Origin of the sequence: Mycobacterium lentiflavum, from assembly GCF_022374895.2 — a bacterium.
Lineage (GTDB): Bacteria > Actinomycetota > Actinomycetes > Mycobacteriales > Mycobacteriaceae > Mycobacterium > Mycobacterium lentiflavum.
In genome coordinates, this window is sequence record NZ_CP092423.2 from 1,876,936 (window position 1) to 2,102,246 (window position 225,311).

At 67.3% G+C, this 225,311-nt stretch carries 229 protein-coding genes, 2 pseudogenes and 1 riboswitch (2 of these 232 only partly in view); of the genes and pseudogenes, 141 read left to right on the forward strand and 90 right to left on the reverse strand.

The window, feature by feature from the left end:
• Positions 1–42, reverse strand: the start of a protein-coding gene (locus MJO58_RS08925; RefSeq protein WP_090608677.1) for an alpha/beta hydrolase. Its footprint begins 765 nt before the window's first position; only the first 42 of its 807 coding nucleotides appear in the window; it begins with the start codon at positions 40–42; the stop codon falls past the left edge of the window.
• A gap of 191 nt (positions 43–233) precedes the next feature.
• Here MJO58_RS08925 and ffh point away from each other — a divergent pair, with 191 nt between their 5' ends.
• From ffh to MJO58_RS08950, 5 genes are all read left to right on the forward strand, one after another.
• Positions 234–1,811, forward strand: coding sequence for a signal recognition particle protein (gene ffh / locus MJO58_RS08930; protein WP_239722627.1), 1,578 nt, complete (start codon positions 234–236; stop codon positions 1,809–1,811).
• A 13-nt stretch (positions 1,812–1,824) separates the two neighbouring features.
• Entirely contained in the window at positions 1,825–2,904 is a 1,080-nt protein-coding gene (locus tag MJO58_RS08935; RefSeq protein ID WP_239723203.1) for a metal-dependent hydrolase family protein, read from the forward strand.
• A gap of 65 nt (positions 2,905–2,969) precedes the next feature.
• Positions 2,970–4,700: a serine/threonine-protein kinase gene (locus tag MJO58_RS08940; protein ID WP_259608752.1), complete on the forward strand. Its 1,731-nt coding sequence runs from the start codon at positions 2,970–2,972 to the stop codon at positions 4,698–4,700.
• A gap of 102 nt (positions 4,701–4,802) precedes the next feature.
• Positions 4,803–6,587, forward strand: a complete 1,785-nt coding sequence (locus tag MJO58_RS08945; RefSeq protein WP_239722629.1) for an N-acyl-D-amino-acid deacylase family protein — start codon at positions 4,803–4,805, stop codon at positions 6,585–6,587.
• An 11-nt stretch (positions 6,588–6,598) separates the two neighbouring features.
• Positions 6,599–7,198 carry a TetR/AcrR family transcriptional regulator gene (locus MJO58_RS08950; protein ID WP_239722630.1) on the forward strand — a complete coding sequence of 200 codons (600 nt, stop codon included), beginning with the start codon at positions 6,599–6,601 and terminating at the stop codon, positions 7,196–7,198.
• Here MJO58_RS08950 and MJO58_RS08955 read toward each other — a convergent pair.
• Together MJO58_RS08955 and MJO58_RS08960 are read right to left on the reverse strand one after the other, a co-directional pair.
• Positions 7,195–8,064 carry a D-alanyl-D-alanine carboxypeptidase family protein gene (locus tag MJO58_RS08955; RefSeq protein WP_239722631.1) on the reverse strand — a complete coding sequence of 290 codons (870 nt, stop codon included), beginning with the start codon at positions 8,062–8,064 and terminating at the stop codon, positions 7,195–7,197. The two genes, MJO58_RS08950 and MJO58_RS08955, sit on opposite strands and share 4 nt — an antisense overlap.
• 43 nt (positions 8,065–8,107) lie before the next feature.
• Positions 8,108–8,470, reverse strand: coding sequence for a hypothetical protein (locus MJO58_RS08960; protein WP_239722632.1), 363 nt, complete (start codon positions 8,468–8,470; stop codon positions 8,108–8,110).
• A gap of 81 nt (positions 8,471–8,551) precedes the next feature.
• Between MJO58_RS08960 and MJO58_RS08965 the strand changes: the two genes are divergently transcribed.
• Entirely contained in the window at positions 8,552–9,028 is a 477-nt protein-coding gene (locus tag MJO58_RS08965; protein ID WP_239722633.1) for a carboxymuconolactone decarboxylase family protein, read from the forward strand.
• 53 nt (positions 9,029–9,081) lie between these two features.
• The gene (locus MJO58_RS08970; RefSeq protein ID WP_090601165.1) at positions 9,082–9,513 is read left to right on the forward strand and encodes a nuclear transport factor 2 family protein; all 432 of its coding nucleotides are present in this window, start codon (positions 9,082–9,084) and stop codon (positions 9,511–9,513) included.
• Between the two features lie 30 nt (positions 9,514–9,543).
• On the opposite strand, the gene MJO58_RS08975 is transcribed toward MJO58_RS08970, so the two are convergent.
• Positions 9,544–9,885, reverse strand: a complete 342-nt coding sequence (locus MJO58_RS08975) for a hypothetical protein (RefSeq protein ID WP_239722634.1) — start codon at positions 9,883–9,885, stop codon at positions 9,544–9,546.
• Between the two features lie 286 nt (positions 9,886–10,171).
• Between MJO58_RS08975 and rpsP the strand changes: the two genes are divergently transcribed.
• The 4 genes from rpsP to trmD are packed head-to-tail and all read left to right on the forward strand — an operon-like array spanning position 10,172 to position 12,234.
• Entirely contained in the window at positions 10,172–10,735 is a 564-nt protein-coding gene (rpsP, locus tag MJO58_RS08980; RefSeq protein WP_090601167.1) for a 30S ribosomal protein S16, read from the forward strand.
• 8 nt (positions 10,736–10,743) lie between these two features.
• Positions 10,744–10,986: an RNA-binding protein gene (locus MJO58_RS08985; protein WP_025736282.1), complete on the forward strand. Its 243-nt coding sequence runs from the start codon at positions 10,744–10,746 to the stop codon at positions 10,984–10,986.
• Positions 10,987–10,998: 12 nt separating this feature from the next.
• The gene (rimM, locus tag MJO58_RS08990) at positions 10,999–11,532 is read left to right on the forward strand and encodes a ribosome maturation factor RimM (protein ID WP_239722635.1); all 534 of its coding nucleotides are present in this window, start codon (positions 10,999–11,001) and stop codon (positions 11,530–11,532) included.
• Between the two features lie 3 nt (positions 11,533–11,535).
• On the forward strand, positions 11,536–12,234 hold the full coding sequence (trmD, locus tag MJO58_RS08995; protein ID WP_239722636.1) for a tRNA (guanosine(37)-N1)-methyltransferase TrmD: 699 nt from the start codon (positions 11,536–11,538) through the stop codon (positions 12,232–12,234).
• Here the strand turns inward: trmD and MJO58_RS09000 are convergent.
• The gene (locus MJO58_RS09000; protein WP_239722637.1) at positions 12,231–13,208 is read right to left on the reverse strand and encodes a serine hydrolase; all 978 of its coding nucleotides are present in this window, start codon (positions 13,206–13,208) and stop codon (positions 12,231–12,233) included. The two genes, trmD and MJO58_RS09000, sit on opposite strands and share 4 nt — an antisense overlap.
• Before the next feature lie 340 nt (positions 13,209–13,548).
• Here MJO58_RS09000 and rplS point away from each other — a divergent pair, with 340 nt between their 5' ends.
• The 4 genes and pseudogenes from rplS (at position 13,549) to MJO58_RS09020 (ending at position 16,018) form a co-directional block, all read left to right on the forward strand.
• Positions 13,549–13,890 carry a 50S ribosomal protein L19 gene (gene rplS / locus MJO58_RS09005; protein WP_090601171.1) on the forward strand — a complete coding sequence of 114 codons (342 nt, stop codon included), beginning with the start codon at positions 13,549–13,551 and terminating at the stop codon, positions 13,888–13,890.
• 90 nt (positions 13,891–13,980) lie between these two features.
• A complete protein-coding gene (lepB, locus tag MJO58_RS09010) occupies positions 13,981–14,877 on the forward strand; it encodes a signal peptidase I (protein WP_090601172.1) in 897 nt (298 codons plus the stop codon).
• 13 nt (positions 14,878–14,890) lie between these two features.
• A pseudogene (locus MJO58_RS09015) lies at positions 14,891–15,716 on the forward strand (ribonuclease HII).
• Entirely contained in the window at positions 15,713–16,018 is a 306-nt protein-coding gene (locus MJO58_RS09020; protein WP_007171389.1) for a DUF2469 domain-containing protein, read from the forward strand. The pseudogene MJO58_RS09015 and the gene MJO58_RS09020 overlap by 4 nt, the downstream one beginning before the upstream one ends.
• Here the strand turns inward: MJO58_RS09020 and MJO58_RS09025 are convergent, their stop codons facing one another.
• Positions 16,019–16,792, reverse strand: a complete 774-nt coding sequence (locus MJO58_RS09025) for a GAF and ANTAR domain-containing protein (protein ID WP_090608679.1) — start codon at positions 16,790–16,792, stop codon at positions 16,019–16,021.
• A 235-nt stretch (positions 16,793–17,027) separates the two neighbouring features.
• Here MJO58_RS09025 and fdhD point away from each other — a divergent pair, with 235 nt between their 5' ends.
• The 7 genes from fdhD to MJO58_RS09060 all read left to right on the forward strand — a co-directional run bounded on the left by fdhD (position 17,028) and on the right by MJO58_RS09060 (position 24,130).
• Positions 17,028–17,849: a formate dehydrogenase accessory sulfurtransferase FdhD gene (gene fdhD / locus MJO58_RS09030; protein WP_239722638.1), complete on the forward strand. Its 822-nt coding sequence runs from the start codon at positions 17,028–17,030 to the stop codon at positions 17,847–17,849.
• Positions 17,850–17,984: 135 nt separating this feature from the next.
• Positions 17,985–18,380, forward strand: coding sequence for a YraN family protein (locus tag MJO58_RS09035; protein WP_239722639.1), 396 nt, complete (start codon positions 17,985–17,987; stop codon positions 18,378–18,380).
• Entirely contained in the window at positions 18,380–19,891 is a 1,512-nt protein-coding gene (locus MJO58_RS09040; RefSeq protein WP_239722640.1) for a YifB family Mg chelatase-like AAA ATPase, read from the forward strand. The genes MJO58_RS09035 and MJO58_RS09040 overlap by 1 nt, the downstream gene beginning before the upstream one ends.
• Positions 19,888–21,042: a DNA-processing protein DprA gene (dprA, locus tag MJO58_RS09045; RefSeq protein ID WP_239722641.1), complete on the forward strand. Its 1,155-nt coding sequence runs from the start codon at positions 19,888–19,890 to the stop codon at positions 21,040–21,042. Before MJO58_RS09040 ends, dprA begins: the two co-directional genes overlap by 4 nt.
• Before the next feature lie 103 nt (positions 21,043–21,145).
• Positions 21,146–22,015 carry a siderophore-interacting protein gene (locus tag MJO58_RS09050; RefSeq protein ID WP_090601177.1) on the forward strand — a complete coding sequence of 290 codons (870 nt, stop codon included), beginning with the start codon at positions 21,146–21,148 and terminating at the stop codon, positions 22,013–22,015.
• Positions 22,016–22,039: 24 nt separating this feature from the next.
• A complete protein-coding gene (locus tag MJO58_RS09055) occupies positions 22,040–23,200 on the forward strand; it encodes a lactate 2-monooxygenase (protein ID WP_239722642.1) in 1,161 nt (386 codons plus the stop codon).
• A gap of 33 nt (positions 23,201–23,233) precedes the next feature.
• Entirely contained in the window at positions 23,234–24,130 is an 897-nt protein-coding gene (locus tag MJO58_RS09060) for a tyrosine recombinase XerC (RefSeq protein ID WP_239722643.1), read from the forward strand.
• On the opposite strand, the gene MJO58_RS09065 is transcribed toward MJO58_RS09060, so the two are convergent.
• Positions 24,127–24,630 (reverse strand): M23 family metallopeptidase, encoded by a 504-nt coding sequence (locus MJO58_RS09065; protein ID WP_090601180.1) that lies wholly within the window; start codon positions 24,628–24,630, stop codon positions 24,127–24,129. The genes MJO58_RS09060 and MJO58_RS09065 overlap by 4 nt on opposite strands.
• 307 nt (positions 24,631–24,937) lie before the next feature.
• Between MJO58_RS09065 and rpsB the strand changes: the two genes are divergently transcribed.
• Genes rpsB through MJO58_RS09080 form a run of 3 tightly spaced genes read left to right on the forward strand, consistent with a single transcriptional unit; the run spans position 24,938 to position 28,091 of the window.
• Positions 24,938–25,792: a 30S ribosomal protein S2 gene (gene rpsB, locus MJO58_RS09070; RefSeq protein WP_090601181.1), complete on the forward strand. Its 855-nt coding sequence runs from the start codon at positions 24,938–24,940 to the stop codon at positions 25,790–25,792.
• A gap of 12 nt (positions 25,793–25,804) precedes the next feature.
• Positions 25,805–26,641, forward strand: coding sequence for a translation elongation factor Ts (gene tsf / locus MJO58_RS09075; protein WP_090601182.1), 837 nt, complete (start codon positions 25,805–25,807; stop codon positions 26,639–26,641).
• Between the two features lie 31 nt (positions 26,642–26,672).
• Positions 26,673–28,091: an amidase gene (locus tag MJO58_RS09080; RefSeq protein ID WP_090601183.1), complete on the forward strand. Its 1,419-nt coding sequence runs from the start codon at positions 26,673–26,675 to the stop codon at positions 28,089–28,091.
• 6 nt (positions 28,092–28,097) lie between these two features.
• On the opposite strand, the gene MJO58_RS09085 is transcribed toward MJO58_RS09080, so the two are convergent.
• Positions 28,098–28,517: a MarR family winged helix-turn-helix transcriptional regulator gene (locus MJO58_RS09085; protein WP_090601184.1), complete on the reverse strand. Its 420-nt coding sequence runs from the start codon at positions 28,515–28,517 to the stop codon at positions 28,098–28,100.
• Positions 28,518–28,720: 203 nt separating this feature from the next.
• Between MJO58_RS09085 and MJO58_RS09090 the strand changes: the two genes are divergently transcribed.
• From MJO58_RS09090 to MJO58_RS09100, 3 genes are all read left to right on the forward strand, one after another.
• Positions 28,721–29,194 (forward strand): DUF1942 domain-containing protein, encoded by a 474-nt coding sequence (locus MJO58_RS09090; RefSeq protein WP_090601185.1) that lies wholly within the window; start codon positions 28,721–28,723, stop codon positions 29,192–29,194.
• Between the two features lie 297 nt (positions 29,195–29,491).
• A complete protein-coding gene (locus tag MJO58_RS09095; RefSeq protein ID WP_239722644.1) occupies positions 29,492–30,061 on the forward strand; it encodes an MPT63 family protein in 570 nt (189 codons plus the stop codon).
• Between the two features lie 135 nt (positions 30,062–30,196).
• Positions 30,197–31,135 carry a lysophospholipid acyltransferase family protein gene (locus MJO58_RS09100; RefSeq protein ID WP_090601187.1) on the forward strand — a complete coding sequence of 313 codons (939 nt, stop codon included), beginning with the start codon at positions 30,197–30,199 and terminating at the stop codon, positions 31,133–31,135.
• Between the two features lie 29 nt (positions 31,136–31,164).
• Here the strand turns inward: MJO58_RS09100 and MJO58_RS09105 are convergent, their stop codons facing one another.
• Together MJO58_RS09105 and mbp1 are read right to left on the reverse strand one after the other, a co-directional pair.
• A complete protein-coding gene (locus MJO58_RS09105; RefSeq protein ID WP_239722645.1) occupies positions 31,165–31,890 on the reverse strand; it encodes a winged helix-turn-helix domain-containing protein in 726 nt (241 codons plus the stop codon).
• 243 nt (positions 31,891–32,133) lie between these two features.
• A complete protein-coding gene (gene mbp1 / locus MJO58_RS09110) occupies positions 32,134–32,373 on the reverse strand; it encodes a microaggregate-binding protein 1 (RefSeq protein ID WP_090601188.1) in 240 nt (79 codons plus the stop codon).
• Between the two features lie 372 nt (positions 32,374–32,745).
• Between mbp1 and pyrH the strand changes: the two genes are divergently transcribed.
• The 6 genes from pyrH (at position 32,746) to MJO58_RS09140 (ending at position 37,785) form a co-directional block, all read left to right on the forward strand.
• Entirely contained in the window at positions 32,746–33,531 is a 786-nt protein-coding gene (pyrH, locus tag MJO58_RS09115; RefSeq protein ID WP_090601189.1) for a UMP kinase, read from the forward strand.
• Between the two features lie 66 nt (positions 33,532–33,597).
• Positions 33,598–34,155, forward strand: coding sequence for a ribosome recycling factor (frr, locus tag MJO58_RS09120; RefSeq protein ID WP_090608681.1), 558 nt, complete (start codon positions 33,598–33,600; stop codon positions 34,153–34,155).
• 22 nt (positions 34,156–34,177) lie between these two features.
• The gene (locus MJO58_RS09125; protein WP_239722646.1) at positions 34,178–35,101 is read left to right on the forward strand and encodes a phosphatidate cytidylyltransferase; all 924 of its coding nucleotides are present in this window, start codon (positions 34,178–34,180) and stop codon (positions 35,099–35,101) included.
• Between the two features lie 32 nt (positions 35,102–35,133).
• Positions 35,134–36,237: a dual-specificity RNA methyltransferase RlmN gene (gene rlmN / locus MJO58_RS09130; protein WP_239722647.1), complete on the forward strand. Its 1,104-nt coding sequence runs from the start codon at positions 35,134–35,136 to the stop codon at positions 36,235–36,237.
• 184 nt (positions 36,238–36,421) lie between these two features.
• A complete protein-coding gene (dsbE, locus tag MJO58_RS09135; protein ID WP_239722648.1) occupies positions 36,422–36,931 on the forward strand; it encodes a disulfide bond-forming protein DsbE in 510 nt (169 codons plus the stop codon).
• Positions 36,928–37,785, forward strand: coding sequence for a cytochrome c biogenesis CcdA family protein (locus MJO58_RS09140; protein WP_239722649.1), 858 nt, complete (start codon positions 36,928–36,930; stop codon positions 37,783–37,785). Before dsbE ends, MJO58_RS09140 begins: the two co-directional genes overlap by 4 nt.
• A gap of 13 nt (positions 37,786–37,798) precedes the next feature.
• Here the strand turns inward: MJO58_RS09140 and MJO58_RS09145 are convergent, their stop codons facing one another.
• From MJO58_RS09145 to MJO58_RS09160, 4 genes are all read right to left on the reverse strand, one after another.
• Entirely contained in the window at positions 37,799–38,053 is a 255-nt protein-coding gene (locus MJO58_RS09145) for a DUF2631 domain-containing protein (RefSeq protein WP_090608684.1), read from the reverse strand.
• 157 nt (positions 38,054–38,210) lie between these two features.
• Positions 38,211–38,792: a fasciclin domain-containing protein gene (locus MJO58_RS09150; protein ID WP_090601193.1), complete on the reverse strand. Its 582-nt coding sequence runs from the start codon at positions 38,790–38,792 to the stop codon at positions 38,211–38,213.
• Positions 38,793–38,896: 104 nt separating this feature from the next.
• Entirely contained in the window at positions 38,897–40,636 is a 1,740-nt protein-coding gene (locus tag MJO58_RS09155; protein ID WP_239722650.1) for a cytochrome c biogenesis protein DipZ, read from the reverse strand.
• A gap of 141 nt (positions 40,637–40,777) precedes the next feature.
• Positions 40,778–41,449: a fasciclin domain-containing protein gene (locus MJO58_RS09160; RefSeq protein ID WP_090601195.1), complete on the reverse strand. Its 672-nt coding sequence runs from the start codon at positions 41,447–41,449 to the stop codon at positions 40,778–40,780.
• Between the two features lie 181 nt (positions 41,450–41,630).
• On the opposite strand from MJO58_RS09160, the gene dxr reads away from it, so the two are divergent.
• The 10 genes from dxr (at position 41,631) to MJO58_RS09210 (ending at position 52,691) form a co-directional block, all read left to right on the forward strand.
• Positions 41,631–42,845: a 1-deoxy-D-xylulose-5-phosphate reductoisomerase gene (gene dxr / locus MJO58_RS09165; protein WP_239722651.1), complete on the forward strand. Its 1,215-nt coding sequence runs from the start codon at positions 41,631–41,633 to the stop codon at positions 42,843–42,845.
• Positions 42,846–42,851: 6 nt separating this feature from the next.
• Positions 42,852–44,066: a M50 family metallopeptidase gene (locus tag MJO58_RS09170; protein ID WP_239722652.1), complete on the forward strand. Its 1,215-nt coding sequence runs from the start codon at positions 42,852–42,854 to the stop codon at positions 44,064–44,066.
• The gene (gene ispG / locus MJO58_RS09175; protein WP_090601198.1) at positions 44,063–45,232 is read left to right on the forward strand and encodes a flavodoxin-dependent (E)-4-hydroxy-3-methylbut-2-enyl-diphosphate synthase; all 1,170 of its coding nucleotides are present in this window, start codon (positions 44,063–44,065) and stop codon (positions 45,230–45,232) included. Before MJO58_RS09170 ends, ispG begins: the two co-directional genes overlap by 4 nt.
• Before the next feature lie 55 nt (positions 45,233–45,287).
• On the forward strand, positions 45,288–46,142 hold the full coding sequence (locus MJO58_RS09180; protein ID WP_090601199.1) for a GNAT family N-acetyltransferase: 855 nt from the start codon (positions 45,288–45,290) through the stop codon (positions 46,140–46,142).
• A gap of 130 nt (positions 46,143–46,272) precedes the next feature.
• Positions 46,273–48,102, forward strand: coding sequence for a penicillin-binding transpeptidase domain-containing protein (locus tag MJO58_RS09185; RefSeq protein WP_090601200.1), 1,830 nt, complete (start codon positions 46,273–46,275; stop codon positions 48,100–48,102).
• Between the two features lie 42 nt (positions 48,103–48,144).
• Entirely contained in the window at positions 48,145–48,729 is a 585-nt protein-coding gene (locus MJO58_RS09190; RefSeq protein ID WP_239722653.1) for a DUF1707 SHOCT-like domain-containing protein, read from the forward strand.
• A gap of 145 nt (positions 48,730–48,874) precedes the next feature.
• Positions 48,875–49,732, forward strand: coding sequence for a type I methionyl aminopeptidase (gene map / locus MJO58_RS09195; protein WP_090608686.1), 858 nt, complete (start codon positions 48,875–48,877; stop codon positions 49,730–49,732).
• Between the two features lie 14 nt (positions 49,733–49,746).
• Positions 49,747–51,246, forward strand: a complete 1,500-nt coding sequence (locus MJO58_RS09200; RefSeq protein ID WP_239722654.1) for a cobyric acid synthase — start codon at positions 49,747–49,749, stop codon at positions 51,244–51,246.
• A gap of 77 nt (positions 51,247–51,323) precedes the next feature.
• Entirely contained in the window at positions 51,324–51,878 is a 555-nt protein-coding gene (locus MJO58_RS09205) for an alpha/beta hydrolase (RefSeq protein WP_239723204.1), read from the forward strand.
• Between the two features lie 66 nt (positions 51,879–51,944).
• Positions 51,945–52,691, forward strand: a complete 747-nt coding sequence (locus MJO58_RS09210) for a gamma-glutamyl-gamma-aminobutyrate hydrolase family protein (protein WP_239722655.1) — start codon at positions 51,945–51,947, stop codon at positions 52,689–52,691.
• 66 nt (positions 52,692–52,757) lie between these two features.
• On the opposite strand, the gene MJO58_RS09215 is transcribed toward MJO58_RS09210, so the two are convergent.
• From MJO58_RS09215 to nicT, 20 genes are all read right to left on the reverse strand, one after another.
• A complete protein-coding gene (locus tag MJO58_RS09215; protein WP_239722656.1) occupies positions 52,758–53,891 on the reverse strand; it encodes an alkaline phosphatase family protein in 1,134 nt (377 codons plus the stop codon).
• A gap of 18 nt (positions 53,892–53,909) precedes the next feature.
• Positions 53,910–54,644 carry a DUF6390 family protein gene (locus MJO58_RS09220; RefSeq protein ID WP_259608753.1) on the reverse strand — a complete coding sequence of 245 codons (735 nt, stop codon included), beginning with the start codon at positions 54,642–54,644 and terminating at the stop codon, positions 53,910–53,912.
• Complete coding sequence (gene hypD / locus MJO58_RS09225) at positions 54,641–55,783, reverse strand: hydrogenase formation protein HypD (protein WP_090601206.1); 1,143 nt, start codon at positions 55,781–55,783, stop codon at positions 54,641–54,643. Before hypD ends, MJO58_RS09220 begins: the two co-directional genes overlap by 4 nt.
• 12 nt (positions 55,784–55,795) lie before the next feature.
• Positions 55,796–56,068: a HypC/HybG/HupF family hydrogenase formation chaperone gene (locus MJO58_RS09230; protein WP_239722657.1), complete on the reverse strand. Its 273-nt coding sequence runs from the start codon at positions 56,066–56,068 to the stop codon at positions 55,796–55,798.
• A 15-nt stretch (positions 56,069–56,083) separates the two neighbouring features.
• On the reverse strand, positions 56,084–57,184 hold the full coding sequence (hypE, locus tag MJO58_RS09235; RefSeq protein ID WP_276553189.1) for a hydrogenase expression/formation protein HypE: 1,101 nt from the start codon (positions 57,182–57,184) through the stop codon (positions 56,084–56,086).
• Entirely contained in the window at positions 57,181–57,843 is a 663-nt protein-coding gene (locus tag MJO58_RS09240) for a D-sedoheptulose-7-phosphate isomerase (protein WP_090601209.1), read from the reverse strand. The genes hypE and MJO58_RS09240 overlap by 4 nt, the downstream gene beginning before the upstream one ends.
• A complete protein-coding gene (locus MJO58_RS09245; RefSeq protein WP_090601210.1) occupies positions 57,843–58,583 on the reverse strand; it encodes a HypC/HybG/HupF family hydrogenase formation chaperone in 741 nt (246 codons plus the stop codon). Before MJO58_RS09245 ends, MJO58_RS09240 begins: the two co-directional genes overlap by 1 nt.
• Positions 58,580–60,934, reverse strand: a complete 2,355-nt coding sequence (gene hypF, locus MJO58_RS09250; RefSeq protein ID WP_239722658.1) for a carbamoyltransferase HypF — start codon at positions 60,932–60,934, stop codon at positions 58,580–58,582. Before hypF ends, MJO58_RS09245 begins: the two co-directional genes overlap by 4 nt.
• A 1-nt stretch (position 60,935) precedes the next feature.
• Positions 60,936–61,199: a HypC/HybG/HupF family hydrogenase formation chaperone gene (locus MJO58_RS09255; protein WP_090601212.1), complete on the reverse strand. Its 264-nt coding sequence runs from the start codon at positions 61,197–61,199 to the stop codon at positions 60,936–60,938.
• A gap of 1 nt (position 61,200) precedes the next feature.
• Positions 61,201–61,698 (reverse strand): hydrogenase maturation protease, encoded by a 498-nt coding sequence (locus MJO58_RS09260; RefSeq protein ID WP_090601213.1) that lies wholly within the window; start codon positions 61,696–61,698, stop codon positions 61,201–61,203.
• A gap of 17 nt (positions 61,699–61,715) precedes the next feature.
• Positions 61,716–61,835, reverse strand: a complete 120-nt coding sequence (locus MJO58_RS28915) for a DUF6893 family small protein (protein ID WP_090601214.1) — start codon at positions 61,833–61,835, stop codon at positions 61,716–61,718.
• Positions 61,823–63,178 (reverse strand): hypothetical protein, encoded by a 1,356-nt coding sequence (locus tag MJO58_RS09265; protein WP_090601215.1) that lies wholly within the window; start codon positions 63,176–63,178, stop codon positions 61,823–61,825. Before MJO58_RS09265 ends, MJO58_RS28915 begins: the two co-directional genes overlap by 13 nt.
• Positions 63,175–63,816: a DUF6084 family protein gene (locus tag MJO58_RS09270; RefSeq protein WP_090601216.1), complete on the reverse strand. Its 642-nt coding sequence runs from the start codon at positions 63,814–63,816 to the stop codon at positions 63,175–63,177. The genes MJO58_RS09265 and MJO58_RS09270 overlap by 4 nt, the downstream gene beginning before the upstream one ends.
• Entirely contained in the window at positions 63,813–64,460 is a 648-nt protein-coding gene (locus MJO58_RS09275; protein ID WP_090601217.1) for a DUF5947 family protein, read from the reverse strand. Before MJO58_RS09275 ends, MJO58_RS09270 begins: the two co-directional genes overlap by 4 nt.
• Complete coding sequence (locus MJO58_RS09280; protein WP_434086321.1) at positions 64,457–65,407, reverse strand: NifU-related iron-sulfur-binding protein; 951 nt, start codon at positions 65,405–65,407, stop codon at positions 64,457–64,459. Before MJO58_RS09280 ends, MJO58_RS09275 begins: the two co-directional genes overlap by 4 nt.
• Positions 65,404–67,203 (reverse strand): nickel-dependent hydrogenase large subunit, encoded by a 1,800-nt coding sequence (locus MJO58_RS09285; protein WP_090601218.1) that lies wholly within the window; start codon positions 67,201–67,203, stop codon positions 65,404–65,406. The genes MJO58_RS09280 and MJO58_RS09285 overlap by 4 nt, the downstream gene beginning before the upstream one ends.
• Positions 67,204–67,273: 70 nt before the next feature.
• Positions 67,274–68,329: an NADH-quinone oxidoreductase subunit B family protein gene (locus MJO58_RS09290; protein ID WP_090601219.1), complete on the reverse strand. Its 1,056-nt coding sequence runs from the start codon at positions 68,327–68,329 to the stop codon at positions 67,274–67,276.
• Between the two features lie 303 nt (positions 68,330–68,632).
• Complete coding sequence (hypB, locus tag MJO58_RS09295) at positions 68,633–69,409, reverse strand: hydrogenase nickel incorporation protein HypB (protein ID WP_239722659.1); 777 nt, start codon at positions 69,407–69,409, stop codon at positions 68,633–68,635.
• A 39-nt stretch (positions 69,410–69,448) separates the two neighbouring features.
• Positions 69,449–69,784 carry a hydrogenase maturation nickel metallochaperone HypA gene (locus MJO58_RS09300; protein WP_090601221.1) on the reverse strand — a complete coding sequence of 112 codons (336 nt, stop codon included), beginning with the start codon at positions 69,782–69,784 and terminating at the stop codon, positions 69,449–69,451.
• A 74-nt stretch (positions 69,785–69,858) separates the two neighbouring features.
• Positions 69,859–70,977 carry a Nickel transporter NicT gene (gene nicT / locus MJO58_RS09305; protein WP_239722660.1) on the reverse strand — a complete coding sequence of 373 codons (1,119 nt, stop codon included), beginning with the start codon at positions 70,975–70,977 and terminating at the stop codon, positions 69,859–69,861.
• Positions 70,978–71,093: 116 nt separating this feature from the next.
• Here nicT and MJO58_RS09310 point away from each other — a divergent pair, with 116 nt between their 5' ends.
• Complete coding sequence (locus MJO58_RS09310) at positions 71,094–71,576, forward strand: Fur family transcriptional regulator (RefSeq protein WP_090601223.1); 483 nt, start codon at positions 71,094–71,096, stop codon at positions 71,574–71,576.
• Between the two features lie 2 nt (positions 71,577–71,578).
• On the opposite strand, the gene mtr is transcribed toward MJO58_RS09310, so the two are convergent.
• Together mtr and MJO58_RS09320 are read right to left on the reverse strand one after the other, a co-directional pair.
• Positions 71,579–72,958: a mycothione reductase gene (mtr, locus tag MJO58_RS09315; RefSeq protein WP_239722661.1), complete on the reverse strand. Its 1,380-nt coding sequence runs from the start codon at positions 72,956–72,958 to the stop codon at positions 71,579–71,581.
• A gap of 4 nt (positions 72,959–72,962) precedes the next feature.
• The gene (locus MJO58_RS09320) at positions 72,963–73,985 is read right to left on the reverse strand and encodes an alpha/beta hydrolase (RefSeq protein ID WP_239722662.1); all 1,023 of its coding nucleotides are present in this window, start codon (positions 73,983–73,985) and stop codon (positions 72,963–72,965) included.
• A gap of 185 nt (positions 73,986–74,170) precedes the next feature.
• Between MJO58_RS09320 and mqo the strand changes: the two genes are divergently transcribed.
• From mqo to MJO58_RS09360, 8 genes are all read left to right on the forward strand, one after another.
• Positions 74,171–75,604 carry a malate dehydrogenase (quinone) gene (gene mqo, locus MJO58_RS09325; protein ID WP_434086365.1) on the forward strand — a complete coding sequence of 478 codons (1,434 nt, stop codon included), beginning with the start codon at positions 74,171–74,173 and terminating at the stop codon, positions 75,602–75,604.
• Positions 75,605–75,652: 48 nt separating this feature from the next.
• Entirely contained in the window at positions 75,653–76,123 is a 471-nt protein-coding gene (locus MJO58_RS09330) for a GNAT family N-acetyltransferase (RefSeq protein WP_090601226.1), read from the forward strand.
• The gene (locus MJO58_RS09335; RefSeq protein ID WP_239722664.1) at positions 76,120–77,958 is read left to right on the forward strand and encodes a magnesium chelatase subunit D family protein; all 1,839 of its coding nucleotides are present in this window, start codon (positions 76,120–76,122) and stop codon (positions 77,956–77,958) included. Before MJO58_RS09330 ends, MJO58_RS09335 begins: the two co-directional genes overlap by 4 nt.
• A gap of 32 nt (positions 77,959–77,990) precedes the next feature.
• Positions 77,991–78,605 carry a cob(I)yrinic acid a,c-diamide adenosyltransferase gene (gene cobO / locus MJO58_RS09340; RefSeq protein ID WP_239722665.1) on the forward strand — a complete coding sequence of 205 codons (615 nt, stop codon included), beginning with the start codon at positions 77,991–77,993 and terminating at the stop codon, positions 78,603–78,605.
• Positions 78,602–79,981, forward strand: a complete 1,380-nt coding sequence (locus tag MJO58_RS09345; RefSeq protein WP_239722666.1) for a cobyrinic acid a,c-diamide synthase CobB — start codon at positions 78,602–78,604, stop codon at positions 79,979–79,981. The genes cobO and MJO58_RS09345 overlap by 4 nt, the downstream gene beginning before the upstream one ends.
• 34 nt (positions 79,982–80,015) lie before the next feature.
• A complete protein-coding gene (gene cobA, locus MJO58_RS09350; protein ID WP_090601229.1) occupies positions 80,016–81,233 on the forward strand; it encodes a uroporphyrinogen-III C-methyltransferase in 1,218 nt (405 codons plus the stop codon).
• A gap of 22 nt (positions 81,234–81,255) precedes the next feature.
• Positions 81,256–82,860, forward strand: a complete 1,605-nt coding sequence (locus MJO58_RS09355; RefSeq protein ID WP_090601230.1) for an MFS transporter — start codon at positions 81,256–81,258, stop codon at positions 82,858–82,860.
• Positions 82,861–82,964: 104 nt separating this feature from the next.
• A complete protein-coding gene (locus MJO58_RS09360; RefSeq protein ID WP_239722667.1) occupies positions 82,965–84,713 on the forward strand; it encodes a proline--tRNA ligase in 1,749 nt (582 codons plus the stop codon).
• Between the two features lie 42 nt (positions 84,714–84,755).
• On the opposite strand, the gene MJO58_RS09365 is transcribed toward MJO58_RS09360, so the two are convergent.
• Entirely contained in the window at positions 84,756–85,202 is a 447-nt protein-coding gene (locus MJO58_RS09365; protein ID WP_090601232.1) for a ferritin-like domain-containing protein, read from the reverse strand.
• Positions 85,199–85,741: a hypothetical protein gene (locus tag MJO58_RS09370; RefSeq protein WP_217493115.1), complete on the reverse strand. Its 543-nt coding sequence runs from the start codon at positions 85,739–85,741 to the stop codon at positions 85,199–85,201. The genes MJO58_RS09365 and MJO58_RS09370 overlap by 4 nt, the downstream gene beginning before the upstream one ends.
• A 201-nt stretch (positions 85,742–85,942) precedes the next feature.
• On the opposite strand from MJO58_RS09370, the gene rimP reads away from it, so the two are divergent.
• From rimP to MJO58_RS09400, 6 genes are all read left to right on the forward strand, one after another.
• Complete coding sequence (gene rimP / locus MJO58_RS09375; protein WP_090601233.1) at positions 85,943–86,476, forward strand: ribosome maturation factor RimP; 534 nt, start codon at positions 85,943–85,945, stop codon at positions 86,474–86,476.
• A complete protein-coding gene (gene nusA / locus MJO58_RS09380) occupies positions 86,473–87,528 on the forward strand; it encodes a transcription termination factor NusA (RefSeq protein WP_239722668.1) in 1,056 nt (351 codons plus the stop codon). Before rimP ends, nusA begins: the two co-directional genes overlap by 4 nt.
• 186 nt (positions 87,529–87,714) lie before the next feature.
• Positions 87,715–87,963, forward strand: coding sequence for a YlxR family protein (locus MJO58_RS09385; RefSeq protein ID WP_420845417.1), 249 nt, complete (start codon positions 87,715–87,717; stop codon positions 87,961–87,963).
• Positions 87,964–88,026: 63 nt separating this feature from the next.
• Positions 88,027–90,864 (forward strand): translation initiation factor IF-2, encoded by a 2,838-nt coding sequence (gene infB / locus MJO58_RS09390; RefSeq protein WP_239722669.1) that lies wholly within the window; start codon positions 88,027–88,029, stop codon positions 90,862–90,864.
• Positions 90,864–91,340 carry a 30S ribosome-binding factor RbfA gene (rbfA, locus tag MJO58_RS09395; RefSeq protein ID WP_090601236.1) on the forward strand — a complete coding sequence of 159 codons (477 nt, stop codon included), beginning with the start codon at positions 90,864–90,866 and terminating at the stop codon, positions 91,338–91,340. The genes infB and rbfA overlap by 1 nt, the downstream gene beginning before the upstream one ends.
• The gene (locus MJO58_RS09400) at positions 91,315–92,325 is read left to right on the forward strand and encodes a DHH family phosphoesterase (RefSeq protein WP_239722670.1); all 1,011 of its coding nucleotides are present in this window, start codon (positions 91,315–91,317) and stop codon (positions 92,323–92,325) included. The genes rbfA and MJO58_RS09400 overlap by 26 nt, the downstream gene beginning before the upstream one ends.
• On the opposite strand, the gene MJO58_RS09405 is transcribed toward MJO58_RS09400, so the two are convergent.
• Together MJO58_RS09405 and MJO58_RS09410 are read right to left on the reverse strand one after the other, a co-directional pair.
• Positions 92,322–92,903 carry a hypothetical protein gene (locus MJO58_RS09405; RefSeq protein WP_239722671.1) on the reverse strand — a complete coding sequence of 194 codons (582 nt, stop codon included), beginning with the start codon at positions 92,901–92,903 and terminating at the stop codon, positions 92,322–92,324. The genes MJO58_RS09400 and MJO58_RS09405 overlap by 4 nt on opposite strands.
• Positions 92,904–93,100: 197 nt before the next feature.
• The gene (locus MJO58_RS09410) at positions 93,101–93,853 is read right to left on the reverse strand and encodes an enoyl-CoA hydratase (RefSeq protein ID WP_239722672.1); all 753 of its coding nucleotides are present in this window, start codon (positions 93,851–93,853) and stop codon (positions 93,101–93,103) included.
• A 43-nt stretch (positions 93,854–93,896) separates the two neighbouring features.
• Here MJO58_RS09410 and MJO58_RS09415 point away from each other — a divergent pair, with 43 nt between their 5' ends.
• Both MJO58_RS09415 and MJO58_RS09420 read left to right on the forward strand, forming a co-directional pair.
• Positions 93,897–94,166, forward strand: a complete 270-nt coding sequence (locus MJO58_RS09415) for a DUF2277 domain-containing protein (protein ID WP_239722673.1) — start codon at positions 93,897–93,899, stop codon at positions 94,164–94,166.
• Between the two features lie 7 nt (positions 94,167–94,173).
• Positions 94,174–94,746, forward strand: coding sequence for a DUF1802 family protein (locus tag MJO58_RS09420; protein WP_239722674.1), 573 nt, complete (start codon positions 94,174–94,176; stop codon positions 94,744–94,746).
• Here MJO58_RS09420 and MJO58_RS09425 read toward each other — a convergent pair.
• Positions 94,705–96,420, reverse strand: coding sequence for a CocE/NonD family hydrolase (locus tag MJO58_RS09425; protein WP_239722675.1), 1,716 nt, complete (start codon positions 96,418–96,420; stop codon positions 94,705–94,707). The genes MJO58_RS09420 and MJO58_RS09425 overlap by 42 nt on opposite strands.
• Positions 96,421–96,515: 95 nt before the next feature.
• Positions 96,516–97,094, reverse strand: a complete 579-nt coding sequence (locus MJO58_RS09430; RefSeq protein WP_239722676.1) for a DUF3558 domain-containing protein — start codon at positions 97,092–97,094, stop codon at positions 96,516–96,518.
• Between the two features lie 171 nt (positions 97,095–97,265).
• Here MJO58_RS09430 and pptH point away from each other — a divergent pair, with 171 nt between their 5' ends.
• Genes pptH through truB form a run of 3 tightly spaced genes read left to right on the forward strand, consistent with a single transcriptional unit; the run spans position 97,266 to position 99,837 of the window.
• Complete coding sequence (pptH, locus tag MJO58_RS09435) at positions 97,266–98,255, forward strand: ACP phosphodiesterase PptH (protein ID WP_239722677.1); 990 nt, start codon at positions 97,266–97,268, stop codon at positions 98,253–98,255.
• Positions 98,252–98,932 (forward strand): 4'-phosphopantetheinyl transferase PptT, encoded by a 681-nt coding sequence (pptT, locus tag MJO58_RS09440; RefSeq protein ID WP_239722678.1) that lies wholly within the window; start codon positions 98,252–98,254, stop codon positions 98,930–98,932. The genes pptH and pptT overlap by 4 nt, the downstream gene beginning before the upstream one ends.
• Positions 98,929–99,837: a tRNA pseudouridine(55) synthase TruB gene (gene truB, locus MJO58_RS09445; protein WP_239722679.1), complete on the forward strand. Its 909-nt coding sequence runs from the start codon at positions 98,929–98,931 to the stop codon at positions 99,835–99,837. Before pptT ends, truB begins: the two co-directional genes overlap by 4 nt.
• A gap of 157 nt (positions 99,838–99,994) precedes the next feature.
• On the opposite strand, the gene MJO58_RS09450 is transcribed toward truB, so the two are convergent.
• Positions 99,995–100,795, reverse strand: a complete 801-nt coding sequence (locus MJO58_RS09450) for an SHOCT domain-containing protein (RefSeq protein WP_239722680.1) — start codon at positions 100,793–100,795, stop codon at positions 99,995–99,997.
• 188 nt (positions 100,796–100,983) lie between these two features.
• Between MJO58_RS09450 and MJO58_RS09455 the strand changes: the two genes are divergently transcribed.
• The gene (locus tag MJO58_RS09455; RefSeq protein WP_239723208.1) at positions 100,984–102,174 is read left to right on the forward strand and encodes a lipid-transfer protein; all 1,191 of its coding nucleotides are present in this window, start codon (positions 100,984–100,986) and stop codon (positions 102,172–102,174) included.
• Positions 102,175–102,211: 37 nt separating this feature from the next.
• The gene (locus MJO58_RS09460) at positions 102,212–103,471 is read left to right on the forward strand and encodes an acyl-CoA dehydrogenase family protein (RefSeq protein ID WP_239722681.1); all 1,260 of its coding nucleotides are present in this window, start codon (positions 102,212–102,214) and stop codon (positions 103,469–103,471) included.
• Between the two features lie 47 nt (positions 103,472–103,518).
• Here the strand turns inward: MJO58_RS09460 and mntR are convergent, their stop codons facing one another.
• Positions 103,519–104,211, reverse strand: coding sequence for a manganese-binding transcriptional regulator MntR (gene mntR / locus MJO58_RS09465; protein ID WP_090601247.1), 693 nt, complete (start codon positions 104,209–104,211; stop codon positions 103,519–103,521).
• Between the two features lie 144 nt (positions 104,212–104,355).
• Here mntR and MJO58_RS09470 point away from each other — a divergent pair, with 144 nt between their 5' ends.
• From MJO58_RS09470 to bla, 6 genes are all read left to right on the forward strand, one after another.
• On the forward strand, positions 104,356–105,327 hold the full coding sequence (locus MJO58_RS09470) for a bifunctional riboflavin kinase/FAD synthetase (RefSeq protein ID WP_217493117.1): 972 nt from the start codon (positions 104,356–104,358) through the stop codon (positions 105,325–105,327).
• 142 nt (positions 105,328–105,469) lie between these two features.
• Positions 105,470–105,739, forward strand: coding sequence for a 30S ribosomal protein S15 (gene rpsO / locus MJO58_RS09475; protein ID WP_036468159.1), 270 nt, complete (start codon positions 105,470–105,472; stop codon positions 105,737–105,739).
• 332 nt (positions 105,740–106,071) lie between these two features.
• Positions 106,072–108,351 (forward strand): polyribonucleotide nucleotidyltransferase, encoded by a 2,280-nt coding sequence (locus tag MJO58_RS09480; protein ID WP_175364388.1) that lies wholly within the window; start codon positions 106,072–106,074, stop codon positions 108,349–108,351.
• Positions 108,329–109,711, forward strand: a complete 1,383-nt coding sequence (locus tag MJO58_RS09485; RefSeq protein WP_239722682.1) for a M16 family metallopeptidase — start codon at positions 108,329–108,331, stop codon at positions 109,709–109,711. Before MJO58_RS09480 ends, MJO58_RS09485 begins: the two co-directional genes overlap by 23 nt.
• Positions 109,712–109,770: 59 nt before the next feature.
• Positions 109,771–110,799, forward strand: a complete 1,029-nt coding sequence (locus MJO58_RS09490) for a nitronate monooxygenase (protein WP_090601251.1) — start codon at positions 109,771–109,773, stop codon at positions 110,797–110,799.
• Between the two features lie 6 nt (positions 110,800–110,805).
• Positions 110,806–111,690, forward strand: coding sequence for a class A beta-lactamase (gene bla, locus MJO58_RS09495; protein ID WP_239722683.1), 885 nt, complete (start codon positions 110,806–110,808; stop codon positions 111,688–111,690).
• 3 nt (positions 111,691–111,693) lie between these two features.
• Here bla and ald read toward each other — a convergent pair whose 3' ends face one another.
• Positions 111,694–112,809, reverse strand: coding sequence for an alanine dehydrogenase (gene ald / locus MJO58_RS09500; protein WP_239722684.1), 1,116 nt, complete (start codon positions 112,807–112,809; stop codon positions 111,694–111,696).
• Between the two features lie 67 nt (positions 112,810–112,876).
• Here ald and aldR point away from each other — a divergent pair, with 67 nt between their 5' ends.
• The 5 genes from aldR (at position 112,877) to MJO58_RS09525 (ending at position 117,784) form a co-directional block, all read left to right on the forward strand.
• Positions 112,877–113,395, forward strand: coding sequence for an HTH-type transcriptional regulator AldR (gene aldR / locus MJO58_RS09505; RefSeq protein WP_239722685.1), 519 nt, complete (start codon positions 112,877–112,879; stop codon positions 113,393–113,395).
• A 15-nt stretch (positions 113,396–113,410) separates the two neighbouring features.
• Positions 113,411–113,872 carry an SRPBCC family protein gene (locus tag MJO58_RS09510; RefSeq protein WP_239722686.1) on the forward strand — a complete coding sequence of 154 codons (462 nt, stop codon included), beginning with the start codon at positions 113,411–113,413 and terminating at the stop codon, positions 113,870–113,872.
• Positions 113,873–113,996: 124 nt separating this feature from the next.
• Positions 113,997–114,917: a metal-dependent hydrolase gene (locus tag MJO58_RS09515; RefSeq protein ID WP_239722687.1), complete on the forward strand. Its 921-nt coding sequence runs from the start codon at positions 113,997–113,999 to the stop codon at positions 114,915–114,917.
• A 3-nt stretch (positions 114,918–114,920) separates the two neighbouring features.
• Complete coding sequence (locus MJO58_RS09520) at positions 114,921–116,687, forward strand: SDR family oxidoreductase (RefSeq protein WP_090601257.1); 1,767 nt, start codon at positions 114,921–114,923, stop codon at positions 116,685–116,687.
• Between the two features lie 14 nt (positions 116,688–116,701).
• The gene (locus tag MJO58_RS09525) at positions 116,702–117,784 is read left to right on the forward strand and encodes a PDR/VanB family oxidoreductase (RefSeq protein WP_239722688.1); all 1,083 of its coding nucleotides are present in this window, start codon (positions 116,702–116,704) and stop codon (positions 117,782–117,784) included.
• A 4-nt stretch (positions 117,785–117,788) separates the two neighbouring features.
• Here MJO58_RS09525 and MJO58_RS09530 read toward each other — a convergent pair whose 3' ends face one another.
• Together MJO58_RS09530 and MJO58_RS09535 are read right to left on the reverse strand one after the other, a co-directional pair.
• Complete coding sequence (locus tag MJO58_RS09530; protein WP_239722689.1) at positions 117,789–118,313, reverse strand: GNAT family N-acetyltransferase; 525 nt, start codon at positions 118,311–118,313, stop codon at positions 117,789–117,791.
• A gap of 9 nt (positions 118,314–118,322) precedes the next feature.
• On the reverse strand, positions 118,323–118,907 hold the full coding sequence (locus MJO58_RS09535; RefSeq protein ID WP_090608708.1) for a TetR/AcrR family transcriptional regulator: 585 nt from the start codon (positions 118,905–118,907) through the stop codon (positions 118,323–118,325).
• A 240-nt stretch (positions 118,908–119,147) separates the two neighbouring features.
• On the opposite strand from MJO58_RS09535, the gene MJO58_RS09540 reads away from it, so the two are divergent.
• A complete protein-coding gene (locus MJO58_RS09540; RefSeq protein ID WP_239722690.1) occupies positions 119,148–120,173 on the forward strand; it encodes an aromatic ring-hydroxylating dioxygenase subunit alpha in 1,026 nt (341 codons plus the stop codon).
• A gap of 5 nt (positions 120,174–120,178) precedes the next feature.
• Positions 120,179–121,267, forward strand: a complete 1,089-nt coding sequence (locus tag MJO58_RS09545; RefSeq protein WP_239722691.1) for an NAD(P)H-dependent amine dehydrogenase family protein — start codon at positions 120,179–120,181, stop codon at positions 121,265–121,267.
• 2 nt (positions 121,268–121,269) lie between these two features.
• On the opposite strand, the gene MJO58_RS09550 is transcribed toward MJO58_RS09545, so the two are convergent.
• The gene (locus MJO58_RS09550) at positions 121,270–122,628 is read right to left on the reverse strand and encodes an HNH endonuclease signature motif containing protein (protein WP_239723209.1); all 1,359 of its coding nucleotides are present in this window, start codon (positions 122,626–122,628) and stop codon (positions 121,270–121,272) included.
• Between the two features lie 112 nt (positions 122,629–122,740).
• Here MJO58_RS09550 and dapB point away from each other — a divergent pair, with 112 nt between their 5' ends.
• The 3 genes from dapB to MJO58_RS09565 are packed head-to-tail and all read left to right on the forward strand — an operon-like array spanning position 122,741 to position 124,382.
• Complete coding sequence (gene dapB / locus MJO58_RS09555; protein WP_090608710.1) at positions 122,741–123,478, forward strand: 4-hydroxy-tetrahydrodipicolinate reductase; 738 nt, start codon at positions 122,741–122,743, stop codon at positions 123,476–123,478.
• Entirely contained in the window at positions 123,475–123,930 is a 456-nt protein-coding gene (locus tag MJO58_RS09560; RefSeq protein WP_090601262.1) for a tetratricopeptide repeat protein, read from the forward strand. The genes dapB and MJO58_RS09560 overlap by 4 nt, the downstream gene beginning before the upstream one ends.
• 50 nt (positions 123,931–123,980) lie before the next feature.
• Entirely contained in the window at positions 123,981–124,382 is a 402-nt protein-coding gene (locus tag MJO58_RS09565; protein ID WP_175364620.1) for a flavodoxin family protein, read from the forward strand.
• A 77-nt stretch (positions 124,383–124,459) separates the two neighbouring features.
• On the opposite strand, the gene MJO58_RS09570 is transcribed toward MJO58_RS09565, so the two are convergent.
• Positions 124,460–125,608 (reverse strand): oxygenase MpaB family protein, encoded by a 1,149-nt coding sequence (locus MJO58_RS09570; RefSeq protein WP_239722692.1) that lies wholly within the window; start codon positions 125,606–125,608, stop codon positions 124,460–124,462.
• Positions 125,609–125,929: 321 nt separating this feature from the next.
• On the opposite strand from MJO58_RS09570, the gene MJO58_RS09575 reads away from it, so the two are divergent.
• Positions 125,930–126,877, forward strand: a complete 948-nt coding sequence (locus tag MJO58_RS09575; protein ID WP_239722693.1) for a DUF7064 domain-containing protein — start codon at positions 125,930–125,932, stop codon at positions 126,875–126,877.
• 59 nt (positions 126,878–126,936) lie between these two features.
• Here MJO58_RS09575 and MJO58_RS09580 read toward each other — a convergent pair whose 3' ends face one another.
• Positions 126,937–130,092: an ATP-binding protein gene (locus MJO58_RS09580; RefSeq protein WP_434086322.1), complete on the reverse strand. Its 3,156-nt coding sequence runs from the start codon at positions 130,090–130,092 to the stop codon at positions 126,937–126,939.
• A gap of 308 nt (positions 130,093–130,400) precedes the next feature.
• Positions 130,401–131,234 (reverse strand): acyl-CoA thioesterase domain-containing protein, encoded by an 834-nt coding sequence (locus MJO58_RS09585; protein ID WP_175364391.1) that lies wholly within the window; start codon positions 131,232–131,234, stop codon positions 130,401–130,403.
• A gap of 37 nt (positions 131,235–131,271) precedes the next feature.
• On the opposite strand from MJO58_RS09585, the gene MJO58_RS09590 reads away from it, so the two are divergent.
• Positions 131,272–132,804, forward strand: coding sequence for a class I adenylate-forming enzyme family protein (locus MJO58_RS09590; RefSeq protein WP_239722695.1), 1,533 nt, complete (start codon positions 131,272–131,274; stop codon positions 132,802–132,804).
• Complete coding sequence (locus MJO58_RS09595; RefSeq protein ID WP_239722696.1) at positions 132,801–136,025, forward strand: acetyl-CoA carboxylase family protein; 3,225 nt, start codon at positions 132,801–132,803, stop codon at positions 136,023–136,025. The genes MJO58_RS09590 and MJO58_RS09595 overlap by 4 nt, the downstream gene beginning before the upstream one ends.
• A 20-nt stretch (positions 136,026–136,045) precedes the next feature.
• Here MJO58_RS09595 and MJO58_RS09600 read toward each other — a convergent pair whose 3' ends face one another.
• Complete coding sequence (locus MJO58_RS09600; RefSeq protein ID WP_239723210.1) at positions 136,046–136,375, reverse strand: PE-PGRS family protein; 330 nt, start codon at positions 136,373–136,375, stop codon at positions 136,046–136,048.
• Positions 136,376–136,503: 128 nt separating this feature from the next.
• Here MJO58_RS09600 and MJO58_RS09605 point away from each other — a divergent pair, with 128 nt between their 5' ends.
• The 4 genes from MJO58_RS09605 to MJO58_RS09620 are packed head-to-tail and all read left to right on the forward strand — an operon-like array spanning position 136,504 to position 140,802.
• A complete protein-coding gene (locus MJO58_RS09605; RefSeq protein ID WP_239722697.1) occupies positions 136,504–137,286 on the forward strand; it encodes an SDR family oxidoreductase in 783 nt (260 codons plus the stop codon).
• Positions 137,283–138,473 (forward strand): acyl-CoA dehydrogenase family protein, encoded by a 1,191-nt coding sequence (locus MJO58_RS09610; RefSeq protein ID WP_239722698.1) that lies wholly within the window; start codon positions 137,283–137,285, stop codon positions 138,471–138,473. The genes MJO58_RS09605 and MJO58_RS09610 overlap by 4 nt, the downstream gene beginning before the upstream one ends.
• The gene (locus MJO58_RS09615; protein ID WP_239722699.1) at positions 138,470–139,567 is read left to right on the forward strand and encodes an acyl-CoA dehydrogenase family protein; all 1,098 of its coding nucleotides are present in this window, start codon (positions 138,470–138,472) and stop codon (positions 139,565–139,567) included. The genes MJO58_RS09610 and MJO58_RS09615 overlap by 4 nt, the downstream gene beginning before the upstream one ends.
• Before the next feature lie 5 nt (positions 139,568–139,572).
• Positions 139,573–140,802 carry a glycosyltransferase gene (locus tag MJO58_RS09620; protein ID WP_239722700.1) on the forward strand — a complete coding sequence of 410 codons (1,230 nt, stop codon included), beginning with the start codon at positions 139,573–139,575 and terminating at the stop codon, positions 140,800–140,802.
• Here MJO58_RS09620 and MJO58_RS09625 read toward each other — a convergent pair.
• A complete protein-coding gene (locus MJO58_RS09625) occupies positions 140,799–141,548 on the reverse strand; it encodes a dienelactone hydrolase family protein (protein WP_239722701.1) in 750 nt (249 codons plus the stop codon). The two genes, MJO58_RS09620 and MJO58_RS09625, sit on opposite strands and share 4 nt — an antisense overlap.
• Positions 141,549–141,646: 98 nt before the next feature.
• Here MJO58_RS09625 and MJO58_RS09630 point away from each other — a divergent pair, with 98 nt between their 5' ends.
• The 9 genes from MJO58_RS09630 (at position 141,647) to MJO58_RS09670 (ending at position 150,927) form a co-directional block, all read left to right on the forward strand.
• Positions 141,647–142,447 (forward strand): thymidylate synthase, encoded by an 801-nt coding sequence (locus MJO58_RS09630; RefSeq protein WP_239722702.1) that lies wholly within the window; start codon positions 141,647–141,649, stop codon positions 142,445–142,447.
• Entirely contained in the window at positions 142,444–142,929 is a 486-nt protein-coding gene (locus tag MJO58_RS09635; protein WP_090601276.1) for a dihydrofolate reductase, read from the forward strand. The genes MJO58_RS09630 and MJO58_RS09635 overlap by 4 nt, the downstream gene beginning before the upstream one ends.
• Before the next feature lie 112 nt (positions 142,930–143,041).
• Entirely contained in the window at positions 143,042–143,743 is a 702-nt protein-coding gene (locus MJO58_RS09640; protein ID WP_239722703.1) for a cell division protein DivIVA, read from the forward strand.
• A 41-nt stretch (positions 143,744–143,784) separates the two neighbouring features.
• Positions 143,785–145,023: a winged helix-turn-helix domain-containing protein gene (locus MJO58_RS09645; protein ID WP_239722704.1), complete on the forward strand. Its 1,239-nt coding sequence runs from the start codon at positions 143,785–143,787 to the stop codon at positions 145,021–145,023.
• Positions 145,020–146,402: a class I SAM-dependent DNA methyltransferase gene (locus MJO58_RS09650; protein WP_239722705.1), complete on the forward strand. Its 1,383-nt coding sequence runs from the start codon at positions 145,020–145,022 to the stop codon at positions 146,400–146,402. Before MJO58_RS09645 ends, MJO58_RS09650 begins: the two co-directional genes overlap by 4 nt.
• A complete protein-coding gene (locus tag MJO58_RS09655) occupies positions 146,399–147,451 on the forward strand; it encodes a restriction endonuclease subunit S (RefSeq protein ID WP_090608714.1) in 1,053 nt (350 codons plus the stop codon). The genes MJO58_RS09650 and MJO58_RS09655 overlap by 4 nt, the downstream gene beginning before the upstream one ends.
• A 63-nt stretch (positions 147,452–147,514) precedes the next feature.
• A complete protein-coding gene (thyX, locus tag MJO58_RS09660) occupies positions 147,515–148,279 on the forward strand; it encodes an FAD-dependent thymidylate synthase (protein WP_090601280.1) in 765 nt (254 codons plus the stop codon).
• A 49-nt stretch (positions 148,280–148,328) separates the two neighbouring features.
• Entirely contained in the window at positions 148,329–149,231 is a 903-nt protein-coding gene (gene dapA / locus MJO58_RS09665) for a 4-hydroxy-tetrahydrodipicolinate synthase (RefSeq protein ID WP_090601281.1), read from the forward strand.
• 19 nt (positions 149,232–149,250) lie between these two features.
• Positions 149,251–150,927, forward strand: a complete 1,677-nt coding sequence (locus MJO58_RS09670) for a ribonuclease J (protein ID WP_239722706.1) — start codon at positions 149,251–149,253, stop codon at positions 150,925–150,927.
• 53 nt (positions 150,928–150,980) lie between these two features.
• On the opposite strand, the gene MJO58_RS09675 is transcribed toward MJO58_RS09670, so the two are convergent.
• On the reverse strand, positions 150,981–151,328 hold the full coding sequence (locus MJO58_RS09675; protein ID WP_239722707.1) for a YbaB/EbfC family nucleoid-associated protein: 348 nt from the start codon (positions 151,326–151,328) through the stop codon (positions 150,981–150,983).
• 266 nt (positions 151,329–151,594) lie between these two features.
• Between MJO58_RS09675 and MJO58_RS09680 the strand changes: the two genes are divergently transcribed.
• Together MJO58_RS09680 and MJO58_RS09685 are read left to right on the forward strand one after the other, a co-directional pair.
• Entirely contained in the window at positions 151,595–152,959 is a 1,365-nt protein-coding gene (locus MJO58_RS09680) for an EspA/EspE family type VII secretion system effector (RefSeq protein ID WP_239722708.1), read from the forward strand.
• Between the two features lie 47 nt (positions 152,960–153,006).
• Positions 153,007–153,321 (forward strand): ESX-1 secretion-associated protein, encoded by a 315-nt coding sequence (locus MJO58_RS09685; protein ID WP_239722709.1) that lies wholly within the window; start codon positions 153,007–153,009, stop codon positions 153,319–153,321.
• Positions 153,322–153,336: 15 nt separating this feature from the next.
• On the opposite strand, the gene MJO58_RS09690 is transcribed toward MJO58_RS09685, so the two are convergent.
• From MJO58_RS09690 to MJO58_RS09700, 3 genes are read right to left on the reverse strand one after another with little or no spacing between them, the layout of a single operon-like run.
• Positions 153,337–154,209, reverse strand: a complete 873-nt coding sequence (locus tag MJO58_RS09690; protein WP_090601286.1) for an SAM-dependent methyltransferase — start codon at positions 154,207–154,209, stop codon at positions 153,337–153,339.
• Positions 154,210–154,214: 5 nt separating this feature from the next.
• A complete protein-coding gene (locus MJO58_RS09695) occupies positions 154,215–155,039 on the reverse strand; it encodes a mycofactocin-coupled SDR family oxidoreductase (RefSeq protein ID WP_239722710.1) in 825 nt (274 codons plus the stop codon).
• Positions 155,036–155,350: a putative quinol monooxygenase gene (locus tag MJO58_RS09700; RefSeq protein WP_090601288.1), complete on the reverse strand. Its 315-nt coding sequence runs from the start codon at positions 155,348–155,350 to the stop codon at positions 155,036–155,038. The genes MJO58_RS09695 and MJO58_RS09700 overlap by 4 nt, the downstream gene beginning before the upstream one ends.
• A gap of 216 nt (positions 155,351–155,566) precedes the next feature.
• Between MJO58_RS09700 and MJO58_RS09705 the strand changes: the two genes are divergently transcribed.
• A complete protein-coding gene (locus MJO58_RS09705) occupies positions 155,567–158,122 on the forward strand; it encodes an FtsK/SpoIIIE family DNA translocase (protein WP_239722711.1) in 2,556 nt (851 codons plus the stop codon).
• 86 nt (positions 158,123–158,208) lie between these two features.
• Here the strand turns inward: MJO58_RS09705 and MJO58_RS09710 are convergent, their stop codons facing one another.
• Entirely contained in the window at positions 158,209–158,727 is a 519-nt protein-coding gene (locus MJO58_RS09710; protein ID WP_239722712.1) for an amino-acid N-acetyltransferase, read from the reverse strand.
• A 56-nt stretch (positions 158,728–158,783) separates the two neighbouring features.
• Between MJO58_RS09710 and pgsA the strand changes: the two genes are divergently transcribed.
• The 4 genes from pgsA (at position 158,784) to pspM (ending at position 161,510) form a co-directional block, all read left to right on the forward strand.
• Positions 158,784–159,374: a CDP-diacylglycerol--glycerol-3-phosphate 3-phosphatidyltransferase gene (gene pgsA / locus MJO58_RS09715; protein ID WP_239723211.1), complete on the forward strand. Its 591-nt coding sequence runs from the start codon at positions 158,784–158,786 to the stop codon at positions 159,372–159,374.
• A gap of 57 nt (positions 159,375–159,431) precedes the next feature.
• Complete coding sequence (gene clgR, locus MJO58_RS09720; protein ID WP_090601292.1) at positions 159,432–159,767, forward strand: transcriptional regulator ClgR; 336 nt, start codon at positions 159,432–159,434, stop codon at positions 159,765–159,767.
• Positions 159,768–159,869: 102 nt separating this feature from the next.
• A complete protein-coding gene (gene pspA, locus MJO58_RS09725; RefSeq protein WP_090601293.1) occupies positions 159,870–160,685 on the forward strand; it encodes a phage shock protein PspA in 816 nt (271 codons plus the stop codon).
• Between the two features lie 15 nt (positions 160,686–160,700).
• Positions 160,701–161,510, forward strand: a complete 810-nt coding sequence (pspM, locus tag MJO58_RS09730; protein ID WP_090601294.1) for a phage shock envelope stress response protein PspM — start codon at positions 160,701–160,703, stop codon at positions 161,508–161,510.
• Here pspM and MJO58_RS09735 read toward each other — a convergent pair.
• Positions 161,507–161,938 carry a limonene-1,2-epoxide hydrolase gene (locus MJO58_RS09735; protein ID WP_090601295.1) on the reverse strand — a complete coding sequence of 144 codons (432 nt, stop codon included), beginning with the start codon at positions 161,936–161,938 and terminating at the stop codon, positions 161,507–161,509. The genes pspM and MJO58_RS09735 overlap by 4 nt on opposite strands.
• Before the next feature lie 50 nt (positions 161,939–161,988).
• Between MJO58_RS09735 and MJO58_RS09740 the strand changes: the two genes are divergently transcribed.
• Both MJO58_RS09740 and MJO58_RS09745 read left to right on the forward strand, forming a co-directional pair.
• Positions 161,989–163,155 carry a glycosyltransferase gene (locus MJO58_RS09740; RefSeq protein ID WP_090601296.1) on the forward strand — a complete coding sequence of 389 codons (1,167 nt, stop codon included), beginning with the start codon at positions 161,989–161,991 and terminating at the stop codon, positions 163,153–163,155.
• A gap of 23 nt (positions 163,156–163,178) precedes the next feature.
• Positions 163,179–163,373, forward strand: a complete 195-nt coding sequence (locus MJO58_RS09745) for a DUF3046 domain-containing protein (RefSeq protein WP_420845332.1) — start codon at positions 163,179–163,181, stop codon at positions 163,371–163,373.
• Between the two features lie 66 nt (positions 163,374–163,439).
• Here MJO58_RS09745 and MJO58_RS09750 read toward each other — a convergent pair whose 3' ends face one another.
• Entirely contained in the window at positions 163,440–164,114 is a 675-nt protein-coding gene (locus MJO58_RS09750) for a (2Fe-2S)-binding protein (protein WP_239722713.1), read from the reverse strand.
• A 43-nt stretch (positions 164,115–164,157) separates the two neighbouring features.
• Positions 164,158–164,293, reverse strand: a riboswitch (cobalamin riboswitch).
• 155 nt (positions 164,294–164,448) lie between these two features.
• Between MJO58_RS09750 and recA the strand changes: the two genes are divergently transcribed.
• The 4 genes from recA to MJO58_RS09770 are packed head-to-tail and all read left to right on the forward strand — an operon-like array spanning position 164,449 to position 168,158.
• On the forward strand, positions 164,449–165,489 hold the full coding sequence (gene recA / locus MJO58_RS09755) for a recombinase RecA (RefSeq protein ID WP_090601298.1): 1,041 nt from the start codon (positions 164,449–164,451) through the stop codon (positions 165,487–165,489).
• Complete coding sequence (gene recX, locus MJO58_RS09760; RefSeq protein WP_090601299.1) at positions 165,455–165,976, forward strand: recombination regulator RecX; 522 nt, start codon at positions 165,455–165,457, stop codon at positions 165,974–165,976. Before recA ends, recX begins: the two co-directional genes overlap by 35 nt.
• A 44-nt stretch (positions 165,977–166,020) precedes the next feature.
• A complete protein-coding gene (gene miaB / locus MJO58_RS09765) occupies positions 166,021–167,547 on the forward strand; it encodes a tRNA (N6-isopentenyl adenosine(37)-C2)-methylthiotransferase MiaB (RefSeq protein WP_239722714.1) in 1,527 nt (508 codons plus the stop codon).
• Positions 167,544–168,158 carry an Rv2732c family membrane protein gene (locus tag MJO58_RS09770; RefSeq protein WP_090601301.1) on the forward strand — a complete coding sequence of 205 codons (615 nt, stop codon included), beginning with the start codon at positions 167,544–167,546 and terminating at the stop codon, positions 168,156–168,158. Before miaB ends, MJO58_RS09770 begins: the two co-directional genes overlap by 4 nt.
• Here MJO58_RS09770 and MJO58_RS09775 read toward each other — a convergent pair.
• Positions 168,155–169,483, reverse strand: coding sequence for a DUF349 domain-containing protein (locus MJO58_RS09775; protein WP_090601302.1), 1,329 nt, complete (start codon positions 169,481–169,483; stop codon positions 168,155–168,157). The two genes, MJO58_RS09770 and MJO58_RS09775, sit on opposite strands and share 4 nt — an antisense overlap.
• A 242-nt stretch (positions 169,484–169,725) precedes the next feature.
• Here MJO58_RS09775 and MJO58_RS28920 point away from each other — a divergent pair.
• The 8 genes and pseudogenes from MJO58_RS28920 to MJO58_RS09815 form a co-directional block, all read left to right on the forward strand.
• A pseudogene (locus MJO58_RS28920) lies at positions 169,726–169,824 on the forward strand (DMT family transporter); the annotation flags it as partial.
• Positions 169,825–170,355: 531 nt separating this feature from the next.
• Positions 170,356–171,294 (forward strand): DMT family transporter, encoded by a 939-nt coding sequence (locus MJO58_RS09785; protein ID WP_239722715.1) that lies wholly within the window; start codon positions 170,356–170,358, stop codon positions 171,292–171,294.
• 35 nt (positions 171,295–171,329) lie between these two features.
• Positions 171,330–172,025 carry a class III extradiol ring-cleavage dioxygenase family protein gene (locus MJO58_RS09790; protein WP_239722716.1) on the forward strand — a complete coding sequence of 232 codons (696 nt, stop codon included), beginning with the start codon at positions 171,330–171,332 and terminating at the stop codon, positions 172,023–172,025.
• Positions 172,022–172,975 carry a tRNA (adenosine(37)-N6)-dimethylallyltransferase MiaA gene (miaA, locus tag MJO58_RS09795; protein WP_239722717.1) on the forward strand — a complete coding sequence of 318 codons (954 nt, stop codon included), beginning with the start codon at positions 172,022–172,024 and terminating at the stop codon, positions 172,973–172,975. The genes MJO58_RS09790 and miaA overlap by 4 nt, the downstream gene beginning before the upstream one ends.
• A 60-nt stretch (positions 172,976–173,035) precedes the next feature.
• Positions 173,036–173,902 (forward strand): diaminopimelate epimerase, encoded by an 867-nt coding sequence (dapF, locus tag MJO58_RS09800; RefSeq protein WP_090601305.1) that lies wholly within the window; start codon positions 173,036–173,038, stop codon positions 173,900–173,902.
• A 46-nt stretch (positions 173,903–173,948) separates the two neighbouring features.
• On the forward strand, positions 173,949–175,400 hold the full coding sequence (gene hflX, locus MJO58_RS09805) for a GTPase HflX (protein ID WP_239722718.1): 1,452 nt from the start codon (positions 173,949–173,951) through the stop codon (positions 175,398–175,400).
• A 113-nt stretch (positions 175,401–175,513) separates the two neighbouring features.
• Positions 175,514–176,674: an acyl-CoA dehydrogenase family protein gene (locus tag MJO58_RS09810; protein WP_090601306.1), complete on the forward strand. Its 1,161-nt coding sequence runs from the start codon at positions 175,514–175,516 to the stop codon at positions 176,672–176,674.
• A 547-nt stretch (positions 176,675–177,221) separates the two neighbouring features.
• Positions 177,222–179,588, forward strand: coding sequence for an LGFP repeat-containing protein (locus tag MJO58_RS09815; RefSeq protein ID WP_239722719.1), 2,367 nt, complete (start codon positions 177,222–177,224; stop codon positions 179,586–179,588).
• Positions 179,589–179,606: 18 nt separating this feature from the next.
• Here the strand turns inward: MJO58_RS09815 and lexA are convergent, their stop codons facing one another.
• On the reverse strand, positions 179,607–180,308 hold the full coding sequence (gene lexA, locus MJO58_RS09820; RefSeq protein ID WP_090601308.1) for a transcriptional repressor LexA: 702 nt from the start codon (positions 180,306–180,308) through the stop codon (positions 179,607–179,609).
• A 294-nt stretch (positions 180,309–180,602) separates the two neighbouring features.
• Here lexA and MJO58_RS09825 point away from each other — a divergent pair, with 294 nt between their 5' ends.
• The 3 genes from MJO58_RS09825 (at position 180,603) to MJO58_RS09835 (ending at position 182,231) form a co-directional block, all read left to right on the forward strand.
• Positions 180,603–181,118 (forward strand): LysM peptidoglycan-binding domain-containing protein, encoded by a 516-nt coding sequence (locus tag MJO58_RS09825; protein WP_090601309.1) that lies wholly within the window; start codon positions 180,603–180,605, stop codon positions 181,116–181,118.
• Positions 181,119–181,275: 157 nt separating this feature from the next.
• Entirely contained in the window at positions 181,276–181,740 is a 465-nt protein-coding gene (gene nrdR, locus MJO58_RS09830; RefSeq protein WP_090601310.1) for a transcriptional regulator NrdR, read from the forward strand.
• A 5-nt stretch (positions 181,741–181,745) separates the two neighbouring features.
• A complete protein-coding gene (locus MJO58_RS09835) occupies positions 181,746–182,231 on the forward strand; it encodes a peroxynitrite isomerase (RefSeq protein WP_239722720.1) in 486 nt (161 codons plus the stop codon).
• Positions 182,232–182,234: 3 nt separating this feature from the next.
• Here the strand turns inward: MJO58_RS09835 and MJO58_RS09840 are convergent, their stop codons facing one another.
• From MJO58_RS09840 to MJO58_RS09850, 3 genes are read right to left on the reverse strand one after another with little or no spacing between them, the layout of a single operon-like run.
• A complete protein-coding gene (locus tag MJO58_RS09840) occupies positions 182,235–182,921 on the reverse strand; it encodes a PhzF family phenazine biosynthesis protein (protein WP_239722721.1) in 687 nt (228 codons plus the stop codon).
• Positions 182,922–182,955: 34 nt separating this feature from the next.
• Positions 182,956–183,987, reverse strand: coding sequence for an alpha/beta fold hydrolase (locus MJO58_RS09845; RefSeq protein ID WP_090608721.1), 1,032 nt, complete (start codon positions 183,985–183,987; stop codon positions 182,956–182,958).
• A gap of 35 nt (positions 183,988–184,022) precedes the next feature.
• Positions 184,023–184,997, reverse strand: coding sequence for a proteasome assembly chaperone family protein (locus MJO58_RS09850; protein WP_090601313.1), 975 nt, complete (start codon positions 184,995–184,997; stop codon positions 184,023–184,025).
• 205 nt (positions 184,998–185,202) lie between these two features.
• On the opposite strand from MJO58_RS09850, the gene MJO58_RS09855 reads away from it, so the two are divergent.
• Positions 185,203–186,012 carry a trypsin-like serine peptidase gene (locus tag MJO58_RS09855; protein WP_239722722.1) on the forward strand — a complete coding sequence of 270 codons (810 nt, stop codon included), beginning with the start codon at positions 185,203–185,205 and terminating at the stop codon, positions 186,010–186,012.
• On the opposite strand, the gene sthA is transcribed toward MJO58_RS09855, so the two are convergent.
• Positions 186,013–187,419: a Si-specific NAD(P)(+) transhydrogenase gene (gene sthA, locus MJO58_RS09860; protein ID WP_090608723.1), complete on the reverse strand. Its 1,407-nt coding sequence runs from the start codon at positions 187,417–187,419 to the stop codon at positions 186,013–186,015.
• 113 nt (positions 187,420–187,532) lie between these two features.
• Between sthA and MJO58_RS09865 the strand changes: the two genes are divergently transcribed.
• Positions 187,533–188,591: a DUF4192 domain-containing protein gene (locus MJO58_RS09865; RefSeq protein ID WP_239722723.1), complete on the forward strand. Its 1,059-nt coding sequence runs from the start codon at positions 187,533–187,535 to the stop codon at positions 188,589–188,591.
• 7 nt (positions 188,592–188,598) lie between these two features.
• Here MJO58_RS09865 and MJO58_RS09870 read toward each other — a convergent pair whose 3' ends face one another.
• The 3 genes from MJO58_RS09870 to MJO58_RS09880 form a co-directional block, all read right to left on the reverse strand.
• Positions 188,599–189,288 (reverse strand): iron-dependent transcriptional repressor DtxR, encoded by a 690-nt coding sequence (locus MJO58_RS09870; protein WP_090601316.1) that lies wholly within the window; start codon positions 189,286–189,288, stop codon positions 188,599–188,601.
• A gap of 137 nt (positions 189,289–189,425) precedes the next feature.
• The gene (sigB, locus tag MJO58_RS09875; protein ID WP_090601317.1) at positions 189,426–190,388 is read right to left on the reverse strand and encodes a sigma-70 family RNA polymerase sigma factor SigB; all 963 of its coding nucleotides are present in this window, start codon (positions 190,386–190,388) and stop codon (positions 189,426–189,428) included.
• Positions 190,389–190,537: 149 nt separating this feature from the next.
• The gene (locus MJO58_RS09880) at positions 190,538–190,999 is read right to left on the reverse strand and encodes a DUF3099 domain-containing protein (protein ID WP_239722724.1); all 462 of its coding nucleotides are present in this window, start codon (positions 190,997–190,999) and stop codon (positions 190,538–190,540) included.
• A gap of 45 nt (positions 191,000–191,044) precedes the next feature.
• Between MJO58_RS09880 and MJO58_RS09885 the strand changes: the two genes are divergently transcribed.
• A complete protein-coding gene (locus MJO58_RS09885; protein ID WP_096286390.1) occupies positions 191,045–191,284 on the forward strand; it encodes a DUF3039 domain-containing protein in 240 nt (79 codons plus the stop codon).
• Here MJO58_RS09885 and MJO58_RS09890 read toward each other — a convergent pair whose 3' ends face one another.
• Both MJO58_RS09890 and MJO58_RS09895 read right to left on the reverse strand, forming a co-directional pair.
• The gene (locus MJO58_RS09890) at positions 191,285–192,289 is read right to left on the reverse strand and encodes a YihY/virulence factor BrkB family protein (RefSeq protein ID WP_239722725.1); all 1,005 of its coding nucleotides are present in this window, start codon (positions 192,287–192,289) and stop codon (positions 191,285–191,287) included.
• Positions 192,290–192,355: 66 nt separating this feature from the next.
• The gene (locus MJO58_RS09895; RefSeq protein ID WP_090608725.1) at positions 192,356–192,544 is read right to left on the reverse strand and encodes a DUF7455 domain-containing protein; all 189 of its coding nucleotides are present in this window, start codon (positions 192,542–192,544) and stop codon (positions 192,356–192,358) included.
• A 137-nt stretch (positions 192,545–192,681) separates the two neighbouring features.
• Between MJO58_RS09895 and MJO58_RS09900 the strand changes: the two genes are divergently transcribed.
• Positions 192,682–193,065, forward strand: coding sequence for a DUF952 domain-containing protein (locus MJO58_RS09900; RefSeq protein ID WP_239722726.1), 384 nt, complete (start codon positions 192,682–192,684; stop codon positions 193,063–193,065).
• Here the strand turns inward: MJO58_RS09900 and MJO58_RS09905 are convergent.
• The 4 genes from MJO58_RS09905 to ppgK form a co-directional block, all read right to left on the reverse strand.
• Positions 192,993–193,427 carry a RidA family protein gene (locus MJO58_RS09905; RefSeq protein WP_239722727.1) on the reverse strand — a complete coding sequence of 145 codons (435 nt, stop codon included), beginning with the start codon at positions 193,425–193,427 and terminating at the stop codon, positions 192,993–192,995. The genes MJO58_RS09900 and MJO58_RS09905 overlap by 73 nt on opposite strands.
• Before the next feature lie 68 nt (positions 193,428–193,495).
• Entirely contained in the window at positions 193,496–194,356 is an 861-nt protein-coding gene (locus tag MJO58_RS09910) for a DUF8686 domain-containing protein (RefSeq protein WP_239722728.1), read from the reverse strand.
• 69 nt (positions 194,357–194,425) lie between these two features.
• Positions 194,426–195,946, reverse strand: coding sequence for an RNA polymerase sigma factor (locus tag MJO58_RS09915; protein ID WP_239722729.1), 1,521 nt, complete (start codon positions 195,944–195,946; stop codon positions 194,426–194,428).
• Between the two features lie 177 nt (positions 195,947–196,123).
• A complete protein-coding gene (gene ppgK / locus MJO58_RS09920) occupies positions 196,124–196,933 on the reverse strand; it encodes a polyphosphate--glucose phosphotransferase (RefSeq protein ID WP_090601325.1) in 810 nt (269 codons plus the stop codon).
• A gap of 126 nt (positions 196,934–197,059) precedes the next feature.
• On the opposite strand from ppgK, the gene MJO58_RS09925 reads away from it, so the two are divergent.
• Entirely contained in the window at positions 197,060–197,950 is an 891-nt protein-coding gene (locus tag MJO58_RS09925) for an inositol monophosphatase family protein (protein ID WP_090601326.1), read from the forward strand.
• A 1-nt stretch (position 197,951) separates the two neighbouring features.
• On the opposite strand, the gene cei is transcribed toward MJO58_RS09925, so the two are convergent.
• Entirely contained in the window at positions 197,952–198,605 is a 654-nt protein-coding gene (gene cei / locus MJO58_RS09930) for an envelope integrity protein Cei (protein WP_090601327.1), read from the reverse strand.
• A 182-nt stretch (positions 198,606–198,787) separates the two neighbouring features.
• On the opposite strand from cei, the gene MJO58_RS09935 reads away from it, so the two are divergent.
• Positions 198,788–199,090, forward strand: a complete 303-nt coding sequence (locus MJO58_RS09935; protein ID WP_036468275.1) for a DUF4193 domain-containing protein — start codon at positions 198,788–198,790, stop codon at positions 199,088–199,090.
• A 9-nt stretch (positions 199,091–199,099) separates the two neighbouring features.
• On the opposite strand, the gene MJO58_RS09940 is transcribed toward MJO58_RS09935, so the two are convergent.
• The gene (locus tag MJO58_RS09940) at positions 199,100–199,588 is read right to left on the reverse strand and encodes a DUF3093 domain-containing protein (RefSeq protein WP_090601328.1); all 489 of its coding nucleotides are present in this window, start codon (positions 199,586–199,588) and stop codon (positions 199,100–199,102) included.
• 48 nt (positions 199,589–199,636) lie between these two features.
• On the opposite strand from MJO58_RS09940, the gene dut reads away from it, so the two are divergent.
• A complete protein-coding gene (gene dut / locus MJO58_RS09945; RefSeq protein WP_090601329.1) occupies positions 199,637–200,089 on the forward strand; it encodes a dUTP diphosphatase in 453 nt (150 codons plus the stop codon).
• Between the two features lie 71 nt (positions 200,090–200,160).
• Positions 200,161–200,940, forward strand: a complete 780-nt coding sequence (locus tag MJO58_RS09950) for a DUF3710 domain-containing protein (RefSeq protein WP_090601330.1) — start codon at positions 200,161–200,163, stop codon at positions 200,938–200,940.
• Between the two features lie 57 nt (positions 200,941–200,997).
• Here MJO58_RS09950 and MJO58_RS09955 read toward each other — a convergent pair whose 3' ends face one another.
• Positions 200,998–201,696, reverse strand: a complete 699-nt coding sequence (locus MJO58_RS09955; protein WP_090601331.1) for a hypothetical protein — start codon at positions 201,694–201,696, stop codon at positions 200,998–201,000.
• 138 nt (positions 201,697–201,834) lie between these two features.
• Between MJO58_RS09955 and MJO58_RS09960 the strand changes: the two genes are divergently transcribed.
• Positions 201,835–202,203, forward strand: a complete 369-nt coding sequence (locus tag MJO58_RS09960; protein ID WP_036468284.1) for an OB-fold nucleic acid binding domain-containing protein — start codon at positions 201,835–201,837, stop codon at positions 202,201–202,203.
• Entirely contained in the window at positions 202,200–202,880 is a 681-nt protein-coding gene (locus tag MJO58_RS09965; RefSeq protein ID WP_239722730.1) for a DUF3159 domain-containing protein, read from the forward strand. The genes MJO58_RS09960 and MJO58_RS09965 overlap by 4 nt, the downstream gene beginning before the upstream one ends.
• Here the strand turns inward: MJO58_RS09965 and MJO58_RS09970 are convergent.
• Positions 202,877–203,554 (reverse strand): potassium channel family protein, encoded by a 678-nt coding sequence (locus MJO58_RS09970; RefSeq protein ID WP_239722731.1) that lies wholly within the window; start codon positions 203,552–203,554, stop codon positions 202,877–202,879. The two genes, MJO58_RS09965 and MJO58_RS09970, sit on opposite strands and share 4 nt — an antisense overlap.
• A gap of 37 nt (positions 203,555–203,591) precedes the next feature.
• On the reverse strand, positions 203,592–204,275 hold the full coding sequence (locus MJO58_RS09975) for a potassium channel family protein (RefSeq protein ID WP_090601333.1): 684 nt from the start codon (positions 204,273–204,275) through the stop codon (positions 203,592–203,594).
• A gap of 124 nt (positions 204,276–204,399) precedes the next feature.
• Here MJO58_RS09975 and MJO58_RS09980 point away from each other — a divergent pair, with 124 nt between their 5' ends.
• The 5 genes from MJO58_RS09980 (at position 204,400) to MJO58_RS10000 (ending at position 211,675) form a co-directional block, all read left to right on the forward strand.
• Positions 204,400–206,394 (forward strand): APC family permease, encoded by a 1,995-nt coding sequence (locus tag MJO58_RS09980; RefSeq protein ID WP_090601334.1) that lies wholly within the window; start codon positions 204,400–204,402, stop codon positions 206,392–206,394.
• 39 nt (positions 206,395–206,433) lie between these two features.
• Positions 206,434–207,630, forward strand: coding sequence for a class I SAM-dependent RNA methyltransferase (locus MJO58_RS09985; RefSeq protein ID WP_090608730.1), 1,197 nt, complete (start codon positions 206,434–206,436; stop codon positions 207,628–207,630).
• Positions 207,631–207,796: 166 nt separating this feature from the next.
• The gene (locus MJO58_RS09990) at positions 207,797–209,260 is read left to right on the forward strand and encodes a cation:proton antiporter domain-containing protein (protein WP_239722732.1); all 1,464 of its coding nucleotides are present in this window, start codon (positions 207,797–207,799) and stop codon (positions 209,258–209,260) included.
• A 37-nt stretch (positions 209,261–209,297) separates the two neighbouring features.
• Positions 209,298–211,211 carry a 1-deoxy-D-xylulose-5-phosphate synthase gene (dxs, locus tag MJO58_RS09995; protein ID WP_239722733.1) on the forward strand — a complete coding sequence of 638 codons (1,914 nt, stop codon included), beginning with the start codon at positions 209,298–209,300 and terminating at the stop codon, positions 211,209–211,211.
• A 116-nt stretch (positions 211,212–211,327) separates the two neighbouring features.
• Positions 211,328–211,675 (forward strand): YbaB/EbfC family nucleoid-associated protein, encoded by a 348-nt coding sequence (locus MJO58_RS10000; RefSeq protein ID WP_090601337.1) that lies wholly within the window; start codon positions 211,328–211,330, stop codon positions 211,673–211,675.
• A 39-nt stretch (positions 211,676–211,714) separates the two neighbouring features.
• Here the strand turns inward: MJO58_RS10000 and MJO58_RS10005 are convergent, their stop codons facing one another.
• The 6 genes from MJO58_RS10005 to MJO58_RS10030 form a co-directional block, all read right to left on the reverse strand.
• Positions 211,715–212,311, reverse strand: coding sequence for a hypothetical protein (locus tag MJO58_RS10005; RefSeq protein WP_239722734.1), 597 nt, complete (start codon positions 212,309–212,311; stop codon positions 211,715–211,717).
• A gap of 56 nt (positions 212,312–212,367) precedes the next feature.
• The gene (locus MJO58_RS10010; RefSeq protein WP_090601339.1) at positions 212,368–212,685 is read right to left on the reverse strand and encodes an ESX-1 secretion-associated protein; all 318 of its coding nucleotides are present in this window, start codon (positions 212,683–212,685) and stop codon (positions 212,368–212,370) included.
• Positions 212,686–212,716: 31 nt separating this feature from the next.
• Positions 212,717–213,955 carry an EspA/EspE family type VII secretion system effector gene (locus tag MJO58_RS10015; protein ID WP_239722735.1) on the reverse strand — a complete coding sequence of 413 codons (1,239 nt, stop codon included), beginning with the start codon at positions 213,953–213,955 and terminating at the stop codon, positions 212,717–212,719.
• 236 nt (positions 213,956–214,191) lie between these two features.
• Positions 214,192–215,502 (reverse strand): HRDC domain-containing protein, encoded by a 1,311-nt coding sequence (locus tag MJO58_RS10020; protein WP_090601341.1) that lies wholly within the window; start codon positions 215,500–215,502, stop codon positions 214,192–214,194.
• A 1-nt stretch (position 215,503) separates the two neighbouring features.
• Entirely contained in the window at positions 215,504–216,139 is a 636-nt protein-coding gene (locus tag MJO58_RS10025; protein ID WP_090601342.1) for a DUF3000 domain-containing protein, read from the reverse strand.
• A 131-nt stretch (positions 216,140–216,270) separates the two neighbouring features.
• Positions 216,271–217,065 (reverse strand): enoyl-CoA hydratase/isomerase family protein, encoded by a 795-nt coding sequence (locus tag MJO58_RS10030; protein ID WP_090608732.1) that lies wholly within the window; start codon positions 217,063–217,065, stop codon positions 216,271–216,273.
• A gap of 88 nt (positions 217,066–217,153) precedes the next feature.
• Between MJO58_RS10030 and hemE the strand changes: the two genes are divergently transcribed.
• The 4 genes from hemE to MJO58_RS10050 are packed head-to-tail and all read left to right on the forward strand — an operon-like array spanning position 217,154 to position 221,058.
• Positions 217,154–218,203, forward strand: coding sequence for a uroporphyrinogen decarboxylase (hemE, locus tag MJO58_RS10035; protein WP_090601343.1), 1,050 nt, complete (start codon positions 217,154–217,156; stop codon positions 218,201–218,203).
• A complete protein-coding gene (locus MJO58_RS10040) occupies positions 218,200–219,576 on the forward strand; it encodes a protoporphyrinogen oxidase (RefSeq protein WP_239722736.1) in 1,377 nt (458 codons plus the stop codon). The genes hemE and MJO58_RS10040 overlap by 4 nt, the downstream gene beginning before the upstream one ends.
• A 5-nt stretch (positions 219,577–219,581) precedes the next feature.
• A complete protein-coding gene (gene hemQ, locus MJO58_RS10045; protein WP_090601345.1) occupies positions 219,582–220,277 on the forward strand; it encodes a hydrogen peroxide-dependent heme synthase in 696 nt (231 codons plus the stop codon).
• A 28-nt stretch (positions 220,278–220,305) separates the two neighbouring features.
• Positions 220,306–221,058: a class I SAM-dependent methyltransferase gene (locus MJO58_RS10050; RefSeq protein ID WP_239722737.1), complete on the forward strand. Its 753-nt coding sequence runs from the start codon at positions 220,306–220,308 to the stop codon at positions 221,056–221,058.
• A gap of 125 nt (positions 221,059–221,183) precedes the next feature.
• Here MJO58_RS10050 and MJO58_RS10055 read toward each other — a convergent pair whose 3' ends face one another.
• The 4 genes from MJO58_RS10055 to MJO58_RS10070 form a co-directional block, all read right to left on the reverse strand.
• A complete protein-coding gene (locus MJO58_RS10055) occupies positions 221,184–222,458 on the reverse strand; it encodes an amidohydrolase family protein (RefSeq protein WP_239722738.1) in 1,275 nt (424 codons plus the stop codon).
• A gap of 240 nt (positions 222,459–222,698) precedes the next feature.
• Positions 222,699–223,109, reverse strand: coding sequence for a peptide-methionine (R)-S-oxide reductase MsrB (gene msrB / locus MJO58_RS10060; protein WP_239723212.1), 411 nt, complete (start codon positions 223,107–223,109; stop codon positions 222,699–222,701).
• A 27-nt stretch (positions 223,110–223,136) separates the two neighbouring features.
• A complete protein-coding gene (gene aftC / locus MJO58_RS10065) occupies positions 223,137–224,483 on the reverse strand; it encodes an arabinofuranan 3-O-arabinosyltransferase (protein WP_239722739.1) in 1,347 nt (448 codons plus the stop codon).
• A gap of 20 nt (positions 224,484–224,503) precedes the next feature.
• On the reverse strand, positions 224,504–225,311 hold the 3' portion of the coding sequence (locus tag MJO58_RS10070; RefSeq protein WP_090601349.1) for an alpha/beta hydrolase. 773 nt of this gene lie beyond the right edge of the window; the window shows 808 of its 1,581 coding nt (coding positions 774–1,581); the start codon falls outside the window, past its right edge — the gene reads right to left on this strand; the stop codon is at positions 224,504–224,506.

The following is a 225,311-nucleotide window of genomic DNA, read 5'->3' on the forward strand; positions in this document are numbered from 1 at the left end:
ATGGTCCGGGCTGCACGATCCCTTGTCGATGACCTCGAGCATGAGCTGACATTTGCCGTTGTCGACGACGCAGTCAAGAGCCTGTTCCGGCACCGAGAACGCCGAGCGTGAAGTTGGTTTCACGTTGGGCGTCGAACGTGAAGTTAGTTTCACGCTCGCGGAGGTTGTGGTTGTCGGCCCGCGAACGTTCGCGCCGGTGGGGGCACCTGCGGACTCTCCACTAGGCTGGCGGGGTGTTTGAATCGCTCTCCGACCGGTTGACCGGTGCCTTAGCCGGGCTGCGCGGCAAAGGTCGACTGACCGACGCCGACATCGATGCCACCACGCGCGAAATCCGTCTCGCGCTGCTGGAAGCCGACGTCTCGCTTCCCGTCGTGCGGGCCTTCGTCGCGCGGATCAAGGAGCGCGCCCGGGGTGCCGAGGTGTCCGGTGCCCTCAACCCGGCGCAGCAGGTCGTCAAGATCGTCAACGAAGAACTGATCGGCATCCTCGGCGGCGAGACCCGGCAGCTGGCGTTTGCGAAAACACCGCCGACCGTGGTGATGCTCGCCGGCCTGCAGGGTTCCGGTAAGACCACGCTGGCCGGGAAACTGGCCGCCTGGTTGCGCGGCCAGGGGCACACGCCGCTGCTGGTGGCCTGCGACCTGCAACGTCCCGCCGCGGTGAACCAGCTGCAGGTCGTCGGTCAGCGCGCCGGCGTCCCGGTGTTCGCGCCGCATCCGGGGGAGTCCCCGGGCTCCGGCCCCGGTGACCCGGTCGCCGTCGCGTCGGCCGGGCTCGCCGAAGCCCGCGCCAAGCACCATGACGTCGTGATCGTCGACACCGCCGGCCGCCTGGGTATCGACGACGAGCTGATGAGCCAGGCCGCGGCGATCCGCGACGCCGTCGATCCCGACGAAGTGATCTTCGTGCTCGACGCGATGATCGGTCAGGACGCGGTCACCACCGCCGAAGCGTTCCGCGAGGGTGTCGGCTTCACCGGCGTGGTGTTGACCAAGCTCGACGGTGACGCGCGCGGTGGTGCCGCGTTGTCGGTCCGCGAGGTCACCGGCGTCCCAATCCTTTTCGCGTCCACCGGCGAGAAGCTGGAAGACTTCGACGTCTTCCACCCGGACCGGATGGCCAGCCGCATCCTCGGCATGGGCGACGTGCTCAGCCTGATCGAACAGGCCGAGCAGGTCTTCGACGCCGAGCAGGCCGAGGCCGCCGCGGCCAAGATCGGGTCCGGTGAGCTGACCCTCGAGGACTTCCTCGAACAGATGCTGGCGATCCGCAAGATGGGCCCGATCGGCAACCTGCTGGGCATGCTGCCCGGCGCCGGGCAGATGAAGGACGCGCTGGCCGAGGTCGACGACCGCCAGCTCGATCGGTTGCAGGCCATCATCCGGGGGATGACGCCGCAGGAGCGCGCCGACCCCAAGATCATCAACGCTTCGCGGCGACTGCGCATCGCCAACGGTTCGGGCGTGACGGTGTCCGAGGTCAACCAGCTGGTCGACCGCTTCTTCGAAGCCCGCAAGATGATGTCGTCCATGCTGGGCGGTATGGGCATCCCGGGGATGGGCCGCAAGTCCATCAACCGAAAAGGCAAGGCAGCCAAGGGCAAGAAAGGTAAGAAGGGGGGCCGCGGTCCGACGCCACCGAAGGCCCGCAACCCGCTCGGAGCCCCTGGCCTGCCGGGGATGCCGGGCCTGCCCGCCGGATTCCCCGATCTGTCCCAGATGCCGGAGGGCCTCGACGAGCTGCCGCCCGGTTTGGCGGACTTCGATCTGTCCAAGCTGAAGTTCCCAGGCAACCCGGGCAGAAAGTAGCCGCGCGGTGCGGATGCACGTGCGGGGTCGGGGCCTGCCCGACGAGGCCCCGGTCGAACTGTGGATCGTTGACGGTCGCATCAGCATTGAACGGGTCGCCGGGGCCGAGACCGTCTTCGGGGCTGCGGGAGGCGGCTGGATCCTGCCCGGGCTGGTCGACGCGCACTGTCACGTCGGGCTCGGCCACGACGGCGAGATCCCCCTCGACGAAGCGATCGAACAGGCCGAGGCCGAGCGTGAAGTCGGCGCGTTGCTGCTGCGCGACTGCGGCTCGCCGACCGACACCCGCAGCCTCGACGACCGCGACGACCTGCCGCGCATCATCCGGGCCGGACGGCACATCGCCCGGCCCAAGCGCTATCAGGCCGGTTTCTCGAAAGAACTCGAAGACGAATCGCAGCTGCCGGACGCGGTCGCGGTCGAAGCCCAGCGCGGGGACGGCTGGGTCAAGCTGGTCGGCGACTGGATCGACCGCGGTGTCGGCGATCTCGCGCCGCTGTGGTCCGACGACGTGCTCAAGGCGGCGATCGATACCGCGCACGCGCACGGTGCCCGCGTCACCGCCCACGTCTTCAGCGATGCGGCGATGCCCGGGCTGATCAAGGCCGGGATCGACTGCATCGAACACGGCACCGGGCTCACCGACGAGACCATCGAGCTGATGCTCGAGCACGGCACCGTGCTGGTGCCCACCCTGATCAATATTTTCGACAACTTCCCGGGCATCGCCGACGCCGCGAAGCGCTACCCGACCTACGCCGCGCACATGCGCGATCTGTATGCGCGCTGCCCCGAGCGGATCGCGGCGGCCGTGGATGCCGGTGTGCCGATCTATGCCGGAAGCGACGCCGGCACGATGATCGCGCACGGCCGGATCGTCGACGAGGTCGCGGCTCTGACGAAGGTCGGAATGAGTCCGACCAAGGCGTTGGGCGCCGCGTGCTGGGATGCCCGGCGATGGTTGGGCCGTCCCGGCTTGGATCATGGAGCGTCCGCGGATCTGGTCTGCTACGCGCAAGACCCCCGCAACGGCCCCGGTGTTTTGGCCCAACCCGACCTGGTGATCCTGCGCGGCAACGTTTTTCGGCCTTGACGCATGCCGTGTGCCGTCAGGCCGCCTGGTCAGCAGGGCGTCGTGGCGGCGGATAGAATGACCCGATGGCGTTGGCCAGCGGCGCGGTTTTTGCCGGTTATACCGTCGCTCGAAGGCTCGGATCCGGGGTGACTGGAGATGTCTACCTTGTTCAGGATCCTCGTTCGGCGCGCTGGCAGGCGCTGAAAGTTCTTTCCCCGGCGCTGTCGTCGGACCGCCAGTTCCGTCGGGATTTCTTGTCCGAGACCCCGACGGTGACGAGCCTGCACCACCAGCACATCGTGGCGGTACACGACCGCGGCGACCACGACGAGCAACTGTGGATCGCGATGGACTACGTCGAGGGCAGCAACGCCGCACAGCTGCTCAAGGACCGCTTCCCGGCGGTGTGGCCGGTCGGTGAAGTGCTGGCGATCATCACCGCGGTGGCCGACGCACTGGACTATGCGCAGGCGCGCGGGGTGCTGCACCGCGACGTCAAGCCGGCCAACATTCTGCTGACCAACCCGGCCGACGGTGAGCAACGGATTCTGTTGTCGGACTTCGGCGTAGCCCGCCCACTGGGCGAGCACGCCGGGGTGGTCGGCTCGCATGTCCCGGTCGGCACGGTGGGCTACGCCGCGCCCGAGCAGTTGATGGGCGCCGACGTCGATCGGCGCGCCGACCAGTATGCGTTGGCGGCGACGGCATTTCACCTGTTGACGGGCGCGCCGCCGACCGAGTACCTCAGTCCGTCCGCCGCGCTGCGCGAGTTGCTGGAAGGCGCACCGCGCAAACTCAGCGATCAGCGCCCGGAATTGGCGCAGCTGGATCGGGTGTTCTCGCGGGCGCTCGCCATCCGGCCCGCCGACCGGTTTGCGAGTTGCCGAGAGTTTGCCGACGCCGCCAATGCACTGTTCGTGGCCCAGCGGGGAGATCGGGGCGCCGAAGCTGTTCTTGTCCTCGACTACCCGGCATTGGGGTGGCCCGAAGGCCGGGTAGTCGAGGACCCCGAGGGCACCGAACCGGCGCGGACGGTCGCCTCCGATGCTTCCGATCCTGAGGCACCGGCCGGCCTGCCGACGCGGCGCAGGCCCCGCAAGATCGTGGTCGGCGCCGCCGCGATCCTGCTGCTGGTCGGATTGTTCGCGTTCGGCCTCTACATCGGGCGCAAGATGGAGTCGACCGCGGCACGCGCGGCCAGTGCCCCTACCAGCGCACCCGCCCCGGCCGCAGTTCCGCCGCCCACCACCGCGTCCGGCCCGCCCACTGCGCTGGACGGTACCTATCGCCTCGATGCGCAGCGGTCCAAGGAGACCTTCGACTACACGCCGAGCCCGCAGCCGCCCGACGTCACGACCTGGTGGGCGTTGCGTTCGTCGTGCACGCCGTCGTACTGCTCGGCTGCTGCGGTGCTGCTGGACAACAACGACCACACCCAGCTGGCCAACGACGGCGGTCGTCCGGTCATCTTTCAGTTCACCGATGGTCAATGGCAGGCGCGGCCGGAAACCGTGCCGCTGGCGTGCGTGGGACCGACCGGGATAGCCAAGTCGCAGACCACGGTGCAGACGCTGGCGTTGCGGCCCAATCCGCAGGGGGACCTGGTCGGCGAAATGGACCTCGTCGTGCAGACCAACGAGTGTGGTCAGCGCGGATCGGTGGTCCGGGTTCCCGCCACGCTGGCCCGCACCGCCGACACCCCGTCCGGCGTCTACGTGCCGGACCCCGTCTCGGTCCCCGAACCCACCGGCCCGCTCACCCCCGCACCCGCGGTGCCCGGCGCCACGAAGCCCACGGGCAAGCCCGGCGGCTGACGTCCTCAGCACCGTGACCTGCGAAGCAATGCCGCGCGCCATGAAAGATTGCGAGTGCTCACTATCTATGATAGGTTCGCTCCAACAGAACCGGAGGCAACAATGACTTACGACGTGATCATCCGCGATGGCTTGTGGTTTGACGGGACCGGCAGCGTGCCGCACACCCGCACGCTGGGTATCCGCGACGGCGTGGTGGCCACGGTGTCGTCCCGGCCGCTCGACGAGACGGGCTGCCCCGAGGTGATCGACGCGGCCGGCAAGTGGGTCGTGCCGGGCTTCATCGACGTGCACACCCATTACGACGCCGAGGTGCTGCTGGACCCGGGCCTGCGCGAGTCGGTGCGCCACGGTGTCACCACGGTGCTGCTGGGCATGTGCTCGCTGTCAACGGTCTACGCCAACACCGAAGACGCCGCCGACCTGTTCAGTCGGGTCGAGGCGGTGCCACGCGAATACGTGCACGGCGCGCTGGAAACCAACCGGACCTGGACCAACGCCGCGGAATACATCGCGGCCGTCGACGCGCTGCCGCTCGGGCCGAATGTTGGCTCGCTGCTTGGGCATTCGGACCTGCGCAGCACAGTGCTCGGGCTCGACCGAGCCACCGATGCCAGCGTCAAGCCCACCGACGCCGAACTGGACAAGATGGCGACGTTGCTCGACGAGGCGCTGGAAGCCGGAATGCTGGGCATGTCAGGCATGGACGCCGCGATCGACAAACTCGACGGCGACCGCTTCCGCTCGCGGGCACTGCCGTCCACCTTCGCGACCTGGCGAGAGCGGCGCAAGCTGATCAAGGTGCTGCGCAAGCGCGGCCGCATCCTGCAGAGCGCGCCCGACGTCAACAGGGCGGCCACGGCGATCATGTTCTTCCTGGAAAGCAGCCGAATGTTCGGACGCCGCAAGGGTGTTCGGATGAGTCTGCTGGTGTCGGCGGACGCCAAGTCCAACCCGCTGGCCGTCTACGTGTTCGGGCCGGCGACGCGGCTGGCGAACAAGGTGTTGGGCTCGAGCGTGCGGTTCCAGCATCTGCCGGTGCCGTTCGAGTTGTACTCCGACGGCATCGACCTGCCGGTCTTCGAAGAGTTCGGGGCGGGCACCGCCGCGCTGCACTTGCGTGACCAGTTGCAGCGCAACGAGTTACTGGCCGACGAGACCTACCGCCGCGAGTTCCGCAAGCAGTTCGACCGCATCAAGCTGGGCCCGTCGTTGTGGCACCGCGACTTCCACGACGCCGTCATCGTCGAGTGCCCCGATAAGTCGTTGATCGGCAAGAGCTTTGGCGCGATCGCCGACGAACGCGGACTGCACCCGCTCGACGCCTTCCTGGACGTGCTCGTCGAAAACGGTGAACGCAATGTGCGATGGACCACCATCGTTGCCAACCACCGGCCCAAGCTGCTCAACGCGCTGGCCAACGAGGAAAGCGTGCACATGGGCTTCTCGGATGCCGGTGCGCACCTGCGCAATATGGCCTTCTACAACTTCGGAATCAAGCTGCTCAAGCGAACTCGCGACGCCTACCGCGCGGGTGCGCCGTTCATGACCACCGAACGGGCCGTGCACCGGCTGACCGGTGAGCTGGCGGACTGGTTCGGCATCGACGCCGGAACGCTGCGGCAGGGCGACCGCGCCGACTTCGTGGTGATCGACCCGGCCGGCCTGAACGACGAGGTCGAGGCCTACCACGAGGAAGAGGTGCCCTTCTATGGCGGCCTGCGACGCATGGTCAACCGCAACGACGATGCCGTCGTCGCGACGGGTGTGGGCGGCGCCGTGGTCTTCCGCGCGGGCCAGTTCCGCGAGGGCTACGGGCAGACCGTGAAGTCGGGCCGTTACCTGCGGGCGGGTCAGCGCACCCGGGCCTCGGCCGCACTGGTCTGAGCGGGTCCCCGATGGCCAGAACCCAGCAACAACGCCGCGAGGAGACCGTCGGGCGGCTCCTCGAGGCGTCCATCGCCAGCATCGTCGAGGTCGGCTACGCCCGGGCATCGGCGGCGGTGATCACCAAGGCGGCCGGGGTGTCGGTCGGTGCGCTGTTCCGTCACTTCGAGACGATGAGCGACTTCATGGCGGCGACGGCGTCGGAGGTGCTGCGCCGGCAGGTGGAGTCCTTCACCAAGCAGGTCGCCCAGATCCCGGCCGACCGGCCTGCGCTGGTAGCGGCGCTGACGATTCTGCGGGACATCACCGGCGGTCCCACCAACGCGGTGCTCTACGAACTGATGATCGCGGCGCGCACCGACGAGAAGCTCAAGGCCCATCTGCGCGACGTGCTGGCGCAGTACACCGCGAAGATTCTCGACGCCGCACGGGCGCTGCCGGGCGCCGACGCCATCGGCGAGGAGACGTTCCCGGTGCTGGTGGCGTTGATGACTAACGTCTTCGACGGCGCGGCAATCGTGCGCGGGATCTTCCCGGAACCCGATATCGAAGAGCAACGAATTGCGTTGCTATCCAAGCTGATAACCGGGCTCGTTCCGAACGAGATTTAGAGCGAGCCGATGCTCGACGACGGGTTGAGCGCGAAGCCCCAGTCGAACAGGCTGCCCGCCTGATCCCAATACGTCGGTCCGCCCGGCTTGACCATCCCGTACATCATCGCGACCACCAGCCGGCGGCCACCGCGCGACGCGGCACCGACGAAGGTCTTGCGGGCCGCGTTGGTGAACCCGGTCTTGCCGCCGATGGCGCCCGGATAACGAGTCAGCAGCTCGTCCTGGTTGGTGATCGGCTGATCGCCGTTATCGGCGGGGAACATCGCCGACGGTTCGGCCGTGATGTGGGCGAACATCGGGTTGGCCATCGCGGCCCGGAAGATGACGGCCAGGTCGTGCGCGCTCGAGGCCCCCGGGCCGCCGGGGCCGTCCAGACCGGACGGGGTGGCGGCGTGCGTGCTGGTCGCCCCGAGGGAGGCGGCCTTGGCGTTCATCTTGGCCACCGTGGCGTCGGCGCCGCCCATCAGATGCGCCAACGTGTTGGCCGCGTCGTTGCCGGATACCAGCAGCAGGCCGTCGAGCAGTTGGCGTGCGGTGTAGACGCGGCCGGGCTTGATGCCGACGCAGTTGCACTCGACCTGGGTGTCGGCGACGTCGGCGACGACCGTCGAGTCCATGCTCACCTCGTCCAACGCCACCAGTGCCAACAGCACCTTGATCGTGCTCGCGGGAGGATGGACCGCGTACTGGTCGCGACCGGCCAGCACCCGACCGCTGTCCAGGTCGGCCAGGATCCACGTCTGCGCCGGGCCGTCGGGGATCGGGACCGAGCCGATCGGCTGCATATCGTCGGCCCAGGAGGCGGGGGCGGTGACACCGGCGACGGTCAGCAGCGCAGCAGCTGCGGCGATGAGTTTCCGCATGGGCGCACAGTGTAACTTCCGGGCCTGGCCGACGCCTGCTGCCTCACGGGCACCAGGGCGGAACCGGGCAGAACGGCAGCGTGGGCAAGGGGAGATAGGACGTCTGGGTGGGCACCGGCCCCGGCGGCGGCGGGTGCTTGAACGGCAGCGAGGACCACGAGTAGAAGACGCCGGTGCCGGTGTCGTGCACGCCCGCGTAGTCCCAGTAGAAGTCGTGGCAGACGTTCGGGTCCCACGGAATGGGCCGGCCCGCCGGATCCGGGTCGCCCGGGCACCAGCGCTGACACGAGCTGCCCGGTGCGCAACTCCCGGGAGCGGCCTGGGCAAAGCGGTCGGTGACGCCGGGTGCCCCGAAGCCGGCCCACACCAACACCGTCGTTGCTAAGCAGGCAACTCCTGCTTTCATAGCAGGGATTATTCTCCTCGCCTGCTTTGCGCGGTAGCGCGACTTTCCGGCCTGTCGCTGACCGGGTGTTGAATCGATCGCGTGGGTGAACGAATCGATTACGAAGCCGTCGCCCCGCGGGGTGTGAAACTACTCGGCGGCGTGTACCTCTACGTCAGTCAGTCGGGCCTGTCGCCGGTGCTGCTGACCTGCGTGTATCTACGAGTGTCATTGATCAACGGCTGCGCCTACTGCATCGATATGCACTCGCGGGACTTGCGCGAACTGGGGGTATCGAATGAAAAGATCGCGCTGGTTCCGGTGTGGGAGGAAGCCGCTGAACTGTTCGACGCTCGCGAGCGCGCCGCCTTGGCGTGGGCCGAAACCGTCACTCGCGTATCGAGCACGGGCGTGCCCGACAGCGCGTATGCGGCGGCATCCGAACACTTCGACGAGAAGGAATTGGTCGACCTCACGATCGCGATCGCGACGATGAACACCTACAACCGGTTGGCGATCGGCTTCCGCCGCACACCGGCCGCCGTGTCCGCGAAACAGGCTGAAACACAAGGGAACTGACGAGTACTCGGGGTGCCTGGTCGCCCCCGTCGCCCCGGGTGTTGAATCGATGCATGTTGAGCCTGGCCGAAATTTCTGACCGTCTGGAGATCCAGCAGCTGATGGTGGACTATTCCACCGCTATCGACCAGCGGCGATTCGACGATTTGGACAAGGTCTTCACAGAAGACGCCTACATCGACTACACGGCCCTCGGAGGAATCGAAGGCCGTTACCCCGAGGTCAAGAAATGGCTCTCCGAGGTGCTGCCGGGCTTTCCGGTGTATGCGCACATGCTCGGGAACTTCTCGGTCCAGATCGACGGCGACAAGGCCTCGTCGCGGGTGATCTGCTTCAACCCCATGGTCTTTCCCGGCGACGCCGGCAAACCGGGGGACCAGGTGATGTTCTGCGGGCTCTGGTACGACGACGAGTTCGTGCGCACCCCGGACGGCTGGCGGATGACGCGCCGAGTCGAGACGAAGGTCTTTCAGAAGATCATGTGATGCGGCGCGCCGGTTGGGCCGGGCGCCGGGTCAGTGCCCTTGTCCGCGGGGTTGGTTGGCCAGATAGCACTGCACTCGCTTGGCGGCATCGGCCGGGCTGACGCCCATGGTCACCAGAATCTGGGTCACTTGGGCGGAGGGAATGCCGGAGTCGAGATCGTTCTGGATGATGTGGACGCTCGGAAACCAGAATTCCGCATTTACCCCCGGCGGCGGCGGCTTCGTGTCGCCGCCCACGCACTCGGCGTAACCTTCGATGCCGGTCGCAGCGTGCGCGGACGGCGCCCCCACCAGCGCGACTGGGGCGCTGAGCGCGGCGGCGATGGCTAAGGGGCCAGTCACTCGCCGGCCCCAGCTGAAATTCATCTGCATCGATCGGCTCCCTACTGTCGCCCCCGCTGAATCCTATCCAGTTCGAAGTCCCACGTCGCCGAAAGTCGCCGGTGAATTACCCTGCTGCAGACTGGTCAGCTCTTTCGGCCGCGTGAATTTCTGCCGAAGCCCCTCGTTCTGGCACAATAGGCGGCTGTCCGCCGCGCGACCCGCCCCGTCACCGGGGTGCTTGTTCGGCGGTCATACACGCGAGGCAAAACCGGATCCGGGCATCCTGCCCCGGTCGCTGAATTGCAGCGTGACACCCAGGAGAAAACGCTTAATCATGGCTGTCAAGATCAAGCTCACTCGGCTTGGCAAGATCCGCAATCCCCAGTACCGCATCGCCGTCGCCGACGCGCGCAACCGCCGCGACGGCCGCTCGATCGAGGTGATCGGCCGGTACCACCCGAAGGAAGACCCCAGCCTGATCGAGATCGACTCGGAGCGGGCCCAGTACTGGCTTTCGGTGGGCGCGCAGCCGACCGAGCCGGTCGTGAAGCTGCTCAAGATCACCGGCGACTGGCAGAAATTCAAGGGCCTGCCCGGCACCGAGGGCAGCCTGCAGGTGGCCCCGGCCAAGCCCAGCAAGCTGGAGCTGTTCAACGCCGCGCTGGCCGAGGCCGACGGCGGACCGACCACCGAAGCCACCAAGCCGAAGAAGAAGGCCCCGGCTAAGAAGGCCGCCAAGGCCGACGAGGCGCAGGCCGCAACCGAAGCCCCGACTGAAACCGAAGCCCCGGCTGAAACCGAGGCCCCGGCCGAGCCGGCCGCCAAGGCCGACGAAGTGCAGGCCGCCGACGCGCCCGCCGAGGCCGCCGAGCAGCCCGAACCGACCACCGAAAGCTGACAGCCGCAATGAGTACGGTCGTCGTCGACGCAGTTGAACATCTGGTCCGCGGAATCGTGGACAACCCGGACGATGTCCGGGTGGACCTGGTGACGAGCCGGCGTGGGCGCACTGTCGAGGTGCATGTCCATCCCGAGGATCTGGGCAAGGTGATCGGCCGCGGCGGACGTACCGCGACCGCGTTGCGCACGCTGGTCGCCGGTATCGGGGGCCGCGGTATCCGTGTCGACGTGGTGGATACCGACCAGTAGATCACCGCACTCATGGAGCTGCTCGTCGGGCGCGTCGTGAAAGCGCACGGCATCACCGGCGAGGTGGTGGTGGAAGTGCACACCGACGACCCCGCCGATCGCTTCGCATCAGGTATGACCTTGCGCGCCAAGCCGTCTCGCGGCCGCGGCGAAGAACGCAGCTATGTGGTCGCCGGTGCGCGCGAACACGGCGGCCGGCTGCTGGTGCGGTTGGCCGGCGTCGACGATCGGGACGCCGCCGACGCGCTGCGCGGCAGCCTGTTCGTCGTGGACTCCGACGACCTGCCGCCGATCGACGAGCCGGACACCTACTACGACCACCAGCTCGAGGGTCTGCGGGTGCGGACCACGGCGGGTCGCGATCTCGGTGTCGTCGCCGAGGTGCTGCACACCCCGGCCGGGGAGCTGCTGGCGGTGCACCGAAGTGAGGGCGACGAAACCCGGGAAGTACTGGTGCCGTTCGTGAATGCGATCGTCACGTCGGTGTCGCTGTACGACCGGATGGTCGAAATCGATCCGCCCGAGGGTCTGCTGGATTTGGGGTAGCCGGTGCGCATAGACGTCGTGACGATTTTTCCGGCTTATCTGGACCCGCTGCGGCAATCGTTGCCCGGCAAGGCGATTGCGTCGGGCCTGGTCGACCTGCGGGTGCACGACCTGCGGGGGTGGACACACGACGTGCACCACTCGGTGGACGACTCGCCCTACGGCGGCGGGCCGGGAATGGTGATGAAGGCGCCGGTGTGGGGCGAGGCGCTGGATGAAATCTGTTCTGACGAAACTCTATTGGTCGTTCCCACGCCGGCCGGCGCGCTGTTCAAGCAAACCACCGCCCAGCGCTGGAGCGCCGAGCAACATCTGGTGTTCGCGTGCGGCCGTTACGAGGGCATCGACCACCGCGTCGTCGAGGACGCCGCGCGCCGGATGCGGGTCGAGGAAGTCTCGATCGGTGACTACGTGCTGCCGGGAGGTGAGTCGGCGGCCGTCGTGATGATCGAATCGGTGTTGCGGTTGCTGACCGGGGTACTGGGCAATCCCGCGTCCCATCGCGAGGATTCGCACTCCGACGTGCTGGGCGGCCGGTTGGAGGGGCCCAGCTACACGCGGCCGCCGAGCTGGCGGGGGCTCGACGTCCCCGACGTCCTGCTGTCCGGGGATCATGCGCGCATCGCGGCGTGGCGCCGGGAGGTTTCGCTGCGGCGTACGCGCGAGCGCCGTCCCGATCTCGGTCGGGGGGATTCGCCTTAGAAGGGTGTCGGCCCGATCCGGCCGTTGGGGAACATCGTCTTGACGGCCTGGGTGATCGTGTCGCGCGCCGTCGCGTCGTCGGAGGACTGCAGGGACTCGACCACCACGATGTAGCGGCGGTCCGCGCCCACCACGCCGGTCGACAGATGCATCCACTCCGTGCCGATGCAGCACATCCAGCCCTGCTTGACGGCCACCGGCTCGGCGAACAGACCGTCGGGGATGCCGAACCGCTGCGGGTACCCGTCGGCCCCGGTCGGGGTGGACTGAGCCAGGTCGTTGACGATGATCTTGGCCCGGTCCGCGGAGAGCCCGCCGGACCCGTCGAGCAGCTTCTCGTAGTAGTGGATCAGGTCGGTCAGCGAGCTTGTCGTGTTCCACCAGCGCCCGTCCGAGGGCGGAGCGGTCGACGACAGCCCGTAGCGGCCCGCCACCTGCGTGATGATGTTGTCGCCGCCACCCTGACCCCAGAATCTCTCGGCGGCGCCGTCGTCGGACGAGCGCAGCATCAGGTCGAGTGCCCGGCGGTCGTCGGGGGACAGGGTGGTCTTGCCCTGGGCTTCGGCCAGCAGCAGGTCGTCGGCGATGAACAGCTTGGCCACCGACGCCGTACCGATGATCTGGCTGTTGCCGTTGGAGATCAGCTCATGGGTCTTGCGGTCCAGGATGCCCACCGAAAGGGTGGCCCCGCTGGTGGCGGCCTGGTCGGTGGCCTGCTGCATGCGAGCCTGCAACCCGTCCAATCCGGCGCTGGGCAGTGCGTCCAGGGTCTTGGGCGGCGCCGCCGGCAACCCGGGTGCGTCGATGGTGTCCAGCAGCAGCTGAATGAGTTGCGGTTGGTGATCGGACGCGGCGGTGTTGTTGCTTGACGCCTTTACCTGGGCTTTTGCCGCGAGTCGTGCCTCGTCACACCCGGCCAGCACCAACGTCACCGCCGCGACGGCGGCGAGTGCGGTGCGCGGGCGTACACGCATCTGTTCTTCTCCCAAGTCCTCTGACGTAAATCTGTGTGGGCGGCCCTACCGCAATCTGCCCGGGCGTCTTTGAGTTCGGGTAGTGACTAGCGCGTGTTGACCCCCGTCATATGTACCATTCACCGGCGCGTTAGGCGCGGCATGAATCGCAGCGTTTACATGTGATTTTCAATGCACGCGGGGTGTCTGGCACAATTGACCAGTTGTCTCCAGCGGCACCCGGCCGGCCGGGCCGCTTTCCGCCCGCTGCGAGATACGACCCAAAGCCCGAATCGGCTTCACGACCACCCCTGCGTGCGGGCAGTTTCCGCACGCCGCGACCTCAAGGAAGTGTCTCCACATGAACAGGCTGGACTTCGTCGATCAGGCGTCGCTGCGCGACGACATCCCGGCCTTCAGTCCGGGCGACACCATCAACGTGCACGTCAAGGTCATCGAGGGCGCCAAGGAGCGTATCCAGGTGTTCAAGGGCGTGGTGCTCCGCCGGCAGGGCGGTGGCATCCGCGAGACGTTCACCGTGCGCAAGGAGAGCTACGGCGTCGGCGTCGAGCGGACCTTCCCGGTCCACTCGCCGAACATCGACCACATCGAGGTGGCCACCCGTGGTGACGTCCGCCGCGCGAAGCTCTACTACCTGCGCGAACTCCGCGGCAAGAAGGCCAAGATCAAGGAAAAGCGCTGACCGCGCGCGTCTCGGCGATCGCAGCGGCACGCTCGTTCGGTTTCGAAGACGCTTTACAGTCACCCCCACCGCGCTGGCTACTCTGATCTCGTGACGGATTCCACGGACTCGCCCGAACCCCAGTCCGAGCCTGTTCGGTCGGAGCCGAAGGTCTCCACTCGCGTCCCAGACGCGGTCCCCCACGACGCGGCCGAGCCCACCGTCGTGCCCGAACCGGATGCGGAGTCGCGGGACTCAGACGAGCCGGAACCCAAGAAGAAGTCCGCGTTGCGCGAGCTGACGATCCTGGCGGTTACCGCGATCGTCCTCTACTACGTCATGTTGACGTTCGTGGCGCGCCCGTACCTGATCCCGTCCGAGTCCATGGAGCCCACGCTGCACGGCTGCTCGGGTTGTGTCGGCGACCGGATCATGGTCGACAAGCTCAGTTACCGCTTCGGTTCGCCGCATCCCGGCGACGTGATCGTCTTCAAGGGTCCACCGAACTGGAACACCGGATACAAGTCGATCCGGTCTCCCAACCCCGCGCTGCGCTGGCTGCAGAACACGTTGTCGTTCATCGGTTTTGTGCCCCCGGACGAGAACGATCTGGTGAAGCGGGTGATTGCGGTGGGCGGGCAGACCGTGCAGTGCCGGGCCGATACCGGGCTGACGGTCGACGGCAAGCCGCTCAAGGAGCCGTACCTCAAGCCGGCCACGATGATGGCCGACCCGTCGGTATACCCGTGCCTGGGCAGCGAATTCGGCCCGGTCACCGTCCCGGACGGACGGTTGTGGGTGATGGGTGACAACCGCACCCACTCGGCGGATTCGCGCGCCCACTGCACCAGCACTCCGACCGACGCGCTCAAAGGCATTCTGTGCACCGGGGATCCGATGTCGGGGACGGTGCCGGTGGCCAACGTCATCGGCAAGGCCAGGTTCATCGTCTGGCCGCCGACGCGATGGGGTGGCGTGGGATCGGTGAACCCGCAACAAGGCCAGTAGTCACGGCTCGGATATGACCCTGACGTGGCCGCCGCGGACGGTGATTCGCAAATCGACGGGTCTTCGCACCCTGGAATCCGCGCTGCATCGCAGCGGCCTCGGGCCGGTGGCCGGAGTGGACGAGGTCGGCCGCGGCGCGTGCGCGGGCCCACTGGTGGTGGCGGCCTGCGTATTGGGGCCCAATCGTCTGGAAAGCCTTGCTGCACTTGATGATTCGAAGAAGCTCACCGAGAAGATGCGGGAGAGGTTGTTCCCGCTGATCTGCCGCTACGCGGTGGCCTATCACGTGGTGTTCATCCCGTCGGTCGAAGTCGACCGGCGTGGGGTGCACGTCGCCAACATCGAAGGCATGCGGCGCGCGGTCGCCGGCCTGTCGGTGCGCCCCGGCTATGTGCTCAGCGACGGCTTTCGCGTGCCCGGGCTGCCGATGCCGTCGTTGCCGGTAATCGGTGGGGACGCGGCCGCGGCCTGCATCGCCGCCGCCAGCGTGCTGGCCAAGGTCAGCCGCGACCGGCTGATGGTCGCGATGGACGTCGATCACCCCGGCTACGGCTTCGCCGACCACAAGGGCTACAGCACGCCCGCGCACAGCGCGGCGCTGACCCGGCTGGGGCCCTGCGCCGAGCACCGCTATTCGTTCATCAACGTGCGTCGGGTGGCCTCGCCAACCGGGGACGGCTCCCGCACGCGGGTGGTGGCCGAATGCAAACCGGACCCTCCGGGCGAGCGTGGCGAACGCCCGTGAGGAAAGATGGATGCAGACTTCTCACCCGGCGACCGAGCCGTCGCGAACCGGAAGTCAGGAAAACAGGCAGGGAAAAGGACGTCTGAGCAGATGAGTGCCGAGGATCTCGAAAAGTACGAAACCGAGATGGAGCTCTCGCTCTACCGCGAATACAAGGACATCGTCGGCCAGTTCAGCTACGTGGTGGAAACCGAACGGCGCTTCTACCTGGCCAACAGCGTCGAGATGGTGCCCCGAAACGCCGACGGCGAGGTCTACTTCGAGCTACGGCTGTCCGACGCCTGGGTCTGGGACATGTACCGCCCCGCCCGGTTCGTCAAACAGGTGCGGGTGGTGACCTTCAAGGACGTCAACATCGAAGAAGTCGAAAAGCCCGAGCTGCGGCTCCCCGAATAGCTATTTGCCGGACGGCAACTCTTGCTCGCCGATCGACGGCAGGCCGCCGCGGCGCTCGATGACCTCGCGTGCGACGTCGGCCAACTTGATGTTCAGCGCCTGCGAATGCCGGCGCAGCAGGTCGAACGCCTCGTCCTCGGTCAGGTCGTGCAGCAGCATCAGCATGCCGACGGCCTTGCCGATTTCGCGGTTGCTGAGCAGTCCCCGTCGCAGGCTGGCGGCGTCTTCCCCCTTGCCCACCGCGTTGATGGCCACGCTGGCGAACGATGCCAGCACCGCCGCGCGTCCGGCCGACTCGGCGTCGAACATGTTGGGGGTGTCGCTGAACAGGTTGAGCGCGGCTCCCTTGCGCTTGTTGACCAGGATCCGAAACCCCATGGCGCCGCGGACCGGGGTCTCCGCGAGAAGCCTGGCCGCCAGCTTGGGCCAATGCGTCGGCGTGGTCAGGTCGGTGTCGATCTGGGGAGTCTCCTCCTCGATCGCGTCCAGACAAGGGCCGTCGCCGGCTTCCAGCTCCATCTGGTCGATTTTCTGGGCGAGCGCGTCGCTCGCGCCGACGGTGACATAACGATCGTTGTCGAGCATCAACAGGCTGGCGTGGTCGCAGCCGCGGATGGCCAGCGTCGCTGCGATGCAGATGGCAGCGTACATCTCCTTGGCGTCCGAGCCCTGATAGATGATTTCGGCGAGCGCGGCGAACACCGTCGCGGGATCGGTTTCCTCCCCGCCCGACCCGCCCGACATCGACGCGTCGGCTAGTGCTTCATCTACCATGTCGTGCTCCACTTCCGGCGCTGGTCTGACCCGCGTTCGGACCGCAATGTATCGGCCAACAACGCAAGTTCTACCCCTGTCGCCCCGTGCTCATCCAGCGGTAACCGCTGAGCCACCGTCGACAGTAAAGCAATCGCCCCCGGTCGGCGTCGAAATTGGCCTTCCGGGCGTCCGGCGGCGGGCCAATGTAGTTTGGCTTGATGAGGTTTCAGCGCTCGGCGGCGGTTTCCATCTCGTGGCCAATGTAACCGCCCGCCGGCGCGCCACGCACGTCAACGCAGGTCAGGCCGTCGTCCGGCCCGAAACCCTGGCCGTGGAGGAGCCGCTGGAGATCCGCGTCAACGGCACACCGGTCACCGTGACGATGCGGACGCCGGGTTCGGATATCGAACTTGCGCAAGGCTTTCTGCTCACCGAAGGTGTGATCGTTCGCCGCGACGACGTGCAGACCATCCGCTACTGCGCCGGTCGCGGTGCGGACGGCGCCAACACGTACAACGTGCTCGACGTGACGCTGGCCCCCGGGGTGAGTCCGCCCGATCTCGACGTGACCCGCAACTTCTATACCACCTCGTCGTGCGGGGTTTGTGGCAAGGCGTCACTGGACGCGGTCCGGGTGACCAGCCGCTTTACCCCCGGCGCGGACCCCGCTCCGGTCGCCCCGGCCACGCTCAAGGCGATGCCCGGCCAACTGCGCAGTGCGCAAAAGGTTTTCGACAGCACCGGTGGACTGCACGCTGCGGCGCTGTTCGACACCAACGGCACGATGCTGGTGGTCCGCGAGGACATCGGCAGGCACAACGCCGTCGACAAGGCGCTCGGCTGGGCGCTGGAACACGAGCGGATACCGCTGGTCGGTTCGGTGCTGTTGGTCAGCGGGCGGGCGTCGTTCGAGATCACGCAGAAGGCGGTGCTGGCCGGGATTCCCGTGCTGGCCGCGGTGTCGGCGCCGTCGTCACTGGCGGTCTCCCTGGCCGAGGAGTCCGGGGTCACGCTGATCGCGTTCCTGCGGGCGGATTCGATGAACGTCTACACCCGCGCGGACCGCATCAGCTAGCCGATTCAGCTGCGAGACAAACCGATTCCATCCGCGGTTGTGGATGGACAGCCCACTGGGGATAACCGGCCGTTATCGCGGTCCGCGGCGTCCGTCGCGGCATGCCATGTCGGGCCCGTCGGGCAGGTTGGCCACATGACGACCGCAAAGGCCTCCGAGGCCGAAAAGACGATGACCCGCATTGAGCTGGGAGCGATGGGTGAGGCTCTCGCCGTGGCATACCTGACGCGGATGGGGTTGCGCGTGGTGGACCGCAATTGGCGCTCCCGCTACGGCGAACTCGACGTGATCGCCGCCGACGACGCCACCCGCACGGTTGTGTTCGTCGAGGTCAAGACCCGTACCGGCGACGGGTATGGGGGTTTGGCACACGCGGTCACACCCCGCAAGGTCCGGCGGCTGCGCCGGCTGGCGGGGCTCTGGCTGAGCGCTCAGGACGGGCGCTGGGCGGCGGTCCGCATCGATGTGATCGGGGTCCGGGTCGGCCGGCGGCGCGCACCGGAGATCTCGCATCTGCAGGGAATCGGCTGATGGCGCTGGGACGTGCGTTCTCGGTCGCAGTGCGCGGACTCGACGGTCACATCGTCGAGATCGAGGCCGACATCACCTCGGGCCTGCCCGGCGTCCACCTCGTCGGCCTGCCCGACGCCGCGCTGCAGGAGTCGCGGGACCGGGTGCGCGCGGCCGTCACCAACTGCGGAAACAGCTGGCCGGCGGCCAGACTCACGCTCGCGCTGTCCCCGGCGACGCTGCCGAAAATGGGATCGGTTTACGACATCGCCCTCGCGGCGGCGGTGCTGTCGGCTCAGCGAAAAAACCCATGGGAACGGCTGGAGAAGACGGTGCTGTTGGGCGAGCTGTCGCTGGACGGCCGCATCCGGCCGGTGCGCGGGGTGCTGCCCGCGGTGCTGGCCGCCAAACGTGACGGGTGGCCCACGGTCGTTGTCCCGGTGGACAACCTGGCCGAGGCCAGCCTGGTCGACGGCATCGATGTCTGGGGTGCTCGCACGCTGGGGCAGCTGCAGAGCTGGCTCGGTGGGTCGGCCCGGTTGGCCGAGCGGATCAACGCGACGGCCACCGGCCCGGAGCCGGCCGGGGATCTGGCCGACGTGGTGGGACAGGCGCAGGCACGTTTCGCGGTCGAGGTGGCCGCCGCGGGCGCACATCACCTGATGCTGACCGGGCCGCCCGGTGTCGGCAAAACAATGCTGGCGCAACGCCTTCCGGGATTGCTGCCCAGCCTCACCGACAGTGAGGCCCTGGAGGTCACCGCGATTCACTCGGTGGCCGGGTTGTTGTCCGGGGACACGCCGCTGATCACCCAGCCGCCGTTCGTGGCGCCCCACCACAGTTCCAGCGTCGCCGCACTCGTCGGCGGAGGCTCGGGGATGGCCCGCCCGGGGGCCGTCAGCCGGGCGCACCGCGGTGTGCTGTTTCTCGACGAATGCGCCGAGATCAGCGTCAGCGCGCTGGAGGCATTGCGAACACCGTTGGAGGACGGCCTCATTCGTCTGGCACGTCGCGACGGGGTGGCGTGCTACCCGGCCCGGTTTCAGTTGGTGTTGGCCGCCAACCTGTGTCCGTGCGCGCCGGCCGATCCGCAGGATTGCATCTGCCCGGCCGCGACGAAACGCCGCTATCTGGGCAAGCTTTCGGGCCCCTTGCTTGATCGGGTGGACCTGCGGGTGCAGATGCATCCGGTGCGGGCCGGGGCGTTCGCCACCGTCGAGGGTGAATCCTCCGCGCGGGTGCGTGATCGGGTGGCGCGCGCCCGCGACACGGCCGCCGCGCGCTGGCGCCCGCACGGTTTCAGCACCAATGCCGAAGTGAGCGGAACGCTGTTGCGGCGAAAGTTTCGGCCCAGCAGTCAGGCCATGGATCCGCTGCGCCGGGCGGTGGAGCGTGGGCTGCTGAGCATCCGCGGGCTCGATCGCACCTTGCGCGTCGCGTGGAGCCTGGCCGACTTGGCCGGCCGGACCTCGCCCGGGCTGGACGAGGTGGCCGCCGCGCTGAGCTTCCGGCAGCTGGGACAACAACGATGACCGCGGTGTCCGACGATCCCAGCTGGCCGGCCTGGGCGTACCTGTCGCGGGTGGCCGAGCCGCCATGCCCGGAACTCGCCGCCCTGGTGCGATGCGTTGGCCCGGTCGAGGCGGCCGACCGCATCCGGCGCGGGCTGGTCAGCGAGGAGCTGGCGCGGCACACCGCGGCCAGGCGGGAAATAGACCGGGCCGCAGCTGATCTCGAGTTGCTCGTCCGCCGCGGCGGCCGATTGATCACGCCCGGCTGCCCGGAGTGGCCGCTGCTCGCATTCTCGGCTTTCGGCGGCGCCGGATCGAAACCTCGCGGTGGCCCGCCGCTGGTGTTGTGGGCGTTGGGTCCGGTGCGTCTGGACGAGATCGCCCCACGCGCGGCCGCGGTGGTGGGCACCCGTGCGGCCACCGCCTACGGCGAACAGGTGACCGCCGATCTGGCGGCGGGACTGGCCGAGCGGGATGTCGCGGTGGTCTCGGGCGGCGCCTACGGCATCGACGGTGCGGCCCATCGCGCGGCGCTGGCCAGCGACGGAATCACCGTGGCGGCGCTGGCGGGGGGCATCGACATCCCTTATCCGGCCGGGCATTCGGCGTTGCTGCATCGCATCGCCGGGCATGGACTGCTGTTCAGCGAATACCCGCCCGGCCTGCGCCCCGCCCGGCATCGGTTCCTGACCCGCAATCGTCTGGTCGCCGCAGTCGCGGGGGCCGTCGTGGTGGTGGAGGCGGGTCTGCGGAGCGGCGCCGCGAACACCGCCGCCTGGGCGCGGGCGTTGGGCCGGGTGGTGGCCGCGGTGCCCGGACCGGTCACCTCGTCGGCGTCGGCGGGGTGTCACGAGCTGCTGCGCGGCGGGGCAGAGCTGGTCACTCGGGCCGACGACATCGTCGAATTCGTCGGCCGCATCGGCGAATTTGCCGCCGAAGAGCCCCGGCCCGCGACGGCGTTGGACGGGCTGGGCGAGGCCGACCGCCGGGTGTACGAGGCGCTGCCCGGGCGAGGTGCGGCGACGGTCGACGAGATCGCCGTGTCCTGCGGGCTGATGCCCGAACAGGTGCTGGGACCGCTCGCGATCCTCGAGGTGGCCGGGCTGGCCGAGCGTGACTGCGGACAATGGCGAATCGTTCGCACCCGCGCCCGAGCCGGGAGGTGCGGATGAGGTCTAGGTATAACGGCGCATTTGCGCACCGCGGTGGCGGCCGACCTGCGGCGATGGCCCGACTCGTATAGTCGGCTGGGGCCGGGTCTGAACAGGAGGACACGTGGCAGGTCGACCACTCCAACGTTTTGAAGTCGTCGGTACCCAACAAATCGCACCGCACATGACGCGTGTGACGTTGGGGAGCAGTCAGTTCGACACCTTCGTGCCGAGCAACTTCACCGACTCCTACGTCAAGTTGGTATTCGTCGCCGACGACATCGACGTGGCGGCGTTGCCCCAGCCCCTGACCCAGGACAGCTTCGCCGTGCTGCCCCCTGAGAAGAGGCCGTCGGTCCGGACCATCACCGTTCGCAAGGTCGACGCGGCGGCCCGTCAGATCTCGCTGGACATCGTGGTGCACGGCGAACACGGCGTGGCGGGTACCTGGGCGGCCTCGGCCCAACCCGGTCAGGTGATCTATCTGATGGGTCCCGGCGGCGCCTACACCCCCGACCCTGCGGCCGATTGGCATTTGCTCGCCGGCGACGAGTCGGCGTTGCCGGCCATCGCCACCGCGCTGGAAGCGTTGCCGCCCAGTGCAATTGGCAAGGCCTTCATCGAAGTGGCCGGCCCCGACGACCAACTCGACTTGACCGCGCCGGAAGGCGTGCAGGTGAACTGGGTTTATCGCGGCGCTCGCGCGGACCTCGCCTCCGATGATCGCGCCGGCGACTTCGCGCCGCTGATCGAGGCCGTCACCACCTCCCTGTGGCTGCCCGGGCAGGTGCACGTCTTCATCCACGGTGAGGCCCAAGCCGTCATGCACAATCTGCGGCCCTACATCCGCAAAGAGCGCGGGGTGGATGCGAAATGGGCGTCGTCGATCTCCGGCTACTGGCGGCGCGGCCGCACCGAAGAGACGTTCCGGCAGTGGAAGAAGGAACTGGCCCTGCTGGAGTCCGGGGCGGAGTCGGCACGCTCGTCAGCCTGACGGCCGGCTGGCATTCTCTATTCCATGGCATTCGGCGCTTACCAGAACGAGATCTACTTCCAGGGCCTGGCCGGGGTGGTGCCCGCGCTGCCAATGGCCTTCGCGGAGTTGGAGGCCCGCGCCGAGCAGGCGATGCCGCCGTCGGTGTGGTCCTACGTCACCGGGGGCGCGGGCGACGAGCGCACCCAGCGGGCCAACCGCGAGGCGTTCGATCACTGGGGCCTGATCCCGCGCATGTTCGTCGGGGCCGCCGAGCGCGACCTGTCGGTGCAGATGTTCGGCCTGACCCTGCCGTCGCCGTTATTCATGGCGCCGATCGGCGTGATCGGCATCTGCGCTCAAGACGGCCACGGCGACCTGGCCACCGCGCGTGCGGCCGCGGCCACGGGTGTCCCGATGGTTGTTTCCACCCTGACCGCCGACCCGATGGAAGAGGTCGCCGCGCAGTTCGGTGACACCCCCGGCTTCTTCCAGCTGTACACACCGAAGGATCGCGACCTGGCCGCCAGCCTGGTGCAGCGGGCCGAAGCGGCCGGCTACCAGGCCATCATCGTCACACTCGACACCTGGATCCCCGGCTGGCGACCGCGCGACCTCAGCACGGCCAACTTCCCCCAGCTGCGCGGGCACTGCCTGAGCAACTACACCAGCGATCCCGTCTTTCGGGCCAGCCTGCAACGCCCGCCCGAAGAGGACCCGCAGGCCACCGTGCTGCAGTGGATTACGACGTTCGGAAACCCGCTGAACTGGGAAGATCTGCCCTGGCTGCGGTCGCTGACCGACCTACCGATGATCATCAAGGGCATTTGTCATCCCGACGACGCCCGCCGCGCCCGGGACGGCGGCGTCGACGGCATCTACTGCTCCACCCACGGCGGGCGGCAGGCCAACGGCGGCCTGCCCGCGCTGGATTGCCTGCCCGGCGTGATCGAGGCCGCCGACGGGCTGCCGGTGCTGTTCGACTCGGGCATCCGCAGCGGCGCCGACATCGTCAAGGCGCTGGCCATGGGCGCCACCGCCGTCGGGGTCGGTCGCCCCTACGCCTACGGTCTGGCGCTCGGCGGCGCCGACGGGATCGTGCACGTGCTGCGCAGCCTGCTGGCCGAAGCGGACCTGATCATGGCCGTCGACGGCTACCCGACCCTGAAAGATCTCACCCCGGACACGCTTCGGCGCGTCGGCTAAGGCGAGGCGGGCCGGGCCTGCGACCGTGGGGGAGTGCAGGCAATTCTCGACGAGTTCGACGAGTACCTGAATCTGCAGTGCGGCCGATCGGCGCACACCCGTCGGGCGTACCTGGGCGACCTGCGCTCGTTGTTCGCCTTCCTCGACGAGCGCGGGGTGGCGCTGGACGCGCTGAGCCTGCCGCTGCTGCGGACCTGGCTGTCCAGCGGGGCGGTGGCCGGGGCCGCGCGCACGACGCTGGCGCGTCGTACCTCGGCGGTCAAGGCGTTCACCGCGTGGGCGGCGCGGCGCGGCCTGCTGACCGTCGACCCGGCCGCGCGGCTGCAGGTGCCCAAGGCGCACCGCACGCTGCCGGCCGTGCTGCGTCAGGATCAGGCGCTCGACGCCATGGCCGCCGCGAAATCCGGTGCCCAGCAGGGAGATCCGCTGGCCCTGCGGGACCGGCTGATCGTGGAGATGTTGTACGCCACCGGGATTCGGGTGAGCGAGCTGTGCGGCCTGGACATCGACGACGTGGACACCGGTCACCGGGTGGTGCGTGTCCTGGGCAAGGGCAACAAACAGCGCACCGCGCCGTTCGGGGTGCCGGCGGCCGAGGCGCTGCGGGTGTGGCTGGCCGACGGGCGTCCCGCGCTGGCCACCGCGGATTCCGGGCCGGCGCTGCTGCTGGGCGCTCGGGGCCGCCGCCTGGATGTGCGCCAGGCCCGCACCGTCGTACACCAGACCATCGCCGCGGTGGACGGCGCGCCCGACATGGGCCCGCACGGGCTGCGGCACAGCGCGGCCACGCATCTGCTGGAAGGCGGCGCCGACCTGCGCGTCGTCCAGGAACTGCTGGGGCATTCCAGTCTGGCGACCACCCAGCTCTATACCCATGTCGCGGTGTCGCGGTTGCGGGCGGTGCACGATCAGGCCCACCCGCGCGCCTAGCCGTCGAGCGGCTTGAGCCGGACCGCGGTGGACTTCAGCAGGCCCAGCGGATCGACGTAGTCGGCGCCCGACGACGGCCCCCACATCGCGCCCCAATGCAGACAGGCGCCGCCGGCCGCCGCGGCCCGGCACTCGCCATGCCCGGCGATCAGCTCGCCGATCACCGTCTGCGCGCTCACCTGCTGACCGACTCGGACCGCGGCCCGGACCGGCTCGTAGCTGGTGTGCAATCCGCCGGGGTGAGCGAGGGCGACCACCGGCCGTCCCGCCAGCAGCCCGGCGAACACCACGGTCGCGCTGCCGGCGGCGTACACCGGCTGACCCGCGCGTCCGGCCAGGTCCACGCCGCGGTGCCCCGGCTTCCAGTTGGGCGACGGCGCGTCGAAGGCCCGCACGACCGCCGGTACCGGCCGCAGCGGCCATTCCAGCCGGACCTGGTCGGCGGCCGCCGGGATTGCGCTGATCAACGTCACACACACGATCAGCGCCGCCCACCGCACCCCATGAGTTCAGCGTGGCGTCGACGACACGGCCACCCGCGTTTGCCCAATCTGTGCACGCGGGCCGCACTGTGGACATGCGCTGGAAAAACCACCAGCTGAGTCGGTGTAAACTGCTCGTCGCAGCTCGTTTTTCGGGCTGACTTCGCGCGTCTGCCTCGCGTCTCCCGTTCCACTAGGAGTTCGCAGCGCATGCCGGGCGGTCCCAGCCGGGTTGTTTACCGGCCGGGTCCGGCATCGCAGCAGGCGCCAGGGCTTGGCCTCACCCGATGCCAGGCGACAACCGACATAAAGGAATGGCATCACCATGGCCGTCGTGACCATGAAACAGCTGCTCGACAGCGGCACCCACTTCGGGCACCAGACCCGTCGCTGGAATCCCAAGATGAAGCGGTTCATCTTCACCGACCGCAACGGCATCTACATCATCGACCTGCAGCAGACGCTGACCTTCATCGACCAGGCGTACGAGTTCGTCAAAGAGACCGTCGCCCACGGTGGCAGCGTGCTGTTCGTCGGCACCAAGAAGCAGGCGCAGGAGTCCGTCGCCGCCGAAGCGACCCGCGTCGGCATGCCGTACGTGAACCAGCGCTGGCTGGGCGGCATGCTCACCAACTTCTCCACCGTGCACAAGCGCCTGCAGCGCCTCAAGGAGCTCGAGGCGATGGAGCAGACCGGTGGCTTCGAGGGCCGCACCAAGAAGGAAATCTTGATGCTGACCCGTGAGAAGAACAAGCTGGACCGCAGCCTCGGCGGTATCCGCGACATGGCCAAGGTGCCCTCGGCGATCTGGGTCGTCGACACCAACAAGGAGCACATCGCCGTCGGTGAGGCCCGCAAGCTGGGCATCCCGGTCATCGCGATCCTGGACACCAACTGCGACCCCGACGAGGTCGACTACCCGATCCCGGGCAACGACGACGCGATCCGCTCGGCGGCGCTGCTGACCAAGGTGATCGCCTCGGCGGTCGCCGAGGGCCTGCAGGCGCGTGCCGGAGTGGGCCGCGGCGACGGCAAGCCCGAGCCTGGAGATTCGGTGTCCGCCGAGCCACTCGCCGAGTGGGAGCAGGAGCTGCTGGCTTCCGCTACTGCAGGGGCGACCGCCACAGCCACCACCGACGCCGCTGGAGCTGCAACCGAAACAACACCCGAATCTTCATAGGAAGGCTGACCATTGGCGAACTTCACCGCTGCCGACGTCAAGCGTCTTCGTGAGCTCACCGGTGCCGGCATGCTCGACTGCAAGAACGCACTGGCCGAAAGCGACGGCGACTTCGACAAGGCGGTCGAGGCACTCCGGATCAAGGGTGCCAAGGACGTCGGTAAGCGCGCCGAGCGTGCCACGGCCGAAGGTCTGGTCGCGGCCAAGGCCGGCGCGCTGATCGAGCTGAACAGCGAAACCGACTTCGTCGCCAAGAACGCCGAGTTCCAGCAGTTGGCCGACGAAATCGTCGCCGCGGCAGCCCAATCCAAGGCCACCGACATCGACGCACTCAAGGCCGCCGTCATTCCTGGGGGAGGGGCGACAACTACGGTCGAGCAGGCCGTCGCCGACCTGTCCGCCAAGATCGGCGAAAAGCTGGAACTGCGCCGGGCCGCCTTCTTCGACGGCACCGTCGAGACCTACCTGCACAAGCGTGCCGCGGACCTGCCGCCGGCCGTCGGCGTGCTGGTCGAGTACACCGGCGCCGGTGCCAAAGAAGCCGAGGCCGCGCACGCCGTCGCGCTGCAGATCGCCGCGCTCAAGGCGCGCTACCTCACTCGCGAGGACGTGCCCGAGGACGTGGTGGCCAGCGAGCGGCGCATCGCCGAGGAGACCGCGAAAGAAGAAGGCAAGCCGGAGCAGGCGCTGCCCAAGATCGTCGAGGGCCGGCTGAACGGCTTCTTCAAGGACGTCGTTCTGCTCGAGCAGCCGTCGGTGTCCGACAACAAGAAGACCGTCAAGGCGCTGCTCGACGAGGCCGGTGTCACCGTGACCCGGTTCGTCCGCTTCGAGGTAGGCCAGGCCTAGCCGACAAACCCGAGCGGCTAGCGTCAGTGCTATGCGACGCGTGCACGCTTTTGGTGACGACGCCCTCGGCGATTTCGACGCTACCGGCCTGGCCGAGGCCATCCGGGCCGGCCGGGTCGGCAGAACCGACGTGGTCGAGGCGGCGATCGCTCGCACCGAGGCGGTCAACCCTGCCCTGAATGGCTTGGCGCACAAGGCATTCGAACAGGCACGGGCGACCGCGTCGGCCAATCCCGGCGGCGGTTCTGCCCGGTTTTTCGAAGGCGTCCCGACGTTCCTCAAGGACAACGTCGACGTCGCGGGGCAGCCCACGATGCGCGGTGCGGACGCGTGGGCGCCGCGCAACGCCGTCGCCGACGGCGAGTTCACCGCGGTGTATCTGGCCACCGGGCCGACGTCGCTGGGCAAGACGCAGATGTCGGAGTTCGGGTTCAGCGCGGCCGCCGAGCATCCCCGCCTGGGGCCGGTGCGCAATCCATGGGACACCGACTACACGGCCGGGGCCTCCTCGTCGGGCTCGGGTGCCTTCGTCGCTGCCGGGGTGGTGCCGATCGCGCACGCCAACGACGGTGGTGGCTCGATTCGAATTCCGGCCGCCTGCAACGGGATTGTCGGTCTCAAGCCGTCGCGCGGCCGGCTGCCGCTGGACGCGGAGTTGCGCCGGATGCCGGTGGGGATCGTCGCCAACGGCGTGCTGAGCCGCTCCGTGCGCGACACCGCGGCGTTCTATCGGGAAGCCGAACGCCTCTGGCGCAACGCCAAGCTGGCGCCCGTCGGAGATGTCACCGGGCCCGGCCGGCAGCGGCTGCGGATCGCGGTGGCCACCGGCTCGGTGCGGCGCGAGTGCGGACCGGAAGTGCGGGAGCTGACCCTCAAGACCGCCGGGGTACTCGAAGAGTTGGGGCACCGCGTCGAACACATCGACCATCATCCGGTGCCGGACAGCTTCGTCGACGACTTCGTCTTGTACTGGGGCTTTCTCGCCCTGATGCAGGTGCGCACCGGACGGCGCGTGTTCGGCAACACATTCGACCGCACCAGGCTGGACGCCTTGACGCTGGGCCTGGAGCGCCACACCGGCCGCAACCTGCACCGGCTGCCGGCGGTGATCATGCGGCTGCGCAGAATGCGGCGGCGCAGCGCCGAGTTCTACCAAACCTATGACGCCCTGCTCACCCCGACGCTCGCCGACCTGACGCCGCGCGTCGGTCACCTGGCACCCACCGAGTACCAGCAGGTGATGGACCGGCTGATCGACTGGGTGGCGTTCACGCCGCTGCAGAACGTCACCGGGGATCCGGCGATTTCGTTGCCGCTGGCCCAATCCGCGGACGGGATGCCCGTCGGAATGATGTTCGCCGCCGACCTGGGGCAGGATGCGCTGCTGCTGGAACTGGCCTACGAACTCGAACAGGCGCGGCCGTGGGCCCGGATCCAAGCGGCTGGATAACGGGCGTCAGTCGGAGCCAAGCTTGTCCAGCATGCGCTTGAACTCGCGCTGCTGCGTCGCGGTCAGCTTGGCCAGGATGCGGTCATCGGCGTTGCGGACCGCGGCTTCCGCACGTTTCAGCAGCGTGCGCCCCTGACTGGTCAGGGTGGCCGGCAGCGCACGCCCGGAGGACACCGACGTCGGCCGTTCCACCGCCCCAACCTCTTCCAGGCTGCGCAGCACCGTGTTCATCGCCTGCGGCGTGACATTGGTACTACGGGACAGCTCGGCGCTGGACAGCCCCGGCGACATGGAAAGCATTCTCAGACAAACGAATTCGGGAAGCGTCAGGCCGAGCGGACCCAACACGGCCGAGACTTCGGGTCGCAGCACGGCTCCCACCCGGTAGAGCAGGTAGCCAAGCGGAGCATCTTCTGTCGCACCCATGTCAGCGATATTGACATATCCGGGCGGCGAGTCGGCGTAAGCGCGGCCACACGGCGGGCGATGGCGCGGCGGCGAATAGCAAGTAACAGGTGCTTGAACGTCGCTGCAATTCGATGCTCGCGCCGCGCCGCGCCGGTTTGGCGTGCGGATGTCGACGGGTATTGCCCCCGTGTGTGGGGAGACGTGAGAGCTAGGAGGTAACAATGACATTCACCACCACGACAGCGAAAGCGGCCCTGTGCGCCGCGGGAATTGCCGGGGCCAGCATCTTAATGGCGCCCACTGCCGCCGCCAACGTGCAGAACTTCGGCGCGACCGAACAGGCCGTCGATGGCCCGCTGATCACCGAGTACACGGTGACTAACCTGCGGCCGAGCGACGCGACGATACCGGGATTTGCGCCAGCGGGGAAGCTTTATCAGGCCGATGTGACGGCCAAATCGGATGCCGGAACCGTCCAGCCGCAGATTTCTCGCTTCGCGGCCAGGGCGTTCAACGGCACGCTCTATCCAGTCGTCAACAAGGGACCCGTTCCCAACGGCCTCGACCCGAGTCCGATCGATCCAGGCCAACAGACGTCCGGTGAACTGTACTTCGACGTGACCGGCCAGCAGCCGATCGGCGTGATGTACACCGACCGGGATGACGATTTCCTGGTCTGGACGCGCCACGTTTAGCCCGCTCGAACTGCGAATTCGCAACAAAGTTCCCCGCGCTATTTACGCGCGGGGAACTTCTGTTTCTGGGGTCTAACCGCGCTGTGGCATTTGGGGCTCAACTTATCCTTTGAGGTGGATGCGCATTCTGTGGCGAAATGATTTATTTGACGAGCGACGGCGTTTCGCCAGTTCAGCGCCCTGATGTTTGGGGCTGGCGGGGATTGGTTACGCCGGAATGGTGCGGTGATAACCCGTGCCGGGGGGAAATCATCGCGGGCAAAACAATGGTCGCGATTGGACTGAGAGGTATTTAGCATGAAGTTCACTTCCAATGCTGTGAAATCGGTGATCGGAGCCGCCGGTATTGCTGCTGTCAGCGCTTTCACCGCGGCGACCGCGTCCGCGGCGCCCAACATCCAGGGCTTCGGCACCAGCCAGCAGCTCGTCGCGGGGCCGCTGATCACCAACTACACGGTGAGCAACCTGCAGCCGAGCAATGTGGTGATCCCGGGCTACACGCCGAAGGGCACGCTCTACCAGGCGGACGTCACGGCCCGGTCGGATGGCGGGCTGGTCACCCCGATGGTGAACGACTTCGTCGCCCGTGGGCCTAACGGCCAGAACTACCGGGTGATCGACAAAGTCGGCGCCCCGGGCAGCCTGAACCCGGCGCCGATCCCGCAGGGCAGTGAGTCGACCGGCACGCTGTACTTCGATGTGACCGGCGCACCGCCGAACGGCGTCGTCTACAACGAGGGCACTCAGGACATCCTGATCTGGACGTCGAACGTGCAGGGTGGCTCGGAGCCGGGTGCGGCACCGAACGCCACCCCGGCACCGGGTCAGCCGCCCGCCCCGGCGCCGAACGCGCACGCGAACACCTAAGCCCGCCTTGGGCCTTGAAGAACTCCCCGCGCCACACATCGTGGCGCGGGGAGTTCTGCGTCGACACTGGATGGCCTGGGCTTTTCGCCGGTAATTCACCGAATTACCTGCGGCTCAACGGGGTACACGGCAGAAATGGGTTACACAGATCACCGGCCGGCGGCGGTGCGCGAACAAGCTCAAGAGCATGCCGAACAGGCCCGCGAGGCGATGGAAGAAAAGCGCGACCAACTCAGTGGTGGATTGAGCGGCTGGGTGGCGCAGCGCGCCGCCCGGTGGGACCTCAGCGGCCAGGACGAAGCCATGCTGCAACACCAGAAGTTCGTGTGGAATCTGTTGGTCGACTACTGGTTTCGGATGGAGATCGACGGTTGGGAGAACATCCCTGAGCAGCCGCCGGCGCTGCTGGTCGGGATTCACTCCGGCGCCCCGTTCGTCTGGGACGCCTGGACCGTCGGTCTGCAATGGTGGCGCCGCTTCGGCCCGGACCGCACGCTGCATGGCACCGCCCACGACGCGTTGATGGCGATTCCGCTCTTCGGCCGCTACTTCCGGTCGATGGGTGTGCTGCCGGCCGCCCCGGACGCCATTGCCACCGCGCTAGCCGAGGGACGAGACGTCGCGCTATGGCCTGGCGGAGAAGTGGATTCGCTGCGTCCCTGGGCCGAGCGCGATCGCGCCAATCTGGCGGGGCGCAAAGGCTTCGTGAAGATGGCGATTCGGTCCGGCGTGCCGATAGTGCCGATCGCCACGGTTGGCGGTGCGGACGCGATGCCCGTGCTGATCCGCGGTGACCGCTTGTCCAGGGCGTTGCGACTTGACCGACTGTTGCGGCTCAAGGTCTTTCCGCTGGCGGTCTCGCTGCCGTGGGGCATCGCGCCGGCCGCACTGCCGCAGCTTCCGTTGCCGGCCAAGATCAGGACGCGGTTTATGCCCCCGGTCGAGCTGGACCACGATCCCGCTCGCGCCGAGGACGATGACTACGTCGACGCAAAATACCGAGAGGTCCAAGACGCCATTCAGCGGGGAATGGACGCGCTGGCGCGCAAGCGCGCGCTACCGCTGTTTGCGTGATGATCGAAAGTGGTTCAACCGCAACGCTATCAGTGTTGGGCGCTGCCGTTGAGATGGCGGCTCGATCCCACGTCGTCGACAACCCACTGCGGATGCGGTGGCGTCACCGCCATGTAGCCCACACCGCGGACGGTGTCGACCATCGACTCGTGTTCGGGCCCTAGCTTTGCGCGCAGCCGCCGCACGTGAACATCGACGGTGCGGACGCGTCCGGTCGAGTCGTATCCCCACACCTCGTGCATCAGCCGGGTACGGCTGAACGCCCGACCGGCATGTTGCACAAGGAAATTCAGCAATTTGAACTCGGTGACCGTCAGGCTGAGATCTTTGCCGCACAGCGATCCGGCAAAACTCGCCGGGTGCAGGACGAGATCACCGAACTTCAGGTAGCCGTCCACCGTGCTGCGGCGTCGTTTGATTGCCAGGCGCAATCGCGCCTCGAGCTCGTCGGCGCCGGTGGCGGGCAACATCACGTCGTCGAGGCGCCAGTCGACGTCCACCGACGCGAAGTGCGCCGGTGCGACGACCGCCACCACCGCGACCGCGGGCGCGCGGGCCGTCAGGCCGCGACATACATTGCGAGCCGCCGCCAGATCGGTGCGCGCGTCGATAATGGCCACGTCAGCACCGTCATGATGCCCGTCGAGTTGCTCGGAGAGCGGGATGCGGCGAATTGTTTGCGTTAACGACGGCAGGGTCGGTAACGCCGATGCGAAATCGTCGGCATTGGATAGCAGTAGCACGTCCAATGACATCTCCAAACCTCAGGCCGTCGCCGCCCCCGACCGCGCCAGCACCTCGCGGGAAGTGTCCGTCAGCGCTGCGCTGAATACCCCATTCAGCACACAACTATGCCCTGTTTGGAGCCTGCGTTCGAGCGATTGCCCGTTGGAATCCGAGGTTATTGGAGATGGTTTTGCCGCCGATGGCACGACAACGGCGGCGAAAGTCGACGGGTCCGGCCCGTCAAAACGGGCCGGACCCATCCTTCAAACAGGTTATTGGTTGGCCTTCTGGCGCTCCTCGGCCACCTTGGCGGCGCCGCGTGCGGCCTCGGCTTCGGCTTCCTTCTTGGCCGCGTCGCGCTGGGCCTCGGCCTTGTCCTGCTGGGCCTCACCTTCGCGGGTGAGGTCGTCGCGACCGGCCAGTGCGCCGGCGGCTTCCTTGACCTTGCCCTTGACGTCTTCGACGACGCCCTTGACCGCTTCCGCGGGTCCAGAGTTTTCGTTGTCCGCCATGAATCAATTCCTCCTCAGTGGCGTACCAGGGATTCGCGACTGACGCGCCCGTACGAGCGGCTGACGATCGCTTCCGGCGTACGGCGTGGTCCGGCCCTGCTTCTCAAGACCGCAGATTTCCCCACCGCGTTGGTGCGGATTCCCAGGCCGTCGAGACCTCAAACATTTGACGCCGGAAGCAAAGTCGCGACGGCGCCGCACCCGAGCATGACCTGCGCCGACGGCCCTTGGCCGCGTCGTGGCTCGCCGTCCGGGCAAATATTCCACCCCGCTGGCGTCAGATTGTGCTGCGATGGGGCAGGATATGAACTGCCGTTCCGGGTGGGGTCACCGTGCGCCAGCCTGGGATGGCACTGTCATGCGAGGAGTCTGATGACGCAGCCCGAGCCCACCAGCGCTAACGGCGTGCCGAGTCCTTCATCCGACGACGGACAACCCTGCAGCCAGCCACGTGCCAAGTATTCGCGGGTGTTGCTGAAGCTTGGCGGCGAGATGTTCGGCGGCGGCCAGGTCGGGCTGGATCCCGATGTGGTGGCGCAGGTCGCCCGCCAGATCGCCGAGGTGGTCCGCGACGGCGTGCAGGTCGCCGTCGTGATCGGTGGCGGCAACTTCTTCCGGGGTGCGCAACTGCAGCAGCGCGGTATGGAGCGCACCCGCTCGGACTACATGGGGATGCTCGGCACCGTGATGAATAGCCTTGCGCTGCAAGACTTCCTGCAGAAGGAAGGCATCGACACCCGCGTTCAGACCGCGATCACGATGGGCCAGGTCGCCGAGCCCTACATCCCGCTGCGGGCCGTCCGTCATCTGGAGAAGGGCCGCGTGGTCATCTTCGGCGCCGGCATGGGGCTGCCGTACTTTTCCACCGACACCACGGCCGCGCAGCGCGCGCTGGAGATCGGCGCCGACGTGGTCTTGATGGCCAAGGCGGTCGACGGGGTGTTCACCGAGGATCCGCGGGTGAATCCCGACGCGGAGTTGCTCACCTCCATCAGCCACCGGGAAGTCATCGACCGGGGGCTGCGGGTGGCCGATGCCACCGCGTTCAGCCTGTGTATGGACAATGGCATGCCAATCCTGGTGTTCAACCTGCTGACCGACGGCAATATCGCTCGGGCGGTCGCTGGTGAGAAGATCGGAACGCTAGTCACCACTTGAGGGGAAGACGCACATGATCGGCGACTGCGACGATGCAGAGCGCAGCGATGAAGAGGAGTGGCGCAGATGATCGATGAGGCTCTCTTCGACGCTGAAGAGAAAATGGAGAAGGCCGTATCCGTGGCTCGTGACGACTTGTCAACCATCCGGACCGGCCGCGCCAATCCCGGCATGTTCTCCCGGATCGTCATCGACTACTACGGCACGACGACTCCGATCACCCAGCTGGCCAGCATCAACGTCCCGGAGGCGCGGCTTGTCGTCATCAAGCCGTACGAAGCCAGCCAGCTGCACGCGATCGAGACGGCGATTCGCAACTCCGACCTCGGGGTGAACCCCAGCAACGACGGCACCCTGATTCGGGTGGCGGTGCCGCAGCTGACCGAGGAACGCCGTCGCGAGCTGGTCAAACAGGCCAAGGGCAAGGGCGAAGACGCGAAGGTCTCGGTGCGCAACATCCGTCGCAAGTCGATGGAAGAACTGCACCGGATTCGCAAGGACGGGGAGGCCGGCGAGGATGATGTCGGCCGCGCCGAAAAGGACCTGGACAAGACCACCCAGCACTATGTCAACCAGATCGACGAGCTGGTCAAGCACAAAGAAGGCGAGCTGCTGGAGGTCTAGCGGCCGCTCAGCAACCACGTCCGTGCCAACCTCCGATGCCGGCCCAGGCACCCCGCCCGACGAGCCGGCGCGGGGCGCCAAAGACACCCTGCAGAAACCCGCCAAGAAGACGTCGAGGGCCGGACGCGACCTGCCCGCGGCGATCGCGGTCGGTGCGGCGATCGGCGGGCTGCTCGTCGCGACGCTGGTCTTCGCTCCGCGCTTCTGGGTGCTCATCGTGGCCATCGCGATTCTCGTTGCCAGCCACGAGGTGGTGCGACGGCTGCGCGAAGCCGGGTACGTCATTGCGGTCATCCCATTACTGGTCGGTGGCCAGGTCACGGTCTGGCTGACCTGGCCGTACCACGCCGCCGGCGCACTGGCCGGGTTCGCCGCCACCGTGGTGGCCTGCAATGTCTGGCGGTTGTTCATGCCGGATCCCAGCCGCAGTCCCTCACCCGCCGGCTCGTCGTCGAACTACCTGCGCGACGCTTCGGCCACCGTCTTCCTGGCCGCCTGGGTCCCGCTGTTCGCCTCCTTCGGCGTCCTGCTCGTCTATCCGCCCGACGGCGCGGGACGGGTGTTCTGCCTGATGGTTACCGTCGTCGCTTCCGACACCGGTGGATATGCCGTCGGGGCGCTCTTCGGCAAGCATCCGCTGGTCCCGTCGATCAGCCCGAAGAAGTCCTGGGAGGGATTCACCGGCTCCCTGGTCTTCGGGATTTCCGCCGCGATCCTGACCGCCACCCTCTTGGCGGGCAAACCGGCGTGGATTGGCGCGCTGCTGGGTCTCATCCTGGTGCTCAGCTGCACGCTCGGCGACCTGGTGGAATCGCAGGTGAAGCGGGACCTCGGCATCAAGGACATGGGCCGACTGCTCCCCGGCCACGGCGGCCTGATGGACCGGCTCGACGGAGTGCTGCCGTCGGCCGTCGCGGCCTGGATCGTGCTCACCTTGGTTCCCTAGGCCGCCCGCCGCTAGCCGATACTGGACAGAGCATGGCCCAACAATTGGTGTTCGAAGAGCCGCGTGCGGGAAAGCCGCCGCGGCACCTCGCCGACCTTGACGCGGCCGGCCGGGCGGCGGCCGTCGAGGAGCTCGGCTTGCCGGCGTTTCGGGCCAAGCAACTCGCGCAGCAGTACTACGGCCGGTTGATCGCGGATCCGCGGCAGATGACCGACCTGCCGGCGGCGGTGCGCGACGTGATTGCCGAGACGATGTTCCCGAATCTGCTGAGCGTCGCCCGGGAGATCACCTGCGACGCCGGGCAGACGCGAAAGACGTTGTGGCGGGCCGTCAATGACCCTGCTGGCACCATGTTTGAGTCGGTCCTGATGCGCTATCCACAGCGCAACACCGTGTGCATCTCGTCGCAGGCGGGTTGCGGCATGGCGTGTCCGTTCTGCGCGACCGGCCAGGGCGGATTGACCCGCAACCTGTCGACCGCCGAGATCACCGAACAGGTGCGTACCGCCGCGGTGGCGTTGCGCGACGAGTTCGGTGACCGGCTGTCGAACGTGGTGTTCATGGGGATGGGGGAGCCGCTGGCCAACTACGCGCGGACGGTGGCCGCGGTGCGGCGCATCACCGAGGCGCCGCCGCACGGCTTCGGCATCTCGGCCCGATCGGTGACGGTGTCGACGGTCGGCCTGGCCCCGGCGATCCGCAAGCTCGCCGACGAACGGCTGGGCGTGACGCTGGCGTTGTCGCTGCATGCCCCGGACGACGAACTGCGCGACACGCTGGTTCCGGTCAACAACCGGTGGAAGATCAGCGAGGCGCTCGACGCCGCCCGATACTACGGCGACGTGACGGGCCGGCGGGTGTCGATCGAGTACGCGCTGATTCGCGACGTCAACGACCAGCCGTGGCGCGCCGACCTGCTCGGCAAGCGACTGCACGGCGCGCTCGGGCCGCTGGCGCATGTGAACCTGATCCCGCTCAACCCGACCTCGGGCAGCGATTGGGACGCCAGCCCTAAAGACGTGGAGCGCGAGTTTGTCCGGCGAGTCCGGGCGAAAGGCGTCTCGTGCACGGTCCGAGACACCCGGGGCCGCGAGATCAGCGCCGCCTGCGGACAGCTGGCCGCCGCAGGTGGGTAGCTGGAGCGCAGGCGATTCAGGCACGGCCTGCGGACAGCTGGCCGCCGCAGGTGGGTAGCTGGAGCGCAGGCGATTCAGGCACGGCCTGCGGACAGCTGGCCGCCGCAGGTGGGTAGCCGCAGTGGTGAACCAGGAGGTCGGCTACCACGTGTTGTGAAGTAGCAGTCCAGCAAAGGGGGTTGGTATGACGATTCACTTGTTAGCGCGCTTCAAGATGTTTGCCGCGGCCATCGTGACGGGCCTGGTCGCGATTGTTCTCGTATCGGCCGCACCACGGGCACAGGCCGCCGACGACCGGCTGCAGTTCACCGGAACCACGCTGAGCGGGGCGCCGTTCAACGGTGCCAGCCTGCAGGGGAAACCGGCGGTGCTGTGGTTCTGGGCGCCGTTTTGCCCGTTCTGCAACGCCGAGGCTCCCGGAGTGGCCCAGGTCGCGGCCGCCAATCCCGGTGTCACGTTCGTCGGCATCGCCGGGCACTCCGACCCCGGCGCCGAACAGGCCTTCGTCTCCAAATACGGCCTGAACTTCATCAACCTCAACGACGCCGACGGCTCGATCTGGGCGCGTTACAACGTGCCCTGGCAGCCGGCCTACGTGTTCTACCGGGCGGACGGCAGCTCGACGTTCGTCAATAACCCCACCTCGGCGATGCCCCAGCAGGAACTGGCCGGTCGGGTGGCCGCGCTGAAGTGAACCACGGTCTCGTCGGTCTGGCATTCGCTGCCGGGTTGGTGGCCGCGGTGAACCCGTGCGGGTTCGCGATGCTGCCCGCCTACCTGCTGCTGGTGGTGCGCGGCCAGCGCAACGGAGAACGTCTCAGCCCGGCGGCCGGGGTGGGACGCGCGCTGGCTGCCACCGCCGGCATGGCGCTCGGCTTTCTGACGGTGTTCGGATTGTTCGGCGCGCTGACCATCTCGGCGGCCGCCACGGTGCAGCGATACCTACCGTACGCGACCGTCGTGATCGGCATTGTGCTTGTGGCGCTTGGGATCTGGCTGCTCTCGGGTCGCGAGCTGACCGCGCTGACGCCCCGGGCGCTGGGACCGCGGTGGGCGCCCACGGGACTGGCGGGCATGTATGGCTACGGCATCAGTTACGCGATCGCGTCGCTGTCGTGCACGATCGGGCCGTTTCTGGCGGTCACCGCCGCGGGCCTGCGCAGCGGGTCGGTCGTCACGGGCGTGTCCATCTATCTGGCCTACGTCGCGGGCCTGACGCTGGTCATCGGCGTGCTCGCCGTTGCCGCCGCGACCGCGAGCACGGCGCTGGCCGATCGGCTGCGGCGCATCATGCCGTTCGTCAACCGGATCGGCGGCGCGCTGCTGGTGCTGGTCGGGCTGTATGTCGGCTACTACGGCAGCTACGAGTTGCGGCTGCTGAACACCGCGGCGGATCCCCGGGACTCAGTGATTCTGGCGGGCGGGCGGCTACAGGGCGCGCTGGCCGGTTGGGTGCATCAGCATGGCGTCTGGCCGTGGCTGGTGGCGTTGGTCGCGCTGGTGGGCGCCGCGCTGGTGGGCGCCTGGCGCCGACACGCACGGCGCTGAGCGCGGCCGGTCGCTAGCGAATCCAGCCGCGCCGGCGGCCCCACATGTCGCGGATCAGGATGAAGAGCGCCAGGAGCGCGAAACCGATCAGGAAGTTGTCCTCGACGTGGCCGACGTGGTTGCCGCGCAGCATGGCCAGCAGGAACAGCACGCCAAAGATGCCGACGACGTGCCAGGTGCGGGTGTTGATCTTGCTCCAGCCCCACGCGGCGGATGGCACCTCGGCCGGGTCGACGCCGTTGTAGTGCTCCACCTCGGTACTGGCCACGGCGATTCCCTTCGGATCTGATCGGCTTTTCTCGATCACGATTCTGGCACACGCAGCGCGCTAGTACCCGGCGCAGGCACGGGTTGGCGGTCGGCCCCGCAGATCGGGCCCGGCCGCCAACCTCGGCTGCCATGTGGCGCTAGCCGGCCTGCGCTACCTACGAGGGCGGCATCAAGACCGTGTCGATCATGTACACCGTCGCGTTCGCTGTGGTCACCCCACCACAGACCACGTTCGCGTTGTTGACCTTGATGCCGTTGCCCTGACCCGTCACCGTCACGTTCGCGCCCTGCAGCGTCGGGTGGGTGCCGTCGACCTTGGCCGGGCTCAACTGACCCTGAAGAACGTGGTAGGTGAGGATGCTCTTCAGCAGGGGCGCGTTCGTCTTCAACTGGCCGATCGTGGATTCGGGCAGCTTGCTGAATGCGGCATCGGTCGGCGCGAACACCGTGTACTGACCGTTGTTGAGGGTGTCGACCAGATTCACCTGCGGATTGAGCTGACCCGAAAGCGCCGAGGTCAGCGTGGTCAGCTGGGGATTGTTCGAGGCCGCAACCGCCACTGGGACCCCCGACATCCCTTCCACCGAAGCGGGACCGCTGGGGTTGGCCGCCGCGTAGTCCGCGCAGCCCGGACCCACCAAGTCGGCCGCAGCGGCGCTCGGCGAGACGGCGACCCCGAGGCCCACGATGCTGGCCGCCGCGAAACTGGTCGTCACAATTTTGCCCGGTAATTTCATGTGCAATCACTCCACTGGTAGGTCGGGAAGTCCAACCCGGCTGGCTGAACCCCGATACCAGTTCTTCGGAGCCAATTCGCTTTCGGATTGACCCCGACGGCGAATCAACCGTAGGTGAAGGAAAACACCTGCAACCCCTTGCTCGGCCGGACCTCCAGCAATCCCGGTGCCACCCGATCGCCGGCGACGACCTGATGGGAGGTCGGTGGTCCGCTGATCGGCACAGTCGTCGACTTGCCGTCCCGCAGCACGGTCAGCGTCCCGGTTCCGCCGGCGACGATGTACACGTTTTTGGCACGGTAGCTGAGTTTGACGGCCGAGTTGTCGCCGCCGGCCGTCGCGCCTTGATAGTCCAGCGACCACGGCCCCGTCAGCGCGAAACTGTCGGCCTTCAGGGCCGGCGGATACCGAAACGTCGCGGCCCCTTCGTCGTATGTGCCGCCGCCGGCGTAATTCACCACTTTGCCGACGGACAAATACGTCTCCGGTGTGAGGCCGGATGGTGGGGTGATGTCGGCCGTGTCGACGGGTGGGGGGAGTCTGACGTCCGGCTTCGCATCGGTGAGCAGCTGCCTGATCAGTTGTTCGGTGACGTCGTAATCGCCTTCCCCGAACTTGATGTGGCGGACCGTGCCGCTGCGGTCGACGAGATATTCGGCGGGCCAATACCGGTTGCGATAGTTCGTCCAGGTGCTGTACCCGTTGTCCAGCGCGATCGGGTAGGTGATGCCCAGGTCCGCCGCGCCTCGGACGACGTTCTCCGGGACTTTTTCGAACGCGTACTCCGGGGTATGCACGCCAATCACTTCCAGGCCACTGCCGTGGTAGTCGCGGTACCAGCCGGCGACATGCGGGATTGCACGTTGGCAATTGATGCAGGAGTACGCCCAGAAATCAATCAGCACGACCTTGCCGCGCAACGAATCCAGGGTGATCGGCCTGCCCTCGGGCGTGTTCAACCAAGCGGCGATGCCTTTGAGATCTGGTGCGTGGCCGCAGCTTTCGAGCTTGGTCCCGCCGTTGCTGCAGTCGGACAGCCGCGCATTCTGGTCGTTGACGATGCCGCCGAGGTTCAGCTTCTCCCTGATCTCCTCGGCGCCGCCGACCTTGCGCTGCAGTGTGGCCGTGTAGTCGGGAATGGCCCGCTGCAACTGCGCCGGCAGATCGAAGACCAGCGCCACCGCGAGCAGGATCGTCACGATCCCCGCGGCAATTCGAATCTCGCGCTGACGGCGCCGAAAAGCCTTGACACGCTCTGCCACTCGTTGCCCGGCCAGCGCGAAGAACAGTAGCGGCAGTGCAGCACCGATCGCGAATGCGGCGGTCAGCGCGACCAGTCCCGCGCTGATGGTTGCGGTGGCTCCGGCGACGACGATCGCGGCCAGGACGGGCCCTGCGCACGGGACATACAGCACGCCCAGCGCCAGTCCGAGCCCAAAACCGTTGCTGCGGTGGAGGATCCGCTTCTGGGGAATGCGAGAGAACGGCCGCTCCAGCAGCTGCTCAAACTGGGGGAAGATGAGGCCGATGCCGATCGCCACCAACGCCACCAGCGCGATCCAGCGGATGGCGTCCTGCGGTAGACGCAGCAACGACAGCAGCGCCGAGCCGAGCAGGGTGACCACGCTGAAGCTGATCACCAGGCCGCCGATCACCCGGTATGGGCGCAGGGTCTCGGACAGTCGCCGTTCGGTTTCAACCGCGACCGCACCATCGTGCGGTGCGGGCGACGTGCTGCCGGCGGGGGTGGCGGAGAAAAATATCACCGGCAATACCGGCAGGATGCACGGCGATATTCCGGTGATCAGGCCTCCGAGGAAGCCGACCAGAATGAGGGTAAGCATGCTCGGTATTCGTCACCGAGGTCGCGGCGGATTGACGCGGATTGACAAGGGCTGCAGTTGATTTCGCTCGAACAGCATTACCATTTGACGCGACATGGCGGCTCGCCGAGGCGGGCCGCCATGTCGTGCGTGCATAACTCCTTACGAGGTCGGCGGCATCAGCACCGAGTCGATCATGTAGACGGTCGCGTTCGCGGTGTGCACCCCTCCGCACACCACACTCGCGTCGTTGACCTTGATGTCATTTCCCTGGCCGGTCACCGTGGCATTGGCGCCCTGCAGTGTGGCGTGGGCGCCGTCGACCTTGGCCGGACTCAGCTGGCCTGGTACGACGTGGTAGGTCAGGATGCTTTTGAGCAGCGCAGCGTCTGTCTTGAGCTTGTCGACAGTGGCAGCCGGAAGCTTGTCGAATGCAGCGTTGGTCGGCGCAAACACGGTGTATTGCCCATTGTTAAGGGTGTCGACCAGATTGACGTTCGGGTTCAACTTGCCCGACAGCGCCGACGTCAGCGTCGTCAGCATCGGGTTGTTGGATGCCGCCGTCGCGACCGGGTCCTGTGCCATTCCGGCGACTGACCCCGGACCGGTGGGATTTTGCGCGGCGTAGGCCGAACAGCCGGACCCGACCAGGTCGGCGGCCGGGTCCGCTGTTGCGGTCGTCGTGGCCGACGTGGCCATGCTGGTCGCCGGTGCGGCACTGGTGCTGGTAGTGCCCTGGGCTGCGGGCTTGTTGCTCGAACACCCGGAGAAGCCCACGATCGCGACCGCTGCGAGGCCTGCCGCCGCCAGTGCCCTGACCCGGTCATTCATCATTGAATTTCCCTCCTTTGCTCAACACGGCGATATCGCCGTCCTCCCGTTAACGCCAGTGATTCGGAGCGATGCCGATGACGGATGGCTGCGAAACTGGTTTGCTTTCCTCGCAGTCCGAAGCCATCCGAAAAGTTGGCAACGCAGCGCCCCGGTAGCCGGGCCGAAACGGCACAATGAGTAGGTGACCCGCCCGACCACGACTGACGCGCAGGCAGACGGCCGGATCCGGGTGCTCGTGTTGGGCAGCACCGGCTCCATCGGCACCCAGGCGCTGGAGGTCATCGCCGCCAACCCGGACCGCTTCGAGGTGGTCGGACTGGCGGCGGGCGGGTCGAACCCGGACACCCTGGCGCGCCAGCGCGCCGAGACCGGGGTGACCAATATCGCCGTCGCCGACGAGCAAGCCGCCGCGGCGCTCGGTGACGTCCGGTTCAGCGGCCCCGACGCGGTCACCCGGCTGGTCGAGGAAACCGAGGCCGACGTCGTGCTCAATGCCCTGGTCGGGGCGTTGGGCCTGCGCCCGACGCTGGCGGCGCTGCACTCGGGCGCTCGGCTGGCGCTGGCCAATAAGGAATCGCTGATCGCCGGCGGTCCGCTGGTCTTGAGGGCTGCGCGACCAGGTCAGATCGTCCCGGTGGATTCCGAGCACTCCGCGCTGGCCCAGTGCCTGCGCGGCGGCGAGCCCGACGAGGTCGCCAAGCTAGTGCTGACCGCCTCGGGCGGCCCGTTTCGCGGCTGGGCCGCCACCGACCTGGAGGCCGTCACCCCGGAGCAGGCCGGTGCCCATCCGACCTGGTCAATGGGCCCGATGAACACGCTGAACTCGGCGTCGCTGGTGAACAAGGGACTCGAGCTCATCGAAACCCACCTGCTGTTCGGCGTTGCGTACGACCGCATCGAGGTCGTCGTGCACCCCCAGTCGATTGTTCATTCAATGGTCACATTTATCGACGGCTCGACTATCGCCCAGGCCAGCCCGCCGGACATGAAGCTGCCCATCTCCCTGGCGCTGGGCTGGCCCCGGCGGGTGGCCGGTGCGGCCGCGGCCTGCGACTTCACCACCGCGTCTACCTGGGAATTCGAGCCGTTGGACAACGACGTTTTCCCGGCCGTCGAGCTGGCCCGCCACGCCGGCGAGACCGGCGGCTGCATGACCGCGGTCTATAACGCCGCCAACGAGGAGGCCGCGGCGGCGTTCCTGGACGGCCGCATCAGCTTTCCGACCATCGTCAGAACAATCGCCGACGTGCTGAGCGCCGCCGACCAGTGGGCCGTTTCACCGGCTAACGTGGATGAGGTACTAGACGCGCAGCGCTGGGCACGGGAGCGAGCGCAGCGCGCGGTCACAACTGCAAGCCCCGCCAAAGTCTCGGGAATGGTCTTAGAAAGGTCCTAGCGGCTGATGATGTTCGCAATCGGCATTGTGCTGTTCGCGCTGGCCATCCTGGTCTCGGTGGCCCTGCACGAATGCGGCCACATGTGGGTCGCGCGTGCCACCGGGATGAAGGTGCGCCGCTATTTCGTCGGCTTCGGCCCGACGCTGTGGTCGACTCGGCGCGGCGAGACCGAGTACGGCGTCAAGGCCGTTCCGTTGGGCGGCTTCTGCGACATCGCCGGCATGACCCCGGTCGAGGACCTGGCGCCCGACGAGGCCGACCGGGCCATGTACAAGCAGAAGACGTGGAAGCGGGTCGCGGTGCTGTTCGCCGGCCCGGCCATGAACTTCATCATCTGTGTGGTGCTGATCTATGTGATCGCACTGATCTGGGGGCTGCCCAACCTGCACCCGCCCACCCAGGCAATTGTCGGCGAAACCGCTTGCATCGCACCAGAAGTCGCGCCGGGCAAGCTCGGTGAGTGCACTGGTCCCGGACCGGCCGCGCTGGCCGGCATCCGTCCCGGCGACGTCGTGGTCAAGGTCGGCGACACCAAGGTGTCCACCTTCGACGACATGGCCGCCGCGATCCGCAAGCTGCACGGCACCGTCCCGGTCGTCGTCGAACGTAACGGCACCCCGATCACCGCCTACGTCGACATCGCGCAGACCCAGCGATACGTCGGCAACGGTCAGGACGGCAAGCCCGCCGCCGCAACGGTCGGCGCCATGGGCGTCGGCGGCGTCAAACAGGCGCCCACCCACTACGGCGTGCTCGGCGCCATCCCCGCGACGTTCGCCTTCACCGGCGACCTGACGGCCGAGGTGGGCAAGGCGCTGGTCGCGATCCCCGGCAAGGTCGGCGCGCTGGTGCACGCGATCGGCGGCGGGCAGCGCGACCCGCAGACGCCGATGAGCGTCGTCGGGGCCAGCATCATCGGCGGCGACACCGTCGACCACGGGCTGTGGGTGGCGTTCTGGTTCTTCCTGGCCCAGCTGAACCTGATCCTGGGCGCGATCAACCTGTTGCCGCTGCTGCCGTTCGACGGCGGCCACATCGCCGTCGCGATGTTCGAAAAGATCCGCAACCTGGTCCGGTCCGCCCGCGGCATGGTCGCCGCGGCCCCGGTCAACTACCTCAAGCTGATGCCGGCGACCTATGTGGTGCTGGTGTTCGTGGTGGGCTACATGCTGCTGACCGTGACCGCCGATCTGGTCAACCCGATCAGGCTCTTCCAATGACCGGCATTGGCCTGGGTATGCCGGAAGCGCCGGCGCCCACGCTTGCGCCCCGGCGTAAAACGCGCCAATTGATGGTCCGCGACGTCGGGGTCGGCAGCGATTCCCCGATTTCGGTGCAGTCGATGTGCACCACCAAAACGCACGACGTCAACACGACGCTGCAGCAGATCGCCGAGCTGACCGCCGCGGGTTGCGACATCGTCCGGGTGGCGTGCCCGCGTCAGGAAGATGCCGACGCGCTGGCCGAGATCGCCCGGCACAGCCAGATCCCGGTGATCGCCGACATCCACTTCCAGCCGAAGTACATCTTCGCCGCGATCGACGCCGGATGTGCTGCGGTGCGGGTCAATCCGGGCAACATCAAGGAGTTCGACGGCCGGGTCGGTGAGGTCGCCAAGGCGGCCGCCGCGGCCGGCATCCCGATCCGCATCGGCGTCAACGCCGGCTCGCTGGACAAGCGGTTCATGCAGAAGTACGGCAAGGCCACACCGGAGGCGCTGGTCGAGTCGGCGCTGTGGGAGGCCTCGCTGTTCGAGGAGCATGGCTTCGGTGACATCAAGATCAGCGTCAAGCACAACGACCCCGTCGTAATGGTCGCCGCCTACGAACAGCTGGCCGCGGCGTGCGACTATCCGCTGCACCTCGGTGTGACCGAGGCCGGGCCGGCGTTCCAGGGCACCATCAAGTCGGCGGTGGCCTTCGGCGCCCTGCTGTCCCGCGGCATCGGCGACACCATCCGGGTGTCCCTGTCGGCGCCGCCGGTCGAGGAAGTCAAGGTCGGCATTCAGATTCTGGAATCGCTGAACCTGCGCCCCCGCGGGCTGGAGATCGTTTCGTGCCCGTCGTGCGGTCGCGCGCAGGTCGACGTCTACACCCTGGCCAACGCGGTGTCCGCCGGCCTGGACGGGCTCGACGTGCCGCTGCGGGTCGCCGTGATGGGCTGCGTCGTCAACGGTCCGGGGGAGGCCCGCGAGGCCGATCTCGGCGTTGCCTCCGGAAACGGCAAGGGCCAGATATTCGTTCGCGGCGAGGTGATCAAGACCGTTCCCGAAGCTCAGATCGTCGAGACGCTGATCGAAGAGGCGATGCGGTTGGCTTCGGACATGGCTGGTGATAACGGTCCTGGCACAACAGCCAGCGGGACGCCGGTTGTCACCGTAAGCTGATAAGACCAGTTCGCTCTTGCTGGCCCTTCAGTTCGCACCACAGAGAGTTCGCCAGATGTCGGCTCCGCCCCTGTTTCGCCTCGTTGGCGACCGACGGGTGTCGGTGGTGCGTGACGCCGCCGCGGTGTGGCGGGTACTCGACGAGGACCCGATCGGGTCCTGCATGGTCGCCTCCCGCGTCGCCGATCACGGCATCGACCCCGGCGCGATCGGCGGGGAGCTGTGGACCCGCCGCGGCGCGGACGAGTCGCTGTGCTTCGCCGGTGCCAACCTGATCCCGCTGCGCGGGCTGCCGGCCGACCTGAATGCGTTCGCCGACGAGGCGATGAGCGGGACGCGGCGCTGCTCCTCGCTGGTCGGGCGGGCCAGCCTGGTCCTGCCGATGTGGGAGCGGCTCGAGACGGCCTGGGGCCCGGCGCGTGACGTGCGCGAACGCCAACCGCTGATGGCGCTGGCCAAACATCCGATGTGTGACCTCGACCCCGAGGTGCGTCAGGTGCGGCCGGAGGAGCTGGACGCCTACCTGGTGGCCGCGGTCGACATGTTCATCGGTGAGGTCGGCATCGACCCGCGCCTGGGCGACGGCGGCCGCGGCTACCGCCGCCGGGTGGCTAGCCTGATCGCCGCCGGGCGCGCCTGGGCCCGCTTCGAGCACGGTCAGGTCGTTTTCAAGGCCGAGGTCGGATCGCAATCGCCCGCGGTCGGGCAGATCCAGGGCGTCTGGGTGCATCCGGAGTGGCGCGGCCTGGGGCTCGGTGCGCGGGGTACCGCGATGCTGGCCGCCGTGATCGTCGGCAGCGGGCGCATCGCCAGCCTGTACGTGAACGACTTCAACGAGGTGGCGCGCGCTGCCTACGCCCGGGTGGGCTTCGCCGAGGTCGGCACCTTCGCCACGGTCCTGCTCGACTAGCCGGGCTTTCAGGTTCGAGGTACCCGGAAATCGCGGGAGCACGCCCACCGGAGGCCGTTGCCCGACATAACGGCGAGGTCTCGGTGTGTCGGCGGCTGTGCACCCGCCTGTGTTCTTAACATCAGTAACGATGGCCACAAAAACCTCACCAGTATCAGTCGTGTCGGCGGCTACGGCACTGCTGCTCGTCGCGGCTGTGGCGCTGTCTGGATGCACGCCGCGGCCCGATGGTCCGGGCCCCGCCGCGGAGAAGTTCTTCCGCGCGTTGGCCATTGGCGACACCGCAACGGCCGCCCAACTCAGCGACAACCCGAACGAGGCTCGCGAGGCGCTCAACGCCGCCTGGGCCGGGCTGCAGGCCACCCATTTGGACGCGCAGATCCTCGGCTCGAAGTACGCCGAGGACACCGGCACGGTCAACTACCGGTTCAGCTGGCATCTGCCGAAGAACCGGGTGTGGAGCTATGACGGCCAGCTGAAGATGGCCCGCGACGAGGGCCACTGGGAGGTCCGGTGGGCGCCCAACGGGTTGCACCCGAAGCTGGGGGAGCACCAGACGTTCGCGTTGCGCGCCGACGCGCCGCGGCGCGCCTCGGTGAACGAACTCGGCGGCAGCGACGTGCTGGCGCCGGGCTACCGTTATCACTACACGCTGGACGCCACCAAGGCCGGCCCGCCGCAGTCGTTGAGCTTCACCACCCACTCGATCGTCGACGTGCTGCGGCCGTTCAACGACACGCTGACCGACCCGCAGCTGCTCGCCGAGCGGGCCAGCTCGACGCCCAACCAGGTGGACCTGGGCGTCACGCTGCTTCCCGCCGACAACGACAAGGTGTTTCCGGTGATCGGCCGGCTGCCCGGGATCGTGGTCACCCCGCAGGCCGACATGCTGGCGACCGACCCGCATTTCGCCCCCGCCGTCGTGGGCGAGGTCAAGAAGGCCGTGATCGACCAACTCGACGGTCAGGCTGGCTGGCGGGTGGTCAGCGTCAACCAGAACAACGTCGACGTCGCGGTGCTGCATGAGGTCGAAGGGGCGCCGGCCCCGTCGGTGTCGATCACCTTGGACCGGATCGTGCAGAACGCCGCCCAGCGCGCGGTGGACAACAAGGGCGGCAAGGCGATGATCGTCGCGATCAAGCCGTCGACGGGGGAGATCCTGGCGATCGCGCAGAACGGCGCGGCCGACGCCGACGGCCTGCCCGCCACCAACGGCCTGTTTCCGCCGGGGTCGACGTTCAAGATGGTCACCGCCGGCGCCGCCGTCGACCGCGACATGGCCACACCCAACTCGATGGTCGGCTGCCCGGGCCATCTGGACATCGGCCACCGCACCATCCCCAACTACGGCGGATTCGACCTCGGCGTGGTGTCGATGTCTCGCGCGTTCGCCAGTTCCTGCAACACCACGTTCGCCGAATTGAGCAGCAGGATGCCGCCGCGGGGCCTGACGCAGACGGCCTCCCAATACGGGATCGGGGTCGACTACACGGTGGACGGCATCACTACCGTGACCGGGTCGGTGCCGCCGACGGTCGACCTGGCCGAGCGCACCGAAGACGGCTTCGGCCAGGGCCGGGTGCTGGCCAGCCCGTTCGGCATGGCCCTGGTGGCGGCCACCGTCGCCGCCGGGAAAACCCCGGTGCCGCAGTTGATCGCGGGCCGCCCGACGGCGGTCGAGGGTGACAGCGCTCCGATCAGCCCGAAGATGATCGACGCGCTGCGCCCGATGATGCGGCTCGTGGTGACCAATGGGACCGCCAAGGAGATCAACGGCTGCGGTGAGATCTACGGGAAGACCGGTGAGGCCGAGTTCCCGGGCGGCTCGCACTCCTGGTTCGCCGGGTACCGCGGCGATCTGGCCTTCGCGGCGCTGATCGTCGGGGGTGGCAGCTCGGAATGGGCGGTCCGGATGACGAAATTCATGTTCGAGTCGCTGCCGCCGGGCTATCTGACCTGAAGCTTTTCGGTCCGGGGACCCGTTACGGCGTAAATTGCGAGCATGACGGATAGTGGCGGGGACATGGTGACGCTGCGCGTCTCCGATGCGGACCGCAACGGCACCATGCGGCGGCTGCACAACGCGGTTGCGCTCGGGCTGATCGATATCGACGAGTTCGAGCAGCGCTCGACGCGGGTGTCCTACGCGCGCACCCAGGGCGAACTGGACGGCCTGGTCGGTGACCTGCCCGGGCCGGGCGCGATCGTCACCTCGGCGGCGGATCGGATCGAGCTGCGTGGCTGGGCCGGCTCGCTGCGGCGGCACGGCGAATGGACGGTGCCCACCCGATTGGCGCTGGTACGGCGGCTGGGTTCGGTCAAACTCGAGCTGACCAAGGCCCGGTTCGCCGGCCCGGTGGTGGTCGTCGAGCTCGACGTGCGGTTCGGCTCGGTCGACATCTGGCTGCCGGATGGCGCCAGCGCCTCGATCGACGACGTCGAGGTCTACGTCGGCAGTGCTCGCGACCGCCGCAAGGACGCCCCCGGCGAGGGCAGGCCGCACGTGGTGCTGGCCGGGCGAGTGGTGTGCGGCTCGGTGACCATCCACGGACCGCGCCGCGCGCTGCTGCGTCGCCGCAAGGCCTGACACGCGTCGCGTGTGCGTCAGCGGTTTCGCGTGTGCGTCGACGTCGGGAAAACGGGCGAGATGCCGTCCTGCGGACACACTCGACGCCCCTGATGCACCGGCGATGGCCGACACGCAGCCGAAAGGCGCGATTAAGCTAGCGAGCATGCCTGTTCGCACCGCGCTTTCACCCGGCGTGTTGTCCCCGACTCTGCCGGTGCCCAACCGCATCCCGCGCCCCGAGTATGCATGGAAGCCCACCGCCAAGGAGGGCACCGAGCCGTGGGTGCAGACGCCCGAGGTGATCGAGAAGATGCGCGTCGCGGGCCGGATTGCGGCCGGTGCGCTGCAAGAGGCGGGCAAGGCGGTCGCGCCCGGCGTGACCACCGACGAGCTGGACCGCATCGCGCACGAGTACATGGTGGACAACGGCGCCTACCCGTCGACCCTGGGCTACAAGGGCTACCCGAAGTCCTGTTGCACGTCGCTCAACGAGGTGATCTGCCACGGCATCCCGGACTCGACGGTGGTCGAAGACGGCGACATCGTCAACATCGACGTCACCGCCTACATCGACGGCGTGCACGGTGACACCAACGCGACGTTTCTGGCCGGGGATGTGTCCGAGGAACACCGGCTGCTCGTCGAGCGCACGCGTGAGGCGACGATGCGCGCGATCAACGCCGTCAAACCCGGACGCGCGCTTTCGGTCGTCGGCCGCGTCATCGAGGCATACGCAAATCGGTTCGGGTACAACGTAGTTCGCGACTTCACCGGCCACGGCATCGGCACCACGTTTCACAACGGGCTGGTCGTGCTGCACTACGACCAGCCGTCGGTCACCACCGAGATCCAACCGGGAATGACGTTCACGATCGAACCGATGATCAATCTCGGCTCGCTGGACTACGAGATCTGGGACGACGGCTGGACCGTGGTCACCAAGGACCGCAAGTGGACCGCACAGTTCGAGCACACCCTGCTGGTCACCGACACCGGCGCCGAAATCCTCACTTCGGTATAGCAAGCCGTGAGCGCTTGAACGGCGCGCTGCTGGTCGCGGGCACCAGCTCCGATGCCGGCAAATCGGTGGTCGTCGCGGGCCTGTGCCGGCTGCTGGCCCGCACCGGGACACGGGTCGCGCCGTTCAAGGCCCAGAACATGTCCAACAACTCCGCGGTCACCGTCGAGGGCGGCGAAATCGGCCGCGCCCAGGCCATTCAGGCCCGGGCGGCGGGGCTGGAGCCCAGCGTGCGGTTCAACCCGATTCTGCTGAAGCCGGGCAGCGACCGGACATCGCAGCTGGTGGTTCGGGGTCAAGTCGCCGGCTCGGTCAGCGCGGCAAGCTATTTCGAGCATCGCGACCGGCTCACAGGAGTCGTCGCCGACGAGTTGGCTTCGCTGCGTGACGAATTCGATGTAGTGATCTGTGAAGGGGCCGGCTCGCCGGCCGAAATCAACTTGCGCGCCACGGATTTAGCCAACATGGGGTTGGCCAGGGCCGCGAACCTGCCCGTCGTCCTGGTTGGCGACATCGACCGCGGCGGCCTGCTGGCGCATCTGTTCGGCACGGTCGCCGTGCTCGACCCCGACGACCAGGCACTGATCGCGGGCTTCATCGTCAACAAGTTTCGCGGCGACCTCGCGCTGCTGGCGCCCGGCCTGCGCCAACTCCACGAAATGACCGGCCGCCCGACCTATGGGGTGTTGCCCTACGCCGACGAGCTCTGGCTGGATGCCGAGGACTCGCTGTCGGTGCTCGCGCATCGCGTCGTCGGCAGGCCGGCGGCCCCGCGCGGTGGCGAGTGGCTCAAGGTCGCCGCCGTCCGGCTGCCCCGGATCTCCAACTCGACCGACGTCGAGGCGCTGGCCTGCGAGCCCGGTGTGCTGGTGCGGTGGACCGCCGACCCGGCCGACCTGGCCGACGCCGACCTGGTCGTGCTGCCCGGCAGCAAGGCCACCGTCGCCGACCTGGGTTGGCTGCGCGATCACGGCCTGGCCGACGCGATCACCGACCACGTCCGAGGTGGCAAGCCGGCGTTGGGCATCTGCGGGGGATTCCAGATGCTGGGCCGGCGCATCGACGACCCGGTGGAATCCGGGAACGGGGAAGTGGCCGGGCTGGGGGTGCTGGATGCCGACATCGTCTTCGGCGAGCACAAGACGCTGCGCCGCTGGCAGCGGCCGCTGCACGGCTACGAAATCCATCACGGGCAGCTCGTCCGGTGCGCCGAGGCCGCCTGGTTCGAGGTCGACTCGCAGCCACATGGTTTCGTGCGGGGCGCGGTCTTCGGCACGCATTGGCACGGCCTGCTGGACAACGACGGCTTTCGCCGCGACTGGCTGACCGAGGTGGCCGCGGCCGCCGGACGGACAAAGTTCGTTGTCGCCGACGACACCAACGTCGTGGCGCGACGCGACGCCCAACTGGACGTGGCCGCCGAATTGCTGGCGTCTCATCTCGACATGGACGCCGTCCTCGGCCTGCTCGACGGCCCGCCGCCGCGGCCACGCCTCGCGAGCCGGCTGGGGTCGTAGCGCCGGCGGCTCGCGCGACCGCCGGGAGAAACCTCGCGCGGTGTCAATATTGGCTGTAGCGTGCGTAAGTGCCCTCGATGATGACCACGCTCGACGGCTTTCCCGTTCCGGTGGGCGTGTCCGGTCCCGAGAAGGGTGTCGTCGTCGTCATCCTCGGCGATGAACAGCGGGAGTTAGCCGCTTATGACGCGGTCTGTGAGCGCCTCCACACCGCATCGCTTCGCACCATTGTCATCGGCCTCGACCCCCGGCTGACCCCGAAGTCGGTGATCGGCATCCTCGACGGACTGGGTATCGGCTGGGCCGTCGTGGTGGGCGACCGCGCCGGCGGCGACATCGCCTGGGAGCTCGCGGCGACCAAGCTGGGCCGGTTCGTCGGCCTGGTCGTCGTCGACCGCGGACACCCCTGCGTGGCCGACGTCAACGGCGTGGTCCGCGACGACCACTGCCCCCCGGTCGAGATCGGCACCACCGTCCTGGTCAGCACCCCGGGCGGACGGACGGTCGCCCGCAACAGTCAACGGTTCGTCTACGCCGACTACCGCAGCGTGGACATGCTCGGACGGCGCAACGCCCAGGAGTCGACCGCCCAATTGGCGGCCGAGATCGTCCTGCGCACCAGCACCTGGTAGGCCTGCCCGGCCGGCATACGTTTGGCGACAGCGTGGTCGCGCAGTCAAGGAAAGGATGCCTGCGGCGTGAACGCCTCTGGAACGCGTCGGCCGGTCATCGGCCTGACCAGCTATCTCGAGCAAGTGCAGTCCGACGGTTGGGACATCCCGGCGGGATACCTGGGTGCCAACTACTTCGAGGGTGTCATCAAGGCGGGCGGTATCGCGGTGCTACTGCCGCCCCAGCCGGCGGATCCCGACATCGCCGAGAGCGTGCTCGACCACCTCGACGGGCTGATCATCACCGGTGGCTATGACGTTGACCCGGCCGCCTATGGCCAGCAACCGCATCCGAAGACCGACGCGCCCCGCACGGTCCGCGACGAGTTCGAGTTCGCGCTGTTGCGGGCCGCACTGGGCCGCGGCCTCCCGGTGCTGGGCATCTGCCGCGGCACGCAGATGCTCAATGTCGCATTCGGCGGAACCCTGCATCAGCATCTGCCCGATGTCCTCGGCCACCGCGGGCATCATGCGGGCTACGGGCGCTTCACCAAGTTGCCGGTCACCACGGTCGCGGGGACCAGGCTCGCCGCGCTGCTCGGTGAGTCCGCCGACGCCTGGTGCTATCACCACCAGGCCGTCGACAAGGTCGGTGACGGCCTGATCGTCAGCGCCTGGGACGCCGACGGCGTCGTCGAGGGGCTGGAGGTACCCGGGGAGAACTTCGTGGTGTGCGTGCAGTGGCATCCCGAACAGTTCCTCGAGGACCTGCGGCTGTTCCGGGCGATCGTCGACGCCGCGAGTTCCTATGCGTCGAGCACCCGGGTGGCCTAACGGGGCTGTGGCCATTCGGCGGTTCGGTAAGCGGGCAACACCAGAGTCACGCACTCCGACGATGGCTCACGCGGCGAAGACGATGAGCGGTATCGCCATTTCGGCCGCGCTGGCCCCGCCGTGAAACCCGATGAGGCGGGCCGCTTCCGGGGGCTCGCGCTTGCTGGCCAGCACCGCGGTGTCGCCGGTGCAGATCACGACGACGTCGCCAATGCGCGCCAGATGCCCCGGATCGACCGGCCCGAACATTCCGGTGGCCACCGCCTGGTCGCGACTGTAGACCTGGGCCCGCCCGTCCAGCAGCGCGGTCCACGTCGCCTGCACATCGACCGCGGCGCCCGGTTCGGTGTGCAGGTAGCGGACCCGCGGTTCACCCGCGACCACCCGGATGCCCGCGCCCAGCCGAGCGTCGGTGTCCAGGTCGATGCGGGCCTGGGGCGCAACGTTGAGGCCGCCGTGATCGGCGGTCACCAGCAGCGCCGCGTTCGCCGGGAGGGCGTCGAGGAGGTGAGCCAGCAACGCGTCGACCCGCGCGGCCGCCGCAAGCCAGTGCGGTGATCCGATGCCGAACACGTGGGCGGCGGTGTCCAGGTCGGCGGTGTAGCCGTAGACCAGCCCGGGTGCCGCGCGCAGCTCGTCGATGACCAGCCCGGCGTAGTCGTCGTCGGGGTTGCTCGGGCGAAAATCGGCGCCGCGGTACGCCGCATCCGTCAATCCGCTGCCCATGAACAACGCCGGCAGCACCGCCCGCGCGGCAACCCCGCATCGCTGCAGCCGCTCGAACCAGGTCGGCAACGGCTGCCACTGCGCCGACGGCGGGTCCGAGCGCCAATAGATGTGGGTGAGTACCCGTTCGGTGCCCGGGACGTTGACGGTGAAGCCGAGGATGCCGTGCTCGCCGGGTGGTGCGCCGGTACCCAGCGACACCAGGCTGCTCGGCGTGGTCGATGGGAAGGTGCACGTGAGTTGGGTCAGCCGCCCCGCGCCGCCGGCCAGCACCGAGGCCAGCAGCGGCGCGCTGCCCGCCAACTCCGGTAACAGGTGCCAGCCCAGTCCGTCCACCAGCACGACGGCGACCCGATCAACTTGCTTCCCAACCGATTCCGTGACCCCCAACCGGTCGACGGCATCCGGCACGCTCAGCAACGCGGCCGCCGCTGGAAGCACGTCGCACAGGGAGCCGAGCGCGGGACCAGCCATGGCCCCAGTCTGGCACGGCTAAACGTGTGCCAGCCGTTGGCTGGTCACCCGCAGTTGCCGCTCGGTGCTCTCGGCCAGCGCACACACCTGCTGCGGGTCCAGCCGGCCACACAGCCGGCCCCAGTGCACCGCGACCTCGTCGCCGACGGCCACGTCCGGCACCGCGCTGTACCCGTCGGCCCAGACGTCGAGCCATCGCCGCGACGGCTCGCCCAGTGTGAGCATCTGCCCATCGCAGACCAGCCGCCGGCACCTCACCTCGACGTCGGCACCGGTTCGGGAAACGACTGTGCCCCAGCTGATTCGGCAGTTGTCCAGCACACCGAGCGGATGTTCGTCCATGCCGCGACCGAGGAACCGTGTCCACGGGTACACGCCGAACACATGAAAGCTGTGGTTGCCGGCCGCTTCGCGCGCCAGCTCCGATGTCAGGTGTGACCAGTAGCGGCCGGCCTGCGGGCCGATGATCGCCAGCAAAGCGTCGTAGAAATCCCGGGAATCGATGCCGGCGCCGATCCCGCCGCCGAGCCAATACGATTCGACGAGGCGATGATCGAGCGGGTCGGCGATACCCGTCAGCGCGGACAACACCCGCAGATACGGCCAGGCCCCGGAGAACTTCGTCGCCGCGGCACGCACGTGATCGACCGAGCCGTCACGCAGGGTGGCACCCAGCGGGGGTCCGCAGTAGCCCAGTGCGTTGGGCGCATACGCGTAGCGGGCGAACATCTGTGCGCCGCGGATATCGGTCAACTGCGCGCCACCAGTTTGACCGCGTCGCGGTGCAGGCGGCCGAAGTTGTAATAGGCAGCGCAGGCCCCCTCGGGCGACACCATGCACGTGCCGATCGGCGTCTCGGGTGTGCACGCGGTGCCGAAAACCTTGCATTCCCAAGGCTTCAGCACACCCTTGAGCACCTCGCCGCATTGACATGCCTTCGGGTCGGCGACGCGCACGCCGGGCATCGCGAACCGCAGTTCGGCGTCGAACTCGGCGAAGTCGTCGTGCAGCCGCAGCGCGCTTTGCGAAATGAACCCCAGGCCGCGCCACTCGAAGTGCGGACGCAGCGCGAACACCTTGCCCATCAACGCCAGCGCGGCCGGGTTGCCGTGCTCGGGCACCACCCGCTTGTACTGGTTCTCCACCTCGCAGCGGCCCTCGCGGATCTGGCGCAGCAGCATCGCGACCGAGGCCAGGATGTCCAGCGGCTCGAATCCGGCTACCACCAACGGCTTTCGATACACATCGGGGACGAAACGATATGGCCGGTTGCCGACCACGGTCGACACGTGGCCGGGACCGATGAACCCCGACAGCCGCAGATCCGGCGACTCCAGGATCGCCTTGATCGGCGGCACGATCGTGACGTGGTTACAGAACACGCTGAAATTCGGCAGTCCAAGCTCGCGTGCCCGCACCAGCGTGACCGCGGTGGACGGTGCGGTGGTTTCGAAGCCGATCGCGAAGAACACGACATGCTTGTCCGGGTTGTCCACCGCGATCTTGCAGGCGTCCAGCGGTGAATACACGAAACGCACGTCGGCGCCACGGGCCTTGACGTCCAACAGGCTTCCGTTCGAACCGGGCACCCGCATCATGTCGCCGAAGCAGGTGAAGATCACGTCGGGCTGACCGGCCAGCCACATCGCGTCGTCGATGCGGCCCATCGGGATCACGCAGACCGGGCAGCCCGGCCCGTGCACCAATTCGACGTTGTCGGGCAGCAGATGCTCGATGCCGTGCCGGTAGATGGTGTGGGTGTGCCCGCCGCACACCTCCATGAACTTGAACTGTTCGCCTTCTTGGGAGGCGCCGGTGCCGGCCAGGTGCTCGATCGCGACGAGCAGCTTGCGAGCCGCCGCAGGATCGCGGAATTCGTCAACGAATTTCATTGCCGTCCCCCTTTAGACGATGGCCGACGAGTCGAAGGCTTCCATTTCGGCGGTGTAGGCCTCGCCGAGCCCTTTGATCGCGGCCAAGGTCAGCAGCGCCTCGGTTTCGTCGATCTTGGCCATCGCGAACCCCACGTGGACCAGCACCCACTCGTCGGGCTCGGGCATGTCGTCTTCCAGCAGGCGCACGCTGATCGTGCGCTGCACGCCGCTGACGTCGACCTTCGCCAAATAGTTTGCGAGGTCGGTGATTTCAACGATCCGGCCCGGAATTCCAAGGCACATGTCCGCTCCTTTCTCTCAGCAGATCCGGGGGAGCGGATCCCCGACGAGCATGTCGACGATCCGGGTACCGCCGAATCCGGTGCGCAGTACCACGGCGTCCGCGGGTTCGGTGACGATTTCCCCGACCTCGGCCGCCTGCGCGCCCAGCGGATGCGACCGCAGTGCGGCCAGTCCGGCCTCGGCTTCCTCCGGCGCGACGACGGCGACGAACTTGCCCTCGTTGGCGACGTAGAGCGGATCGATGCCGAGCAGTTCGCACGCGCCATTGACGGTTGCCTGCAGCGGGAGTCGCTCCTCGTCGAGCACCACCCCGAGACCGCAGGCCTGGGCCAGCTCGTTGCACACCGTGCCGACACCGCCGCGGGTGGCGTCACGCAGCCAGCGGGTGGACGGCGCCGCGGCCATCAGCAATTCGACCAGCGGGCTGACGCAGGCGGTGTCGGAGGCGATGTCGGCCTCGATGGCCAGATCGCCGCGGGCCAGCATTACGGCCATGCCGTGATCGCCCATCGACCCGGACAACAACAGTTTGTCTCCGGCGCGCACCGAATCCGCGGACAGAGCGCGTCCGGCCGGGATGACGCCGGCTCCCGCGGTGGTGATGAACAGCCCGTCGGCGGCGCCGTTGGGCACCACCTTGGTGTCGCCGGTGACGATCTGCACACCCGCCGTCGCGGCGGCCGCGGCCATATCGGCGACGATCTCTTTCAACTCGGCGATCGCGAAGCCCTCTTCGAGTACGAACGCCGCCGATATCCAGGCCGGCACGGCCCCGGTCATCGCCAGGTCGTTGCAGGTGCCATAGACGGCGAGCTCACCGATGGAACCGCCCGGAAAACGCCTGGGCTGCACCACAAAAGAATCGGTCGACATCGCCAGTCGCTCGCCGCTGGGCAACGTGAGCACGGCGCCGTCGCCCAGTGACTCCAGCGCCGGGTTGCGAAACGCCTCCATGAACACCGCGTCCACCAGCGCCGCCGACGCTTTGCCGCCGGCGCCGTGCGCCAGCGTCACATGCTCGTCGAGCAACCGGGGGCGGCGCCGGCGAAACGACTCGATCCGCTCGATCACCTCGCCCTCGGCGAAGCGCGGCCCCGACGAAAGATAGTTGTTCACGCGGCCCCCAGACCTCGGGATCGTTCGTGAACCGCCAGCCACAGCTGATAGCCCAGCAGCGCTTGGGATTCCTGGATCCGGTGCACGCTTTGCGATCGAACGACGAAGCAGACGTCCACATTTGGATTGTTGGCGAAGGCACCGCCGTCGTAGCCGGCGAAACCGATGGTGTACAGGCCGCGTTGGTGCGCTTCGGCCAGCGCGGTGAGCAGATTCGGCGAGTTGCCGCTCGTCGACATCGCGATGGCGATGTCACCGGCCTGCGCGCGGGCGATCAGCTGCCGGGCGAATACCAGCTCGAACCCGACATCGTTGCCCAGCGCGGTGACGATTGCCTGGTCGGCGGTCAACGGCCAGGCCGGCAGCGACGTGCCGATCGGCGGCCGGGCGAACAAGGAGGCAAGGGTAGTGGAATCCGTGCAGCTGCCGCCGTTTCCGAAGGTGAACATCCGCCCGCCCGCGGCGAAGCGGCGTGCCGTCTCGGTGGCGGCCACGTCCAGCAGCTCGGCGTTGGCGTCCAGCGTGGCGCGCCGCAATGCCAGGCTTTCGGCCGCTTTCGCCCGGGCCGAGGCGGCCAGATCGGCGAGCAGTGCGGTGGGGTCGTCCTCCTCGGCATCGATGAACGGATAGAGAAAGTTGGTGGGTTCGTCGTGACTCATCAAGCGTCCTCGATTCGGCCGATCGCGGTGCCGGCATGCACGAGCACCAAATCACCTGTGGCAACGGGGCCGACGAGCGTGGTCACGACGTTCTCGACCCCGCGCGCGGTGCGTACAGTGGCCGTGTCGTCGGCGGAGTCGGCCGTCACCTCGCCCAGGCGACCCTCGTCGCTGCACGTCACGCACACTAGGTCCGTCGGGTCACACTGCGACGAGCCGGGTTTGAGCAGCCCGGAGTGCTCGAAGCAGACGTGCGTGAGCTCCCACAGCAGGTGATAGAACAACACGAAGCCACCGGTCGCGGGCACGCGCGGATCCGGGTCGTCCAGCCACAGCACGTGATCGGCCATTCCTGCCTGCGGTCGTTCGCCGCTGCCGATCCACATCGTGGTGGCACCCCATGCGGGACTACGTCGCATCACCGAGCGCACGTCCGCGTCGTCCGCACGCGAGACCGCGACCACGATGTCGCCGGGGCGCACCGAAACTCGCACCAGATCAACCAAATCGGGCCCGGTGAGTGCGACGGCGGGCAATGCGCGTTTCCCCACGATCACCGGATGGACGAACTCGACCGCGATGTGCAGCGCATGCGGCTCCCAGGACGGGGCGATGGACCACATGGTGGCGCCGGCGGCGAACCGCTTGGCCAACGTGAAGGCTGCAGCGGCCAAGTCGGTGGCTAGATCCGAGGCCAGTTCGGCGCCGAGCCCGCGGTCGATCGCCGTGAACGTCGTCATGACATCTCCTCGAGTGCGGTGAGCATCGAGATCGCCGCCTGGCCCAACGCCAGCCCGCCGTCGTTAGGCGGCACGGTGTGATGGGTCAGCACCTCAAAACCATTGCGCTGCAGCAGCTCACGACAGCCGCGTGAGAGCAGCACGTTCTGGAAAACACCGCCGGTCAGGCCCACCAGCCGGATCGGGCCGGCCACCTGCGCCACCACCTTGGCTACCGCGATCGCGACCGCCCGGTGAAACGCGGCGGCCAGCAGCGCCGTTGGTGTGCCCGCGTACAGCGCCGACACCGTCGTCTGGATGCACGGGGCGGGATCGATCACCCCGTCGGCCCGCACGGTCAGCGGCAGCGACGGACCGGGGCCCGCGGCGCGCTCGGCCAGCGCCTCGAGTTCGATGGCGGCCTGGCCTTCGTAGTCGATGCGGTGGCGCACCCCCAACAGCGAGGCGATCGCGTCGAACAACCGGCCCATGCTGGAACACGGCACACATCCGGTACCGCTCTCTAATTGTGAACGGGTGAGCCGCAATTCCTCAACCGAAGCCGCGGCGACCGGCGCCAGTTGCGGGGTCCAGTCGATGCCGGCCATCCACAACTGGGACAGCGCCATCCGCCACGGGTTGCGAACGGCGGCGTCGCCGCCTGGCAGCGGCACCGGCAGCAGGTGGCCGGCCCGCACGAAGCGGTGGCTGTCGTGACCGAGGACGAGGATCTCCCCGCCCCAGATGGTGTCGTCACAGCCGTAGCCGGTGCCGTCGAAGGAGACGCCGACCACGGGTTCACCGAGGCGGCCGTGTTCGGCCAACAGCGACACCACATGCGCGTGATGGTGCTGGACGAGATCGAGCGGCCGATCACCGGCGCGCCGCTCAGCCCAGCTGCGGGTGTGATACCCCGGGTGCAGGTCGGCGGCCAATCTGGCCGGCTCACCCCGGATTTCGCCGAGTTGACGCACCGCACGCTCGAACGCCCGCAGCGTCTCCCAGCTGGCCATGTCGCCGATGTGACCGGACAGGTAGGCGCGCGAACCGTCGGTGAGGCAGCAGGTGTTCTTCAGCTCGCCGCCCACCGCGAGCACCGCCGGACCGCTGCGCCCCAGATCGACCGGCAGTGGGGCATAACCGCGCGACCGGCGAATCGGAAGCACCTGGGCCCCTTGGTCTTTGACTTGGTCTTTGACCACCCGCACCACCGAGTCGTCACACGGCACGTGAATGGGCCGGTCGTGATCGAGGATCGCGTCGCAGAGTCCCGGAAGCCTGGACGTGACGTCGTCGTCGGTGAAACAGATGGGTTCCTCGGTTCGGTTGGCGCTGGTGAACACCAGCGCCTCGGGTGCGGGTGTCAGCAGCAGGTGGTGGACGGGGGAGTACGGCAGCATCAGCCCCAGCAGCGGGCTACCGGGGGCGACGGCCGCAGCGACCGGCGCGCCCGGGCGGCGCCGCAACAACACGATCGGGCGCGCCGGACTCGACAACACCGCGGCCTCGAGGTCGTCGATCTCGGCGTAGCGGCGCGCGACGTCCAAGTTGCGGACCAGCATGGCAAACGGCTTGGCGCCGCGCGCTTTTCGTGACCGCAATGCCCCGACGGCCGTTTCGTCGTCGGCGGCACACGCCAGGTGGTAGCCCCCGATGCCCTTGATGGCGACCACCGCGCCGGCCACCAGCGCCCGTTGGGCGGCGGCCAGCGCCGCGTCCGACCTCGCGACCCGCCCGTCCTGCGAGCAGAACCACAGCGAGGGACCGCATTCGGGGCAGGCGATCGGCTGGGCGTGGAACCGTCGATTCGCGGGATCGTGGTATTCGGCCGCACATCGCGCGCACATCGGAAACGCCGCCATCGTGGTGGCCGGCCGGTCGTACGGCAATTCGCGGATGATGGTGAACCGCGGTCCACAGTTGGTGCACGTGACGAACGGGTGGCGGTAGCGCCGATTGTGTGGGTCGAACAGCTCGGTGACACAGTCGTCGCACGCCGCGATATCGGGCGGAATCGGGGTGGTGGCACCGGCGTTCGTCTGACTCGCCACGATCCGGAAGTCTTGCCGCCCACTGGTATCCGCGGCCAGGTCCACCACGCTGACGCTGGCGATGCGGGCGAGCGGCGGGGCCTGCGCACGCAACCGGCGACCGAACTCCGCCACGCGTGCCGGCTCGCCCTGTACCTCGAGAAAGACCGCGCCGGAGTCATTACCGACGAACCCGGCCAGGCCGAGCTCGCCGGCGATCCGGTGCACGAACGGTCGGAAGCCAACCCCTTGAACGACACCGGTCACAATGAAGCGCTGCCGCAGCTGCGGGTAGGAGACGTCGGACCGAAGCAGCAGGGGCCCCGACGAAAGGCCGGTCATCTCAACCGCCCTCCGGGAGGGTGGGATCGATGCCGCCCCGGCCCATCAGTTCGAGACCGGCCATCGCCTGCTCGGCACCGGCGCGATCCGTCTTCTCGACCACGAAGCCCATGTGGATGATCACCCAGTCACCGCGCTCGAACGTCTCTTCCGGCAGCATGCCGACGTTGACCTTCCGCTGCTCGCCGGCGACGTCGACCAGCGCCAGCTGGCCCTCGTAACCATCCAGCATCCCGATCACTTGACCGGGTATCCCCAAACACATCTCAGCACTCCTCGCGCACCGCGCAGGCCGTCGGAGCCTGCAGCGCGGCGACGATCTCCTCGATCGCATGCACGGCCCGCGGAACGGCGTTGGCGACCGGTTCGGTGAGACCGATGCCTTCCTCGACGCTGCCGGCCTCACACCCGACCACAACCGTGTAGGGCGGATTGCCGCCGAGCGCCCGCAGGCTGGCGAACACCGAGGCCGGGTCCATACTGTGGCCGTCGAAACCAACTGTGGCACAACCGTAATCATGGTCAGCCTGGAACACGTGCAGGGTGCCCGGGTGGCCGCGGCTGGGTACCGCGTCGACGAGGACCAGCGTGTCCCAGTCCTCGAGCAGGTCATACGCGAGGTGCATGCCCGCGATGCCGTAGTCGGTCACGCGGACACTCGGATTGTCGTGTGACAGCCCGGCGTGGCGGATCACTTCGGATCCGAATCCGTCATCGCCCAGGAAGATGTTGCCGATCCCGGCCACCAGGATGCGCGCGGTCATTGCCGTCTCCGATGCGGCTACATCCGCCTCAATTTAAGGTAGCGGCGGGCGTCGGGCAGCGACACCACTCCCAGCACCACCGCGATCCCGACCACCAGGGCGATGACGGCAATGAATATCCAACCTAAGACTTCCATGTCGAACTCCTTTCATGGGTGTTGCTTTCTGTTTGCAGAGGCTCGACTTCGTCGGGGGAGAAGTACAGGTAACGGCCGTACCAGTCGTGCAGCTCGGCGGCCGGGTCGTCCTCGACCACGACCCCGACATGCTTGTTGCCCTCGACGTCCTCGTGCACCGACGTGACACGGGCGGTCTTGCCCGCGACGAAGATGTCCTGGGCGTCGGCGTTGCGCAGCGGCCGCAGCCGGACCCGGCTGCCGCGCGCGACCGGGATACCGTTCACCAGAACCGCGTCGATCTCGGGTCGAACGGCGTTGTCCGCCAGCGGATCCCACCAGTCGACGCCGTCGGGGATCTCCGGGACCAGGCCCGCGGGAATGTCGAGCCGGTGCGGATCGCGCAGCACGCCGTGCAGGCGCGCCATCGCGTCGGGCGACATCGTGTCGCATTGGTCGATGATCCGTGCGGCCCGCGGATCCGTGGCACGAGCCTGCGCCTTCTCGTCGTCGGTCATCGTCATCACGCGCAGCGTCAGGATCTCGTCGATCTCGGTGCAGTCATACAGCGCGGTATTGCTCTGCTCGGCGACCTCGGGGTGGTCGTAGAGAATGATGGGCGAGATCAGCAGCATGTCTTGGCTGCCGGGCGGACCGGCCAGCACGGGGAAGCAGCGGCGCTGGGTGCACCGCGACACTGCCTCGGCCGCCGGCGGCGGTGGCTCGAGCATCGAGACGAAGCGGCCACCGATGGCTTCGGCGATCAGGTGGCTGCCGATCATGGACCGCGCGATCGCGTCGTCCTTGTCCACCGCGGTGTCACTGATATTGTTCAGCCGCACCGAGACTCGGCGTAACGCGCCGTCGGGCTCGCTGGACACGGTCAGCTCGCCGCGGATCTGCTTGCGTTCGCGGACCAGGCGGCCGCCTTCGAGTTGTTCGACCTCGGTCGCCGCTGCTGCCACAATCGGCAGTGTCCACGGTGGGTCGTCGAACGCAATAGGGCCGAAGGACCTCTCGCACTCCACGGCTTCGTCCCAGGTCAGCCAGGAGCCGGCCGGGGTGGTGAGCTCGGCAACCGGTTCGAATAGGTCGTCGGCGGCCGCGCGTTCGGCCCGCCGGCGCTGCAACTGCAGGAACCGCACCACCAGCGTGAGCGCCCCGGTTCCCTCGATGAGGAACTGCGCCGCCAACTCGTCGTCTTCGCCCAGGCTTGCCTCGGCCGCCCCGGGCGGTCCCAGAACACCGAACTGCCAACGTGATTGGTTCTTGCTCGACGTGCCGCGGTACGGATAGAGCAGATAACCCTCGTAGAGCACCGCGTCGGCGACGGCGCGGGCCCGGTCCCAGCTCGACGTCGTCATGCCGTCGTCCGTTCCGAATCCAGTAGCGAGGTGACCGCCTGGTCGAGGTCGAGCATGCCCTGTACCGACTTGTAATTGGCCAGTGCGGCGATGGTCTCGTGATTCAACCGGACCCAGCCGGTGTTGGGATAGTGCTGCGCGATCAGCGCCCGCCACGCTTGCACCGGCATGTCGTAGCGGTGCTCGCGGTCCCACGGCACTTGCTGGACCGAGAAGCCGCGCTCGGACTTGACGAATATGGTTCCGCTGAACAGGAATTGCAGCGGCACTGCGCCGTCGCGCAGCGCGTGCAGATACTTCGATGCCGCGACCTCGAAGTCGTAGGTGCAATCCAGTGCAAGCTGCACCGTGGTGTGTCCGGCGAATCCGGGCACCATCGCGGTGCAGTGCTGCCAGAGGAAGCCGTGTTGGGTGCTCGCCCAGCGCTCCCGCGGCCCGAACAAGTCGATCAGCCCGGCCGCCTCCTCGTCGGAGTACGACCGGCGCGGCGGCTCGATGCGCACCTGAGCGCGCAGCGCGATGGCGTGCACCGGGTCGTCCCCGTCGGCCACGACGCCGACGCGGGCGGTCAGCACCGGGCTGACCGCGTACGGTTCGGGCGCGACGTCGAGAACGGAGTAGGTCACCTCGACGCTCATCGCGGCGTCTCCGGGAGCATTTCCGAAGCGCGGGCCGCGATCACCGCGAAGAACTCCTCGATGAACCGCCGTGCCTCCTGGCCGCCGTCGAAACCGCGCCATAGCATGCGCAGCCGGCCGACGAATTCGTAACAGGCGTCGATCGGGACGAGATAGCTTTGCGGCTGCGCGGATTCGTCGCTCTCCGGAACCCGGACCAGCAGTGCCTCCACGTCGGGGGTGAGCAGGTCCACTCGCGGATCGGCCGCGCGGATGGCGTTCCAGGCGTCGAGGTCGAGTTCGGACTCGCAGGCCCCGGCGGGGCCGGGATAGAACGCCACCGTGCGCAACAGCGCGGAGTTGGTGAAGAAGAACGCGACGCCGACGGGAATCTGAAGTGCGTCCCAGGCGCGACGGTCCAACGCGAAATTCGGGAATGCGAGGTACCTATCCGGCACCGCGCGGTAGCGCAGTTCGGCTTGCGCGTCGGTGAACAGCAGATAGCAGGCGCGGCACACACACATCAGTTGCCGGCCCGCGACATTCACGACGTGCTGATGCTCGTCGGCGATGCTCTCCGCGCACATTTCGCAGCACTCACCGGTCGGCTCGGGAGTTGCGCGGCCGCTCCTGATACGGGCCAGCACGTCATACGGAGTCGTCATGCGCCGGCTCCCGCCGGTTCGGCCAGTGCGACCGATGGCACCCCGTCGCGGAGCAGCAGGGGCAGCGGATCGAGGTGAGTTCCGTCGGGACCGGCGCCCGCGTGCACGATGTCGAATTGCGTGCCGCAGCGGGGGCAGCCCAGCAGCGTCTCGCGCAGTTGGGCTCCCGCCAGTGTGTCGTCGCAGACCGGGCAATGGTCGACGTAGGCCAGTGGCAGGTCGCCCACCCGGCACACCACCACCGTGGTGTCCGAAATCCGGAATCCGGCAACCTCGCCGGGCGCCAACTCGGCCAGTTCGGGCACCGGGTGCCAGCTGTTCGCATGCACCGTCGAACCGTTCGAACGCACACGCGCCAGCAGTGCGTCCGCCGGAATCACCGACGGCTCGGCCGCAGGCTGGGCGGTGACCACCTCGATCGCCGAAATCTCCGGCGCCGCAGCACGAACGGCGTCCTCGACGGCGAGCTCCAGCGTCACCGCCGACGAGGGGCAGCTCTTACAGCTGCCGGTGAATGCCAGCCGTACGGTGCTTTCTCCCGTCGCTGCGACGGGAACGATCTCCAGCAACTCGACGTCGCCGCCATGTGAGCCCAGATACGGGCGCACCCGGTCCAGCGCGTCGCAGACCCGGCGATGCATATCGTGTGGGTGCAAGCCGTGCACAAGGAGCAGGCTGGCCACCAGGTCGTCCGTGGCCAGCCGCTCGGTCAGGTCGGGATCTCCCAATTGCATGATCCGCTCGAGCCCGGCGCCGTAAAGCCCGACTACCTCACGGACCAGCTGTTGTGCGCGCTCATACGCTGCCGTGCCACCCGCCGCGCAGGAATCCAGCAGTGTCTGGATCCGATCGCCCGCAGTACGCCATTGCACTTCGCTTTCGGGGACTTCTCGGGTTTTCTCCGGGCGATCCGCCGCGCCCGGCTTCGCCGCGCTTGCGCTCGTCACTGCACGGCGGGTGATTGCGTTGGTGTGTGCAGTCTCTCCAGGGTCTTGCCCTTCCCCAGATACATGTGCACACCGCACGGCAGGCAGGGGTCGAAGCTGCGCACGGTGCGCATGACGTCGATGCCCTTGAAGTTCTCCCGATTGTTCTCCTCGAAGATCGGCTGACCCTGGACCGCGTCCTCGTAGGGGCCCGGCGTGCCAAAGCTGTCGCGCGGGTTGGCATTCCACGGGGTCGGCGGGTACGGGTGGTAGTTCGCGATCTTGCCGTCCCGGATCACCAAGTGGTGGCTCAGCACGCCGCGTACCGCCTCGGTGAAGCCGCAACCGATGCCCTCGTCGGGCACCTCGAAGCGCTCCCAGGTCTTGGTGCGCCCGGCGCGGATCTCCTCCAACGCCTTCTCGGCGAAGTGCAGGGCGCACGCGGCCGCGTAGGCCTGGAAGTAGGTCCGGGCACGGTCCCGTTCGATCGTGTTGCTGCCGTACTTGGGGACCTTCCACTCGAATTCGACCGGCCCCTTCAGCGCGGTCTTGGGCAGGTTGATCTTGACGCTGTTGCCGGTCGCCTTGACGTAGCCGATGTCGACCAGCCCGGCCAGCGCCGTCGACCACAGCCGCGCCAGCGGGCCGCCGCCGGTGTCGAGCGCCAAGTGGTCCTTGCCGTCGAACCAGCGCGGTGACATCACCCAGCTGTACTTGCCGCCGTCCATGTCGCGCTTCTGCGGATGCGGGTTGGTGTGCTGGTTCCACGGGTGTCGCCGGTCCACCGCGTTGCCCAGTGGATCGGTCTTGACGAACATCTCCTGATCGGTCCAGTCGTCGTAATACGAACTGCCCAAAAGGATCCGGATGCCGAGGTTGATGTCGACCAGCGAGTGCGTGACCAGCTTGCCGTCGACCACCACACCCGGGGTGACGAACATCGCGTTGCCCCAGCGCTCCATGTCCTTGTACTCGAAGTTGCACACCTCGGGGTCTTGGAAGGAACCCCAGCAGCCGAGCAGAGTGCGGCGCAGGCCGACCTTCTCGTAGCCGGGCAGCGCGGTGTAGAAGAAGTCGAACAGGTCGTCGTGCATCGGCACGACCTTCTTCATGAACTCGACGTAGCGCATCAGCCGCGTCATGTAGTCCGTCATCAGCTGAATCGTCGCGACCGTGCCCACCCCGCCCGGGTAAAGCGTGGACGGGTGTACGTGGCGACCTTCCATGAGGCAGAACATCTCTCGCGTCCACCGACTCACCGCCAGCGCCTCGCGGTAGAACTCGCCGCTGAACGGATTGAGCGAGCGCATGATGTCGGCGATCGTGCGGTAGCCATGTGCATCCGCCTGCGGTGCTTGTGTTTTCTCCGCCAGGGAAAGCACGCTCGGATTGGTCTCGGCGACCATCTTCTCGCAGAAGTCGACGCCGACCAGATTCTCCTGGAAGATGTTGTGGTCGAACATGTACTCCGCTGCCTCACCCAGGTTGACGATCCACTCGCCGAGGTGTGGCGGCTTCACGCCGTAGGCCATGTTCTGCGCGTAACAGGAGCAGGTGGCGTGGTTGTCGCCGCAAATGCCGCAGATCCGGCTGGTGATGAAGTGGGCGTCGCGGGGATCCTTGCCCTTCATGAAAATCGAGTAGCCGCGGAAAATCGACGAGGTGCTGTGGCACTCGACGACTTCCTTGTTCTCGAAATCGATCTTGGTGTAGATGCCAAGGCTGCCGACGATCCTGGTGATCGGGTCCCACGCCATTTCGACGAGCTGACCCGGCTCCTTCTTTTCTTCTGTTGGCTTGGGAATGATGGTTGTCATTGCACTACTGCTCTCTGCTCCAAGGGCTGGTGGCGTGAAGTCGCTGAAAAAAAGACGAGCGCGCCGCGACCTACCAGGTGCGGCGTGCCCCGCTGACGAGCTCGGTGCCCTTGTGGCGCCAGCGCGGTTCCTTGTCGACGGTTCGGGCCGTGATACCCCTCAAACTACGAATCACGGACCCGTATAACCCCGACGCAGTGCTGGAGAGTTTGCCGCCGGGCGGTTCGTCCATGAACGGCATGAATTTGTCGGGGAACCCCGGCATCGTGCACCCGATGCAGATTCCGCCGACGTTCGGGCAACCACCGATGCCGTTGATCCATCCGCGCTTGGGCACATTGCATTTCACGACCGGGCCCCAACAGCCAAGTTTGACAATGCATTTCGGTGAGCCGTACTCGGTGGCGAAATCGCCCTGCTCGTAGTAGCCGGCCCGGTCACACCCCTCGTGCACCGTGTTGCCGAATAACCACTTGGGGCGCAGCGCGTCGTCGAGCGGGATCATCGGCGCCTGGCCGGTGGCCATGTACAGCAGGTAGGTCAGTGTCTCGGACAGGTTGTCCGGATGGATCGGGCAGCCGGGCACGCACACGATCGGGATGCCGGCCTTGCTTTTCCATCCCCAGCCGAGGTAGTCGGGTACGCCCATCGCTCCGGTCGGATTGCCGGCCATCGCGTGGATGCCGCCGTAGGTGGCGCAGGTCCCGACCGCGACGATCGCTGTGGCCTTGGGCGCCAGCCGGTCGAGCCACTCGCTGGTGGTCATCGGCTGACCGGTGGCGGGGTCGTTGCCGAATCCGCACCAGTAGCCCTCGTCCTTGATCTTCTCGTTGGGAATGGATCCCTCGACGACAAGCACGAACGGTTCCAGTTCACCGCGGTCGGCCTTGAAGAACCATTCGAGGAAGTCGTCCGCGCCCCCGGTGGGTCCGCATTCGAAATCGATCAGGGGCCAGTGGACGGCGACTTTGGGGAGACCGGGCAGAGCTCCGAGAGCGATCTCCTCGACGCTGGGTTGGGTGGCGGCAGTCAACGCCACCGAATCGCCGTCACAACTGAGGCCCGCGTTGATCCACAGCACGTGGATCAGCGTCTCTTCTGCTTTGACTGCTGCTTCCGTTGGCATACTGCAGCTTTCCGGGGCCGGGCTGAGGCCCCTGCGCCACCGGAGTCGACCGTCGGCCCACTTGCGCAGCGCTGTTTTTGGGTCTACTCCCAGCCCTCTGGGGTTGTCAACGGTTCCTCATTTGCGGGCAGCTAAACAGATGTCCAATGGGCGCCGTAAAACAGCCCATTTGCGCTGTGCAGCAGCTAATTTCGGCAAATGGGCGCTGGCGCTTCGAACCGATGAGCGTGGCTAACTACTACGAGGTGGAGTAGGCGTCGGGAACGACCTTGTCTTGCAAATGGTTTGCAAGACATCGCACGTTCAGTCCACCACCCCGTCGGCGAACCGTCTCAGCCAACCGAACCAGGCGCCCATGCCGGCGCCGGTGCGCGCGCTCACCGGCAGAATCGTCGCGGTCGCATTGACCTCGCGGACGTGCGCAATGTAACTGTCCACCTCGACGTCCAGGTAGGGGATCAGGTCAATCTTGTTGAGCAACACCACATCCACCGATCTGAACATCACGGGATACTTCAGTGGCTTGTCCTCACCCTCGGTGACGGAGTAAACCATGGCCTTGGCGTGCTCGCCGACGTCGAACTCCGCGGGGCAGACCAGGTTGCCGACGTTCTCGATGATCACCAGGTCCAGTCCGGGGAGGTCGAGGCCCGGCAGCGCGCGATTGACCATGGGAGCGTCGAGGTGGCATTCGCCGCCAAAGCCGTTACTGGTGTTCAGCAGTGACACCTGGGCGCCGCGACCGCTGAGCTTGGCCGCATCGAGGTCGGTGGCGATGTCGCCCTCGATCACCCCGATCGCCAACTGTCCGGCGAGCTCGTCAAGGGTTGCCGCGAGGACGGTCGTTTTTCCCGAGCCCGGCGAGCTCATCAGGTTGAGTGCGCGGATGCCGTTGCTCTCGAAGGCCGCGCGGTTGGCGCCGGCGCGAACGTCGTTCTCGGCGAAGATCGCCTCCAGCACGTCGATGCGCTGCTTGCCGGTCTCGTAGTGACGGTGATCGCCGTGGTCGTGCTCATGTGAAACGTGATCGTGATCGTGCGGGTGCCCGGTGCCGTCGTCGTGCCGATGAAATCTACCCATCGCTCAACACCTTTCGATGTGACGTCCGGCGCGGACGTGTCACGAGACGTCCAGCGACGTCACCAGGAACTCGTTGCCGCACACGACCTCGACGTCGGAGCTGTCGCAGTGTGGACACCAAATCGACCAGGCCGAGGTGATCTCCGACTGGCGGCCGCACGCGTGGCAGCGGACCTGCGCGCCGACGCACTCGAGTTCCAGCTCGGCGTCCGGCATGTTCTCCGATTCCCGGACGAGGGTCCAGCAGAACGACAACGAATCGGGAACCACCTGGCGCAGGGCGCCGATCCGGACGCGGACCACGTCGACGTGCCGTCCGTCGGCGTGTGTTTTGACCACGCCTGCGATCGCCTCGCACAGCGAAAGCTCATGCATCGCCGGTCACCGGTCTCGGGCGCGCGGCCATGAAGTCGTTTCTACACCCGTGCGGCCGCGGATACCCGGTGAATTCAGCCCGTGCTTTCGGTCGGCACGGCCCACTTCTGTTCGATGCGGCCATAGCGCCACACGAGTAGGGCTGCCACCCAGGTGGCAGCGAAGATGCCGACTACGACGAAGCCGACGGTGTTGAGGTCGAGTCCACCGAGCAAGTCCCAGAACCGGCCGCGCCAGCCCAACTGCTCGGCGAACAGCCCGAGCAGTTCGACGCTGCCGATCAGCAGGGCGACGACCACCGACAGCGCGGTGACGGTGATGTTGTAGTAGATCTTGCGCACCGGGTTGGAGAACGCCCAGCCGTAGGCGAAGTTCATGAACGAGCCGTCGATGGTGTCCAGCAGGCACATGCCGGCGGCGAACAACACCGGCAAACACAGGATGGCGTACCAGGGCAGCCCGACCGCCGCGCTGGTGCCGGCCAGCACCAGCAGGGCGACCTCGGTGGCGGTGTCGAAGCCCAGGCCGAACAGCAGGCCGATCGGGTATATGTGCCACGACTTGGTGATCGAGTGCGTGAAGCGGCCGAGGAAGCGGTTGAGAAATCCGCGGTTGTCCAGTTGCCGTTCCAGCTCGGTCTCGTCGTACTGGCCGCGGCGCATTCGCAAGACCACCCGCAGGATTGCGACCAGCACCATGAGATTGAGCAGAGCGATCAGGTAGAGGAACGCGCCCGAGACGCTCGTGCCGATCAGTGCGGTGTAGTGATGCAGCGCCGAGGAGTCGTCCTGGAGCGGCCCGACGATCGCTTTGGCCCCGATCGCCAGCAGCATCGCCAGGGTGAACACCACGGTGGAGTGGCCCAGCGAGAAGAAGAACCCGACGGCCAGGGGGCGCTGCCCGTCGCTCATCAGCTTGCGGGTGGTGTTGTCGATGGCGGCGATGTGGTCGGCGTCGAAGGCGTGCCGCAGTCCGAGAGCGTAAGCCGTCAGCCCGACGCCGATGCCAAAGGCCTTGCCGCCCACGCTTAGTCGCGCCGGCTCAACGATCACCACCAGGGTGAACCAGCCGATGAGATGCAGCGCGACGATCACCGCGAGCATGACCCCCAGGCGCCCCCACTCCGCCGTCGTCAGGAAGCCGTAAAGCCTGGCTAACCTGGTGCGCCGCGCGGCGAGCTCCGTTCCCGGCATTCGTCCCACATTAGGGTCGGGCGCGAGCTGGATGCAACCGAGTTGCAGGAGGAATCGGCGACTCCGTGGGACGCCCAAGACTGGTAATCCGGGATATCCGGCGCAAGACTAGGCGGGTGACGTCCAACCCGTCGTCGCTTGATCCCGCGGTCACCGAACGCATCGGTGACTTCCTGCGCGCCCGCGGGTTGCGGCGCATGACCTCGCGGATCCAGGTACTGGCGGTGCTCGAACCCGTGCACGGACACCTCTCCGTCGCGGAGATTCACCAGCGGGTGCGGGCCAGCTTGCCCGCCGGTGCCCAGCCGCCCGATGTGGCCACCATCTACCGCACGGTGACCACGCTGGTCGAGCAGGCGGTGTTGCACGCGCTCACCCTCGACGGTGGCATCACGACCTACGGATTGGCGGCCACCCCGCATCACCATGCGGTGTGCACGCAGTGCGGCTCGATCATCGAAGTGCCCGCGCGTCAGCTCAGTTCAGCGCTCGAGCACGCGATGGAGGGTAGTGCGTTCGCCCTGTCGGAACGGGCCGGGCTGACGCTGCGCGGCCTGTGCCCGCGATGCCAGCAGGGCGAGTCGGCGGCCCGGCACTGAGGTCAGCGCAGGCCCAGCAGCGCGTTCTCCACCACTTCGGGCAGCGCCGGGTGAATCCAGTACTGCCCGCGGGCCATCTCCGGGGCCTTCAGCCCGAAGCTCACCGCCTGGATCAAGGGCTGGATGATCGACGAGGCCTGATGGCCCATGATGTGGGCACCCAGCAGACGCCCGGTGCCGCACTCGCCGATCAGCTTGACGAACCCGGTGGTGTCCTCCATCGCCCAGCCGTAGGCGACGTCGCCGTAATCCTGGATCTTCACCGAGGTCTTGAAACCCTGTGCAATGGCTTCGATTTCGGTTAGTCCGACGTAGGCGATCTGGGGATCGGTGAACACCGCGGACGGCACGAAGCGATGGTCGCTGACCGCCATCGCCGCGGTGTCGTCCCAGTCGCACAGCAGATTGTGCTGCACCACGCGCGCCTCGTGGTTGGCGACGTGCTTGAGTTGATACTTCGAGGAGACGTCGCCGAGGGCGAAAACTCCACGTGCCGTGGTTCTTTGGTACTCGTCGACGGCGACAAGGCCGTCCTCGACGGCGATTCCGGCCTGCTCGAGGTCGAGTTGATCGGCGTTGGAGACCCGGCCGGTCGCGACCAGCAGTGCATCGGCGTTGATGGTGTGGCCGTTGTCGAGGTGCACCGCGACACCCGGGCCCTGGTTCTCGGCGCCCACGACATTGCAGTGGGTGTGCAGTTCCCATTTGTTCGACGCGATGCGGGTGAAGCGTTTACACAGGGTGTCATCGCAGTGCCGGAGCAGGGCGGAGCCACGGACCACCAGGGTGACCCGCGAGCCCAATGACGAGAAGATATGGGCGAATTCGGCGGACACGAAACCACCCCCGACGATCACCAGATGTGCTGGGAACTCGGAGATTCGCATGATCGTGTCGCTGGTGTAGTACTGCGCGCCGCAGTCGAGGATCGCCGGGGGAACCACGGCCCGAGCGCCCGCGGCGATCACCACCTGCTCGGCGGTGAACTCGTCACCGGCGTCGGTGCGCAGCAGATACCGCCCGTCGGCCTGGACCGGACCGAATCGGGTGTGCTGCTTGTACACGTCGATGTTGGGCGCCGAGCTGCGATAGTCCTCACCGCCGACCCCGATCGGATCGATGCGCCCGAAGACGCGCGAGACGATGTCGTCCCAGCGCACCCGGTCGATGTGTGCGTCGATGCCGTAACGCGAAGCCTCGCGGATGGTTTGGGCGACCTCGGCGGCGTAGACGAACATCTTGGTCGGGATGCAGCCGACGTTGAGGCAGGTGCCGCCGAAGGTGCCCTGCTCGCAGATCGCGACGCGCTTGTCGGCGAAGCGGTCATCGGCAACGGTGTTGCCCGAGCCGGTCCCGATGATCGCGACGTCGTAGGTCTCCACGCCGTCACCCCTTTCCGAGTGATGCCGAGGCGTCGGTGTCAGTGGTGCGCAGGTAGCCGTCCAGCCACAGATCCAGTTGCCGATAGGCGGCTTCGCGCGGACCCGCCAGGGACAGGAACACGTCGTGTTTGGCGTCGGTCACCGGAACGATGGTGCTGCGGTTGCCGATGCAGCCCGCCCACCGGGCGATCTGGGTGACGTCGAGGACGGCGTCGCCCCGTTGCATCGACATCGCGTCCGCGGATTCGGTCACGCTGCGGTCCGAGCGCAGGATCAGGTTCGGCACCCCGACGTCGAGACCTCGGTGCAGGCGGACCTGGCCGCGGCGCACGGCGTGCAGCCATCCCGCGGTGATAGGGAAGCCGCCCAACGGTTTCCATTCCAGGTTGTAGTCGAACTCGCCGTCGTAGTCGCGGTGCAGGGTGGTGCCGTAACCGCCCTTGCTGGTGCCCCGCAACACGACTTTGGAACGCACTCGCGACAGACCGGCGATCATCGCCGACGTCATTCCCAGGCGCAGCACCGCCGGTCCGTGCAGATCCAGGAAGGGGCTATTGAGCACCAAGCCGCCGATGCGGTTGTGCGCCTTGGCGTTTCGGCTTCGCAACCGGTCCAGCCACAGCGGCACGATCAGGCCGCCGGCGGAATGGCCGTACATCAGGACCCGGACGTCGGGGGCCTGCTCGCCGATGACGGTCAGGGCGCGTTCGAGTTCGGCGTCGTAGTGCGCGAGATCGGTGATGAAGTGCGGGGTCTGGCCCTCGCGCCGCGACCGCCCGCACTTCTGCAGGTCCAATGCGTAGAAGGTGAAACCGCGGCTGGCGAAGTGATCGGCCAGCGCGGTGTTGAAGAAGTAGTCGGTGTAACCGTGCACCGTCAGAACCGCGTGCTCGAGAGCGGCGTCACCGCCGCCGGGGCCGCGCCGTATCAGGGTTGCGACGATGTCGCCCTCGCCGGCGGGATCGGGTCCCAATGCGATGGTGTACTGCCAATAGCCAGGCAGGACATCGGGCACCCAGCCAGTCACCAGGCCAGCTTAGCGTGGCGAGTGCTTTTGCTGGTCGAGGCAGGTTCGGGTCGGTGCGGTCGAGCCGGCCGGGATAGCCTGGATGACCGGCTAGAAAAGGACCTCGAAAAGAACCAGAAAGGGCCAGCATCTCGGTGTCAGACACAACGGCGCGCACCGACGTCGTGCTGGTCGGCGCCGGGATCATGAGCGCCACGCTGGCCGCGTTGCTGCGGCGACTGGAGCCGGACTGGTCGATCACGGTGGTCGAGCGACTCGATGCGGTCGCCGCGGAGAGCAGCAGCCCGTGGAACAACGCCGGCACCGGCCACGCCGGGCTGTGCGAGATGAACTACACCCCCGAGCGCCCCGACTGCCAGGGGGCGATCGACATCAGCAAAGCCGTGTCGATCAACGAGCAATTCCAGGTGACGCGCCAGTTCTGGGCCTATGCCGTCGAGAACGGCATCCTCACCGATCGGCGCTTCGTCAACCCCGTCCCGCATGTCAGCTTCGTGCACGGCGCGCGGCACGTCGACTATCTGCGGCGCCGCCAGCGGGCGCTGGCGCCGAACCCGCTGTTCGCCGGGACGGAACTGGTCGACGATCCGGACGAGTTCGCCCGCCGGCTGCCGTTCATGGCCGCCGGACGTGACTTCTCCGAACCGATTGCGCTCAACTGGGCCGCCGACGGCACCGACGTCGACTTCGGCGCGCTGACCAAGCAGCTCATCGGCTATTGCGTGCGCCACGGCGCCATGGCGCTGTTCGGTCACGAGGTGCGCAACCTGACCCGTCATTCTGGTGGCTGGACGCTGCAGATCGGAAATCGGCGCACCGGCGAAAAGCGGAAACTGGACGCGAAATTCGTGTTCGTCGGCGGCGGTGGTGACGCACTGCCGCTGTTGCAGAAGTCCGGCATCGCAGAGGCCAAAGGCTTCGCCGGCTTCCCGATCGGCGGCCGGTTCCTGCGCACCGACAACCCGGCGCTGACCGCCGCGCACCGCGCCAAGGTCTACGGCGTCCCCGCGCCCGGCGCACCGCCGCTCGGGGCGCTGCATCTGGACCTTCGGTTCGTCAACGGCAAGTCGTGGCTGGTCTTCGGGCCGTACGCCGGCTGGTCGCCTAAGTTCTTGAAGCATGGTCACGTCAGCGATTTGCCCCGTTCAGTCAGGCGGGACAACGTGGTGTCGATGCTGGGGGTCGGCATCACCGAGATGACGCTGGTCAATTACTTGATCCGCCAACTGCGGCTCACCGAACGCGATCGGCTGGATGCGCTGCGCGAATTCGCCCCGAGCGCGCGGGATTCGGATTGGCAGCTGACGGTGGCCGGCCAGCGCGTGCAGGTGATCCGGCGCGCCACGGGCAAAGGCGGGGCCCTTGAGTTCGGCACCACTGTGGTGGGTTCGGCCGACGGCAGCATCGCGGGGCTGCTTGGTGGCTCACCCGGGGCCTCGACCGCCGTGCCGATCATGCTCGATGTATTGGCGAGCTGTTTTGCCAACCGCTACCGGTCCTGGCTGCCCAGGCTCAAAGAGATGGTGCCCTCGCTTGGCGCCCGGCTATCCGACGAGCCGGCGCTCTACGACGAGGTGCGCGCGTGGAGTGCCAAGATATTACAGTTGAACGGCTCATGAACCGCACCGGCGAGCGAAGTGAAAAGTGATGAGGAGGAGCGGCGCCCAATGAGTGAAGCGCTACGCCGCATCTGGGCCAAAGACCTTGACGCGCAAACTCTTTACGAGCTGCTCAAGCTGCGGGTCGAGGTGTTCGTCGTCGAGCAGGCCATCCCGTATCCGGAGCTGGACGGGCGCGACCTGCTCGCCGAGACCCGACACTTCTGGCTGGAAACCCCCGACGGTGACGTGATCTGCACGCTGCGGCTGATGGAGGAGCATGCCGGGGGCGAGAAGGTGTTCCGGATCGGCCGGCTGTGCACCAAACGCAGCGCGCGCGGACAGGGCCACACCACCCGCCTGCTGCGCGCCGCGCTGGCCGAGGTCGGCGACTACCCGTGCCGGATCAACGCGCAGACCTACCTCGCCGAGATGTACGCCCACCATGGTTTCGTGCGCGACGGCGACGATTTCCTCGACGACGGCGTGCCGCACGTCCCCATGCTGCGGCCCGGTTCCGGGCAGACGGCGATGCCGTGAAGCCGTATCCGTTCAGCGCGATCGTCGGCCACGATCAGTTACGGCTGGCGCTCTTGCTGTGTGCGGTGCGCCCGGAAATCGGTGGAGCGCTGATCCGCGGCGAGAAGGGCACCGCCAAATCGACGGCCGTGCGCGGGCTTGCCGCGCTGTTGTCCGCGGCAACGGGACACAACGGTGCCGGCTCCGGCCTGGTCGAAATGCCCCTCGGCGCAACCGAAGACCGGGTTATCGGTTCGCTGGATCTGCAGCGGGTGCTGCGCGACGGCGAGCATGCCTTCTCGCCCGGGTTGCTCGCGCGTGCCCACGGTGGCGTGCTGTACGTCGACGAGGTCAACCTGCTGCACGATCATTTGGTCGATGTGCTGCTCGACGCCGCGGCGATGGGCCGGGTGCACATCGAACGCGACGGCATCTCGCATTCGCATGAGGCCCGTTTCGTGCTGATCGGCACGATGAATCCAGAGGAAGGCGAACTGCGCCCGCAGCTGCTCGACCGGTTCGGGCTGACGGTCGAGGTGCACGCCTCGCGTGACGTCGAGGTGCGCGCGGAGGTGATCCGGCAGCGGATGGCCTACGAGGCCGACCCGGATGGGTTCGCCACACGCTACGCCGCCGCCGACGCCGAGCTGGCCCAGCGCATCGCCGCGGCCCGCGCGCTGGTTGACGATGTGGTGTTGCCGGACAACGAATTACGACGCATCGCGGCGCTGTGTGCGGCGTTCGACGTCGACGGGATGCGTGCCGACCTGGTGGTGGCCCGCACCTCCGTCGCCCACGCCGCCTGGCGGGGCGCGACAACCGTGGCCGAGCAGGACATCCGGGTGGCCGCCGAACTGGCGCTGCCGCACCGGCGCCGCCGCGACCCGTTCGACGACCCGGGCATCGATCGCGAGCAGCTAGACGAGGCCCTGGAGGCGGCCCGGAATGATCTAGAGCCCGATCCCGACCCGCCCGGCGGTGGGCAGTCCGCCAACAACGCAGCCGCACAACAAGATTCGTCTTCAGACGCGAAACCCCAGCCGCCCCGGACCCGGCCCAGCGCCCCGCCGTCGAAGACGTTTCGTGCCCGGGCGCTGACGGTACCCGGCGTCGGTGAAGGAGCGCCCGGCCGGCGCTCGCGGGGCCGCAATCTGTCGGGCAGCGTCGTGGCCGCCGCCGACGCCGACGACCCGGGCGCCCATGGTCTGCACCTGTTCGCCACCCTGCTGTCGGCCGCCGAGCGGGCCGAAGCGGGGCCGTTGCGCCCGCGGCCCGACGACCTCCGCCGCGCGGTCCGCGAGGGACGCGAAGGCAACCTGGTGATCTTCGTCGTCGACGCGTCCGGGTCGATGGCCGCCCGGGACCGGATGGCCGCCGTCAGCGGTGCCACTCTCTCGCTGTTGCGCGACGCGTATCAACGGCGCGACAAGGTCGCCGTGATCACCTTCCGCCAGCAGGAGGCGCGGCTATTGCTGCCGCCGACCTCATCGGCCCACATCGCCGGGCGCCGGCTGGCCCGATTCGACACCGGCGGCAAGACGCCGCTGGCCGAGGGCTTGCTGGCCGCGCGTGCGCTGATCGTGCGGGAGCGGGCCCGCGATCGGGCGCGCCGTCCGCTGGTGGTGGTGCTGACCGACGGCAGGGCCACCGCGGGCCCGGACCCCTTGGGCCGCAGTCGAATCGCGGCGTCGCGGCTGGTGGCCGAGGGTGCGGCGGCGGTGATCGTGGACTGCGAAACGTCGTATGTGCGCCTGGGGTTGGCTCAGCAGCTGGCCCGACAACTCGGTGCACCGACCATCCGGCTGGAGCAACTGCACGCCGACCATCTCACCCGGGCCGTGCGCAGCGCGGCCTAGCCGGTGCGCCGCGACGAAGGAGGTGTGCCCGTATGCCACAGGGAACCCCGCTGCAGGTGCCGGATGACGGACTGAGCACCCGGGCCCGGCGCAACCTGCCGGTGCTGGCGGTGCACACCGGTGACGGCAAGGGCAAGTCGACCGCGGCGTTCGGAATGGCGTTGCGCGCGTGGAACGTCGGCCTCGACGTCGCGGTGTTTCAGTTCGTCAAGAGCGCGAAATGGAAAGTGGGGGAGGAAGCCGTGTTTCGGCAGCTGGGCCGGTTGCACGACGAGCACGGCATCGGTGCAGCGGTCCAGTGGCACAAGATGGGCAGCGGCTGGTCCTGGACGCGTAGATCCGGTAGCGAGGACGATCACGCGGCCGCGGCCGCCGACGGCTGGGCGGAGATCTCGCGCCGGCTGGCCGAGCAGCGTCACGACTTCTATGTGCTCGACGAGTTCACCTACCCGCTGAAGTGGGGCTGGGTCGACGTCGAGGAGGTGGTGGACGTATTGCTGGCCAGGCCCGGCCATCAGCATGTGGTGATCACCGGACGCGCCGCCCCGCCGCGACTGGTCGAGGTTGCCGACCTGGTCACCGAGATGACCAAGGTCAAGCATCCGATGGATGCGGGCCGCAAGGGCCAGCAGGGTATCGAGTGGTGAACGCCCCCGCGGTCGTCGTCGCCGCACCCGCGTCGGGCAGCGGAAAGACCACGATCGCAACGGGTTTGATCGGAGCTCTGCGCCGGGCCGGGCACGCGGTCGCGCCGTTCAAGGTAGGGCCCGACTTCATCGACCCCGGCTATCACGGCCTGGCCGCGGGCCGGCCCGGACGCAACCTCGACCCGGTGATGGTGGGCGAACCGCTGATCGGCCCGCTCTACGCGCACGGCGCCGCCGGCGCCGACATCGCGGTGATCGAAGGCGTGATGGGACTGTTCGACGGGCGGATCGGGCCTGATACGTCATCCCCGCCGCCGGGCTGCACAGCGCACGTCGCCGCGCTGGTAGGCGCCCCGGTGATCCTGGTCGTCGACGCGCGCGGCCAGAGCCACAGCATTGCCGCACTGCTGCATGGCTTTTCGACGTTCGATACCGCAACCCGGATCGCGGGCGTGATCCTCAACCGGGTGGGATCAGCCCGCCACGAGCAGGTGTTGCGACAGGCCTGCGAGCACACCGGCATCCCGGTGTTGGGTGCCATTCCGCGTACCGCCGAATTAGAGCTGCCGACAAGGTATTTGGGCCTAGTCACCGCGGTCGAATACGGGCGGCAGGCCCGGCTCGCCGTCGAGGCGATGACTGACCTGATCGCGCGGCACGTCGACCTGGCCGCGGTGAGGGCGGTCGCGGCAAGCCGCAACACCAGCGCACCGTGGGATCCCGTTGCCGCGGTGGGGGAGACGGCGCCTCGCCGCGCCACGGTCGCGATGGCCGCCGGGAAGGCATTCAGCTTCGGCTATGCCGAACACGCCGAGCTGTTGCGCGCCGCCGGTGCCGACGTGCTCGAGTTCGACCCGCTGGTCGATACGCTGCCCGACGGCACGGGTGCTGTGCTGCTGCCCGGCGGCTTCCCCGAGCAGTTCACCGCCGAGTTGTCCGCCAATGACGTTGTGCGACAACAGATCCGCGAGTTAGCCGCCGCCGGCGCTCCGGTGCACGCCGAATGTGCGGGCCTGATCTACCTGGCTTCCGAACTCGACGGCTACCCGATGTGCGGGGTGCTGGGCGGATCGGCGCGGTTCACCCCGCAGCTGACGCTGGCGTATCGCGATGCGGTCGCGGTCGCCGATTCGGCGCTGTTTGCCGCCGGGGCCCGGGTGGTCGGACACGAATTCCACCGGACCGTGATCAGCTTCACCGAGAGCTACCAGCCGGCCTGGGTCTACCGGTCCGGAGACGCCGACCCCGGCGCTGCGCCGATGCGCGACGGCGTGGTGCACGCCGGGGTGCACGCGTCGTATCTGCACACCCACCCGGCCGCGGTGCCGGACGCGGTGGCGCGTTTCGTCGCGCGCGCCGCGGCGCGCCTGTCGTGACGGCCGCGCCGATCGTCTTCACTAGGCTTGCCGCGTGACCGAGAGCCCCTACCTCGTCGGGCTGCGGCTGGCCGGCAAGAAGGTCGTCGTGGTCGGCGGAGGCACGGTCGCCCAGCGCCGGCTACCGCTGCTGATCTCCAGCGGCGCCGACGTGCACGTGATCAGCCGGGCCGCTACCCCCGCCGTCGAGGCGATGAGCGGAATCACCCTGACGCTGCGCGAATACCGCGTCGGTGACCTCGACGGGGCCTGGTATGCGATTGCGGCCACCGACGACCCCGCGGTCAACGAGGCCGTCGTCGACGAGGCCGACCGCCGGCAGATCTTCTGCGTGCGCGCCGACATCGCCATCGAGGGCACCGCGGTGACCCCGGCGTCGTTCGAGTACGCCGGCCTGTCGGTGGGAGTGCTGGCCGGCGGCGAGCATCGCAGGTCGGCAGCGATCCGCTCGGCGATCCGCGAGGCGCTGCAACAGGGTCTGATCACTGCGGAGAGTTCCGACGTCGTGCGCGGCGGGGTGGCGCTGATCGGTGGCGGTCCCGGCGATCCCGAGCTGATCACCGTCCGCGGGCGCCGGCTGCTCGCCCAGGCCGACGTCGTGGTCGCCGACCGCCTGGCCCCGCCCGAATTGCTCGCCGAGCTGTCGCCGCACGTCGAAGTCATCGACGCCGCCAAGATCCCGTACGGCCGGGCCATGGCCCAGGACGCGATCAACGACGTCATGATCGAGCGGGCTCGCGCGGGAAGCTTCGTGGTTCGCCTCAAGGGCGGTGATCCGTTCGTGTTCGCCCGCGGCTATGAGGAAGTGATCGCATGCGCCGATGCGGGCATTCCCGTCACCGTGGTGCCGGGTGTGACGAGTGCCATAGCGGTGCCCGCGCTGGCCGGTGTTCCCGTCACTCATCGAGCGGTAAATCACGAGTTCGTGGTGGTCAGCGGCCATCTGGCGCCCGGGCATCCCGAATCGTTAGTGAATTGGAATGCACTGGCCGCGCTGTCCGGCACGATCGTGCTGCTGATGGCCGTCGAACGCATCGAACTCTTCGTCGACGCGCTGCTAGAAGGCGGCCGACCTGCGGATACGCCAGTTCTGGTGGTTCAGCACGGAACCACCCCGGCACAGCACACGTTGCGGGCCACGCTGGCCGACACGCCGCAAAAGGTCCGGTCGGAGGGGATCAGACCTCCCGCGATCATCGTGATCGGGCCCGTAGTAGGCCTGAGTGGCATTCGGGCTTTAAACGATTCTTAAGATTACTGTAAGGTAACCCATTATGACGGCCCTCAACGACACTGAGCGCGCGGCCCGAAATTGGTCCGCAATGCGCCCCGATCGTCCGGTACCGGAGCGCACCGAGCGCCCATCGGAGACCACTTCCGGGTCCGCCACCACCCGCACTAGCAGGTATTACCCGACCTGGCTGCCTTCTCGCCGCTTCATCGCTGCCGTGATCGCCATCGGCGGCATGCAGCTGCTGGCAACGATGGACAGCACCGTCGCGATCGTCGCGCTTCCTAAGATTCAGAACGAGCTGAGCCTGTCTGACGCCGGCCGTAGCTGGGTGATCACCGCCTATGTGCTCACCTTCGGGGGCCTGATGCTGTTGGGCGGGCGCCTCGGTGACACCATCGGCCGCAAACGCACCTTCATCGTCGGCGTCACCCTGTTCACCATCTCCTCGATCCTGTGTGCGGTGGCCTGGGACGAGGTGACGCTGGTCATCGCCCGGCTGCTGCAGGGTGTCGGGTCGGCCATCGCGTCGCCGACCGGTCTGGCTCTGGTAGCGACGACGTTTGCGAAGGGCCCGGCGCGCAACGCGGCCACCGCGGTGTTCGCCGCGATGACCGCGATCGGCTCGGTGATGGGCCTGGTCGTCGGCGGGGCGCTGACCGAGTGGTCGTGGCGGCTCGCGTTCCTGGTCAACGTGCCGATCGGGCTGGCGATGATCTACCTGGCCCGCACCGCGCTGCGCGAAACCAACCGAGAGCGGATGAAGCTCGATGCCACCGGGGCCATGCTGGCCACGCTGGCCTGCACGGCTGCGGTGTTCGCCTTCTCGATGGGCCCGGAAAAAGGCTGGATATCGGCGATCACCCTCGGCTCGGGTGCCGTCGCCGTGGCCGCCGCCATCGCGTTCGCCATCGTCGAGCGCACCGCCGAGAATCCCGTCGTGCCGTTCCAGTTGTTCCGCGACCGCAACCGCCTGGTCACGTTCACCGCGATCCTGCTGGCCGGTGGCGTGATGTTCAGCCTCACCGTCTGCATCGGCCTCTACGTTCAGGACATCCTGGGCTACAGCGCGCTGCGCGCCGGGGTCGGATTCATCCCGTTCGTCATCGCGATGGGTATCGGTCTGGGTATCTCCTCGCAGCTGGTGTCGCGGTTCTCGCCGCGAGTGCTGACCATCGGCGGCGGCTGGCTGCTGCTGCTGGCGATGATCTACGGCTGGGCGTTCATGCACCGCGGCGTGCCTTACTTCCCGAACCTGGTGCTGCCGATCGTCGTCGGCGGAATCGGCATCGGCATGGTCGTCGTCCCGCTGACGCTGGCCGCGATCGCGGGCGTCGGTTTCGACCAGATCGGCCCGGTGTCGGCGATGACGCTGATGCTGCAAAGCCTGGGCGGGCCGCTGGTGCTGGCCGTCATCCAGGCCGTCATCACCTCACGCACGCTGTACCTGGGCGGCACCACCGGCCCGGTCAAGGTGATGAACGACGCCCAATTGCAGGCGCTTGACCATGGCTACACCTACGGGCTGCTGTGGGTGGCCGGCACGGCCGTCATCGTCGGCCTTGCCGCCCTGTTCATCGGGTACACCCCGGAGCAGGTCGCGCATGCGCAAGAGGTCAAGGAAGCCATCGACGCCGGCGAGCTGTAACTCGTCAGTCTTCCAGCGAGCGTCACACCAGAGTGGCGGCGGCGTGCTGGCGTTGCTCCGGCGTGACGTTCGTCGAACGGCCAGCCACGCTAGGCTGGCCCGCTGTGATCACCCGGATGTCCGAGCTGTTCCTGCGCACGCTGCGCGACGACCCCGCCGACGCCGAAGTGCCCAGCCACAAACTGCTGGTGCGGGCCGGATACATCCGGCAGGTTGCCCCCGGGCTGTACAGCTGGCTGCCGTTGGGGCTGCGGGTGCTGCGCAATATCGAACGCGTTGTCCGCGAGGAGATGAATGCGATTGGCGGGCAGGAGATTCTGTTCCCCGGTCTGCTCCCGCGCGGGCCGTATGAGACGACGAATCGCTGGACCGAATACGGCGACGGGGTGTTCCGGGTGCAGGATCGTCGCGGGAACGACTACATGCTCGCTCCCACGCACGAAGAGTTCTTCACCCTGGCCGTCAAGGGCGAGTACAGCTCCTACAAGGATTTCCCGCTGACGCTGTACCAAATTCAGATCAAGTACCGCGACGAGGCGCGGCCGCGGGCCGGCATCCTGCGCGCCAGAGAATTCGTGATGAAGGACTCTTACTCCTTCGACATCGACGCCGCCGGGCTCGAGGCGGCCTACCACGCGCACCGAGAGGCCTACCAGCGCATCTTCGACCGGTTGCAGGTTCGCTACGTGATCGTGTCGGCGGTGTCGGGCGCGATGGGCGGCAGCGCGTCGGAGGAGTTCCTGGCCGAGAGCCCGATCGGTGAGGACACCTTCGTCCGCTGCGTGGAATCCGGATATGCCGCCAATGTCGAAGCGGTGCTCACCGCCCGTCCCGAGGCGCTGCCCGTCGGCGGTCAGCCCCCGGCGCAAGTGCACGACACCGGCGATACCCCCACCATCGCCACGCTGGTCCAATGGGCCAACGGCGCCGGTCTGGGCCGCACCGTCACCGCGGCCGACACGCTGAAGAACGTTCTGGTCAAGGTCCGTCAGCCGGGCGGGGAGTGGGAGCTGCTGGCCATCGGGGTGCCCGGCGACCGGGAAGTCGACGACAAACGGCTGGGCGCCGCGCTGGAGCCGGCCGAATACGAATTGCTCGGCGACGCGGATTTCGCCAAGTACCCGTTCCTGGTGAAAGGCTATATCGGTCCGAAGGCATTGCGGGACAACGAGGTTCGTTATCTCGTCGACCCGCGGGTGGTGGACGGCACCAGCTGGATCACCGGGGCCGACGAGCCGGGCCGCCATGTGGTCGGGCTGGTGGCCGGCCGCGACTTCACCGCCGACGGCACCATCGAGGCCGCCGAAGTGCGCGAAGGCGACCCGTCTCCCGACGGTGCCGGCCCGCTGATCATGGCGCGCGGCATCGAGATCGGGCACATCTTCCAGCTGGGCCGCAAATACACCGACGCGTTCGCGGCCGACGTGCTCGGCGAGGACGGCAAGCCGGTGCGACTGACGATGGGCTCCTACGGCATCGGGGTGTCGCGGCTGGTCGCCGTCGTCGCCGAGCAGCAGCACGACGAGCTGGGCCTGCGCTGGCCGGCGTCGATCGCGCCGTTCGACGTGCACCTGGTGATCGCCAACAAAGATGCCGAGGCCCGCCAAGGCGCCACGACGCTGGCTGCCGACCTGAGCCGGCTGGGCCTCGAGGTGTTGCTGGACGATCGCACCGCCTCGCCCGGGGTCAAGTTCAAAGACGCCGAGCTGCTCGGGATGCCCTGGATCGTCGTGGTCGGGCGGGGTTGGGCCAACGGCGTCGTGGAGCTGCGCGATCGATTCGGCGGGCAGGCGCGCGAACTGGCGGCCGGGGTCTCGCTGGCCACCAACATCGTCAACGCGGTCACCGGCTAGCGGTCCTGTGGTGGCGACCCGCCGCGCTCGCGATCGCCACGGTTATTCGTTGCCGCCCGGGAAACTGCTCGTGATCGGCCAGGCGCCCAGGATGCGGCTCCATCGGGCGCTCAGCACCGCGCTCTGGGTCAGGGCCGTCGAGGCGAACGCACGGTCGTCGGCGGTCTCCGCGTGCTCGGTGACCGCGCGCCACGCCGTCGCGCCGTCGTTTTCCATCCGCACCGCCAGGCGAGCCGCGTCGGCCGGACTGCCCACCAGCAGCGGCAGCTGATAGCCCGCGGCGGCGGATGGCGGGGTGACCTTGCGGGCGGCCAGCATGGCGATCACGTCGTCGCGACGCTGGCGGTGTTGCAGCAGCGCCTCCACCACCAGGTTGTTGACGCTGGGTGGCGAGAGCGCGGACACGATGCCGTAGCCGTAGATCGTCGAGTGCTCGACGGCCAGCGCGTCGCACAGCGCCTGGTTGTCGGCGTCTTTGCCCGAGGTCATATCGACGGCCCTCCGGGCACCAGCGCAACCAGGTAGGACGCCGTGCACGACGCGGCGATCGACGCGAGCAGCCCGGCCCGGTAGCCGGACTCGGCCGACACCAGCCGGGCGGCGTTGTCGGCCGAGGACTTCAGCGCATTGATCACGTCGGACACCGGGGGTGGCGGCGGCGGTGGCCCCGCCGGCGCGGCCGGACTCGGGCCGGCGCCGGTGGTCTCGCTGGTGGAGGCGCTGAGCTTGCCGGCCGCCCGGGCGATCTCGGTGGACAGTGCGCGGGCGTGCGCGGCGCGCTGGTTGGCCACCACCGACAGCGCGGCCGCGATCTGCGGCGCGACGCCGACGGCCGCGGCGGCGGCACCGGCGAGCGCGCTGTCGTGTCTGGCCTGGTCTAACGGACCCAACAATTGTTCGACCGCCGGGGGTTTCGGCGGGGACTCACCGCAGGCGGATACGACCACCCCGAGCGCAGCAAGCGCGGCACCCCCGGCGAGCACACCCCGCCTGCTGGTGACGGGTACAGCGCTAGGCACGCCCAACATCCTGCCATTGGGCGACGGCCGGGCATTCCGCCAGGACCTCGACCTACGCGATCACCTCGTGATACGCGATTCCTGGCGTATCGTTGGTAGCCGGTTCTCGCGGAACCCGCAGCGGTTCCATCGGGACGCCGGAGCCGTCCGAAGACGAGTGGGCGGCGACATCAGCCAGATGACCGGACAACTCAAGATGAGGAGCTCGCCGTGACCACCGGGCTACCGTCGCAGACGCAGGTGATCGAGCTACTCGGTGGAGAGTTCGCGCGCGCCGGCTATGAAATCGAAGACGTGGTCATCGATGCCCGGGTGCGCCCGCCCCGAATTACGGTGATTGCCGACGGCGACACCGCTCTGGACTTGGACACCGTCGCGACCCTGTCACGGTCGGCATCGGCTTTGCTGGACGGGCTGGACGGCATCGGCGACAGCTATGTGCTCGAGGTCTCCTCGCCCGGTGTGGACCGTCCACTCACCAACGAGAAACACTTCCGCCGCGCGCGTGGCCGCAAGGTCGAGCTGGAGCTGGCGGACGGATCGCAATTGACCGGCCGGGTGGGACAGAGCCGCGCGGACGCGGTGGCGCTGGTGGTCCGCGACGGCCGCGACTGGGCGGTGCGCGAGATCCCGCTCGCCGAGATCGCGAAAGCGGTTGTCCAGGTTGAGTTTTCGTCGCCATCACAAGCCGAGCTGGATTTGGCGGGTGTCGGTGAGGCCGACAGGACGGAGGCCGGAGCATGAATATCGACATGGGCGCGTTGCACGCGATCGAGGTGGACCGGGGGATCTCGGTCAACGAACTGCTCGAGACGATCAAGTCGGCGTTGCTGACCGCCTACCGGCACACCCAGGGCCACCAGAACGATGCGCGGATCGAGATCGACCGCAAGACCGGCGTCGTGAAGGTGATGGCCCGCGAGGTCGACGAGGACGGCAACGTCATCAGTGAATGGGACGACACCCCAGAGGGTTTCGGGCGCATCGCGGCTACCACGGCGCGCCAGGTGATGCTGCAGCGCTTCCGCGACGCCGAGAACGAGCGCACCTACGGCGAGTTCTCCACCCGCGAGGGCGAGATCGTCGCCGGCGTGATTCAGCGTGACAGCCGGGCGAACGCCCGTGGTCTGGTCGTCGTGCGGATGGGCAGCGAAACCAAGGCCTCCGAGGGCGTCATCCCGGCGGCCGAACAGGTCCCCGGCGAAAGCTACGAGCACGGCAACCGGGTGCGCTGCTACGTGGTCGGCGTGACGCGGGGTTCGCGCGAGCCGCTGATCACGTTGTCGCGCACCCACCCCAATCTGGTCCGTAAGTTGTTCTCGCTGGAGGTGCCCGAGATCGCCGACGGCTCGGTGGAGATCGTGGCCGTGGCGCGCGAGGCGGGCCACCGCTCCAAGATCGCGGTCGCGTCCCGGGTGCCCGGCCTGAACGCCAAGGGCGCGTGCATCGGTCCGATGGGGCAGCGGGTACGCAACGTGATGAGCGAGCTGTCTGGGGAGAAGATCGACATCATCGACTACGACGAGGACCCGGCCCGGTTCGTCGCCAACGCGTTGTCGCCGGCCAAGGTGGTGTCGGTGTCGGTGATCGACCAGACCGCCCGCGCCGCCCGCGTGGTGGTGCCCGACTTCCAGTTGTCCCTCGCCATCGGCAAGGAAGGGCAGAACGCGCGGTTGGCCGCCCGGCTCACGGGATGGCGTATCGACATCCGCGGCGATTCCCCCGCCGCTTCCGCGGGGCCGTCGGAAGATCAGCCGGAACACGGCGCCAGCCAACCGATGGCCCACGATCACTAACGATCGGGCGCGCAGGTTACGGTGCGGTTGCGGGTGGTTCTGACCATCGGTTCCGTGACGCTAGACTGAGCCGTGATCCAGCGCGAGCCTTCGGCCTCGGCGCGCACACACACGGGCGGACCCGTGCGAACGTGTGTCGGGTGCCGGAAGCGAGAGTTGGCCGTCCAATTGCTCCGCGTGGTGGCGGTGTCCAACGGGAACGGCGCATACGCCGTAATCGTTGACACGGCGACTCGCCTGCCGGGGCGGGGTGCGTGGCTGCATCCCGTACCGCGGTGTGCAGCCGAAGCGATCCGGCGGCGGGCTTTCACCAAAGCGCTGCGCATCGACCGTCCACCGGACACATCCGCGTTGGTCGAGTACTTAGACGTACTCGACTCACCCGGCAACAGAACAGGTAGCGAAGAACATGAGCACACCGTGAAGTCCCGATGACCATGCGTCATAGCTAAACCCGAGGCGCGGCCCGCTGCTGTCGCCTCATAGACAGGAGATGTAGTGGCAGGTAAGGCCCGCGTACACGAGTTGGCTAAGGAACTCGGTGTCACCAGCAAGGAAGTTCTCGCCCGACTGAATGAACAGGGCGAATTCGTCAAATCCGCATCGTCGACCGTAGAAGCGCCGGTGGCGCGGCGGCTGCGCGAGTCGTTCGGTGGCGGCAAGCCGTCGGCCGGCGCCAAGAGCGCCCCGAAGGCCCCGGACCGCTCGCTCGACAAGGCACTGGACCGGGCGATTCAGAAGCCCTCCGGAAACGGTGCGGCGGCGGCTGCTCCGGCGAAGCCCGCTGAGACAGCGGCTGCCCCGGCCGCCAAGCCCGCACCGGCGGCTGCCCCGGCTTCGGGGACCGAAACGTCCGCGGCGCCGACGCCTGCGCCGCGACGGCCCGCGCCGCCGCCCGCGCGTCCCTCGGCGCCGTCGCCCGGGCAGCCGAAACCGCCGTCGCCCGGCGGCCAGGCGCCCAGCCAGCAGCCGCCGTCGCCCGGTGCGACGCCCGGCCCGCGGCCCGGCCCGATCCCGAAGCCGGCGGCCCGTACCCCGCGCGTCGGCAACAACCCGTTCTCCTCGGCGCAGCCCGTCGACCGGCCCATTCCGCGTCCGCAGGCGCCGCGCCCGGGTGCGCCCCGGCCCGGCGCACCGCGCCCCGGCGGCGGTGCGTCGCCCGGCAGCATGCCGCCGCGTCCCGGTGGGGGTAGCGGTGGCACCGGCGGTGGGTTCCGTGGCCCGCGGCCCGGTGGCGGCGCCCGTCCCGGCGGTGGCCGGCCCGGTGGTCCCGGCGGCGGCCGCGACGGCGGTGGCGGCGGCAACTACCGCGGCGGCGGCGGTGGCGTCGGTGCCGCGCCCGGCGGTGGCGGCGGTTTCCAAGGTCGTCCCGGCGGCGGAGGCCCCGGCGGCGGTGGCCGTCCCGGCCAGCGCGGTGGTGCGGCCGGTGCGTTCGGCCGACCCGGTGGCGCGCCCCGGCGCGGCCGCAAGTCGAAGCGGGCGAAGCGCGCCGAGTACGAGAACATGCAGGCCCCGGTCGTCGGTGGGGTGCGGTTGCCGCACGGCAACGGCGAGACCATCCGGCTGGCCCGCGGCGCGTCGCTGAGCGACTTCGCCGACAAGATCAACGCCAACCCGGCTTCGCTGGTGCAGGCGCTGTTCAACCTCGGCGAGATGGTCACCGCGACCCAGTCGGTCGGAGACGAGACACTCGAGCTGCTGGGCAGCGAGATGAACTACGTCGTCCAGGTGGTCAGTCCCGAGGACGAAGACCGTGAGCTGCTGGAGTCGTTCGACCTCACCTACGGCGAGGACGAGGGTGGCGAGGACGATCTGCAGACCCGTCCGCCGGTGGTGACCGTCATGGGTCACGTCGACCACGGTAAAACCCGACTGCTGGACACCATTCGAAACGCCAGCGTCCGGGAGGGTGAGGCCGGTGGCATCACCCAGCACATCGGCGCCTACCAGGTTCCGGTCGACTTCGAGGGCACCGAGCGGCTGATCACCTTCATCGACACCCCGGGTCACGAGGCGTTCACCGCCATGCGTGCCCGTGGTGCCAAGGCCACCGACATCGCGATCCTGGTGGTCGCCGCCGACGACGGCGTGATGCCGCAGACGGTGGAGGCGATCAACCACGCGCAGGCGGCCGACGTGCCGATTGTGGTGGCGGTCAACAAGATTGACAAGGAAGGCGCCGACCCGGCCAAGATCCGTGGCCAGCTCACCGAATACGGTTTGGTGGCAGAGGATTTCGGTGGCGACACGATGTTCGTCGACATCTCGGCCAAGCAGGGCACCAACATCGAGGCGCTGGAAGAAGCGGTGCTGCTGACCGCCGATGCCGCCTTGGACCTGCGCGCCAACCCCGACATGGAAGCCCAGGGTGTGGCGATCGAGGCGCACCTGGACCGCGGTCGCGGACCCGTTGCCACCGTGCTGATCCAGCGCGGCACGCTGCGGGTCGGTGACTCGATCGTCGCCGGCGACGCCTACGGCCGCGTTCGGCGGATGGTCGACGAGCACGGCGAGGACGTCCACGAGGCGCTGCCGTCGCGGCCGGTGCAGGTCATCGGCTTCACGTCGGTGCCCGGCGCCGGCGACAACCTGCTGGTCGTCGACGAGGACCGCATCGCCCGCCAGATCGCCGACCGGCGCAGCGCCCGCAAGCGCAACGCCCTCGCGGCGCGTTCGCGCAAGCGGATCAGCCTGGAGGACCTGGACTCGGCGCTGAAGGAAACCAGCCAGCTGAACCTGATCCTCAAGGGCGACAACGCCGGTACCGTCGAGGCGCTCGAAGAGGCCCTGATGGGAATCGAGATCGACGACGAGGTGGAACTGCGCGTCATCGACCGCGGCGTCGGTGGCATCACCGAGACCAACGTCAACCTGGCGTCGGCCTCGGACGCGGTGATCATCGGCTTCAACGTGCGTGCCGAGGGCAAGGCGACCGAGCTGGCCAACCGTGAAGGCGTGGACATCCGCTACTACTCGGTGATCTACCAGGCCATCGACGAGATCGAGAAGGCCCTGCGCGGCATGCTCAAGCCGATCTTCGAGGAGAACCAGCTGGGCCGCGCGGAGATCCGCGCGATCTTCCGGTCCTCGAAGGTCGGTGTCATCGCCGGCTGCCTGATCACCTCCGGCATCGTGCGGCGCAACGCCAAGGCCCGGTTGTTGCGCGACAACATCGTGGTCGCCGACAACCTGACGATCTCGTCGCTGCGCCGCGAGAAGGACGACGTGACCGAGGTTCGCGAGGGCTTCGAATGCGGTATGACGCTGACCTATTCGGACATCAAGGAAGGCGACGTCATCGAATCCTTCGAGCTCGTCGAGAAGGAGCGCGCCTGATGGCGGACCCGGCACGGGCGCGCCGGCTGGCCAAGAGGATCAACACCATCGTCGCCTCGGCGATCGAATTCGAGATCAAGGATCCGAGACTGGATGGCGTGACGATCGTCGACACCAAGGTGACCGCCGACCTGCACGACGCGACGGTGTTCTACACCGTGTTGGGACCCACGCTGGACGACGAGCCCGACTACGAGGGGGCCGCTGCCGCGCTGGACCGGGCCAAGGGAACGTTGCGCACCATGGTCGGTGCGGGTACCGGCGTGCGCTTCACTCCCACGCTGACGTTCAGCCGGGACACCACCACCGACACCGTGGCGCGGATGGATGAGCTGCTGGCGCGCGCCCGTGCGGCCGACGCCGACGTGGCGCGGGTTCGGGTGGGAGCCAAGCCGGCCGGGGAGGCCGATCCCTACCGTGAGAGTGGGGCAGCGGACGCTGAGGACCGCGGTGACGACCATCGACCCGAAGACTGAGCTGGACCGCGCCCCGGTCGCGGGGGCGCGGGTAGACGCGGTCGGTGCCGCCGAGTTGCTTTCGGCGGCAACGGCAATCGCGGTGATTTGCCACGTCCATCCCGACGCCGACACAATCGGCGCGGGGCTGGCACTGGCCACGGTGCTCGACCGAAGCGACAAACACGTCGAGGTCAGCTTTGCCGCGCCGGCCACGCTGCCGGAGTCGCTGCGTTCGCTGCCCGGGTGCCAGCTGCTGGTGAGCCCGGACACGATGCGCCGGGACGTCGATTTGGTTGTGACGGTGGATGTTCCGAGCCGCAAGAGGCTCGGCGCGCTCGGCGACGCGTTCGCCCCGGACCAGCCGCTGCTGGTGATCGATCACCATGCCTCCAACGAGATGTTCGGTACCGCGAATTACGTTGACTCGTCTGCGGATTCGACGACGCTGTTGGTGGCCGAACTGTTCGACGCCTGGGGCAAGCCGATCGACCGCGACGTCGCGCACTGCATCTACGCCGGGCTGACCACCGACACCGGCTCGTTCCGCTGGGCCAGTGCCCGCGCGTTCCGGCTGGCCGCGCGGCTGGTCGAGCTCGGTGTGGACAACGCCAAGATCAGCCGGACGCTGATGGACACTCACCCGTTCGTGTGGCTGCCGCTGTTGTCGCGGGTGCTCGGCTCGGCGCAACTGGTGCCGGACGCGGTCGAGGGGCGTGGGTTGGTGTATGCGGTCGTCGACAACCAGGACTGGACCAATTCACGTCCGGAGGAAGTCGAGAGCATCGTCGACATTGTGCGCACCACGCAGCAGGCCGAGGTCGCCGCGGTGTTCAAAGAGGTTGACCCGCAACAGTGGTCGGTGTCGATGCGGGCCAAGGCCGAGGTGGACTTAGCCGCCGTTGCGTCGGTGTTCGGTGGCGGTGGCCACCGGCTCGCCGCCGGCTATTCGACCTCCGGCTCGATCGACGAGGTGGTGGCCTCGCTGCGGACGGCGCTGGGCTAGAACGCCCAGCTTCCCACCGATTGCAGGACGAATCCGTGGTCCCCGCTGGTGGTGTCCAGACAGGCGATCATGTTGTCAGCGCCCACCGCGCAGGTGACGTTGAGATAGGACAATTTCTGCCCGGCGGCCAATGCCTTACCGGCATAGGGCAATGCGGCCGGGTTGCCGCCACATCCGCCGTAGGTCATCCGGCTCAATTCGTAGCCGGGTCCCTTGAAATTGACCGAGCCCTGCACGCAGTCGCCCGGTCTCGGGTGGCCGCCGCCGGGAAAGAGAACGTCGTCTATTCCGGGCACTTCGCCATTGCACTTGATGTCTTGTGAGGGTTGCGGCGCGGGTGCCGGGCCGCCGTAGAAGTCACACACCACCGAGTTCGGCGCCGAGAAGATTATCCGGGGTGCGTTTCCGGGCAACGATGTGGAGACATATCCGTCGGCCGGGACCGCGGTGAATCCGTCGAGATTGGGAAATCGCGGCGGCGGCAGGGCGGCCGCGTGCTGTCCGGACGCGATCGCCGACGCGATGACCAGGGCCGAGACGCCGAGAACCCGCGTGGTGAGGTCGACGATCATGCGCATCGATTCCTCCTGCAGTGCCGAATTGTTTCGGGTCGTTTGTTGGGATCGTATTGGCTATTGGGGCGCCTGGCGATCAAAAGTTTCGCCGCACAGGCCAACGGCATATAAAGCGAAATTGTGGGCGATCACCGGATCGAAGGCGGGTCAATTCCATTTGCCCGGCAATTACGCCGTCGCGATGATTGCGCATACCGCCACTACCGCACCTGAGCCCGTCCGCGTTGCAGCACGGCCTCCCGGTTGGCGGCGATATCGGCGCCGGTGGTGCGAAATTGCCTGGCCGCCATGGCTTCCAGCCACAGGCCCGCGCTGGTCTGCGACTCGTCGATGCGGTGGTAGGAGGCCAGCAATGCGCGCACCGCGTCCTGGTTGTTGCCGACGATCGACGCGGCCACCTGGCGTGCCGTGGGCAGCAGCCGGTCGTGTGGCACCACCTCGGTGGCCAGGCCGGCGCGCAGTGCGTCGGCGGCGGACAGGTAGTCGCCGGTCATGCTCATCCGCCGGGCCAAACCCACGCCCACCTTTTGGGGCAGCCGAACGGACAGGCCCCAGGTCGGCAGCAGGCCCACCCGGGCGTGCGTGTCGGCGAAGCGGGCCTGCTCCGACGCGATCACGATGTCGCAGTACAGCACCAGCTCCAGCCCGCCGGTGACCGCGGCTCCGTTGATCGCGCCGATCACCGGCTTGGTCATCGATGGCCATCGCGGCGAGATGTCGGGCAGTGCGGTCGAATCGCCCAGCTCTTTGAGATCCAGCCCGGCGCAGAACACCGGATCGGCTCCGGTGAGGATCACGACGTCGACGTCGTCATCGGTTTCGGCCGCGGTCAGCGCCCCGAAGAACCGATCCCGCAGCGCCGCGGACAGCGCATTGCGCGACTGCGGCCGGTTCAGGGTCAGGGTGCGCACCCGCTCGTCGGTGGAGATCAGCAGGATGTCGTCGTCGCTCATGGCATCACCGTAGAGGGTCGCTCGCTGCGCCTATCGTGGAGGGATGTGCCGAAACATCACCGAACTGCGCGGGTTGCAGCCGTCGGCCACGGCTGACGAGATAGCCGCGGCGGCGCGTCAGTATGTGCGCAAAGTCAGCGGCATCACGCGCCCATCGGCCGCCAACGTCGAGGCGTTCGAGGCCGCGGTCGCCGAGGTCACGCAGACGACGACGCGCTTGCTGGAGTCGCTGCCGCCGCGGCGCCAGCCGCCCAAGACGGTCCCGCCGTTGCGTCGACCCGAGGTCGTCGCCCGCCTCGCCGCATCCAAATGATGCTGAAATGACGCTCACCGCAACGACGCCCGCGCTCAAGGAGTGGAGCGCGGCCGTGCACGCATTGCTGCACGGCCGCCAGTATGTGCTGTTGCGCAAGGGCGGCATCGCAGAGAAGCGGTTCGACGTCGCATCTTCGGAGTTCTTGCTGTTCCCGACGGTTGCGCACAGCCACGCCGAGCGGGTGCGGCCCGAACATCGAGACCTGCTGGCCGCCGCGGCGACCGACAGTACCGAGGATCAGCTGGTGATCCGCGCGGCGGCGAAAGTGGTTGCGGCACTGGAGGTTAACCGGCCAGAGCAGCTGCCGGAGATCGAGGATTTGCACATCTGGACCGCCGAGTCGGTGCGTGCCGACCGGCTCGATTTCCGGCCCAAGCACAAACTTGCCGCACTGGTGGTGTCGGTGAGCCCGCTCGTCGAGCCGATCCGCCTGACCCGCACTCCCGAGTACGGCGGCTGCACCAGCTGGGTGCAGCTGCCCGCGCGGCCCGCCTTTGCGGCGCCGGTGCAGGACCCCGTTCATGACCGAGCCGTGCTAGCCGACGTCGCCGCCCGGGTTCGCGACGCCGTTGGCTGACAGGTCGAGCGGGCCGATCGGAAGCAGCAGCCGCGAGCGCCCGTAGGCGATGCTGTGGGTAGCCGGTTTGAGATGGCGCGCCGTCAGCGTCGGCTCCCCGGTCCCCGGGTTGCGTGCGTAGCGCGGCGACCAGCTGCCGGTGATGAGCAGCCGGATCCGCGAGCCGGCGCGGAAGCGGTGCGCGATCGGGTCGAGTTCGATCTTGACGGTCTTCGCCGGCGCGGACAGCCGCCGGTAGCCATCGCTGACGTTGCGCGACCGGCCCTTCGCTCCGATGTCGAAGACCTCGCTGACCCGGACGAACAGGTCGACGTTCGGGTTGTTCGAGCGGTGGGCCAGCTCGACGACCGGGTTTCCGTATACGCACAGATCGTGCAGCAGGGTCGCACTGGTGAAGGTCAGCACGTCGTCGCGCAACGCGAGGCGGCTGTCGTCGCGGTAGCCCCCGATCGGGGACAGCAGCGCACCGCCGATGGTCGGCGTCGGGTTGGCGGGGTTGTAGCGGAAGGTCGCCGGCGACAGCTTCGGCAGGTCGGTGGGCGACGTGTCGTCCAGGTAGCGGCCGGGCCGCAGGTAGAGCGCGCGCTGTGAGGTGGCGGGCGGCCAGTCCGGCAGGTTGCGCCAGCCCTGGCCGGTGACGCAAACGCGAACCCTGCCGGGGCGGCCGAGCGACGCGGTGCCGGCCAGATGGGTGTCCAGCCAGTCCAGCGTTTCGCGCAGGCTGGTGCCCAGCCCCTTGGTGAGTAGCTCGGTGTGTGTCCAGGGGCCGATCGTCAGCGCGACGTCGACGCCGCGGCGGCGCAGGCGGCCGTATTGCTGCATCGTTTGCCGCACGAAGATGTCCTGCCAGCCGCCGAGCAACAGCACCGGCACCTGCACGCGATCCAATGACGAGCTGAACCGCAGCCGCTGCCAGAACGGGTGATCCGGGTCGGGGTTCTCCACCCACGACTCGAACCAGGGCGCCCCGGCGCCCAGCATCCGACGGGCCGACGCGCCGAATGGCGCCCCGGCGACCGCCTTGGCGACCCGTCGCGGCGCCCGCGCTTGCCGGATGCCCGACACGAGACGGATCGGGTCTTCCTGATGGGCAACGAGATCGCTCCAGCCCAGAAAGTCGCTGACCGCGAACGACCCGGTGCCGTAGACCGAGTCCGCGAAGTCATGCGGGCCTGCGGTGATCACCGCCGCGGCGAGCTGAGGCGGTGGCTCCTGCAATATCGCCCATTGGGTGAATCCCAGATAGGACGGTCCGATCGTGGCGAAGCTGCCGGTGAACCACGGCTGCTCGACCAACCAGGCGACCGTGTCGGCGCCGTCGGCGGCCTCGTTGACCATCGGCTCGAACACCCCGGTGGAGCCGAACGTCCCACGCACGCTTTGCAACACCACGTGGTAGCCCCGCGCGGCATACGGCCGGGCGAACAACAGCGAGAACGGAAATCCACGCCCGTAGGGTCCACGCACCAGCACGGTGCCGGCCGGGCTGGACGTGGCCGGCGCGTAGTGATCGGCGACCAGCCGCGCCCCGTCGCGCATCGGGACTTCGACGCGGTGCACGCGGTAGCCGGTGGTGGCCGGCCGCAGACCCAGCAGCCGACCCGCGGCGTTGACGCCGGCCTCGGTCAGGCTGTGCAGCGCGGGTTCGGCGGGTCGAGTCGATGTCATGCTCACGCTCACCAGGTTAAGGCCGACCGGCAGTGGTTATTGACGCCGACGCGAATTCATTTCGGCCACAAAACATCGTGCTCAGCGGCGGGTCGGCGCGGCTAGAACTTGTAGTACCGCGTCAGATCGTTGGCCCGCTGCAGGTTGGTCGACGGGCAGTCGACCTCGGGGTTGGAGTAAACCGTCGAATAGAACAGCGCCTGCTGCAGCACGCCGTAGCTGGTCTTGAACGCCACCATGCAGGAGAAGAACCAGTAGCTGTTGTGGTAGGTCGGCTTCAGCACCCAGTACGTCGCGGCGCGGTGTCCCTGGATCGTGGTCTCCAGGGCGTCGGGGGGCAGGGACTGCTCATAGGTGCGCCAGATGATGGGCTCGACAGCCAGCTGATAGTTCCCGGCGTCGAATTGGCAGCGCAGGCCGTCCTGGGGTTCGGGCGGGGTGAACGCCAGCCCGAGCCGCTGCAGCGCGTCGAATGGGACGTCCCGGCACGGATCGAACGGGCTCGGGTCGGTGGTGGCGATGATCGGGCTCTTCATCGTGGTTTCCATCGGCTGCGCCGTCGACCGCAGATCGACGGTATGGCCGCGGCCGGCTGGGGCGGGCGGCGCACTGTGCCAGCCCAGTACGACCGCTGTCATCACCGCACCGAGCGCCCCGAGCAGGCGCACCTTGGTAAACATGACACCCCCTAGCCCTCGGCCGTCCCTTTGGCGGGGAGTTTACAAGTCACGTGCACGAGGTCACAGCCAAACCTGAACTTGTTCTAATCGGCAGCTGGCATCCACCGGAAACGGGGCCGAAAGCCGCAGCGGGACAGGGGCCGCCGCGCCGGGTCGTTAGGCTGGTTAGTCGTGGTAGGTAAAGAATCGGGGCGGGACTCGACCAATGGCGGACAGCCGACCCCCCAACCGACGCTGTGGGCGGTCTCCGACTTGCACACGGGCCACCTGGGCAATAAGCCGGTCACCGAATCGCTGCATCCGTCGTCGCCGGACGACTGGCTGATCGTCGCAGGCGACGTCGCCGAGCGCACCGACGAAATCCGCTGGGCCCTCGACCTGCTGCGACGCCGGTTCGCCAAGGTGATCTGGGTGCCGGGCAACCACGAGCTGTGGACCACCAATCGCGATCCCAACCAGGTCTTCGGCAAGGCCCGCTACGACTATCTGGTCAACATGTGCGACGAGATGGGCGTGATCACGCCGGAACATCCCTTCCCGGTGTGGACCGAACGCGGCGGCCCGGCAACGATCGTGCCGATGTTCTTGCTCTACGACTACACCTTCTTGCCCGAGGGGGCGCTGAGCAAAGCCCAAGGCCTGGAAATCGCGCGTCAGCAAAACGTGGTGGCCACCGACGAATTCCTGCTCTCCTGCGAGCCGTACCCCACCCGCGACGCGTGGTGCCGGGAGCGGGTGGACATCAGCCGAGCCCGCCTCGAGCAACTCGACTGGATGACACCGACCGTTCTGGTGAACCACTTCCCGTTGGTGCGGGACCCCTGCGACGCGTTGTTCTATCCGGAGTTCTCGCTGTGGTGCGGGACCATCAAGACCGCCGACTGGCACACCCGTTACAACGCCGTCTGCTCGGTCTACGGCCACCTGCACATCCCGCGGACCACGTGGTACGACGACGTGCGCTTCGAGGAAGTCTCGGTGGGCTACCCGCGCGAGTGGCGGCGCCGCAAGCCGTACAGCTGGCTGCGCCAGATCCTGCCCGATCCGAACTACGCGCCCGGCTACCTCAACGACTTCGGTGGTCACTTCACGATCACCCCCGAGATGAAGGCGCAGTCCGAACAGTTCCGGGAAAAGTTGCGGCAGCGACAGTCACGATGACCGCAGACATGTTGGTGTCGTCGGTGTTGCCGGCGACCTCGCAGAGGGCGATGGCGTACTCGGAGGTGTACTCCGACCCGCCCGGCTTGACCCCGCTGCCCGAAGAGGAACCGCTGATCGCCAAGTCGGTGGCCAAGCGGCGCAACGAGTTCGTCACCGTCAGGTACTGCGCGCGGATCGCGCTGGGCGAGCTGGGCCTGCCACCGGTGCCAATCCTCAAGGGCGACAAGGGCGAACCCTGCTGGCCCGCGGGCGTGGTCGGCAGCCTCACGCACTGCACGGGGTATCGCGGTGCGGTGGTGGGGCGTAGTGCCGCGGTGCGCTCGGTGGGCATCGACGCCGAGCCGCACGACGTGTTGCCCAATGGCGTGCTGGACGCGATCAGCCTGGCCGAGGAGCGTGCCGAAATTCCGCAGGCGATGCCGGATGGTCTGCATTGGGATCGAATCCTGTTCTGCGCCAAGGAAGCAACGTACAAGGCGTGGTTCCCGCTGACCAAGCGATGGCTGGGTTTCGAAGACGCCCACATCAGCTTCGAGGCCGACGGCCCGGCGGCCGGCACGTTCGTCTCGCAGATCCTGATCGATCCCGAGGCGCTGTCGGGTCCGCCGCTGACCGTGCTGCGGGGCCGCTGGTCGGTCGACCGCGAACTCGTGCTGACCGCGATCGTGCTATGACCGAAAGCCCCAGCGGTCCGGGATTGGTCGTCGTCGACAAGCCCGCCGGAATGACCAGTCACGACGTGGTGGGGCGCTGCCGCCGAATCTTTTCCACCCGGCGGGTGGGCCACGCGGGCACGTTGGACCCGATGGCCACCGGTGTGCTGGTGATCGGAGTCGATCGCGCAACCAAGATCCTCGGCCTGCTGACGGCATCGGAGAAGTCGTACGCCGCCACCATCCGCCTCGGTCAGACCACCACCACCGAGGACGCCGAAGGTGAACTGCTGCAAACCATTTCGGCCTCACATGTGACGGACCAGGCCATCGCCGATGCGATCGCCGGGCTGCGTGGCGACATCGAGCAAGTGCCGTCGGCGGTCAGCGCAATCAAGGTCGACGGCAAGCGCGCATACCAACGGGTCCGCGCGGGCGAGGCCGTCGAACTCAAGGCCCGCCCGGTGCGCATCGACCGGTTCGAGGTGTCGGCGACCCGGCGCCACGGCGACGCGATCGATCTCGACGTCGCCGTCGACTGCTCGTCGGGAACCTACATCCGCGCTCTGGCCCGCGACCTCGGCGCCGCGCTCGGGGTGGGCGGGCACCTGACGGCGTTGCGGCGCAGCCGGGTCGGGCGTTTCGAGCTGGACCAGGCGGTTACGCTCGACGACCTCGCCGAGCGGCCACGGCTGAGCTGGACGTTGGACGAGGCTTGCCTGCGGATGTTCCCGCGCCGCGTCCTGACGCCCGAGGAGGCCGAGGCGACCAGTCACGGCCGGCCGTTGTCGCCGGCCGGACTCGACGGCGTCTATGCCGCCAGCGACGACGCCGGCCGGGTGATCGCGCTGCTGCGCGACGAGGGTTCGCGGACCAGGTCGGTCGTGGTGTTGCGCCCGGCGACGATGCAGAACGGCACGCTCTGAGGAGGAGTCGGGCAATCAGACGGCGCCCGGCGACGATGCAGAACGGCACGCTCTGAGGAGGAGTCGGGCAATCAGACGGCGCCCGGCGACGATGCAGAACGGCACGCTCTGAGGAGGAGTCGGGCAATCAGACGGCGTCCCGCGACGCTGTAGCCCGTCAGAGCCGGCTGAGCAGTTCGGCCTTCTTCGTGGCGAATTCCTCGTCGGAGAGGATGCCACGCTGGTGTAACCCGGCCAGCGATTCGATGGCGGCGACGATCTCCGCCGAACCCCCGGCCGCGGCGGACGGCGGCTTGGCCGCTGGAGTCTGCGATGCCGACCGCGGCTGCGGTGGATGCTGGTACTGCGCCTGGGACTGCGTTGCAGGCGCCGCGGCATGAGTTTCGGGCGCCGGCGCGGAACCGAGGTCACGCAAACTCGACACCCCGAAGGTGCCGAGTTGGCTGGTGAAGACCACCGAGCCGGATCCGCCGCCCTGCTGCTGTTGCACACCACCGATATTGTGCTCGCCGGTATCGAAAACCCTTGTCACGCCGCCGATCTGGATTGCCAGTCGCCGGGCGCCGGGGAAGAACGCGTAGCGCACGTCGTTCTGCGCGCCCGACGAGCTCGGGACGCCGAGGTCGGCGGGCCACCAGTTGTTCGCGCCGATATCCAGCGCGGGGTGCGCCGTCGCGGGTGGGAATACCGTGGTGGTCGCCAGCAGCTGAGCCAAGTCGTTGCACAGCGCATCGACGCGGGCCTTGAGCGCGTTGTCGAACATGTTGCCGACCATCGTCATCCCGCCCCGCATCCATTGCCCGCTCCCGCCGAGCTCGGGGATGTCGAACTGAGCCATCGTGCCGCCGCCGGCGCGCAGGGCGAACAGCATGGACAGCACCGCTTCTTGGGAGAGTCCGTGGCGCTGCGCGATGTCGGCGACGGCACCGGCGGCTTCGGGGGTAACCGTTGCCTTCATGGTCATGATTCTTTCGTCGTTCGGTAGTGGTTCGAGCCTACGCAAGCCGCGGGCGCGGAGCGTGGCGCGAATCCGGGGCGGTCGTCTGCGCCCGGGGCTTCAGGCGGCCACCCCACGCGGCTAAGCTGCCGACTAGACAGGTGTCAAGAACCCAGCCCGGGCGGAAGGGGCATAAAATGTCCAGCAAGATGTCCAACAAGGTTTACGTCATCGGCGTCGGCATGACGAAGTTCGAGAAGCCGGGCCGCCGTGAGGGCTGGGACTACCCGGACATGGCGCGCGAGTCGGGAACCAACGCGCTGGCCGACGCGGGCATCGACTACAGCGAGATCGAGCAGGGCTACGTCGGCTATGTCTACGGCGAGTCGACCTCGGGGCAGCGGGCCCTCTACGAATTGGGCCTGACCGGTATTCCGATCGTCAACGTCAACAACAACTGCTCGACCGGCTCCACCGCGCTGTTCATGGCGGCGCAGGCGATTCGGGGTGGGCTGGCCGACTGCACGATCGCCCTGGGGTTCGAGAAGATGAAGCCCGGATCGCTGGCGACGACCTACGAAGACCGCACCAACCCGATGGACAAGCACGTCAAGGCGATGGCCGAGATCAGCGAGTTCGCCTTCCCGGCAGCGCCGTGGATGTTCGGCGCGGCGGGCCGCGAGCACATGGTGCAGTACGGCAGCACCGCAGAGCACTTCGCCAAGATCGGCTACAAGAACCACAAGCACTCGGTGAACAACCCGTTCGCGCAGTTCCAGGACGAGTACACCCTCGACGACATCCTGGCCGCCAAGATGATCTACGACCCGCTGACCAAGCTGCAGTGCTCGCCGACCTCGGACGGCTCGGGCGCGGCGATTCTGGCCTCGGAGGGGTTCGTCGACCGGCACGGACTGGCCGGCCAGGCGGTCGAGATCGTCGGGCAGGCCATGACCACCGACTTCAAGTCCACCTTCGACGGCAGTGCCAAGGGCCTGATCGGCTACGACATGAATGTGCAAGCAGCACAACGGGTTTACCAGCAGTCGGGGCTCGGCCCGGAAGACTTCCAGGTGATCGAGTTGCACGACTGCTTCTCGGCCAACGAGCTGCTGCTCTACGAAGCCCTCGGGCTGTGCGGTCCGGGCGAAGCGCCGAAGCTGATCGACAACGGCGACACCACCTACGGCGGGCGTTGGGTGGTCAACCCGTCCGGCGGCCTGATCTCCAAGGGCCACCCGCTGGGCGCGACCGGCCTGGCGCAGTGCGCCGAGCTGACCTGGCAGCTGCGGGGCCAGGCCGACAAGCGTCAGGTCGACAACGTCAGTGCCGCACTGCAACACAACATCGGGCTGGGTGGCGCCGCCGTCGTCACCGCATACCAGCGGGCCGAGCGCTGAGCGGCGCGGCGGGCGGGCGGACCGAGGGGGAAAAGCCGTGATCGAGTGGTCCGAGACCGATTTGATGATGCGGGATGCCGTTCGTCAGTTCGTGGACAAGGAGATCCGCCCGCATATCGACGAACTGGAAACCGGTGCGCTGTCGCCGTATCCGATCGCGCGCAAGTTCTTCAGCCAGTTCAGCCTCGACGCGATGGCAGCGGAGTCGGTCAAGAAGATGCTGGACCGTGAGCGCGCCAAGGAAAACGGTGAACCCGAGGGTGAAAAGCGCGACGGCGCCGACGATTCCGGTGGCCTGGGCGGACAGCAATCGATGGTCGCGGTGCTGGTTTCCGAGATCGCGCGGGTCAGCATCGGATTGCTGAGCACCGCATCGGTCAGCCTCGGTCTGGGCGCGGCGACGATCATGAGCCGCGGCACACTGGCCCAGAAAGAGCGCTGGCTGCCCGAGCTGATGACGATGGAAAAGATTGCGGCGTGGGCGATTACCGAGCCGGATTCCGGCTCGGACGCGTTCGGCGGCATGAAGACCTACGTCAAGCGCGACGGCGCGGACTACATCCTCAACGGGCAGAAGACATTCATCACCAACGGGCCGTACGCCGACGTGCTGGTCGTGTACGCCAAGCTCGACGAGGGCGACGCGGCCCCGGACAAGAAGGTGGACAAGCGCAACCGGCCGGTGCTGGTGTTCGTGCTCGACGCGGGAATGGAAGGCCTGACGCAGGGCAAGCCGTTCAAGAAGATGGGCATGATGTCCTCGCCGACCGGGGAGCTGTTCTTCGACAACGTGCGGCTGAGCCCGGACCGGCTGCTCGGCGAGAGCGAACAGCAGAGTGACGGCCGCGAAAGTGCGCGCGACAATTTCGCCGCCGAGCGGATCGGGATCGCGATGATGGCGCTGGGCATCATTGACGAATGTCACCGGCTCTGTGTCGATTACGCGAAGACCCGCACGCTGTGGGGCAAGAACATCGGGCAGTTCCAGCTGATCCAGCTCAAGCTGGCGAAGATGGAAATCGCCCGGATGAACGTGCAGAACATGGTGTTCATGACGATCGAGCGTCAACAGGCCGGTAAACCGCTGACGCTGGCCGAGGCGTCCGCCGTCAAGCTGTACTCCTCGGAGGCGGCCACCGAGGTGGCGATGGAGGCGGTGCAGTTGTTCGGCGGCAACGGCTATATGGCCGAGTACCGCGTCGAGCAACTGGCCCGCGACGCGAAGTCGCTGATGATCTACGCCGGCAGCAACGAGGTTCAGGTCACCCACATCGCCAAGGGTCTGCTGACCAGCTGAGCAAAATGGCGACGACCCGCCACGCTGCGCCGCGCTCGCGATCGTCGCTAAGGCACGACCCAGATCGCCCGGGCGGCGGGACTGCCCAGATCGACAGTGGTCTCGGCGCCGTCGGCGGCTTCGATCGCGACCGAGATCATGCCGGCGAATTCGCGACGGGTCACCACCCGCACCTGCGAGTCGAGGTTGATCCCGACGCTGTCGAAATACCGCAGCATCTCCGGGTCCTTGTCGGAGATGCGGGCCACCGTGATGGTTTCGTCCTCGCCGCACGCCCACAGCTGGCGCACCGGCCGGGTGGGCACCTGGCCGTCGGAAGCCGGGATGGGGTCGCCGTGCGGGTCGCGGCGCGGGAAGCCCAGTTTGGCGTCGATGCGATCCACCAGCCGATCCGATACCGCGTGCTCGAGCACCTCGGCCTCGTCGTGCACCTCGTCCCAGCCGTAGCCGAGCTCGTTGACCAGGAAGGTCTCCAGCAGCCGGTGCCGCCGCACCACTTCGAGCGCCGCGCGCCGACCCGCTTCGGTCAGGGTCACCGCGCCGTACTTCGCGTGGTCGACCAGCCCCTGCTCAGCGAGCTTGCGGATCGATTCCGAGGCCGTGCTGGCCGAGACGCCGATTCGGTCCGCCAGCATCTTGGTGCTGACCTTTTCCACCGACCACTCTTGGGCATTCCAAATGACCTTGAGATAGTCCTGGCCGACCGCGGTGAGACCGCCAGCCTCTTCGTCAGCCCTCACAAACAAAAAGTTTAGGCAATCTACGTCTGGTCTGGCGTGCTGACCGGGCCAGCGGGTGTGGCCGCGCCGAAAACACCGGCCCCGTTACTGCGGAATCGGGATCTTACGGCGCGTCGGGCCGGAGTGCACCGTAGGCTTGCGATCGTGCAGCGGTGGCGCGGCCAAGACGAGATCCCCACTGACTGGGGCCGATGTGTGCTCACGATCGGGGTGTTCGACGGTGTGCACCGCGGTCATGCGGAATTGATTGCGCACGCGGTGAAAGCCGGGCGGGCACGCAACGTGCCGGCCGTGCTGATGACGTTCGATCCGCATCCGATGGAAGTGGTCTATCCGGGCAGTCACCCGGCGCAGCTGACCACGTTGACCCGGCGCGCGGAGCTCGTCGAGGAGCTGGGTGTCGACGTCTTCCTCGTCATGCCGTTCACCACGGACTTCATGAAGCTCACGCCGGAGCGCTACGTCCACGAGCTCCTGGTGGAGAACCTGCATGTCGTCGAGGTCGTGGTGGGGGAGAACTTCACCTTCGGCAAGAAGGCGCTCGGCACGGTCGACACCCTGCGCAAGGCCGGTGACCGGTTCGGATTCGCGGTGGAGTCGATGTCGCTGCTGTCCGAGCATCACAGCAACGAGACCGTGACGTTCTCGTCGACCTACATCCGCTCCTGCGTCGACGCCGGCGACATGGTGGCGGCCACCGAGGCGCTGGGCCGCCCGCACCGCGTCGAAGGCGTCGTCGTGCGCGGGCATGGGAGGGGCGCCGAGTTGGGCTTTCCCACCGCGAACGTCGCGCCGCCGATGTACTCGGCGATCCCGGCCGACGGCGTGTACGCCGCCTGGTTCACCGTGCTGGGACACGGACCGGTGACCGGCACCGTCGTCCCGGGGGAGCGCTACCAGGCCGCGGTCTCCGTCGGCACCAACCCGACGTTTTCCGGGCGCACCCGCACCGTCGAGGCGTTCGTCCTCGATACGACCGCTGACCTGTACGGACAGCATGTCGCCCTGGACTTCGTCGCCCGCATTCGGGGCCAGTACAAGTTCGAATCGGTCAAGGAACTGGTGGCCCAGATCGGCGTCGACACCGACCGGACCCGCAGTCTGCTCGGCGACTAGACCCACGGCCGGCCGCACTCCGACGATTCGGGCCGGGCCGCGCATGGCTGCTAAACTTCCGGACGATATCGGCGTGTGCTGCGGTTCGCGGCGGCCGCGCCCGGACATTGAACCTTCGCGGACCTATTGATGGAGTTATTTCGTGGCGCTTACTGCCGAGCAGAAAAAAGAAATTCTGGGCCAATACGGCCTGCATGACACCGACACCGGATCGCCGGAGGCGCAGATCGCGCTGCTGACCAAGCGGATCGCCGACCTGACCGAGCACCTCAAGGTGCACAAGCACGACCACCACTCGCGGCGCGGCCTGCTGCTGCTGGTGGGTCGTCGGCGCCGGCTGATCAAGTACATCTCGCAGATCGACGTCGAGCGCTACCGCTCGCTGATCGACCGGCTGGGCCTGCGTCGCTGACGCCTGGCTCGCTCCCACGCCTTGCTGGTCGGCCGAGTTCGCCAGTGTAGAGTGAGAGCGTTCTGGGCCTGTTTGGCCCGAACAAATGGTGCGGTGCGCGCAGATCCGTGTGTTCCGTTCCAGCGTGTCACGACGGAAGCAGCCCGGTCTGTATCGGGCGGTCTTCGGTAGTGGCAGCCGGGCTCTCCGGATCTGGGGCAGGTCGGCCGCTTCGATCGATGGCCGTAGCCGCATTCAGACTTTAGTTTCGCGAGGGTTGCTCCGAACCCTCTGCGGGTTGCGCGTGATTACGCGAAAAAGCTGAATAACCCAGAGAGGCTGCACGGACACCTATGTCTGTCGCTCAAATTGATGAAGGCGTGTACGAATCCACCGCCACAATCGACAACGGGACCTTTGGTACCCGGACCATCCGATTCGAGACCGGCCGGCTGGCCCTGCAGGCCGCCGGTTCCGTCGTCGCCTACCTCGACGACGAGAACATGCTGCTGTCGGCCACGACCGCCAGCAAGGCACCCAAGGAGCACTTCGACTTCTTCCCGCTGACGGTCGACGTCGAGGAGCGGATGTACGCCGCCGGGCGCATCCCCGGTTCGTTCTTCCGCCGCGAGGGCCGGCCCTCCACCGACGCGATCCTGACCTGCCGGCTCATCGACCGCCCGCTGCGGCCGTCGTTCATCTCCGGCCTGCGCAACGAGATCCAGGTCGTCGTCACGATCCTGAGCCTGGACCCCAACGACCTGTACGACGTGCTGGCGATCAACGCCGCGTCGGCCTCCACCCAGATCAGCGGGCTGCCGTTCTCCGGCCCCATCGGGGCTGTGCGGGTCGCACTGATCGACGGCCAGTGGGTCGCGTTCCCGACCGTTGAGCAGCTCGAACGCGCCGTGTTCGACATGGTCGTGGCCGGCCGCGCTGTCGGAGAAGGCGACCAAAAAGACGTGGCCATCATGATGGTCGAGGCCGAGGCCACCGAAAAGCTCATCGAACTCGTCGAGGGCGGCGCCCAGGCGCCGACGGAAACCGTTGTGGCGGAAGGCCTGGAGGCCGCCAAGCCGTTCATCGCCGCGCTGTGCGCCGCTCAGCAGGAGCTGGCCGACGCGGCCGCCAAGCCCATCGGTGAGTACCCGACGTTCCCGGACTACGCCGAAGACGTCTACTACGCGGTCGCCTCGGTGGCCACCGACGAACTGGCCAAGGCGCTGACCATCGGCGGCAAGGCCGAGCGCGACGCGCGCATTGACGAGCTCAAGGCCGAGGTGGCCGAGCGGCTCACTAAGGACTCGGCGACCTACGAGGGCCGCGAGAAAGAGGTTGGCGCCGCGTTCCGATCGTTGACCAAGAAGCTGGTGCGTCACCGCATCCTGACCGACCACTTCCGCATCGACGGCCGCGGCATCACCGACATCCGCGCCCTGTCGGCCGAGGTAGCCGTCGTGCCGCGGGCGCATGGCAGCGCGCTGTTCGAGCGGGGCGAGACCCAGATCCTGGGTGTCACCACGCTGGACATGGTCAAAATGGCCCAGCAGATCGACTCGCTGGGGCCGGAAACCTCCAAGCGGTACATGCACCACTACAACTTCCCGCCGTTCTCCACCGGCGAGACCGGCCGCGTCGGTTCGCCGAAGCGGCGTGAGATCGGCCACGGCGCGCTGGCCGAGCGGGCGCTGATTCCGGTGCTGCCCAGCGTCGAGGAGTTCCCGTACGCCATCCGTCAGGTGTCAGAAGCGTTGGGCTCCAACGGTTCGACGTCGATGGGATCGGTCTGCGCCTCCACCCTCGCGCTGCTGAACGCCGGGGTGCCGCTCAAGGCGCCGGTGGCCGGCATCGCGATGGGCCTGGTGTCCGACGAGGTCGACGGTGAGACCCGTTACGTCACCCTGACCGACATCCTCGGCGCCGAGGACGCGTTCGGCGACATGGACTTCAAGTGCGCCGGCACCAAGGACTATGTCACCGCGCTGCAGCTGGACACCAAGCTCGACGGGATCCCGTCGCAGGTGCTCGCGGGTGCGCTGGCCCAAGCCAAGGACGCGCGACTGACGATCCTCGAGGTGATGGCCGAGGCCATCGACGCCCCCGACGAGATGAGCCCTTACGCGCCGCGGGTGACCACCATCAAGGTGCCGATCGACAAGATCGGAGAGGTCATCGGGCCCAAGGGCAAGGTCATCAACGCGATCACCGAGGAGACCGGCGCCCAGATCTCCATCGAGGACGACGGCACCGTGTTCGTCGGCGCCACCGATGGTCCCTCGGCGCAGGCGGCGATCGACCGGATCAACGCCATTGCCAACCCGCAGCTGCCGACGGTGGGCGAGCGATTCCTCGGAACCGTGGTCAAGACAACGGATTTCGGTGCTTTCGTGTCGCTGCTGCCGGGCCGCGACGGTCTCGTGCACATCTCCAAGCTCGGCAAGGGCAAGCGCATCGCCAAGGTCGAGGACGTGGTGAACGTCGGCGACAAGCTGCGCGTGGAGATCGCCGACATCGACAAGCGGGGCAAGATCTCGCTGGTCCTGGTCGCCGAAGAGGACTCGGAAGACACCGCAGCACCCGCTGCCGATGCCCCGGAGACCGCGCCAGCCGATGCCGCGACAGCCAGCAGCTGACGTAGCCGGGGCGCGCCCCGGTCGAGTGGGTGCCCTGCGGCGGGGCAAGCACACCGCCGAGGCTGAACCCGCGCTGCAGGCCACCTTGCGCCGCACCACGTTGCCGGGTGGCCTGCGGGTGGTCACCGAATACCTGCCCGCGGTGCGTTCTGCGTCGGTCGGGGTGTGGGTCGGTGTCGGATCGCGGGACGAAGGGGCGACCGTTGCCGGTGCGGCGCACTTCCTCGAGCATCTGCTGTTCAAGTCGACGCCGACGCGCACCGCGGTCGACATCGCCCAGGCGATGGACGCGGTCGGCGGCGAACTGAACGCGTTCACCGCCAAGGAGCACACCTGCTACTACGCGCACGTGCTCGACAGCGATCTCGAGCTGGCTGTCGACCTGGTCGCCGACGTGGTCCTCAACGGGCGCTGCGCCGTCGCAGACGTCGAACTCGAACGCGACGTCGTCCTCGAGGAAATCGCGATGCGCGACGACGACCCCGAAGACGCGCTGGGAGATATGTTCCTCTCGGCACTGTTCGGCGATCATCCGGTCGGGCGCCCGGTCATCGGTAGCGCGCACTCGGTGTCGGCGATGACCCGCGCGCAGCTGCACTCCTTCCACATACGGCGCTATACGCCCGAACGGATGGTGGTCGCGGTGGCCGGCAACGTCGACCACGACGAGGTGGTCGCCCTGGTGCGCCAGCACTTCGGATCCCGTTTGGTGCGGGGGCGCCAGCCCGTTTCGCCGCGCAAGGGCACTGGACGCGTGAACGGCCAACCGGGATTGTCGATGGCCAAGCGCGACGCCGAGCAGACCCACGTCTTGCTGGGCGTGCGCACTCCCGGGCGCAATTGGGCACATCGGTGGGCGCTGTCGGTGCTGCACACCGCGCTGGGCGGCGGGCTGAGCTCCCGGCTGTTCCAAGAGGTTCGCGAGCTACGCGGGCTGGCCTATTCCGTCTACTCCTCGGTCGACATGTTCTCCGACAGCGGAGCGCTGTCGGTCTATGCGGCTTGCCTGCCCGAGCGGTTCGCCGACGTGATGCGGGTGACCACCGAGGTGCTCGCATCGGTGGCCCGCGACGGCATCACCGAGGCGGAGTGCCGCATCGCCAAGGGCTCCATGCGTGGCGGGATCGTGCTGGGCCTGGAAGACTCCAGTTCTCGTATGAGCCGCATCGGTCGTAGCGAATTGAACTATGGCAAGCACCGCAGCATCGAGCACACCCTGCGGAAGATCGATGACGTCACTGTCGACGAGGTCAACGCGGTGGCCAGCCAGCTGCTGACCAAGCGCTACGGCGCCGCGGTGCTGGGACCATATGCTTCGAAACGATCACTGCCGCAACAACTTCGGGCGATGGTAAATTAGCCAGATGTCCGCCTCCTTACTTGCGCCGTGCCGGCGCTTGCCGTCGCCGGATTAGCTCAATGGTGCTGGGTTTTTGGGATATCGCAGTGCCCATCGTGGGCGCCCCGATGTCGGGCGGACCCGGCAGCCCGGCATTGGCGGCGGCGGTGTCCAACGCGGGCGGACTCGGTTTCGTCCCCGCCGGATACCTGAGCGCCGACCAGTTTGCGCAGGATGTCGCCGCGGCGCGCGCCGCCACCACCGGCCCGCTCGGTGTGAACCTGCTTGTGCCGCAACCCAGTGTCGCCGACTGGGTGGCACTGGACTATTACGCCGAAGCCCTCGAAGGGATCGCCGAGCACTACCAGGTTTATGTGGGCCGGCCCGAATTCGGGCACGACGACGACTGGGCGCGCAAGCTCGAAGTCGTCGCCGACCTGCGTCCGGAACTGGTGTCGTTCACCTACGGAGTGCCGTCACCGGATGTGATCCGGCGGTTCGGTGCTCTCGGGCTGTTGGTGATGGTCACGGTGACGTCGCTTTACGAGGCCGGGGTGGCCGTCGCCGCCGGTGCGGACAGCCTGGTGGTACAGGGTCCGAATGCCGGCGGGAACCGCGCCACCTTTGCCCCCGACATGGATCCCGGCAGCGAGTCGCTGCATCAGCTGATCGACCGCATCCACCGAGCACATCGCGACGTCCCGATCATTGCCGCGGGTGGCCTGGGCACCGCCGAGGATGTCGCGGGTGTGCTGCGCCGGGGAGCGGTGGCCGCGCAAGTGGGCACCGCGCTGCTGCTCAGTGACGAAGCCGGCACCAGCACCGCGCAACGCGTCGCCATGAAGAATCAACTCTTTTCCAAGACGATCGTCACGCGGGCGTTCTCGGGCCGGTATGCGCGCAGCCTGGAGAACGAATTCATTCGCCTGTTCGACAACGTCGCGCCACTGGGCTATCCCGAGGTGAACCAGATGACGCTGCCGATTCGGGAGGCGGCGACGGAGCGGGAAGATCCGCAGGGCATGAATCTCTGGGCGGGAACGTCTTTTCGCGAGGCGCAGGCGGGTCCGGTGGCCGACATCGTCGCGAGTCTGAACCCCAACGACTAGCCCGGCATGCCAGAACTCACCCGCCGGCGGTTGTTGGCCGCCGCGATGGCGGCCCCGGCGCTGAGCACCTGGGCGACCGCGCACGCCGATCCGCCTCGGGTCGACGGCCGCCTGGCCGAGCTCGAGCGCCAATACGACGCCTACATCGGGCTTTTCGCGGCAGATCTGGGGTCGGGGCGCACGTGCGCACATCGCGACGACGACCCCTTCGCGATGTGCTCGACGTTCAAGGCCTATGCCGCGGCGCGGGTGTTGCAGAAGGCGCAGCGCGGCGAATCGGATTTGCAGCAACTGGTCTTCATCGATCCCGCCGCGTTACTGCCCAACTCTCCGGTGACCGCGCCGCAGGCCGGCAACACCATGCCGGTCGCGCAGCTGTGCGCGGCCGCGTTGCAGCGCAGCGATAATGTGGCCGCCAACCTGCTGCTGGCGCAGATCGGCGGACCGCCGGCCATCACCGACTTCGCTCGCTCCATCGGAGACACGCGCACCCGGCTCGATCGGTGGGAGATCGAATTGAACACCGCGATTCCCGGCGATCCGCGCGATACCAGCACCCCGCGGGCGCTTGGCAACGGAGTCCAAAAGCTACTCACCGGAACGGTTCTCGGCGACGCGCAGCGCAGTCAGCTGCAACGGTGGATGCGCGACAATGTGACCTCCAGCATGCGGGCGGGTCTGCCACCGGGGTGGACCACCGCCGACAAGACGGGCACGGGGGACTATGGCAGCACCAACGACATCGGCATGGTTTACGGGCCGGCCGGGCAGCGCCTGTTGCTGTCGCTGATGACGCGCTCGCGGTCGGCGAACCCCGGCGCCGATGCGCTGCGGCCGCTGATCGCCGAGGTGACGAAATCGGTACTGGGATGGCTGACCGGGCAGGGCTGAGCGTCAGGCCAGCACGCCGGCCGGATCGGTGAACGTCAAGCTCAGGTCGGCGGCCACCCGCTGCGACAGCAGCGCGCCCTGGTGTGTCGAAAGGCCTTTTGCCAGAGCCGGATCCGACCGGCAGGCCTGTCGCCAGCCCTGGTCAGCGAGCCGGAGCACATACGGCATCGTCGCGTTGGTCAGCGCGTAGGTCGAGGTCTTCGGGACCGCGCTGGGCATGTTGGCCACACAGTAGAACAGCGCGTCGTGCACCGTGAACGTCGGGTCGTCGTGGGTGGTGGGCCGCGAATCCTCGAAGCACCCGCCCTGATCGATGGAGATGTCCACCAGCACAGCACCTAATTTCATCTGTGCGACAAGCGAATTCGATATCAACCTCGGCGCCTTGGAGCCGGGCACCAGCACGGCACCGATCACCAGATCGGCGTGCCTGACCGCGCCCTCCAGCTCGTAGGCCGACGAGTGGCGAGTCTGGATGCGGCCGGTGAACTCGGCGTCGAGCAGTCGCAGTTTGTCGATGTTGAGGTCGAGCACCCGGACACTGGCCCCCATGCCACTGGCCACCCGGGCCGCGTTATAACCGGCGGTGCCGGCGCCGACGACCACGACGTCGGCGGGCTTCACGCCCGGCACCCCGCCCATCAACGCGCCGCGTCCGCCCTGCGTCCGCATCAGGTGATACGCCCCGATCTGAGCCGACAACCGGCCGGCGACTTCGCTCATCGGCGCCAGCAGCGGCAGCGCGCCGTCGGCGGTCTGCACGGTCTCGTAGGCGATCGACGTGGTGCCGGACGTCAATAGCGCGTCGGTGCAGGCACGCGACGCCGCCAGATGCAGATAGGTGAACAGGACCTGCCCGGAGCGCAACAGCGCGTACTCGGCGGGCATCGGTTCCTTGACCTTGAGCAGCAAGTCGGCCTCGGCCCACACCTGCTCGGCGGAGCTGAGCAGCTGCGCGCCCGCGGCCTTGAACTCCATATCGGTGATTGCCGACCCTTCTCCGGCGCCGGCCTGCACCAGCACCTCGTGGCCGCGGTGCGTCAATTCGGCGACGCCTGCCGGGGTGATGGCCACCCTGAATTCGTTGTTCTTGGTCTCGGTGGGGATGCCGACTCGCATGCCTCAAGTGTGAAGAAACTTCGACCAAGCGGCAAACAGGCTGATGTTAATTCCATAAGATCGGGATATGACTGATAAGTCAACGAATCTTGTGGGTGCACCGGCTGACACACCGAAGGATGTTCGGGGGCCGGCCGGTCTCGACGCCGTGGACCGTAAAATTCTGAGCCTGCTGCACGCCGACGCACGCATCACCAACAACGCGCTGGCCGAGGCGGTCGGCATCGCGGCGTCCACGTGTCACGGGCGGGTACGGCGGCTGGTCGACCTCGGCGTGATCCGCGGTTTCTTCACCGACATCGATCCGGTCGCGGTGGGCATGCCGCTGCAGGCGATGATCTCGGTGACCCTGCAATCCAACGCGCGCGGCAAGATCCGCAGCTTCATCCACCAGATCCGGGGACGCCGCCAGGTGATGGACGTCTACTTCCTCGCGGGTGCCGACGATTTCATCCTGCATGTCGCTGCCCGCGACACCGAGGACCTGCGCTCGTTCGTGGTGGAGAACCTCAACGCCGACGCCGACGTCGCCGGGACGCAGACCTCGTTGATCTTCGAACATCTCCGTGGAGCCGCGCCGATCTAGGCTTATTATCTGCCGATGAGCGACCCGTGCGTGTCGGCCAGTGTCCAGATCGACGCCCGCCCCGACGTGGTCTATTCGCTGATCACCGACCTGCCGACGTTGACCTCACTGGCCGAGGAGGCGGTCGCGATGCGATGGTGCAAGGGCGATGCGGTGTGTCCGGGGGCGGTGTTCACCGGCCGCAATGAGAACGGCAGCAAGCGGTGGAACACGAAGTGCACCGTCACCGACGCCGAGCCGGGCCGGCGGTTCGCGTTCGACGTGCGGCACACGGTCTTTCCGATCGCGCGCTGGCAATACGACATCGTCGCCTCCGACGGCGGCTGCCTGGTCACCGAAAGCACCTGGGACCGTCGGCCCGGCTGGTTCCGCACGCTCTCCGGCAGAGCCACCGGTGTTACCGACCGGGCGGCCGCCAACACCAAGAACATCGAGCTCACGCTGCAGCGCCTCAAGCAGCGCGCCGAAGCCGGCTAGCCGGGGACTTCGCGAGAAACCCGGTACCGGCGGTTTCGCATATTCGCGCCGCGAACTTATACTGGCCATGCCCGATGTTCACCGAGACGACTTCTGGTCGGGGTAAACGCAGGTAGGGGGCCATATGTTCACCGTCGACGATCAGGCCGCGGGTTCGCACCCAGGCAGGTTGGGGCCATCGCTCGACCATGAGCGCCTGGTGCTCGAGGCGCGTGATGTGGCTTTCGACTGGGCGAACCTACCGGTGCACTACGTGCCCGAAGAGCCGTTCACCACCCACATGCTCAACGTCTTGCACCTGCTGCTGCCCGCGGGCGAGGAGTTCTTCGTTGAGGTGTTCAAGCGAGCGCTGCCGCTGATCCAGGACGACCAGCTGCGGCTGGATGTGCAGGGCTTCATCGGTCAGGAGGCGGTGCACTCGCAGGCGCACGCGGGCGTGCTCGCCCGGTTCGACGCCCAGGGCATCGCCGTGACGCCCTACACCGGCCAGATCAGGTGGATGTTCGAGAAGATCCTGGGCTCCAAGCCCGGGTGGAGTAAACGGCGTCAGGACAGCTGGCTGCTCGAGCAGGTCTCGTTCGTCTCCGCAATCGAGCACTACACCGCGATCTTGGGCGAGTGGATTCTGAACACCCCGGCGCACGACGCGATCGGCACCGATCCGGTGATGCTGGACATGCTGCGCTGGCACGGCGCCGAAGAAGTCGAGCACAAGGCGGTGGCCTTCGACACGATGAAACATCTGCGGGCCGGGTATTGGCGGCAGGTGCGCGCCCAGCTGGTCGTCTCGCCGGCGATGTTGCTGCTGTGGATCCGCGGCGTGCGCTACCTGTATTCGGTGGACCCACTGCTGCCGCCGGGCACCAAGCCGCGCTGGCGTGACTACGTCAACGCGGCCCGCCGCGGCCTGCTGCCCGGCCCGCTACGATTCCTGCGTGGTATCGCCGATTACTACCGGCCGGGCTTCCACCCCTCGCAATTGGGCGGGCTTGGGCAGGCAGTCGACTATCTGGCCGTCTCTCCTGCAGCGAGGGCATCGCACTGATCTATGACCATTGACTTCGGATTCACCGCTTCCAACGGTGTGGCCCTGGCCGTCCATCGTTACACCGAAATCGACCCGCAACGTCCGACTATCCTCGCAATTCACGGCTGGCCCGATAACCATCACGTCTGGGACCCGATCGCCGAGGAGTTCGCGCAGAACTACGCCGGCCGGTACAACTTCGTCGCCTACGATGTCCGCGGCGCCGGCGAATCATCGCGTCCGGCAAAGCAATCCGGGTATTCCTTCGAGCATCTGGTGTCCGATCTCGGCGCGGTGATCGACAGCCTGGGGGTCGAGGAGGTCCACCTGCTGGCCCACGACTGGGGCTCGATCCAGGGCTGGGCGGCCATCACGGACGAGTCGATGATGGACAAGATCGCCTCGTTCACCTCGATCTCGGGTCCGCATCTGCAATACGCGGGCAGATTCTTGCGTTCGGCGCGCAACCCGCGGGGGCTAGCACAGGTCGCGGGCCAGCTGATGGCGTCGACCTACATCGGCTTCTTCCTATGCCCGGGCGTTCCGGAAGCGGCTTTTCATTCCGGAATCGGCGTCAAAGTCGTTGAGGCCATGGAACGCATCGGTCGATCGAGCACGCGCAGTCAACGTCGCGCGACGCCGCGATCGATCGCGGACTATGTCAACGGGCTGAACCTGTACCGGGCCAACATGCCTGCGCCGATGTTGTCGCCGGGGCGTGAACTACCGAAGACCAACGTCGCAGTCCAGGTGTTGGTGCCGCGCATGGACCTCTTCGTGACTCCCGCGCTGCAGCGCTTCACCGGCGCGATTCCCGCCGGGGGCAGGGTCGTTTCGATCGAGGGCGGTCACTGGGTGGTGACGTCTCGTCCCGACGTGGTGGCCCGGCTCACCAGCGAGTGGATCGATCGCAGTGTCGGCGGCGCGGCCCCCGCCGGCGAGCCCTCGGTGCAGGGCGGCCCGCGCGAGATACCGGGCAAGCTCGCGTTGATCACCGGCGCAGGTGCCGGCATCGGCCGGGCCACCGCGGTGGAACTGGCCCGTCACGGTGCTCGCAAGGTGATCATCGTCGATCGAAACCTTGACGCGGCCAACGAAACCGCGGACGCCGTTCGCGCCGCATGCTCCGAGGCCGTGGTGTACCAAGCCGACGTCAGTGACGAAGAATCGATGAACGACCTTGCCGCCCAAGTACTTAACGACCACGGTGTGGTCGACATCCTGGTGAACAACGCCGGTATCGGCATGGCGGGCCGATTCCTGGAGACCAGCCCCGGGAACTGGGAGGACATCATCGGGGTGAACCTGCGTGGTGTCATCACCGGCAGCCGGGCTTTCGGCGCGCAGATGGTCGAGCGCGGCGAGGGCGGGACGATCATCAACGTGGCCTCGGCGTCGGCGTACCTGCCGTCGAAATCGATGGTCGCCTATAGCACCACGAAGGCGGCGGTGCTGGGGTTCAGCGAATCGCTGCGCGCCGACTTCGCCGACGAGGGCATTGCCGTCACCGCGGTGTGCCCGGGATTCGTCAACACCGATATCGCCAAAAGCACTGTCTACGCTGGGATGTCGGACGCCGAGCAGGAACGGGCACGGGACAAGGCCGACGCGGCTTACCGGCGCCGCAACTACACCCCGGAGGCCGTGGCCGCGGCGATCGTCAAGGCCATCAAGACCGGCCCCGCGGTGTTACCGGTCGCCGCCGAATCCAGAATCGGCTACGCGATGCGGCGGATCAGCCCGTCGGCGATTCGGCTGCTCGCGCGGTTGGACATTCGGCCGACTTGAGCAGGGTGAGGGATTTGCCTGTGCGGGAGAGCATCTGGAACTCTAGGCCCGCCGACCTCTACGGTCGGCGCGACCGGGACCGTCTCGGCACGGTGCTGTGGGGGATCCGGATGCTGTACGACGGATTCGCCTCGGTGTCGCGATGGGAGCCGTCGCGAATCAAGCCGGTGCGGCGCACCCGGGCCGCCGTCGTGACCAAGCGTCAACTCGTCGCGCCCGACGTCGTCGTGCTGACGCTGGCCGCCCCGGACGGCGGGTTGCTACCGTCGTGGACGCCCGGCGGGCATATCGACGTCGTGCTGCCCTCAGGGCGCCGCCGCCAGTACTCGCTGTGCGGTCCGCCCGGCCGGCGCACCGACTACCGCATCGCCGTACGCCGGATCGCCGGCGGCGGAGGCGGTTCGATCGAAATGCACGACGCGTTCGACGTCGGCGCCAGATGTGAGTTCGAAGGCCCGCGTAACGCCTTCTATCTCGGCTCGGCCGAGCGCGACGTATTGTTCGTGATCGGCGGCATCGGTGTGACGCCGATTCTGCCGATGATCCAGGTCGCTCAGCAACGCGGAATCAATTGGCGCGCAATCTATGCCGGGCGTAGCAGAGAGTACATGCCGTTTCTCGACGAAGTGGTGGCGGTGGCCCCGGACCGGGTCACCATCTGGGCCGACGACGAACACGGCCGCTGTGCCGCCGTCGACGACCTGCTCGTCGGCGCCGGGCCGGCGACGGCCGTTTACGTGTGCGGCCCGACCGGGATGCTCGATGCGGTTCGTTTCGCTCGCAACGAACACGCCGACGCGCCTTTGCATTACGAGCGATTCAGTCCGCCGCCGGTCGTCGACGGCGATCCCTTCGAGCTCGAGCTCGCTCGGTCAAAGCGGCTGCTCGATGTGCCGGCCAATCGGTCCGCGCTGGAGGTGATGCGAGACCTTGAACCGACCACCCCGTACTCCTGCCAGCAGGGTTTCTGCGGAACATGCAAGGTCAAAGTGCTTGCCGGACAGGTCGATCATCGCGGGCGCACGGCGGTCGGCGACGACGAGATGCTGGTCTGCGTGTCGCGGGCGAAAGCCGGCCGGCTCGTCATCGACGCCTGAGTGATCAGCCTTCGGGTGCTGATCGATGACGTCGGTAGCCCACGTGGCGCACCGTGACGCCGGGCAGCGGCTCCCAGACGAGCACACGGTCATCGAGTTTAAAGTCGTTGTCCTCGTAGAAGTTTCGCGCCGCTACATTCTTTTCTGCACACCACAGAACCACGTCGCCCGACGGATTGGCGTTCACGGCTTTCTTCAGCAAGCGCACACCGACGCCGAGTCCCTTGGCTTCGTCTGCGGTGTAGAGGGCGTCGATTTGCAGGTCATCGCTACTGGTGGAATGGGGCCCGAAGACCGTCATCCCCACTATCTTGCCGCGGGCCTCGGCGACCCACATCCCCCATCCCGGCTGATTCAGCGCTTCCGGGTACTTCACCGTGGCCCACAATTTCGGCGTCGCGATCACGTCGAGCAGGTGATCTTCCAGTATTCCGGCGAAGGACCGCCGCCACACCGGATAGTGCATCGCCGCGACCTTCGCGAAATCGCCGGGTCCGGCCCTTCGGATCTTGACGTCCTTCGATTTCACAGGGCCACCTTAAGGGCAATCCGCCCGGGAATGTTCGAGGTAAGCGACCAGGGCATTCGTCAGACCTCGCCGCGCCATGTCCAGGTCGGCATAGGAGCCCAGTTGACGCTCGGACACCAGGCCGCGCATCGCGCCCGGGATCAGCGCGGCCACTTCGCGGACCCGGTCCGGGTCGACGTCGAGCCCGGCGAAGGCGTTCTGACAGGTTTCCAACCAGCTCTTGCCCCAGGAGAACAGCTCGGCGGCGGTGCGCGGGTACAGGCGCTCCAGCTCGCCGGGGTCGCGGGGGAGGGCGGCGCGCAGATTTTCGATCGCGCGTGAATCGGGCGACGCCAGACCGCGGTACAAGGTTTCGATGATGGTGCTGACACGTTCGCGCAGCGGTGCGTTCGGTTGGACCGGTGTCGACAGCGACGAGAACGTCGCCGCCCGTCGCTCGGCGGTGCGGTGCAGCACGGCCGCCCAGAAACCGTCGGTGTCGCCGAACTGATACTGCACCGCGCCCCAAGTGGCGCCGATGTCCTTCGCGATGCGATTGGCCGACACCGACCCGGGCTCGCCCGAGCCCAGGGATCGCAGGGCGGCCTCGAGCATGTTCTCCCGAGTAGCGTTGCCGCGCCGGTTCGGCCGCCGGCCCACGATGCCGGCCTCCGAAACGTGCCTGGTAGCCCGCTGCGCCATCGGCCGATCCTAATCGATTGGTTGCACGCAGCGGCCGAGCGGATTAAATTTTCATAGAAGGTACTTTGATTGTTGACTGGCGCCGCTATCATTCGTTGCGAGGAGGGCAGCTCTGATGGCTGAGTTCGAGGCTGACTTCGATGGCTGAGTTCGATGGCTAAGCCGCCGTTGTCGATGAAACCGACCGGATGGTTCCAGGTTGCCTGGTCCGAGGAGATCGGCGTCGGGGACGTCCACAAGATGAAGTACTTCGACCAGGAAATGGTCGCCTGGCGGGCCGACTCCGGTCAGCTCACCGTCATGAACGCCTATTGCGAGCATCTGGGTGCGCATCTGGGGTACGGCGGCAAGGTCGTCGGCGAGGTGCTGCAGTGTCCGTTCCACGGCTGGCAATGGAGCAACGAGGGCCGCAACGTGTGCATTCCGTATCAGGACCGCCCCAATCGCGGGCGCCGGGTGCGCACTTATCCCGTGGTAGAGCGCAACGAGTCGGTCTACATCTGGCACGACGTCGACCGTCGCGAGCCGTTCTTCGAGGTCCCGGACGTGTTCGCCGCGTTCGGCGACGGCAGTAGTGCCGATGGCTACTACCCGCAGCAGCGGCTGTACCGCGCCGGCCTCGAGTTGCACCCGCAGTACGTGCTGGAAAACGGCGTGGACTTCGCGCACTTCAAGTACGTGCACAACACGCCGATCGTGCCGGTGTTCACCCGCCACGACTTCGGCGAGCCGGTATCTTTTGTGGACTTCACCATCACCTTCGAGGGCGATGACGGGCAGCGGATCGAGGACGTCAACAGCGGCGTCGAGGCGATCAACGGCGGGCTGGGCATCGCGGTGACGAAGAGCTGGGGCATGGTCGACAACCGCACCATCTCGGCGATCACCCCGGTCGACGACTGCACCTCCGATGTCCGGTTCATGGTGTACATCGGCCGCACGCCGCACAAGGATCCGGTCCGCGCCGAGATGAAGGCCCAGGAGTTCGGCCGAGAAGTCATCCGGCAGTTCGAACAGGACATCGAAATCTGGCAGCACCAGCGGTATTCGGATCCGCCCGCGCTCGCCACCGACGAGTACGAAGGGTTCACGGCAATCCGCAAGTGGGCCAAGCAGTTCTATCCCGACGGCATCGGTGGCAGCGCCGCCGAAGTCTACGCAGCATCCCAGAAAGGCTGAATGCAATGAACGCACCCGCTGGACCGATTCGCGTCTTCCAAGTCGGAAGTGGAAACGTCGGTTCGGAGATGATCAGGCGGATCGCGACCCAGCCTGATCTCGAACTCATTGGTGTGCATGCCTATTCGCCGGAGAAGGTCGGCAAGGACACCGGCGAGTTCGCCGGCGTGGGGGCCAACGGGGTGAAGTTCACCGGGAGCATCGATGAGATCATCGCCGCCAAGCCGGACGTGCTGACGTTCCACGGCGTGTTCCCCGACGAGGACCTGTACGTGCAGGTGCTGGAGGCGGGCATCGATATCGTCACCACCGCCGACTGGATCACCGGCTGGCACCGCGACACCAACCATCCGCATCCGTCCGGCAAGCCGGTAACCCAGTTGCTGGCGCAGGCATGCGAGAAGGGCGGTGCGACCTTCTACGGCACCGGAATGAACCCGGGGCTCAACCAGATTCTCGGTGTGGTGTGCTCGGCCGACGTCGCCGACATCGAAAACGTCACCACGATCGAGTCCGTCGACGTGTCGTGTCACCACTCCAAGGACACCTGGATCGAGGTGGGTTACGGCCTGCCGGTGGATGATCCGTCGATCCCGGCCAAGCTGGAGAAGTACACTCGCGTGTTCGCCGACAGCGTGCTGATGATGGCCGACTGCTTCGACGTCAAACTCGACGAGGTCAAGTTCAGCTACGAGTTGGGTGCGTGCACCAAGGATGTCGACCTGGGCTGGTACACGCTGCCCAAGGGTTCGCTCGGCGGCAACTACATCAAGTACCAGGGCATGGTGGATGGTGTGCCCCGGGTGGAGACGCACCTGGAATGGCAGATGACCCCGCACACCGATCCGCACTGGGATATCAAGGGCTGCTATATCACCCAGATCAAGGGCGACCCGTGCGTGTACAACAAGCACATGATCTTCCCGAAGCCCGGCGTCGACCTGTCCAACCCGGACAACTTCGCCTCCATCGGGATGACGGTGACCGGCATGCCCGCCCTGGCCTCGATCAGGTCGGTGGTGGCCGCACCGCCGGGGCTGATCACCAGTGGCGACCTTCCGCTGCGCGCATTCGCCGGGCGGTTCAAGCTCTAGCCTCAGCCCGCTTCGTCGTCGCCCAGGAGCCGCTCCGGATGGTGATAGTCGTTGGTGCGCGCGCCCAGGTCAAACTGCGGCGGCGGGATCCACTCAGTGCGGCCGTTAGCCAATTTTCTTGTTCGCCAACCCATTCCGGCAAGCTTGTGGTGGGGCCTACACGCGAACGTGAGGTTGTCGACATCGGTCGCGCCGCCGTCGGCCCATTGCTCGATGTGGTGGACTTCGCACCAATAGCCGGGCGCGTCACAGCCCGGGTGCGTGCAGCCGCGGTCCTTCGCGTACAGGACCACGCGCTGATCCGGTGTGGCAACTCGGCGCGATCGACCGAGATACAGTGGCCGGCTTTGATGCTCGTCGAATACGGCAAGATAATGGTAGGCGTGGCCGGCCATCCGGATCACATCGCGCATGGGCAGCAGCGTTCCGCCACCCGTCACCGCTCGGCCCGTTCCCGTCGTCAGCTCCTGCAGCGTGGTCGACACAATGACGCTGACTGGCAATCCGTTGTGCTGACCGAGCTTCGGGTCGCCTAACTGGCCGCGGACTAACGCATTGAGCGCGTCGTGCTGACGCTGGCCCGGCGTCCGCGCATCCCGGCCAACAGCCTCCTCGGCGGGTTCGCCAGTAGTGCAAGGGTATTCATCATCCGGGTTGCACATGCCGGGCGCGGCGAATCGAGCGAGCCACGCGTCGAGGTTGGCACGCAATTCTGGTGACGCAACGAGCTTTCCAATGCTCATCCCGTCGCTGCGCTGACCGCACCACGTGAAGCCGCGCTGGCGCGCGCGGTCGGAATCGGAGAACTTCCCGTCGGGATTGATATGCAGCGCGATCCGATGCGCTGCCCTTTCCAGCTGATCGGGACGCAGCTTGGTGGCCTGCTTGGCGAGAAAACACTCGGCGTCCTCGGCGGTATCGGTGGGTGTCGCGTCGGGGAGGTTGCGGACGAAGGCCTGAATCACGCGCAGGTGTTGCGCGTCGAGCTTGCCTTCTCGCCAGACTGTCGCGGTGGCCGGCAGCTCCGGTGGCAACTCCTGGCCGGTGAGAGTCACACGCGCAGAGAGCTGTTCGGCATCCTTTACCCGACGGCGAGCTTCGGCATAGCTGATCCGCAGGCAGTCGGCGATGACCTTGTGGATCGGGCCGCCGACCGCCGTCGGGTCCGCCGCGGACAAGCCCGCAATGATGTCGTGGCTCAACGCAATCTGCCGCCGGCGCGAGGCTTCCATCCGTTCGAGCACTCGCAGCCGGACGATGGGGCTCAACGCATCGAAGTTGAGGGCGCGGATTGCGGCGTCGCCGCCGTCCAGCGTGTCCAGGGCAGCGGACACGTCCGCGCTGACTTCGATCGAATGCATGTTCGAATAGTATGCGTGGTCATCGGCCGGGGATACGCCCAAAGGCGCCACCTGTGGGCGAACGCCCAACTGTGGACAAAGCCGCCCCGACGGCCCGTCTAGGGTGAAGACCATGCGGGTAGGCGTGCTGGGAGCCAAGGGCAAGGTCGGGTCGGCGATGGTGGCCGGTGTTCAGGCCGCCGACGATCTGACGTTGACCGCCGAGGTCGACGCCGGCGACCCGATGAGTCTGCTGACCGATCACGACACCGAGGTCGTGATCGACTTCACCCACCCCGACGTGGTGATGGGCAACCTGAAGTTTCTGATTGACAACGGAATTCACGCCGTGGTCGGCACCACCGGCTTCACCGCCGAGCGGCTGGAACAGGTGCAGGTGTGGCTGGCCGACAGCCCAGAAACTTCCGTGCTGATCGCGCCGAATTTCGCGATCGGCGCGGTGCTGTCCATGCATTTCGCGAAGCAGGCCGCGCCCTTCTTCGACTCCGCCGAGGTCGTCGAGCTGCATCACCCGCACAAGGCCGACGCGCCGTCAGGTACCGCGACTCGAACCGCGAAGCTGATCGCCGAATCTCGAAAAGGCTTGCCGCCCAACCCCGATGCCACCAGCACCGGCCTGCCCGGAGCGCGCGGCGCCGACGTCGACGGAATTCCGGTGCACTCGGTGCGGCTGGCCGGGCTGGTCGCTCACCAGGAGGTGTTGTTCGGCACGGAGGGGGAGACGCTGACCATCCGCCACGACAGCCTGGATCGCACGTCGTTCGTGCCGGGCGTGCTGCTGGCGGTGCGCCGGGTGCGGGAACGTCCCGGCCTGACGGTGGGGCTGGAGCCCCTGCTCAACCTGCAATGAGCAGGTTGCTGCGCACGCAACTGCTGATCGCATTCCTGTGCGCGGCGATGTTGCTGTACTTCGTGCTGCTCGGGCGGTTGGCCGTCGCGATGATCGCCTCGGGCCGGCCCCCCGCCGTTGGCCTCGGGCTGGCGGTGCTGATCATGCCGGTGATCGGGCTGTGGGCGATGATCACCACGCTGCGCGCCGGATTCGCGCACCAGAAGCTGGCCCGGCTGATCGCCGAGCAGGGAATGGAACTCGATGCCAGCGGACTGCCTCGGCGGCCGTCGGGTCGTATCCAGCGTGATGCGGCCGACGCGCTGTTCGCCACCGTGCGCACCGACGTGGAAGCCCACCCCGACGACTGGCGGCATTGGTATCGGCTGGCCCGGGCCTACGACTACGCCGGGGATCGCCGTCGCGCCCGGGAAGCCATGAAGACGGCGGTGCAGCTACAGGGGGATGGGTGAGCAAGACGCTGCTGATCGTGCACCACACGCCGTCGCCGCACTGCCAGGAGATGTTCGAGGCGGTGGTGGCGGGGGCGACCGACCCCGAGATCGAAGGTGTGGACGTCGTGCGCCGGGCGGCGCTGACGGTGTCGCCGGTCGAGATGCTCGGCGCAGACGGTTACCTGCTCGGCACGCCTGCCAACCTCGGGTACATTTCGGGCGCTCTCAAGCACGCATTCGATTGCGCCTATTACCAATTGCTCGATTCGACTCAGGGACGTCCGTTCGGCTTGTACCTGCACGGAAACGAGGGCACCGAGGGTGCCGAGCGGGCCGTCGATGCCATCACGACGGGCCTGGGGTGGGTGAAAGCCGCAGCGACCGTAACGGTTTCAGGTAAACCCGGCAAGGACGACGTCGAGGCGTGCTGGAATCTCGGGGCGAGTGTCGCTGCCCAGTTGATGGAGTGAATACCGTTCAGGGCGAACCCGTTTCGCTGGCTCGCCGCTACGTTGCCGAATTGCGCCTCCACTATTTATAGCCTGAGTCAGGTCGAGAGCTCCCAGTTGCGGGCAAGACGATCAGGTAAGGCGAACGGAGCCCGTTCGCCACCCCGCTCAAGTTCGAACAGCCCGCGCAGCAAATCGCGCCCGAATGGGCGGACAATGTCCAACACGAGTTCATAGCGCGCGGAATCCCCCTTGTCCGGGCGGCCGAAAACGTGAACATAGAACCAGTTGGTGATGTGTTCGATCCGTCTGACCTCGCCCCCGAGATCCGACCGCGGCACGAGCAACAGGTCCGCAGTCTTGTCGCCGATCAGATGGCGGATCAACGGTGGGATCGTATCGTCGAACCGATGAGAGGGCGTTAGCTGGTCGAGCAGTACGAGGAGCGCACGAGTCATGTCGTGCCCTTCGGGTGACGCCTTGAAATGCCTGCTCCGGATGAGGTCGACTAGCGCGTTGGCCTGGGCGACGTCGAACACCAACAACTCATCGCGCACGCCGAGCTGGTGCCCGATGACGTTCCATAAATGCAGGTATGCGTCCTGATCCTCGGAGGACACTTCCACGCCGAGGCGACGCATCGGTTCACCGACGACAAACCAGAAAACCAGGAGCGTCGCAAGGAGGTCCTCCTGGTTGATCGGTGTACCCCAGTCGCGATGCCAAAGTTTCGGCTGCTGTTTGCCGCGCTCCCTGATCAATAAGCGCACAGCCGCGTGCATCAGCCGAACCTTCTGGATGGTGCGCCGACCTTTGCCGTCCTCATCGAGGCTGCCCGCGCTGAGCACATCGATCAGGAACTGGCCGGTCTCCAGCACCCGTCGGCGTGTGTTGGTGTCGAGCTGAGCGGTCAGGTACAACACCTTCACGGCTTTGGCTGCCGCGTATGACGACGGAAGCGACGCGCAGAACAGGCACAGCGTGATCTGGAAACCAAACACCTCGAATAGCTGCTGTCCGCGCTCGATCTTGCCCAGGTCTGCCCACTCGGGCAGGTCCACAGTGTCCTGCAGGTACTGCTGAACCTCCGGCGGAAGCTCCGCAGGGACCGGCTGATCGACCCGCACCAGCGTCTGCATCACCGCGTTGACAGCGCTGACACCGTTCCGGTTAAACACGGCTTCGACCGCACGGTCGGCCACCGGATCGCCTTTCTGTCGCATTTCATCGAGCTTTGCGTTCGTCAACCCGATGTCTCCTTTTGCGCGCGCCATACGCTTAGCATCGCAGGTTTTGCCTGCGTCGAAGGTTTTATTTCGGGTGAGAACTGCCGCGGACGACAACGACACAAACCACCAAATGACGTTTGGATGTCCGGCAGGCAACTGGCACGGAATTATCTGACGACGACGCGACGCGCAGATTTTCAGAGGGCATCGAAATCATCGAGGTGAATGAATGTTGACGTCGGGTTCTACCTGAAGCGTCGCGAGTGCCGATGTGTCACGTTAGTGTTGGAGATTCTTGTTTGCCACCACATTTGTCTCCGACTCGTGAGGACTGACGAAATGGTCGACGCGAATGACGAATTCATGCACCACCCAGGACCGCATCGCGTCTGGCAAGAAAGCTTCTTTTTCAGTTGGTTCGACGCCGGGGCGGACGCAACGGGTTTGGCTCGGATCGGATATCACCCCAGCAATCACACCGCTGACGCGCTGCTCTACACAATGCGAAACGGCCGGGTTGAGGGCGGCTACGCCAGACTCAACGCCCGCTACACCGGTACCCCCGATCCCGGCCGCCTGCGCATCGGGGCCCTGGAGTTTCACATGAGCGAACCGATGTCGAAGTGGCGGATACTGCTGCGGGGCCGTGACGAGGTGGATCTGACCTTCACCGCGCTGCACGCGCCGTACGATTTTCGCGCCGAAGCGCCTCCGGGCCAATACATTCCGCCCGGAATTGCGGATGTGCACATGGAGCAGTCCGGACGGGTCACGGGCACGATAAGGATGAACGGAGCGACCTACGAGATTGATGGCCTCGGTCAGCGAGACAAGTCGTGGGGGGACCGCGATTGGCGCACCATCGAAGGCTGGAATTGGATTCCGATGCTGTTCGGCCCAGACTTCACCATGAACTGCACTCTGCTTATCAGCGGGGGGCGCGCCTACCCCTGCGGCTACATCCACCATGACGGCGTGAACCATGCGATCAGGGAGTTGGCCGTGGACTACGAAATGGCCGGCCTTCATGTGCCGAGTACGTCGCGGATCACGGTCACCGACGTCAGCGGCCTGCGGCTCGAAATTCAAGGCAACGCAACCGCCCAATCATGCTTGTACCGAAAGGGTTTGGTGATCCAAGAGTCGGCGGCACGCTTTATAACGACCGTCGACGGTCAGCGCCGCAGCGGTGTTGGCCTGACCGAGCACGCGTGGCACGGCGGGCCACTGGGTCTGCTACGGGTGCTGCCTCGCCTGCGCGCTGCGGCGCGAATGGTCATGCGATGACATCCGCTACCCGCCAGAGGACGCCGACCTAGCGCTGTCCGGCCACCGAGTTGCCGCTGTCATGGCGTTTCTTCCGCCCACGCTACGTGCCCGTCAAACTCAAGCGATCTCGCCGTCTCACGGTGTCGATCCCTGAAGTGCGCATAAGCCACGGCATCGCCGCGAGCCCGCGCCAGTAGAGCTTGTAGTCGCAGCAGCCAGATGTCGCGCATCACGGGGGCCTCATCGGCTGGCGCGGCCGCCATCTGCTCGACCGCAGCCTCGGCTTCAGCCACGTCAGCCTCCGTCCCGCGCTCCAGCAGTGTCTCGATCAGAACACCCGTCGCCCGTTCCCTCCAAAACCCGCACGCCAGCCGTTGTCCCTCGCGCATCAGCGATATGGCGTCATCGTGATCGCCGCCCCTAGCCCTCTCACGGGCCAAGTACACCTTGACGATTGGTAATTCGCCCAGGTTGTGTCCCCCGCGCGCGAACGCGTCGCCGACTTCCGCCAGGAGTTCCTGCCCACGGTCGCGCTCGGCAGTCGTTGGGCGATGCACCAACGCGACGCCCAGGGCCATCTGGGTGTAGGCCAGCGCTACATCATCACCGGATCGTTCGACAATCCGTAAGGCATCTGCGGTCTCGCGCACCGCGCGATCGTCGGCCGTCAGGACTCCAAGCGGTATCCCTGCGTTGTAGATGTAGGCGACGGCCAGCGCGTATGACATTGGGTCGGCGCCGCGGGCCATGGCGAGGCCGTGCCGAAGGTCGTCTCGCCATCCGGGACGGCCCAGGCAATAACGGGCAATAGCCCGCGTCGTAAACGCGCTTGCTAACGGAGACCCGATGATGAAGTTGCCTTTAGACGGGTCGCCGTCGGCCAGGTCAATGACTCGTTGTGACCACCGCAGCACGTCACCCAACTCACCACTTGAACCTTTGGCATAAATGGCCGCGGTAGACAGTCCCACCGTCAAAGCCGGATCGCCGATCGACTCGGCGAGTGCCCAGGCTTCCGATGCCAGCTGCGAGGCCTCGCGCATCCGGGCCTGATGCGCGTGATCCATCACCAGCCCGGCCATTGCGATGGCCAGCGACGCCTTGTCATCGGCAGCGTCACACAACTCCCGCAATTCATCGAAGCGGTCGCCTGCCGCATGTGCATGGACTCGCCAGGCGATCCCGCACAACATCGTGCGCGGCGCAATGCGCATGACCGTGCGGTGCGGGTCCTCGGCGGGAAGCGCATCGGAGATCTTTCGCGCGCGCTCCCAGCTCAGACGCGCGGCGGCGATGTCGCGGTTGGTCGCCCACGTTGCCGCACGCATGTGCCAGCCGAATGCGGCGTACCCATCACCGGCGGCCTCCAGATGTTCGGCGATCAGCGCCGCGTACTGCTCGGCCGATTCTGGCTCGCGGGCTTCGATCATGGTCGCCAGCTGCCGATGCATCTGGGCGCGATCGGATTTGAGTTGCGATTCGTAGGCCACGGTGCGGATCAGCGGATGCCGAAACACATACTCGGCGCGGGGAGTGAACCGCACTTGGTCGATGAGCTCAGCGTTGATCAGCTCGTCGACGCACGGATCGATGCCCAGGCTTGCCAGCAGATCGTAGCTGAACCGCGACCCGATGACCGCTGCCGCGGCAACGGTGTGTTTGGCCGCCGGGCTGAGCCGGTCAATGCGCGCAGCGATTGCCGCCTGCAGCGTTGCCGGCACACCGACCGCTGCCACATCGGTGCGGCACGCGTAGCCGCCACGCTGCCCCACTAGCACGCCACGTTCGGCGAGCTCACGTGCAATTTCCTCGGCGAAAAACGGGTTACCGGCAGAGCGCGCGGCGATGATCTGGGCGACCTCATCGACGGACGGATCGGGGCCGAGCAGCTCAGCGACCAGCATTGAGGTTTCCGACTGGCTCAGGGGTACCAGAGCAATCGTCTGTGCACCGGCGACATGATGCAGGGCTCCGTGGTATTCGGGGCGATAAGTGATTAGCAGCAACGAGCGAGTCTGGGGGAACACTGCTACAAAGTCAGCCAGCATGGATTCGCTGGCCTCGTCGATCCAGTGCGCATCCTCCACGATGAAAATTGCCGGTCGGGTGCGGGCCAGCTGGGCCGTGTTGATCAGCGCGGTCAAGCGCCGCCGCCGCGCGTCCGGATCGATCTTGGGCAGCTCCACCTCGGGATCGGCGATGCCCAGCAGGTCATCAAGCAACAGCAGGTCCTGCGGGTCGGCGTCGGGAAACTGCGCCCGCACGCGCGCTCGCGCGGTCTGATCGTCCAGACCACTGAGCTGCCCTACGGCGCGCAGCAGTCGCGCAACCACCCGGAAAGGCACGTCGCTGGCATGGGATTCGCAGAAGGTGACAAACACCTCGACGTCACGGTCTTTCGCCAGCTGCACGGCTTCGCGGGCAAGTCGGGTTTTCCCGATGCCGGGAGGACCGGTCACACCGACCACCGACCCGCGTCCAGCTATCGACCGATCCAGCATCGCCGCCAGTGTGCCCAACTCCCACTCACGCCCCACCAACGTTGAATACGACGGACCGGCCTGCTGGCGCTGCGCCGCCACGCCCAGCAGCCGCCGCGTCGGCACCACGCCGTCGCCCTTAATGCGCATCATCTGCTGCTCGCCCAACACCGCCGCGCCCTGGACCAGCCGCGCAGTGGTTTCGCTGAGCACGACACCACTCGGCGGAGCCACGGACTCCATCCGCTGAGCCATCCCCACCTGCTCACCAATTGCGGTGTAGCCCAACGCAGCCGAACCGACCTGACCGGTAATCACCTCGCCGGAATTCAGCCCTATCCGCAGTTGCAGATCAACACCGTCGCGGCGGTCGACGTCAACCGCCAGCCGCTTGGCCTCATCCTGAATGGCGAGCGCGGCCAAACATGCCCGCAGCGCGTGATCTTCCAAAGCCGCCGGCGCACCAAACACAGCCATCATGCCGTCGCCGGTGAACTTGTCGACCCGACCGCCGTAGCGGTGCACCACCGTGGACGAACGGTTGAGTAGCTCGGTCAGGATCTCGCGCCAACGCTCCGCGCCGACCGCTGCCGCGATTTCCATCGAGTGCACCACGTCAGCGAACAGCACCGTCACCTGCTTGTACTCGGCCGGGGTGCTCGACACCGCAACCGGCCCACCGCACTCGTCGCAGAATTTGGCGTTCGGCCGCAATTCTGCGCTGCAGATCATGCACGCGAACGTAACCGGCATGCAGCACCACCGATCCCGGAGTACCACCTGAACAATACGTCGAAAGCGTAACCTCAAAGCGACTGTCGTGCGCGGAATATATAGGTGGAATTCGCAAGGCGAATGGCCTTGCGACTCTGCGGCCTTGCGCAGTGGTGCCTCGTACAGCTCAAAATGCGACAAGTACTGACAACCATTACGGCAATAACTCGCCCAACAACGCTCGCCGCGGACCCATTTCGGGCGTTCCGCGCCTGGTCAGGTGTTCCTGATTCCGGCAACCGGGGTTGACCCCGCTGGTCCTGTGCGGAGGTTGTCCGTATGGCGCACTACGTGTGGGTCGGTTGGAACGCGTCGGCGGGCTGGGCTACGGCCAGTGCGGAGCTGGTGCCGAGGGGGCCGTGGCAGTCGAACAGGGTCGCCGCGCCGGTAGCCACACCGGCCGCGCCGTAGTGGCTTTGGGCAGCGAGCCCGATGAACTCGCCGTCGGGCAGTCGGCTCGCGGTCACGGTGTAGTCGGCATTGATGTAGCGCAATCCGCCTGTGCCCCAATGCGTGAGCGAACTGGTGATATCGCCGGCGAAGGCCAGACGGGTAAACGGCGTCAGCGGGTAGCCGTGCACCATCGGGCGAAATAGCCTCGCCCAGGCGAACTTCTGGGCGTGCGATTGCTCCCATTCGCCCGCGGCGATGCCGGGACTGCCCTCGAAGGTGGCCCCGTATCCCCAGATGAGAAACGGCATGTCGGCCGGGAAGCCGTCGTAGGACGTCGGCAGCTCGGGCATCTGCACCGGCAGGGACCACACCTGGCCGTCGGGATGATCGCCGCGGCGCAGGAACAGCGCGCTGGCCCGTGCGACGATCTCGCCGCGCTGAATCAGGGCAGCGTCGATCAGCCTGATGCGGCGGCCTTCCCGCTGTATCGAGGTCTGAATCCGCACCGGCCGCAGTAGCACGGGTCGCAACAGGTCGACGGTCAGGCGGGCGGGCTGAAAGTCGGGATCGATGCCCGATTGTTCTATCCCCCAACCCAACAGGCCTCCGACGATCTGGCCGCCCATCGCCGCGCCCCAGGGGCCTTTCGTCAGCGGGCCCGGGATGTAGGAGTCGCCGTCGACAGTGAAGAACGCCTCGGGCATGATGGCGGAATCGTCGATCGTCACCGCATCACGATAGGACACCGGATAGTAAGGACCGGGCATGCCTCCAGTGATCGAAATTTCGCGCGAGCACAACCCGTTCGCCACGACGGGCGTCTCCCGCGAACGCGACGGTATCCCGCGCTACGACGATCTGCCGGCCACGCTGCTCGACATGCTGGCCGAGCAGGTGGCCCAGCGTCCCGATAGCGAGGCAGTGGTTGAAGTGGGCGGCCGGCGATTGACCTACCGGCAGCTCTGGGACCGCGCCGCGCGGGTCGCTGGTGGGCTGCGGGCCGCCGGTGTGCGACGCGGTGACCGTGTCGCGGTGCGCTACCCCGCGGGCGTCGACTGGGTGTTGGCATTGTGGGGCACGGTGATGGCCGGCGGCATTGCGGTGGCGGTCAATACGCGCTCGGCGCAGCCAGAGGTCGACTTCGTGTTGTCCGATTCCGGGGCATTGGTGGATCTGGCGGCGGGCACGCCGCTGCCCGACGCCCAACCCTATGTCGCCGAAGGACTCACGCGTGGCGACGCGGCCGCGATCTTCTACACCTCGGGGACCACCGGGCACCCCAAAGGAGTGCCGACCACCCACGAGGCGTTTGTCGTCAACACCGAGAATGCGATCCGGTGCTCGGGAATTCCACCGGACCTCGGCGAAGAGATGCGCACCCTGATCTCGGTTCCGCTGTTTCATGTGACCGGTTGCAACACACAGCTTTTGGTATCCATCCGGGCGGGGGGAACCTCGGTGATCCTGCCGGCGCTGAATCTGGACGAACTGATCGCCACGGTGGCCGCCGAGCGTATCTCACAGCTGTTGACTGTTCCAGCGATCTACTCTCTAATGTTGCGGCACAAGCAATTTGGTACTACGGATGTGTCCGGCGTCCGCTGGGTGGGCTACGGTGGCGCACCTACCGCGCCTTCGATGGTGCGGTCGATCAAGGACGCGTTCCCGCGGGCCACGGTGTTCAATGGCTACGGCATGACCGAGTCGGCCTCCCTGTTGACCGTGCTACCCGACTCGTATGCGATCGAGCACGCCGACTCGGTCGGCTACGCGGTCCCATCGGTGGATCTCGGCGTGATCCCCGGCGGTGACGATCCTGGTGTTGGCGAATTGGTGGCGCGCGGAGCCAACATCACGGCCGGCTATTGGAACCGGCCCCAGGCCACCGAGGCCACCATCGTCGACGGGTGGCTGCACACCGGCGATGTGGTCCGGGTCGATGCCGCGGGCCGGGTGCACATCATCGACCGGCTCAAGGACATCATCAACCGCGGCGGCGAGAACGTCTCCAGCGTGGAGGTTGAGGGGGTGCTGCTGGGCGCACCCAACGTCGCCGATGCCTGTGTGCTGGCGGTGCCCGACGAGGTGATGGGAGAAAAGGTCGGAGCCGTGCTGTTCGGCGGCGAGGCGCAGATCGACGTGTCGGCCGTGCTCGAGCATTGCCGTGCACAACTCGCCGACTTCAAGGTTCCGCAGTACGTCACAATCGCTTCAGAAGCGTTGCCACGCAATGCCGGTGGAAAGCTGCTCAAAGCCAAGCTTCGCAACGCGATGCAATGGGGCGAACCGCTGCGATGAATGCGACGTTGCTGATCGCCAACCGAGGCGAGATCGCCCTTCGGATCATCCGCACCGCAACCGAATTGGGCATGCCGACGGTTGCGGTCTACGCCGAAGACGATGCCGAGAGCCCGCACGTGCATGCGGCCGACGAAGCGATTGGTCTGCCGGGCAGCGGACCCGACGCCTACCTGGACCAGTCTGCGATTCTGGCGGCGGCGAAAAACGCCGGCGCGCACCTGATTCATCCGGGTTATGGCTTCCTTTCCGAGAACGCCGAATTCGCTCGTACCTGCGCGGCCGCCGGTTACACGTTCATCGGGCCGGATGCCGATGTGCTCGAGACGGTCGGCAATAAATCCTCGGCACGCGCCGCCGCCATGGCCGCGGGTGTGCCGGTGCTGCCGGCGACCGACGGGCCCAGCAGCGTCGAGGATGTCCGGGCATTTTTCGCCGCTCGAGGCGGGGCGGTCATGATCAAGGCAGTGGCCGGCGGGGGTGGACGCGGGATGCGCCGCGTGGACAGCGCGGATCAGATCGACAACGCCTACCGCCAGTGTGCGGCGGAGGCGCAACGGGGATTCGGCAACCCGGCCGTGTTCGCCGAGGCGCTCGTCGACGACGCCCGGCATATCGAGGTGCAGATCGTCGCCGCGCCGGCCGGGCCGAGAACGCATGCACTTGCGCTGGGCGATCGTGACTGCAGCATCCAGCGGCGCTACCAAAAGATCGTTGAAATAGCTCCCGCACAAGGGATTTCGGATACGCTACGCCGCGAGCTACATCTGGCGGCGGCCCGGTTGTGCGGGCGGGCCGGTCTGCGCGGACTGGCCACCGTCGAATTCCTGGTCACCGGTCAAAAATTCGTCTTCCTTGAGATCAACCCCCGCATTCAGGTCGAACACACGATCACCGAGGAAACCACCGGGGTCGATCTGGTGGCCGCCCAGCTCGCCATCGCCGGCGGCGCCTCCTACTACGAGTTGGGGTTGCCGTCCGGAATCGCTTCTGACGGTGAGGAAGTCATCGGCGAGCCCGCTGCCCGGCGCGGCATCGCGATACAAGCGCGGGTCAACATGGAAACCCTGACGGCGGACGGCAGCGTGGTGCCCGCGGCGGGTGCCTTGACGGTGTTTTCGCCACCGAGCGGTCCCGGAGTCCGGGTGGATACCTTCGGCCGTACCGGCCTGGCATTGAGCACGCGCTACGACTCGCTGCTGGCCAAGGTCGTCACCCATGTCCGCGGATCCTCGTTCGCCGCAGCGCTGCGTAAGTCGCGGACCGCGCTGGCCGAATTCGGGGTAGAGGGTGTCCGGACCAACATCAATTTCCTGCAGGAGCTGTTGTCTGACAGCCAGATTGAGTCGGGTGTGGTGACGACGAACTTCCTCGACGCGAAGCTTCCCGCGCTGGCGGCCGCGGCGCTGACCCACGAGCATGACATCCGGATGGCCTCCGTCGAGCTGTATCCCGGTGAAGAGGCGCTGCGTGCCCAGCTGGCCGGCACCGTGGTGGAGATGGCGCCCGAGGGCACCGAGGCGTCGCCCGGTGATCAACTGGTCGTGCTGGAAGCGATGAAAATGCAGCATGTGCTCGTCGCGCCGGACGCGCTGTGCACAGTCCGCAATCTCGTGGCGCCCGGCCAGGTCGTCGGAACCGGAGACCCGCTGGTGGTCTTCGCACTCACCGGGGACAGCGGAGGCGGCGAGTCCGCCAGCGCCGCTGTCGATCTCGACCAGCCCCGTGCCGACCTGGACGAGGTCCGTCGGCGCCACCTGCTCACCCTTGACGAGGGCCGCCAATCGGCGGTCGCCAAGCGACACAGGCAGGGCCGTCGCACCGCCCGGGAGAACATCGCCGACCTGATCGACGACGGCAGCTTCGTCGAATACGGCGCGCTGGCCATCGCCGCGCAACGCAGCCGGCGCACGGACGAGGATCTGATTGCCAACACCCCGGCCGACGGTCTGGTTGCCGGCTTGGCGACCATCGGCGCCGACCGATTCGGGCGGGCTGCCGCCGAGGCGGTCGTGGTGTCTTACGACTACACCGTGCTGGCCGGAACGCAGGGCATGCGCAACCATGCCAAGACGGACCGGGTGTTCGACGTGGCCGCTCGAAAAGGGTTACCAGTGGTGCTGTTCGCCGAAGGTGGCGGCGGGCGGCCCGGAGACACCGACGTCGGTGGGGCGGCCGGGCTGGACGTGCCGACGTTTCGAGCGCTCGCCGGGCTGCGCGGTCGGGTGCCGTTGGTGTCCATCGTGTCCGGGCGTTGCTTCGCCGGCAACGCCGCACTGGCCGGGGTGTGCGATGTGATCATCGCGACCCCGGACGCCAACATCGGGATGGGCGGGCCGGCGATGATCGAGGGCGGCGGGCTCGGGGTATACCCTCCCGATGCGATCGGCCCTATCGACGTGCAGCGCCACAACGGGGTGGTGAGCCTGGTCGCGCGGGACGAGGCGCACGCGGTGTCGCTGGCCAAGCAGTATCTGTCGTATTTTCAGGGCAGCGTCGGCGACTGGGCAGCGCCCGAGCCGCGTCTGGCCCGACATGTGGTGCCGGAGAACCGGTTACGCGCCTACGACGTGCGCCGCGCGATCGAGTCCATCGTCGACATCGGCTCCGTCCTTGAGCTGCGCCCCGACTACGGCGTCGGCATCGTGACCGCACTCGTGAGGGTCGAAGGTGTGGCATATGGACTGCTGGCCAACAGCAGTCATCACCTCGGCGGCGCGATCGATGCCGAGGCCGCCGACAAGGCCGGCGACTTTCTCACGATGTGCGAATCGTTTCGGCTATCGGTGATTTCGTTATGTGACACACCGGGATTCATGGTCGGACCGGACGCGGAAAAGCAGGCCGCGGTTCGCCGGTTCGGCCGGATGTTCGTGCTGGGTGCCCGGCTGACCGTGCCGCTCGGAATGATCATCTTGCGTAAGGGGTATGGATTAGGCGCAATGGCCATGGCGGGCGGCTCCTTTCACGCCCCGCAGTTCACCGTCGCCTGGCCGACGGGGGAGATCGGCGGCATGGGTCTGGAAGGCGCGGTGCGCCTGGGCTATTCCAAGGAGCTGGCCGCGGCGGCCGATGCCGGCGAGCGCGAGCAACTATTCGAAAAGCTGGTCGCGGCGGCCTACCAACACGGCAAGGCACTGCGGGCCGCCACGACCTTCGAGCTGGACGACGTAATCGACCCTTCAGACTCCCGGGCCTGGATCACCAGGTTGGGAGTCTGAAGGGTCGTGTCGAAGGGTTATCAGGCGTGGCCGGATCCGCAGCCAACGCCGGGCAGACATCCGGTGCCGCCCGGAACGCCACCCGGGCCGGCGTTCTGGCCGCCGGAGCCGCAGCCGACGCCGGGCACGCAGCCTTGCCCACCCGGACCGCCGCCCGGGCCGCCGTTCTGGCCACCGGATCCGCAGTTGCCGTTGGCGTCGCAACCGCCGCCGCCCGGGTCGTCCTTGAAGACGATGTGGGTGGGCGCCGGGCTGGTCATGGCCGGGGCGGTCGCAAAACTATCCGCCGCGGCCATTGGTGCAGCGGCGATCGCGGCAGCAACAGCGCCGCCGATGACTAGTGGTTTCAGGAGGGTCAATTTCGCTAACATGCGACTCGCATACCACGCACGCGTGCGGATAAAACCTCTCGATGAAAATTGATTGCAATCGACGTTCTTCGCTAACTCGGGCCCCACAAAACAAAAGGTGTACAACGATGACCACACTGGATCTGACCGGCCGTACTGCGATCGTCACGGGGGCCTCGCGCGGAATCGGGCTGGCTATTTCGCAACAGCTGGCGGCCGCGGGCGCCAATGTGGTGCTGACCGCGCGCAAACAGGAAGCGGCGGACGCGGCCGCGGCTGAAGTGGGGGAACGGGCGCTGGGCGTCGGTGCTCACGCGGTCGATGAGGACGCCGCGCGCAACTGCGTGCAGCTCACCCTGGAAAAGTTCGGCAGCGTCGACGTTTTGATCAACAACGCGGGTACCAACCCGGCGTACGGTCCGCTGATCGACCAGGATCACGCGCGGTTCAGCAAGATCTTCGACGTCAATCTTTGGGCACCATTGCTGTGGACATCGCTGGTGGTCAAGGCATGGATGGGCGAGCACGGTGGCGCCATCGTCAACACCGCGTCCATCGGCGGGCTGCATCAATCGCCGGCGATGGGGATGTACAACGCCACCAAGGCAGCGCTGATCCACGTCACCAAACAACTGGCCCTGGAGCTGTCGCCGCGCGTGCGAGTCAATGCCATCGCTCCGGGCGTCGTTCGCACCAAATTGGCCGAGGCGCTGTGGAAGGACCACGAGGATCCATTGGCATCGCAGATCGCGCTCGGTCGCATCGGCGAGCCCGTCGACGTGGCCAACGCGGTCGCGTTCCTGGTCTCCGACGCGGCGAGCTGGATCACCGGCGAGACGATGGTGATCGACGGGGGCCTACTGCTGGGCGGCGCGCAGGGCTTCCAAATGCGGCCCGAGGACGACCGGTGAGTAGCGAAGATCTGGATGCGCGGGTAGAGGCACTATTGGACGAGCACGACCCGGCGACCACCGACCCACGCGATTTCCTTGGCGCGCAATTCGATGCCGGGCTGGCCTGGGTCCACCTGCCGCCGGGGTTCGGCGGCTTGGACCTGCCGCGCAAAGCCCAGGAGTACGTCGACACGCAGCTCGCCGCGGCCGGCGCGCCGGTGGGCGGCACGGTGAAGAACTACATCGGCATGGGCATGGCGGCGCCCACGATCGCGGCCTTCGGCACCGACGAGCAGAAGCGAAAGTTCTTGCGTCCGTTGTTCACCGGCGAACAGATCTATTGCCAGTTGTTCAGCGAACCCGGTGCCGGATCGGACCTGGCCGGGGTGGCCACCCGCGCGGTCCGCGACGGTGACGACTGGATCGTCAACGGTCAGAAGGTGTGGACGTCGCAGGCGCAGAACGCTCAGATGGCTATCCTGGTCGCCCGCACCGACCCGTCGGTACCCAAACACGCTGGCCTGACTTACTTTCTGTGTGACGTGACCCAACCCGGCGTCGAGATCAGGCCGCTGCGCCAGATCACCGGCGAGGCCGAATTCAACGAGGTGTTCCTGACCGATGTCCGGGTGCCCGACGCGAATCGGCTCGGCCCCGTAGGCGGTGGCTGGCGGGTCGCGACCACGACACTGAACAACGAGCGGGTCGCGATCGGTTCTCGTTCCGGTGTGCCCCGCGAAAGCGGCCACATCGGCAAGGTGGCCACAGTGTGGCGAAACGAGCCCGCACTGCGTGATCCCGCTATGCACGACGAACTGATGCGTCTGTGGGTCGAGGCGGAGGTGCTGCGGCTGGCCGGCGAACGGTTGGGGCAGCAGGCCAGCACCGGTCAGCCCGGGCCGGAGGGCGCGGGCATGAAGATCGCCTTTGCGACGCTGGCGCAGGCGATCTCGGGCTTCGAGATCGAAATGCACGGCGAGGCGGGACTGCAGTACGACGACTGGACCATGCGCAGACCCGAGACGGTCGACCTGGTCGGTCGTGAACCCGGTTACCGGTATCTGCGCGCGCGGGGCAACTCGATCGAGGGGGGTACGTCAGAGATCTTGCGCAACACCATCTCCGAGCGAATTCTCGGGCTACCCGGCGAGCACCGCGTCGACAAGGACAGGCCGTGGTCGGACCTGGAAAAGGGGGTTCGATGAGCATCGGTGATCTGCTGTACTCCGACACCGAGGACGCCCTGCGGGATAGCGTTCGTCGCCTGTTCGCCGACCGGTGCCCACCCGAGCTGGTGGCCCGGGCGTATGATTCAGCGCCACAGGACTTTTCCGATGTGTGGCGGCTGCTGGCCGGTGACTTGGGGGTAGCCGGCCTGCTAGTGCCGGAGTCGCGTGGCGGTGCGGGCGCCAGTGCCCGCGAGGCCGCGGTGGTGATGGAGGAGATCGGTCGCGCGGTCGCGCCGGTGCCGTTTCTGTCCAGCGCGGTGCTCGCGACGGTCGCACTGTTGCGTGCCGGCGACACCGAAACCCTGTCCGCGCTGGCCCAGGGGGAGCAGACCGCCGCGCTGGTGGTTGCGCTGTCGACTGCTCCCGGCGATCCGGTCGCGGGGGTGAGCGCCGGCACCGACGGTTTGACCGGGATCGTCAGCAGCGTGGCCGGCGCCGCCGAGGCCGACGTATTGGTGGTGCCGGTCGCGGGCACCGACGGCCTCGAGTTGCACACCGTCTCCGGTAGCGCGGCTGGGGTCGAAGTGTCACCGCTACTGGCCTTGGATATGACGAGACCCCTTGCGAATGTCCAGTTTTCGGCGACGCCGTCAATCCGCGTCGGGCCGGCGGGTGAGGCGGTGGCCGCGGCGCTGCAGACTGGTGCCGCGCTGTTGGCGTCCGAGCAACTCGGGGTGGCGCAGTGGTGTTTCGAGACCACGCTGGCTTATGTCAAGCAGCGCAAGCAATTCGGTCGCGCGATCGGGTCCTACCAGGCGATCAAGCACCGGTTGGCGGATCTATGGTTCGAGGTCGGGTCGGCGACGGCCGCGGCGCGCTACGCCGCGGACACCTGCGCCCGGGAAGATCCCGACGCGAGCATCGCCGCGGCCGTAGCGCAGGCTTACTGCAGCGGTATCGCGGTGCATGCGGCCGAGGAGTGTGTGCAGCTGCATGGGGGCATCGGCATGACGTGGGAGTATCCGGCCCATCTGTACCTCAAGCGGGCCAAGAGCGATCAGTTGGCCTTCGGCACCGCCTACCGCCATCGGGCCCGGCTGGCCGCTCTGGTCGACCTGCCGATCTCGTAATCGCCATGCGGGTGCTGTTGTCGACGTACGACACGCGCGGCGGCGTCGAACCACTGCTGGCAGTCGCGGTGCAGCTGCGGGCACTCGGCGCCCAGGCAGTGGTGTGCGCGCCGCCAGACGACGAATTCACCGAGCGGGCAGCCGCTTTCGGGATTCCGCTGGTGGGATTCGGTCCGTCGGTGCGCGCGATGACAACCGCGGCGGCGCAGTCCTCGGAGGCGGACGTGCGCGCGCATGTGCTGGGTCTGCTCGCCGCGCAGTTCGACACGGTCGCTGCCGCGGCGCAGGGGTGCGACGCGATAGTGGCGACCGCCCTGGTCTGGACGGCGGCCGGCGCACGCTCGGTGGCCGAGAAACTCGGCATCCACTACGTCTACGGCAGCTATCACCCGACCCACCTGCCGTCGCCTTATCACCCGCCGCCGGAGTTTGTCGGCCGGGCAATGGGGACCAGCGAGATCGACCACCGGATGATGTGGAACCACAACGCCCACAACGCCAACATGTTGTTCGGTCCGACGCTCAACAGTCACCGGGCGGCGATCGGTCTGGCCCCGGTGGACGACGTGCGGGGCTACGCCTACACCAACCGCCCGTGGCTGGCGGCCGACCCGACGCTTGGCCCGTGGCAGCCGCTCGCGGATCTGCCCGTTGTGCAAACCGGCGCCTGGGTGCTGCGCGACGAACGCCCCCTATCGGCCGAGCTGCAGGAGTTCCTGGACGCCGGCACGCCGCCGGTGTATCTGGGCTTCGGCAGCATGCCGCTGTGGGGTTCCAAGGACGTCGTCCCGATGGCGATCGAGGCCATTCGCGCCCAGGGCAGGCGGGTGCTGCTGTCGCACGGCTGGGCCGAGCTGGTCCCCATCGACGACCGCGATGACTGCCTGGCCGTCGGTGAGGTCAATCAGCAAGCGCTGTTCGGGCGGGTGGCCGCCGTCGTGCACCACGGCGGCGCGGGCACGACGACGACGGCGGCGCGCGCCGGCGTGCCTCAGCTCGTCGTGCCGCAGGGGGCCGACCAGGTGTATTGGGCCTGCCGGGTGGCGGAGCTGGGCATCGGTACCGCGTGTGACGGCCCGACGCCGCCGCCGGGCTCGCTGCCGGCCGCGCTCGAGATGGTCCTGACCGACGAGACCCGCGCCCGGGCGAACGCGGTGGCGGCCATGACCCGCGATGACGGCGCCGCGGTGGCCGCCAGGTTGTTGCTCGACGCGGTGAGTCAGGCAAAGCGTTAGCGCGGCAGCGCCGACGCGAAGAGCTCCGTCATCGCCTGCCAATGCCGCTGCGCGGCGGCCTCGTCATAGGGCGCGTTGTCCGGGACCGCGAAGCCGTGGGCCGCGGAGTACCACTCGATGGTGTGCCGCACGCCGGCCGCGTTCAGCGCCTTGTCAAGCTGTTCGGCGTGGTCGGGGGTGAACGACGCATCGTTCTCGGCGCCGCCGACGTAGACCGTGGCGGTCATCTTCTCGGCCAGCAGGTGCGGGCTGTCGGCGGTGTCAGAGACCAGGCCGCCGCCGTGGAAGGACGCCGCGGCCGCGACGCGGTCGGGAATCCGGCCGGCCACCATCACCGAGATTCGCCCGCCCATGCAGTAGCCGCACACGCCGAAGCGTTCACCGGACACCTCGGGACGGTCCGCCAGGTAATCGAAGAACGCGCGGCCGTCGCTGGTGATCTTGTCCGGCGTCAGGCTGCCGATCATCGAAAACAGGCGCTTGCGTTCCTGTTCGTCGCCGAACACGCTGGCCATGTCGAACGGGGCCCAGCCGGCGTCGCGGTAGTACACGTCCGGCAGCAGCACCGTGTAACCGAATCCGGCCAGCTTGGCCGCCATCTGCTGGAAGGTGTCGCGCACTCCGCCGGCGTCGGGATACATGATCACGCCCGGGTGGGGGGCTTGGGTGTCCGGACCTCCGGGGGTGAACAGATGGACCGTGCAGGTCCCGTCGGCGGTGGTGATGGTGTCGGTGATGTTCGGCATGGCACCCGTTCTACTCCGTGCGATCGCCGCTAGATTTTTTGGCGTCGACCCGCCGCGCCCGGCTTCGCCGCGCTTGCGATCGCCGCTAAGCTTTCCGCGTGCCGATCCCCACGCCCTACGAGGACTTACTGCGGCTGGTCCTCGAGACGGGTTCGGTCAAATCGGACCGCACCGGCACCGGGACCCGCAGCCTGTTCGGCCATCAGTTGCGCTACGACCTGTCGTCCGGCTTCCCGCTGCTGACCACCAAGAAGGTCCACCTCAAATCGGTGGTCTACGAGCTGTTGTGGTTCCTGCGCGGCGACTCCAACGTCGGCTGGCTACAGCAGCACGGCGTCACGATCTGGGACGAATGGGCCAGCGACACAGGCGATCTCGGCCCCATCTACGGCGTGCAGTGGCGATCCTGGCCGACCCCGTCAGGTGAGCACATCGACCAGATCAGCGCCGCGCTGGAGTTGCTGCGCACCGACCCGAACTCCCGGCGCAACATCGTCTCGGCCTGGAACGTCGGCGAAATCCCGCAGATGGCCCTGCCGCCGTGTCACGCGTTCTTCCAGTTCTACGTGGCCGACGGCAGGCTCAGTTGCCAGCTCTACCAGCGCAGCGCGGATTTGTTCCTCGGCGTGCCGTTCAACATCGCCAGCTATGCGCTGCTGACCCACATGATGGCGGCCCAGGCCGGCCTGGGTGTCGGCGAGTTCGTCTGGACCGGCGGCGACTGCCACATCTATGACAACCACGTCGAGCAGGTGCGCACGCAGCTCAGTCGCGATCCGCGGCCGTATCCGGAACTTGTTTTGGCCCAACGGGATTCGATCTTCGACTACACCTACGACGACATCGTCGTGAAGAACTACGACCCGCACCCGGCGATCAAAGCTCCCGTCGCTGTATGACGCACCTCGGTTTGGTGTGGGCTCAGTCCACATCCGGTGTCATCGGCCGCAAGGGCGACATCCCCTGGAACGTGCCCGAAGACCTGGCCCGCTTCAAGCAGGTGACTGTGGGCCACACGGTGGTGATGGGCCGGCTGACCTGGGACTCGTTGCCGGCCAGGGTGCGGCCGCTGCCCGGCCGCCGCAATATCGTGCTGTCCCGCCGCAGCGACTTCGTCGCCGACGGAGCCGAAGTGGTCGACTCCCTGGACACGGCCCTGACCGACCCCGAAACCTGGGTGATCGGCGGTGCCCAGGTCTACCAGCTCGCGTTGCCGCACGCCGCACGATGCGAGGTCACCGAGATCGAGATCGACCTGATCCGCGAGGACGAGGACGCGCTGGCGCCGGTGCTCGACGAGACATGGGTCGGCAAGACGGGCGAATGGCAGGTCAGCCGCTCGGGCCTGCGGTATCGGTTCCACAGCTATCGTCGGTCCTGAGCGCTCGCCCCGGCGGCGCGTCTGCGTCAGTGGTCGGGCCTGACATACTCGACGGGGTCGGTGGGGTCGGCGCGAGGCGGTTTACGGAATTTCCAGGGAGGGGAAATCGGCAGTGATCACCGAACCGGCGATGGCATTCGGCCGCAAGTTCATGGGCTATGACGCGGCCGCGGTCGATGCGCACATCGAGATGTTGACCACCAAGCAGAATCTGCTGCACAACGACGTCGAGAGCCTGCGGGCCCGGCTGCGGGATTCCGGCGAGGAAGCGGCCGCACTGCGCAAGGAGGTCGCGGCGCTCACCGACACCTCACCCGCGCCGCACGCGATGCAACAGCGGATGGCAAAGATGCTGAGCCGCGCCGTCGAGGAGATTTCCGAGATGCAGGCCGAGGCACGGGCCGAGGCGGCGGCGCTGATCGCGGCGGCCGAAGCGGAAATCGAGGCCGAGCAACGAAAGCACCGCGAGGTGTTGGCGGATTTGGCCGCGCAGCAAAAGGCCATGGAAGCCGAGTACCGCGAAACCAGGAAAACGCTCGAGGCCGAACTGGCCAGCATGCGCGACGACGCCCAAAAGGCGCGTGAGCAGCTGCTTGCCGACGCCAAGGAGCGAGTCGAACGGGATCGTGAGCAGGCCCGGCGCGCGGTGAACGCCGCATGCGACCAGCGGATCAAGGTGCTCGAACAGCTGATGGGCGTCTACCGCGACCTGGAAACGGTTCCGGCCGCACTCGAGGCGGCGTACCACGAACAGAAGAATCCGCCGAAGGCCGACGCCGCGGCATCCGCGGACGAGAAGGTCAGCGCGGGGTGAGCCTTCGCTGAGGGCGGCCGGTTGACCGGTATTCTCGGCGCGTGTCGAGCAGGAGGCTGACCGCCGCGCAGGCCCGGCGGATAGCCGTTGCGGCCCAAGGGTTTACCGAGCCGCGGCCCCGCGGCGAGATCACTCGTGCCCACCTGCGCCGACTGATCTCGAGAATCCAAGTGCTGCAACTGGATTCAGTCTCGGTGGCGGTGCGGGCGCACTACGCTCCAGTGTTCAGCCGGCTCGGTCCCTACGACCGCGACGTGCTGGACCGCGCCGCGTGGGGCCCACGCTCGTCGCGACTGCTCGCCGAGTACTGGGCGCACGAGGCCGCGCTGATGGCCGTCGACGACTGGCCGCTGCTGCGCTGGCGGATGCGCCAGTACCGGCACGGCCGGTGGGGCACCCACATCGTCAAGGCCAACCCGAAGCTCGCCGACAAGATCGTCGACGCGGTCAGCGAACTCGGGCCCAGCACCGCCGGCCAGATCGAGGCCCATCTCGAGGCCGAAACGTCGGGGCCCCGGGGAAGCTGGTGGGGCAGCCGCAGCGACACCAAGTGGGTGGCCGAAGCGCTGTTCGCCGCCGGAGTGCTCAGCACCGCGACCCGGGTCGGGTTCGCCCGGCACTACGACCTGGTGGAACGAGTGCTGCCGGCCGACGTGCTGGCCCGCCAGGTCGACGACGCCGAAGCCATCCGCGAGCTCAGCCTGCGCGCGGCCGGCGCACTGGGCGTGGCCACCGAGGCCGATATCCGCGACTACTTCCGGTTATCCGCGCAGCAGGTCAAACCGGCGATCGCCGAGCTGATCGCGGCCGGCCAGATCGAGCGGGTGCAGGTCGACGGCTGGTCCGCGCCCGCGTATCTGCACGCCGGTCGCAGCGTGCCCCGGCTGGATCGCGGCACCGCGCTGCTGTGCCCGTTCGACCCGTTGATCTTTTTCCGGCCCCGGGTGCAGCGGCTGTTCAATTTCCACTACCGCATCGAGATCTATGTGCCGGCCCGGCAACGAAGGTACGGCTATTACGTGTGGCCGCTGCTGGTGGACGGCGAGCTGAGGGCGCGGGTCGATCTGAAGGCCGACCGTGCCGCCGACACGCTGCGGGTGGTGGGTGCGTTCGGCGAGCCCGCCGAAGCCGATCGAGTGCCGCGCTCCCGGGTGGCCGCCGCGCTGGCCGGCGAGCTGGAGTCGATGGCGTCGTGGCTTGGCCTGGGCGGGGTCACCGTCTCGGGCCGCGGCGACTTGGCCACGGAATTGCGCACTGCCACCAAGCGGGTCGGCGGATGACGCCATCCAAGGAGCTCAAAGCAACGCTGTGGAAAGCGGCCGACAAGTTGCGCGGATCCCTGTCGGCAGGTCAGTACAAGGACGTCGTGCTCGGGCTGGTGTTCCTCAAGCATATTTCCGAGCCGCACTGGAATACCTTGGTGGACAACGCAAAATCCGCTAGCGTCGGCCGGCTCGTGGACGACGCGATGGGCGCGGTGATGGCGGCAAACCCGGCCCTGGCCGGATTGCTGCCGCGGATCTACGAAGATCTCGACCAGCGCCGGCTCGGTGAGCTGGTCGAGCTGTTGGCGAACGTGCGACTGGACGGGCCGGGCCCCCGGGACCTGATGGGGGAGGTCTACGAGTACTTCCTCGGCAATTTCGCGCGTGCGGAAGGGAAGCGGGGCGGCGAGTTCTTCACCCCGCCCAGCGTGGTGCGACTGATCGTGGAGGTGCTGGAACCGGCGCGCGGGCGGGTGTACGACCCGTGCTGCGGCTCCGGCGGCATGTTCGTGCAGACCGAGAATTTCGTCGCCGCCCGCGACGGCGACCCCAAGGACGTCCGCATCTACGGTCAGGAGGGCGTCGAACAAACCTGGCGAATGGCGAAGCTGAACCTCGCCATTCACGGGATCGACAACGCGGGCCTGGCCCAGGGTGACACGTTCGTCGACGACCTGCACTCCGGCGTGTGTATGGACTACGTGATGGCCAACCCGCCGTTCAACATTAAGGATTGGGCCCGCGACGAGCACGATCCGCGGTGGCGCTTCGGTGTTCCCGCGGCCGGCAACGCCAACTTCGCCTGGATTCAGCACATCCTGGCCAAGCTGGCACCGGGCGGTCGGGCCGGGGTGGTGATGGCCAACGGCTCGATGTCGTCGAATGCGATCGGGGAGGGCGATATTCGCGCTCGGATCGTCGACGCGGACCTGGTGTCCTGCATGATCGCACTGCCCGCCCAGCTGTTTCGCAGCACCGGAATACCGGTGTGCCTGTGGTTTTTTGCGATGGACAAAGGCGACCGCTCGGGCCAGGTGCTGTTCATCGACGCCCGCGGGCTGGGCTATCTCGTCGATCGGGCGCAACGCGCGCTGACCGATGAGGAGGTCATCCGGATCAGCGACACCTACCACGCCTGGTCCGGGTCGCCGTCGGCGAAAAGTGCTATATATGAGGATATTCCGGGATTCTGCAAGTCCGCATCGCTGGACGACATCGCCGCCGCGGGTTACCTGCTCACGCCGGGGCGCTACGTCGGTACACCGACAGCCGCCCAGGACGCGGAGCCGGCCGACGAGAAGATCGCACGGCTGACCCGGGACCTTTTGGCGGCGCTGGATGAATCCGCGCGAATGGAAACGGTGGTGCGAGAGCAGGTGCGTCGCTTGTGCTGAAGGCGACGCTGGGGGAGTACCTCGACTTCCGCACCGGAAGCGGTGCGCCGGTCCGGGTGCCCGATGGGCGGTTTCCCGTCTACGGTGCCAACGGCGCGATCGGGTATGCGGCACAGTCCAACGCGAGTGGCCCGCTGATCGTGCTCGGTCGCGTCGGATCGTATTGCGGCAGCCTGCGGTACTGCGATTCCGATGTGTGGGTCACCGACAACGCGCTGGTGTGCCGGGCCAAAGAGCCTGCCGAGACCCGCTATTGGTATTACGCACTGCAAACCTGCCGGCTGGGCGATCACCGGGCCGGCTCGGGCCAACCGCTGCTCAATCAGGCGATTCTGCGCGACGTTTCGGTGCGGACCGTCCCGGGACGCCAGCGGCAACGGATTGCCGCACTGCTCGGCGCGTTCGACGACAAAGTGGCGGCCAACGAACGCGTGGTCGAGGCTGCCGAGCGGCTGATGCTGGGCCTCGTCGAGCCGATCCGCGACCACGTACCTCTGTCGAGCCTGGCGCGACTCTCCACGGCCGTTCGCAAACCGCGGCAATTCGACGGCGTCGTCGCGCATTTCAGTCTTCCGGCGTTCGACGACGGCGCCACCGCGCGGCTGGTCGAGCGGGCGAGGGTGAAAAGCGGCAAGTTCGAGCTGTCGCAACCGTGCGTGCTGTTCGCCAAGCTCAACCCGCGGATTCCGCGTATCTGGAATGTCGTGCAATTGCCCTCCGAAATGGCAGTGGCGAGTACGGAATTCGCCGTGCTCACACCCAACGGCGTCGATGCCTCGGCGCTGTGGGCCGCGGTAGCCCAATCCGACGTCTCGCAGCGACTGCAGCAGCAGGCCGCCGGAACGTCGACTAGCCGCCAACGCATCTCGTCGCGAGATCTGATGGATGTCGAGGTGCGCGACGTAAGGCGCCTGACCGCAGATGCGGCACAGACGATCACCGCTGCGGGTGCGCTGTGTCACGCGCGGCGCGGCGAATCCCTGCGGCTGGCGGGTTTCCGCGACGCCCTGCTGCCGTTGCTGATGTCGGGCAAGGCCCGGCTGGGTTAGATTGCCCGGCTCCTCCTCCCGCCGCCCCGCGGCGCGCATCGTCGCCGGGCTAAGGTAGGCGCCGTGGCCGAGACCGCGCCGCTGCGCGTGCAACTGATCGCCAAGACCGAGTTCTTGGCACCACCGGACGTGCCGTGGACCACCGACGCCGACGGCGGCCCGGCGCTGGTCGAGTTCGCCGGGCGCGCCTGCTACCAGAGCTGGTCGAAACCCAACCCCAAGACCGCCACCAACGCCGGTTACATCAAACACATCATCGACGTCGGCCACTTTTCGGTGCTCGAGCACGCGAATGTGTCGTTCTACATCACCGGCATCTCGCGGTCGTGCACGCACGAACTGATCCGGCACCGCCATTTCTCCTACTCGCAGCTTTCGCAGCGCTACGTGCCTGAGGTGCAGTCGCAGATCGTGGTGCCGCCGGGCATGGCGGACGACCCCGAACTGCGGGAGATCCTGGCCGCGGCCGCCGACGCCAGCCGCGCCACCTACACCGAACTGCTGGCCAAGCTCGAGGCCAAGTTCGCGGCGGGTCAGCCGACCGAAAAAATGAGTGCGCTGCGTCGCAAGCAAGCGCGCCAGGCGGCCCGCGCGGTGCTGCCGAACGCCACCGAGACCCGCATCGTCGTGACCGGGAACTACCGGGCCTGGCGCCACTTCGTCGCGATGCGCGCCAGCGAGCACGCCGACGTGGAGATCCGGCGGCTGGCCATCGAATGCCTGCGACGGCTCGTCGACGTCGCGCCGGCGGTGTTCGCCGATTTTGAGATCTCTACCCTGGCCGATGGCACCGAGGTCGCGACCAGTCCGCTGGCGACCGAAGCCTGAGCCGCGCGGCGGCGAAATCGGGTTGGCACCGACAGGTAATCTTGCACCCGTGAGTTCTGTCGGATTCGATGCCCCTGCGCGTCTGGGAACCTTGCTGACCGCAATGGTGACGCCGTTTGGCGCCGATGGTTCGCTTGACACCGCCGCCGCGGCGCGCGTGGCACACCACCTGGTGGACGCCGGTTGCGACGGCCTGGTCGTCTCGGGAACCACTGGTGAATCGCCGACCACCACCGACGACGAGAAGCTCGAGCTGCTGCGCGTGGTCCTGGAAGCCGTGGGCGATCGGGCGCGAGTCATCGCCGGAGCGGGCACCTACGACACCGCGCACAGCATCAAGCTGGCCAAGGCCAGCGCGGCCGAGGGCGCACACGGGCTGCTGGTGGTCACGCCGTACTACTCGCGGCCGCCGCAGCGCGGGCTGATCGCGCACTTCACCGCCGTCGCCGACGCCACCGAACTGCCGGTGCTGCTGTATGACATCCCGCCGCGGTCGGTGGTCCCGATCGAGTCCGACACGATCCGCGTCCTGGCGTCGCACCCGAACATCGTCGGGATCAAGGACGCCAAGGCCGATCTGCACAGCGGCGGCCAGATCATCGCCGAAACCGGGTTGGCCTACTACTCCGGAGACGACGCGCTCAACCTGCCCTGGCTGGCGATGGGTGCGACGGGCTTCATCAGCGTGATTTCTCACCTCGCCCCGAGCCAGCTTCGGGAGTTGTTGTCCGCCTTCGGTTCCGGGGACATCGCGACCGCCCGCAAGATCAACGTCGCGGTCGCGCCGCTGTGCAACGCGATGGGCCGCCTGGGCGGAGTGACGCTGTCCAAGGCGGGTCTGCGCCTGCAGGGCATTGACGTCGGCGATCCCCGGCTGCCGCAGGTGCCGGCGACGCCGGAGCAGATCGACGCGCTGGCCGCCGACATGCGCGCGGCCTCGGTACTGCGGTGACCCAAAGGGTGGTCTGAAAGTGGATGTCGACCTCGGCCCGCCCGGTCCGCTGACCGCAGGTGGGTTGCGGGTGACTGCGCTCGGCGGCATCGGCGAAATAGGCCGCAATATGACGGTTTTCGAGCATCTGGGCCGGCTGCTGATCATCGACTGTGGCGTGATGTTTCCCACCCACGACGAGCCCGGTGTCGACCTGATCCTGCCCGATCTGCGCCACATCGAAGACCGGCTCGACGACATCGAGGCGCTGGTCCTGACGCATGCGCACGAGGACCACATCGGCGCAATCCCATTCCTGCTGCGGCTGCGGCCCGACATCCCGGTCGTCGGCTCCAAGTTCACCCTGGCGATGGTTGCCGCGAAGTGCCGCGAGCACCGAATCAAGCCGGTGTTCGTCGAAGTCAAAGAGGGCCAGAGCAGCCGCCACGGCGTGTTCGAGTGCGAATACTTCGCGGTGAATCACTCCATCCCGGACGCGCTGGCCATCGCGGTGTACACCGGCGCGGGAACCGTTTTGCACACCGGCGATATCAAGCTCGACCAACTACCGCTGGACGGTCGGCCCACCGACCTGCCCGGCATGTCGCGGCTCGGCGGCGCCGGTGTGGATCTGTTCCTGTGTGACTCGACCAACTCCGAGATCCCCGGCGTCGGGCCGTCGGAGAGCGAGGTGGGCCCGACGCTGCACCGGCTGATCCGGGGCGCCGAAGGCCGGGTGATCGTGGCATGCTTTGCCTCCAACGTCGACCGGGTACAGCAAATCATCGATGCCGCAGTGGCTTTGGGCCGGCGAGTGTCGTTCGTCGGACGCTCGATGGTGCGCAACATGAGCATCGCCCGCGACCTGGGCTTCCTGCGGGTCAACGACTCCGACCTGATCGACATCGGGGCGGCAGAGATGATGGCGCCCGAGCGGGTGGTGCTGATCACCACCGGAACTCAGGGCGAGCCGATGGCGGCGTTGTCCCGGATGTCGCGCGGCGAGCATCGCAGTATCACGCTGACCGCGGGGGACCTGGTCGTGCTGTCGTCGTCGTTGATCCCGGGCAACGAGGAGGCCGTCTACGGCGTGATCGACGCGCTGGCCAAGGTCGGCGCCCGAGTGGTCACCAATGCCCAAGCCCGAGTGCATGTTTCGGGCCACGCCTACGCGGGCGAACTGCTCTTCCTCTACAACGGGGTGCGGTCGCGCAATGTGATGCCGGTGCACGGCACCTGGCGCATGTTGCGCGCCAACGCCAAGCTGGCCGCCTCCACCGGGGTTCCGGAGGAGTCAATCCTGTTGGCGGAGAACGGCGTCAGCGTCGACCTGGTCGGCGGCAGGGCATCGATCGCCGGAGCGGTACCGGTCGGCAAGATGTTCGTCGACGGGCTGATCACCGGCGACGTCGGCGACATCACCCTGGGCGAGCGGCTGATTCTGTCCGAAGGCTTCGTCGCGGTGACCGTGGTGGTAACCCGCGGCACCGGACGGCCGGTGGCGACGCCGCACTTGCACTCGCGCGGGTTCTCCGAGGATCCCAAGGCGCTCGAGCCGGCGGTGCGCAAAGTCGCCGAAGAGCTCGAAGCGCTGGTCGCCGACAACGTCACCGACCCGATCCGGATCGCGCAAGGCGTACGGCGCACCGTCGGCAAGTGGGTGGGCGAAACCTATCGCCGCCAGCCGATGATCGTGCCGACGGTCATCGAAGTGTGACGCGGTTACGCGAAAGATACACTGCCGCAGTACTATTCCGTTTTCAGCGACTTTCAGGCCAAGCCCAATAAGCTATTGAGCGACCCGGTGACTTCGGCGAGTGACGCGACCAGGCGCTCGTCGTCGGCGTCGCCGGCCGCGGTCGCGGCGGCCTCTGCTCTGCGCAGTGCGTCGTTGATGCGCTGCTCGACCGCCTCGGCGCCCAGCCTGAGCAGGCCCGGCTCGATGGTGAGGTCGGTCAATACCAGGTGCCCGTCCACGGTCACTTCGACGGTTTCGGTCTCGTCGGTGACCGTGTAGGCATCGGTGTTCGTTCGATGGATATGGTCGTCGATGATCGACTGAAATTGCTGTGCTTGCCGCAACGCCTCAGCGACCTGCGGGTGCATTTGGGCGGTCATCAGTGCCGTCCTTCCCTTGTCAGGAACCGTATTTTTGGGGACTGAACTGGTGACGTATTTCGATCCAGTATCTCGTCAAGTTTAAAGCGAATTATCCGTTGCGAATGCATCTGTTTCGACAGCGTTTTTTGAGTGGATCCAATTTTCATATGCCGTTGGTGGCGTCAAAAAATTGGTGCGGGGGCGGCGTCAGGAGCCGTGTTACGTTTCGTATGTGCAACTGTTGCCTAGGTGCAACGTTGCCGTTCGAATGAAGGGAATCTCCGATGTCTATCTTTGCTTCTGCCGCCAGGTGCATCACCAGCCTGGCCAACCTGGGTCAGCAAGGCGCCGGCCTGGGCCTCGATTTCAGTGGCTGGAGCGGCTCTACGCCGGGCGCTGAGGGCTATGCGGCCACGGCGACCAATACCGCTGCCGACCTGGGGTCCTTCGGGGCCGCCATCGGCGGCAGGGTGATCGCTCAGAACTTCAAGTCCCTGTCTACAGGTGCCAAGTTCGACACGATCGCTCGAATGGGTGGAGAAAAGGGAGTGAACGACTTCGGCAAGGCGGTCAGCATCATCTCCTGGACCATCACCACCGTCCAGCTTTTGCAGCTGACGACCGGATTCGGAACGCCTTATGACGGCGCTGCCCTGCAGACCGGTTCGCAGCAATTCACTTCGCTCGCCGGGCAGCTGCAGTCCGCGCTGCCCGACAGCGGTTGGGTGGGCGACGCGTCGCAAGCCTATGCCGACCTGGACGCGGCGCTGCAGAGTGCGGCGCAGCAAATGGCCGAGCTGGACAGCCAGCTGGCGGCCCTGGTGAAAAACCAGGGCGAGTGGGTCACCCATATGCAATTGGCTTTCAGCATATTGAACGGTCTCCTCACCACGGCCCTGATCATCGAGCTGATTCTCACGGTGGCGGTGCCGGCGCCAGCCGGTCCCGCCGTGGCGAAAATCTTCGCGATCACGGTTGCGAGTTTGGGAATTTCGGCCGCCGTGAGCTTCCTGGGCACTTTGCTCGGCTATTCGATCGAGAACGGCAAAAAGGCGGATGCGCTGGCCGACAGCTACGCGGCCCTGGTCGCAGGGATCGTTCAAAACGATTCTGTCGCTCGGGCGACGGTGACCGTCGCCGGCCAGTCCAACTCCGCCGTGTCGAGCTTCGAGGCCATCTCGGCCGGTCTGTCCGGGCCGTCCGTGACTGCCGGCGCGCCGGCAGTCGCGCCGCCGGCCGCCGATCGCGCGCAGCAACGCGTGCCGGGTGACGTCGCGGCACCGGCTGCACCCCCCGCGCCCGCGGCACCGGCAGCGCCCGCGGCACCGGCAGCGCCCGCTTACGCGCCTGCGTCCGCGCCCACGGGCACCATGCCCACGCTGGTTCAGGCCGCCGCAATGTCCGGCACCAACCTGTCCGGCCGGGTGGCGCAGCCCGAAAGCCTGGTCAACCAGGCCAAGGCGCAGGTGCGCCAACTTGCCCAGCCGGACCCGCAGGAAGACGCCGCGGTACCCGCCAACGAGGTCCACACCGACGAGGGTGCGGGCACGAGTCGGGCGGCACAGGGAACCGAGCGCGCACCGATCGGGGCGACACCGGGGGCCACCGCACCAGCGGATCAGCCAAGCTCGTCTCAGCGCAGCGCGTGATTCGTTGCGGACCAACGTGATTCAGCAGGATTCAAGGAGAAGTAACCATGACTGATCTAGCCGTCACCCCAGAGCACCTCGACAAACTGGCGACCAAGCAAGACCAAGCGGCTACCCAGGCCACCACCGCGGGGTCTGCGGGCTCCAATGTAGAAGTAGCCGTGTGGGTCACCCACGGTGTCGTCAGCGGGGCGTCCAACGTTGCCTTCACCAAAGCCGTTGCCGCGCGGAAGAAGACGGCCGACGCGATGAGCAAGGCGTCGACCGGGCTTGCCGGCAAGCTGCGCACCGCGAAGGCCGTTTACGGAAACGCCGACGACGAAGCGGGCAAGAGTATCGACCGACAGCTCCTGGATCGCTGATCACGTCGAAACGCGTTAGACCTTCTCGGCGTAGGCCGACCATTCCAGTTGTGACGCTTTGAGTTTGCGGCCGGTGGGTGCGACGTAACGCGCGACCAGTTCGTCGGGTCCGGCCTGCTCGACCAGCCGCCAGCCGTATTCGGCGATGAAGTCGGCGACCTCGTCGGGCTGCAGGCCGAAATGCCAAAGTTTTTTGCGCTGGCGCACGGTCCGATACAACGTGCGGGTGCCGTAGCGATTCGTCCCGTCGATGAAGTCGCGGCGGACGTAGGTGAACACCAGCCGGCTGCCCGACGCGGCGGCGCGCAGTCCGTCGAGCGTTCGGCGCACGCCCTCTTCGGTGAGGTACTGCGTGACGCCTTCGCAGACGAAAAAGGCCCGGTAGTCGGTGCGATAGCCGTGCTCAGCCAGGGCGGTGAGCAGGTCATCGCGCTCAAAATCCAAGGCCACCAATCGAACCGAGAGGGGCGGACCGCCCAGAACCCGCCGCAGCGTCTTGGCCTTGCGGGCGATGTTGACCGGCAGGTCCACTTCGAAAACAGGCATTCGGACCCGCCGGTTCAGCAGGTAGGCGCGGGTGTCCAGCCCGGCGCCGAGGACGACCACCGCGTTGATGTCGTCGAGCGACTCGGTGATCTTGTCAGCGATGAAACGCTTGCGGCAGGCCAGGTTTGCCCACAGGCCGGGGCCGCTGAATTCCGATGCGCGAATCATCAGGCGGCGGATCGGCGTGGCCCGGGTGGTCGCGACCAGCCAGCGCAGCGGCGCCGGCAAGAATAGATCCGCGAGGTCGTCGTCGACCAGCCGACGCCCGGCCGGTTCGTTCTGCTCGACGGCGGCCAGCACCACGGGGCCGAAAGCGGTCTGCGCAGCGGGGTTTCGTGCCATGTCAGCTACTTGTTCAAAAAGCCCGCGTCGACGGGCAAGGTGACGCCAGTGATGTAGCGCGCCTGGTCGGACACCAGCCATGCCACCGCGTTGGCGATATCCTCGACGTCCAGCGTCTCCACCGGCATGGCGTTACCCAGCGCTGCGGGCGCGTCGGTCGCCGCGGCCATCTCGGCCAGCCATTCGCGGGTGAACTCGTTGTTGATCATCGGCGTCTCCACACCGGAGGGGTGAATCGAGTTGACCCGAATCATATCCTTGGCAAGCAGATTCGCGTATATCCGCATCAACCCCACCACCCCGTGTTTGGCGGCGGCGTAGCCGACCGAACCGGCGTCCGCACTGCCGACGCCGGCCAGGCCGGCACTCGAGCTGATCAGCACGATCGACCCGCCGGTGCCTTGGGCGACCATGGTCGGTATCGCGGCCTTGATCGTGTGGTAGACGCCGGTGAGGTTGACGTCGATCACGTCGCGCCAGCCGTCGTCGCCGGATTGCATCGGCGCGATGCCGGCGTTGGCCACCACGATGTCGAGGCGGCCGAGCTCATCGATACCGGCCTGCACCGCGGCCGACAGCGATTCGCGATCACGCACATCGGCTTGTTTGGCGACGATGCGGGCGCCGGTGTCTTCGACGAGCTTGACGGTGGCCGCCAGGTCCTCGGGCGTGGCCAGCGGGTAGCGGACGCTCGCGATCTGCGCGCACAGGTCGACGGCGATCACGTCGGCGCCGTCGCTGGCCAGTCGCACCGCGTGCGCGCGGCCCTGACCGCGGGCCGCGCCGGTGATCAGCGCGACCTTTCCCTGCAGCGGGCCGCAGGCGGTCACCGCCGCAGTTGTCCCTTGTCCGCGTCGCCCGCGGGGACCGGCTGCAGCATCTTGATGTCGGGCGCGCCGGCGAGGTGCTCTCCGGCCGCGGTGAACATCTTGCCCACCGCCGGCGCGGTGCTGTGTACCTTCAGCGCCTCTTCATCGGCCCACTGCTCGACGAAGACGAAGGTCTCACCCGACTCGTGCACCGCATACAGCTGGCAGCCCGGCTCCGAGTGCACCTCCTCGGCCGCGGTCTTGAGGATGTCGCGGACGGTGTCAACCGACTCGGGCTTGACGGTCAAGGTGGCGACGACGACGACGGGCATGCGGAGCTCCTTGCGGGATGACGAAGGGGATGATTGTCACCCTACTCACGCGCCAGTGCCGGGCGTCGGCCTGCGTCCACCCGGTTGCAGGCCGCGGTCAGCGTCGTTTTCGGCCGTTTCGGCGTGCTGGGGCACGTCGGCGACTCAAATTGACACAGTTTTGTGACCCGTGTGGCAGATGGTGAATATGGGGCGAATGCGACTAGGCTAGACCTCATGGCTAGTAAGACCGCTGCCCGCTCCGGAACCCGAACGAGCAGGTCAAAGGCCACTTCGCGCTCCAGCGGGTCCCGAAGTGCGCGACCGGCACCTGCCCGCAAGAAGGCTGCCACGAAGGTGCGCAGGCCGGCCAAGCGGCACAACCGGTCGCTGCTCGTTGCCGCCGGGGTGACCGGCGGGCGCGCGATGCGGGCCACTTGGCTGATGGCGGCGCGGGGCACCGGGGGTGCGGCGCGGTCGATCGGGCGCGCCCGTGACATCGATCCGGGACACCGACGCGACGGAATCGCGCTGGTGCTGCTCGGCTTTGCCGTCGTGATCGCCGCGAGTTCATGGTTCGACGCCGCGCGACCGATCGGCGCGTGGGTCGACCAGGTGCTGCGCACGTTCATCGGAGCCGGCGTCCTGGCGCTGCCGGCCGTGCTCGGCGTGGTGGCGATTGTGCTGATGCGCACCCAGCCCAACCCCGAGGCGCGGCCGCGGCTGATTCTGGGCGCTGCCATGATCAGCTTTTCGCTGCTCGGCCTGCGCCACCTGTGGTCGGGTTCGCCCGGCGATCCCGAATTGCGGTGTCGCGCAGCAGGATTCGTCGGCTTTGCGATCGGCGGGCCGCTGGCCGACGGGCTGACGCCCTGGATCGCCGCGCCGCTGCTGTTCATCGGCGCACTGTTCGGGTTGCTGTTGCTGACCGGCACCACCTTGCGCGAGCTGCCCGAGATGATGCGGGCCCTGTTCGGCACCCCGTTCGTGGACGACCTGTACGCCGATGAGGACGACTACGACTACGACTACGACTACGACTATGCCGCCGACGACGAAGCGCGCGAAGACTTTTCCGACGGCTACTACGACGACGGCGCGCTCGACGAGGAGCCGAAGGTGTGGCCGTCGGCCGGCAAGCCCGCGGTCGTTCTCGACGACCCGTTGCCGGACGAAACGCCGACGGTTCCAGAACCCGCCTTGAAAGCCGGGGAAGCCAAGACCCGCCGTCGCGCCGCCAAGAAGCCGGACACCCCGGTGGTGGACCGGGTGGTCGAAGGCCCGTACACGCTGCCGTCGCTGGACCTGCTGGTCGCCGGTGACCCGCCGAAGAAGCGCAGCGCGGCCAACACGCAGATGGCCGAGGCCATCGGTGAGGTGCTGACCCAGTTCAAGGTCGATGCGGCCGTCACCGGCTGCACCCGCGGTCCCACGGTCACCCGCTACGAGGTGGAGCTGGGACCGGGTGTCAAGGTCGAGAAGATCACGGCGCTGCAGAAGAACATCGCCTACGCCGTGGCCACCGAGAGCGTCCGGATGCTGGCCCCGATCCCCGGCAAGTCCGCCGTCGGCATCGAGGTGCCCAACACCGACCGCGAGATGGTGCGGCTGGCTGACGTGCTCACCGATCCGTCGACCCGCCGCGATCACCACCCGCTGGTGATCGGACTGGGCAAGGACATCGAGGGCGAGATGATCTCGGCCAACTTGGCCAAGATGCCGCACCTGTTGGTGGCCGGCTCCACCGGTTCCGGTAAATCCAGCTTCGTCAACTCGATGCTGGTGTCGTTGCTGACCCGCGCCACGCCGGAGGAGGTCAGGATGATCCTGATCGACCCGAAGATGGTGGAACTGACGCCGTATGAGGGCATTCCACACCTGATCACGCCGATCATCACGCAGCCCAAGAAGGCGGCCGCCGCGCTGGCCTGGCTGGTCGAGGAGATGGAGCAGCGCTACCAGGACATGCAGGCGTCGCGGGTGCGCCACATCGACGACTTCAACGCCAAGGTGCGATCCGGCGCCATCACCGCGCCGCTGGGCAGCCAGCGCGAGTACCGGCCGTACCCGTATGTGGTCGCGATCGTCGACGAGCTGGCCGACCTGATGATGACCGCGCCCCGCGACGTCGAGGACGCCATCGTGCGGATCACCCAGAAGGCCCGCGCCGCCGGCATCCACCTGGTGCTGGCCACCCAGCGCCCGTCCGTCGATGTCGTCACCGGGCTGATCAAGACCAATGTGCCCTCGCGGCTGGCGTTCGCGACGTCGTCGCTGACCGACAGCCGGGTGATCCTGGATCAGCAGGGTGCGGAGAAGCTGATCGGCATGGGCGACGCCCTGTTCCTGCCAATGGGCGCCAACAAGACCGTCCGGCTGCAGGGCGCCTACATCACCGACGACGAGATCCACGCCGTCGTCAGCGCCTGCAAGGACCAGGCCGAACCCGAATACACCGACGGCGTCACCACCGCCAAGCCGACCGCCGAACGCACCGATGTCGACCCCGACATCGGAGACGACATGGACGTCTTCCTGCAGGCCGTCGAGCTGGTGGTGTCCAGCCAGTTCGGCTCCACCTCGATGCTGCAGCGCAAACTGCGCGTCGGCTTCGCCAAGGCCGGCCGGCTGATGGATCTGATGGAGACCCGCGGCATCGTCGGGCCCAGCGAGGGATCCAAGGCGCGCGAGGTGCTGGTCAAGCCCGACGAGCTGGCCGGGACGCTGGCGCTGATCCGGGGCTCCGGGGCTGGATCAGCGAACGCCGACGGCGGCGACCTCCCAGACGAGTAAGACGGCGAATAACGCCGAACGTGCACTGGCTGCGAGAAATCAGCCCACAACTCGCAGCCAGTGCACGCTCGCGGCGACGAGGACGGTTAGAGCAGCAGCAGCATCCGGGTGTTGCCCAGGATGTTGGGCTTGACGTAGCTCAGGTCCAGGAACTCGGCGACACCGATGTCGTAGGAACGGCACATCTCCTCGAAAACCTCGGCGGTGACCGGCGTGCCCTCGATCTCGATGAAGCCGTGCTTGCCGAAGAATTCGGTTTCGAAGGTCAGCACGAAGATCCGTTCCAGCTGCAGCTCGCGCGCGACGTCGAGCAGGCACGTGACGATCGCATGGCCGACGCCATGGCCCGTCGCGGCGGGGTCGACCGCGACGGTGCGGATCTCGCCGAGGTCCGACCAGAACACGTGCAGCGCCCCGCAGCCGACCACCTTGCCGTCCAGCTCGGCCACCCAGAACTCCTGGACGGCCTCGTACAGCGTCACCAGGGCCTTTTCCAGCAGGATCTTGCCCGCATAGGTGTCGACGAGGTGCTTGATCGTGGGAACGTCGGAGGTTCGCGCGCGCCGGACGACCACTTGCTGGTCATCCCGAGAACGTTCGGTCACGGGTAACAGTATTGACATCGGGGGCGGTTGTGCTGGTCAACGGTTATTCTGATGCGGTGTCGGGGCCGCCGCAGACAGGACCGGTGGCGGGACCCGTCAGCATCGCCAACCTGGCCAATGTCCTGACGCTGGTGCGGCTGGTACTGGTGCCGATCTTCCTGCTGGCTTTGTTCGCCGGCGGCGGCCACGAAACCGTCGCGCGGATCGTGGCTTTCGTCGTGTTCGCGGTGGCGTGTATCACCGACCGGCTGGACGGCCTGCTGGCCCGTAACTACGGCATGGCGACCGAATTCGGTGCGTTCGTCGATCCGATCGCCGACAAGATGCTGATCGGGTCGGCCCTGGTCGGACTGTCGATGCTGGGCGACCTGCCCTGGTGGGTGACCGTGCTGATCCTGGTCCGCGAGATCGGCGTGACGCTGTTGCGGCTGGCCGTGATTCGCCGCGGCGTCATTCCGGCCAGCTGGGGCGGCAAGCTCAAGACTTTCGTCCAGGCGGTGGCGATCGGCTTGTTCGTGCTGCCGCTGTCCGGGGGATTCCTGGTGGCCGCGTCGGTGGTGATGGGTGCCGCGGTGGTGTTGACCGTCGTCACCGGGATCGACTATGTGGCGTCGACCGTCAAGGAAGTACGGCGGACGGGAACCTAGACGGCAGCTGGTGGCGTTGACCTGAAGAAGCAGCTTTGCCGGACGAAGGAGAGCAGGATGTCGCCATTGGTGCGCGAGGTCATTGGCGAGGTGCTGCGCCTGGCCCGAACGACACAGGGACGAACGCTGCGCGAGGTATCGGACACGGCGCGGGTGAGCCTCGGGTATCTCTCCGAGGTGGAGCGTGGCCGCAAGGAGGCCTCCAGCGAGCTGCTGAACGCCATCTGTGACGCGCTGGACGTCCCGCTCTCGACGGTGCTCACCGACGCCGGTGAGCGGATGGCGGACGAGGAACGCGCGGCGGCCGCGCAGACGGCCGAGGCCACGACGTCGACCATCGACGCCACCACGAAGGTCGTCATTCCGCAGGTCGCGTCGTTCGCGGTGGCCTGAGGGTGGGGCGAACGGCGCCAACCCGTTAAATTGAGCGGCAGGGTGATCGCCGGGGCTCAGCAGGGGGCCTCCGGCACACAGAAGCGAAGGTGGAGCTAACTGATGGCCAATCCGTTCGTCAAAGCGTGGAAATACGTCATGGCGCTGTTCAACGCGAAAATTGACGAGCACGCCGACCCCAAGATCCAGATTCAGCAGGCCATCGAGGAAGCCCAGCGCACCCATCAGGCGCTGACCCAACAGGCCGCGCAGGTGATCGGCAACCAGCGTCAGCTGGAGATGCGCCTCAACCGGCAGCTGGCCGACATCGAGAAACTGCAAGTCAACGTGCGCCAGGCGCTGACACTGGCCGACCAGGCCACCGCCGGCGGAGACGCCGCCAAGGCCGCCGAGTACACCAACGCCGCCGAGGCGTTCGCGGCTCAACTCGTCACCGCCGAGCAGGGTGTCGAAGACCTCAAGACGTTGCACGACCAGGCCCTGGGCGCGGCGGCGCAGGCCAAGAAGGCGGTCGAACGCAACGCCATGGTGTTGCAGCAGAAGATCGCCGAGCGCACCAAGCTGCTCAGCCAGCTCGAGCAGGCGAAGATGCAGGAGCAGGTCAGTGCGTCGCTGCGGTCGATGAGCGAGATCGCCGCGCCGGGCAACACCCCGAGCCTCGATGAGGTGCGCGACAAGATCGAACGGCGCTACGCCAACGCGGTCGGCTCAGCGGAGCTCGCCCAGAATTCGGTGCAGGGCCGCATGCTCGAGGTCCAGCAGGCCAGCGTCGAGATGGCGGGTCACTCGCGGCTCGAGCAAATTCGCGCGTCGATGCGGGGCGAGGCCCTGCCGACGGGTGGAACCGCCGCGGCTCCCGGAGCCACGCCCGCCACCCCGGCCGAGGGACAAATCGCCGAAAAACCCTTTGGCCAGTAGCCCGGCCGGTGTGACATGGCGGTGAACGCAACGCAGCGCGGGCTTTGGCGCACCCTGCTGCAGCAGGGGCTGGACACCGCCGCCGACCTGACCGGCTTCGTCGCCCAGAAGATCAGCGCGGCCGCCGACCCGCGAGCGCGACTGCTGCGCCGCCGCCGTCGGGCGCTGCGGTGGGCCTGGATCTTCACGGTGGGCAGCGTGTTCTGGGGTTTGGTCACCGCCGTGCTGGCGTGGTGGGGCTGGTTCGTGTTGCTGTTGCAGATCACCGGCGGGATCGCGGTGCTCGAGACGATTCCAGCGACGCTGCTGTTCTTCCGTTATCACTGGCTCAAGGCCGAGCCGCTGCCGGCCAGTCGGCCCGCCAACGCCCGCCGGCTGCCGCCGCCCGGCTCCGCTGCCCGACCCGCGATGTATGCGCTGGGCGCCTCCGAGCGCGGGTTCTTCTCGCTGTTGGGTGTCATCGAGCGAGGCGCCATGTTGCCGGCGGGCGAGATCAGCGAGTTGACCGCGGCGGCGAACAGGACTTCGGCGGCGATGGCGTCGACCGCCGCGGAGGTGGTGTCGATGGAGCGCGCGGCGCACAACTCGGAATCGTCGCGCGCGTATTTGGTGCCCAGCATCAACGCGTTCACCGCGCAGCTCGGCGCCGGCGTCCGGCAGTACAACGAAATGGTCACCGCCGCAGCGCAATTGGTTTCCTCGGCGAACGGTGATGGATTAGCGGATGCGCACCAGCGCTACCGTGCCGAGCTGGTCGAGGCTACCGATCGCCTGACCGGCTGGGCCCAGGCGTTCGACGAACTCGGCGGGTTGCCGCGCCGTTAGAACGACGCTTTGAGCGACGGCAATGCCAGCGCCGCCACTGCGCGCAGCAACGCCTTGGTCATGTCGAAGAAGTCAAAGTAGTCCCGCCACAACGTGATTCGCCCGTTGTGGACCTCGAACACGCCACACACCCAGAACTGCATGCGCAGCGGGCCCAAGATCAGCGCATCGCTGCGCTCGGTGAGCACCGCGGCGCCGTCGGCGGCAATGCGGTGAATCTTCACCTCGAAACCCGCGCGACCGTCCATCCGGCGGAACAGCTTCATGGCTCGGGCACGGCCGTGGATCGTCGGCAATCCGACGTTTTCGTAGACGAGGTTGTCGTCCAGTGAGGCATCCGCGGTATCGAAGTCCGCGTCCATCAGGGCGTTCAGAAAAGTCTCGACCGTGCGCGTGTTCGCGACGGCTGTTCCAGTCAGCTCGGTCATGGGTGCCAGCGTAGGCGCGCCCCCGTTGGGCGCTGTGGCAGGGTAAGGCGGTGCGAGTCGCCGTGGTCGCCGGGCCGGATCCCGGGCACTCGTTTCCCGCGATCGCGTTGTGTCAGCGCTTCCGGGACGCGGGCGACGAGCCCACCCTGTTCACGGGCGAGGAATGGCTGCAGGCCGCCCGCGACGTCGGCATCGAGGCGCTCGCGCTCGACGGGCTGGCCGCGACCGACGAAGACGTCGACGCCGGGGCCCGAATCCACCGGCGCGCGGCCCGAATGGCGGTGCTCAATGTTGCGGCGCTGCGCGACCTGGCGCCCGACCTGGTGGTATCCGACGTCATCACCGCCGGTGGCGGCATGGCAGCCGAGCTGCTGGGGATCCCGTGGATCGAGCTGGACCCGCATCCGCTGTACCTGCCGTCGAAGGGGTTGCCGCCGATCGGTAGCGGGCTGGCGCCGGGCACCGGCATTCGCGGCCGGCTGCGCGACGCCACGATGCGGGCGCTGACGGCGCGGTCGGTGCGCGCGGGTCTGCAGCAGCGCGAGTGCTCCCGGGCCGAGATCGGCCTACCGGCGCGCGACCCCGGGCCGCTACGTCGGCTGATCGCCACGCTGCCCGCACTCGAGGTGTCCCGCCCGGACTGGCCGGCCGAGGCCGTCGTCGTGGGGCCGCTGCACTTCGAGCCGACCGATCGCATCCTCGAGGTGCCGGCCGGCTCCGGGCCGGTGATCGTGATCGCGCCGTCGACCGCTTTGATCGGGACCGAGGGTCTGGCCGAAGTCGCGCTGGGATGCCTGACGCCGGGGGAGACGTTGCCGGCGGGCTCGCGCCTGCTGGTGTCGCGGTTGGACGGACCGGATCTAACGGTGCCGCCGTGGGCGGTCGTCGGGCTGGGCCGACAGGACGAACTGCTCTCACATGCCGACCTGGTGATCTGCGGCGGCGGCCACGGCATGGTGGCCAAGACGTTGCTGGCCGGGGTGCCGCTGGTGGTGGTTCCCGGCGGCGGCGATCAGTGGGAGATCGCCAACCGGGTGAGGCGGCAGGGGAGTGCGCGGCTGATCCGGCCGCTGACCGCCGATGCGCTGGTGGAGGCGGTCAACGACGTGTTGTCGACGCCGCGCTACCGGGAGGCCGCGCGCACCGCCGCGTCCGGCATCCATCGCGTCGCCGACCCTGTTCGGGTGTGCCACCAAGCGCTGGCGCTCGCGAAATAGCCGGGCTCGGTATGTTGGCTGGCGTGCGGCTGACGGAGTTCAACGAGCGGGTAGTGCTGCGATTCGGCGCCGCCTACGGCGCATCGGTACTGGTAGATCACGTGCTGCCCGGTTTCGGCGGCCGGACCGCCGCTCAGGCGATCGAGGACGGCATCGAACCCCGCGACGTCTGGCGGGCGTTATGCGCCGACTTCGACGTCCCGCGCGAACAGTGGTGAGCTTTCTTCCCGTCGAGTGTGCGGCTACGGCGCCCTGGGCGCACACTGGCCGTCGCCAGCGCACCCTCAACGCCGGGTCGAGCGCGGTGCCTGGCGAAACACGCAGTCACCGCAGACCGATCGCCCGGGCAGGCGATAGAACAGGCAGCAGCTGTCGCGCTTGAAGCCCAGGTGTGAGCCGGTGATGGCACCGGATCTGGAGAGCACGCCGGTGTCGAGCAGGGACATGGTGACCTCGACGATTCGTGCCCGCAGGTCCGGTCGGGCCGCGAGCAGCGCCCGCGACGCGCCGACGAGTGCGGACGCGATGTTGCCCGCCAGCAGGGCGGGCGCCAGTTTGACCCGCAAGCCGGCCGCAACCGGCTGCATATGGTGTTGCACCACAAGGCGATACAAGTCGGCCGCGATGTCCTCGACCGGCTCTCCGATGGGCTCGGGTAGGCGCAGCTGCGCTCCGTCGTCGGCACGTTCCAGGTGTTGCAGGTCCGGGACGACGCCGTGGGCCAACGCGCAGGCCAGCGCCGGTGACCACAGCCGGGTGGCGTGGCCGAGGTGGACCAGGGAGGCGCCGATCCGCAGGTCCGTCGTGTGGTAGCGCTGGGCGGTGGTGTCGATCAAACCCGCAAAGCCGTTGGCGTAGTCCTGCCGGACCGGGTGCCATCCTTGCGCCCGGCCGCCCACGGTCAGTGCGAAAAACCCTTTGTAGGAGGATATTTCGGCAAGCTCGCCGGAGATATCCATGCGTGCGAAACCAGCCTCTCTGGGGAGATCCGCCCCAGCGTCTAGTGAGGAAGCGCCGGCGGTGAGTATCTGGCTCTCGGGTCGCAATGTGCCCGATCACAGTGGCGGGACCGCACCGGTTTCGCACCGGTTTCCTCTTCGTGCAGGCCCGTCGGCGCACTGTCGGTAGCCGATATTGCCACACGCAGCCGGTACGGCGTGTCAAACTTGAATCGAACAGGTGTTCGTCTACTGTGGGGATCAACTCGAAGAGACGACTTGTCGGTGGCCAGCTCTAGTGTCACGGCCAACCGACCGATACCGGTCAGAAGAACACCGACTATAGGAGAGCACCATGGTGCAAGCCCCCGACCGCGAAAAGGCTCTCGAACTGGCAATGGCCCAGATCGAGAAGAGCTATGGCAAAGGCTCGGTGATGCGTCTCGGCGACGAGCAGCGTCAGCCGATCTCGGTCATTCCGACCGGATCCATCGCATTGGACGTGGCCCTGGGCATCGGCGGCCTGCCGCGCGGCCGGGTCGTGGAGATCTACGGCCCGGAATCCTCGGGTAAGACGACCGTCGCCCTGCACGCGGTGGCCAACGCTCAGGCCGCCGGGGGTGTCGCGGCGTTCATCGACGCCGAGCACGCGCTGGATCCGGACTACGCCAAGAAGCTCGGCGTCGACACCGATTCCCTGCTGGTCAGCCAGCCCGACACCGGTGAGCAGGCCCTCGAGATCGCCGACATGCTGATCCGCTCCGGTGCCCTGGACATTCTGGTCATCGACTCGGTGGCCGCATTGGTACCGCGCGCGGAACTCGAGGGCGAAATGGGCGACAGCCACGTCGGACTGCAGGCCCGGCTGATGAGCCAGGCGCTGCGGAAAATGACTGGCGCACTGAACAATTCGGGAACCACCGCGATCTTCATCAACCAGCTCCGTGAGAAGATCGGGGTGATGTTCGGCAGTCCCGAAACCACCACGGGTGGAAAGGCTTTGAAGTTCTACGCGTCGGTGCGCTTGGATGTGCGCCGGATCGAGACACTCAAGGACGGCACCGACGCGGTCGGTAACCGTACCCGGGTCAAGGTCGTCAAGAACAAGGTGTCGCCGCCGTTCAAGCAGGCCGAGTTCGACATCCTCTACGGCCGCGGCATCAGCAGGGAGGGGTCGCTGATCGACATGGGAGTGGATCAGGGCTTCATCCGCAAGTCCGGTTCCTGGTTCACCTATGAGGGCGAGCAGCTCGGCCAGGGCAAGGAGAATGTCCGCAACTTCCTGGTGGAGAACGCCGATATCGCGAACGAGATCGAGAAAAAGATCAAGGAAAAGCTGGGCATTGGCGCGGTGCTGACCGATGAAGACGTCCTCCCCGCCCCCGTCGATTTCTGAGCCTGCCCGCGAAGAGCAGGCGCGGGCGCTATGCCTGCGCCTGCTCACCGCGAGGTCGCGCACGCGGGCCGAATTGTCCGGCCAGCTCGCCAAACGCGGATACCCCGGCGACGTCAGTGCTCGGGTGCTCGACCGGCTCGCCGCCGTCGGGCTGGTGGACGACCGAGACTTCGCCGAGCAGTGGGTGCGGTCCCGGCACGCCAGGGCGGGAAAAAGCAGACGTGCGTTGGCCGCCGAGCTGCACACCAAGGGCGTCGACAAAGAGGTCATCGACACCGCACTGGCCGGTATCGACGCCGGTGCCGAGCGAGACCGGGCCGAAGAGTTGGTGCGGGCCAAGCTGCGGCGGGAAACGCTGAGCGGGGACGACACGCGGATCACCCGCCGGCTGGTGGGCATGCTGGCCCGCCGTGGCTATGGCCAGAACCTGGCCTGCGAGGTCGTCCTCGCCGAGCTGAACGCCGAACGGGAACGCCGCCGCGTCTAGCTGGGGGTTCATGGGGTAGGCCCGGGTCGCCGTACCATGGCCCCGTGACTTCGACAGTGGCGCCGGATGCCGCGAGCCTGGCCGGGCCCGTGGCGGGGTCGGGGCGCACCTATCAAGTCCGCACCTACGGATGCCAGATGAACGTCCACGACTCCGAGCGGTTGGCGGGTCTGCTCGAGGCCGCCGGCTACCGACGCGCCGACGAGGGTGCCGACGCGGATGTGGTGGTCTTCAACACCTGCGCGGTGCGCGAAAACGCCGACAACAAGCTGTACGGCAACATCAGCCACCTGGCCCCGCGCAAACGCGACAACCCCGACTTCCAGATCGCCGTCGGTGGCTGCCTGGCCCAGAAAGACCGAGACTCCCTGCTGCGCAAGGCGCCATGGGTCGATGTGGTCTTCGGCACGCACAACATCGGGTCGCTGCCGACCCTGCTGGAGCGGGCCCGGCACAACAAAGTCGCCCAGGTGGAGATCGTCGAGGCGCTGCAGGAATTCCCATCGTCGCTGCCGAGTGCCCGCGAATCCGCCTATGCCGCTTGGGTTTCCATCTCCGTCGGCTGCAACAACAGCTGCACTTTCTGCATCGTCCCGTCGCTGCGCGGCAAGGAGGTCGACCGCAGCCCGGCCGACATCCTCGCCGAAGTGCGATCGTTGGTCGCCGACGGCGTGCTGGAAGTCACGCTGCTCGGGCAGAACGTCAACGCCTATGGTGTCTCGTTCGCCGATCCCGCCGTGCCCCGCAATCGCGGCGCCTTCGCCGATCTGCTGCGGGCCTGCGCAGACATCGACGGACTGGAACGCGTGCGGTTCACCTCGCCGCACCCGGCCGAATTCACCGACGACGTCATCGATGCGATGGCCCGGACGCCCAATGTGTGCCCGGCCCTGCACATGCCGTTGCAGTCGGGGTCGGACCGGATGCTGCGGGCGATGCGGCGCTCGTACCGCGCCGAGCGCTACCTCGGCATCATCGACCGCGTGCGGGCCGCGATGCCGCAGGCGGCAATCACCACCGACCTGATCGTCGGATTCCCCGGCGAAACCGAGGAGGACTTCGCGGCCACTCTCGACGTGGTGCGCCAGGCCCGGTTCGCGGCCGCGTTCACCTTCCAGTACTCGAAGCGGCCCGGAACCCCGGCCGCCGAACTCGACTGCCAGCTGCCGAAAGACGTTGTGCAGGAACGCTATATGCGACTTATCGAACTGCAGGAGCAAATCTCACTGGAGGGCAACCGTGAACTGATCGGCCAGCGGGTCGAATTGCTGGTCGCCACCGGCGAAGGCCGCAAGGATGCTCGCACCGCCCGCATGACCGGACGCGCGCGCGACGGCCGACTGGTGCACTTCACCGCCGACACCCGGGTGCGTCCCGGAGACATCGTCACCACCGCGGTCACCGAGGCCGCGCCGCACCACCTGATCGCCGACGCCGGCATCCTGACCCACCGCCGCACCCGGGCCGGTGACGCGCACGCCGCCGGCCGGCGTCCGCGCGGTATCGGTTTGGGTATGCCGGGCATCGGGCCGGCAATTCAACCAGTCGAAACCCAGGGGTGTGCCCGATGACGAAAGAACACACGGACTTTGATGCGCTGCGCGCCGAGATCGAGGCCGCAGAACGCCGCGTTGCACGTGAAATCGACCCGGGTCCAAGGGCATTCATCGTCGCCATCCTGGTGTTCGTGCTGCTGGGATCGTTCATCTTGCCGCATACCGGCCAGGTCCGTGGCTGGGATGTATTGTTCAGCAGTCACGGCGCCGGTGCGGCCGCGTTGTCGTTGCCGTCGAAGGTATTCCTTTGGTTAACACTGGTTTTCGGCGTCGGCTTCTCGATGGTGGCATTGCTGACCCGCCGCTGGGCGCTGGCCTGGATCGCGCTCGCAGGCTCGTCGATAGCCAGCGCGACCGGGCTACTGGCGGTGTGGTCGCGCCAGACCGCGGCCGCCGGACACCCCGGCCCGGGGATCGGGCTGTGGATCGCGTGGATCACGGTGATCCTATTGACGTTCCACTGGGCCCGCGTGGTGTGGTCACGCACGATTGTGCAGCTCGCGGCCGAGGAGCAGCGACGCCGGATCAGCGCCGAGCAACAGTCCAAGACGCTGCTGGAGACCCTGGGTGACCAGGACGCCGCCGATGGTCCCGAGGCGCCGCCGGACCAGGCGGCGGGCCGCTAGGCCCTACGGGTCAGCGCCTCGGCGGCCGCTTGAGCCCACTGCCGCCACTGTTCGGCGTTGGCTTGTGCCTCTTCGGCTTCCTTGGTCCGGCCGGCGGCGGCCGCCTTGCGGGCCTGCTGCTCGTAGTGTTCGGCGCGGGTGGCGAACTGCTCGGCACGCGCCTGCGCTTCGGGGTCAGACCAATTGGATTCGCCGGCGTCGCGCACCTTCTTCTCGACGGCACGCAGCCGCCGCTCCAAGTCGGCTGACCGTTCCCGGGGCACCTTGCCGATCGCGTCCCATTTGTCGGCGATCGACCGCAACGCCGCCCGGGCGGCTTCGTGGTTGCTGGTGTCGATCTTCTCGGCCTCGGCCAGCAGCGCCTCCTTGGCGGTGGCGTTGGCCTGAAACTCCTGATCTTTCTCCGCTGTCACGGCATTGCGGGCGGAGAAGAAGGCATCCTGGGCGGCCTTGAAGCGCTTCCACAGCGCGTCGTCGACCTCACGGGTCGCGCGTCCTACCGATTTCCACTCAGTCAGCAGCTTGCGGAATTCGGCGCTCGTTGCGGCCCAGTCCGTAGAATCGGCCATCTCCTCGGCTCGCTCGCACAGCCGCTCCTTGGACTGCCGCACGCCCGCGCGCTCGCGATCCAACTCGGCGAAGTGCGAGCCCCGCCTCCGGTTGAACGCTTCGCGCGCCGCCGAATAGCGCTTCCACAGCGCGTCGTCGACCTTGCGATCCAGTCCGGTGATCGTCTTCCACTCATCGAGAATCTCGCGCATCCGGTCTCCGGCGAGCTTCCAGTGCGTCGAATTGGCGGCCAGATCCTCGGCCTCGGCGGCCAGCGCCTCTTTGCGGGCGGTCTGTGCGGCTCGATGCTCGTCGCGGCGGGAGCGATCGGCGGCGACCGACGCCTCGGCGTGCTCCACCAGGATGGTCAGCCGGCCGGCGAGCGCGTCGACGTCGCCCAGCACCGAGGCCGTCGGCAATGTCTCGGCCAGCGCGGCCGCGTTGGCCTTGATCTTGCGGGCATCGCCGCTTCCGGAGGCCAGCCGCTCCTCCATCAGCGTGACCTCGGTGCTCAGGTCCTCGAATCGCCTGCCGAAGTGGGCGAATGCGGCCTCAGGGTCGCCGGCCTGCCAGGAGCCGATGATACGTTCGCCGGCCGAGCTGACCAGCCATACCGTCCCGTCGTCGTCGACGCGTCCGTACCGATGCGGATTGCTGGCCGGTGGCAACACCACCGGGTGGGCGCTGGGTCGCGGTGTCGGGCGGGGGCCCGGTCGCGGACCCGGACGTGGTGCCGGCTTGGGCGCATCGCTGGAGCGGGGCTCGTCATCGGTCATGCTCTCTACACCCTTTCGCGCGCTCGCTTTCGCGCGCATCTGCCGCGCGTAGCGGCGCCTCTACGGTCGGGAGATCTGCTGCGATCGACAGCTGCTCCGTGACCGATTCCACCAGTATTCAAGCAGCTTGGCGGGTCGTATGCCGCAACCTGATCGTCACCGCCTTGACAGCCCCTGTGAAACAGTGTGTGCACCCAGCATTTTTACGGTGAACTGCCCTCGACTTGGGAGTGAAACCGCACATGGACAAGGTGGATATCGCCGCGTTGCTCGCGCTGAGCTCGGCGCTGTGCGTCGCGATCGGCGACGTCCTGCAGCAACGCGCGACGCACCGGATTACGCCGAACTTGCCCGCGTCGATGCCGTCGCGACCAGCAAACGTGTCGAGGCCGCGTTGGTGATGCCGCCGAGCAACCGGCGTAGCACGCGGGTAACGGTTCGATTCCACGTTGCCGGGGCCGTAGGGCGGGCACGCGGCGCCCGGTACCGTGTTAGTGACAATTGGTGTTGTTGGTACTTGTGGGGCTGGAGGGGGCACGTCAAGATAGCCAGGGTGGGGTTCTTGCGGCGGCGGATTTAGCCCGCGACTTCGGTGGCCGCGGGTCGTCGTCGCCGCGCGTGCAGGGCGGGCGGTCGGTCGCCGGGCGGTGACACCACGGGAGCGAGTTCGTCGGCCGGGCATCACCAGCCAGCCACAGCCTTGCCACAGGCTCTTCATAGGTTCGTGAACTACTTATTGCGCAGGACCGTATTCTTCCGAAGTGGCGCGGGCAATTTCACCGCTCACACAACGGAAACGGCTCCGAAACGGGTAGTGAATACCCGTCGTGAATGGTGGTCCAGGTGGCCGCGTGCCGGGGAGGAGGTCGCAGATGGAGAAGACGGATATTGCGGTTGTTCTCGCCCTGCTCGCCGCGTTCGCGTCGGCACTGGGGAACGTCGTCCGTCAGCGTTCAGCGCAGGAGATCACCGACAAGCCGGTGGGCCACCTGGAGCTCTTCCGGATGTCGGTGCGCGACGGCAAGTGGTGGCTGGGGGCCGGCGGAGCCATCGCGAACTACGCCCTGCAGGCCGCCGCGTTGACGCTGGGCTCCGTGATGCTGGTCACGTCGTTGCAGGTAACGGCGCTGCTGTTCGCGCTGCCGATCTACGCGCGCATGACCCGGCGTTCGGTCACCCGCTGGGAATGGACCTGGGCGCTGCTGCTGGCCGCCGCGTTGGCGGTGGTGGTCGTGGTCGGCGATCCGGATCCCGGCGCCTCGCGCGGCTCGGTGCAAACCTGGATGGTGGTGGCCCTGGTAATGGGTCCAGCGCTGGTGTTCTGCGTATGGGGCGCGCGGAAGTGGCCCGGCTCGGTCGCCGCGGTGCTGCTGGCCATCGTCGCCGGTTCGTCGTTGGCGCTGTTCGCCGTCCTGACCAAGGCCGTGGTGGTGATCGTCGGAGACGGCGTCGGTGCGCTGTTGACCGCGCCCGAGTTCTACGCGTGGATAGCCGCTGCCCTGGCCGGGATGATCTTCCAGCAGTCGTCGTTCCGTGCCGGCTCGCTGACCGCCTCCCTGCCGACAGCGGTGGTGGCCAAGCCGGTGGTCGGTTCGATCCTGGGCATGGCGGTGCTCGGTGAGTACCTCGACTGCAGCGGAATCGCCAAGGTGGTGCTTGCCGTCGGCGTCGTGGTGGTGGTGGTCGCGACCGTGGCGCTAGCCCGCGGTGAGGCGGCGACCATGTCGAGCAGCTTCGCGGAGAAGCTGGCGAAAAAAGCGCTGCGCCGATCGGGTGAGGTGCGCCTCGCCGAGGCGGAGTGCAGCAGCTGACGGTCGGTTTAGTGGGCGTCGATTAGTTTGATGTCGTGCTGAGCGCCATTGCGATCGTTCCCTCCACGCCGATGCTTGTCCCTGAGCTCGCCGGGGCGGCGGCCGCCGAATTGGCCGAACTGGCCACGGCCGTGCTGGCGGGGGTCGCGCTGTTGCCGCCCCGGTGGGTCGTGATCGGCACGGGCGAGGCCGACGATGTGCTGGGTTCTGATGGGATCGGCAGCTTTGCCGGCTACGGCGCCGATGTGCGCGTCCGCCTATCGCCGCGGGCCGCCGAGTCCGCCGATGTGGTGGCCGACTTCCCGCTCTGCGCGTTGATCGCCGGCTGGCTGCGGGGCCAGGTCCGGCCGGAGGCCGTCGCGCAGGTTCGCGTCTATCGCGGCGACCACGACGTCGACACCGCGCTGGACACCGGCCGGCGGCTGCGCGCCGAGATCGACCAAGCGACCGACCCGCTCGGCGTGCTGGTTGTCGCCGACGGCGCGAACACCCTGACCCCGGGTGCGCCCGGCGGGTTTGACCCCGCCAGCCCCGCTGCCCAGCTGGCCCTGGACGACGCGTTGGCGAACGGTGACAGCGCCGCGCTGGCCGGGCTGTCGGGGCAGATCCTGGGGCGGGTCGCATTCCAGGTGCTGGCCGGGCTGACCGAGCCGGGACCGCGTTCGGCCAAGGAGCTGTACCGGGGAGCGCCCTACGGTGTGGGGTACTTCGCCGGGGCCTGGCAGCCGTGAGACCAGCCCCGCGACCGCTGGCGATCATCGGCCCCACCGGGACCGGCAAGTCGCAGCTGGCCCTCGACGTCGTCGAGCAACTAAGCGGCGAGGTGGGTGCCGAGATCGTCAACGCCGACGCCATGCAGTTCTACCGCGGCATGGACATCGGGACGGCGAAGCTGCCCGTCGACGAACGCCGCGGCATCCCGCATCACCAGCTCGACGTCCTGCACGTCACCCAGACCGCGACCGTCGCCCGCTATCAGCGAGCCGCCGCCGCGGATATCGAGGCGATCGCGGCCCGCGGGGCGGTGCCGGTCATCGTGGGCGGCTCGATGCTCTACGTCCAGTCGCTGCTGGACGACTGGACGTTTCCCGCCACCGACGCCGCGGTACGGGCGCGCTGGGAACAACGGCTCGCCGAGTTCGGCGTGGCCGCGCTGCACGCCGAGCTGGCCCGCCGCGATCCGGCCGCCGCCGCGGCGATCCTGCCCACCGATGGCCGCCGCACGGTGCGCGCGCTCGAGGTTGTCGAGCTCACCGGCCAGCCGTTCGCGGCGTCCGCGCCCCGCATCGGCGCTCCCCGGTGGGGCACCGCCATCGTTGGATTAGATTGTGACACAAACATTCTCGACGAGAGATTGGCCCGCCGCACCGACAGCATGTTCGCCCAAGGCCTAGTCGACGAGGTGCGCGGGCTGCTACTCGAGGGCTTGCGCGACGGCGTCACCGCGTCACGCGCGCTGGGCTACGCGCAGGTGCTCGCCGCGCTGGATGCCGACGATCCCGCGGCGTTGCGCGACGCGCAGGAGCTGACGTTCGTGGGTACCCGCCGCTATGTGCGACGGCAACGGTCGTGGTTTCGCCGCGATCACCGCGTGCACTGGGTCGACGTGGGCGCCGCGACCGAGTCGGACCGCGCCCGCGTCGTCGCCGACACCTTGCGGGCGTGGCGGCACGTACCCTGAACAGGTGATCCGCGCCGACGACGACGATGCCGGCGCAGCCGGATCGAAGGAGTGGCGCACATGATCTTCGCCAAGGGCCACGGCACCCAGAACGACTTCGTGCTGCTGCCCGACCTCGACGCCGAGCTGCCGCTCACCCCGGCCCGCGTGGCCGCGCTGTGCGACCGCCGCCGCGGGCTGGGCGCCGACGGCGTGCTGCGGATCACCACCGCGGGTGCCGCCTTGAAAGTCGGTGTGCTCGATCGCCTGCCCGACGGTGTCGGCCCCGACGACTGGTACCTGGACTACCGCAACGCCGACGGCTCGACGGCGCAGATGTGCGGCAACGGCGTGCGGGTGTTCGCTCATTACCTGCGAGCCAGCGGCCTAGAGACGCGCGACGAGTTCGTCGTCGGATCGCTGGCCGGGCCGCGGATGGTCACCATGCACCACGCCGACCCCACCAACGCCGACGTCACCGTCGACATGGGCAAGGCCAACCGGGTGGGCGCGGGGGAGGCCGTCATCGGTGGCAGGCGCTTGCGCGGGTTGGCGATCGACGTCGGCAACCCGCACCTGGCGTGCGTCGACCCGCAGCTGACTAGCGACGACCTCGCCGCGCTGGATGTCGCCGCGCCGGTGCAGTTCGACCGGGCGCAGTTCCCGGACGGCGTCAACGTCGAAGTACTCACCGCGGCCGCCGGGGGCGTGGTGCAGATGCGGGTCCATGAGCGTGGGGTCGGCGAAACCCGTTCGTGCGGAACCGGAACCGTCGCGGCGGCGGTGGCCGCGCTCGCCGAGGCCGGGGCCGACACGGGCACGCTGACCGTCCGGGTGCCCGGCGGCGACGTCGTCGTCACCATTACCGACGCCACCAGCTACCTGCGCGGGCCGTCGGTGCTGCTGGCCCGTGGCCTAGTGAGCGAGGACTGGTGGAACGCCCAATAATTCGGATGCACGCCACGGGTTTGGCGTGCACTATTGCTAATTGCCTATGACACATTCCGAAATGCCGTACCACGATCAGCCGGCCGACCATCCCGCGTCCGAGCCCAGTGTCGGCGAACTCGCCCTCGAAGACCGATCGGCACTGCGCCGCGTCGCCGGGCTGTCGACCGAACTCGCCGACATCTCCGAGGTCGAGTACCGCCAGCTGCGGCTGGAACGCGTCGTTTTGGTCGGCGTGTGGACCGAGGGCAGCGCGGCCGACAACCAGGCGAGCCTGGCCGAGCTGGCGGCCCTGGCCGAAACCGCCGGCTCGCAGGTGCTCGAGGGGCTGATCCAGCGCCGCGACAAGCCGGACCCGTCGACCTACATCGGCTCCGGCAAGGCCCAGGAGTTGCGGGAAGTGGTCGTGGCGACCGGCGCCGACACCGTCATCTGCGACGGTGAGCTGTCCCCGGCGCAGCTGACCGCGCTGGAGAAGGCCGTCAAGGTCAAGGTCATCGACCGCACCGCGCTGATCCTCGACATCTTCGCCCAGCACGCCACCAGCCGGGAAGGCAAAGCACAGGTGACCCTGGCGCAGATGGAGTACATGCTGCCGCGGCTGCGCGGCTGGGGTGAGTCGATGTCCCGGCAGGCCGGTGGTCGCGCCGGCGGCAGCGGCGGCGGCGTGGGCCTGCGCGGTCCCGGTGAGACCAAGATCGAGACCGACCGGCGCCGCATTCGCGAGCGAATGTCCAAGCTGCGCCGCGAGATCAAGGACATGAAGCAGGCCCGCGACACCCAACGCAGTCGCCGCGTGCACAGTGATATGCCGTCCGTCGCGATCGTCGGCTACACCAACGCCGGCAAGTCAAGCCTGCTCAACGCGCTCACCGGCGCCGGCGTGCTGGTGCAGGACGCGCTGTTCGCCACCCTGGAGCCCACCACCCGGCGTGCCGAGTTCCCCGACGGCCGCCCGCTCGTACTCACCGACACTGTCGGGTTCGTGCGACACCTGCCCACCCAGCTGGTCGAGGCATTCCGTTCGACGCTGGAGGAGGTCGTCGACGCCGATCTGCTGGTGCATGTCGTGGACGGCTCCGACGTCAACCCGGTCGCCCAGATCAATGCGGTGCGCCAGGTGATCTCCGATGTGATCGCCGACTATCACGGGCAGCCGCCGCCGGAGTTGTTGGTGGTGAACAAGATCGACGCGGCGAGTGACCTGATGCTGGCCAAGCTGCGGCACGGGCTGCCCGGCGCGGTGTTCGTCTCCGCACACACCGGCGAGGGCATCGACGCGCTGCGCCGGCGGATGGCCGAACTGGCCGCGCCCACCGACGCCGCCGTCGACGTGGTGATTCCCTACGACCGCGGCGACCTGGTGGCCCGCGTGCACGCCGATGGCCGCGTCCAGGAAGCCGAGCACAACCCGGAGGGGACGCGGATCAAGGCCCGGGTTCCGGCGGCGCTGGCCGCCAGCCTGCGGCAATTCACGGCCAACGGCTCGACCCCGTAGCCGCCCCGGGCGTCACGCCATCGCGTCGGCCCGACCAGACCGGGGCAGCTGCCGACCAACCGTATGGTTGGTATATGTTGGGCGGCAGAGTACCCGGCGGCCGGAGGTTATCCATGGGCAGTGCAATCAAGTACCAGCGCACACTGTTTGAACCCGAGCACGATTTGTTCCGCGAGTCCTACCGGGCCTTTCTCGAGCGCCATGTGGCGCCGTACCACGAGGAGTGGGAGAAGGCGAAGATCGTCGACCGCGGCGTCTGGCTCGAGGCCGGTAAGCAGGGATTCCTGGGCATGGCGGTGCCCGAAGAGTACGGCGGCGGCGGCAACCCCGACTTCCGGTACAACACGATCGTCACCGAGGAAACGACCGCCGGGCGATACAGCGGAATTGGCTTCGGACTGCACAACGACATCATCGCGCCGTATTTGCTGGAGCTGGCCAGCGAAGAGCAGAAGCAACGCTGGTTGCCGAAGTTCTGCACCGGCGAAATCATCACCGCCATCGCGATGACCGAGCCGGGGACCGGCAGCGACCTGCAGGGCATCAAGACCCGCGCGGTCAAACAAGGCGATCACTACGTGCTCAACGGTGCAAAGACGTTCATCACCAACGGGATCAACTCCGACCTGGTGATCGTCGTCGCGCAGACTGATCCGGACAAGGGCTCACAAGGCTTTTCGCTGCTCGTCGTCGAACGCGGCATGGAAGGCTTTGAGCGCGGCCGCCATCTGGACAAGATCGGTCTCGACGCGCAGGACACCGCGGAGTTGTCGTTCACCGACGTCAAGGTCCCCGTCGAAAACCTCCTCGGCGAGGAGGGCAAGGGCTTCATCTATTTGATGCAGAACTTGCCGCAGGAGCGGATCAACATCGCGGTCATGGCCGCCGCGGCGATGGAGCAGGTGCTCGAACAGACACTGCAATACACCAAGGAGCGCAAGGCCTTTGGCAAGCCGATCGGTAGTTTCCAGAACAGCCGCTTCGTGCTGGCCGAGCTGGCGACCGAGGCCACCGTGGTGCGCATCATGGTCGACGAGTTCCTGCGGCTGCATCTGGACAAGAAGCTGACGGCCGAGCAGGCCGCGATGGCCAAGTGGTACTCCACCGAAAAGCAGGTGCATTTGATCGACCGGTGTCTGCAGCTGCACGGCGGCTATGGCTACATGCGCGAATACCCGGTCGCTCGTTCCTATCTCGACGCCCGGGTGCAGACGATCTATGGCGGCACAACCGAGATCATGAAGGAGATCGTGGGGCGCAGCCTCGGGGTCTAGCCACGTGATCATGACGCACGTCGGCTAACGTCGGCGGCGGTGAACCAATCTTGCTGTCACGCAACAACGAATCGTCGGCAGACGCGCGGTACCCGTGCGGATGGTGACACGAACCAAGCACAACTAGTCGGCTTACGCTGTCATTGCTTGGCTTTACGGCAAAATAGTCGATGCCCATGAATAGCTCCTTTGCTCGAGTGGATAGCCGGCGCCTCAAGTGCGGTCGGCGCATGTGCATTGGCGACGCGGAGCGCGTAATCACCGGGCGTCGGCGTGTCTTGAGGCCGGATCGGTCGCGACTCGATCGTCGTCCTGCATCATTTCGACATCGGAGCGGTCTCCGTTTTCGTAATATTCGCGAATTGCCTTCGTATTTCTTGTTCGCTGGAGCAAAGTTATGCGAGCCCGGCGATAATACGAGCTCGGTGGGGTTCGTCACCCGCGTTTGGGGCACCAACCGCTCGCAGGGGCCGCAGGGTACGGGCATGGCCATACAAAAGGGCATATCCGTCGGCTGGGAGGCGTGGTGAACGGGAAGAGAGGTCACGTGCGCAGGCTCGCTGGTCGGGCGCTCGTCAGCGTGGCGACCACAGCGTTGGCCATCGTGCTGCTGGCACCTACCGTGTCAGCCTCTCCGATCGGTGACGCCGAAGCCGCAATCATGGCCGAGTGGAGCAAGGCCGGCGGCGACACCTCTCCGCTCGGTCCCCGCAAGGGCGACGTCTACCCCGTCGCCGACGGCTTCGCGTGCGATTTCGACGGCGGCAAGTTCTTCTTCACCACCGCCACCGGCGCGAAATTCATCTACGGGCCGATCCTGGAAAAGTACGACATGCTGGGCGGTGCGGCCGGCGGCGATCTGGGCTTTCCGACCATCAACGAGGTGCCCGGACTGGCGGGCCCGGACAGTCGAGTGGCGACGTTCTCGGCCAGCGACAAGCCGGTGATCTACTGGACGCCCGATCACGGCGCGTTCGTCGTGCGCGGCGCCCTGAACGCCGCCTGGGACAAGCTCGGCAGCTCCGGCGGTGTCCTCGGCGCCCCGGTCGGAGATGAGACCTACGACGGGGAAGTGTCCTCGCAGAAGTTCAGCGGCGGCCAGATCTCCTGGAATCGCAAAACCAAGGAATTCACTACCGAGCCGGCGAATTTGGCCGAGCAGCTCAAGGGCTTGCAGGTAGCGATCGATCCCACCGCGGCCATCAATATGGCCTGGCGCGCGGCCGGCGGCGTCAACGGTCCGCTGGGCGCCAAGCAGGGCGGTCCGAATCCCATCGGCGGTGACGGCATTGTCCAGAACTTCGCCGGCGGCAAGGTGTTCTTCAGCCCGGCGACCGGTGCGAGCGCCCTCGAAAGCGACATCCTGGCGAAGTACGAGTCGGTCGGCGGGCCGGTCAATAGCGACCTGGGTTTCCCGACCGCCAACGAGTCCGACGGCGGCGTCAGTCCCAACAGCCGAATCGCCACCTTCTCCGGGGCCGACAAGCCGGTCATCTTCTGGACCTCTGACCACGGCGCCTTCGTCGTGCGGGGGGCCATGAAGGCCGCCTGGGACAAGCTGCGTGGTCCCACCGGAAAGCTGGGCGCGCCGGTCGGCGATCAGACCGTCGACGGCGACGTGATCTCGCAGAAGTTCACCGGCGGCAAGATCTCCTGGAACCGCGCGAAGAACACCTTCTCCACGGACCCGGCCAACCTGGCTCCGCTGCTGTCCGGCCTGCAGGTGTCGGGGCAGAACCAGCCGAGCGGTTCGGCGCTGCCTGCGCACGCCAAGAAGTGGTTCACCTGGAGCTGGTGGTACCTGTTCGCCCTGGTTCCGCTGGTGATTCTGGTGCTGCTGGCGGTGTTCGTGGCGTTGCGTTGGCGCCGGCACCGCGCCGGTCGCAACACCGCACCCTACGACCTGGAGCGCGACGTCGACGTCGGCGGCTACCAGGACACGGGCGAGCCGCACTGGGGTCCCGACTACGCCGACGGCTCGCCCGAGCACATGGCGTTCACCGACACGCACGAACCGGATCACCGCGACGACGAACACGCGCTGCTGGCCAGGTGGCCGCACTCACCAGAAACTGCCGAAATGGACGAAGACGGTGGGTATGACGAGCCGTCGCATCCCTTGACCGAGGAGGAATGGGATGAGTTAGCGGTCGACGAGCGGGATCCCGACTCGGTCGACACCGATTCCATCCCCGTCGTGTCGGCCGACGATCTATCCGACGCCGGCTACGGCGATGAGCTGCCGGAAGCCGGCTATCCGGATAGTCCCGACGTGCCCGAACGCGCGTACCCGGACGTCGTCGTGGACGACGAGTACGCCGACGCGGCCGGCCCGGAAGCCGCCTATCTGCCGGAAGCCGGCTATCTGCCGGAAGCCGGCTATCCGCCGGAAGGCGGCTATCCCGAGGCCGGTTATCCCGAACTCCTCGACGAGGACGCCGCTTACCCGGAGGCGGGCTACCCGCGCGCCGACGAGGAAGAGGCCCGCTACCCCGATGTCGCCGTCCCGCACACCCCGCCGGATCTTGCCGGCGCCGGCGGTGCCGCGTCCGGTGCTGCCGCCGCCGGTGGGGCAGCGGCGGGTGGGCCCGCAGCGAGTCTTGCGGCCGCGCTCGGTGCTGCGTCCGGCGTCGCGCCGAGAGCGGCGGGGCGGCACGCAGCCGCGGATGCCGACGACGAGGCGGACCTGGTGCCGGTCGCGGCGATCGGGGCATTAAGTCCGGCCGGGCGCCCCACGATCCACCTGCCCTTGGAAGACCCGTATCAGATACCCGACGGCTACCCGATCAAGGCGAGTGCGCGCTTTGGCCTGTACTACACGCCGGACAGCGACCTCTACCACGACACGCTCGCCGAGATCTGGCTGTCCAGCGAGGAAGCCGCACTGCTCAACGGCTTTACGAAAGCCGACTGACGCCGTAGCTACCGGCGCCTATACCTTGCGGATCACCGTCACGACCTTGCCGAGCACGGTCGCCTCATTACCGGGTATGGGATCGAACGCCGGGTTGTGCGGCATCAGCCACACCTGACCGCCCGCGCGCTTGAACGTCTTGACGGTTGCCTCACCGTCGAGCATGGCGGCGACGATGTCGCCGTTGTCGGCGACATTCTGCTGCCGCACCACCACCCAGTCGCCGTCGCAGATCGCGGCTTCGACCATGGAGTCGCCGACCACCTTGAGTAAGAACAGCGTGCCCTCGCCGACCAGCTCGCGGGGGAGCGGGAAGACGTCCTCGACGGCTTCCTCGGCCAGGATCGGTCCACCGGCCGCGATGCGCCCGAGCACGGGGACGAACGCGGGTTCCGGCAACGCGTCGGACCCGGCGACCTCGGTGGCCGGCGCGGATGCCACCGCCTCGTCGGCGCCGCGGACATCGACGGCCCGGGGGCGGTTCGGGTCCCGGCGCAGATATCCCTTGCGTTCGAGGGTGCGCAGTTGGTGGGCCACCGAAGAGGTAGACGTCAGGCCGACCGCGTCACCGATCTCCCTGATGCTCGGCGGGTAGCCACGGGTGGTCACCGACTCCCGGATAACATTCAAGATGGTGCGTTGCCGCTGGGTAAGCGATGAATCCACGGGATGCAGGCGGCCGTCTGGACCGGCCGCCGAGGTGTCGTTGCTGTCGCTCATGGCACTGAATGTAGCCCCCTTGAACCCAAGAATCAAACATGTGTTCGACTGGCGTGTCATGGCCATTCACATGGTGGCTAAAGTCCCTAGAACGGCTGAATCACACGTGTGTAACTTTTGCGTACACCGGGTATCTGTGCTCCATGGCAGGGATAGCGACCGGCAGCAGTTGTCGGTGGCGTGGTCTAGCGTTTTGCTCGTGCGACACGCTTCGCTCAAATGTTCGGATTTCGAACACACGAGCGATAGTGTCGAACACACGAGCGAGGATTTAGACGACCGGAGGAACGCACCATGACGCTTATGCACACAGTCTCACCGCGGACCAGCAACATGCGGCGCCCCAGCGATGGGCTGGTCGCACGGCCTCGCTATGACGTCGCACGGCTTCGCTACGAGCAGGAGCGCGTGCTGCGGTCGCGTCGGTCCGTGCCGGCGCGGCCGGCCGGAGCGCCGATGCGCTACCGCGGTACCGGCGTGTCGATGTCGCAAGCACCGCATCGCCGCCGCCCGGTCACGCTGGGGACGACGGTCGGTCTGGCCCTGATGGCCGGAGTTATCACGCTCTGGCTGGGGCTCATCGCGAATCTCGGTCAGATCGCCAACGGCGACTCCGGCGCCGCGGCCGCTCCCGTTCCGGACCGGCTGTCGGTCGTGCAGGTCGAGCCGGGCGAATCACTTCAGGATGTGGCGCACCGGGTCGCGCCGGAAGCGCCGGCCCGCCAGGTCGCCGACCGCATCCGCGAACTCAACAACCTGAGCTCTCCGGCGCTGGCCGCCGGTCAGACGCTGATCGCGCCGGTCGGCTGACCGCAGCCGCATATCGCGAAAGCCCCTGTACGCCAAGGCTCCTCGGCCCTCCCGTCGGTGATCGCGGGTGCGTTGTGGCTACGTTGGCCCGCCGGGGGGAGCGCACGGGTACGCTCGGAGTGTTCTTCCGAGACGCCGGCCCAGCGAAGGAGCGGTCATGCATTGCCCGTTCTGCCGCCATCCCGACTCCCGGGTGATCGACTCCCGGGAAACCGATGAAGGCCAAGCCATTCGGCGCCGCCGGTCCTGCCCGGAATGCGGGCGACGGTTCACCACCGTAGAAACCGCGGTCCTGGCCGTCGTCAAACGCAGCGGTGTCACCGAGCCGTTCAGTCGCGAAAAGGTCATCAAAGGCGTGCGCCGCGCCTGCCAGGGCCGCCAGGTGGACGAGGACGCGCTGAATCTGCTCGCCCAGCAGGTCGAAGACACGGTGCGTGCCGCCGGCTCGCCGGAGATTCCCAGTCACGAAGTCGGCTTGGCGATCCTCGGCCCGTTGCGTGACCTGGACGAGGTGGCCTATCTGCGCTTCGCCTCGGTATACCGGTCCTTTTCGTCGGCCGACGATTTTGAGCGCGAGATCGCCGCGCTTCGCAAGCACCGCAAAGTATCGACACCGAGCTGACCCCGATGTCCCCGGACGTGCATCCCGATCTCGAGGCGCTCGCGCCGCTGCTCGGCACCTGGGCCGGCCGCGGTTCGGGCGAGTATCCGACGATCCAGCCCTTCGAGTATCTCGAGGAAATCGTGTTTTCCCATGTGGGCAAACCGTTTCTGGCCTACGCGCAAAAGACCAAAGGTACCGCCGACGGGAAGCCGATGCATGCCGAGACCGGCTACCTTCGGGTGCCGCAGCCCGGTCACGTCGAGATGGTGCTGGCCCACCCCAGCGGTGTGACCGAAATCGAGGTCGGGACCTACCGGGTGACCGGCGGCGTCATCGAAATCGAATTGGCCACCACGTCGGTTGGTTTGACCCCGACCGCCAAAGAGGTTTCCGCGCTCGGTCGAACCTTGCGGATCGACGGCGACCAGCTTTCCTACTCGGTGCGGATGGGTGCGGTCGGCCAACCCTTGCAGCATCATCTGTCTGCGCAGCTGCAGCGCAGGTGCTGAATCTCAATCAAGTTGTGTCACACCGTCGTTGACGACGCGGCCGGCGACCCGGGTCCAGCCCTCGGGACTCCACCCGGTTTCCAGCATCGATCCCTTGCCCTGGATGATGCTCAGGTCGCGGCAGAGATGGTCGGTGATCCGCATGGCTGCCGAGCCGGTCGCTTCGTCTTCTGGCACACCGAGATTCGCGACGAACATCCGGGAACGCAGTGTCCCGGCGGATTGATCGATCCAGGCCCACAGGTAGTGCGCGGTGTCGTCGGAAAACTCGCTGGGGTTGGCCGCGAGAACCTGGTCAACGGACTCGAATTCGTGAAAGAGCAACCCCGGGCCCCATTCCGGGCGGGCGTGCACACCCACCAGGTCACCCTCGTAGTGCACCTGCACGATGCCGGCCGGCACCGCGAGCGCGTTGACCGGCATACCGTTCGCGCGCAGCCACCACGACGCTCCGACGGACGGGTGCCCAGCGAACGGAATCTCGGTGCGTGGCGTATAGATCGTGGCATGCGCCGTGGTTGCTCTGGCTGCCGGTAGATCGATGAATACCGTTTCGCTGTAACCCAATCGGGTGGCCAGCTGCTGGCGATCGGGGGCCGGGACCTGACTGGCGTCGACGACGCCCAACGGATTACCGAAGTTGCCGTCCCGGTCGGTGAAGACGCGCAACACCGTCACGTCGATGCCCATGGCCCGACTGTACGGGCCGGGTCAACCGAATTGTCTAAGTCGCGCTGCGCTCATCGGAACCCATCGCGTTGAGCACGGCGACGCGGGTGTCGGCCGAACCCGTGACCGCGGCTTCGGCCCTGCCGGTGCGCAGCAGTTCGCGTAACGCGGCTTGGTCGTATTCGGCGGGCGCCGTGGTGTCGATGAACCGCTGCACGACGTCGATGAAACGGGCCGGGTCTTCGTGGAACGGGAAGTGGCCGGAGCCCTGGAAGATCTCCAGGCGCGAGCCGGGCATCGCGGCGTGTGCCATCCAGGCATGGCGGACGGGGACCACCACATCCTTGGTGCCCCAGACGATCTGCACGGGGATGGCCTCGGTCAAATAACATCGGTCCAGGAACGTGACGATCTGCCCGCGCCAGTCCACCACGGCCCGCAGTGTCCGGCTGAAGGCGGACGAGGCCGTCGGTTCCGGCAAGTCGTCCAGGATGCGTAACACGTTCGGGAGATCGCGGCCCAGGCCGGTCGATCCGATTGCCAGGCCCGCGAGCCGCCCCGCCACCTGGACTGCCGGTAACACCAGGGGCAGCCGCAGCAGCGCCAGGGCCTCCGTCCCGATCGGCAGCGAGGCCAGCCGGAAGGCGACGTTGACGTCCTTGGTGACACCGCCCGCGGCGACCAGGATGAGCCGCTCGACCAAATGTGGGAACTGGTAAGCGAATTGCATCGCCACCCCGCCGCCGAGGGAGTGACCGACGATCGTCACGCGTTCGATATCGAGCACGGACAGCAGGTCGCGCATTCCGTTGGCGTAGCCGGCCACCGAGTAGTCCGCGCGGGGTTTGTCGGATTGCCCGTGCCCCAGCAGATCGGGGGCGATCACCGTGAAGCGCTGAGCGAGCTTGGCCTGCACGGTATTCCACGTCGTGGAATTGTCACCGATGCCGTGAATCAACAGAATTGCCGGCCCGGAGCCGGCGATACGGAATGCACGCTTGTAACCGTGGATGGTGCGGAATTCGAGTCTGGGAGTCGTGACTTCGCGCACTGGACGAAGATTGCTCTTGCGCTTCCGCTCAGTCATCTCGCCCACCCTTGTTGTCGCGCCCCTGGGGGCGGTTAAGCCGGGTCGTCGTCGTCGCGCTTCTTCTCCGCCTGTTGGGCTAGGAATCGCTCGAACTCGGCACCAAGTTCGTCGCCGCTGGGAAGGTCCTCGTCGCGCGTTAGTAACGACCTGTTTTCCTGAGCGTCGATGAACGCATCGTACTGGCGCTCGAGTGCGGCCACCACTTGAGCGACCTCGGCGCTCGCCTCGACCTGCTCGTCGATCTTGCCCCGGATCTCGGCCGCTGCCTCGGTCAGCGCCGACAGCGGGAGGTCCAGCGACCCGGTCTTGGCGACCTGCTCGAGCAGCGCTTGGGCGGCGGCGGGGTAGTCGGTCTGCGTCAGGTAGTGCGGAACGTGGACCGTGAAACCGACCACCTCATGCCCGTGCTGCGCCAACCGGTATTCCAGCAGGTTCGAGGCGCTGCCTGGGACCTGGATCTCCGAGATCCACGGCTGGAAATCGGTGATCAACTCGCGGTTGTTGGAGTGGGCGGTCAGCGTGATGGGCCGGGTATGCGGGACCGCCATCGGGACGGTGCCCAGGCCGATGGTCTGCCGCACGCCCAGCCGTTCGGCCAGCAGCCGCACCGCGGTGATGAAGCGCTCCCATTTGAGGTCCGGTTCCATCCCGGCGAGCAGCAGAAACGGCGTGCCGACGCTGTCACGCAGGGCGTACAGGCTTAGCTCCGGGTCGTCGTAGTTGGTGAAATGGTCGGTCTTGAAGGTCATCAGCGGACGGCGCGAGCGGTAGTCCAGCAGTTCGTCGATCGCGAAGGATGCGACCAGCTCGGTGTCCAGGGCCTCCTTCAGGTGGGTAGCGGCCAGCCGGATCGCGTGACCGGCGTCCGAGAAGCCCTCCAAAGCGTGTACCAGCACCGGGCCGCGACCGTCCGACGTCACCAACTGAGGCGCCGGGAACTCCAGCTCATACATGCCGGGTTGCCCTGGCTGGTAGTAGAGATCGTCGTCGTTCCGCTCGTTAGACATCGTGCCTCCTCCCGGGGGTTGCTCCAGGGTGCCCTAACCAGTGTCGCCCGAATCAACAGGCACCCTTAATCGAAACGGGATGACGCTTGAACGTAATCCGGATGGAACAATTCCGCCCGGATCGGTGTCTTTCAGCAAATCTACAACCGCGGCGCCAAGCGTCGAATTCCGCTTCCAACCCTCTGGTCGGGCATGATGGGCATCGATGCGCGTCCGGATGTTGCTGCTATGCCCACTGGTCGGCCTGGCGTCGTGCGGGCGCCCGGTGCTGCATGTGTCGTTGCCCACCACCAGTCAGGCACCGAAACCGACCAAGACGGTACAGCGACTCAGCCAGCCCGAGCCGGGCGCGGTTGCGGCCCCCGTGGATCCCGACCGGCGCGTGGGAGCGATCTTCCTGGACGGCAGCGCCCAGCACGTGTGCACGGGCTCGGTGCTGCATTCCGCGGCCGGCAACCTGGTGCTGACCGCCGCGCACTGCCTGGCCGGGGCTACCCAGATCACCTTCGTCCCCGGTCTGTCCGGGGATGCGGTACCGCCCGATCTCTGGACGGCCGACAACGTCTACCTGGATCCACGCTGGGTTGCTAGCAAGGACCCGCACGCCGACTACGCGATCGCACGGGTCAACAGCGACCATGGTGGTTCGGTGGAGGCGCGGGCCGGCTTGGCGCTGACCCTGGGCACCGCCCCGCCGCCCAGTAGCCGCGTCACCGTGGTGGGCTATCCCTCCGGCGTGGGCGGCTCGCCGATCGGCTGTCAGGGCAGCACGGCGGTCACCGACGGTGGATATCCCTCATTGGTGTGTCAGGGACTCGTCGGCGGCACCAGCGGCGCACCCTGGGTCAGCGGCACGACGGTCGTCGGGCTGATCGGTGGACTCGAACGCGGGGGATGCGCCGAGAACGTGTCCTACTCCGCGCCCTTCGACGATCACATCGCCCAGCTTCTGACCCGCGCGGAAGCCGGCGGCCCGGGTGATCCGATCCCGGTCGACTTGGACGACACCTGCTAGTCAGCGGCGGAACTGGTTGAGCGCGCGCACCTTGTTCATCACGTCCAGCGCCGCCACCTTGTACGCCTCGGAGAACGTCGGGTAGTTGAACACCGCGTCGACCAGGTATTCGACGGTGCCCCCGCACCCCATCACGGCCTGACCGATATGCACCATCTCGGTCGCGCTGGTGCCGAAGATGTGCACCCCGAGCAACTTGAGGTCTTCGGTGGACACCAGGAGCTTGAGCATGCCGTAGGAGTCGCCGGCGATCTGGCCGCGGGCCAGCTCCCGGTAGCGGGCCATGCCCACCTCGTAGGGGATCGCGTCCTTGGTCAGTTCCACCTCGGTGGCGCCGACGTAGGAGACCTCCGGAATCGAGTAGATGCCGATCGGCTGCAGATCGGTGATGCCGTCGCACGCTTCCCCGAATGCGTGGTAGGCGGCCAGGCGGCCCTGCTCCATCGAGGTCGCGGCCAGGGCCGGGAAGCCGATGACGTCGCCGACGGCGTAGATGTGGGGCACCTTGGTCTGGAAGAAGTCGTCGACGAAGATCCGGCCGCGGTTGTCGGCCTCGAGCTCCGCGTTGTGCAGATCGAGGTGGTCGGTCTGCCCCTGCCGCCCGGCGGAATACATCACCGTCTCGGCGGGAATCTGCTTGCCACTGGCCAGCGTGGTGACGGTGCCGGCCGAGCCGACGTCGACCGCGGTCACTTCCTCACCGAACCGGAACGTCACCGCCAGGTCGCGCAGGTGGAACTTCAGCGCCTCGATGACCTCGGGATCGCAGAAGTCCAACATGTCGCCGCGCTTTTCGACGACGGTGACCTTGGTGCCCAGCGCGGCGAACATCGACGCGTACTCGATACCGATCACCCCGGCGCCGACCACCACCATCGAGGTGGGCAGCGTCTTGAGATCGAGGATCCCGTCGGAGTCGAGTACGCGGTCTTCGTCGAACTCGACGCCGGACGGGCGGGCCGGCCGGGTTCCGGTCGCGATCACGATGTATTTACCACTGATGGTTAGCTTTTCGCGCCGGGACGGGTCTTCGACCTCGACGGTGTGCGGGTCGATGAATCGTCCGTGCCCGATCAGCAGGTCGATCCGGTTGCGCATCAGTTGATTACGGACGACGTCGACTTCCTTGCCGATCACGTGCTGGGTGCGGGCCAGCAGGTCGGCCGGAGTGATCTTTTCCTTCACGCGGTAGCTTGCGCCGTAGAGTTCGCGCTGGCTCATGCCGGTGAGGTAGAGCACCGCTTCGCGCAACGTCTTTGACGGGATCGTGCCGGTTTGCACGCACACGCCACCCAGCATCTGGCCGCGTTCGATGATCGCCACCGATTTGCCGAGTTTGGCCGAGGCGATGGCGGCCTTCTGGCCACCCGGCCCCGAGCCGATCACGACCATGTCGTATTCCTGCATCGATCCCATGAGATAGACGATAGAGCCCACAGTCGAGACTTTCTCCACAGACGATGGCTCAATTGCGTTGCGCGAGCGCGGTCTGACGGTGGCGGTCAGCAGCGTTGGGCCTCATGACACGGCATACACCCGATTTTGAACTGAACCGCCCCGGCGCACTGATCGCCGCGCTACCGGCCGTTCTCGGCTTCGTTCCAGAGAATTCATTGGTCTTGGTGTCGTTGGAACGCGGCGAGCTCGGCGCCGTGCTGCGCGTCGACCTCTCCGACGAGCTCGTCGGCCGGATCGGGCATCTGGCCGAGGTCACCGCCGCGGCGTCGCCCGAGGCGGTGATCGCAGTGATCGTCAACGACGAGGGCGCCGGCTGCCCGCAATGCAACGAGGAGTACCGGCAGCTGTGTGCGATGCTCGCAGAAGTGTTGTCGGAGAACAACATTGACCTGTTGGCGGCGCATGTGGTGGATCGGGTGGCCCGTGGCGGGCGCTGGCATTGCGTGGACGAGTGCGGCGCGAGCGGCGCGGTCGAGGATCCGTCCGCGTCACCCCTGGCCGCTGCCGCCGTGCTGGAAGGTCGGCGGCTGTATTCGCGTCGCGCCGACCTGCTGGCCGTGATGGCCGTCGAGGATGCGGCCCGCAGCGCCGCGCTGGCCGGCCTGCTGGACGAGCAGGCAGCCACCCGCGCGGCGGCGCATCGCGCCGATCCCGCGGGCTGCTGCCGTCGCGACGTGGAACGCGCGATGGCCGCGGCCGCTCGGGTGGCGGGCGGGCGCTCGCTGACCGACGACGAGCTGGCGGCGCTGGGCTGCGCGCTGGACGACGCGCAGGTGCGCGACACGTTGTACGCCCTCGCGGTGGGCGAGAAGGCCGCCGATGTCGAGACGTTGTGGGCGTCATTGGCACGCATCCTGCCCGCGCCGTGGCGGGTCGAAGCGCTGGTGTTGCTGGCGTTCAGCGCCTACGTCCGCGGGGATGGTCCCCTGGCGGGAGTCTCGCTGGAGGCGGCGCTGCGCTGCGATCCGGACCATCGGATGGCGGGCATGCTCGATACGGCGTTGCAGTCGGGTCTGCGGCCGGAACAGATCCGCGAACTCGCGGCGACCGGCTACCGGCTGGCTAAGCGGCTCGGGGTGCGGCTACCGCCGCGGCGGGCATCCGGCCGCTGTGCGGGGTAGCGGCGAGTCAGACTTTTTCGACCTTGACGGCGTGCGCCATCTCGTGCGGCAGGGTGACGTTCTCGTGTCCGGGTATCAGGATGGTGACCCCGGCGGGTCCGGTTTCCACGGTGACGCGCGCATTCGGCACCACACCGGCGTCTTTGAGGCGTGCGATCAGATCGATGTCACCCTGAACATGCTCGGTGAGCTGGCGGACGACGACTGCGACCGGCGATCCCGCCGGCAACTCGGTCAGCCGGACCAGATTGACGTCCTCGGCGCCGGAATTGGGGCCCACGCCGAGGTCCAGCAAACCGGGAATCGGGTTGCCGAACGGGGAGGTGGTGGGATTGTTGAGCACTTTGACCAGCCGACGCTCGACGTCCTCGCTCATCACGTGCTCCCACCGGCACGCCTCGGCGTGCACTTCTTCCCACGGGAGCCCGATGACGTCGACGAGCAGCCGCTCGGCGAGCCGGTGCTTGCGCATCACGGCGACGGCCAGGGCCCGGCCCTTGTCGGTGAGTTCCAGGTGCCGATCACCGGCCACGTGGAGCAGTCCGTCGCGCTCCATCCGGGAGACGGTCTGGCTGACGGTCGGACCGCTCTGGTCGAGCCGTTCGGCGATCCTGGCGCGCAGCGGCGTTACGCCCTCTTCCTCGAGGTCGTAGATGGTCCGCAGGTACATCTCGGTGGTATCAACCAGGTCGTTCATTCAGCACCCTCCATTGACGCCGAGTCTACTTGGCCAGCTGCCGAAATGGGCTTAACGCTTCCCCTCGGCAAGCAAGTATGCCCGCCGCGATTTCGCGGCGGGCATACTGTCGGCGCTACCTGGCGGGGTGGGGTGCCTCAGCTCGCGTACGAGCGCAGCCGATCGGCGCGCTCGCCGTTGCGCAGCTTGGCCATCACGTCGCGCTCGATCTGACGGACCCGCTCACGGGACAGACCGAACAGCTTGCCGATCTGATCCAGCGTTCGCGGCTGGCCGTCGTCGAGCCCGAAACGCAGCCGGATCACCTGGTGTTCGCGCTCGTCGAGAGTCGCCAGCACACTGCGGATGTCGGTGTGCAGCAACTCGGCGATCACCGCGTTCTCCGCGGACATCGCTTCGGCGTCCTCGATGAAATCGCCCAGCGGCGCTTCTTCTTCGGATCCGACGGGCATGTCCAGGCTTACCGGGTCGCGGCTGTGCTCGAGCAGATCGTTGATCTTCTCGACCGGGATTCCGGACTCGGTGGCCAGTTCCTCGTCGGTGGCTTCCCGGCCCAGGTTCTGGTGCATCTCCCGCTTGATCCGGGCCAGTTTGTTGACCTGCTCAACGAGGTGAACAGGCAGCCGGATAGTGCGGCTCTGGTCGGCCATCCCCCGGGTGATGGCCTGACGGATCCACCACGTGGCGTACGTCGAGAACTTGAATCCCTTTGTGTAGTCGAATTTTTCCATCGCGCGGATCAGTCCGAGGTTGCCCTCCTGAATCAGGTCGAGCAACGGCATCCCGCGGCCGGTGTAGCGCTTGGCCAGTGAGACCACCAGGCGCAGGTTCGCTTCCAGCAGGTGACGACGTGCCGCCTGGCCATCACGTACGACGACGGCAAGATCGCGTTTGCGGTTCTCGCCGAGACGCTTCCGCGTCGCGAGCAGATGCTCGGCATACAGTCCGGCCTCGATGCGCTTCGCCAGTTCGACTTCGTCGGCGGCGGTCAGCAACGCCGTCTTCCCGATGCCGTTCAGATATACGCGCACGAGGTCCGCTGCAGGGCTCTGAGCATCAAGATCGCTGGTGTCGATCCTGCCTGTGATGGCATTCGCCATGGCGGCCTCCCGATTGGCTTGTAGCTGTCATGGTGTTAAACGACAGATCAGCCTTGAGAGTTCCCGCGCCGCCGTCATCTCACACGCTTTGACGTGCACAAATGTGCCGACGACCTGAGAATGTCCTGAGAAGAGTGCTCGGAACCCGGTCAACCGGAACCGGCGCCGTAGCCGTGATCCGGGTGGTGGTCACGGCCCGGGTGGTATTCCGCGCCCGGCGAACCCGGTTGCGGCTGTGCGGGTCGCCGCGCCTCGAGTGCCGGTCGCTCGGCCGTCGGGAACAACGGAGTGCGCCGCGCCGCATCGTCGAACCGCCGAGGCTCGTCCTTGGCGCGAGGCGGCCGATCATTGGCGATCAGCACCGCCATCCAGGGCAACGGGATGGACGCCGCCACGATCGCCAGCGAGATCAGTCCGTTGTGCCAGGCGCCATAGGCGAAAGCGGCCAGCAGCAGCGCAGGAATGCGGAAAGCCATCAGCGTCAGATACTTACGCACCCGGGCGCGATGCTGTTCTTCATACGAAGGTTCGGCGGCGGTAATCAGCACCGGCCGGCCGTCGTCATCGAACCCCAAATCCGGGCCGCGCTTCATTCCTCCACTGTCCCACATCCGGCCGATTCCGGTCAGGGCGCCTCGGCAGGCACAATGTCAGGTATGCAGACCCAGACCATCGAACGCACCGACACCGACGAACGCGTCGACGACGGGACCGGCAGCGACACCCCCAAGTACTTCCATTACGTCAAGAAGGACAAGATCGCCGAGAGCGCGGTCATGGGTAACCACGTAGTCGCGTTGTGCGGTGAGGTTTTTCCCGTGACGCGGGCGGCCAAGCCGGGCTCACCGGTCTGCCCCGATTGCAAGAAGATCTACGAGCAGCTCAAGAAGGGCTGATCAGGTCGGCCGCTCGGCCGGCTCGCCGGAGCGGTCCTGGGTCGCCGGATTTGTCGTCATCGGATTCGACAGCGCCTCCGCCGTCCGTTTGAGTGCGGGCGAACGCGAAAACAACCAGTTGCGCAGCCGGTGGGCGTGCGTGCGGGGCGCGGGGAATTCCTCCTGGATCGCGGCATTGAGTTCGGCGCCGAGCATGATCGCGAAACCGCCGAAGAAGGCGAACAACAGGAACGCGATCGGCGTGGACAGCGCGCCGTAGGTGTAGCCCGTGCTGGTGATCCAGCGCAGGTAGATCCGCAGGCCCAGCGTCGCGATCACGAATACGGCGGTGGCCAGGACGGCGCCGTAGAGCAGGCGATGCGTCGGCAGGGGTTCCGGCAGTGACACCCGGTACAAAATGACGACGCCCAGGATCAGCCCGAGGATCAGTGCCGGGTAGTAGCCGTAGCGCAGCACGTTGGCCAGGGCGTCGGGGATGTGTTCGGCCACCGTGCGCGGACCCACCACGAGGACCGGCGCGGCCACGACCGCGCACACCAGCCCCACCACGTAGAGGAACAGCGCGAACAGCCGCTGGCGCACCGGATGGCGCAACGGTGTCTGGTCGTGCGCCTCGACCACGGAATCGACGAAGGCCGAGATCGCCGACGACCCCGCCCACAACGACAGCAGGAAGCCGAGCGAGACCACCTCACCGCGGGCGTGCGCGGTGATGTCACGAACGGTGGGCTCGATGATCTCGTTGACGACGCTGGACGAGAACAGACTATGGGCCGCCGAAATCGCACTCTTCTCGATGCTGGGCAACGCGTCCGGCCCGAACAGCGGAGCCACATAGGCCAGACTGCCCAGCATTCCCAACAGCAGTGGTGGCGTCGAGAGTGCTGACCAAAAGCCCGCCTGCGCGGACTCGGCAAAGATGGAGTCGTCCCAGCTTTTTCCGAGGGTCCTCAACGCGATTCGCCAAACGTGATGGCGTGACGGCCTTACGGTCTGATCGCTCATACCGGTCCAGCATTACCGATCAGCTCGCCCACACCTCACATTGTGAACGGGCGAGTTTCGCCGGACCTAGCTTCCGCTGACCTCCAGCACCGCGGCGAGTTCGACAAGCTTTGCCTCGTGCTCGTTAGCGTGATGCTGGCAGAAGAGAAGTTCGGCTCCCGAAGGCAGCTTGGCGCGTACGCGAGCCGCGGCACCGCAGCGGTCGCAGCGGTCAGCTCTAGTCAGCTCGGCGGTTGTCGTCAGAGTTGCGTTCATTGGCTTCTCCTTCTCGTTCATTCACTGTCTCAGACGTTCGGCGTTTTTGCGTTGTTCCCCGATCGTTATCGGGTGTGTCGTTTCTCACGGGCTGTAAACGTTTGGTTTCGTGGGTTCTTCTAGGGTTAACGACTGTGATGTTCGGTCCTGACCTGCTTGTACACCTGTGCGGAGCCGATGACTGGTCCGACGCGCGGAGCCGGGGAGAAATCCGCCCCGACACCGCCGCGGGTGCCGAGTTCATTCACCTCTCGGCGCCCGAGCAGGTCCATCTGCCGGCCAACCGGCTCTTCCGCGGTCGCCAGGATTTGGTGCTGCTGCACATCGACCCCGCGTTGCTGGACGCGCCCGTGCGGTGGGAGCCAGGTGTGCCAACGGATCCGGAGGCGATGCTGTTCCCGCATCTATACGGACCACTGCCCGTCGCGGCTGTGGCGCGGGTCACCGCCTACCCGCCGGCCGACGACGGCACGTTCGCGCCGATCGCGGGGCCTGGGGACGCGTCCGAGGGCTCCAGGTAGGCGTCGGCCTCGATCTCCACCAGCAGTTCGGGCGCGATCAGCGCCGAGACTTCGACCATGGTCGCCGCCGGCTTTATCTCCCCGAAGACCCGTGCGTGCACCGCCGCGACCTCGCGCCACCGGGAAATGTCGGTGACGTAGATCCGGGTGCGGACCACATCGGTCAGCGAGGCGCCGGCCTCGCGCAGTGCAATCTCGATGCGGCGCAAGGCTTCTTGGGCTTGCGCGGCGATGTCATCCGCGGACCCGATGCCGGTGGTGCCGGCGACCGCCACATAGGGACCTACTCGCACCGCACGCGAATAACCCACCGCCGCTTCGAAATCGGATCCTGACGAGACGAGCTTACGTGTGGCTGTCATGAGGCCACCGTAGCCCGCGCGCGAAGTCGCGCCGTTATGATCGCGAAAATACCTACCGGGCAAGCGATTCAGTTGCGGCGGATGCGGACTATGAGCATCGCGACCACGCAGAGTCCCAGTATCAACTCACACCAGAAGAAGGACAGGTAGTCGGTGAGCGCGCCAACGGCAGGCGCGTTGGGCATCGAGTTGCGCACTGCCGAAAACGAAAACAGAAGAACGCCGAGGAATGAGATGAGTGTGCCGTCGATCGGTCGATTGCTACGAATCTGATTGGCTACGAGCAGCATTGCCAGGATCGTCAACGTCCACATCAGCAAGATGATGAATACCGCGAAGATCCATGTCGAAGGCGCGCGTCCCACGCTGATCGTCAGGTCGTTGCCCTCGTTCGGCTCCCGCGGGGGATTGCCGATGCCGATGCTGTAGCCGTGCACCGACCCGCCGGCCAGCAGCACCGTCGGGACCGGGGCGCCGTCGGTGGTCAGGATGCGCACGCTGAAAAGCGATGTGTATCGGTCGAATGGGTACTGGCTGATGTCGCCGGTTTCGAGCGCGACGGGCAGCGTTTGCGATGTCATCAGCCCGCCCGCGGCAAACGATTCGTCAACCAAGCCCGCGCCTCCGACCGCGACGACCCGCACGTTCTTGGCCAAGAACACGACGTCCTGCGCGAAGCGGCCTCGCGGCTCGAATTGCAGCCCGACCACCAACTGGTCATCGGTGGGACTGATCTTTTGGATGTCGGCATGTATGCGGATGCCGTCGCTCAGGTTCGGGTCGCCATTGACGCCCGTCGCGTGGCCCGCCTTTTCGTAGGACACCGCCGTGATTGTCAGGACGGCCAGGAACGTGGCTACGGCGAGCAGTAAGAGCGGACGCCGGTTGTGCACCGCGGGAACATTTTTGAAGTCCTTGCCCACCGCCACGTCCACACCCTAAACGAGTGGACCCAGCCGAGCGGGTCGACACTTGAACGCCGGCTGAACAGCTAAGGGCTAGTCGAGGTAGTCGCGCAGGACCTGAGAACGGCTGGGGTGACGCAGCTTTGACATCGTCTTCGACTCGATCTGGCGAATGCGCTCACGAGTCACGCCGTAAACCTGGCCGATCTCGTCCAGAGTGCGCGGCTGGCCGTCGGTGAGCCCGAAGCGCAGCCGTACTACGCCGGCCTCACGCTCCGAGAGCGTCTCGAGCACCGACTGTAACTGGTCTTGCAGCAACGTGAACGACACCGCGTCGACGGCCACGACCGCTTCGCTGTCCTCGATGAAGTCGCCGAGCTGGCTGTCGCCCTCATCGCCGATGGTCTGGTCGAGCGAGATGGGCTCACGCGCGTACTGCTGGATCTCCAGCACCTTCTCCGGCGTGATGTCCATTTCCTTGGCCAGTTCCTCAGGCGTGGGCTCGCGGCCCAGATCCTGCAGCAGCTCGCGCTGAATGCGGCCCAGCTTGTTGATCACCTCGACCATGTGGACCGGGATGCGGATGGTGCGGGCCTGGTCGGCCATCGCGCGGGTGATCGCCTGCCGAATCCACCACGTGGCGTAGGTGGAGAACTTGTATCCCTTGGTGTAGTCGAACTTCTCCACCGCGCGGATCAGACCGAGGTTTCCTTCCTGGATCAGGTCGAGGAAGGCCATGCCGCGGCCCGTGTAGCGCTTGGCCAGCGAGACGACCAGTCGCAGGTTGGCTTCCAGCAGATGGTTTTTCGCGCGATCGCCGTCCCGGCAGATCCACATCATGTCGCGGCGCTGGGCGGCGGGTAGTTTGTCGCCGCGTTCGACCAGCTCGGCCATCAGTTGCGTGGCATACAGACCGGCTTCGATCCGCTTGGCGAGCTCGACCTCTTCCTCGGCGTTAAGCAGTGCCACCTTGCCGATTTGCTTGAGGTACGCGCGAACCGAGTCCGCGGACGCGGTGAGTTCGGCGTCCTTGCGCGCCTGCCGCAACGCCTCGGATTCGTCTTCGTCCCAGACGAAATCGCCGGACGCCTTGTCCTTTTCCGACGGCTCGGAAATATCCTCGTCCTCGTCGGCCGGCTTCTTGGCCACCGCCGGCTTCACGACGGTAACGACTTCCTCGGCGTCGTCGTCCGTGTCGCCGTCAGGGGCATCAGCGTCGCCGTCGTCGGCGACGACGTCCTCGAGGTCGTCCAGGACAAGGTCGGCTTCGATGTCGAGGTCCTCGCCCTCGAGGTCGGGCTCGCCGTCGAGTTCCTCGGCGCTCTCGTCGACGCCCTCGACGTTCTCGTCGTCGCCGGCGTCTTTGGCTGCGGCCTTGGTGCCGCGTCCGGCCGGCGCCTTGCCCGTGGCGGCCTTGGCGGGGGTGCGGGGCTTCTTCTCGATGGTCGCCTCGGTGTCGTCGGCGGGCTTGGTGGCCCGCGGTGCGGTCTTTGGTGCGCGTCTTGCCGGCGCGGAGCCGTTGGCGGCCTTTGCCGCGGGCCGCTTGGCGGGAGTCTTCGTGGCGGTGCGCTTCACCGGCTCATCGGTTGCCGGACTGGTCTTGGTCGCTGCCACTTACACCCCTTCGGTTGGACTCACTTTCGGTGGGTTTGGGCATGGCTAACCGAAAGTGTCTGCTATGTCGAATGTCGGCGTTGGTATCAGCGTGACTGCTCGCACGCTTTCTGTCGGGCGGCCGCCGTGGACCATTGTAACGACAGTGCGCGCTGGTACCGCCCTAGCGGGGAAAATTCAGTGCGTTACGTCCGCGGTCGAGGCCATCGCGGCACCCACGATTCCGGCGGTATTGAGCAATGCCGCGGCCACCACCGGGGTGCGGTTTTCGAGCAGCGGCACCCATTCGTCGGCCTTTCGGCTGATCCCACCGCCGGCGATGATCAGGTCGGGCCAGATCGCGTTTTCGATGGCGATCAGCACCCTGGTCACCTCTTTGGTCCACCGCCGGTAGCTCCACTTGTTCTTGTCTTTGACCGACGATGCCGCGCGTTTCTCGGCCTCTTTGCCGCCGACTTCGAGATGGCCGAATTCGGTGTTGGGTATCAGCTTCCCGTTGTGGATCAAAGCCGATCCGATGCCGGTTCCGAAGGTGAGCAACACGACCAGTCCGGAATTGCCCTTGCCGGCGCCGTAGCGCTCCTCGGCGAGCCCGGCCGCGTCGGCATCGTTGAGGACCGTGACTTCCTGGCCGTCCAACTTGGCGCTGATCACCTCGCGCGCGTTGGTCCCGATCCAGGCGCGGTCCACGTTGGCGGCGGTCTGGACGATGCCGTTGGTGACGACACCGGGGTAGGTCACGCCGAGCGGACCGGTCCAGCCGAATTCGTTGACGACCTTGGCGATGGTGTTGGCGACGGCCGACGGGGTGGCGGGTTGCGGCGTCAGCAGTTTGACCCGGTCGCCGATCAGCAGTCCGGTGTCCAGGTCGACGATTCCGCCTTTGATTCCGCTGCCGCCGACGTCGATGCCGAATCCACGACGCTGCGGCGTGCCGGAGGCTGCCTCGGTACCGGGTGCATCCGTGGCCGAGTCGGTGCTGGTCATCGAATCTCCTTGGCGAGATTTGGGATCGTTCACACCTTAGCTGGCGTCGCTGCGATTGCGGTCGGGCAATCCGTGCGGGGTGCCGCCGATCTGCGCCGCGGTGGCCGACTGTGTTGCGATGGACCAGTGACGCGATCCGAGCCCGCGCAGCTGCGCGCAGTAGCCGAAACGCTGGCCGCCGAGGCCGCCGAGTTCGTCAGGTCGCGCCGCGCCGAGGTATTCGGCGCGCACCCGGGCGGGACCGGCGGGACCGACACTGGTGTAGTGCGGTCCAAGAGCACACCGACCGATCCGGTCACGGTGGTCGACACCGAGACCGAACGGCTGCTGCGCGACCGGTTGGCCGAATTACGGCCTGGCGAACCGATTCTCGGGGAGGAGGGCGGCGGGCCGACCGAACGCGACGCAGCGTCCGACGACACGGTCACCTGGGTGCTCGACCCGATCGACGGCACGGTGAATTTCGTTTACGGCATCCCCGCCTATGCGGTCTCGGTCGGGGCGCAGATCGACGGCGTGTCGGTGGCCGGCGCGGTCGCCGACGTCGTCGGGGGCCGGGTCTATTCCGCGGCACAAGGCCTCGGCGCACACGTCATCGACGCGCAGGGGGCGCATCCGCTGCGGTGTGCCGACGTCGACGATCTGTCGATGGCCTTGTTGGGCACCGGGTTTGGGTATTCGGTCGGACGCCGCACCGCTCAGGCCGCGCTGTTGGCGAAGATGCTGCCGTTGGTGCGGGACGTGCGCCGCGTCGGGTCCGCGGCCCTGGACCTGTGCATGGTCGCGGCGGGGCGACTGGACGCCTACTACGAGCACGGACTGCAAGTGTGGGATCGCGCAGCGGGCGGGCTGATCGCGGCCGAGGCCGGGGCGCGGGTGTTGGTGCCCCTGCCGGACGGGCCGGTCGGCCCGCCTGGATCGGAAGCCGGGCTGGTGGTGGCCGCCGCACCCGGCATCGCCGACGCGCTGTTGGCGGCGCTGGAAAAATTCGACGGCCTAGCGCCGATCGCCGACTGAGTCAGCAGCTGCTGGCGTGAATCTTGGACAACAGCGAGGGATCTGACGATCCGGTGGCGCCGGGACGCAGACTGGCCAGTACCGAGTCGATGTCGTCGTTGTGGGCCAGCGCCGTGAATTCCGTGCCGATCGCGAGGTCGACGGAGTCGTCGGCGCGGTTGTCGTTGAACAGCTCGCTGCAGGGGGCGACCAGCCACACCGCGGCGGCGGTGGCCCCACCGGCCGTCCCGAACCGGATCTGGCTCTGGCAGTTCAGCCGGGCGCCGGCGTAGATCGGGTCGTTGGCCGCGGTCGGCTGCGCGAAGCCCAGATCCTTCATCGCACCGGCGACGTCGGCGGCCTGGCCGCCACGGCCGCTGGCGTTCAGCACGCGCACCTTGGTATCGGCCAGTTTGGCGGGCGGCACGTCGGCCATCGCACTGCGTGACATTTGCTCGCCGAGCTGGGCCGGCGCCGATCCGTTCGCCGGCTGCGGCGGCGGGTTGCACGTTTGCGCCTCGCGAACCTTCGCCGGTCGCGTCAGCGCCACCGTCCACGCGACGCCAGTCACTAACACCAGGAAAACGAGCACGAGAATCGCGGGTCGGGGGTTGCGTCGCCGAAACGGCCTACCGTGCTTGTCGAAGGCTGTACCCTCGGTGATTTGTGCGACCACAGCTGCACTCTAGCCGCACACTAAATCCACTGTTTGAAGACAAATACGAGGGTCAATTCGGGGGTGTGAGGTAAATCACAACCCATCCGACCGCCTTCCGGGCACGAATCGTTTGGTGGATGCGTTCGACGCTGGTACAAAGCGTTGCTTGAGGTAACGCAGGCATGTGAGGGGATTGGACGATGCCTACCGACTATGACGCTCCACGGCGCACCGAAACGGACGACGTTTCGGAGGACTCGCTGGAGGAGCTCAAGGCACGGCGGAACGAGGCCGCGTCGGCTGTTGTCGACGTGGACGAATCCGAGTCCGCCGAGAATTTCGAACTGCCTGGCGCTGACCTGTCCGGAGAGGAGCTATCGGTTCGGGTCATTCCGAAACAAGCCGACGAGTTCACCTGCTCGAGCTGCTTTTTGGTGCAACACCGCAGTCGACTTGCCAGCGAGAAGAACGGCGTGATGATCTGCACCGACTGCGCAGCCTGATAGCCGCACCTAGCGTGTCAGTGCCGACAGCACCCGCTCGGGGTGACGGCAGCTCACCATCCAGTACGGCGTCGGGTCGTCTGGGTCATCGAGGACCAGCAACACCATCGGTCCGATCCATGCGCGATGCAGGACGTACGCAGCGGGGTCGAGTTGACGTCCCAGCGCCGCCGACTTCGCCGTCGGCGCTATCTCCGCGGACCGGGCGATCACGGTGACCGGCAGGTGGGCTTCCCCGGCCCACAGCTGTGCCACACCGTCGGGGCCGCTTGGGCCGGCGGTGACCCGGATTTCGATGCGGCCCAGCCACAGCAGCGCGCCGATCGCCACGATGTACAGCACCACGAACGGCAGCCAGTCGGGGAGCGCCTTGACACCCAGATTGACCTCGACGGCGATCAACGTCGCCAGCGCGAAGGCCGGTGGCCACCACCACCACGGGACCCACAGCCGCTCGCGATATCGCACACTGTGCGGCGCGACGCGCGTACTCGACACGCGGTCAAGGGTAGTCTGTGGCCCCGTGTCAACCAGTCTGGCCTTGAAGTGAAAGTCGTCCGCCTCGACCCCGAGCTGCCGCTGCCCAGTCGTGCCCACGACGGCGACGCGGGGGTTGATCTGTTCAGCGCTGAAGACGTCACGCTGGGCCCGGGGCAACGCGCCCTGGTCCGCACCGGTCTGGCGGTCGCCGTCCCGTTCGGGATGGTCGGCCTGGTGCACCCCCGCTCGGGATTGGCTGCGCGGGTTGGACTTTCGATCGTCAACAGTCCAGGTACGATCGACGCGGGCTATCGCGGCGAGGTCAAGATTTCACTGATCAATCTCGACCCGGCCGAGCCGATCGTGGTGCACCGCGGCGATCGCATCGCCCAGTTGCTGGTGCAGCGGGTCGAGTTAGTCGAGCTGGTCGAGGTCGCGTCGTTCGACGAGGCCGGGCTGGCCGAAACATCCCGTGGCGATGGTGGTCACGGTTCCTCCGGCGGACATGCGAGTCTGTGATGCGCTGGCGACGATGCAGTGCGGGTATCTCCCGCTCGCGGGGGACGAAGCGATGAGGAGGAGCGGCGCCAATGGCTGCATTCGGTAAACGTTCAGGCAAGGACGACGACACCTCCGCCGCGCCGGCCGGCGACGACTTGCCCGAAGGGAATGTCGCTGCCGACCCGGTCGACGACGAGTTCGAGGACGAGCTGGAGGGTCCGTTCGATATCGACGACTTCGACGACCCGTCGGTCGCGGAGCTGGCCCGGCTCGATCTGGGTTCGGTGCTCATCCCGATGCCCGAAGCCGGCCAGCTGCAGGTCGAGCTGACCGAGACCGGCGTTCCGAGCGCGGTGTGGGTCGTCACGCCCAACGGCCGGTTCACGATCGCCGCTTACGCCGCGCCCAAGACGGGCGGCCTGTGGCGCGAGGTGGCCAGCGAGCTCGCCGACTCGCTGCGCAAGGACTCGGCCCAAGTCAGCATCAAGGATGGCCCGTGGGGCCGCGAGGTGGTCGGTACCGCGTCCGGGGTGGTGCGCTTCATCGGGGTCGACGGCTACCGCTGGATGATTCGCTGCGTCATCAACGGCCCGCACGAAACCATTGAGGCACTCGAGCAGGAGGCGCGTTCTGCGTTGGCGGACACCGTTGTTCGCCGCGGCGACACCCCACTGCCGGTGCGCACGCCGCTGGCCGTGAACCTTCCCGAGCCGATGGCCGAGCAACTGCGTCAGGCCGCCGTGCAGCAGGTCGAGGCGGCGCAGCAGGCCGCCGAACAAGCCGAGGCGCCAGCGCCGCCCAACGAGCCGGCGGCGCGCCGCAGCGCGGACGGATCCGCCATGCAGCAGCTGCGCACCACCGGCGGCTAGCCCGGCCCGACGTCTGGCCGATGTCTGGCCGATGTCTGGCCGATGTCTGGCCGATGTCTAAGTGTCGGCCAGCGCCGCCAGGCAGGCGGCCCCGAGCGCGGCGCTGTCCGCGCCGATCTGATCGAGCGTCACCGTCCGCAGGGCTGCGTGGGGCGCGGCGGCGACCCAGTCGACACCGGCCTGCAGGGGATGAATCGGATCGTCGACCGCGGCCGCCACGCCGAGCGGCGCGGCGAGCGTGTTGAGTTCGTCACAGCTGGGCGCGACATAGGCGGCCGCTTCGTCCATGGCGTCGGGCAGCAGCGGCCACTGGGCAAGCCAGGACCGGGTCAGCTCATCGGCCAGCCAGGTCGGGCTCGAGGCTCGCATCTGCGCGGTCGCGGCGGCCAGGCCCTCGGTGCGTAGCTGGGACGCCGAATACCGCGCGGCGAGCGCGGCCGGCGCCGACCCCGGCGGTCCCGCCCAGGCGGGCAGCGCGGCCAGCACGGCGACCGTTTGGCCTGGGTGTGCCAGTGCCCAGGCGGCCGCTACGGCAGCACCGATCGAGATTCCGCCTACGGCGATGGGGCCTTCGCGTGCGGCCTGGTCCAAGGCGGACAGGTAGCCGTCGACCAAACTTTCCGGCCGCGGCCGCGGGCAAACGAGCCGCGCGCCGGCATTGCGCAAGGGTCCGGAAAATGCCCGATCGACGTAAACGTCGTCGGACCCGGTTCCAGGCAACAGCACCGCCGTGACACCGCGCAGATCGACACCCACGCCCCGATACTGCCCGGCGCGCCGAACCTTCCAAAATCACCGTTTGATTCGGTTGGCGCAAGGGAACCAACAGGTCTACGGTGTCCGTTGGCATAGATGAAAGCACCGCAGCTTTTTCTCCAATTGTCAGGAGTGGCCATGGGGGCCCAAGGTTATTTGCGCCGCCTCACCCGTCGGTTGACGGAGGACCCGGAGCAACGCGATTCCGAGGAGTTGTCCGACGAGGTCGCCAGCACCGGTGCGCAGCGCGCGATCGATTGCGAACGCGGCCAAGAGGTCACGATGGTGGGCACGCTGCGTAGCGTGGAATGCAACGGCAAGGGTTGCGCGGGCGGCGTGAAGGCCGAACTGTTCGACGGCAGCGACACCGTCACCCTGGTCTGGTTGGGCCAGCGCCGGATCCCCGGCATCGATTCGGGACGCACTTTGCGGGTGAGCGGCCGGATGGGCAAGCTGGAGAACGGAACCAAGGCCATCTACAACCCGCATTACGAAATTCAGCGTTGACTCTGCCCGGCAACACGTCTCGCCGCATCAACCCAGAACGCCTGCTGAGCCAGCTGGGCGGGGTGAGCGGTCTCGTCTACTCGTCGCTGCCCGTCGTGGCCTTCGTGGCCTCGTCCAGCCTGCTGGGCCTGGTGCCCGCGATCGGGGTCGCGCTGGGACTGGCCGCACTCGTCTTGGTGTGGCGGCTGCTTCGCCGCGAATCCACGCAGCCGGCCTTCTCCGGGTTCATCGGAGTCGCGGTCTGCGCGCTGATCGCCTACGTCGTCGGAGCCTCCAAGGGGTACTTCCTGCTCGGCATCTGGATGTCGCTGGTGTGGGCCGTGGTCTTCGCGGTGTCCGTGGTGATCCGCCGGCCGCTGGTCGGCTACGCCTGGAGCTGGGCCACCGGTCGCGACCGCGCCTGGCGCGAGGTGTCCCGGGCCGTCTACGCGTTCGACATCGCCACGCTGTGCTGGACGCTGGTCTTCGCCGCCCGATTCGTGGTGCAGCGACTGCTCTACGACGCCGACCAGACCGGCTGGCTGGCGGCGGCGCGCCTCGGGATGGGCTGGCCGCTGACCGCGGCCGCCGCGGTGGTGACCTACGGGGCGATCAGGGCCGCGCAGCGCGCGATGGCCGGCGCCGATGCCGTCGGTCCGGCCGCCGTGCCGATCGACGCCGACACCGTCGGCGACTAGCTCTCGGGCGGCGCAGCCGCCGGCAGCACCAGCTTACGCAGGTCCTCTTCGACCTCGGTGACGGCGACGAAGAGCAACTCGTCGCCGCCTTCCAGTGGCTCGTCGGCTTCCGGGACGATCACGCGTGGCCCGCGCAGGATGGTCACCAGCGCGGCATCGCGGGGCAGCTCGAGCCGGCGGACCGGCTTGCCGCCCCAGGGCGTGTCGTCGGGCAGGGTGATCTCGACCAGGTTGGCCTGACCCCGGCGGAATTCCATCAGGCGCACCAAATCGCCCACGGCGACGGCTTCTTCGATCAGCGACGCCAGCATGCGCGGGGTGGACACCGCCACATCGACACCCCAGGCGTCGGTGAACAGCCATTCGTTGCGCGGGTCGTTGACCCGGGCCACCACCCGGGGCACCGCGAACTCGGTCTTGGCCAGCAGGGACAGCACAACGTTGGCTTTGTCGTCGCCGGTCGCGGCGACCACCACGTCGAAATCCTCGAGGTGGACCGATTCCAGCAGGCTCAGTTCGCAGGCGTCGCCGAGACGCCAGTGCGCGGCCGGGATCGCGTCGACGTCGACGTGGTCGGGGTTGCGTTCGATCAGGGTGATGTCGTGGTTGTTCTCGATCAGCTCGCGGGCGACCGAGCGGCCGACCGCCCCCGCCCCGGCGATAGCTACCTTCATGTGCGGCGCTCCTTAAGTCGCGGTCCGGCGGCCAGGGTCAATGCCCCGCCCCCGAATCGATGTCGTCGGCGGGCGGCAGGGCGGCGATCGCTACGGCCTCGGCTGCGCGGCCGGAGATCGCGGCGATGTAGACCTGATCGCCCGCCTGGATGACCGTCTTGGGCTCGGGCAGGATGCCGGTGCCGAACCGGATCAGAAACGCGACGCGAGCACCGGTGGCCTGCTCGAGATCGGTGGCGCGGCGACCCGCCCAGTCCTCGTGCAGGACGACCTCGGCGACGGCGACCGTGCCGGTGGGGTCGCGCCACTTGGCGGTCTCAGTGTCGCGGGTCAGCAGGCCGAGCAGCCGGTCGGTGGTCCATGGCACGGTGGCAATCGTGGGGATGCCGAGCCGTTCGTAGACCTCGGCGCGCTTGGCGTCGTAGATCCGGGCCACCACCCGGTGAACGCCAAACGTCTCGCGGGCCAACCGGGCCGAAATGATGTTGGAGTTGTCGCCGGAGGACACCGCGGCGAACGCGTCGGTCTCCTCGATGCGGGCCTTCAGCAGCACATCGCGGTCGAAGCCCTGGCCCAGCACCCGCTCGCCGGCGAACTCCGGGCTCAGCCGGTTGAATGCCGTGCTGTCGCGGTCGATCACGGCGACGTCGTGGCCAATTCGCGACAGCCCGTCGGCCAGCGAAGAGCCCACCCGGCCGCAGCCCATTACAACCACCCGCACGTCAGGTCCTTTCGGCTGGGTCGCGTTCCATCGGCAAACTTGTGTGGCCAGCCGATTTCCGTCGGGAACATTCTCGCCCACGGAACGCTACCGGCATGGCCCGTTGCGCTTACTCTTGGCTCTCGTGTCCAAACTTTCAACCGCAGCGCGCCGGTTGCTCATCGGGCGACCGCAACGCAGCGACCGGCTGAGCCACACCCTGCTGCCCAAACGCATCGCCTTGCCGGTGTTCGCCTCCGACGCACTGTCCTCGGTGGCGTATGCGCCCGAGGAAATCTTCTTGATGCTGTCGGTGGCCGGAGCGGCCGCCTACGCGCTGACGCCGTGGATCGGCCTCGCGGTCGCCGCGGTCATGTTGGTCGTGGTGGCCAGCTACCGGCAGAACGTTCACGCGTACCCGTCCGGCGGCGGTGACTACGAGGTGGTCACCACCAACCTGGGCGAGACGGCGGGCCTCGTCGTGGCCAGCGCGCTGATGGTGGATTATGTTCTCACCGTTGCTGTTTCGACCTCATCCGCGATGGCGAACATCGGTTCGGCGGTCCCGCTCGTGGCGCAGAACAAGGTGTGGTTCTGTGTGGCCGCCATCCTTTTGGTGATGGCGTTGAATTTGCGTGGGATCCGCGAGTCCGGGGTGGCTTTCGCGATCCCGACCTACGCATTCATCGTCGGGGTCGTCGTGATGATCGGGTGGGGGCTGATCCGGATTTTCGTGCTGGGCAATCCGCTGCGCGCCGAATCCGCCGCCTTCCAGATGCATGCCGAGCACGGCCAGATCGTCGGTTTCGCGTTTGCCTTCCTGCTGGCCCGCTCGTTCTCGTCCGGTTGCGCGGCGCTGACCGGTGTCGAGGCGATCAGCAATGGCGTGCCGGCGTTTCAGAAACCCAAGTCCCGCAACGCCGCAACGACGCTGCTGATGCTCGGCGCGATCGCGGTGACGCTGCTGATGGGCATCATCGTGCTGGCCCAGCAGATCCATGTGCAGCTGGTCGACGATCCCGCCACTCAGCTGACGGGTGCGCCGGCCGGCTACCTGCAGAAGACACTGGTGACCCAGCTCGCCGAGACGGTGTTCGGCAGCTTTCGAATCGGGTTCCTGCTCATCGCCACCGTGACGGCCCTGATCCTGGTGCTGGCGGCGAACACCGCGTTCAACGGGTTCCCGGTGCTCGGCTCGGTGCTGGCGCAGCACAGTTATCTGCCGCGCCAGCTGCACACCCGCGGTGACCGCTTGGCCTTCTCGAACGGGATCCTGTTTCTGTCGGCGGCGGCTCTGGCATTCGTCATCGCGTTCCGCGGCGAGGTCACCGCGCTGATCCAGCTCTACATCGTCGGCGTGTTCATATCGTTCACGCTGAGCCAAATCGGCATGGTCCGGCACTGGACTCGCCTGTTGCGCAACGAGACCGACCCCAAGGCGCGGGCCAAGATGAAGCGCTCGCGGGTGATCAACACGGTCGGTCTGCTATCCACCGGCGCGGTTCTGCTGGTGGTGCTGGTCACCAAATTCTTTGCCGGGGCTTGGATCGCGATCGTCGCGATGGGCGCGCTGTTCGTCATCATGAAGATGATCCGCAGACACTACGCTACCGTCTCCCGCGAACTGGAAGAGCAGGCCGCCGCCCAGCACGACGTGGTGCTGCCCAGCCGCAACCACGCTCTGGTGCTGGTGTCGAAGCTGCATCTACCGACCCTGCGCGCTCTGGCCTACGCGCGCGCCACCCGGCCCGATGTGCTCGAGGCCGTCACGGTCAGCGTAGACGACGCGGAAACCCGTGCGCTGGTGCATGATTGGGAGCACAGCGAGATCAGCGTGCCGCTGAAGGTCATCGCCTCGCCTTACCGCGACATCACCCGTCCGGTGCTCGATTACGTCAAGCGGGTCAGCAAGGACTCGCCGCGCACGGTGGTGACGGTCTTCATTCCCGAGTACGTCGTCGGCCACTGGTGGGAGCAGTTGCTACACAATCAAAGCGCGTTGCGACTCAAGGGCCGACTGCTGTTCATGCCAAACGTGATGGTGACTTCGGTTCCCTGGCAACTGAGTTCGTCGGAGCGACTCAAGACCCTGCAGCCGCACGCTGCTCCCGGTGACGCCCGCCGCGGAATCTTCGACTAAGCGGCCGACGAGGATAGTGTCGTGAGTGCCGAGGCCACGCTGCCGCCCGGGGAGCTGACGCTGGTCGCCGGCGCTCCCGCCAACGGCGGCAGCTGCGTGGCGCACCACGAAGGCCGGGTGGTGTTCGTTCGCTACGCCCTACCCGGTGAGCGGGTGCGGGTACGGGTCACCGCGGACCGGGGATCCTATTGGCACGCAGAGGTTGTCGAAGTAATCGACGCGTCGGCGGATCGGACCGATTCGTTGTGCCCGATCGCGGGCGTTGAGGGCGCCGGGTGTTGCGATCTGGCATTCGCCGCCCCGGAAGCGGTTCGGACGCTCAAGGGACAGGTGGTGGCCAATCAGCTGGAGCGCCTTGGCGGCCATCACTGGAGCGGTGAGGCGCAACCACTTTCGGATTGCGGACCCACCGGCTGGCGCACCCGGGTGCGCCTCGAGGTGGGCGCGGACGCCCGCCCCGGGTTTCACCGCTACCACAGCGACGAGCTGGTGACCGACTTGCGGTGTGCGCAACTGCCGCCGGGCATGCTGGACGGACTAACCCAGGCGTGTTCTCCGGGCGACCTGTCCCCGAACGCACAGCTGCACGTCGCCGTCGATGACGACGGATGCCGCCATGTGGTGCGCACCGTACGTAAAGGCGGGCGAACGGCGACCAATGTGGTGCAGGGCGACTACGAGGCAACCCAACGCGTCGGGCGGCGCAGCTGGCAGGTGCCGGTGACCGCGTTCTGGCAGGCGCACCGGGATGCGGCGCGGGTGTACAGCGCTCTGATCACCGACTGGGCACAGCCCGCCACCGGCATGAGTGTGTGGGATCTCTACGGCGGCGTCGGCGTTTTCGCCGCCGCCCTGGGCGCCGCGGTGGGGGAGTCCGGACGGGTTCTCTGCGTCGACACCTCGCGCGCGTCGACACGGGCCGCACGGGCCGCTCTGGTTGATCTTCCGCAGGTCGACGTGATCACCGATTCGGTGCGTCGCGCGGTGTCGGCACAGAAAGCCGGTGCCGACGTCGCGGTGCTGGATCCGCCGCGGTCGGGTGCCGGGCGCGACGTCGTCGATCTCCTCGCCGCCGCCGCCGTTCCGCGGGTGGTGCATATCGGTTGTGAGGCAGCATCTTTCGCTCGCGACATCGGCCTGTACCTCGGTCACGGTTATGCCGTCGAGCAGATCGAGGTGTTCGACGCATTCCCGCTGACTCATCACACCGAATGCATCGCGCTGCTGAGCCGCTAGCGGTGCAATGCCGCTGCGGAGATTCCCGCGGCAGGCTAGACTCCGTCGCGGTGTGCCGGGAAGTCTGGTCGGCGATTTCGTCATCGAACCATCGAGAGGCTCGGGTGGCTGCCGCCGAACAACGACCTGCGACCGTCCGACTCATGCTCACCCACGGGTGGGCGCCGTGAACGAAACTCTGCGGTACGCATTGCTGGTCTTGCTCGCCAGTGCCGTCGGTTTGATTGCGGTGTTGGCGAACCGGCTGACCGAGCGGGTCAAAATCCCGGTGCCCCTGCTGGTTCTGGTCGGAGCCGCGGTCGCGGCGCACACCGTGGCCGCGGTGCAGTCGCCGTCGGAGCCGACCGTCGAGCGGGTGATCACGATCGCGCTGGTGCTGGTGCTGTTCGACGGCGGCATGCACATCGGCCCGGCGCGCTTCCGCGCGGCCGCTGCCCCGATCCTTTCGGTCGGCGTCGTGGGCACCGCGCTCACCGCCGCCGGCGCCGCGGTGATCCTGCACTACCTCACCGGAATCGATTGGTTCCCTGCGGTGCTCGTGGCCACCGCGGTGGCGCCCACCGATCCGGCGGTGGTCTTCTCGGTACTGGGCAAACGCGAGATCGCCGGTCGCAGCAGCACCATCCTGGAGGGCGAATCCGGCGCCAACGACCCGGTCGGCATCGCCCTGATGGTCAGCCTGATCGCCGCCGGTGGCCTCAGCGTTGCCGGCTTCGTCAGCGTCGGAACGCAATTCGTTCTGCAAATGGCGATTGGTCTGGCCGTCGGGGTGATCGGCGGTCGCGCCCTGCTGGTGTTCATGCGCCGCGTGGCACTGCCTAGCGAAGGCCTCTACCCGCTGCGGACACTGGCATCCAGCCTGATGCTGTACGGCATCGCCACGCTGGCGCACGGCTCCGGTTTTCTGGCGGTGTTCGTCGCGGGCATCGTGATCGGCGACGCTCGCGCGCCCTACAAGCCGGATATCAAGCGATTCCACGCCGCGTTGGCGGGTCTGGCCGAAATCGTCGCGTTCGCCGTCCTGGGGTTGACCGTCGACCTCAACGTCCTTGCCCACCCCGACGTATGGATTCCCGGGCTCGTCCTCGGCGCGGCCCTGACCGTGGTGATTCGGCCGCTGGCGGTGGGATCCTGCCTGCTTCCCGTGCGGCTGCAGCGAAACGAACGCAGCTTCATCCTCTTCGCCGGCCTCAAGGGTGCGGTGCCGATCCTGTTGGGCGAGTTCCTGCGGGCCGCGCACGTCGCCGATGCGGAGCGGCTGTACGGGATCGTGGTCATCGTCGTGATCTTCTCGGTGCTGGTGCAAGGCAGCTTGGTGCCCGGTGTCGCACAACTGCTGCGCCTGCCCATGCGTACCGTCGAGACGCAGCCGTGGGAGATCGGTATCCGGCTGCAGGACGAACCCGAGGGGATCCATCGCCTGCGCGTTGCGTCGGGGTCGGCCGCCGAGGGCTGCACGATCGAGGGTCTCGGCGATCGTGCCGGAGACATCTGGGTGAGCATGGTGGTGCGCGCCACCGGCCTGGTGCCGGTGCGGGGCGACACCGAACTGGAGGCCGGCGACGAGGTCGTCGTCCTGGCCGATCCCGAACTTCGCGACAGCCTGGCCGAACTGTTCGGCACTTCGTAGGCAGCTACATCCGACGTGGGCTGCGTAGACTGACGTGATGCTGGAACAGATCCGCGGCCCTGCCGATCTGCAGCACCTTTCCCAACAGCAGCTCCGCGATCTGGCTGAGGAGATCCGCGAGTTCCTGATCCACAAGGTGGCTGCGACCGGGGGCCACCTGGGGCCGAATCTCGGCGTCGTCGAGCTGACGTTGGCGCTGCACCGGGTGTTCGACTCACCGCACGATCCGATCATCTTCGACACAGGTCACCAGGCCTACGTGCACAAGATGCTGACCGGACGCGCCCACGACTTCGAGACGCTGCGCAAAAAGGGCGGTCTGTCGGGGTATCCGTCGCGCGCCGAGAGCGAGCACGACTGGGTGGAGTCCAGCCACGCCAGTGCGGCCTTGTCCTACGCCGACGGCCTGGCCAAGGCGTTCGAACTGACCGGACACCGCAACCGGCATGTGGTCGCGGTCGTCGGGGACGGCGCGCTGACCGGCGGCATGTGCTGGGAGGCGCTGAACAACATCGCGGCGTCGGGTCGTCCGGTGGTCATCGTGGTCAACGACAACGGCCGCAGCTACGCACCCACGATCGGCGGTGTCGCCGACCACCTGGCCATGCTGCGGCTGCAGCCGGCCTACGAGCAGGCGCTGGAAAAGGGCCGTGACGTGGTGCGTGCGGTGCCGCTGATCGGCGAGATCTGCTACCACTTCATGCACAGCGTCAAGGCGGGCATCAAGGACTCGCTGGCCCCGCAGCTGCTGTTCACCGACCTCGGACTGAAATATGTCGGCCCGGTCGACGGTCACGACGAACGCGCCGTGGAGGCCGCGCTGCGCCGGGCCCGCGGGTTCGGCGGCCCGGTAATCGTCCACGTGGCCACCCGCAAGGGCATGGGATACGGCCCGGCCGAGGCCGACGAAGCCGAACAGATGCACTCCACCGCGCCGATCGACCCGGCCACCGGCCAGGCCACCAAGATCCCGGGCCCGGGCTGGACGGCGACCTTCTCCGACGCGCTGATCGCTTACGCCAGAAAGCGCCGCGACATCGTGGCGATCACGGCGGCGATGCCCGGCCCGACCGGGCTGTCGGCGTTCGGGCAGCGGTTCCCGGACCGGTTGTTCGACGTCGGCATCGCCGAGCAGCACGCGATGACGTCGGCCGCCGGCCTGGCAATGGGTGGGATGCACCCGGTGGTGGCGATCTACTCGACGTTCCTCAACCGGGCATTCGACCAGATCATGATGGACGTGGCGCTGCACAAGCTGCCCGTCACCATCGTGCTCGACCGTGCCGGGGTCACCGGTTCCGACGGCCCCAGCCACAACGGCATGTGGGACCTGTCTATGCTGAACATCGTGCCCGGCATGCGGGTGGCGGCCCCGCGCGACGCCACCCGGCTGCGCGAAGAACTCGGCGAGGCGCTGGAGGTCGACGACGGCCCTACCGCGCTGCGGTTCCCCAAAGGTGATGTGGGCGAAGATATTCCGGCTCTGGAACAACGGTCGGGAGTGGATGTGCTCGCGGTGCCCGCCGACGGGCTAAACCACGATGTGCTGCTGGTGGCCGTCGGCGCGTTCGCCTCGATGGCGCTCGAGGTGGCCAAGCGGCTGCACAACCAGGGCATCGGTGTGACCGTGATCGACCCGCGGTGGGTGCTGCCGGTCTCCGACGGTGTTCTCGAATTGGCGGTGCAGCACAAGCTGCTCGTCACATGCGAGGACAACGGCGTCAATGGTGGTGTGGGTTCGGCGGTTTCGGCCGCGCTGCGCCGCGCCGACATCGACATGCCATGCCGCGACGTCGGCCTGGATCAAGAGTTCTACGAGCACGCCTCACGCAGTGAGGTACTCGCCGATGTCGGGCTGACCGACCAGGATGTGGCCCGCCGGATCACCGGTTGGGTTGCCGCCCTAGCCAGTAACGAATCCGAAGCGGAGATCCGCGAGCACCTGGACTAGAACCAATTTGGTGCATCAGGCCACCGGGCCAAAGCAATACAATAGAAATAGTGGATCAAGGACACAATCGGTGCTTGCCCACCCGACCGCAAGCCTCGACGAGAAGGACCTGGTCAATGAGCACAGACCGCCACCCACAACTGGCTCAGGCGCTGGAATACGGACAGCAATTGCAATCGGCCCTCGAGGACGACCTGTACCGCACCCACACTGAAACCTTCACGGCCACCGACGAAGCCAAGACCGTCGAAGTGACCGTGAACGGGCGCCGCAACGTCACCGACCTCCAAATCGAAGATGGCCTGCTGCGGCTGGGCGCCGAAACGGTCGAACAGCGCGTCAACGAGGCGTTGCGCAACGCGGCGGCCGTGGTGAATGCGGCCAACGAAGCCCAGCAGCAACGGCTGATCGAGTCCCTGGCCGGCATTGCCGGGTCGATGACGGACACGTTGGGCTTGGCCTAACCGCGAAGGCCCGCTCAGAGTCGCCGGCGCGGTGGGCGATCAGCCATTGTTGTATCGGGTCGCGAACACGCGGGCCTGGGTCTCGGTAGCTCGCTGCGGCGACGCCAACTCCATGCCCTTCTCCAGCAGGTCGCTGACAGCATCGGGATCACCCGCCCCCAGCTCGCACATGGTCTCGAACAGGAACTCATGCTGGGCGGCTTGCCCCTTTTGGGCCGCCAGGTGCGCAATGACGAGGATCTCCTCGGCCAGCTGCGATTCGGTAAGGCGTGTCACGTCTGCGGACAGAGCCACCCGCTCGATCGCGCCGTCCCCGAGTGCCGAAACCGATACTGTCCCAGGAGGATTGGTCACGGTGAACAGCGCTATGACGTCTTCGGCTTCCTCGGGGGCGTGTGTCACCGAATCGATGGCCTCCAGCACCGTCGTGGCCTCTTCGGGCGCGGCCGGTGCATATACGGGTGACATGTCGACGGCTTCGCTCGCTGACTCTGCCCCGACGTCTGCGGTGGCGGCGGAGAAGTCAAGGGCGGCCGACGCGTCGGTGCCGGTGTCGGCGGGTTCACCGGCGGAGAAATCCATCGCGGCGAAGAGGTCATCGCCGCCGTCTTCGTTCTTACCCGGATCCTGGGCCATTGCGTCCTACTCTCATCGCGGCTGTCGGTGGAATGCCTGCTTTTCGCCCTGCTTGCTCAGCCGGGGCGCAGCTGGGTGTCGAGGTCTTGAGCGGCCTTCTGGTCGGTGCCCTCGTACGCTTGGGCGGCCACACGCAATTTCGTGGCGAGGTCGTCGGCAACCTTGATCATCAGACCGAGCGCCTCGGTGCGGCGAGCCTCGACCTCGACCACCGCATCGTTGCCGGGTCCGCAGGCCACACCATGGCTGACCCACGCGTTGACGCCGACTCCCTCGACCGCGGTGGCCGATTTCTTGAAGTCTTCGGTGGTTCTCTGCTGCGCCGCCGCGAGCACGTCGACGAGATATTTTGAGGTGACGCTCAGATTTGTCATCGGATTCTCCTCGATGTCTGGTTCGCGATGTCTAGTTCGCCGCTACCGGCCCCTGCGCCTGCTCAGCTCCGGGTGCCGTGAGTTCGACGGGCGGGCGCTCGGTGGCCTCGTTGCCTGCGGCCGCACCCGCGATGTCCTCGTTCACTGTGGCTTCCTCGGGGGCGGCGCTCCCGGGAGCGGTGGGTTCGCCGGCGGCCGGGGCCGTCTTGCCGCGCTGAGCGGTGGTGACCGGCGGCTGCGTGACGGGGCTCAGAACGGCCGAAGTTTGCTGGCCCGGCAGGTCTTCGTCCCGGGCGGGCTCGCGGATTAGCGGGGTCAGGCTGGGCAGGCCGCTTACCGGTCGTTCCGGCATTTGGGTCGGCTGACTGTGGTTACGGACAATCGTCGATTCGGTCGGCGCGGCCTGGCCCGTTGACGGGGCCGGGTCGGGCATGGCCATCGCAGCGGTCCCGCTGGAGAAGTTGGAGACTTTAGAGCCTTTCGCGGGTGCCGTGCGGACGGTCGGCAAAATGTGAGAATCCGACAGGTAACTGGTCATTTCGGTGATAATCTTCTCGTATTCTTCGACCACTGCCTTTATCTTCGGCCTGGTCTCGGTGCCCGAATAGAATTCCATGTAACCGAGGGCACTTACCGTCGCTGCGATCGCGGCCAGGGTGACTACTTTCTGAAACACCAACGACGAGGCTTCGCTGCCGTATGCTTTGATCAGTAGGGCAACAAATATGCACCCGGTAAGACCGTCCTTGATGCCCGCGACCGCACGGCGTATTTCAGTGAGCTGAGCGACTTCAGCGGCAAGCGCATCCATCATCGCCTGATCCTTTTTTTGCATCAGGGAAACACGATTCAGTTGGGCTTGGTTCTGCTTGGCATACTCTTGCGACGCGGTGGACTCCCACCTGCTGTCGGGGATGGCCGACTCCAAGTCCCGCTTGGGCGAGTCGAGTTTCGAACGGGCATTGTCGAATTCGACTCCCTTGGTTGCGTCACCAAGACCGAGGCAGTATTCGAAGACCGTAATGGCGACGATGCCCCACTCGATAATCGGCACCTCTGCCGCCCAGGGATTGGTTCGCTCCTGCAGGCCACGTTCTATTTCAGCCTTAATTCTTCGCTCGGCGATGCCCTTGACGATGATTTTGGTGGTTTCCATGCCGAATGCGCCGGCGCCGATGCCCGTCGCAATCCAATCCTTGGCGGCGATATTCCTTCCAATGCCGGCGAGACTACCCACGAGGCCGCCGATTTCTGATGCTGCAACGGCCATTTTGAGATACCCTTCTCCGAGTTGGAACTTGTCTCTTATCGCAAGTTTAACGGCACTCTGCGAGTGCCCTGTGCACCAATTTCCCCACACTCAGGAATTTATACAGTTATTACTCAGGTTTCCACAGTTTATTGTAAGGTTCGCGCTACTTTTTGCAACCGCGCATAACGCTGTGACGAAAATTGACGAGTCGTTAGCTGGCGGCTGGCGGACGTCGAGTACACACCGGCCATCGCCTACGGCGCTGAGCTGCCTTCGGTTTTGGGGGGCGGTTGCAGCGCGGTCGCCAGCACCGGATCGACGAGCTCGCGTTGCCAGGCCCGCGCGTGCCCGGCGCACAAGAACTCTTCGACGGCCTCGACCGGGTCCGGCGCGTCGGCCCAGTCCCAGCACAGTCGTCGCACCAGGTCGGGTGAAACCAGGTTCTCGGTCGGAACCTTCACCTGCTCAGACAGTTTCGACAGCCCGGCCCGGGCCGCCTCCAGCCGGGCGGCCGCTTCCGGCTTGCGCCTGCTCCACCGCGCCGGCGGCGGCGGACCGTTCGTCGGCTCGGCGTCTTCGGGCGGGTCCGGACTGGTGCGGGCCGCTTCCAGCGCGCCCAACCAGGTCGCTGCGCTGCGCCGCTGGTTGCGCCCGCCGAACACCGGCAACGCGACCAGGTCTTCGATCGTCTTCGGATTGGCGATCGCGGCCTCGATGATGGCCGAATCCGGCAGGATGCGCCGCGGCGCGATGTCGCGTCGCTGGGCGATGTTGTCGCGGGTCGTCCACAGTTCACGCACCGCCGCCAAACCGCGGCGGTCGCGCACCTTGTGGATGCCCGACGTGCGCCGCCAGCGCTCGCGCCGGGGCGTGGGCTCCTTGCTGCCGACGCTGCGCAGGTAATCGAATTCTTGTGCAGCCCAATCGGTTTTGCCTTGTTCGGCCAGCTCCGCGGCGATCGCCGCACGAAGTTCGACCAGCAGTTCCACGTCGAGCGCCGCATAGTTGAGCCACTCGGTGGGCAGCGGCCGCTTGGACCAGTCGGCCGCACCGTGACCCTTGACCAGACCATGCCCCAGCAGCCGTTCGGTCATCGCCGCCAGGTTCACCCGCTCGAACCCGGCCAGGCGCCCGGCGAGCTCGGTGTCGTATAGCGCCGGCGGGTGCATGCCGACCTCGGCCAGACACGGCAGATCCTGATCGGCCGCGTGCAGGATCCATTCGTCGGTGCTGAGCACCTCGGCGACGGGCCGCAGCGCCGTCAGCGGATCGGCGCCGTGGCTGACCGGGTCGATCAGCACGGTGCCGGCGCCGGCCCGTCGGATCTGGATCAGGTAGGCCCGGTTGGAGTAGCGGAAACCGGACGCCCGCTCGGCGTCCACCGCGAACGGCCCGTGCCCGCTGTCCAGGAACTGTGCGGCGTCCGCGATCTGGCTGACGGTCACCGCCAGGTCGGGTATGCCCTCGGCCGGCTGCAACAGCGGGGTGGGTTCGGATTCGGCGCTGCCGGGCGCGCTGCCGTCGGGCGCGGTGCCGTTGGGCCCAGGGTCCTCCGGCTCGGACATGTCAGGCGCGTGACCGCGAGCTCAGGTCGGTGACCCCGGCCGGCGGTAGGCCCGCGGCGTGCTCCAGCACCTCGCAAAACGCTTCGACATGTGCGCCGATGGCGGGTGTGGTCGCGGTCCAGGAGGCCCGTAGCTCGAGCTGGTGGGCGCGCGGGGGCCCGGAGATGTCGCCGTAGCGCACGGAGGTGGTGGCGGTGACGGTGCCGCCCAGCGCCGTGACCTGGTCCGTCCGGGCTTCCAGCGCGTCGACCAACCAGCTCCACGCCACTTCGGGCAGCAGGGGATCGACGGCCTCACTGGAATCCAGGTCGGCCTGAATGTAGGCGACCAGGCGGGTGGTGCCGTCCCAGGCGTCGGCGCCGTCCGGGTCGTAGAGCAGGATCAGCCGGCCGAACGCGTCGCCCTCCGAACGCTCGGGGACGATCTCGAGGTCGGGGTGCTTCACCTCGGCCCCCAGCGCGTAGCTGAAGGGCGCCAGGCGCTGCGGCGGCCGGATCGGGCCGAGCTCGATCTCCGGCCGGGCGTTGACGGCGTTCATGGCCGCCACCGCCTCGCGGAACGGGCCTGGTTCGACTGAGGTCACTGGCGCAACTCCTCCTCGTCGCTCCCGCTCCGCATCGTCGTATGCGCGGGTCACAGCGTTCGACGCTAGACCCATCGCCCGACACGCCGCGACAGGCGCGCCGGTTTCCAAACCCGTCGCGACCAACCTGTTACCCGGTTGTGTCACGTCGTATTCATTTGCTGTTTAGCCTGCTCAGGGGCTATTCAGCCGCTGAATCGGGCCGGGCGCTTCTCGCGATGCGCCGCCAGCCCTTCCTGCACGTCGGGGCCGCTGAAACTCAAGAATTCCAGGCCGAGCGACGTCTCGAAGGCGGGCGCGAACATCCGATACCAGTAGTTGAGGCTGTGTTTGGTCCACCGGATCGCGGTTTGGGCTCCTTGCGCCAGGTCGTTGGCGATGCCGGCCGCTCTCGAGAGCACGTCGTCGTCGTCGACACAGAGGGATACCAGGCCGATCCGCTCGGCTTCCTCGCCCAGCAGGGTGTCGCAGGTGAGCAGGTAGTACTTGGCCTTGGCCATGCCGACCAGCAGCGGCCAGCAGATCGCCGCGTGGTCGCCCGCGGCCACCCCGAGCTTGGTGTGCCCGTCGATGATCTTGGCGGTCCGCCCGGCCACCGAGATGTCGGAGAGCAGCGCCACCACCAGGCCGGCGCCGACGGCGGGGCCGCGGATCGCCGAGACCATCGGCTTGTCGAAGTTGACGATGTTGAGCACCAGATCGCGGGCCTCGCGCATGATGCGAAGCCGGCCCTCGTAGTCGCCGATGGTTTCGGTGATCAGGTCGAAACTGCCGCCGGACGAAAACGCCTTGCCTTCACCGCGGATCAGGACGACCCGTACGGCGGGGTCGCGATTGATGGCCGGCCAGACGTCGGCGAGGTCGCGGTGCATCTGCGGCCCGACCGAATTCAGCCCGGGGGCGTCGAGAACCACCGTGAGGACGCCGTTCTCGCCGTGTTCGAAGCGCAGGCTGGGGAATTCGTCGTAGTTGACGGAGATCGGTGCGACTGACACTGGGTTGATGTTACGCAGCGTGGCCAGGTGCTCCAGGGGCCGCCGCCGGGCCCCCGTGGCAGCATTGAGGTCGATGAGTACGCGTCGCGACCTTCCCGAGTCGCCCTACCTGGCTGCCGTCACCGGCCGCAAACCCGCCCGGGTGCCGGTGTGGTTCATGCGGCAGGCCGGGCGTTCGCTGCCCGAATATCGCGCCTTGCGTCAGCAACACAGCATGCTGGCGGCGTGTTTTGAGCCCGAGGTGGTCTGCGAGATCACCCTGCAACCGATCCGGCGCCATGACGTCGACGCCGCGATCTTGTTCTCCGACATCGTGGTTCCGCTGCGCGCCGCGGGCATCGACTTGGACATCGTCCCCGACGTCGGACCGGTGATCGCACACCCGATCCGCACCGACGCCGATATCGAGGCGATGAAACCGCTTGAACCGCAAGCGATTCAGCCGGTCTGCCGGGCGGTTTCGCTACTCGTCGACGCGCTGGGCGCGGTGCCGCTGATCGGTTTCGCCGGTGCGCCCTTCACGCTGGCGTCCTATCTGGTCGAAGGCGGCCCCAGCCGTAACCACGCCCGCACCAAGGCGATGATGCTGGCCGAGCCGGCCAGCTGGCACGCGCTGATGTCGAAGCTCACCGATCTCACCGTGGAATTCCTGCGCGGCCAGATCGGCGCCGGGGTGGACGCCATTCAGCTGTTCGACTCGTGGGCGGGAACGTTGTCGCTGGCCGATTACCGCCAATACGTGCTGCCGCACAGCAGCCGGGTGTTCGCGACGCTTGCCGAATACGGCTTGCCGATGACGCATTTCGGGGTCGGGACGGCGGAACTGCTGGGCGCGATGGGCGAAGCGGGCCCGACGGTCGTCGGCGTCGATTGGCGCACCTCGCTCACCGACGCCGCGGCCAGGGTGCGGTCCGGCACGGCGCTGCAGGGCAACCTCGACCCGGTGGTGTTGCTGGCGGGCTGGCCGGTAGTGGAGCGCGCGGCGCGCGCCGTCGTCGACGATGGCCGTCGCGCCGTCGACGCCGGGGCCGCGGGCCACGTCTTCAATCTCGGTCACGGAGTGCTGCCCGAGACCGACCCCGGCGTGCTGACCGACCTGGTGTCGCTGGTCCACTCGTTATGACCCCGCGGTCGTATTGTGTTGTGGGCGGCGGAATTTCCGGTCTGACGGCGGCCTACCGGCTGCGGATGGCGGCGGGGGACGACGCGAACATCACGCTGTTCGAACCGGGCGAGCGGCTCGGCGGGATCTTGCGCACCGAGCAGCTGGGCGGGCGGGCGATGGACCTGGGCGCCGAGGCGTTCGTGCTGCGCCGGCCCGAGATGCCGGAACTGCTGGCCGAACTGGGCCTGTCCGACCGTCAGCTCGGCACCACCGGTGCCCGGCCGTTGATCTACAGCCAGCGACGGCTGCACCCGCTGCCGGCGGGCACGGTCGTCGGGATTCCCTCGTCGGCGGCGTCGGTGGCCGGACTGGTCGACGACGACACCATCGCGCGCATCGACGCCGAGCCGGGCCGGCCGCTGGATTGGCAGCCCGGAAGCGACCCGGCCGCAGCGGAATTGGTGGGCGACCGGTTCGGCGAGCAGACCGTGGCGCGATCCGTCGATCCGCTGCTGAGCGGGGTGTATGCGGGCTCGGCGGCCACGATCGGCCTGCGCGCCGCGGCCCCCAGCGTTGCGGCGGCATTGGATCGCGGCGCCACCAGCCTGACCGACGCGGTACGGCAGGCGCTGCCGCCGGCGACGGGCATGCCGGTGTTCGGTGCGCTGGACGGCGGCTATCAGGTGCTGCTCGACGAGCTCGTCGCGCGCGCCCGGCCGCGGTGGGTTCGCGCCGCGGTGGACCGGCTCGAGCGTGCCGGACACGGCTGGACGCTGCGCGATGACACCGGGGCCGTCTGGAGTGCCGACGCGGTGATCCTGGCGATCCCCGCGCCGCGGCTGGCACGCCTGATCTCTCGCGTGGCGCCGGAGACGTTCGCCGCCGCGCGCCGCATCACGAGTGCGTCGGCGGTGGTAGTGGCGCTCGCCGTGCCCGGCGATACCGCGTTCCCGGCGTGCTCGGGCGTGCTGGTAGCCAGCGGTGAGCAGTTGCGGGGCAAGGCGATCACCCTGTCGTCGCGCAAATGGGGCATCCCGGGTGACCTCCAATTCCTGCGGGTGTCGTTCGGGCGATTCGGCGACCAGCTGGCCGCCACCGCCTCCGACGAGGAGCTCCTGGCCTGGGCGGTCGACGACCTGGCCACCGTGTTCGGGCTGGCCGTCGAGCCGGTGGACGCCCGTGTGCAGCGGTGGATCGAGGCGATGCCGCAGTACGGGCCGGGTCACGCCGAGGTGGTCGCGCGACTGCGAGACGGGCTGCCGGCGACGTTGGCCGTGGCGGGCAGCTATCTGGACGGGATCGGTGTGCCGGCCTGCATCGGCGCGGCGGGCAAGGCCGTCGAGCGTGTGATCAGGGCCATCGAGGCCGCCAACCCGGAAGTGGCACGATAGGTCTCATGGCCAAGATCGACTTTGACGCCCTGAACTCCACGATTCGCTATCTGATGTTCTCGGTGTACTCGGTGGAGCCCGGCGAGCTCGGCGAACACCGTGAAGCCGTAATCGACGACGCGACGCGGTTTTTCAAGCAGCAGGAGGAACGCGGTGTCGTGGTGCGCGGCCTCTACGACGTCGCCGGTCTGCGGGCCGACGCCGACTTCATGATCTGGACGCACGCCGAGCGCGTCGAGGCACTGCAAGCCACCTACGCCGATTTCCGCCGCACCACCGCCCTGGGCCAGGTCAGCGCGCCGGTGTGGAGCAGTGTGGCGCTGCACCGGCCGGCGGAGTTCAACAAGAGCCACATCCCGGCGTTCCTGGCCGGCGAGGAACCCGGCGCCTACATCTGCGTGTATCCGTTCGTGCGGTCCTACGAGTGGTACTTGCTGCCCGAGGAGGAACGCCGCCGCATGCTGGCCGAACACGGCATGGCCGCACGCGAGTACAAGGACGTCCGCGCCAACACCGTTCCGGCGTTCGCGCTCGGTGACTACGAATGGATCCTGGCCTTCGAGGCACCCGAACTGCACCGCATCGTCGACCTAATGCGCGAATTGCGCGCCACCGACGCGCGCCGGCACACCCGCGAGGAGACGCCGTTCTTCACCGGGCCGCGGGTGCCCATCGAGCAGTTGGTGAACGCCCTGCCGTGACCGGCGATCCACAAACGAAGGGGGAGATATGACAACCGATTTCGACCCGAACGATCCCACCCGTTTCGAAGAGATGTACCGCGACGAGCGAACGTCGCACGGCCTGCCCACCGCCACACCGTGGGACATCGGCGGCCCGCAGCCGGTGGTCCAGCAGCTGGTCGCACTGGGCGCAATCAAGGGTGAGGTGCTCGACCCAGGGACAGGTCCCGGCCATCACGCGATCTACTACGCTTCCAAGGGCTACTCGGCGACCGGCATCGACGGGTCCGCGAGCGCCCTGGAGCGGGCCCGCGAAAACGCCCAAAAGGCCGGTGTGACAGTCGATTTCGAGCTGGCCGATGCCACCAAGCTGGCAGGCCTGGAGAACCGGTTCGACACCGTGGTGGACTGCGCGTTCTATCACACCTTCAGCAGCGAGCCCGAGCTTGCGCAGTCCTACGCGCACGCGCTGTGGCGGGCCACCAAGCCGGGCGCGCGGCTCTACATGTTCGAGTTCGGCGCGCACGACGTCAACGGGTTTACGATGATGCGGTCGTTGTCCGAGAAGGACTTTCGCGACGTGCTTCCGGCCGGCGGCTGGGAGATCACCTACCTGGGCACCACTACCTACCAGGTCAACGTCAGCGCGGAGAGCATCGAGATGATGGCCAAGCGCAATCCCGACATGGCCGAGCACGCCGAGGACATGCTGAAGCGGTACCGCGCGATGGAGCCTTGGCTCAAGGGCGGCCGGGTACACGCGCCGTTCTGGGAAGTGCACGCCACCCGCGCGGACTGACCGGCCTTTGGCGTCCGGCCCGTTGACTGTGACGCCAGGGCGCGAATTTCAGCGATTCCCGACCTGCGTGCAACCCGGCGCCCGCACCGCACACTCGAGGCCGTCAGCGCACGGTCAACTGCGCGCTATTGGTTGCCGCGGGTCGCCTCGGCCAGCGCGTTGGCCTCCCGCTCACCCTTCTGGTGATGGCTCAGCGCGCGCACCGAGACGTCATGGCCTTCGGCCGCCCGGCGTAGGGCGCCGACGGTGGCCTGCTCGCGCGGATGCTGCGGGTCAAAGGAATACCAGCGCATGGCGTTTTCGTGGGTGATCTTGTTGATGTCAGATTCCGCAACTCCGTTGTCGCTGAGCACATCCCACAACTGTTCGGGCGCCCCGGGCCACATCGAATCGCTGTGCGGGTAATCGGCCTCCCACGCGATGTTGTCGATGCCGATTTGGTGTCGCAGCTGGACGCCGACCTGATCGCTGATGAAGCAGGTCAGGAAGTGCTCGCGGAATACCTCGCTGGGCAGCTTGCCGCCGAAGTCCTGGTGGGTCCACGTCGAATGCATCTCGTAGGTGCGGTCGGCGCGCTCCAGGAAGTAGGGAATCCACCCGGTGCCGCCCTCGCTCAGGGCGATCTTGAGATCGGGGTATTTCTTGATCGGCGCCGACCACAGCAGGTCCGCGGCCGCCTGCACGATGTTCATCGGCTGCAGCGTGATCATCACATCCATCGGTGCATCCGCCGCGGTGATCGCCAGCTTTCCCGACGAGCCGATGTGCACGTTCATCACCGTGTCGGTGTCGCACAGGGCTTTCCAGAGCGGGGTCCAGTAGTCATCGTGAAAACTCGGATACCCCATCGCCGCAGGGTTTTCGGTGAACGTCAGCGCGTGCACGCCGCGATTGGCGTTGCGTCGCACCTCGGCCGCGCATGCCTCGGCGTCCCAGATCACCGGCAGGCACATCGGGATGAACCGTGCCGGGTACGCCCCGCACCACTGCTCGACATGCCAGTCGTTGTAGGCCCGCAGCAGGGCCAGGCCGAACTCGTGGTCCTCGTTGGCGAACAACCGGCCGGCGAACCCGGGAAACGTCGGGAAGCAGATCGAGGCGAAGATTCCGCCCGCGTTCATGTCCTTGATCCGCTCGTCGACCTGCCAGCAGCCGGGCCGGATCTCGTCGAGCCCCTGCGGTTCGAGCCCGTACTCCTCCTTTGGGCGCCCCGCCACCGCGTTGAGCGCGACATTCGGGATCACCACGTCGCGAAATTGCCAGCTATCACTGCCATCTGGGTTGTGCACCAACCGCGGCGCCTCTTCGAGGTACTTCTTCGGCAAGTGGTCCTTGAACATGTCCGGTGGTTCGACGATATGGTCGTCGACGCTGATCAGGATCATGTCGTCTTTGGTCATGTGCGCCCGCTTCCCGATGGTTGGCTGTGGGCCATACTGTTGGGGCAACGGTACAGCAGCCGACGCCGCGGCGAAAGCATGCGATCAGACGGTAGCCACGCGTGCGACGAGTGTGCGGCCAGGGCGCGAATTCCGCCGATTTTGCGCCCTCGGCGCACGCTCAACGCCCTCGGCGCACGCTCAACGCCCTCGGCGCACGCTCAACGCCCCCGGTGCGCACCAGAACCCAGAGCCGACGGGCTAGGCCCCGGTCGGCACCAGGCGCAGCGAGATCGAGTTGATGCAGTAGCGCTGATCCGTCGGCGTCGGGTAACCCTCGCCGGCGAACACGTGACCGAGGTGACTGTGGCAGTTCGCGCAGAGCACCTCGGTGCGTGTCGTGCCCATCGAATGGTCGGGCCGCAGGATCACCGCATCCGACTTGGCCGGATCGAAGAACGACGGCCAGCCGCAGTGCGAGTCGAATTTCTCCGTGCTGCGGAACAGCTCTGCTCCGCAAGCCCGGCACTGGTAGACGCCCGCGGTTTTGGTGTCGGTGTACTCACCGACGAACGGGCGTTCGGTGCCCGCGCGACGCAGCACCGCAAACTCCTCGGGAGTCAGTTTCTTGCGCCACTCGTCGTCGGTCAGCTGCAATTTGGGCTGCGACACGTCGGAAGTCATATCTTCACGCTAGCCCTAATGGAGGTGACCCGCCGCGCCCGGCTGCGCCGCGCTCGCGATCGCCGCGTCGTGCTCGCCCTTGGATGCCAGCCAGGCGGGATCGATCCCGCCGTCCAGCCGGTTTTCGGCCTTGGCGTCGCAGTAGCGGAAGTAGAGCACCGTGAACACCACGATCAGCAGCAACGACCAGCCGTAGGTGATCTTGAGGTATTCCAGCGCCCGGCCCCATCGCATCCAGTTGAACAGCAGCCACCGGTCCAGCGTCATGAAGCCGTAGATCCCCAGCCAGGCCGGCCAATTGCGGATCGTGGAGTTGGGCAGCACGACCGTCATCAGGAACGGGAACAGCATCATCGAGTAGTAGCCCTGCGACAGCGACAGGGCCAGCCACGACCACAGCAGCAGCACACCCGCCGAGGTGGTGAACCAGAACAGCGGGTCGCGGGTGCGGTAGTAGCGGTACAGCAGCCAGATCGCGCCGATCGCCAGCCCCGTGAACAGCAGCCGCAGGAACACAATCAGCCAGGTGGGCAGGCCGAAGTACAGACCGTTGCCCTCGATGGAGCTGTTGAAGTAGTCCCGGGTGCCCAGGAAGTACGGCACCGTTTTCGTGACGAAGTCCATCGGATCGGCGACCAACGGCCACGCGGCAACATTGATGACGATCGGAACCGCGAACGCCGGCACCAGCGCCCGCCACTGGCGATTGAGCAGCGGCAGCAGTAGCAGCGGGAGCAGCACCGGTTTCAACGTGAGCGTCAGCCCGATCACCAAACCGGCCCACCACTGATGGTGCTGCTTCCCATCCAGCAGCCACCACAGAAAGAGCATCTCGGCGAGCAGCACGCAGCCGTTGATGTTGGTGAACACCAGCGTGTTCGTCACGGTCTCGGTGCAGAACATGGCCAGCAGCAGGGCCGGGGCCGCCACCGAGGCCAGCGTGAATTTGAACAGCCGCAGCAACAAGTACCAGGCGATCAGGATCGCGATCGTGTTGATCAGGATGAACAGGTAGCGCGACGGCGCGAACGGCAGGTAGCCGAAGGGCGCCATCAGCAGTGTGCCGCCGGGCGGATACAGGTAGTGCGGGTCGACGTAGTCGAAGTGCTCGTTGTAGATGTCCCAGCCTTGCCGGAAGTTCAGCACCGCCCGGTAGACCGGCTTGAAGTCGTCGGTGATATTGCCGTTGGTGGTGATCACGATGCTGCGGTGCAGCACCGAAAAGATCGCCGCCGGCCACAGCGCGGACCGCACAATCGTCGCCGTACTGGGGGGCCCAGAGCGGGGACGGAAGGCGGCCAGCACCCGATCGCGCAGGCCGGTCCGAGTCGAGTCAGCTGCCGTCACCAGCGCACCGTACACCGCGGCGCGGGGCCGTCAGCTCAGGCGGGACAGTATGTGTCGGTTCCGGGCAGCTTGCCGCTGTTGAGATAGCCGACCAGCGGCGGGATCGCGCAGGGCGTGTAGATGCTCGCCCCGTGGCCGATGCCCTGCCACATCACGCGGCGGCTGGCCGCGCCCGCGTTGATGATCGTGGCCGCCGTCTGGGCCACGCCTTCGGAGCCGACGATCGGGTCGCTCTGCACGCCCAGCAACACGACGTCGACCTTGAGTTCCTTCGGCGGTGCCGGCGGCGAGATCGTGGGCCAGTGCACGCACTTGACCAAGTTGAGCGCCGCGACCGTGCCGAACTGCGGATAAAGCTTGCCCCAGGCAACCACGAGTTCACGGATCCGGTCCGGGGTCGGACGGTTGATCGCGTCGCTGCAGGAGCTGACGAACTGACCGTCGGTGTCCTGGGTGGCATCGGCGTGGTTGATCAGGCTGGTCAGCTGATTGGTGTCGCCGGAGCGGGCCGCGGCCAGCGCGTTGGCCAGGGTCGTCGTGGCGTTGACGCGGCCGCCGGACGGGAAGCCCAGCGCGACGGTGATCGCGTTGACGACCTCGGCCAGCGAGGCGCCGCCGGGCCCTCGGCCGGCCCGGGCATCGGCCAGCAGCGCGCTGACGGCACCCTTGGGATCGGGACCCAGTGCGCAGTTCACCGCGATGCATTGCGCGGCGAACGCGTCGAGCGCGGCCTGCTGGCCCTTGACCCGTTGTTCGGCGGCCGCTTCGGCGTTGACGCCCAACGCAATTGGCGAGTCGAGGATCAGCCGGGCGACCTTGTCGGGTCGCGACGATGCGTAGGTC

Excerpts from the sequence above, each read along its gene's own strand:
- MJO58_RS08935 (WP_239723203.1), top strand. The coding sequence starts at position 1,825 with ATGCACGTGCGGGGTCGGGGCCTGCCCGACGAGGCCCCGGTCGAACTG.
- MJO58_RS08940 (WP_259608752.1), top strand. The coding sequence starts at position 2,970 with ATGGCGTTGGCCAGCGGCGCGGTTTTTGCCGGTTATACCGTCGCTCGA.
- MJO58_RS08945 (WP_239722629.1), top strand. The coding sequence starts at position 4,803 with ATGACTTACGACGTGATCATCCGCGATGGCTTGTGGTTTGACGGGACC.
- MJO58_RS08950 (WP_239722630.1), top strand. The coding sequence starts at position 6,599 with ATGGCCAGAACCCAGCAACAACGCCGCGAGGAGACCGTCGGGCGGCTC.
- MJO58_RS08955 (WP_239722631.1), bottom strand. The coding sequence starts at position 8,064 with ATGCGGAAACTCATCGCCGCAGCTGCTGCGCTGCTGACCGTCGCCGGT.
- MJO58_RS08960 (WP_239722632.1), bottom strand. The coding sequence starts at position 8,470 with ATGAAAGCAGGAGTTGCCTGCTTAGCAACGACGGTGTTGGTGTGGGCC.
- MJO58_RS08970 (WP_090601165.1), top strand. The coding sequence starts at position 9,082 with ATGTTGAGCCTGGCCGAAATTTCTGACCGTCTGGAGATCCAGCAGCTG.
- MJO58_RS08975 (WP_239722634.1), bottom strand. The coding sequence starts at position 9,885 with ATGCAGATGAATTTCAGCTGGGGCCGGCGAGTGACTGGCCCCTTAGCC.
- rpsP (WP_090601167.1), top strand. The coding sequence starts at position 10,172 with ATGGCTGTCAAGATCAAGCTCACTCGGCTTGGCAAGATCCGCAATCCC.
- MJO58_RS08985 (WP_025736282.1), top strand. The coding sequence starts at position 10,744 with ATGAGTACGGTCGTCGTCGACGCAGTTGAACATCTGGTCCGCGGAATC.
- rimM (WP_239722635.1), top strand. The coding sequence starts at position 10,999 with ATGGAGCTGCTCGTCGGGCGCGTCGTGAAAGCGCACGGCATCACCGGC.
- MJO58_RS09000 (WP_239722637.1), bottom strand. The coding sequence starts at position 13,208 with ATGCGTGTACGCCCGCGCACCGCACTCGCCGCCGTCGCGGCGGTGACG.
- rplS (WP_090601171.1), top strand. The coding sequence starts at position 13,549 with ATGAACAGGCTGGACTTCGTCGATCAGGCGTCGCTGCGCGACGACATC.
- MJO58_RS09020 (WP_007171389.1), top strand. The coding sequence starts at position 15,713 with ATGAGTGCCGAGGATCTCGAAAAGTACGAAACCGAGATGGAGCTCTCG.
- MJO58_RS09025 (WP_090608679.1), bottom strand. The coding sequence starts at position 16,792 with ATGGTAGATGAAGCACTAGCCGACGCGTCGATGTCGGGCGGGTCGGGC.
- MJO58_RS09035 (WP_239722639.1), top strand. The coding sequence starts at position 17,985 with ATGACGACCGCAAAGGCCTCCGAGGCCGAAAAGACGATGACCCGCATT.
- MJO58_RS09040 (WP_239722640.1), top strand. The coding sequence starts at position 18,380 with ATGGCGCTGGGACGTGCGTTCTCGGTCGCAGTGCGCGGACTCGACGGT.
- dprA (WP_239722641.1), top strand. The coding sequence starts at position 19,888 with ATGACCGCGGTGTCCGACGATCCCAGCTGGCCGGCCTGGGCGTACCTG.
- MJO58_RS09055 (WP_239722642.1), top strand. The coding sequence starts at position 22,040 with ATGGCATTCGGCGCTTACCAGAACGAGATCTACTTCCAGGGCCTGGCC.
- rpsB (WP_090601181.1), top strand. The coding sequence starts at position 24,938 with ATGGCCGTCGTGACCATGAAACAGCTGCTCGACAGCGGCACCCACTTC.
- MJO58_RS09080 (WP_090601183.1), top strand. The coding sequence starts at position 26,673 with ATGCGACGCGTGCACGCTTTTGGTGACGACGCCCTCGGCGATTTCGAC.
- MJO58_RS09085 (WP_090601184.1), bottom strand. The coding sequence starts at position 28,517 with ATGGGTGCGACAGAAGATGCTCCGCTTGGCTACCTGCTCTACCGGGTG.
- MJO58_RS09090 (WP_090601185.1), top strand. The coding sequence starts at position 28,721 with ATGACATTCACCACCACGACAGCGAAAGCGGCCCTGTGCGCCGCGGGA.
- MJO58_RS09095 (WP_239722644.1), top strand. The coding sequence starts at position 29,492 with ATGAAGTTCACTTCCAATGCTGTGAAATCGGTGATCGGAGCCGCCGGT.
- MJO58_RS09100 (WP_090601187.1), top strand. The coding sequence starts at position 30,197 with ATGGGTTACACAGATCACCGGCCGGCGGCGGTGCGCGAACAAGCTCAA.
- MJO58_RS09105 (WP_239722645.1), bottom strand. The coding sequence starts at position 31,890 with ATGTCATTGGACGTGCTACTGCTATCCAATGCCGACGATTTCGCATCG.
- mbp1 (WP_090601188.1), bottom strand. The coding sequence starts at position 32,373 with ATGGCGGACAACGAAAACTCTGGACCCGCGGAAGCGGTCAAGGGCGTC.
- pyrH (WP_090601189.1), top strand. The coding sequence starts at position 32,746 with ATGACGCAGCCCGAGCCCACCAGCGCTAACGGCGTGCCGAGTCCTTCA.
- frr (WP_090608681.1), top strand. The coding sequence starts at position 33,598 with ATGATCGATGAGGCTCTCTTCGACGCTGAAGAGAAAATGGAGAAGGCC.
- rlmN (WP_239722647.1), top strand. The coding sequence starts at position 35,134 with ATGGCCCAACAATTGGTGTTCGAAGAGCCGCGTGCGGGAAAGCCGCCG.
- dsbE (WP_239722648.1), top strand. The coding sequence starts at position 36,422 with ATGACGATTCACTTGTTAGCGCGCTTCAAGATGTTTGCCGCGGCCATC.
- MJO58_RS09150 (WP_090601193.1), bottom strand. The coding sequence starts at position 38,792 with ATGAAATTACCGGGCAAAATTGTGACGACCAGTTTCGCGGCGGCCAGC.
- MJO58_RS09155 (WP_239722650.1), bottom strand. The coding sequence starts at position 40,636 with ATGCTTACCCTCATTCTGGTCGGCTTCCTCGGAGGCCTGATCACCGGA.
- MJO58_RS09160 (WP_090601195.1), bottom strand. The coding sequence starts at position 41,449 with ATGATGAATGACCGGGTCAGGGCACTGGCGGCGGCAGGCCTCGCAGCG.
- MJO58_RS09170 (WP_239722652.1), top strand. The coding sequence starts at position 42,852 with ATGATGTTCGCAATCGGCATTGTGCTGTTCGCGCTGGCCATCCTGGTC.
- ispG (WP_090601198.1), top strand. The coding sequence starts at position 44,063 with ATGACCGGCATTGGCCTGGGTATGCCGGAAGCGCCGGCGCCCACGCTT.
- MJO58_RS09180 (WP_090601199.1), top strand. The coding sequence starts at position 45,288 with ATGTCGGCTCCGCCCCTGTTTCGCCTCGTTGGCGACCGACGGGTGTCG.
- MJO58_RS09185 (WP_090601200.1), top strand. The coding sequence starts at position 46,273 with ATGGCCACAAAAACCTCACCAGTATCAGTCGTGTCGGCGGCTACGGCA.
- MJO58_RS09190 (WP_239722653.1), top strand. The coding sequence starts at position 48,145 with ATGACGGATAGTGGCGGGGACATGGTGACGCTGCGCGTCTCCGATGCG.
- map (WP_090608686.1), top strand. The coding sequence starts at position 48,875 with ATGCCTGTTCGCACCGCGCTTTCACCCGGCGTGTTGTCCCCGACTCTG.
- MJO58_RS09205 (WP_239723204.1), top strand. The coding sequence starts at position 51,324 with ATGATGACCACGCTCGACGGCTTTCCCGTTCCGGTGGGCGTGTCCGGT.
- MJO58_RS09215 (WP_239722656.1), bottom strand. The coding sequence starts at position 53,891 with ATGGCTGGTCCCGCGCTCGGCTCCCTGTGCGACGTGCTTCCAGCGGCG.
- hypD (WP_090601206.1), bottom strand. The coding sequence starts at position 55,783 with ATGAAATTCGTTGACGAATTCCGCGATCCTGCGGCGGCTCGCAAGCTG.
- MJO58_RS09230 (WP_239722657.1), bottom strand. The coding sequence starts at position 56,068 with ATGTGCCTTGGAATTCCGGGCCGGATCGTTGAAATCACCGACCTCGCA.
- MJO58_RS09240 (WP_090601209.1), bottom strand. The coding sequence starts at position 57,843 with ATGAGTCACGACGAACCCACCAACTTTCTCTATCCGTTCATCGATGCC.
- MJO58_RS09245 (WP_090601210.1), bottom strand. The coding sequence starts at position 58,583 with ATGACGACGTTCACGGCGATCGACCGCGGGCTCGGCGCCGAACTGGCC.
- hypF (WP_239722658.1), bottom strand. The coding sequence starts at position 60,934 with ATGACCGGCCTTTCGTCGGGGCCCCTGCTGCTTCGGTCCGACGTCTCC.
- MJO58_RS09255 (WP_090601212.1), bottom strand. The coding sequence starts at position 61,199 with ATGTGTTTGGGGATACCCGGTCAAGTGATCGGGATGCTGGATGGTTAC.
- MJO58_RS09260 (WP_090601213.1), bottom strand. The coding sequence starts at position 61,698 with ATGACCGCGCGCATCCTGGTGGCCGGGATCGGCAACATCTTCCTGGGC.
- MJO58_RS28915 (WP_090601214.1), bottom strand. The coding sequence starts at position 61,835 with ATGGAAGTCTTAGGTTGGATATTCATTGCCGTCATCGCCCTGGTGGTC.
- MJO58_RS09265 (WP_090601215.1), bottom strand. The coding sequence starts at position 63,178 with ATGACGACGTCGAGCTGGGACCGGGCCCGCGCCGTCGCCGACGCGGTG.
- MJO58_RS09270 (WP_090601216.1), bottom strand. The coding sequence starts at position 63,816 with ATGAGCGTCGAGGTGACCTACTCCGTTCTCGACGTCGCGCCCGAACCG.
- MJO58_RS09275 (WP_090601217.1), bottom strand. The coding sequence starts at position 64,460 with ATGACGACTCCGTATGACGTGCTGGCCCGTATCAGGAGCGGCCGCGCA.
- MJO58_RS09285 (WP_090601218.1), bottom strand. The coding sequence starts at position 67,203 with ATGACAACCATCATTCCCAAGCCAACAGAAGAAAAGAAGGAGCCGGGT.
- MJO58_RS09290 (WP_090601219.1), bottom strand. The coding sequence starts at position 68,329 with ATGCCAACGGAAGCAGCAGTCAAAGCAGAAGAGACGCTGATCCACGTG.
- hypB (WP_239722659.1), bottom strand. The coding sequence starts at position 69,409 with ATGGGTAGATTTCATCGGCACGACGACGGCACCGGGCACCCGCACGAT.
- MJO58_RS09300 (WP_090601221.1), bottom strand. The coding sequence starts at position 69,784 with ATGCATGAGCTTTCGCTGTGCGAGGCGATCGCAGGCGTGGTCAAAACA.
- nicT (WP_239722660.1), bottom strand. The coding sequence starts at position 70,977 with ATGCCGGGAACGGAGCTCGCCGCGCGGCGCACCAGGTTAGCCAGGCTT.
- mqo (WP_434086365.1), top strand. The coding sequence starts at position 74,171 with ATGAGCGCCACGCTGGCCGCGTTGCTGCGGCGACTGGAGCCGGACTGG.
- MJO58_RS09330 (WP_090601226.1), top strand. The coding sequence starts at position 75,653 with ATGAGTGAAGCGCTACGCCGCATCTGGGCCAAAGACCTTGACGCGCAA.
- cobO (WP_239722665.1), top strand. The coding sequence starts at position 77,991 with ATGCCACAGGGAACCCCGCTGCAGGTGCCGGATGACGGACTGAGCACC.
- MJO58_RS09355 (WP_090601230.1), top strand. The coding sequence starts at position 81,256 with ATGACGGCCCTCAACGACACTGAGCGCGCGGCCCGAAATTGGTCCGCA.
- MJO58_RS09365 (WP_090601232.1), bottom strand. The coding sequence starts at position 85,202 with ATGACCTCGGGCAAAGACGCCGACAACCAGGCGCTGTGCGACGCGCTG.
- MJO58_RS09370 (WP_217493115.1), bottom strand. The coding sequence starts at position 85,741 with ATGTTGGGCGTGCCTAGCGCTGTACCCGTCACCAGCAGGCGGGGTGTG.
- nusA (WP_239722668.1), top strand. The coding sequence starts at position 86,473 with ATGAATATCGACATGGGCGCGTTGCACGCGATCGAGGTGGACCGGGGG.
- rbfA (WP_090601236.1), top strand. The coding sequence starts at position 90,864 with ATGGCGGACCCGGCACGGGCGCGCCGGCTGGCCAAGAGGATCAACACC.
- MJO58_RS09405 (WP_239722671.1), bottom strand. The coding sequence starts at position 92,903 with ATGCGCATGATCGTCGACCTCACCACGCGGGTTCTCGGCGTCTCGGCC.
- MJO58_RS09410 (WP_239722672.1), bottom strand. The coding sequence starts at position 93,853 with ATGAGCGACGACGACATCCTGCTGATCTCCACCGACGAGCGGGTGCGC.
- MJO58_RS09415 (WP_239722673.1), top strand. The coding sequence starts at position 93,897 with ATGTGCCGAAACATCACCGAACTGCGCGGGTTGCAGCCGTCGGCCACG.
- MJO58_RS09420 (WP_239722674.1), top strand. The coding sequence starts at position 94,174 with ATGACGCTCACCGCAACGACGCCCGCGCTCAAGGAGTGGAGCGCGGCC.
- MJO58_RS09430 (WP_239722676.1), bottom strand. The coding sequence starts at position 97,094 with ATGTTTACCAAGGTGCGCCTGCTCGGGGCGCTCGGTGCGGTGATGACA.
- pptT (WP_239722678.1), top strand. The coding sequence starts at position 98,252 with ATGACCGCAGACATGTTGGTGTCGTCGGTGTTGCCGGCGACCTCGCAG.
- truB (WP_239722679.1), top strand. The coding sequence starts at position 98,929 with ATGACCGAAAGCCCCAGCGGTCCGGGATTGGTCGTCGTCGACAAGCCC.
- MJO58_RS09450 (WP_239722680.1), bottom strand. The coding sequence starts at position 100,795 with ATGAAGGCAACGGTTACCCCCGAAGCCGCCGGTGCCGTCGCCGACATC.
- MJO58_RS09455 (WP_239723208.1), top strand. The coding sequence starts at position 100,984 with ATGTCCAACAAGGTTTACGTCATCGGCGTCGGCATGACGAAGTTCGAG.
- MJO58_RS09480 (WP_175364388.1), top strand. The coding sequence starts at position 106,072 with ATGTCTGTCGCTCAAATTGATGAAGGCGTGTACGAATCCACCGCCACA.
- MJO58_RS09485 (WP_239722682.1), top strand. The coding sequence starts at position 108,329 with ATGCCGCGACAGCCAGCAGCTGACGTAGCCGGGGCGCGCCCCGGTCGA.
- MJO58_RS09490 (WP_090601251.1), top strand. The coding sequence starts at position 109,771 with ATGGTGCTGGGTTTTTGGGATATCGCAGTGCCCATCGTGGGCGCCCCG.
- bla (WP_239722683.1), top strand. The coding sequence starts at position 110,806 with ATGCCAGAACTCACCCGCCGGCGGTTGTTGGCCGCCGCGATGGCGGCC.
- ald (WP_239722684.1), bottom strand. The coding sequence starts at position 112,809 with ATGCGAGTCGGCATCCCCACCGAGACCAAGAACAACGAATTCAGGGTG.
- aldR (WP_239722685.1), top strand. The coding sequence starts at position 112,877 with ATGACTGATAAGTCAACGAATCTTGTGGGTGCACCGGCTGACACACCG.
- MJO58_RS09510 (WP_239722686.1), top strand. The coding sequence starts at position 113,411 with ATGAGCGACCCGTGCGTGTCGGCCAGTGTCCAGATCGACGCCCGCCCC.
- MJO58_RS09515 (WP_239722687.1), top strand. The coding sequence starts at position 113,997 with ATGTTCACCGTCGACGATCAGGCCGCGGGTTCGCACCCAGGCAGGTTG.
- MJO58_RS09520 (WP_090601257.1), top strand. The coding sequence starts at position 114,921 with ATGACCATTGACTTCGGATTCACCGCTTCCAACGGTGTGGCCCTGGCC.
- MJO58_RS09535 (WP_090608708.1), bottom strand. The coding sequence starts at position 118,907 with ATGCTCGAGGCCGCCCTGCGATCCCTGGGCTCGGGCGAGCCCGGGTCG.
- MJO58_RS09540 (WP_239722690.1), top strand. The coding sequence starts at position 119,148 with ATGGCTAAGCCGCCGTTGTCGATGAAACCGACCGGATGGTTCCAGGTT.
- MJO58_RS09545 (WP_239722691.1), top strand. The coding sequence starts at position 120,179 with ATGAACGCACCCGCTGGACCGATTCGCGTCTTCCAAGTCGGAAGTGGA.
- MJO58_RS09550 (WP_239723209.1), bottom strand. The coding sequence starts at position 122,628 with ATGCATTCGATCGAAGTCAGCGCGGACGTGTCCGCTGCCCTGGACACG.
- dapB (WP_090608710.1), top strand. The coding sequence starts at position 122,741 with ATGCGGGTAGGCGTGCTGGGAGCCAAGGGCAAGGTCGGGTCGGCGATG.
- MJO58_RS09560 (WP_090601262.1), top strand. The coding sequence starts at position 123,475 with ATGAGCAGGTTGCTGCGCACGCAACTGCTGATCGCATTCCTGTGCGCG.
- MJO58_RS09565 (WP_175364620.1), top strand. The coding sequence starts at position 123,981 with ATGTTCGAGGCGGTGGTGGCGGGGGCGACCGACCCCGAGATCGAAGGT.
- MJO58_RS09575 (WP_239722693.1), top strand. The coding sequence starts at position 125,930 with ATGGTCGACGCGAATGACGAATTCATGCACCACCCAGGACCGCATCGC.
- MJO58_RS09580 (WP_434086322.1), bottom strand. The coding sequence starts at position 130,092 with ATGCCGGTTACGTTCGCGTGCATGATCTGCAGCGCAGAATTGCGGCCG.
- MJO58_RS09590 (WP_239722695.1), top strand. The coding sequence starts at position 131,272 with ATGCCTCCAGTGATCGAAATTTCGCGCGAGCACAACCCGTTCGCCACG.
- MJO58_RS09595 (WP_239722696.1), top strand. The coding sequence starts at position 132,801 with ATGAATGCGACGTTGCTGATCGCCAACCGAGGCGAGATCGCCCTTCGG.
- MJO58_RS09605 (WP_239722697.1), top strand. The coding sequence starts at position 136,504 with ATGACCACACTGGATCTGACCGGCCGTACTGCGATCGTCACGGGGGCC.
- MJO58_RS09615 (WP_239722699.1), top strand. The coding sequence starts at position 138,470 with ATGAGCATCGGTGATCTGCTGTACTCCGACACCGAGGACGCCCTGCGG.
- MJO58_RS09620 (WP_239722700.1), top strand. The coding sequence starts at position 139,573 with ATGCGGGTGCTGTTGTCGACGTACGACACGCGCGGCGGCGTCGAACCA.
- MJO58_RS09625 (WP_239722701.1), bottom strand. The coding sequence starts at position 141,548 with ATGCCGAACATCACCGACACCATCACCACCGCCGACGGGACCTGCACG.
- MJO58_RS09635 (WP_090601276.1), top strand. The coding sequence starts at position 142,444 with ATGACGCACCTCGGTTTGGTGTGGGCTCAGTCCACATCCGGTGTCATC.
- MJO58_RS09650 (WP_239722705.1), top strand. The coding sequence starts at position 145,020 with ATGACGCCATCCAAGGAGCTCAAAGCAACGCTGTGGAAAGCGGCCGAC.
- MJO58_RS09675 (WP_239722707.1), bottom strand. The coding sequence starts at position 151,328 with ATGACCGCCCAAATGCACCCGCAGGTCGCTGAGGCGTTGCGGCAAGCA.
- MJO58_RS09680 (WP_239722708.1), top strand. The coding sequence starts at position 151,595 with ATGTCTATCTTTGCTTCTGCCGCCAGGTGCATCACCAGCCTGGCCAAC.
- MJO58_RS09685 (WP_239722709.1), top strand. The coding sequence starts at position 153,007 with ATGACTGATCTAGCCGTCACCCCAGAGCACCTCGACAAACTGGCGACC.
- MJO58_RS09690 (WP_090601286.1), bottom strand. The coding sequence starts at position 154,209 with ATGGCACGAAACCCCGCTGCGCAGACCGCTTTCGGCCCCGTGGTGCTG.
- MJO58_RS09700 (WP_090601288.1), bottom strand. The coding sequence starts at position 155,350 with ATGCCCGTCGTCGTCGTCGCCACCTTGACCGTCAAGCCCGAGTCGGTT.
- MJO58_RS09705 (WP_239722711.1), top strand. The coding sequence starts at position 155,567 with ATGGCTAGTAAGACCGCTGCCCGCTCCGGAACCCGAACGAGCAGGTCA.
- clgR (WP_090601292.1), top strand. The coding sequence starts at position 159,432 with ATGTCGCCATTGGTGCGCGAGGTCATTGGCGAGGTGCTGCGCCTGGCC.
- pspA (WP_090601293.1), top strand. The coding sequence starts at position 159,870 with ATGGCCAATCCGTTCGTCAAAGCGTGGAAATACGTCATGGCGCTGTTC.
- pspM (WP_090601294.1), top strand. The coding sequence starts at position 160,701 with ATGGCGGTGAACGCAACGCAGCGCGGGCTTTGGCGCACCCTGCTGCAG.
- MJO58_RS09735 (WP_090601295.1), bottom strand. The coding sequence starts at position 161,938 with ATGACCGAGCTGACTGGAACAGCCGTCGCGAACACGCGCACGGTCGAG.
- MJO58_RS09750 (WP_239722713.1), bottom strand. The coding sequence starts at position 164,114 with ATGGATATCTCCGGCGAGCTTGCCGAAATATCCTCCTACAAAGGGTTT.
- recA (WP_090601298.1), top strand. The coding sequence starts at position 164,449 with ATGGTGCAAGCCCCCGACCGCGAAAAGGCTCTCGAACTGGCAATGGCC.
- recX (WP_090601299.1), top strand. The coding sequence starts at position 165,455 with ATGAAGACGTCCTCCCCGCCCCCGTCGATTTCTGAGCCTGCCCGCGAA.
- MJO58_RS09770 (WP_090601301.1), top strand. The coding sequence starts at position 167,544 with ATGACGAAAGAACACACGGACTTTGATGCGCTGCGCGCCGAGATCGAG.
- MJO58_RS09775 (WP_090601302.1), bottom strand. The coding sequence starts at position 169,483 with ATGACCGATGACGAGCCCCGCTCCAGCGATGCGCCCAAGCCGGCACCA.
- MJO58_RS09785 (WP_239722715.1), top strand. The coding sequence starts at position 170,356 with ATGGAGAAGACGGATATTGCGGTTGTTCTCGCCCTGCTCGCCGCGTTC.
- dapF (WP_090601305.1), top strand. The coding sequence starts at position 173,036 with ATGATCTTCGCCAAGGGCCACGGCACCCAGAACGACTTCGTGCTGCTG.
- hflX (WP_239722718.1), top strand. The coding sequence starts at position 173,949 with ATGACACATTCCGAAATGCCGTACCACGATCAGCCGGCCGACCATCCC.
- MJO58_RS09810 (WP_090601306.1), top strand. The coding sequence starts at position 175,514 with ATGGGCAGTGCAATCAAGTACCAGCGCACACTGTTTGAACCCGAGCAC.
- lexA (WP_090601308.1), bottom strand. The coding sequence starts at position 180,308 with ATGAGCGACAGCAACGACACCTCGGCGGCCGGTCCAGACGGCCGCCTG.
- MJO58_RS09825 (WP_090601309.1), top strand. The coding sequence starts at position 180,603 with ATGACGCTTATGCACACAGTCTCACCGCGGACCAGCAACATGCGGCGC.
- nrdR (WP_090601310.1), top strand. The coding sequence starts at position 181,276 with ATGCATTGCCCGTTCTGCCGCCATCCCGACTCCCGGGTGATCGACTCC.
- MJO58_RS09835 (WP_239722720.1), top strand. The coding sequence starts at position 181,746 with ATGTCCCCGGACGTGCATCCCGATCTCGAGGCGCTCGCGCCGCTGCTC.
- MJO58_RS09840 (WP_239722721.1), bottom strand. The coding sequence starts at position 182,921 with ATGGGCATCGACGTGACGGTGTTGCGCGTCTTCACCGACCGGGACGGC.
- MJO58_RS09845 (WP_090608721.1), bottom strand. The coding sequence starts at position 183,987 with ATGACTGAGCGGAAGCGCAAGAGCAATCTTCGTCCAGTGCGCGAAGTC.
- MJO58_RS09850 (WP_090601313.1), bottom strand. The coding sequence starts at position 184,997 with ATGTCTAACGAGCGGAACGACGACGATCTCTACTACCAGCCAGGGCAA.
- MJO58_RS09855 (WP_239722722.1), top strand. The coding sequence starts at position 185,203 with ATGCGCGTCCGGATGTTGCTGCTATGCCCACTGGTCGGCCTGGCGTCG.
- sthA (WP_090608723.1), bottom strand. The coding sequence starts at position 187,419 with ATGCAGGAATACGACATGGTCGTGATCGGCTCGGGGCCGGGTGGCCAG.
- MJO58_RS09865 (WP_239722723.1), top strand. The coding sequence starts at position 187,533 with ATGACACGGCATACACCCGATTTTGAACTGAACCGCCCCGGCGCACTG.
- MJO58_RS09870 (WP_090601316.1), bottom strand. The coding sequence starts at position 189,288 with ATGAACGACCTGGTTGATACCACCGAGATGTACCTGCGGACCATCTAC.
- sigB (WP_090601317.1), bottom strand. The coding sequence starts at position 190,388 with ATGGCGAATGCCATCACAGGCAGGATCGACACCAGCGATCTTGATGCT.
- MJO58_RS09880 (WP_239722724.1), bottom strand. The coding sequence starts at position 190,999 with ATGTGGGACAGTGGAGGAATGAAGCGCGGCCCGGATTTGGGGTTCGAT.
- MJO58_RS09885 (WP_096286390.1), top strand. The coding sequence starts at position 191,045 with ATGCAGACCCAGACCATCGAACGCACCGACACCGACGAACGCGTCGAC.
- MJO58_RS09890 (WP_239722725.1), bottom strand. The coding sequence starts at position 192,289 with ATGAGCGATCAGACCGTAAGGCCGTCACGCCATCACGTTTGGCGAATC.
- MJO58_RS09895 (WP_090608725.1), bottom strand. The coding sequence starts at position 192,544 with ATGAACGCAACTCTGACGACAACCGCCGAGCTGACTAGAGCTGACCGC.
- MJO58_RS09900 (WP_239722726.1), top strand. The coding sequence starts at position 192,682 with ATGTTCGGTCCTGACCTGCTTGTACACCTGTGCGGAGCCGATGACTGG.
- MJO58_RS09905 (WP_239722727.1), bottom strand. The coding sequence starts at position 193,427 with ATGACAGCCACACGTAAGCTCGTCTCGTCAGGATCCGATTTCGAAGCG.
- ppgK (WP_090601325.1), bottom strand. The coding sequence starts at position 196,933 with ATGACCAGCACCGACTCGGCCACGGATGCACCCGGTACCGAGGCAGCC.
- MJO58_RS09935 (WP_036468275.1), top strand. The coding sequence starts at position 198,788 with ATGCCTACCGACTATGACGCTCCACGGCGCACCGAAACGGACGACGTT.
- MJO58_RS09950 (WP_090601330.1), top strand. The coding sequence starts at position 200,161 with ATGGCTGCATTCGGTAAACGTTCAGGCAAGGACGACGACACCTCCGCC.
- MJO58_RS09960 (WP_036468284.1), top strand. The coding sequence starts at position 201,835 with ATGGGGGCCCAAGGTTATTTGCGCCGCCTCACCCGTCGGTTGACGGAG.
- MJO58_RS09970 (WP_239722731.1), bottom strand. The coding sequence starts at position 203,554 with ATGAAGGTAGCTATCGCCGGGGCGGGGGCGGTCGGCCGCTCGGTCGCC.
- dxs (WP_239722733.1), top strand. The coding sequence starts at position 209,298 with ATGCTGGAACAGATCCGCGGCCCTGCCGATCTGCAGCACCTTTCCCAA.
- MJO58_RS10000 (WP_090601337.1), top strand. The coding sequence starts at position 211,328 with ATGAGCACAGACCGCCACCCACAACTGGCTCAGGCGCTGGAATACGGA.
- MJO58_RS10005 (WP_239722734.1), bottom strand. The coding sequence starts at position 212,311 with ATGGCCCAGGATCCGGGTAAGAACGAAGACGGCGGCGATGACCTCTTC.
- MJO58_RS10010 (WP_090601339.1), bottom strand. The coding sequence starts at position 212,685 with ATGACAAATCTGAGCGTCACCTCAAAATATCTCGTCGACGTGCTCGCG.
- MJO58_RS10015 (WP_239722735.1), bottom strand. The coding sequence starts at position 213,955 with ATGGCCGTTGCAGCATCAGAAATCGGCGGCCTCGTGGGTAGTCTCGCC.
- MJO58_RS10020 (WP_090601341.1), bottom strand. The coding sequence starts at position 215,502 with ATGTCCGAGCCGGAGGACCCTGGGCCCAACGGCACCGCGCCCGACGGC.
- hemE (WP_090601343.1), top strand. The coding sequence starts at position 217,154 with ATGAGTACGCGTCGCGACCTTCCCGAGTCGCCCTACCTGGCTGCCGTC.
- MJO58_RS10040 (WP_239722736.1), top strand. The coding sequence starts at position 218,200 with ATGACCCCGCGGTCGTATTGTGTTGTGGGCGGCGGAATTTCCGGTCTG.
- hemQ (WP_090601345.1), top strand. The coding sequence starts at position 219,582 with ATGGCCAAGATCGACTTTGACGCCCTGAACTCCACGATTCGCTATCTG.
- MJO58_RS10050 (WP_239722737.1), top strand. The coding sequence starts at position 220,306 with ATGACAACCGATTTCGACCCGAACGATCCCACCCGTTTCGAAGAGATG.
- MJO58_RS10055 (WP_239722738.1), bottom strand. The coding sequence starts at position 222,458 with ATGACCAAAGACGACATGATCCTGATCAGCGTCGACGACCATATCGTC.